Source organism: Paenibacillus sp. sg306046, from assembly GCF_059821225.1.
Map to the genome: position 1 here is coordinate 57,672 of NZ_JCAMRT010000003.1, position 230,686 is coordinate 288,357.

General features: G+C 57.7%; 176 protein-coding genes and 2 pseudogenes (2 of these 178 only partly in view). 40 read left to right on the plus strand and 138 right to left on the minus strand.

Features of this window, described 5'->3' with window-relative positions; translation table 11 throughout:
* The 9 genes from AC6ROY_RS03830 to AC6ROY_RS03870 all read right to left on the minus strand — a co-directional run.
* A protein-coding gene (locus AC6ROY_RS03830; RefSeq protein WP_500098904.1) for a carbohydrate ABC transporter permease crosses the window boundary here: on the minus strand, positions 1-605 show its 5' portion. It extends 349 nt beyond the left edge of the window; 605 of the gene's 954 nt are visible here — the first part of the coding sequence; it begins with the start codon at positions 603-605; the stop codon falls past the left edge of the window.
* A gap of 321 nt (positions 606-926) precedes the next feature.
* Positions 927-1,268, minus strand: coding sequence for a pectate lyase (locus AC6ROY_RS03835; protein WP_500098906.1), 342 nt, complete (start codon positions 1,266-1,268; stop codon positions 927-929).
* A 199-nt stretch (positions 1,269-1,467) separates the two neighbouring features.
* Entirely contained in the window at positions 1,468-2,073 is a 606-nt protein-coding gene (locus AC6ROY_RS03840) for a DUF1349 domain-containing protein (RefSeq protein ID WP_500098681.1), read from the minus strand.
* A 119-nt stretch (positions 2,074-2,192) separates the two neighbouring features.
* Complete coding sequence (locus AC6ROY_RS03845) at positions 2,193-3,023, minus strand: carbohydrate ABC transporter permease (RefSeq protein ID WP_500098682.1); 831 nt, start codon at positions 3,021-3,023, stop codon at positions 2,193-2,195.
* A 1-nt stretch (position 3,024) separates the two neighbouring features.
* Positions 3,025-3,957, minus strand: a complete 933-nt coding sequence (locus tag AC6ROY_RS03850) for a carbohydrate ABC transporter permease (RefSeq protein WP_500098683.1) — start codon at positions 3,955-3,957, stop codon at positions 3,025-3,027.
* A gap of 31 nt (positions 3,958-3,988) precedes the next feature.
* Positions 3,989-5,338, minus strand: coding sequence for an ABC transporter substrate-binding protein (locus AC6ROY_RS03855; protein WP_500098684.1), 1,350 nt, complete (start codon positions 5,336-5,338; stop codon positions 3,989-3,991).
* 296 nt (positions 5,339-5,634) lie between these two features.
* The gene (locus AC6ROY_RS03860) at positions 5,635-7,224 is read right to left on the minus strand and encodes a response regulator (protein WP_500098685.1); all 1,590 of its coding nucleotides are present in this window, start codon (positions 7,222-7,224) and stop codon (positions 5,635-5,637) included.
* A complete protein-coding gene (locus tag AC6ROY_RS03865) occupies positions 7,202-9,004 on the minus strand; it encodes a sensor histidine kinase (RefSeq protein ID WP_500098686.1) in 1,803 nt (600 codons plus the stop codon). The genes AC6ROY_RS03860 and AC6ROY_RS03865 overlap by 23 nt, the downstream gene beginning before the upstream one ends.
* A 252-nt stretch (positions 9,005-9,256) precedes the next feature.
* The gene (locus tag AC6ROY_RS03870) at positions 9,257-16,114 is read right to left on the minus strand and encodes an immunoglobulin-like domain-containing protein (protein ID WP_500098687.1); all 6,858 of its coding nucleotides are present in this window, start codon (positions 16,112-16,114) and stop codon (positions 9,257-9,259) included.
* 318 nt (positions 16,115-16,432) lie between these two features.
* Between AC6ROY_RS03870 and AC6ROY_RS03875 the strand changes: the two genes are divergently transcribed.
* Together AC6ROY_RS03875 and AC6ROY_RS03880 are read left to right on the plus strand one after the other, a co-directional pair.
* Positions 16,433-17,005, plus strand: a complete 573-nt coding sequence (locus tag AC6ROY_RS03875) for a TetR/AcrR family transcriptional regulator (protein ID WP_500098689.1) — start codon at positions 16,433-16,435, stop codon at positions 17,003-17,005.
* 18 nt (positions 17,006-17,023) lie between these two features.
* Complete coding sequence (locus AC6ROY_RS03880; protein ID WP_500098690.1) at positions 17,024-17,857, plus strand: CPBP family glutamic-type intramembrane protease; 834 nt, start codon at positions 17,024-17,026, stop codon at positions 17,855-17,857.
* 55 nt (positions 17,858-17,912) lie between these two features.
* Here the strand turns inward: AC6ROY_RS03880 and AC6ROY_RS03885 are convergent, their stop codons facing one another.
* The 3 genes and pseudogenes from AC6ROY_RS03885 to AC6ROY_RS03895 form a co-directional block, all read right to left on the minus strand.
* On the minus strand, positions 17,913-18,542 hold the full coding sequence (locus AC6ROY_RS03885; RefSeq protein WP_500098907.1) for a beta-xylosidase family glycoside hydrolase: 630 nt from the start codon (positions 18,540-18,542) through the stop codon (positions 17,913-17,915).
* A gap of 90 nt (positions 18,543-18,632) precedes the next feature.
* Positions 18,633-19,102: pseudogene (locus AC6ROY_RS03890) on the minus strand (family 43 glycosylhydrolase); the annotation flags it as partial.
* 79 nt (positions 19,103-19,181) lie between these two features.
* Positions 19,182-20,309, minus strand: a complete 1,128-nt coding sequence (locus AC6ROY_RS03895) for a prenyltransferase/squalene oxidase repeat-containing protein (protein ID WP_500098691.1) — start codon at positions 20,307-20,309, stop codon at positions 19,182-19,184.
* A 149-nt stretch (positions 20,310-20,458) separates the two neighbouring features.
* On the opposite strand from AC6ROY_RS03895, the gene AC6ROY_RS03900 reads away from it, so the two are divergent.
* Positions 20,459-20,752, plus strand: a complete 294-nt coding sequence (locus AC6ROY_RS03900; RefSeq protein WP_500098692.1) for a hypothetical protein — start codon at positions 20,459-20,461, stop codon at positions 20,750-20,752.
* Positions 20,753-20,784: 32 nt separating this feature from the next.
* On the opposite strand, the gene AC6ROY_RS03905 is transcribed toward AC6ROY_RS03900, so the two are convergent.
* From AC6ROY_RS03905 to AC6ROY_RS03940, 8 genes are all read right to left on the minus strand, one after another.
* Entirely contained in the window at positions 20,785-22,374 is a 1,590-nt protein-coding gene (locus AC6ROY_RS03905) for a glycoside hydrolase family 43 protein (protein WP_500098693.1), read from the minus strand.
* A gap of 11 nt (positions 22,375-22,385) precedes the next feature.
* Positions 22,386-23,984: a response regulator transcription factor gene (locus AC6ROY_RS03910; RefSeq protein WP_500098694.1), complete on the minus strand. Its 1,599-nt coding sequence runs from the start codon at positions 23,982-23,984 to the stop codon at positions 22,386-22,388.
* Positions 23,977-25,731, minus strand: a complete 1,755-nt coding sequence (locus AC6ROY_RS03915) for a sensor histidine kinase (RefSeq protein WP_500098695.1) — start codon at positions 25,729-25,731, stop codon at positions 23,977-23,979. The genes AC6ROY_RS03910 and AC6ROY_RS03915 overlap by 8 nt, the downstream gene beginning before the upstream one ends.
* Positions 25,732-25,833: 102 nt before the next feature.
* Entirely contained in the window at positions 25,834-27,171 is a 1,338-nt protein-coding gene (locus tag AC6ROY_RS03920; RefSeq protein ID WP_500098696.1) for an ABC transporter substrate-binding protein, read from the minus strand.
* A 124-nt stretch (positions 27,172-27,295) separates the two neighbouring features.
* Positions 27,296-28,132 carry a carbohydrate ABC transporter permease gene (locus AC6ROY_RS03925; protein WP_500098697.1) on the minus strand — a complete coding sequence of 279 codons (837 nt, stop codon included), beginning with the start codon at positions 28,130-28,132 and terminating at the stop codon, positions 27,296-27,298.
* Between the two features lie 13 nt (positions 28,133-28,145).
* Positions 28,146-29,078, minus strand: coding sequence for a carbohydrate ABC transporter permease (locus AC6ROY_RS03930; protein WP_500098698.1), 933 nt, complete (start codon positions 29,076-29,078; stop codon positions 28,146-28,148).
* A gap of 243 nt (positions 29,079-29,321) precedes the next feature.
* A complete protein-coding gene (locus tag AC6ROY_RS03935; protein ID WP_500098699.1) occupies positions 29,322-29,597 on the minus strand; it encodes a barstar family protein in 276 nt (91 codons plus the stop codon).
* A gap of 17 nt (positions 29,598-29,614) precedes the next feature.
* Entirely contained in the window at positions 29,615-30,052 is a 438-nt protein-coding gene (locus AC6ROY_RS03940; protein ID WP_500098700.1) for a ribonuclease domain-containing protein, read from the minus strand.
* Positions 30,053-30,573: 521 nt separating this feature from the next.
* On the opposite strand from AC6ROY_RS03940, the gene AC6ROY_RS03945 reads away from it, so the two are divergent.
* The 3 genes from AC6ROY_RS03945 to AC6ROY_RS03955 all read left to right on the plus strand — a co-directional run bounded on the left by AC6ROY_RS03945 (position 30,574) and on the right by AC6ROY_RS03955 (position 33,047).
* Positions 30,574-30,963: a MarR family transcriptional regulator gene (locus AC6ROY_RS03945; protein ID WP_500098701.1), complete on the plus strand. Its 390-nt coding sequence runs from the start codon at positions 30,574-30,576 to the stop codon at positions 30,961-30,963.
* Between the two features lie 66 nt (positions 30,964-31,029).
* Positions 31,030-31,983, plus strand: a complete 954-nt coding sequence (locus AC6ROY_RS03950; RefSeq protein ID WP_500098702.1) for a patatin-like phospholipase family protein — start codon at positions 31,030-31,032, stop codon at positions 31,981-31,983.
* A complete protein-coding gene (locus AC6ROY_RS03955) occupies positions 31,980-33,047 on the plus strand; it encodes a hypothetical protein (RefSeq protein ID WP_500098703.1) in 1,068 nt (355 codons plus the stop codon). The genes AC6ROY_RS03950 and AC6ROY_RS03955 overlap by 4 nt, the downstream gene beginning before the upstream one ends.
* Here the strand turns inward: AC6ROY_RS03955 and AC6ROY_RS03960 are convergent.
* Entirely contained in the window at positions 33,037-33,417 is a 381-nt protein-coding gene (locus AC6ROY_RS03960; protein ID WP_500098704.1) for an SHOCT domain-containing protein, read from the minus strand. The genes AC6ROY_RS03955 and AC6ROY_RS03960 overlap by 11 nt on opposite strands.
* 210 nt (positions 33,418-33,627) lie before the next feature.
* Here AC6ROY_RS03960 and AC6ROY_RS03965 point away from each other — a divergent pair, with 210 nt between their 5' ends.
* Positions 33,628-34,323: a hypothetical protein gene (locus AC6ROY_RS03965; RefSeq protein ID WP_500098705.1), complete on the plus strand. Its 696-nt coding sequence runs from the start codon at positions 33,628-33,630 to the stop codon at positions 34,321-34,323.
* 234 nt (positions 34,324-34,557) lie between these two features.
* Here the strand turns inward: AC6ROY_RS03965 and AC6ROY_RS03970 are convergent, their stop codons facing one another.
* The 11 genes from AC6ROY_RS03970 to AC6ROY_RS04020 form a co-directional block, all read right to left on the minus strand.
* The gene (locus AC6ROY_RS03970; RefSeq protein ID WP_500098706.1) at positions 34,558-35,883 is read right to left on the minus strand and encodes a sulfatase family protein; all 1,326 of its coding nucleotides are present in this window, start codon (positions 35,881-35,883) and stop codon (positions 34,558-34,560) included.
* Between the two features lie 20 nt (positions 35,884-35,903).
* Positions 35,904-36,875: a formylglycine-generating enzyme family protein gene (locus AC6ROY_RS03975; protein WP_500098707.1), complete on the minus strand. Its 972-nt coding sequence runs from the start codon at positions 36,873-36,875 to the stop codon at positions 35,904-35,906.
* Between the two features lie 17 nt (positions 36,876-36,892).
* A complete protein-coding gene (locus AC6ROY_RS03980; protein ID WP_500098708.1) occupies positions 36,893-38,338 on the minus strand; it encodes a sulfatase family protein in 1,446 nt (481 codons plus the stop codon).
* Between the two features lie 38 nt (positions 38,339-38,376).
* Positions 38,377-39,246 carry a carbohydrate ABC transporter permease gene (locus tag AC6ROY_RS03985; protein ID WP_500098709.1) on the minus strand — a complete coding sequence of 290 codons (870 nt, stop codon included), beginning with the start codon at positions 39,244-39,246 and terminating at the stop codon, positions 38,377-38,379.
* Position 39,247: 1 nt separating this feature from the next.
* Positions 39,248-40,201: an ABC transporter permease gene (locus tag AC6ROY_RS03990; protein WP_500098908.1), complete on the minus strand. Its 954-nt coding sequence runs from the start codon at positions 40,199-40,201 to the stop codon at positions 39,248-39,250.
* A 192-nt stretch (positions 40,202-40,393) separates the two neighbouring features.
* A complete protein-coding gene (locus AC6ROY_RS03995; RefSeq protein WP_500098710.1) occupies positions 40,394-42,214 on the minus strand; it encodes a cache domain-containing sensor histidine kinase in 1,821 nt (606 codons plus the stop codon).
* Positions 42,215-42,237: 23 nt separating this feature from the next.
* Entirely contained in the window at positions 42,238-43,257 is a 1,020-nt protein-coding gene (locus tag AC6ROY_RS04000; RefSeq protein ID WP_500098712.1) for a helix-turn-helix domain-containing protein, read from the minus strand.
* Between the two features lie 196 nt (positions 43,258-43,453).
* Positions 43,454-45,115, minus strand: a complete 1,662-nt coding sequence (locus AC6ROY_RS04005) for a sulfatase family protein (protein ID WP_500098713.1) — start codon at positions 45,113-45,115, stop codon at positions 43,454-43,456.
* A 40-nt stretch (positions 45,116-45,155) separates the two neighbouring features.
* Positions 45,156-46,712, minus strand: coding sequence for a sulfatase family protein (locus AC6ROY_RS04010; RefSeq protein WP_500098715.1), 1,557 nt, complete (start codon positions 46,710-46,712; stop codon positions 45,156-45,158).
* Positions 46,713-46,901: 189 nt separating this feature from the next.
* Complete coding sequence (locus AC6ROY_RS04015; RefSeq protein WP_500098716.1) at positions 46,902-48,422, minus strand: extracellular solute-binding protein; 1,521 nt, start codon at positions 48,420-48,422, stop codon at positions 46,902-46,904.
* A gap of 202 nt (positions 48,423-48,624) precedes the next feature.
* Positions 48,625-49,416, minus strand: coding sequence for an AraC family transcriptional regulator (locus AC6ROY_RS04020; protein WP_500098909.1), 792 nt, complete (start codon positions 49,414-49,416; stop codon positions 48,625-48,627).
* On the opposite strand from AC6ROY_RS04020, the gene AC6ROY_RS04025 reads away from it, so the two are divergent.
* A complete protein-coding gene (locus AC6ROY_RS04025) occupies positions 49,371-49,478 on the plus strand; it encodes a hypothetical protein (RefSeq protein WP_500098910.1) in 108 nt (35 codons plus the stop codon). The genes AC6ROY_RS04020 and AC6ROY_RS04025 overlap by 46 nt on opposite strands.
* A gap of 259 nt (positions 49,479-49,737) precedes the next feature.
* The gene (locus AC6ROY_RS04030; RefSeq protein ID WP_500098717.1) at positions 49,738-50,496 is read left to right on the plus strand and encodes a response regulator transcription factor; all 759 of its coding nucleotides are present in this window, start codon (positions 49,738-49,740) and stop codon (positions 50,494-50,496) included.
* 51 nt (positions 50,497-50,547) lie between these two features.
* Here the strand turns inward: AC6ROY_RS04030 and AC6ROY_RS04035 are convergent, their stop codons facing one another.
* From AC6ROY_RS04035 to rfbH, 12 genes are all read right to left on the minus strand, one after another.
* Positions 50,548-50,898, minus strand: coding sequence for a c-type cytochrome (locus AC6ROY_RS04035; RefSeq protein WP_500098718.1), 351 nt, complete (start codon positions 50,896-50,898; stop codon positions 50,548-50,550).
* A gap of 38 nt (positions 50,899-50,936) precedes the next feature.
* Entirely contained in the window at positions 50,937-51,581 is a 645-nt protein-coding gene (locus AC6ROY_RS04040; protein ID WP_500098719.1) for a response regulator, read from the minus strand.
* Positions 51,581-52,432 (minus strand): sensor histidine kinase, encoded by an 852-nt coding sequence (locus tag AC6ROY_RS04045; protein ID WP_500098911.1) that lies wholly within the window; start codon positions 52,430-52,432, stop codon positions 51,581-51,583. Before AC6ROY_RS04045 ends, AC6ROY_RS04040 begins: the two co-directional genes overlap by 1 nt.
* A gap of 160 nt (positions 52,433-52,592) precedes the next feature.
* Entirely contained in the window at positions 52,593-54,263 is a 1,671-nt protein-coding gene (locus AC6ROY_RS04050; RefSeq protein ID WP_500098720.1) for a hypothetical protein, read from the minus strand.
* A gap of 190 nt (positions 54,264-54,453) precedes the next feature.
* The gene (locus AC6ROY_RS04055; protein ID WP_500098721.1) at positions 54,454-55,884 is read right to left on the minus strand and encodes a hypothetical protein; all 1,431 of its coding nucleotides are present in this window, start codon (positions 55,882-55,884) and stop codon (positions 54,454-54,456) included.
* Positions 55,885-55,888: 4 nt separating this feature from the next.
* Positions 55,889-56,881: a hypothetical protein gene (locus AC6ROY_RS04060; RefSeq protein WP_500098722.1), complete on the minus strand. Its 993-nt coding sequence runs from the start codon at positions 56,879-56,881 to the stop codon at positions 55,889-55,891.
* 436 nt (positions 56,882-57,317) lie between these two features.
* The gene (locus tag AC6ROY_RS04065; RefSeq protein ID WP_500098723.1) at positions 57,318-58,415 is read right to left on the minus strand and encodes a glycosyltransferase family 2 protein; all 1,098 of its coding nucleotides are present in this window, start codon (positions 58,413-58,415) and stop codon (positions 57,318-57,320) included.
* The gene (locus AC6ROY_RS04070) at positions 58,416-59,672 is read right to left on the minus strand and encodes a glycosyltransferase family 2 protein (RefSeq protein WP_500098725.1); all 1,257 of its coding nucleotides are present in this window, start codon (positions 59,670-59,672) and stop codon (positions 58,416-58,418) included.
* Positions 59,669-61,537 carry a thiamine pyrophosphate-binding protein gene (locus AC6ROY_RS04075; protein WP_500098726.1) on the minus strand — a complete coding sequence of 623 codons (1,869 nt, stop codon included), beginning with the start codon at positions 61,535-61,537 and terminating at the stop codon, positions 59,669-59,671. Before AC6ROY_RS04075 ends, AC6ROY_RS04070 begins: the two co-directional genes overlap by 4 nt.
* Positions 61,534-62,796, minus strand: a complete 1,263-nt coding sequence (rfbG, locus tag AC6ROY_RS04080; protein WP_500098728.1) for a CDP-glucose 4,6-dehydratase — start codon at positions 62,794-62,796, stop codon at positions 61,534-61,536. The genes AC6ROY_RS04075 and rfbG overlap by 4 nt, the downstream gene beginning before the upstream one ends.
* Positions 62,797-62,799: 3 nt before the next feature.
* On the minus strand, positions 62,800-63,579 hold the full coding sequence (rfbF, locus tag AC6ROY_RS04085; protein ID WP_500098730.1) for a glucose-1-phosphate cytidylyltransferase: 780 nt from the start codon (positions 63,577-63,579) through the stop codon (positions 62,800-62,802).
* On the minus strand, positions 63,576-64,904 hold the full coding sequence (rfbH, locus tag AC6ROY_RS04090; RefSeq protein ID WP_500098731.1) for a lipopolysaccharide biosynthesis protein RfbH: 1,329 nt from the start codon (positions 64,902-64,904) through the stop codon (positions 63,576-63,578). Before rfbH ends, rfbF begins: the two co-directional genes overlap by 4 nt.
* Before the next feature lie 175 nt (positions 64,905-65,079).
* Between rfbH and AC6ROY_RS04095 the strand changes: the two genes are divergently transcribed.
* The 9 genes from AC6ROY_RS04095 to AC6ROY_RS04135 all read left to right on the plus strand — a co-directional run bounded on the left by AC6ROY_RS04095 (position 65,080) and on the right by AC6ROY_RS04135 (position 78,214).
* Positions 65,080-66,564 carry a glycosyltransferase gene (locus AC6ROY_RS04095; protein WP_500098732.1) on the plus strand — a complete coding sequence of 495 codons (1,485 nt, stop codon included), beginning with the start codon at positions 65,080-65,082 and terminating at the stop codon, positions 66,562-66,564.
* 28 nt (positions 66,565-66,592) lie between these two features.
* A complete protein-coding gene (locus AC6ROY_RS04100; protein ID WP_500098733.1) occupies positions 66,593-68,086 on the plus strand; it encodes a glycosyltransferase in 1,494 nt (497 codons plus the stop codon).
* Between the two features lie 647 nt (positions 68,087-68,733).
* A complete protein-coding gene (locus AC6ROY_RS04105) occupies positions 68,734-73,524 on the plus strand; it encodes an alpha-helical endospore appendage domain-containing protein (RefSeq protein WP_500098734.1) in 4,791 nt (1,596 codons plus the stop codon).
* A 427-nt stretch (positions 73,525-73,951) separates the two neighbouring features.
* Complete coding sequence (locus tag AC6ROY_RS04110; RefSeq protein WP_500098735.1) at positions 73,952-75,106, plus strand: glycosyltransferase; 1,155 nt, start codon at positions 73,952-73,954, stop codon at positions 75,104-75,106.
* A 158-nt stretch (positions 75,107-75,264) separates the two neighbouring features.
* Positions 75,265-75,564 (plus strand): alpha-helical endospore appendage domain-containing protein, encoded by a 300-nt coding sequence (locus tag AC6ROY_RS04115; protein ID WP_500098737.1) that lies wholly within the window; start codon positions 75,265-75,267, stop codon positions 75,562-75,564.
* A gap of 169 nt (positions 75,565-75,733) precedes the next feature.
* A complete protein-coding gene (locus AC6ROY_RS04120) occupies positions 75,734-76,054 on the plus strand; it encodes an alpha-helical endospore appendage domain-containing protein (RefSeq protein ID WP_500098738.1) in 321 nt (106 codons plus the stop codon).
* A gap of 43 nt (positions 76,055-76,097) precedes the next feature.
* Positions 76,098-76,493 (plus strand): alpha-helical endospore appendage domain-containing protein, encoded by a 396-nt coding sequence (locus tag AC6ROY_RS04125; protein ID WP_500098740.1) that lies wholly within the window; start codon positions 76,098-76,100, stop codon positions 76,491-76,493.
* Between the two features lie 72 nt (positions 76,494-76,565).
* On the plus strand, positions 76,566-77,255 hold the full coding sequence (locus AC6ROY_RS04130) for a hypothetical protein (protein ID WP_500098742.1): 690 nt from the start codon (positions 76,566-76,568) through the stop codon (positions 77,253-77,255).
* Positions 77,256-77,290: 35 nt separating this feature from the next.
* Entirely contained in the window at positions 77,291-78,214 is a 924-nt protein-coding gene (locus AC6ROY_RS04135) for an MBL fold metallo-hydrolase (protein WP_500098743.1), read from the plus strand.
* 5 nt (positions 78,215-78,219) lie between these two features.
* Here the strand turns inward: AC6ROY_RS04135 and AC6ROY_RS04140 are convergent, their stop codons facing one another.
* The 11 genes from AC6ROY_RS04140 to AC6ROY_RS04190 form a co-directional block, all read right to left on the minus strand.
* Positions 78,220-79,068: a carbohydrate ABC transporter permease gene (locus tag AC6ROY_RS04140; protein WP_500098912.1), complete on the minus strand. Its 849-nt coding sequence runs from the start codon at positions 79,066-79,068 to the stop codon at positions 78,220-78,222.
* Positions 79,069-79,118: 50 nt separating this feature from the next.
* Positions 79,119-80,000: a carbohydrate ABC transporter permease gene (locus tag AC6ROY_RS04145; protein WP_500098745.1), complete on the minus strand. Its 882-nt coding sequence runs from the start codon at positions 79,998-80,000 to the stop codon at positions 79,119-79,121.
* A 27-nt stretch (positions 80,001-80,027) separates the two neighbouring features.
* Positions 80,028-81,386, minus strand: coding sequence for an extracellular solute-binding protein (locus AC6ROY_RS04150; protein ID WP_500098747.1), 1,359 nt, complete (start codon positions 81,384-81,386; stop codon positions 80,028-80,030).
* A 211-nt stretch (positions 81,387-81,597) separates the two neighbouring features.
* The gene (locus tag AC6ROY_RS04155) at positions 81,598-82,398 is read right to left on the minus strand and encodes a response regulator transcription factor (RefSeq protein ID WP_500098749.1); all 801 of its coding nucleotides are present in this window, start codon (positions 82,396-82,398) and stop codon (positions 81,598-81,600) included.
* Positions 82,395-84,176, minus strand: coding sequence for a sensor histidine kinase (locus tag AC6ROY_RS04160; RefSeq protein WP_500098750.1), 1,782 nt, complete (start codon positions 84,174-84,176; stop codon positions 82,395-82,397). The genes AC6ROY_RS04155 and AC6ROY_RS04160 overlap by 4 nt, the downstream gene beginning before the upstream one ends.
* A 103-nt stretch (positions 84,177-84,279) precedes the next feature.
* On the minus strand, positions 84,280-85,416 hold the full coding sequence (locus AC6ROY_RS04165; RefSeq protein WP_500098752.1) for a GerAB/ArcD/ProY family transporter: 1,137 nt from the start codon (positions 85,414-85,416) through the stop codon (positions 84,280-84,282).
* 7 nt (positions 85,417-85,423) lie between these two features.
* Positions 85,424-86,566, minus strand: coding sequence for a GerAB/ArcD/ProY family transporter (locus AC6ROY_RS04170; protein WP_500098753.1), 1,143 nt, complete (start codon positions 86,564-86,566; stop codon positions 85,424-85,426).
* Between the two features lie 7 nt (positions 86,567-86,573).
* Positions 86,574-86,822 (minus strand): hypothetical protein, encoded by a 249-nt coding sequence (locus AC6ROY_RS04175; protein ID WP_500098755.1) that lies wholly within the window; start codon positions 86,820-86,822, stop codon positions 86,574-86,576.
* A gap of 5 nt (positions 86,823-86,827) precedes the next feature.
* A complete protein-coding gene (locus AC6ROY_RS04180; RefSeq protein ID WP_500098756.1) occupies positions 86,828-88,048 on the minus strand; it encodes a Ger(x)C family spore germination protein in 1,221 nt (406 codons plus the stop codon).
* 82 nt (positions 88,049-88,130) lie between these two features.
* Entirely contained in the window at positions 88,131-89,654 is a 1,524-nt protein-coding gene (locus AC6ROY_RS04185; RefSeq protein WP_500098758.1) for a spore germination protein, read from the minus strand.
* Between the two features lie 205 nt (positions 89,655-89,859).
* On the minus strand, positions 89,860-90,276 hold the full coding sequence (locus AC6ROY_RS04190) for a DUF3992 domain-containing protein (RefSeq protein ID WP_500098759.1): 417 nt from the start codon (positions 90,274-90,276) through the stop codon (positions 89,860-89,862).
* Positions 90,277-90,520: 244 nt separating this feature from the next.
* Here AC6ROY_RS04190 and AC6ROY_RS04195 point away from each other — a divergent pair, with 244 nt between their 5' ends.
* Positions 90,521-90,928, plus strand: coding sequence for an S-Ena type endospore appendage (locus tag AC6ROY_RS04195; protein WP_500098762.1), 408 nt, complete (start codon positions 90,521-90,523; stop codon positions 90,926-90,928).
* Between the two features lie 3 nt (positions 90,929-90,931).
* Here AC6ROY_RS04195 and AC6ROY_RS04200 read toward each other — a convergent pair whose 3' ends face one another.
* Positions 90,932-91,909 carry a BclA C-terminal domain-containing protein gene (locus tag AC6ROY_RS04200; RefSeq protein ID WP_500098763.1) on the minus strand — a complete coding sequence of 326 codons (978 nt, stop codon included), beginning with the start codon at positions 91,907-91,909 and terminating at the stop codon, positions 90,932-90,934.
* 279 nt (positions 91,910-92,188) lie between these two features.
* Here AC6ROY_RS04200 and AC6ROY_RS04205 point away from each other — a divergent pair, with 279 nt between their 5' ends.
* Positions 92,189-92,887: a class I SAM-dependent methyltransferase gene (locus AC6ROY_RS04205; RefSeq protein WP_500098764.1), complete on the plus strand. Its 699-nt coding sequence runs from the start codon at positions 92,189-92,191 to the stop codon at positions 92,885-92,887.
* Between the two features lie 39 nt (positions 92,888-92,926).
* Positions 92,927-93,757, plus strand: coding sequence for a glycosyltransferase family 2 protein (locus AC6ROY_RS04210; protein WP_500098765.1), 831 nt, complete (start codon positions 92,927-92,929; stop codon positions 93,755-93,757).
* 32 nt (positions 93,758-93,789) lie between these two features.
* On the opposite strand, the gene AC6ROY_RS04215 is transcribed toward AC6ROY_RS04210, so the two are convergent.
* The 6 genes from AC6ROY_RS04215 to AC6ROY_RS04240 all read right to left on the minus strand — a co-directional run bounded on the left by AC6ROY_RS04215 (position 93,790) and on the right by AC6ROY_RS04240 (position 102,812).
* A complete protein-coding gene (locus AC6ROY_RS04215; protein ID WP_500098767.1) occupies positions 93,790-94,572 on the minus strand; it encodes an SDR family NAD(P)-dependent oxidoreductase in 783 nt (260 codons plus the stop codon).
* A 117-nt stretch (positions 94,573-94,689) separates the two neighbouring features.
* On the minus strand, positions 94,690-97,452 hold the full coding sequence (locus tag AC6ROY_RS04220; protein WP_500098768.1) for a glycosylhydrolase-like jelly roll fold domain-containing protein: 2,763 nt from the start codon (positions 97,450-97,452) through the stop codon (positions 94,690-94,692).
* 98 nt (positions 97,453-97,550) lie between these two features.
* Positions 97,551-98,441, minus strand: coding sequence for a carbohydrate ABC transporter permease (locus AC6ROY_RS04225; protein ID WP_500098913.1), 891 nt, complete (start codon positions 98,439-98,441; stop codon positions 97,551-97,553).
* Positions 98,442-98,457: 16 nt separating this feature from the next.
* A complete protein-coding gene (locus AC6ROY_RS04230; protein ID WP_500098914.1) occupies positions 98,458-99,327 on the minus strand; it encodes an ABC transporter permease in 870 nt (289 codons plus the stop codon).
* Between the two features lie 258 nt (positions 99,328-99,585).
* A complete protein-coding gene (locus tag AC6ROY_RS04235; protein WP_500098769.1) occupies positions 99,586-101,094 on the minus strand; it encodes an ABC transporter substrate-binding protein in 1,509 nt (502 codons plus the stop codon).
* A 131-nt stretch (positions 101,095-101,225) separates the two neighbouring features.
* Positions 101,226-102,812, minus strand: a complete 1,587-nt coding sequence (locus AC6ROY_RS04240) for a response regulator (protein ID WP_500098770.1) — start codon at positions 102,810-102,812, stop codon at positions 101,226-101,228.
* Positions 102,813-102,841: 29 nt separating this feature from the next.
* On the opposite strand from AC6ROY_RS04240, the gene AC6ROY_RS04245 reads away from it, so the two are divergent.
* Positions 102,842-103,006 (plus strand): hypothetical protein, encoded by a 165-nt coding sequence (locus tag AC6ROY_RS04245; RefSeq protein ID WP_500098772.1) that lies wholly within the window; start codon positions 102,842-102,844, stop codon positions 103,004-103,006.
* Here the strand turns inward: AC6ROY_RS04245 and AC6ROY_RS04250 are convergent.
* The 4 genes from AC6ROY_RS04250 to AC6ROY_RS04265 form a co-directional block, all read right to left on the minus strand.
* Entirely contained in the window at positions 102,963-104,708 is a 1,746-nt protein-coding gene (locus tag AC6ROY_RS04250) for a sensor histidine kinase (RefSeq protein ID WP_500098774.1), read from the minus strand. The genes AC6ROY_RS04245 and AC6ROY_RS04250 overlap by 44 nt on opposite strands.
* A gap of 268 nt (positions 104,709-104,976) precedes the next feature.
* Positions 104,977-106,719, minus strand: coding sequence for a DUF5605 domain-containing protein (locus AC6ROY_RS04255; protein WP_500098775.1), 1,743 nt, complete (start codon positions 106,717-106,719; stop codon positions 104,977-104,979).
* Positions 106,720-107,152: 433 nt separating this feature from the next.
* Entirely contained in the window at positions 107,153-109,342 is a 2,190-nt protein-coding gene (locus AC6ROY_RS04260) for an alpha-galactosidase (RefSeq protein WP_500098776.1), read from the minus strand.
* Between the two features lie 121 nt (positions 109,343-109,463).
* Positions 109,464-111,008 (minus strand): copper amine oxidase N-terminal domain-containing protein, encoded by a 1,545-nt coding sequence (locus tag AC6ROY_RS04265; RefSeq protein ID WP_500098777.1) that lies wholly within the window; start codon positions 111,006-111,008, stop codon positions 109,464-109,466.
* 355 nt (positions 111,009-111,363) lie between these two features.
* On the opposite strand from AC6ROY_RS04265, the pseudogene AC6ROY_RS04270 reads away from it, so the two are divergent.
* A pseudogene (locus AC6ROY_RS04270) lies at positions 111,364-111,753 on the plus strand (NAD(P)H-dependent flavin oxidoreductase); the annotation flags it as partial.
* A gap of 226 nt (positions 111,754-111,979) precedes the next feature.
* Here the strand turns inward: AC6ROY_RS04270 and AC6ROY_RS04275 are convergent.
* The 38 genes from AC6ROY_RS04275 to AC6ROY_RS04460 form a co-directional block, all read right to left on the minus strand.
* Positions 111,980-112,654: an aspartate/glutamate racemase family protein gene (locus AC6ROY_RS04275; protein WP_500098778.1), complete on the minus strand. Its 675-nt coding sequence runs from the start codon at positions 112,652-112,654 to the stop codon at positions 111,980-111,982.
* Positions 112,654-114,651, minus strand: coding sequence for an alpha/beta hydrolase family protein (locus AC6ROY_RS04280; RefSeq protein ID WP_500098779.1), 1,998 nt, complete (start codon positions 114,649-114,651; stop codon positions 112,654-112,656). Before AC6ROY_RS04280 ends, AC6ROY_RS04275 begins: the two co-directional genes overlap by 1 nt.
* A 4-nt stretch (positions 114,652-114,655) precedes the next feature.
* A complete protein-coding gene (locus tag AC6ROY_RS04285) occupies positions 114,656-115,972 on the minus strand; it encodes a Gfo/Idh/MocA family protein (protein ID WP_500098780.1) in 1,317 nt (438 codons plus the stop codon).
* A 165-nt stretch (positions 115,973-116,137) separates the two neighbouring features.
* Positions 116,138-119,452, minus strand: a complete 3,315-nt coding sequence (locus tag AC6ROY_RS04290; RefSeq protein ID WP_500098781.1) for an S-layer homology domain-containing protein — start codon at positions 119,450-119,452, stop codon at positions 116,138-116,140.
* A gap of 103 nt (positions 119,453-119,555) precedes the next feature.
* On the minus strand, positions 119,556-120,437 hold the full coding sequence (locus tag AC6ROY_RS04295) for an ATP-binding cassette domain-containing protein (RefSeq protein ID WP_500098782.1): 882 nt from the start codon (positions 120,435-120,437) through the stop codon (positions 119,556-119,558).
* Between the two features lie 4 nt (positions 120,438-120,441).
* The gene (locus AC6ROY_RS04300) at positions 120,442-123,351 is read right to left on the minus strand and encodes an ABC transporter permease (RefSeq protein WP_500098783.1); all 2,910 of its coding nucleotides are present in this window, start codon (positions 123,349-123,351) and stop codon (positions 120,442-120,444) included.
* A gap of 12 nt (positions 123,352-123,363) precedes the next feature.
* Positions 123,364-124,401 carry an efflux RND transporter periplasmic adaptor subunit gene (locus AC6ROY_RS04305; RefSeq protein WP_500098784.1) on the minus strand — a complete coding sequence of 346 codons (1,038 nt, stop codon included), beginning with the start codon at positions 124,399-124,401 and terminating at the stop codon, positions 123,364-123,366.
* The gene (locus AC6ROY_RS04310; protein ID WP_500098785.1) at positions 124,385-125,092 is read right to left on the minus strand and encodes an ABC transporter ATP-binding protein; all 708 of its coding nucleotides are present in this window, start codon (positions 125,090-125,092) and stop codon (positions 124,385-124,387) included. The genes AC6ROY_RS04305 and AC6ROY_RS04310 overlap by 17 nt, the downstream gene beginning before the upstream one ends.
* A gap of 108 nt (positions 125,093-125,200) precedes the next feature.
* A complete protein-coding gene (locus AC6ROY_RS04315) occupies positions 125,201-126,589 on the minus strand; it encodes an S-layer homology domain-containing protein (protein ID WP_500098786.1) in 1,389 nt (462 codons plus the stop codon).
* Positions 126,590-126,637: 48 nt separating this feature from the next.
* The gene (locus AC6ROY_RS04320; RefSeq protein WP_500098787.1) at positions 126,638-126,943 is read right to left on the minus strand and encodes a hypothetical protein; all 306 of its coding nucleotides are present in this window, start codon (positions 126,941-126,943) and stop codon (positions 126,638-126,640) included.
* A gap of 95 nt (positions 126,944-127,038) precedes the next feature.
* Positions 127,039-127,185 carry a hypothetical protein gene (locus AC6ROY_RS04325; RefSeq protein WP_500098788.1) on the minus strand — a complete coding sequence of 49 codons (147 nt, stop codon included), beginning with the start codon at positions 127,183-127,185 and terminating at the stop codon, positions 127,039-127,041.
* Between the two features lie 91 nt (positions 127,186-127,276).
* The gene (locus tag AC6ROY_RS04330) at positions 127,277-128,341 is read right to left on the minus strand and encodes a hypothetical protein (RefSeq protein ID WP_500098789.1); all 1,065 of its coding nucleotides are present in this window, start codon (positions 128,339-128,341) and stop codon (positions 127,277-127,279) included.
* Between the two features lie 24 nt (positions 128,342-128,365).
* The gene (locus AC6ROY_RS04335) at positions 128,366-129,682 is read right to left on the minus strand and encodes an ABC transporter substrate-binding protein (protein ID WP_500098791.1); all 1,317 of its coding nucleotides are present in this window, start codon (positions 129,680-129,682) and stop codon (positions 128,366-128,368) included.
* Positions 129,683-129,840: 158 nt separating this feature from the next.
* The gene (locus AC6ROY_RS04340; protein ID WP_500098793.1) at positions 129,841-130,548 is read right to left on the minus strand and encodes a hypothetical protein; all 708 of its coding nucleotides are present in this window, start codon (positions 130,546-130,548) and stop codon (positions 129,841-129,843) included.
* A gap of 11 nt (positions 130,549-130,559) precedes the next feature.
* The gene (locus tag AC6ROY_RS04345) at positions 130,560-131,279 is read right to left on the minus strand and encodes a hypothetical protein (protein ID WP_500098794.1); all 720 of its coding nucleotides are present in this window, start codon (positions 131,277-131,279) and stop codon (positions 130,560-130,562) included.
* Between the two features lie 49 nt (positions 131,280-131,328).
* Positions 131,329-132,282 carry a carbohydrate ABC transporter permease gene (locus AC6ROY_RS04350; protein WP_500098795.1) on the minus strand — a complete coding sequence of 318 codons (954 nt, stop codon included), beginning with the start codon at positions 132,280-132,282 and terminating at the stop codon, positions 131,329-131,331.
* Between the two features lie 17 nt (positions 132,283-132,299).
* Positions 132,300-133,166, minus strand: a complete 867-nt coding sequence (locus AC6ROY_RS04355; RefSeq protein ID WP_500098796.1) for a carbohydrate ABC transporter permease — start codon at positions 133,164-133,166, stop codon at positions 132,300-132,302.
* Complete coding sequence (locus AC6ROY_RS04360; RefSeq protein ID WP_500098797.1) at positions 133,163-135,436, minus strand: DUF5696 domain-containing protein; 2,274 nt, start codon at positions 135,434-135,436, stop codon at positions 133,163-133,165. The genes AC6ROY_RS04355 and AC6ROY_RS04360 overlap by 4 nt, the downstream gene beginning before the upstream one ends.
* Positions 135,433-137,559, minus strand: coding sequence for a YIP1 family protein (locus AC6ROY_RS04365; protein WP_500098798.1), 2,127 nt, complete (start codon positions 137,557-137,559; stop codon positions 135,433-135,435). The genes AC6ROY_RS04360 and AC6ROY_RS04365 overlap by 4 nt, the downstream gene beginning before the upstream one ends.
* A gap of 101 nt (positions 137,560-137,660) precedes the next feature.
* Positions 137,661-140,780 (minus strand): glycosyl hydrolase, encoded by a 3,120-nt coding sequence (locus AC6ROY_RS04370; RefSeq protein ID WP_500098799.1) that lies wholly within the window; start codon positions 140,778-140,780, stop codon positions 137,661-137,663.
* Positions 140,777-142,849, minus strand: a complete 2,073-nt coding sequence (locus AC6ROY_RS04375) for a beta-galactosidase (protein ID WP_500098800.1) — start codon at positions 142,847-142,849, stop codon at positions 140,777-140,779. The genes AC6ROY_RS04370 and AC6ROY_RS04375 overlap by 4 nt, the downstream gene beginning before the upstream one ends.
* Positions 142,846-145,017: a hypothetical protein gene (locus AC6ROY_RS04380; protein WP_500098801.1), complete on the minus strand. Its 2,172-nt coding sequence runs from the start codon at positions 145,015-145,017 to the stop codon at positions 142,846-142,848. Before AC6ROY_RS04380 ends, AC6ROY_RS04375 begins: the two co-directional genes overlap by 4 nt.
* The gene (locus tag AC6ROY_RS04385) at positions 144,966-148,070 is read right to left on the minus strand and encodes a glycoside hydrolase family 2 protein (protein ID WP_500098802.1); all 3,105 of its coding nucleotides are present in this window, start codon (positions 148,068-148,070) and stop codon (positions 144,966-144,968) included. Before AC6ROY_RS04385 ends, AC6ROY_RS04380 begins: the two co-directional genes overlap by 52 nt.
* Positions 148,071-148,089: 19 nt before the next feature.
* On the minus strand, positions 148,090-149,778 hold the full coding sequence (locus tag AC6ROY_RS04390) for a hypothetical protein (protein WP_500098803.1): 1,689 nt from the start codon (positions 149,776-149,778) through the stop codon (positions 148,090-148,092).
* Entirely contained in the window at positions 149,768-150,673 is a 906-nt protein-coding gene (locus AC6ROY_RS04395) for a sugar phosphate isomerase/epimerase family protein (protein WP_500098804.1), read from the minus strand. Before AC6ROY_RS04395 ends, AC6ROY_RS04390 begins: the two co-directional genes overlap by 11 nt.
* A complete protein-coding gene (locus AC6ROY_RS04400) occupies positions 150,670-151,764 on the minus strand; it encodes a Gfo/Idh/MocA family protein (protein ID WP_500098805.1) in 1,095 nt (364 codons plus the stop codon). The genes AC6ROY_RS04395 and AC6ROY_RS04400 overlap by 4 nt, the downstream gene beginning before the upstream one ends.
* A 333-nt stretch (positions 151,765-152,097) precedes the next feature.
* Positions 152,098-154,455: a glycoside hydrolase family 95 protein gene (locus AC6ROY_RS04405; RefSeq protein ID WP_500098806.1), complete on the minus strand. Its 2,358-nt coding sequence runs from the start codon at positions 154,453-154,455 to the stop codon at positions 152,098-152,100.
* Positions 154,456-154,492: 37 nt separating this feature from the next.
* The gene (locus AC6ROY_RS04410) at positions 154,493-156,085 is read right to left on the minus strand and encodes a DUF5605 domain-containing protein (protein WP_500098807.1); all 1,593 of its coding nucleotides are present in this window, start codon (positions 156,083-156,085) and stop codon (positions 154,493-154,495) included.
* Positions 156,085-157,596 (minus strand): DUF5060 domain-containing protein, encoded by a 1,512-nt coding sequence (locus AC6ROY_RS04415; protein WP_500098808.1) that lies wholly within the window; start codon positions 157,594-157,596, stop codon positions 156,085-156,087. The genes AC6ROY_RS04410 and AC6ROY_RS04415 overlap by 1 nt, the downstream gene beginning before the upstream one ends.
* The gene (locus AC6ROY_RS04420) at positions 157,596-158,495 is read right to left on the minus strand and encodes a carbohydrate ABC transporter permease (protein WP_500098809.1); all 900 of its coding nucleotides are present in this window, start codon (positions 158,493-158,495) and stop codon (positions 157,596-157,598) included. Before AC6ROY_RS04420 ends, AC6ROY_RS04415 begins: the two co-directional genes overlap by 1 nt.
* Complete coding sequence (locus AC6ROY_RS04425) at positions 158,496-159,470, minus strand: carbohydrate ABC transporter permease (protein ID WP_500098810.1); 975 nt, start codon at positions 159,468-159,470, stop codon at positions 158,496-158,498.
* On the minus strand, positions 159,457-162,423 hold the full coding sequence (locus AC6ROY_RS04430; RefSeq protein ID WP_500098812.1) for an extracellular solute-binding protein: 2,967 nt from the start codon (positions 162,421-162,423) through the stop codon (positions 159,457-159,459). The genes AC6ROY_RS04425 and AC6ROY_RS04430 overlap by 14 nt, the downstream gene beginning before the upstream one ends.
* A 15-nt stretch (positions 162,424-162,438) precedes the next feature.
* A complete protein-coding gene (locus AC6ROY_RS04435) occupies positions 162,439-163,560 on the minus strand; it encodes an ABC transporter ATP-binding protein (protein WP_500098814.1) in 1,122 nt (373 codons plus the stop codon).
* 123 nt (positions 163,561-163,683) lie between these two features.
* The gene (locus AC6ROY_RS04440; RefSeq protein WP_500098815.1) at positions 163,684-164,706 is read right to left on the minus strand and encodes a dienelactone hydrolase family protein; all 1,023 of its coding nucleotides are present in this window, start codon (positions 164,704-164,706) and stop codon (positions 163,684-163,686) included.
* 115 nt (positions 164,707-164,821) lie between these two features.
* Positions 164,822-165,712 carry a helix-turn-helix domain-containing protein gene (locus tag AC6ROY_RS04445; RefSeq protein ID WP_500098816.1) on the minus strand — a complete coding sequence of 297 codons (891 nt, stop codon included), beginning with the start codon at positions 165,710-165,712 and terminating at the stop codon, positions 164,822-164,824.
* Positions 165,713-165,823: 111 nt separating this feature from the next.
* Positions 165,824-166,888, minus strand: coding sequence for a sialidase family protein (locus AC6ROY_RS04450; RefSeq protein WP_500098818.1), 1,065 nt, complete (start codon positions 166,886-166,888; stop codon positions 165,824-165,826).
* Positions 166,889-166,892: 4 nt separating this feature from the next.
* Positions 166,893-169,088: an MGH1-like glycoside hydrolase domain-containing protein gene (locus AC6ROY_RS04455; RefSeq protein ID WP_500098819.1), complete on the minus strand. Its 2,196-nt coding sequence runs from the start codon at positions 169,086-169,088 to the stop codon at positions 166,893-166,895.
* A 90-nt stretch (positions 169,089-169,178) separates the two neighbouring features.
* On the minus strand, positions 169,179-170,180 hold the full coding sequence (locus tag AC6ROY_RS04460) for a sialidase family protein (protein ID WP_500098821.1): 1,002 nt from the start codon (positions 170,178-170,180) through the stop codon (positions 169,179-169,181).
* A gap of 236 nt (positions 170,181-170,416) precedes the next feature.
* Between AC6ROY_RS04460 and AC6ROY_RS04465 the strand changes: the two genes are divergently transcribed.
* Complete coding sequence (locus AC6ROY_RS04465; protein ID WP_500098822.1) at positions 170,417-170,653, plus strand: hypothetical protein; 237 nt, start codon at positions 170,417-170,419, stop codon at positions 170,651-170,653.
* Here AC6ROY_RS04465 and AC6ROY_RS04470 read toward each other — a convergent pair.
* The 8 genes from AC6ROY_RS04470 to AC6ROY_RS04505 all read right to left on the minus strand — a co-directional run bounded on the left by AC6ROY_RS04470 (position 170,602) and on the right by AC6ROY_RS04505 (position 183,100).
* A complete protein-coding gene (locus AC6ROY_RS04470; protein WP_500098823.1) occupies positions 170,602-173,166 on the minus strand; it encodes a glycoside hydrolase family 95 protein in 2,565 nt (854 codons plus the stop codon). The two genes, AC6ROY_RS04465 and AC6ROY_RS04470, sit on opposite strands and share 52 nt — an antisense overlap.
* A 28-nt stretch (positions 173,167-173,194) precedes the next feature.
* Entirely contained in the window at positions 173,195-175,906 is a 2,712-nt protein-coding gene (locus AC6ROY_RS04475) for a hypothetical protein (RefSeq protein WP_500098824.1), read from the minus strand.
* Between the two features lie 43 nt (positions 175,907-175,949).
* Positions 175,950-177,257: an alpha-L-fucosidase gene (locus tag AC6ROY_RS04480; RefSeq protein ID WP_500098825.1), complete on the minus strand. Its 1,308-nt coding sequence runs from the start codon at positions 177,255-177,257 to the stop codon at positions 175,950-175,952.
* A gap of 270 nt (positions 177,258-177,527) precedes the next feature.
* Positions 177,528-178,166: an SGNH/GDSL hydrolase family protein gene (locus tag AC6ROY_RS04485; RefSeq protein ID WP_500098826.1), complete on the minus strand. Its 639-nt coding sequence runs from the start codon at positions 178,164-178,166 to the stop codon at positions 177,528-177,530.
* Positions 178,167-178,259: 93 nt separating this feature from the next.
* Positions 178,260-179,177, minus strand: a complete 918-nt coding sequence (gene dapA / locus AC6ROY_RS04490) for a 4-hydroxy-tetrahydrodipicolinate synthase (RefSeq protein ID WP_500098827.1) — start codon at positions 179,175-179,177, stop codon at positions 178,260-178,262.
* A 55-nt stretch (positions 179,178-179,232) separates the two neighbouring features.
* Positions 179,233-180,255: a 4-hydroxythreonine-4-phosphate dehydrogenase PdxA gene (pdxA, locus tag AC6ROY_RS04495; protein WP_500098829.1), complete on the minus strand. Its 1,023-nt coding sequence runs from the start codon at positions 180,253-180,255 to the stop codon at positions 179,233-179,235.
* On the minus strand, positions 180,252-181,823 hold the full coding sequence (locus AC6ROY_RS04500) for a four-carbon acid sugar kinase family protein (protein WP_500098915.1): 1,572 nt from the start codon (positions 181,821-181,823) through the stop codon (positions 180,252-180,254). The genes pdxA and AC6ROY_RS04500 overlap by 4 nt, the downstream gene beginning before the upstream one ends.
* Entirely contained in the window at positions 181,784-183,100 is a 1,317-nt protein-coding gene (locus tag AC6ROY_RS04505; protein ID WP_500098830.1) for an iron-containing alcohol dehydrogenase, read from the minus strand. The genes AC6ROY_RS04500 and AC6ROY_RS04505 overlap by 40 nt, the downstream gene beginning before the upstream one ends.
* A gap of 178 nt (positions 183,101-183,278) precedes the next feature.
* Here AC6ROY_RS04505 and AC6ROY_RS04510 point away from each other — a divergent pair, with 178 nt between their 5' ends.
* Both AC6ROY_RS04510 and AC6ROY_RS04515 read left to right on the plus strand, forming a co-directional pair.
* Positions 183,279-184,313 (plus strand): glycoside hydrolase family protein, encoded by a 1,035-nt coding sequence (locus AC6ROY_RS04510; protein ID WP_500098831.1) that lies wholly within the window; start codon positions 183,279-183,281, stop codon positions 184,311-184,313.
* Positions 184,310-186,988, plus strand: a complete 2,679-nt coding sequence (locus AC6ROY_RS04515) for an alpha-L-rhamnosidase (RefSeq protein WP_500098832.1) — start codon at positions 184,310-184,312, stop codon at positions 186,986-186,988. The genes AC6ROY_RS04510 and AC6ROY_RS04515 overlap by 4 nt, the downstream gene beginning before the upstream one ends.
* A gap of 88 nt (positions 186,989-187,076) precedes the next feature.
* On the opposite strand, the gene AC6ROY_RS04520 is transcribed toward AC6ROY_RS04515, so the two are convergent.
* Together AC6ROY_RS04520 and AC6ROY_RS04525 are read right to left on the minus strand one after the other, a co-directional pair.
* A complete protein-coding gene (locus AC6ROY_RS04520) occupies positions 187,077-187,469 on the minus strand; it encodes a CTP synthase (protein WP_500098833.1) in 393 nt (130 codons plus the stop codon).
* A gap of 163 nt (positions 187,470-187,632) precedes the next feature.
* Complete coding sequence (locus AC6ROY_RS04525) at positions 187,633-188,469, minus strand: LysR family transcriptional regulator (protein WP_500098834.1); 837 nt, start codon at positions 188,467-188,469, stop codon at positions 187,633-187,635.
* A 189-nt stretch (positions 188,470-188,658) separates the two neighbouring features.
* Between AC6ROY_RS04525 and AC6ROY_RS04530 the strand changes: the two genes are divergently transcribed.
* Entirely contained in the window at positions 188,659-189,399 is a 741-nt protein-coding gene (locus AC6ROY_RS04530; RefSeq protein WP_500098835.1) for an SDR family NAD(P)-dependent oxidoreductase, read from the plus strand.
* Positions 189,400-189,670: 271 nt separating this feature from the next.
* Here the strand turns inward: AC6ROY_RS04530 and AC6ROY_RS04535 are convergent, their stop codons facing one another.
* From AC6ROY_RS04535 to AC6ROY_RS04625, 19 genes are all read right to left on the minus strand, one after another.
* Positions 189,671-193,690 (minus strand): hypothetical protein, encoded by a 4,020-nt coding sequence (locus tag AC6ROY_RS04535; protein WP_500098836.1) that lies wholly within the window; start codon positions 193,688-193,690, stop codon positions 189,671-189,673.
* Positions 193,683-197,069 (minus strand): glycoside hydrolase family 2 TIM barrel-domain containing protein, encoded by a 3,387-nt coding sequence (locus AC6ROY_RS04540; protein ID WP_500098837.1) that lies wholly within the window; start codon positions 197,067-197,069, stop codon positions 193,683-193,685. The genes AC6ROY_RS04535 and AC6ROY_RS04540 overlap by 8 nt, the downstream gene beginning before the upstream one ends.
* A 15-nt stretch (positions 197,070-197,084) precedes the next feature.
* Positions 197,085-198,626 carry a four-carbon acid sugar kinase family protein gene (locus AC6ROY_RS04545; protein ID WP_500098838.1) on the minus strand — a complete coding sequence of 514 codons (1,542 nt, stop codon included), beginning with the start codon at positions 198,624-198,626 and terminating at the stop codon, positions 197,085-197,087.
* On the minus strand, positions 198,623-199,897 hold the full coding sequence (locus tag AC6ROY_RS04550) for a ribulose-bisphosphate carboxylase large subunit family protein (RefSeq protein WP_500098839.1): 1,275 nt from the start codon (positions 199,895-199,897) through the stop codon (positions 198,623-198,625). Before AC6ROY_RS04550 ends, AC6ROY_RS04545 begins: the two co-directional genes overlap by 4 nt.
* A 79-nt stretch (positions 199,898-199,976) precedes the next feature.
* Positions 199,977-201,701, minus strand: a complete 1,725-nt coding sequence (locus AC6ROY_RS04555) for a glycoside hydrolase family protein (RefSeq protein ID WP_500098840.1) — start codon at positions 201,699-201,701, stop codon at positions 199,977-199,979.
* A gap of 226 nt (positions 201,702-201,927) precedes the next feature.
* On the minus strand, positions 201,928-202,647 hold the full coding sequence (locus AC6ROY_RS04560) for a YwiC-like family protein (protein ID WP_500098841.1): 720 nt from the start codon (positions 202,645-202,647) through the stop codon (positions 201,928-201,930).
* Positions 202,644-202,943, minus strand: coding sequence for a hypothetical protein (locus tag AC6ROY_RS04565; protein ID WP_500098842.1), 300 nt, complete (start codon positions 202,941-202,943; stop codon positions 202,644-202,646). The genes AC6ROY_RS04560 and AC6ROY_RS04565 overlap by 4 nt, the downstream gene beginning before the upstream one ends.
* Complete coding sequence (locus AC6ROY_RS04570; RefSeq protein WP_500098843.1) at positions 202,940-203,353, minus strand: hypothetical protein; 414 nt, start codon at positions 203,351-203,353, stop codon at positions 202,940-202,942. The genes AC6ROY_RS04565 and AC6ROY_RS04570 overlap by 4 nt, the downstream gene beginning before the upstream one ends.
* 1 nt (position 203,354) lies before the next feature.
* The gene (locus AC6ROY_RS04575; RefSeq protein WP_500098844.1) at positions 203,355-204,869 is read right to left on the minus strand and encodes a nitrate/nitrite transporter; all 1,515 of its coding nucleotides are present in this window, start codon (positions 204,867-204,869) and stop codon (positions 203,355-203,357) included.
* The gene (locus AC6ROY_RS04580) at positions 204,856-205,053 is read right to left on the minus strand and encodes a hypothetical protein (protein ID WP_500098846.1); all 198 of its coding nucleotides are present in this window, start codon (positions 205,051-205,053) and stop codon (positions 204,856-204,858) included. The genes AC6ROY_RS04575 and AC6ROY_RS04580 overlap by 14 nt, the downstream gene beginning before the upstream one ends.
* Positions 205,043-205,576, minus strand: coding sequence for a Rieske 2Fe-2S domain-containing protein (locus AC6ROY_RS04585; RefSeq protein WP_500098847.1), 534 nt, complete (start codon positions 205,574-205,576; stop codon positions 205,043-205,045). Before AC6ROY_RS04585 ends, AC6ROY_RS04580 begins: the two co-directional genes overlap by 11 nt.
* Before the next feature lie 49 nt (positions 205,577-205,625).
* Positions 205,626-206,195: a 4Fe-4S dicluster domain-containing protein gene (locus AC6ROY_RS04590; protein WP_500098848.1), complete on the minus strand. Its 570-nt coding sequence runs from the start codon at positions 206,193-206,195 to the stop codon at positions 205,626-205,628.
* Entirely contained in the window at positions 206,192-208,372 is a 2,181-nt protein-coding gene (locus AC6ROY_RS04595; RefSeq protein WP_500098849.1) for a molybdopterin oxidoreductase family protein, read from the minus strand. The genes AC6ROY_RS04590 and AC6ROY_RS04595 overlap by 4 nt, the downstream gene beginning before the upstream one ends.
* Positions 208,359-209,399, minus strand: a complete 1,041-nt coding sequence (locus AC6ROY_RS04600; protein WP_500098850.1) for a hypothetical protein — start codon at positions 209,397-209,399, stop codon at positions 208,359-208,361. Before AC6ROY_RS04600 ends, AC6ROY_RS04595 begins: the two co-directional genes overlap by 14 nt.
* 160 nt (positions 209,400-209,559) lie before the next feature.
* Complete coding sequence (locus AC6ROY_RS04605) at positions 209,560-209,703, minus strand: hypothetical protein (RefSeq protein WP_500098851.1); 144 nt, start codon at positions 209,701-209,703, stop codon at positions 209,560-209,562.
* Positions 209,704-209,717: 14 nt separating this feature from the next.
* Positions 209,718-209,915: a hypothetical protein gene (locus AC6ROY_RS04610; protein WP_500098852.1), complete on the minus strand. Its 198-nt coding sequence runs from the start codon at positions 209,913-209,915 to the stop codon at positions 209,718-209,720.
* 32 nt (positions 209,916-209,947) lie between these two features.
* Positions 209,948-210,658 (minus strand): iron-sulfur cluster repair di-iron protein, encoded by a 711-nt coding sequence (gene ric / locus AC6ROY_RS04615; RefSeq protein WP_500098853.1) that lies wholly within the window; start codon positions 210,656-210,658, stop codon positions 209,948-209,950.
* Positions 210,659-210,688: 30 nt separating this feature from the next.
* Positions 210,689-212,122, minus strand: coding sequence for a protoporphyrinogen oxidase (gene hemG, locus AC6ROY_RS04620; RefSeq protein ID WP_500098854.1), 1,434 nt, complete (start codon positions 212,120-212,122; stop codon positions 210,689-210,691).
* A gap of 90 nt (positions 212,123-212,212) precedes the next feature.
* Positions 212,213-212,377: a hypothetical protein gene (locus AC6ROY_RS04625; protein ID WP_500098855.1), complete on the minus strand. Its 165-nt coding sequence runs from the start codon at positions 212,375-212,377 to the stop codon at positions 212,213-212,215.
* A gap of 255 nt (positions 212,378-212,632) precedes the next feature.
* Between AC6ROY_RS04625 and hcp the strand changes: the two genes are divergently transcribed.
* Both hcp and AC6ROY_RS04635 read left to right on the plus strand, forming a co-directional pair.
* Positions 212,633-213,925 carry a hydroxylamine reductase gene (gene hcp, locus AC6ROY_RS04630; RefSeq protein WP_500098856.1) on the plus strand — a complete coding sequence of 431 codons (1,293 nt, stop codon included), beginning with the start codon at positions 212,633-212,635 and terminating at the stop codon, positions 213,923-213,925.
* 195 nt (positions 213,926-214,120) lie between these two features.
* The gene (locus AC6ROY_RS04635) at positions 214,121-214,807 is read left to right on the plus strand and encodes a Crp/Fnr family transcriptional regulator (protein ID WP_500098857.1); all 687 of its coding nucleotides are present in this window, start codon (positions 214,121-214,123) and stop codon (positions 214,805-214,807) included.
* A gap of 56 nt (positions 214,808-214,863) precedes the next feature.
* Here AC6ROY_RS04635 and AC6ROY_RS04640 read toward each other — a convergent pair whose 3' ends face one another.
* Entirely contained in the window at positions 214,864-216,003 is a 1,140-nt protein-coding gene (locus AC6ROY_RS04640; RefSeq protein WP_500098858.1) for a TIGR04053 family radical SAM/SPASM domain-containing protein, read from the minus strand.
* Positions 215,975-216,499: a prenylated flavin chaperone LpdD gene (gene lpdD, locus AC6ROY_RS04645; RefSeq protein ID WP_500098859.1), complete on the minus strand. Its 525-nt coding sequence runs from the start codon at positions 216,497-216,499 to the stop codon at positions 215,975-215,977. Before lpdD ends, AC6ROY_RS04640 begins: the two co-directional genes overlap by 29 nt.
* Positions 216,500-216,779: 280 nt before the next feature.
* Between lpdD and AC6ROY_RS04650 the strand changes: the two genes are divergently transcribed.
* The 4 genes from AC6ROY_RS04650 to nrdD all read left to right on the plus strand — a co-directional run bounded on the left by AC6ROY_RS04650 (position 216,780) and on the right by nrdD (position 220,437).
* Positions 216,780-217,463, plus strand: coding sequence for a DUF2249 domain-containing protein (locus AC6ROY_RS04650; protein WP_500098860.1), 684 nt, complete (start codon positions 216,780-216,782; stop codon positions 217,461-217,463).
* The gene (locus AC6ROY_RS04655; RefSeq protein ID WP_500098861.1) at positions 217,463-218,695 is read left to right on the plus strand and encodes a hypothetical protein; all 1,233 of its coding nucleotides are present in this window, start codon (positions 217,463-217,465) and stop codon (positions 218,693-218,695) included. The genes AC6ROY_RS04650 and AC6ROY_RS04655 overlap by 1 nt, the downstream gene beginning before the upstream one ends.
* Positions 218,696-218,718: 23 nt before the next feature.
* Positions 218,719-219,027: a metal-sulfur cluster assembly factor gene (locus AC6ROY_RS04660; RefSeq protein ID WP_500098862.1), complete on the plus strand. Its 309-nt coding sequence runs from the start codon at positions 218,719-218,721 to the stop codon at positions 219,025-219,027.
* A gap of 162 nt (positions 219,028-219,189) precedes the next feature.
* On the plus strand, positions 219,190-220,437 hold the full coding sequence (nrdD, locus tag AC6ROY_RS04665) for an anaerobic ribonucleoside-triphosphate reductase (protein WP_500098916.1): 1,248 nt from the start codon (positions 219,190-219,192) through the stop codon (positions 220,435-220,437).
* Between the two features lie 184 nt (positions 220,438-220,621).
* On the opposite strand, the gene AC6ROY_RS04670 is transcribed toward nrdD, so the two are convergent.
* The 3 genes from AC6ROY_RS04670 to modA form a co-directional block, all read right to left on the minus strand.
* A complete protein-coding gene (locus AC6ROY_RS04670; protein ID WP_500098863.1) occupies positions 220,622-220,942 on the minus strand; it encodes a hypothetical protein in 321 nt (106 codons plus the stop codon).
* 476 nt (positions 220,943-221,418) lie between these two features.
* Positions 221,419-222,096, minus strand: a complete 678-nt coding sequence (gene modB / locus AC6ROY_RS04675) for a molybdate ABC transporter permease subunit (RefSeq protein ID WP_500098864.1) — start codon at positions 222,094-222,096, stop codon at positions 221,419-221,421.
* Entirely contained in the window at positions 222,093-222,938 is an 846-nt protein-coding gene (gene modA / locus AC6ROY_RS04680; RefSeq protein WP_500098865.1) for a molybdate ABC transporter substrate-binding protein, read from the minus strand. Before modA ends, modB begins: the two co-directional genes overlap by 4 nt.
* A 304-nt stretch (positions 222,939-223,242) precedes the next feature.
* Here modA and AC6ROY_RS04685 point away from each other — a divergent pair, with 304 nt between their 5' ends.
* The 7 genes from AC6ROY_RS04685 to AC6ROY_RS04715 all read left to right on the plus strand — a co-directional run.
* Positions 223,243-224,217: a substrate-binding domain-containing protein gene (locus tag AC6ROY_RS04685; RefSeq protein ID WP_500098866.1), complete on the plus strand. Its 975-nt coding sequence runs from the start codon at positions 223,243-223,245 to the stop codon at positions 224,215-224,217.
* Between the two features lie 813 nt (positions 224,218-225,030).
* Positions 225,031-226,599 carry a spore germination protein gene (locus AC6ROY_RS04690; protein WP_500098867.1) on the plus strand — a complete coding sequence of 523 codons (1,569 nt, stop codon included), beginning with the start codon at positions 225,031-225,033 and terminating at the stop codon, positions 226,597-226,599.
* Positions 226,600-226,611: 12 nt separating this feature from the next.
* Complete coding sequence (locus AC6ROY_RS04695) at positions 226,612-227,718, plus strand: GerAB/ArcD/ProY family transporter (RefSeq protein WP_500098869.1); 1,107 nt, start codon at positions 226,612-226,614, stop codon at positions 227,716-227,718.
* Positions 227,715-228,944: a Ger(x)C family spore germination protein gene (locus tag AC6ROY_RS04700; protein ID WP_500098870.1), complete on the plus strand. Its 1,230-nt coding sequence runs from the start codon at positions 227,715-227,717 to the stop codon at positions 228,942-228,944. Before AC6ROY_RS04695 ends, AC6ROY_RS04700 begins: the two co-directional genes overlap by 4 nt.
* 14 nt (positions 228,945-228,958) lie before the next feature.
* On the plus strand, positions 228,959-229,183 hold the full coding sequence (locus AC6ROY_RS04705; protein ID WP_500098871.1) for a hypothetical protein: 225 nt from the start codon (positions 228,959-228,961) through the stop codon (positions 229,181-229,183).
* Between the two features lie 157 nt (positions 229,184-229,340).
* A complete protein-coding gene (locus tag AC6ROY_RS04710; RefSeq protein ID WP_500098872.1) occupies positions 229,341-230,423 on the plus strand; it encodes a DNA alkylation repair protein in 1,083 nt (360 codons plus the stop codon).
* Positions 230,424-230,589: 166 nt separating this feature from the next.
* On the plus strand, positions 230,590-230,686 hold the 5' portion of the coding sequence (locus AC6ROY_RS04715) for a hypothetical protein (RefSeq protein WP_500098873.1). It continues 470 nt past the right edge of the window; only the first 97 of its 567 coding nucleotides appear in the window; the start codon lies at positions 230,590-230,592; its stop codon lies off the right edge, out of view.

Here is a 230,686-nt window from a genome sequence, read left to right on the forward strand (position 1 = left end):
TCCTTGGGCAGCGTCGAAATGCCTGACAGCCAGTAAATCACCTTGATGCCGAAATATTTCCAGATACCAACAAGCACAACGATCATCAAGGCCGTGTCTGCGCTGCCGAGCCAGTCAACCGGCGTATCCAGCAGCCCGATTGCCATCAGCACCTCGTTGACCAAGCCTTTATACGCCCCGAATATAAACCTCATCACAAGGCCCACGATCGCCGTCGTTGTAACGACAGGCAGGAAAAAAATCGTCCGGTAAGCTGCGGAGCCCTTCAGCCAGGAGGCGCTTAGCAGCAAAGCGAGCAGTAAAGCCAGCGGGACTTGAATAAGAACAAGGGAGCCCATGAAAATAAAGCTGTTTTTAAATGCGTTCCAAAACAACGGATCAAGCAGCGTTTCCTTAAAGTTGTCCAACCCGACAAATTCATCGACAGGACCAATGCCGCTCCACTCATAAAAAGCGTAAACATAACTCATCATCATCGGATATAACGTAAACGAAATATACAATAATGCTTGCGGCAGCAGGAAGATATAACACCACAGCCACCTTCTTGTTTTTAAAGCGCTGCTTCTTTTCGTTTTCGTAACAGCAGCTTGGCTTGTCTTCATTGTAATCACAGCAACCCCTCCTCCTCGTCACTCAAATTGTAACCGCTATCACAACAGCCTTAAACATGCCATTTTTGACTTTTGAAAGGGCTTTTTTTGATATGCGGCTGTGCGGGTCAAGCTTGCTGCGCTCCACCGCTGCCGGTATACCGAACACAACACAAAAAAAAAGCAGCTGCGGATTTTTCCGCAGCTGCTTTCCGGAGCAAGGCTTCCTCGTCCTCGCGAAGCCTCAAGCTCGTTGAGCTTACTTGGAGGGCCAGTTTCCATACCAGGCGTAGCCTGTTCTTCTTTCTTTCTCAATGTCACTGAGCTTGTACTTTACGACACCGTCACGGCCAACGAAAATCGGTTTGTTGGTGCCGATTTCGTAAAACCGCGCCCAAATTGGCGTTGTCGCTTTCGGATCGAAGACAACAACGACGTCACCGTTCTTTTTCTCGACCCGGATGCCTGTAAGCTGTACAGCCTTAAACCAATCCTCGGCCCCTTGATCGAAGCGGAGATTCGGCTGGTTGACGGTCTTGTTTTCAAAATCTTCACAATGTTAGCGCTTTCTTGAGCAGCTAAAGAAGCAACCTCATAACTTCTCCCACTCGTCGGCTTCAACGTGCCCGAATCATGCTGCTGGCCCCACGCCGTCAATTTGCCGCTAGCCGTCACCTGCGTATTCAAGATGCACTCTACGCCTTTACTTACCGCCTGCTTGCTTTTGGCAGCGATACCCCAAAATTATAACTAATATTATGATATTTGCAAATTTATTGCTTTTATGTTGAGGTACGCGGAAAAAACCCTTTGGGTGCAGCTCCGGGGTTGGCTTTCCGCGGTGCTGCGCCAAGAGGGCTTTTCGCAGGCTTGGTCACTTTCCAGCTCGTATATTTTTCACCGAGCGAAGCTCCAGCGAATAGTTTCGATAAATACGATCGCCGCCCTTTCCGGTAGGCGCTTGCGCCAGTAATCCGACTTTTACCCGTTCGCCTGCCGGAAGACTGAAGAAACGCATCATAGCGTAGTTCTCGCCATCCAGGGAGTAGTGAAAGGCGAATGAATTGCCAACGCGGGCCATCTGCAGCCATACTTCTTGACCCTCAATATTACAGCCATTGGCATCATCCGAGGTTTGGTTCGTGACTACGCTAACGACAGCATGGGTGTCAAAATCCGTTAATTCAAAGCAAGCCTTTGCCCAAACCGTCTCATCCTTAAATACCATAATCGAAGCCGAGTCGTACGTATCTGCAAAAGCATGGCTTACTTGAACCCGCATCACAAAATCGCCCGCAACCTCGGTGTGAAAAAACGGGGCATTCACAAGACTCTCCGGAGTTATTCCTTCTTCGCCAATTGCTCCGTTATCGCAAAAAAAGTCGGTTTTCTCGGGAGCGTGCAGAATGAGCCGATCCTCTTCAAACCGGATACGGTCTTCATTTAACCAGGTATACTGCTCAAACATCTCTTTATTCATCGGTCTTTCCTCCTTATTAATGTGTTCCCCCCTCTATTCTAGTCTTAATCCGACGATTAATAAATGACACAATTATGCGGCTTATAGTAAAATATTGTCATCCGGTCCTTCGGAATCGTTTACCCTTTCGTCGCTCCGGCCGCGATGCCTTTGACGAAATATTTTTGCAGGAATATAAAGGCAAGCAGCACTGGAATAATCGAGATGACCGTACCGGCAAATACCATATCCCACTGGGAAGCCAGCTCGCCGACAAATTTAAAAATTTCGACGATCATCGTCTTGGGCTTGCCTGAAGAGAGCACCAGGCTCGGCATCAGGAAGTCGTTCCAGATGCCCAGCCCCTGCAGCACGACCAGGCTGGCCGTGCAAGGTCCCAGCAGCGGGAAGACGATCTGCCAAAAGGTTCGCACGCGCGAGCAGCCGTCGATCGCAGCCGCTTCCTCGATCTCCGCGGGAATCCCCTTGATGAAGCTGGTGAACAGCAGCACGCCCATCCCGACGGAGCCGGAGATATAGATCAAAATCGGCGCCGTCATCGTGCCGTACAGTCCCAGCGTCTTCATCTGCTTGAACAACGGGATCATGTACACCTGGAACGGAATCATCATCCCGGCCAAGTAGTACACATATACCGCATTTGTCCACTTCTTGCCCGTTCGCTCAATCGCATAAGCGGCCATCGGAATAAGCAGGATCATAAAGAGGATCGAGGTCACCGTCAAAGTCGCGCTGTTGAGCATCGCTTGCGGAAAATCGGTTTTCGTCCACAAAAACTTGAAGCTGTCGATATAAAAGCTGCCTGGAAACGCAACCGCATCTCGTAAAATTTCGCCATTGCTCTTGAAGGCGGAAATCACGCTGAAGTAAATCGGAAAGCAGAACAAGACAGCCAACACAAGCGTAATCGTAAACAAGCTGAGCTCAATCCATCTGGCGGATTTGTACATGCTACATCTGCACCTCCCTTTTGCGCAGCAGCTTCACTTGAATAAGCGAGACGATCAGAATGAGCAGGAACAGCACAAGCGAGAGCGCCGTACCGTAGCCCTGCCGCAGCTCGCCGAAGCCGACCTTGTACACGATATAGGTCAACGTCTCCGTCGCAAAGCCCGGGCCGCCGTCTGTCATCACCGCGATCTGGTCGAATATTTTCAGCGCTCCGATCATCGACAGCATCACGCTGACGGTCATCGCACCCGCGAGCAGCGGAAACGTAATGTGGCGGAACTGCTGCCAGCGGTTTGCGCCGTCGATCGCGGCCGCCTCGTGCATTTCAGGCGGAATGCCCTGCAAGCCGGCAAGGTAGATGATCATATAATAGCCGGAGCTTTTCCAGACGGTCGTCACGATAATCGCAAGCATCGCATAGTCGGGGTTGCCGAGCCAGTCAATTTTCAAGCTGCCGAGACCCAGCTTCTCCAGCAGCTGCGAGATGACGCCGAAGTTGTAGTTGAAGATGATCGCCCAGACGAAGCCCATCACGATGCCGCTCAGCAGGACGGGGAAATAAAAAATGCTGCGAAACAGATTTTTGAACCAGCGTACCTGGTCAACCAGCATCGCCAGCGCAATCGCCAGTACATTTTCCAGCACAACAAGCGATATGGATAAAATAAGCGTGTTTTTCAGCGCGTTAAACACCCGCTCGCTATGCCACATTTCGATGAAATTATCAAAGCCGATGTACTTGATTTCCGTGCTGACGCCGTCCCACGAGGTAAAGCTGAGATTGACGCTGTTCAGTGTCGGGTAGATGACAAACAGCGTGTACAACAAAAAGGAAGGCAATATAAACCATACCGAAAACGACACCCAAGACTTTTTCTTTTTTCGGACGGTATTCGTGCCGGTATACCCGCTGATGGTCTCTGTATTGGCCATGCTCTCTCTCACTCCCTGCTGCCTAACCCGATTATTTTGCGGCGGCGTTCGCTTTCACGTTGGCATCCCACTCCGCGTCCATTTTCTTCAAATACGCATCGCTGAAATCGCCCTTGGCCAGCCATTCCTGGATCAGCTTGTAGTACCAGTTGCGCCATTGCGGAGGCATTTGGTTTTCGCCCCAGAAGCTGTTGATCATCAGCGATTTGATCGTCTTCGAATCGTTCATGACCTCCAGCACGCGCTTCATCTGTGGACCCGAGTCGTACGTAATCGCTTCCTTCGTTGAAGGAATGCCGTTGACCGATTTCAGGAATTTCGTGTATTGGTCTTTGGAGAAGAAAAACTTCACGAATTCGATAATCGCCGCTTTCTTATCGGCATCTTGTCCGGCCTTGGCCGACAGCGCCCAGCCCTGCTGGCTGTTCAAGCCGTTCACAATTACCCGTCCCTTGCGGTCCGGCACCGGATACCAGCCGAATTCGAACTTCGGATCGGCCTGCGAAATTTGTGAAAACATCCACGGACCGGAGAAGAGCTGCGCGGCTTTTCCCGTTACGAGCATCGAAGCGGTTTGGTTGTCCGCCGTGCTCAGATAGCCTTTATCTACATAGCCCTTCGTAAACAGCTCGTTGAGGCTTTCCATCGCTTTTTTCGGCCCCGCGTCCGTAAAGCTCACTTGCCCCTTCGTCCGCTTGGAGTTCCAGTTCGGATCGTCAGCGAGCACCTCGTCCATTAGAAACTTGTTTACCCAGAAGCCCCAGTGGAAAATGTCCTTGCCTCCGAACGTGATCGGCGTAATAGCGCTTGCTTTCAGCTTCTCCTGAATGGCGAGGAACTCGTCATACGTTTTCGGCTCTGTTGTAACACCTGCAGCCGCATACGCCTTTTTGCTGTAAATGATACCCTGAGGCGCCGTACCGCCGATTGGCGCGGTGTAATTTTTACCGTTTACCTTCGGCGCATCCTTAAACAGCTCCACAAGCTCACTCGGCAGCTCAACCAGCTTGCCGGCGTCGGCAAACAGCTGGGTATCGCGCATTTCCACGAGGTCCGGGAATTCGTTGACGGCGTCCTTCGTCTTCAGCCAGTCGAGGTACGCCTGCGAGCCGCCCTCGCTCAGATCGGTAATTTTAATATGCGGATTTGCCTTCGAAAAGGTAGAAATTGCATCGGCCAGCGCCTGCTTGTTAGCCGGATCCCCGGTCGCATAGCCGATCGTGAAGGCGACCGGCTTCTTTGCTTCGCCGGAACCCGAGCCCTTGGAGCCAGCGTCGGTGGAAGGAGCGGTGCCTGACGAGGAAGCTCCTCCGCCGCAGGCCGTCAGCATGAGGGACAAGATCATCGTGCCTGACATCATCTTGAACATTGTTTTTTTCATTTCGCAAAACCCTCCCTGATCTCAATCGAGCCTTATATGTTGGGAAGATCGGCCCCGAATTCATGCGCCGTTTCTTCTATGTTCTAAGACTAACATAGCCCCGAAGTCGTTTGTATGCGGTTTTTAAAGCTTGATGTGAAGTCTTTTAAGGAGTTAGTCGTGCGGCATCAGCCACTTTAAAGAATCGGGTCCGACAAATCTCGTACCGAGTCCTTCACTTGCCGGATTCCGCCCGACAAACGAAAGAACCTTGATCCGGACACAGGTCCGATCAAGGTTTCTCCCACGCGAAGCCGTCACTTGGCGCCTTTGTATTCCTGCGGCAGCTTGCCGAACTGCTTTTTGAACATGTCGCTGAACTGGCGGGCGTTATTGTAGCCGACCTTCTCCGCAATCTCGTAGATCATCAGATCGGTGGACAGCAGCAGCCTGACCGCCTGCTTCATCCGGACTTCCGTCAAATACTGCTTGAAGTTCAGCTGCGTATGCTTCTTGAAGAAGCTGCTGAAGTAATACGGGTTCATATAAATCAAGGACGCCATGCTCTCCAGCGTCAAATTCTCGTGGTAGTGGCTTTCGATATAAGCCATCACCAGATGCAGCTGCCGCGCTTCCTTCCCTTTCCCGGTCGCTTCGAGTCCCTGCAGCAGCTCCTCGGATTTCTGCTCCACATACCCGGCCAGCTCTTCATAGCTCGGCGCCTTGTGCATGGCCGAGAGCCAAGCCTGCGAGTCCATGCCGGCCCCGATCGGCTCTGCGCCCACATCCCGCAGCCCCTCCAGCCATTCGGCCAGCGCCGTATAACACGCCACATAAGCCGCCTCCTTGCTGCCGGAGGCGTACAGCTCGATCTGTCGAAGCAGCGTCCCTCTGTGCTCGGCCAGCTTCTCGCGGTCCTGGGCGAGCAGCGCCTGTAGCGCCAGCTGCCGCGTCTCTCCCAGCTCCCGGTCAGTCACCGCCTGCTCCTTGCTGATCCCGGACCATACAATCGGGCGGCCCGGCCCCGCGAAAAATGTTCGGCTAAGCGCTTCGGCTGCCGATGTATAAGCGGCTTTTAGCTCCCCAAGCTCGCCCACACACTTGCCTACGCCAATGGACAGCTCCACCTTCAGGTATAACCGCACATTGTCAGCGATTTTCCCGGCTAATTGCAGCAAATCGGCCTTCGGCGCATGATTGACAATGACGCACAGCCGGTCCGCCTTGCGGATGACAAGTCCTTCTCCGTACCGGTGCAGCAGCTCGCCGGCCAAATTCGAGATCGCAAACAGCAGCAGCCGTCGCTCATGCTCTCCCCAACGCTCGTCATGCTCAGGCTGGTACGGCTGCAGCAGGAGCGTCGAATACAAGGCATGTCCGTACCCGGCCTCCAGCTCCTGCATCCGGCGCGCCGCCTCCTCCTGACGAATCTCGCCCTCCGTCAGCCGATCAAATAGCTCCTCCAGCTGCGTTTTTTTATCCTGATGCTCATACCCGGCCAGCTTGCGCTTGAAGCTTTGCTCCTCCGACTCCGCCTTCAGCAGCGAAGCGGCTCGTTCGACCGCCGCCTGCAGCAGCTCCTTTTCAATCGGCTTGACCAAATAATCCAGCGCGCCGTACGCCAGAGCCGCCTTTGCATAAGAAAACTCCTGATACGCACTGATGAAAATGACCTTGGTCCCCAAGCCGCGCCGCTCGATCTCGTGAATGACATCAATGCCCGACCCGTCAGGCATACTGATGTCGGTGATGACCAGCTCCGGCTTCAGGCTGTCGATTTGCTCCAGCAGCCCCCGGCCTGTCCAGGCTTCGCCGACGATCTGCAGCCCGTGCTGCTCCCACGGAATCAGCTTCCTCAGCCCTCGAATAATGATCGGCTCATCGTCAGCCAAAATGACTTGAATCACGTTGCGTTACCTCCTTGCTGTAGGGCAGAACAATTCTGACCGATGTCCCGATATGCATACTGCTGCTCAGCTCAATACCGTAATCCGGGCCGTACAAAGCCTGGACCCGGTCATGCACATTTTTGACTCCGATGCCGCCGGACCCGGCTTCTCCGGTCAAGACGCCGCGCAAGCGGGCGCGAATGTTCTCCAGCTGATCCGGGGCGAGTCCGACTCCATCGTCATCCACCGTCACCGTCAGCCGCTTGCGCGCCTCGTCGGTCTCCGCCGCGATCCGGATCGTACCTTTGCTGCCTTTCGGCAGGATGCCGTGATAAAGGGCGTTTTCGACAAGCGGCTGGATGGACAGCTTCGGCACGATGCAGCCCGCGAGGTCTGCGTCAATGCGCATGTCCAGCGCGAGCCGGTGCTCGCCGTAGCGGATGAGCATCAGCTTGAAATACTGCTCGATGTTGGTTTTCTCCTCCTGCAGCGACACCGTCTCCTCCCCGTAGTCGAGCACATATTTGAGCTGCCGGGATAAGGAGAGGATCATGTCCCCGACCTCATCGTCGTCATTGGCGACCGCGCTCATCCGGATCACCTCCAGCGTGTTGTACAAATAGTGAGGGCGGATCTGGCTCTTGAGCGCGTACAGCTCAGCCTGCTTTTGCTTGATTTGCGCCACGTACACCTCATCAATGTAGTCTTGCAGCCGGTGGGTCATTTTATTAAAGCCGCGCGCCAGCATGCCGATCTCATCCATCGACTTTACCTCTACGCGGGCATCGAATTTCCCCGATTCCACCTTGGACATATGCTTCATGATCATCCGGATCGGCTTGGACAAATTTTGCGAAAACCAGATCGCCACCAGCACCAGCGCCAGCATACAGATCAAAATAACCGTCGTAATCGTATTGATAACCTGGTTGATTTTGCTGAACATGCCTTCCTTGTATACCTCGCCGACGACACTCCAGCCGGCCCGGGGGATGCCGCGGCTTATGACGATAAAATCGTCGGACTGCACAGGTTGGTAGCTTTGCCCGATCAGCTCCTGCTTGTTGCTGTACAAAATCGTGCCCCCGGCATCCGTCACATACAGCGCATCCTGCGGCGTCAGCTCCAGCTGCGAAAATATTTCGTCAAAAGCGCTGAGCCCGACATCCATCAGCAAAATGCCCACGATCTTGCCGTCCAGCCCGCTGGAGCCAAGCACATCAATCAGGTTGCGGCCGAAGGTGACCACCTTGGAGTTGCTGCCCGCATAATAGTCATCCGGATGCGTCGGGAATACGGACAAATCCTGACGATTCGCCGCCAGCTGCCGCAGCCAGTCGGGGTCGGGATACGGATAGCGGAAGTCGATTCGCCGGTTCTCCTTGTTCAAATCCTGGTAGCGGCCGTCCGGGTAAACAAAAATGGCGCTTGTCAGATGGCTGTCCGTATACAGCACTGTTTTCAGAAAGTCATCCACGGTCGACGCTAGCATCGGGTCCTTCGTTGAAAGCTGGTCTCCGATCGCGTCGCCGAGCTGACCGTATTTTCCCTGCACGCCGTACGAGTACATCAGCTTGGATATATGATTGTATTTGACAAACATATCGTCCACATTTTTGCCGGCGAAAAACAGCATCTGCTCAAAGTTGTTCAGCGTGTACCGCTCCATATAGCTGCCGAACGTGCTAAGCGATACGTAGCTCAGCACCAGCAGCGGAACAAGCCCCGCGCTGATAAAGGCAACTGAAAATTTGGCAAACATGCTCGTTCGCAGCCACGCGAAAAAGGTTCTCTTCAAGCTGCTCCGCTCCCCCTTCTCTGCGGCCGGGTCCGCTTTCTAACATCATAGCAGGTCAGCACGCCGAATCCTACTGGTTAGCTGGTCGGTTAACAAGCCCGTTCGGCGGTAAAGGACGCTGCGCTACAGCCGGAGGGGTCTTCCTTTCAAGGCCCTTCAAGATAAAAACCCCGGTCCTCCGCTTATACCGGCGGAGGCCGAGGTTTGGGTCATGTCTAAAGCGTGTGCAGCGTATGTCGACTTCTTCGCGAGTTACTTCTTCATGAAAGCAAGCAGCACCTGCGCGCTCTCGGCGCGGGTCATGTTGTCCTGCGGAGCGAAAGCGTTGCCCTCGCGTCCGGACAGCAGTCCCGCCTCGCGAGCCGTGCCGACGGCGTCGCGAGCCCACGGAGCAATTTGCTCCGTATCAGCGAAGGAGCTTTCGCCTGCCGCAGCTTCGCTGCCTTTTTCACCTGCGGAAGCGCCTGTCTGTCTTTGCGCGTACTGCATCGCGCGGACGATCATAACGGCCATTTCCTCACGGCTGATCGTCGCGTTCGGCTCGAAGGCATCGGCGCTGCGCCCGGTAACGAGGCCCGCCTGGACAGCGGCGGCTACGCTTGCCGCATACCAGTCGTCGCCGGCGATGTCGTTGAAGGCCGAGCCGGATGCCGCTTGAGCATCCAGACCGAGCGCGCGAACAAGCATGGTGGAAAATTCAGCGCGGGTCACGAAGCCTTGCGGAGCAAAGCCCGTGTCGCTGACGCCTTGAATCAGATGCTTGGCCGCCGCCTGCTTGATCACGTCATGCGCCCAGAAGTCGGCGCTGACATCGGCGAAAGCCTTGTTGTACTCCAGCACGACCAGCTGGCTCAGCTCCTGAACCTGAACGGTCAGCCTGCCGTCCGCCCATTCGCCGCCGACATACGTCAGCGTGCCGTCGGCTGCAATCCGGTACACCCCGAGCAGATCCCGGTTCGCGTTCGGATCGACGGAGAACGTGACGGTTACCGGCTGGCTCAGCGTCGGCGCTGCGGACTTGCTGCCATCGGCCGCAACCAGCGTCAAGCTGAGATCATAAGCTTCGCTGGCTGGGCTTAGCTGCAGCGATGCGCTCTGCATCTGCTTGGCGAGTCGCGCCTCCACGTCCGCCTTGGATACCGTGTCTGCGGTCACTTGCACCTGGCGCTGCGCTTCGCCCGCCGCTGTGCCTGCCTGCAGCTGCTTGAGCGCTTCGCCCGTAAATTCAAGCGACAGCTCCTTGCGGTCGAGGCGGAGACGATTATCCCCGACGAGCTGCCCGATATCCGCAGGAAGCACGATCGAACGAGCCTGATCGGCAATCGGCGCGGCGACAATACCCGGCGATACCGGCTTCAGATCGTCGCGGCTTAACGTTTCGCTTACCGGCCCGGTTGGAGCCGCGGGTGTCGTCGAAGGCACGGATGGCGTTGCCGGAGGCGTAGACGAATCCCCCGAACCGCTGCTGCCACCGTCATTGTCGCTCACCTGCGAGTTGACTGTCACTGTTCTTGTCACTTCTACAGCCGCATTGCCTGCGGAGTCGGCTACGTTGTAGCGGACCACGTACGTGCCCGGCACAGTCGTCTGAATCGCTGCGACCGGCTGTCCGCCGCGTGTAATCGTCGTCACGAGCCGCGCGGTCACATCGCCGTCGCGATTATCGCTGGCCGTCGCTCCCGCATCGGCGTACCCTGCACCGTAAGCAACCGAAACCGCTGCGCTGCCAAGCAGCGTAATAACCGGCTTCGTTACATCCGGCGCTTCTGCGACGAACACGGTGCGCGTCACTTCGGCAGCCCGGTTGCCTGCCTGATCGCTGACGTTGTAATGAACCACATACGTGCCAGGCACAGTCGTATCCACGGCGGCGACCGGCTGTCCGTCGCGTGTAATCGTCATCGCGAGCTGAGCTGTCACATCGCCATCGCGATTATCGCTGGCTGTCGCGCCCGCATCGGCGTACCCTGCACCGTAAGCAACCGAAACCGTTGCGCTGCCGAGCAGCGTAATGACCGGCTTCACCGCATCCGGATTTTCCAGCACATGTACGATTCGGGTCACCTCGTCTGCGGCATTGCCCGCAGAGTCGGTCACATTATAACGGTACGTGTACGTGGCCGCTGTCACCGTGCTGATCGCAGGTATGAGGCTGCCGTTGTACGTAATCGTCGTGACGGTCCTTGCGGTCACATCGCCGTCACGGTCATCGCTGGCTGTAACGCCCGCATCCGTGTAGCTTGCGCCGATGTGCAGATTCACTACCGGATCGCCGAGCAGCGTGATGAGCGGCTTCACCGTATCCGGCGCCTGCTTCTCCAGCCCCTCCACGGCATCCTTCAAAGCCTGCAAAGCGGCATCGACCCCGGCCTGGGTCGCTTTCGCGTCGTCCAGCACGGTCAGCGCTCCGGCAAGCGCAGCTTGGAAGGCGCTCCAGCTCGATTCGGTATAATTGTCGTTGGCTTTGTTTCTATGCTCGTCGTACAGCGCCTGCAGGCCGGATTTATCGACGGCGGGCGCTGTCTTGACCTTCGCCACACCGACAAAGGACAGCATCGGCGACTGATTGCTCTGCACGCCCTTCAGCCTGACGGTCAATGTGCCGGGTTCCGCCATCGAGAGCGTATAGTCCCGCACCGCCTCAAACGAATTGCTGTTCAGCGTAACGGTGTCCACCAGCTCGCTGCCGTTGTCATGCTCCAGGTAAACTTCAGCCGTACGGCTGTATGCGGACCACCAGCTGTAGGAGCCCAGCGCCAGCGCGTACTTGCCGGCAGGCAAGCTGCCGAATGTATACGAGAGGCTGGAGCCGTTTGGATTGGCCGTATAAATGCCGGTTGTGCTCAGCTTGCTGTAAGGTCCGCCTACAACTCCTTTGTAAGATACGGATGGCGATCCGTCCGCCGCCTGACCGCGATGACCCCAGCCCTTGGCTGCGTCGTAAACCTGGTCAGGCACGGTGTTGAGCAGCGGCTGGCCGCTTGCTGCAGCAAGCGCGGCGACTGCGCCGTAAGCAGGCGAATCATAGCCGAGCGAGCTTGAAGCGGTGGCGTTCAGATCGACAAAATACATCATGTTTTCCGGCACGACTTCAACATAGCTAACCGTCGTCAGACTGCCGTAGGTGCCGGTTACGGCTACCGTTTTGTAGGCTGTATCAAAGCTGACATCCTTCAGCTTCCAATTGACCGCCACAAGCACGGTGGAGCCGTCCTCACGTTTGGCTTCCACCTTCTCGGGGAGCTTGGGAAGCTTGCCCGTATAGGTCGCCACATAATGAGGAGAGGCAAGCTCCTTGAGGTCGCCTGTAAAAAGCTGCTGCTGGGCATAGGTCAGACGCGACGCGAGCTGCTCGGCCCCTTCTTGATCTAACCGGTAAGCTGCCGGGTTGCCCAGCGCTTGCTGCGCCAGCAGCCGCAATGCTGCGAACATGTTCCAGTTGCTTTCCTCGAATTCAGCCTGTTGGCTAAGCCCTTGCGCTGCGGCTGCCGCTTCCTGGAGAGCCGCGGTATCCGGCGCGCCCTGCACCTGGCCGGAAACAACGGCCACGGAGTCTACGGCCAGCGTGCCGCTTACGACCTTCACTTGAACCGTATGCTGTCCATAGGAAAGCCCGCGGAGCGCAAACGTTTGGTAAAGCTCCTTGGAGGCTGCCGTGTTGGCCGACTTCGCGATGATCTGACCGTCCACCGTGACCTCCAGCTTCGCCGAGCCATCGTTTGCTCCCAATAGATCAAATCCGGTGCCTGTAAACGTATAGGCCAGCGTGCTGCCCGCGCCTTGGCTGGTGGACAGCGAGCGTTGGTACACGTACATCCCTTGGCCGTTGGTATGGGTCCACGAGCCCGTATAGAGCAGCTTCGGACTTGGCACAGGCTTCAGATCGTACATCTCCAGATTATCCAGGTGCTCGGCATAATAAGGAGCGTAGCCGTCCACCGTCTCTACCTTCAAATTGTCGAAACGAACATGATAGTAACCGCTGGCCAGATCGACCCGGCCGGACAATTTGGGGGTCGGATCGGTATAGGAGGCCAGCTTCACGCCATCCAGATAAGCGGTTACTTTGTCCCCGGCAACTTGAACGGCAATGTTGTGCCAAGCATCATAGGCGGTGTTGAAGCCATCAATCTTCACGCCGCCGGTACCGCTCGCGGCATTGCCGGAAGCAACGGCGCTGTTGTTGACCAGCAATTGCCAGCCGCCGTCAAACCAAAACTTCAGCACATATGGCGTACCGGTGATGCTGTGGGAGCTGCCTCCGCCCTGATAGCGGGCGCCGACAGCGGCATAATTGGCTCCGCCCTGGGTGCTGCTGTTTTCAAAGGAAACGTCGACGCTCGCCTTGTAATTCGTCCACCGGTAATCCCCGATCGCCGTTACCGGATCGCCGCCGTTCCAGGTTCCGCCAAGCCCCATCTTGTCTTTGTCCAGCTGCTGCCGCAGGACATAGTTAGCGGAGCCATCCGGCAAATAGGCCTCGAACGCGCCGTTGCGATCATGCGTGTAGCGAGGAATCGCGCTTTTGGAGCCGCCGCGTGAGTTGATATAGCTTTGGCTGCCCGTAATTTGCCCGCCTGCCCCGATAACCGGGACGGTTTTGCCCGAATAGTCAAAATCGTCGGCGTACAGGATGTTGTCCGTCGTCTGTTGAACCGCTCCGGACGCATCTGTATCCAGCACCGTACGCTCGCCTTCTACAGGAAGCTTCGTGCTGTACGCATCCTTCCCGTGGTTCTCCAGCGTCGTCACGGTGACTACCGAATACGGCTTCACACGAACTGTATAGACGCCGCCGCCATCGGCGGATACGTTACCCAGGTACTTCATGTAATTGCTGTTGAAGGCTGCTCCCTGCTCGGCCGCACGCGTTTCCCATGCCTCCAGCGAAGGTTGTCCCGCAAAGCTCATATTCAGCGTCTGCAGCTTGTAAACTCGCTCATACTGGCTGTCATTGACGATGACCGTCGAAAAATTGCTTTTGTCCGGAGCGGCAAGCGTGATGTAGCTGGGACTGCCGTTGCGTCCGTTGACAGGGTTCGTGCCTGTCGCGCCGGTGCTGCTGGCCTTGGGAACCGCTCTCCAGATCCCGGCGTTGTTGCTGTCGTTTTCCCAGCCCAGATTCGCAAACCAGCTGAAATGCTGCAAAATGCCAAGGCCCGCGTCATAATGAATCCAGCCGGACCACGGATCGCGCGCGCTGAGCAATTCCTTAAAGGAATATTGGCCGCCTTCATAGAAGGAGCCGATCGCCGGCTGGTAAATAAAATGCGTCCGGCGGGAATTGACAAAGCCCTTGATAATGGTATTGCCCATCTCCAGCGCGCTTCCCACTCCGCCTAAGCCGGTACCCGCCACGGTAGGGTCCTTCACATTGTTGTTCGGACGGAAGGACGAGTTGCTGAAGGTCGCCTGCGCCTCGCTGTTCCAAACCTCAAGATCGAACTCCTCCGCGAGCCGCTTGAAATTGCCAGCGCTGTCGTCGTCGGTGTTGTAGTGGTATCCGGCGACCGATACCGCGTTCCGCAGGGAAGCGTCGCTTACCATGCTGCCTCCGAAGGTGCCGATTCCGACTTCATCCGAAATGACAACCTCCATGCGATTATAGAGCGCTTTCTCTTCGGCGCTATTGAAGCCGGTGTTATCCGTTTTGACCTGCTCCGCATATTGCTTGGACCACGCAAGGTCCGGCGCATGCTCGTTAATATGAGGATTGACATAATCAGCCATATAACCGTATTCACGGTACGCCGCCAAAATCGTATTTTTGTACCAGGTATAAATGTTGTCGTTGCTGTTCGCCCATGCAGGCGCGTTCCAGCGCAAAATGCTTACCTTGAGCTTCGGATTCACGGCCTTCGCATCGGCAGCCAGCTGAAAGCCGGGATGACGCTTGACGTTGACCTGCTCGTCAGCCGTACGCATCGTAGCCGGGTCCGGTCCTGTCGAGTTATTCCGGTCATTGCCCATTTCAATTTTGACATGCGTCATAATCGGACGATCTCCGCCAAACAAAATCCGCAGCAGCTCCGCATATTTCTCAGGATGCTCGGCCTTGTAATCCATCAGCAGCGCACTGGTGCTGTTGGCGCTCAGTACGCCAAAGCCTTTGAACGTGAGTCCATTGACATTGCCTGCTTTAATATCGTTGCCATCCAGCGTCACCCTGACCGTGGAAGCGGCGGCTTGCTTGGCGTCTTCAATCATTCCCTTGATCCCGCCCTCCGCGATGGCGAACCAGCTCAGAATCGGCTTTTCGCCCGAAACGTAAGCGTAGGTCAAGGTCATCGGAACGCTCGTGTCAATGTCAGCCGGAATCGTAAATTCACTGGAAATGAATTTGGTTGCATTGGTATTAAATGCGTCCAGCTGAAGCGTCTTCTTGGCTCCGCTTGTATCCTGATAGTCGATCCGGGGCCGGATTTCGCGCGAGCGGTTGCCATACCAGTCATGGAACCCGCTGCTGAGCGTATAGGCTCCGGCCTGCGGCGCTTTTAGCTTGTAAACGATATCGTTCGTGGCCGGATCGGCGCGAAGCCCGACCACCCAGATCGAAGGGTCGATGGCCGGGTTCGTAAGCCCGCCGTTGGCTGAGTTTTTCACCTTTTGCACGGCATCGTCGAAGCCCCACTGGGTAGTCCCGCTGACATAACGCTGGTCCGGAGCCAGGTTGATCAACTTGGCGCCGCTCAGAGACTTGACCGCTTCGTACACGGGCGAAGAGCTCGCCGCATATCCGTAAGAGTCGCCGCCGCGTCCGCTATCGACAAAGTAAACCAGAGGATTAGCTGCAGGCGGAATGACCTCCACCTCGGCGGTTACCGCCGCTCCGCCGGCTGTACCGCTGACCTTCACCGAATCGTACGGAACGGCGAAGGCATCCTCGCTCAAATGCCAGGAAACAGGCGTGCTCTGACCTCCAATGCTCATGCTGGCAGGCAACGTGGTGCCTGCAACCGTTGTGGCCCCCATGTGGGCCGCTGCGTAAATCGGGTCCGCCGTGGCCGCAGATGCGGCAGGCAAGCTGGAGGCCGGGAATAATCCGAGCACCAGCGCAGCGGACAACGCGATCGCGCCTATCCTTCTGCTGACGGGTGATATTCGACTCATGCGCACATTCTCCTTTTTTCATACATAGTTGCGGTCTGTGCCCGGCCAACCATCGTTGAACCGCTGAAGACCTCATGACAACGAAATTATAACGAGAAATGAAATCGGTTTCATGCAACAAATTTGACCTTTCGTACGGCTATTTTTACAAATTTGCACGGCTTCCGGAAAAACGCGGGCAATTGCCTGGATCCGCGGCCGCGTTCCGATTGACAACCGCTGCCAGTCAAAGTAGGATATAACCATCCGCAACATGTTAAGCACTTGCTTAATATCACAAACGACCGGATCAAAATTTCCGCGAACGGAGGACTTGGCTTGGTAACCAAACAAGAGCAGCACGAGCAGCGCCGCAGGCAAATTGTTCAGACCGCCCTTGAGCTGTTTATTGCTCGCGGCTTCTATGGCACCTCGACACGGGACATTTGCAAAGCGGCCGGCATTAGCTCAGGGCTCATTTTTCATTACTTTGAATCCAAGGAGCAGCTGTACGAGGAGCTGATTGCGATTGGCTGTCAGCGGATGGAAATTGATTTTACGGCAGCGCTGGCCCAGCCGTTTGAGCATCTGCAAGCGCTGGTCGCGGAGCTGTTGACGCTGCTGGAGCAAAGCCCGTTTGCGGCGAAGATGTTTGTGCTGATGGAATATGCGTTTTTTACTCGCGACATTTCCGAGAAGGTGAATGCGATGCTGGACGAACGAAACATTGTGGAGCAAAGCAAGGAGGTCATCCTGCGGGGACAGCAGCTCGGCCAGTTCAAGGAAGGCGATCCGATCGCACTTTCGCTTGCATTCTGGAGTGCGATTCAGGGCATCGCCCAGCATATGGCGCTGCGGCCGCATCACCCTAAACCCGAGGCCGCCTGGCTGATGGATATCTTGAAAAAATAACGAGGCAGGTGGTTCCGAATGAATGTCAAAGGATCGCGGAATGCAGCTGTATTCATGGTGGCCGCTGTGGCCAGCGGCTGGATCGGCGTGCTTGTGGACAGCTTGCTGGACGATCAGCCGCAGGGCAATACGCTCGGCATGGGCCTGTGGCTCGTCCTGCCTCTGTTGACGGTGATTCTGCTTCGAACCTTTGCCGGGGACGGCTGGAGGACGGCCGGGATCGCCCCTCGTTTCCGGGAAGCCTGGCCGTGGTATGCAGCGGCGATCCTGATTTATCCGCTCGTGACTGCGCTCGTCCTGCTGGCCAGCGCTGCCGCAGGCTGGATCGAGCTGTCCAACCTGCGTGTAAGCTCGCTGGCAGCCGTGTTTCTGAGCATGCTGCCCGCCCAGTTTGTCAAAAACATCTTTGAGGAATTTGCCTGGCGCGGCTATCTGACCACTGCCCTTGTGCAAAAAGGCGCCGGAGACTGGACCGTTTACGGAATCGCCGGCTTGGTCTGGGGCGCCTGGCATATTCCCTACTATTTGTTTTTTTTCCCGGATGAGCTGCTGGACCGCGTATTGCCGATCCCCAAGGCTGGATTTGTTCTGGTCGCCATCGTGTCGCTGATCGCCTGGTCGATCCTGTACGTCGAGCTGTACAGACTCGCCCGGTCCGTATGGCCGGTCGTTCTGTTGCATGCCGTGGAGGATTCGCTGATCAACCCGCTCATCCTGAACGGCTACATCGCCATAGCAAGCGGCAAGGAGCTTTGGGTGTCGCCCATTACAGGTGTGCTGACTACAGCGCTCTATGCCGCACTTGGCTTGCTCCTCCGCTTTATTCGGCTGCGCCGGGCATCGGCGTCTTGACATGTACGGGAGCCGGGGAGTCGATACCGGTTTTCCGGTGAGACGGACGGATTTGTCACGAGATAGCCTTCGGGACTGAGACGAGAAAGTCCATGAAAAATATATCGGACTCCTTCATCGCGTCGTACGCCTTTCTCAAGAAAGCTGCATCCGGATGCTCATCGCTCAAAAACCGCGCATCCTCGACAACGCCTGCCATCGTCCATTGCTGCTGATCCAGGCTGTAGAAAAAGGCTCTCCGCTTGCCGTTGACGACCGTCTTCAAATAAATCGGGCCCTCCAAAGCCAAAGCAACCTCGGCCACTGTCCTTGCTTCGTTGGTCACCAGCCTGAGCTTCACGCCTCCGTCATACATCAAGCACAGCTTGATCCAGCACCTCGAATCGTAATAACACACAAGACCGGCTTGCTCCCCGTCCAGCTCGGGCCGAAAGTCTAGCTTCATGCTTGCGATATAGCAGTGATGCCGTTCCCGGCGAACAAGGATGTTGCGGGCCTGAACGGACTCCAGCTCACCCGCCCCGGTCCATATGCGCGCATGCGAGGGCCTCTCCGTAAATGTCAGGTTGTCCGCATCCGGATTGCGCACGACCTGCCAGTGCAGCGGAAGACGCCCCTCCGCGAAATCATTAAGCTCCGGCTGCGCATACGCAACCGGCTCCAGCAGCCGAGGCACCTGCTGCACGAGACTCGGCCCTTTTCCTTCGTTAACCTCGAACAAGCCCTCAGCGGTCCAGCGAACCGGCTCCAGGAACGTTTCCCGGCCCAGCGTGCAATATCCGTCCTCCAGCGGCCTGCCGCCCAGATGCACCATCCACCAGTCTCCGTGCTGCGTCTGTACCAGCTTTCCGTGTCCTGCCCGTTGAATGACGGCCTGCGGATCGGTTTCGTATGCACCGGATTGAAGGGACACGGCTCATACGGTCCAAGCAGGGAGCTTGACCGGGCGACCGTTACGCAATGCCCGTATTCGGTGCCTCCCTCCGCTATGATGAGATAGTAGAATCCGTCCTTCTTGAGCAAATGAGGCCCCTCCGGCGAGGTTCTCCCTGTTCCTGCCCAGAGCCGGACCGGCTCCGCCACCGCTTTGGCGCTTTGCTCATCCAGCTGAACAAGCATGGCGCCTTGGCTGCCGTAAACCATGTACCGCTTGCCGTCGTCATCGACAAAATGAGAAGGGTCAAGTCCGGTATCGTTGATCACGATCGGCGCGGAATACGGCCCTTCCGGCTTGTCCGACTGCATCCTGATATTTACCCGTCCCGCACGATCGACGGATCGGGATGAAAGCCCGGCAATATCGGATTGCGATACGTCCTTGACATCAGCTGCGCCTCCTGATCTGGTCCCAAAATCCGTCCGTATACGCCGATAGCGGCGTATAGTCAAGCTTCGCCAGCCGGTAGCACAGCTCGCGAATCCATAACGCTTGCGTACCCGCGTTCATATCTCCTTCTGCCAAGCCTTGCCCGATGTTGACCGGCTCCGGCATATATGGATAGTGGTCGCCCGGCTTGACCTGCGCCACATTCGGCGCCGGCGGCGAATGATCCACTTCCCGGGAAAAGCCGCCGTCGGCTTTCAGAAATCGTCCAAGATTGGCAAAGGTGATGTCCAATATTTCCTCCAGGTCGCGGTCCGGAATGTCCAGCTGCCGGTGAAAGGAGCCTAGCAGATCGACCGGATTGCGTACCCAGCACATATCCGCCGCCTCCTCTGTGCGCAGCGCCCGCAGCACCGATTCATAGATTCGGTCCACGCGCGGAACCGGCAAACCAAACGTGTGGTAAAATGCTCGCAGCTTAAACGTCCCGGAAATGCGAATATACAGATTGCCCTCGCCCCATAAGCCCGTTTCCGGGTCCTGAATCGAATTGAAATAGTGCAGCGCCGGTTCCACGTACGGCCGCCGTTCCTGCTCGCTCATCCGCTTGACATGGTGATTTGGACTGCTGAGCAAATCGCAGCCGCGCCAGCTGTTTCGCAGATCGACGCTCTGCAGCCACGTCACATACGCCGCAGGCGAAGCCAGATAAGACGGGACCGAATCATGCGCTTCAGGCAGCGGATACAGCGGCGCTCCGCCCAGCTTGTGCAGCGAGCCGGTACAATACCCGAACGCCCGAGCCACCATGACCTCGTCCTTGGGCATATGCTCGTTCTGATCGTAGAAGAAGCCGGTCGCCGAGTCCTGCTTGTGCTGAAAAAAGCGGATCATGGCCGCCCGAACCTCTTCCGGCATGTCCTCCAGCAAGCCGGAGCGCCCCAGCATATTCAAAGCCATCGCGGTCGATTCAATGTCCGGCGTGAAGTTTGCCATCTCGAAGGAGCTGCGGGCATAATAAAAACCTCCGCTTGCCGGGTCATATTGACCGGCCAGCCATTGAAACAATCGTGCGAACCTCTCATCGTTTTTCCCCAGAAATGCTTCGTGCTGCCGTCCCTGTGTCATATCCATGCCTCCTCAGGTTAGTCGCAATTTGATGCGCCTGATCACAGCGTAACCTAACATTTCGTAAATTTCTTCCACCCTGGTTGTCCTTCTTGCCCCGAATTGACTATTTGTTTGTCTCTCTTGTTCGAACTTAGCCAAAAGAGAGCATGAAAAGCAAAGAAACTCGTCATTTTCACAACCAGGAAGCTGTTTTTTGCAATCTAACATTCGTTGCGAGCATGCTGACCTTCGCCGTGCGTTTGCATGCTCCTTCGAAGAGCCGCGCATTCGAACAAGCGGTTGGCCAGGCTGCGAGTCAGGCTGGTTCATCATCAGCAGCAGATGGTTCAACAAGCAGCCGAAACAGATCAAAAAAGAAAAAGAGCGTCACATTGAGCGCTCTCCAAGTCGATGCTGCCAGCCGGTCATGCGATCCTGCTCTTATTCCATTTGTTTGTTAGCTGGTTTGCCGTCTTGTTTGCAGTCTGGATGATCATCTGTGATGCTCCGCAACGGCTGTCACGTTGAACTCATCAAAGTCCGCGCAGCCGCCGGTGTGATGTCCCGCCTGGGCATACAGTCCGAGCTTCGCTCCGACCCACTTGCTGACGGTCGCATGAAACGCAGGCTCGTCGATTGGTTCAAAGTTCGCCCCGTCCAGACTATACCCGAATGTGCAGGCCGCTCCCGGCAAAACAACGACGCGCAGCCACAGCTCGCGGGCGTCCACCCTGCGCCGCCATGCCACCGCTTGCTCCCCGGTATTCCCCAACAGAAGCTGCAGCTCCGCTCCATCCTCCGCGTCCGCTGCATAGGTCAAGGCCGCGTAGCTGTACCCGAACACCACTAGCCCCGCCCGATCTCCGGGCCGCAATCCGGCTGCATCCAGGCGAACCGTCGTCTCGAACGAAAGCGCCGGGAACTTTTGCAGCAGCAGAAACGGAGCCTGATATAGGGAAGCGGCGTTCTCGGGCAGCGATTGCGTGAACAGGCGCAGCCACCCTGCCCGCTCCGTCAACGAATGCCAGGCTGTCTCGGGATTCGCCTGCCACTGCCATTGCAAGCCAAGCTGCCCGTCGTCGAAGCCGTCGGAGGAAGCCGGTACGGCGAGCGGATAGACGCCGCCCACGTCAGGCTTCCTGTAGCGCAGCACCGGCTCGCCGATGCCGTCCCCATCGAGGTCCACGCCCATTGCAGGCCAATGCTCATCCGTCCACGCCATCGGCTGCAGATGGACGATGCGGCCGTACGCGTCCTTATGCTGAAAGTGAATAAACCACGACTCGCCCGACGCCAGCTCAACCCAAGCGCCCTGATGCGGGCCGTTGACCGGCGTGTCGCCCTGCTGCAGCACGATCCGGTCTTCATACGGACCGAACGGGTTAGTCGCGCGCAGCACCGTTTGCCAGCCTTCCTCGACGCCGCCGGCTGGTGCAAACACGTAATAGTAGCCGTCTTTCTTATACATCTTCGGACCTTCGATCGTCGGGTGGCGTTCCGGATCGTCGATGATAATGACGCCTTCGTCCAGCAGACTTCTGCCGTCGGCCGCCATGCGCCGCACGCGCAGTCGGTGCTTGATCCCGCTGCGGCTTTGCGCATAGGCGTGCACCAAATACGCGTCGCCGTTGTCATCCCAGAACGGGCAGGCGTCGATCAGCCCTTTCCCCTCGTGAACGAGGTGCAGCTCCGACCAGTCGCCTGCCGGATCGTCGGCCGTCGTCATGAAGATGCCGACATCCGGGTCGCCGTAGAAAATCCAGAATTTATCCGCGTAATACCGAATGCTGGGCGCCCAGACGCCGTTGCCGTGCTGCGGCTGATCGTAGCCTTCCAGCGGCATGCGCGGGATGGCGTGATTAATGAGCCGCCAGTTCACAAGATCCTTGGAGTGCAGAATCGGCAGTCCGGGGATATGGCCGAAGCTGGAGGCCGTCATATAGAAATCGTCGCCGACGCTGATAACATCCGGATCGGAATAATCGGCGTGCAGAATCGGGTTGGCAAACGTGCCGTCGCCTTGATCCGCGGCCCATGGAAGCCGCTTAGCTTCGTCAGCCGTAAACGTATGTGAAGAGTTCATCGTTTCGCTCCTTATTCATTCAAGGTCGTGGCTTGCATTTTGCATTCGCTGGGGCTCATGCCCGTATATTTCTTGAATACCTTGGAGAAGTAGGCGCGGTCCGAATAGCCGAGCATATACGCCGTCTTTTCGGCCGTCTCGCCCTTGGCGAGCAGCCGCTTCGCTTCCTCCATCTTGACAAGATGCACATGGTCCGTGAAAATATGCCCGGTCAGCTTCTTGAAGTAGCGGGAGAAATAGCTCGGATTCAGATGTAAATGCCGTGCTATATCAATGGAGGTGATGTTGCGGTAAATATGCTCGCGAATAAAGGCGTTAATCGCCTTGAGATCCGGATTCGTCTCGTAAGGCTCCTGCGACGGCTCCGAGGCTCGCTGCAGGCGGCGGTCCGCATACCAGCCTACGAGCCGGAACGCCTCGCCGAGCCGGACCGTGCGCTCCATGTCCTCCTGCATGCCCGCAGGCACGGAATGCCCAAGCCGCACGCTCGCCTCCTGCACCCAGCGTACGAGGCATGCCTTCGCCTTTGCCGCGTCAAATGCAGCCGCGCGCATCGCTCTCTCCAGATGGCCGAGATACAGCTGCGCCAAGGACGGATTCGCTTCGGCGAGCGCTTCGATCCATTTGACGGCCAGCGCCTCCAGCTCGGTGGACGCCGCCGCTTCCGAGACTGGCTCGTGAGCCGTTGGCGTCCACGCAGCATCCTCAAACCGGCTATCATCGTAATAATGACGATCTCCGAGCGCCTTCACCTGTCCGATCAAGCGGCCCAGCCCGGAGAGCGGACAAGCCTGCTCCGTCATGGCCGGGTAACAATCGACGCGCAGAAACTCCCGCAGCTTCTCCCGCAGCAGCGGTGCAAAGCGGTCAAGCGACGCGATGGCCGACCCTTCGTCAGCCTCGCAGGCAATCGCCCACAGGCGCTGGTCCTTGGCGAGAAACATCGTCACCCGCGCGCCGACCGCCAGCTCTGCCGCGATATTATAAGCGGCGTAACGCACGAGGTCGAGCTGCTTCCGGTCGTATTTCTCGAACAGATCGCCGTGATCCAGATGAAAGGAAGCCGCCGCGAAGCACGCATGCGTCCAATCCATGCCGAGCCGCCTGCCCTGCTCAAGCAAGCCGACAGGATCGGACGTATGCGACAATTCATGGAAAAATTGCTGCAGCAAAATGTCCTTGTTCCGCTCCAGGTCGCTTTTATACGCCACCCGCTCCAGCTGCTCCTGTTCATGTGCGAGCCGGGCCACCGCCTTCTCCAAGCTCTCCATCATTTTCTCGGGGCTCAGCTCATCCTTGACGACATAGTCGTCCGCATCAATCCGAATGGCCTCCTTGACGTACTTAAAGTCCTCGTGGCAGGTGAGGAAAATGACCCGAAGCTGGGAGCGGTCGGCGCGAAATCGCCGGGCCAGCTCCACGCCATTGCCGTCAGGCAGCCCGATATCCGTAATCAAAATGTCCGGCAGCTCCGCTTCGTAACGCTCCTTCGCCTCCGCCGCCGAATACGCCTCGGCGCATACGCGCAGCCCCAAAGCTTCCCAGGGGACCAGCTTGCGCAAGTAGTCAACGACCGGCACATCGTCATCAATCAGCATCACCTTATACATCAGCTTGACCCTCCCCCTTGATGGCATGCCATGGAATCAAGAGCTCGGCGACGAACCCTCCCGGCTTCCCGCCGCTCACCTGGAAGCTCGCCTGCTCCCCGAATGTAAGCTTTAAGCGGCGCAGCACGTTAAACAAGCCGATGCCCCGCTCACCTGCCTGCTCCACCCCGCTTACCAGCTTCTCGTTCAGCTCGGCGGCCTTGTCATCCGTCAGCCCGCGTCCGTTGTCAGTCACACGAATCCGGATGCCATCCGCCGCTTCCCGGACTGACACTTCAATTTTTGGCGCGCGAGTCGCCTGGTTGAAGCCGTGAATGATACAATTTTCGACCAGCGGCTGCAGCAGCAGCCGCGGGACAAGTACGTGGCGCAGCTGCCCCGGCAGCTCAATGACCAGCTCGATATGGATGCGGTTGCGCATACGCATGATCGAGACGTATTGGCCGAGCAGCTTGCATTCGTCGGCCAAGGTCAGCGGCTCGTGTACGCGCAGATGGGCGCGAAGCAGCGCCATCAAGGAATCAATCGTCTCACTGTGCACCTTGTCGCCCTCGATCGCCAAATTACATTTGATCGAATTGAGCGTGTTCAGTAAAAAATGCGGCTGAATTTGCGAAAACAGCGCATACAGCTCGATCGTTCGCTTCTCCTCCTGCTCGGTCTCCACCCTGCGGATGAGCGCATTGATATTGTCCAGCATGTGGTTAATCGAGCTGCCGAGCTTCGAAACCTCGTCCTCCCCCTCCACGCGGTACCGGATGGAGCTATTGCCTTCCCCGTATTGCGCGGCGACGCGCATCAGCTTCCGGACCGGCCGGTTCAAGCCTTTGGCGATGACGCTGGACATAAACAGGAAAACAAACAGCACGATGCACACCGCCATAAGCAAATACCAGAAGCGCTGCGTCACATCACCGGTCGCGGAAGCGGCGTTCAGCTCGTAGACGAGTGTCCAGGATGTACCCGGAACGGCGATATTCTCCCGCATCCAGCCCTCACGCGTTTCACCCGACAGCGTCTGCGGGCTGCCCTCCATCCCGGCGATCAGCGAGCCGTCCGCTTCGTACAAGGTGAAGACGCCATCTCCGGCATTGCGGAACAGGCCTGTGAAATACAGATCGGGAATGCCGACGAACAGCGTGCCGACGACGGCGTTACGAAACGGATCGTATACCGTCTTTTTCAAAAATAAATAGTAAGCGGCGTTAGAGAAGCCCTCATAACCGCCGCTGCGCTCCGCACGAAACCAGCGGACGATCCCTGTCGAGGCGTCGGCTGCGGACAGATGCTCGAAGCGGCTGTCCTTGCGCAGCCGCTCCACATCCTGCTCGCTCGCCGTGCCGATGATCGGATAGCCCGCGCGATTGATAAAAAACACATTCACGTGCATAAGCGACAGCTTGCCTGCATGCAGCGTCGCATTTTCGTTCAAGCGGGTATAGGCACGGTAGCTTTCGAACGTATCGAAGGACTTCAGCTCGCTCAAGGCTCGCAAATTTTCGAACAAGCCGTTGGATTGCGAGGCCGAATACTGGTTGACCGTATACGTCACGTCATTGGCCGTTTTGGCTAAATCATTGGCCAAAATGCCGATAATTCCTCTCATATTCATTCGAACGTTGTCCTCGCTCGCCTGCTTGTTCGACACGTAAGACAGTACGGTAATCGACAGCAGCGGAATGATGAGAAACAACAGCAGCGCCACTTGAATTCTGCGGTAAAACGAGACGCGATACAGCCAGTTCAAAGCAGATCCCTCCAGTAAGCCGGGCTTTTCACCTATCATACCTCAAGACCGCTGCACGAAAACAGGGGAATGGCGAAATCGCCGTTTCCCCCTTGCTGCTCGTTACTTTTTGTTCTGGTCGATAATTTTCTGCCCCTCGGCCATCATGAAGGTGCGGGCATCCTCGAAGGACGATTTGTCCAGCAAATATTTGTTAAGCCCCGCTTCCGCGACTTTTTTCAACTGCTGCTGATAAGGCACACTGATGGTCGAGACACCTGCCGTACGTACCTTGCCGTTAAAGAGAGCCGCATTTAACGCTTCGCTGTCCACAAGATCCGTTTTGCCCTGAATCGTTTTGTCGAGAATCGCCTTGCCGTCCGCCTTCGTCCAGCCCGGAATCCAGCCGCCCTGCGACGCGCCTTCTGTCGATGCGAATTTGATGAAGTCAAACGCCGCTTCCTTATGCTTCGAGTTTTTGTGAATGGTGTAATAGGACCCGGCGATGTTTGTCAAGCCCGGCTCTACCTGTTTAGACGAGCGCGGCAGCGGCGCAAATGTGATTTTGAAATCACGCGGGTAGCTTTCCTTGTTCAGGAACGCCTCCTCCAACGAATACATCGCAATCGGCAGCATGCTGGTCGTTCCGTTCATGAAATCGGTTGCCCAATGCTGCTTGGCCGACAGCACATCCGCGTGCGGCCGCACCGATTTGTCCTCGACCTCCATCGCTCTCCGCAGGTTGAACCAGTATGCGAAGCTCGGATCGTCGAATTGCAGCTTGCCGTCCTCTTTGAGCTGCGGATTTTTAAAGTCCGTGTACGCAATAATGTTCGCATATTCGCCGAAGGTGTGGAAATACGCGCCGTATCGCCCATCCTTGCTTTGCTTCAGCTTTTTCGCGTATTCGCGGAAATCATCCCACGTCCAGTCGCTGGACGGCAGCTGAAGCCCTGCTTCCTTCAGATGCTTCTCATTAAGCGCGACATACCAGAAGCTGGCGTTAGCCATCAGGCCGTAATGCTTGCCGTCATAAACCGGACTGCGGTAGAAATCCTGTTCAGAATTGATTTGACTCGCGCTCAGGAAGGAATCAAGCGGCTCCAGCACCCCGTTGCCGGCACGCTCCAGCACAAAGCCTTCATTATTCAGAAACAGCACGTCCACCTGCTCGCCGGAAGCCGCCAGCACGTCGAATTTCTGGAGCATTTCGCGGCTGTCATTATTTTGCACAAGCGCTACATGCTCCACCTTGGTCCCTTTGCTCTGCGCGTTGTAGGCGTCAATAATTTTAGTGATCGGGTCCCCCGGCTCGCCCTTGTAAGCGGTATACACTTTAATCGTCGTCGCCTTGTCGCCTGCTCCTGCGCTGCCAGCCGCAGGCGTCTGGGCGCTTTCGCTGCCGCAAGCGGCCAGCAGCAGGACCGAGCTTGCTGTCATTATCGTTGCTATTTTTTTCATGTCGAGTTCCCCTCTTCTGCGCTTTAGTGTACACCCTCATCATACTGAATAGGAAAGCGGTTTACCGTGTACGCTTTGTTGGAGTTGGACGTGCATTATTTTGACATGCCGCCCGTTCCGCCCGTTACCCTTTCACCCCGCCGACCGTAATGCCGTTGATCACCTGCTTCTGCAAAATGACGAACACGATGATAAGCGGAACAATCGCGGATACGGCGGCCATCATCATCAAGGATACGTTGTTGGAGTATTCCTGACGGAAAAATTGAATGCCAAGCGGCAGCGGAAACAAGTTTTTATTAAACAGGAAAATCAGCGGGTTCTGGTAGTCGTTCCAGGTCCAGATAAACTTGATGATGCCGGCGGTCGCCAGAATCGGCCGGCACAGCGGCAGCATAATTTGCCAGTACACCCGCACATACCCCGCCCCGTCGATTTTGGCCGCCTCGATGAAGTCATTGTGAACGCCCATCATAAATTGCCGCATCAGGAATGTAAAGTACATCGAGAAGGCCAGCATCAAAATAAGACCTTCATGCGAATTGTACAAGCCGAGCCACTTAATCATCAGGAAGCGCGGCACAAGCGTCGCCTGCTCGGGGATGATCATAAAGGACATCATCAGGCCAAACATGACCCCTTTGCCGGGCGTGCGCAGCTTGGAGAAGGCGAAGGCCGCCATCGAAGAAAACAGCAGCGTCGCCAGCGTCGCAATGATCGCAAGCTTCAGCGAGTTCCAATAAAACATGGAGAACGGCACCTTCTCCAGCCACACCTTCTGGAAATTCGACACCCAGTTCCATTGCGTCGGAATCCACTGAATCGGATACGTCATCACGTCACGTTCCAGTTTGGCCGAAGCGGACAGCATCCATGCCAATGGAACGATAAACAACATGGAGAGCGCGCCGAGTAGAACCGTTAATACCAGCTTGTCAAGCTGCAGCTTGTTCGTTGTCATCCCATAGTCCCCCTTATGCGCGCTTTTCTCGGGCTTGTACGATCCAGGTCACCGACGTGACCGCAATGACCAGCAAAAACAACACCCAGGATAAAGCGGACGCATAGCCCATATTAAAGTTAATAAAGCCTTCTTCATAAATCCGGTACACAAGCACGGTTGAAGCGTCATTCGGTCCCCCGTCGGTCAAAAACTTAATCAGGTCGAACACCTTGAAGGACCCGATAATGGTCGTTATGGTCAGAAACAGCGTTGTGGGAGCCAGCAGCGGAATCGTAATGGTCCAAAATTGCTGCATGCCCGACGCACCGTCGATCCGGGCCGATTCATAGATGTCCTCCGAGATTTGGGTCAAGCCCGCAAGGAATATAATCATCTGATAACCGAGCGCCTGCCAAATTGCGATCACCATAATCGCAAGCAGCGCATAGTGGGAATCCGCAAGCCACTTGGGCGGCTGTTCCATGCCAAGCGACATCAGAAACTGATTGATCGGTCCGCTGGACGGATGATACAGCGCTGCCCAGACAGCCGCAATCGCTACCGTGGAGCAGATGTAAGGAATAAAGAACAAAATTTTAAACAAATCCTTCGCGTACACCTTCGTATGCACCAGGACAGCCATGACCATAGCCATAAACAGCCCCACCGGAACCGTGATCGCCGTAAACCACAAATTGTTTTCCAGTGCCTTCCAGAACTTCGAATCGTCCGCCATCCGCTCGAAATTAGCGAAGCCGACCCATTCCATCTTCTCGAAGCCGCCGGCCAAGTTCCAATTCGTAAAGCTGAGAAACAGCGAAAACAGCAAAGGAAATATGGCCAAGGTAATGATCCCGAGCGCTTCGGGAGCCAGAAATATCCAGCCGATTAACGCTTCTTTTCGTTGCTGGCTCCACCCTTTCCGTTTCACCTGCTGCTTCAAGCCTTCCATCGCCGTTGCCATGATTGTCTACCTCCTGAAATTCATCCGACTCGTTACCCTCATTATAGAACCGGGAGACGGGAAGCGCGGCTCAGGATTTAGACTCGTTTCCGTGTATTATTTTGACCTGCACAGCGTGCCGCGTGGATCATAAGCCGGAAAAAAGCGGAACGGGACGATCGCCGAAGGCAGGAGGATCAGACAAAAGAACCGCTCAAAAAGGCCTGCCTCACGGCAGACCTTGCACATGCGCCTGAATCGACGCTATAGGCTCGCTTCAAATGTAAAGCCATCCAGCTCCTGCTCCGCCTCCAGCATCACATCCCGCAGCTGCTCTGCATAGTCCCCCAGACAGCTCCTGCTGGCAGCAAAGTTCAACCACTGGATCGTAAGAGGCAGCTCAATCTGACCCGTCAAGCAATCCCACAAGGCATCCAGGTTTCGCCCATAGGCTTCCCCGAGCCCCAGCTCCGCTTGAAGAACGGCGTGCAGCTCCTCTCTTCCGCGAATGCTGCTGCCGTCAATCGTTACTTTTCTCATCTGGCTACCTCGCTTCGTTAGTTTACTTGGGTAAACGTTTTGTAATGATCCGTCGTTTTGTAGATCAAGCCATCACTGGAGTATAAGATGCGGTCGCTCCCCCTGGCGCCGCTTTTATAATTGATGTCGGCCTCGTACCATGTCCTGCCTTTTGCCTTCGGCAGCAAGCCCTCGCGATTTTGAAACACATCCCCGCCAATGCTTTTCCCCGGCGCCACCTTGTGTAAATTACCTTTTTCAGGCTCCCAGCCAAGCTCCCTGGCCGCTTTTTTCGTTATAAAATTGTCCGGCAGCTTGCCATGCTTTGTAATATAGTCCGCCACTTCCTCAAAGCGTGTAAGCGATGCATCGTTTCGAGTTTCCCCATGAGCAGGGTTTCCCTGAACCGAGCAGCCTGCGAACGTAAAAACCGCCAGTACAATCATGAGTGCGCCAAGCCATTTTCTCCAAATCATTTCCTTAGATGTGCTCCTTTTCTCTGAATTCATGCAGATCTAGATACGGTTAATCTTGATGATAACCTTATGCCTCCGGTCCGTAAAGGTTTTACCGGCTCTACCTATGCAGGTAGTTGACAACGAATATTGTTAACTTGTAAACTATTACCAAAAAATAAGTCCTCTATTTCTAGTTTGATCGACAAATGAACCTGTCTTGTATATCGCGCAAAACGAAGCGTCGGATTTTTTTCATTCCCAAGCTGCTGCCGGGAGCTCGGTGTATCGGACAAGGATCGAATCGTAGCTGTCCTTGAGCTGGGGCTGTATACGGAAGCTCCGGCAGCGCCGGCTGTGCCGCTCGCCGCTTTAAACTTTAGCTTGCTGTAAACGATCCAAGAAAAGAGGAACGATGATGGAGCCTGCTGAGGGACTCAAACGATTGATATATGGCCAGTATCTTCATTTCTCACATCTGATTGAGCAAACGGTTGAATCGGAGATGGACGAGTTTTCCGAGCTGGCGAAGCAGCTGGAGCTTGCCCCCCTTTCCAACTCCAAACAACCTGACAAGCATTCACGTCATCGACTGCATCGGCATACACGAGCCAATCAACAACACAACGATTGCCGACAAAATGAATTTGTCGAAAGCGAGCCTTACGAAAATCAGCGCCGCGCTGCTCAAAGAAGGCTTCGTGAAGCGAAGCCAGCTGAACAATAACAAAAAAGAAGTGTATTTCAGCCTCACGTCAAAGGGCAAGCAGGTTTTCGAGGTACACGAAACGATGCACGAAAAGCTGGAACGTCAAGTGATCGACGTGATGCATTCGTTTTCTGAAGCCGAGCTGCAGGCGACGCTGAAATTTTTTCAAACGATGATCGGCCACTTGAACGAAAGGCAGCGTAAGGGAGATCCAAAACCATAATGATGTCACGTTGTTCATACTCATGATGTTGAACGGCTAGAAAAGCAGGAGGAGGAGGACCAGACATTGAAAATTGGCTTGGTATTAGCTGGCGGCGGAGGCAAGGGCGCATATCAAATCGGTGTGATACGCGCTCTCCGTGATTTAGGCTGGGCGAAAAAGATTCAAGCAGTGGCTGGTACATCAGTCGGCGCACTAAATGCAGCACTCTTTATCCATGATGATTTACAAATGGCAGAGCGCATGTGGCGTACGATAAGTCCAAATAAAATATTATCCATTAAAGGTCCTCAACTGCTGACAGCCGTCCTATCCTGGGCAGCTCCTAAGTATGTCCAGCGATTAAAGCATTATACGAAACAAATAGAGGGCTTCGGAATGTTCTCTCGTGAGGGGTTGCTGCAGATGATTGACGAATCCCTGGATTTAGACAACGTATCCTCATCTCCTATCCCCTTCTATGCGACATGCACGGCTATTCCAAAATGGGAAAAAACTTATTTTCAACTAAACGGACTGCCTCCAGAAAAAATTAAACAAATCTTGCTTGCCTCATCAGCGATTCCGGGCATCTTCAAGCCTGAAGACGTGGATGGCGTTCAATACGTGGACGGCGGGTTCTTTGACAATGTTCCGATTTCTCCGGTGTATGAACTGGGTTGCAATGTGATTATTGCCGTGCTGCTGGACCGTTCTGCAACTATCAATAAATCATGCTTTCCAAACGCTGATATTTTTGAAATCGTTCCACAGCTTGCTCAGGGTCATCTGTTTTCCGGGACGTTAAATTTTGACGGTGCTAGAGCCGAAATCCGTATGCAGCAAGGATACGAGGATACGATGGCTATCTTAAAACCGGCTGCGGAGATGGCTCAACATGAACTGGCAACTGCACAAATTACGAAGCAAATGCTGGAGAACGACCGTTCCTTCCAACATGAGCATCGCAAGCTTCGACAGGAGCTGGACAATAAAGCACATGCCCTAATGAAACGCCTGGAAAGGAGTTCGTTAAAATGAGTGAACTACAGCAACTTGTAAAGGAACGCGCACAAACGATTCAGTCACACGGAGAATTAACGTTACTTACCGCACAATGCATGACTCTACTGACCGCAAGCAAAGCCCGGCAACGCGAATTAGAGGCTCAAGGTCATATTAAGCGGTTTTTCAGAACTATTTCCGGTAAAAACGGCAAGCTTTCCAGAGCTATATCTGGAGATTTAGTTACTGCTCAATTGGCTGCTCAAGAAATGATTCAACATCTTGCTCAACACCAAGTATTCACCTTAGATATCATCTGTGCTATGCAGCAAAAAATCCATTCCCTTCAGCTGGAAAATAACCGCGAATTTTTAAGATTGTACCATCTTCTTGAGCAAGTGTACGAGAATTCTGAGCAAAAAATCCAGCAGCTCCAGGAGCAAATCACAAAAATTGAGACAAATGTTCATGTGATGCATTGGTATTTAACTAAAGAGCATAAAAACTATCATCTGCTTAGCTTGCCTACGCTGGTCTTAACACTTGTAAATGACTTTTACACGCTGACAAACGGTTGTTGGACAGACCAGGATACGCTCTATATTGAAAAACTGCTAACCGATTTAAACATAAATCTTTCACTTTCCTATGCACATGTTGCGGAACAGCAGATTTTACTAAATCAGGTATTTCAGCTAGTCCCTGTACTGCCGGAACGTGAACAAATCTACTTGACAAACGGCATGTATGCCCTGTATCAAGGTCAGCAGCCCCTATCCGATCAAACATTGGCTGCACGAGATTTGATTCACGAAATGCTCAATACTCTCGTCCTGATTGATAGATTAACCCGCCCTGTCAGCATACAATATCAGGTTATTTTACATAAACTCGAACTTCCTGATAAACGCATCCATGTTATCCGCACGTTGCATTTAGAAGCCGGCTTACCGCAAGAGACGAGTCGAGATGTGACTTGGTCAAAACAGCCATCCATTGTACAAGTATATAAGTCTGAAGAGGAAGCCCGTGTATTAAAAAAAGCACTTGAACGTCACAAGTGCGTCGTTACAATCGAAGAAATTGAACTTACTGTCTAAGCTTAGCTATATAAATTTGACGTAATTCCTCATACTCTGCTTCTGTAATGACCCCATCCTTATAAAGGTCTGCCAGTTGTCGCAGTTTCTGCAAGTAATCCGTGTCCTGCGCCTCTGCGTGGGACACGGGTACAGAAGCTGTTGCGGATGCCGCTTCTTGTTTTTGCTTATACTTACCTGATATGCGTTTAAAATCCTCATAGATTTCATCTCGATCAAAGCCCCATGCTTCACGATATTTATCAGGGCTCACTACACGAAATTGACCAAAAACAGTGTTTTTTTGAAACTTATATCCGTTGCTATTTTCCAAAGTGTCCCAAAAAACCTCTTTATCCGCTACTTTCATACGTGCATTTAGATTAGACATCAGCTACCTCCGGCGTTGTCAGCTTTCTAATTGAATATCAAGCCTGTCGATCAGTGGTCGGCTCTCTGGAAAAGTATACCATGATTCCCTGCGCAAAGGCGATCCGTACTTGAAATTGTTATCATCAATTTTACTTATTGCATTGCGACTAAAGCCATAATCTGCTATTGTCGTATAGGTACTAGTAACTAGATATAGGAGTGAATTACTATGCATTTTTCAAAACTACCTATGCTCATGTCGATAGTTCTTGCTGTCACATTAACCTCAACTTCTTTTGCACACCGAGGAAAACTGGATAAATACGGCGGACATGACTGTTCATATAAGGCATACATGGATGGTCTATGCAATGGATATCACTCGCATACTGGCGGCTTTTTCATAGGCGCAGATATCCCAACGGATGAACCTGCACCCTCCACTTCTGATGTTGAAGAAGTTATTCCGGATGGGCATGTTAAAGTGACTCTTCCGACATTCAAGATTTATATTAACTATGAAACCGGAGCTTCCGACGCTCAAAACTCTACTTTAAAATACCCATTTTTTATGTATAATGATATCATCTACGCACCTTTGAATTTTGATATGTGTTCAACCCTTACGATTGAAAACATGTGGTCAAATGAAGTTGGCTTATCATTAAGAAAAACGGACACAGCGATTGGGGAGGGTGTGCGTTTCCAACGTATTGAGGCATCCTCTACTCAGCCTGCGATCATGTATGCACACCTTCCAACCTTCAATATTTTTGTCAATGATGTATGGGTAGACAATGGAAATGAAAAATATCCTTTTTTAGTTTATAATGATGTAACCTACTATCCAATGACTTGGCATTTTAATAGTCAATTTGGTCTAACTACTGGATTAAACGACAATAGGTTCGATATTTTTAAGTAGATTAAGCGGCTGCCATTGAGCAGCTTTTCTTCTGGTCAGACTTGCCACAGAGATTCAGGCCCTTGCAAATGAAGCAGCAGCAACGTTACCCCGCCTAGCACAAGCCAGGCGGGGTAACGTTTTTAACGGCCTTATTTCAAACAACGACAAAACCAGAATCCACAATGAAATATAATAGGTTACTTCCGCTAAAGCATTGTCATGGGGGCAAGGCCATTCGTTCATACAGCTAAGCTAAAATCCCCGCTTGATCCAGTCGCTATCGTGGTCTACGAGCGGTTGCCGGGTAAAGCCGCCCGTCGAGGTCCACCAGTGCTCGACCGCTTGCCGCAGCTCCGCTCGAACTTCCTGCAGCTCCGGGCGGTCGGAGACGTTCATGACCTCGTCCGGGTCATGGCGCAGATCGTACAGCTCGTCGAGCTGATCCTCCAAATAATAGACGTACTTCCATGCCTGCGTCTGTACGCCAATCATTGGATGACGGCCCCAATACGCCTTGTAATGCTCGAAAAATACCCGCTCCTCCGCAGGCGGCGCCGTACGCTCCAGCAGCGGCAGCAGTGAGCCGCCCTCGCATTCATCCGGCAGCGGAATGCCCGCAGCCGCCAGCAGCGTGCCCGTCACCGCCGCCGTCGAGACCAGATCCGGGATGACGCTGCGCTTAGGCTTCACGCCGGGTACATAGAGCAGCAGCGGCACGTTGTACAGCTCCTTATACGGCAGCACGCCCTTCAAGCGGAGACGGTGCGCCCCCTGCATATCGCCATGGTCGCTGGTGAACAAGATCGCCGTATGCTCCAGCAGCTTGTCGCCCTCCAGCTTGTCCAGCAGCCGTCCGAGGTAGCTGTCCATCAGCGCGAGCATGCTTCGGTACCGCTGGGCATCCCGCCGCACGAGCGACTCGGACAGCTCGGATTCCCCGGTCGCGGAGCGCTCGCGCTGGAAAGGCGGCTTGCCGCTCAAGTCGTCGGAGTAATAGCTCGCCGGGATCGGCATGTCCTCCAGCGGAAATTGCTCCGCATAGTCGCCGATCAGCTCGAACGGATGATCCTCCGGCGCATTCGGATGCGGCATATACCAGTTGAGCTTCAGGAAAAACGGTCTGGCGCCGTCATAGTCGTCCAAATAATTGAGCGCCTGCGCCGTCGTCACCGCATCCTTATGGCTGTGGAAGCGAGGGTCAGCGTTCGCCCCGGCCAGCTCCAGGCCGTCCGTGCGGTAATCCGTTACGGCAAATTGATGATCGGCGGGCGACAATCCAAGATGCCATTTACCTAGATATACGGTTTCGTAGCCCGCCTCGTTAAACGCCTTGGCGATGCTCCAGTCCTGCGGGTCCAGCGTATGCCCGATCTGGTACACGCCGACCTGATGAGGATACTTCCCGGTCATCCAGCTCGCCCGCGAAGGCGAGCATTGGGCCGAGGTGCTGATCGCACTGCCAAACCGGACAGACATGGCAGCCAGCCGGTCCAGATGGGGCGTATGGTAGCTCGGATCGAGACAGCCCATCGCGTTCGCCTGCTGCTGATCCGTCGAAATCATGATGACATTTCGCATAAGGTATCCCTCCTGTTTGATTAGCAAAGCTCTTCGACATCCGCCGCCACGCGAAAGCCGATATTGCCGGACGAGCTGTCCGGCGTATTTGACGTTCGGGCCGCAACCCGGTAACGGTTGCAGTACGACTTGTGGCATAGATACGAGCCGCCGCGCATCACCCTCGACGTACCCGACGGCGGGCCTTGCGGATTGACAGACGTTGCCCGCAGATGATGGTCCCGGCTGAACCAGTCGGCGCACCATTCCCAGACGTTGCCGGCCATTTGATACAGGCCGTATCCATTCGGGGGAAAAGCGACTGCCGGAGCCGTGCCCGCATACCCGTCCGCCGCATTATTTTTGTCCGGAAACTTGCCTTGAAAAATATTGCACCGGTGCTGTCCATCCGGCTTCAGCACGTTGCCCCACGGGTATTTGTTCTGCACAAGACCGCCGCGGGCTGCATACTCCCACTCCGCTTCCGTGGGCAGACGCTGGCCCGACCAGGAGCAATACGCCATCGCATCGTTCCAGGAGACATGCACCACCGGATGATCCATCCGTTCCCCGATCCCCGAGTCCGGCCCTTCGGGACTGCTCCAGCATGCCCCCTCGACCCGCCACCACCACGGCGTCTGCCGGGCGACCGCCGCAACCTGGCTCGCCGTGGGCGAAGGCACAAGCAGATGAAACACAAACGACCAGCCGAACCGTTCCGCCTCGGTGACATAGCCCGTAGCCGCGACAAACGCCTTGAACTGCGCATTGGTGACCGCAGCAGGGCTCAGGCAGAACGCATCGACGGTCACGGTTCTCACCGGTCCCTCCCCGTCGGATGGAAACCCTTCCTCATCGTCCGTTCCCATCAGAAACGGCCCGCCTGCGAGACGAACCAGTCCCTCGCTCGCCGTCTGCTTGCGAGGCGCTTGCGATGACGAGGCCAGCGGCAAGCTGCCGACCGGCGAATGGTCCGCCCTTGAGACGGAACAGCAGGAGCGCTTTTGCTCCATCGCGATCCCCTCCTATATTATTCAACAACCGGAAGCGCCGTCGCCTCCTGCGGTACTGCCCATCGCTCGGCTTCGGCGACATCGACCGTGCTGCCCCATTTGGCGAGCAGCCGGTGGTGCTCCGCCTTCTCCAGATGCTTGCCGAGGATAGCGGAGCAGTTCCAGTTCTCTTGCAGCAGCGTCCGTAACCTGCCGGCCGGCTCAGGAGCATCCTCAAGCCTGTTGTGCAGCTCGCCCGGATCGGCAACGACATCAAACAGCTGGTCAAATGCCTCGAAGCCAGCGTAAGACACATATTTCCACCTGCCCTGGCGCACCATCCGCCCCGGCACCGGCTGCCCATCCAGCTCGACGATGAATTCACTGATGACGACCCGCTCCGCCTCCTCTTCCCCTCCGGCCAGCTGCGCAGCCAAGCTGCGGCCGTCCGGTCTGGGCGGCGCTGCCGCTCCGGCCAGCTCGCATAAGGTCAGGCCAAGGTCCATGATGCTTACGGGCTGCGCGATGCGGCGGCCTGCGGGAATGCCTTGTCCGGCGAAGAGGAGCGGGATGCGGGCCGAGCCTTCCAGGAACGTGCTTTTTCCGATGAAGCCATGCTCGCCCGCCTGTTCGCCATGGTCAGACATGTAGACGAGCACCCCCGGGCGCCCGCTGCGCTGCAGGTAGCTGTCCCATGCCTCGCGAACCTCGCCGAGCTGGCTGTCGACCGTCTCGATCATACCCAGATAAGCGGCGCGCAGCCGGGCCAGCTTGATCTCATCCAGCGCGCCGAACGCTTCGCGCTGGCGGCTGAGCACCGGATGCTCCGTTCGGCGGACGTACGACTCCGGAGCAGCCGCATGCTCCAGGTAGTACCGATACAGCTCCGGCGGCGCGACAAACGTATGATGCGGACCATACGTGCCGACGACCAGGCATTGCGGCTTTCGATGCTCCTGGCCGAGATAATCGAGCGCCGCCCCGATGACCGCTTTATCGTATTCGAGCACAGGAGACGTGCCGCCGCCGATAATTTTCAGGCTCTGGTTGGCCATCGTGCCGACGTATGGCCCCAGATCCCGCCGGTGCGGACCGTAGCGGCCCCAATACAGCGGCGTCATGTCGCCCATGATCCGCTTGGTGAAGCCGTGGCGCTGATCATCGCCCAGAAAGTGCATTCGCCCGCACAGCACCGTGTCGTACCCCGCCGCCGCGATCCCGTGCAGGAAGGTCGCCTGATCGCTCGCGATCGCTCCGTCATTTGTGTATACCCCCGTTTTCTCGGGAAGCTGCCCTGTCAGCATGGAGACGCGCGAGGGCACGCAAAGCGGGCAGGACGTATACGCCGCGTCAAAAGCTGTGCCTTCCGCAGCCAAGCGGTCCATATGGGGCGTGCGCACCGTTTCATGACCGGCATGGCCGGCGTATCTCGCATGATGCTGATCGGTCAAAAACACCAACAGATCCGGTTGCTTCATTTTCATTCTCATCCTCCTCGCCTTGAATCGCACAGGTCGCGCGCTTACCCTTTGACCGAGCCCATAAGCATCCCTTTATTGAAGTATTTTTGCAGGAAAGGATAGATGACGAGCAGCGGTACCGCTGTGACCAGCACGGCTGCCATCTTAACGGCCGGGGTGTACGCATAACCTCCCGCGTCGTCAGCCATCCCCGTATCCGTCTCGATCAGCATTTGCCGAAGGAAAACCTGCAGCGGCATGTCATTGGAATCATTCAGGAACAAAATGGCGTAAAAGTACGTGTTCCAGTTTTGCACCGCATAAAACAAGGTGAACGTCGCGACCGCAGGCATGGACAGCGGCATGACGATTTGCCAGAACAGCCGCAGCTCCGAGCAGCCGTCCATCCGCGCAGACTCCTCCAGCTCGCTCGGGATGTTCTGGAAGAAGCTGCGCATCACGATCAGGTTAAAGGGGGCGATGGCCGCGGTCAAATAAAGCGCCCAGTAGCTGTTCAGCAAACCCAGCTCCTTCACGACCAGATAGGTCGGAATCATCCCGCCGGCAAAAATCATCGTAAACAGCACCATGAAATTAAGCGTGCTCCGTCCTCGCAGCCAGCTTTTGGACAAGCCGTAGGCCATCAGACTCGTCAGCAAAATGTTGATGCTTGTCCCTACGACCGTAATCGTGACCGCATTGCCGAAGGCGGTCTTAAAGTTGACATTGCTCAGCAGATAGCCGTAAGCCTCGATGGACCATTCATGCGGCAGGAGGAAAAATCCCCGCGACATCACTTCCTGCTCCGTGGCGAAGGAGCTGGAAATCACATATACAAACGGAATGACAACAACCAGCAGGGAGAGCAGCAGCACCCCGTAGATTAACGCGCTGAACAGCGGGTCCTTGCCGCGAGAGTCGAACGTGTTCATCTCAATATACCCCCTCTTCGCCTACTTTTTTGGACAGCCTGTTGGCCAGCATAATCATGCCAAGCCCGATTACCGACTTGAACAATCCCACCGCCGTTGTGAAGCTGAATTCGCCCTGCAGCACGCCCGTGCGGTACACATACGTATCGAACACATCGGACACGGACAAATTCAACGAATTTTGCATCAGGTAAATATGCTCGAAGCCGATATCCATCACTTGTCCGAGCCGCAAAATAAACAAAATAATGATGGTGGACCGCAACGCGGGCAGCGTGATGTGCCACAGCTGCTTCCAGCGGTTCGCACCGTCCACAACCGCAGCTTCGTAAAGCGTCGGATCAACCGCAGCCAGCGCCGCCAGGAAAATGACCGCATTCCAGCCCGCTTCCTTCCAGATGTTCTGCAGCACATAAGCGCCGCGGAAGTAATCCGGGTCCGTCATCAGCTCGATCCGCTCGTAGCCCGCGTTCGCCAGGCCCTTGTTCAGCGCGCCGTCCTGCGTCGCGAAGAGGATGACGGTGATGCCGACCACGACGACCCAGGACAAAAAGTGCGGCATGTAAATGGCCGTTTGCACGACCTTTTTAAACCATTGCAGCCGGACTTCGTTCAGCACGACCGCGATCAGGATCGGCGCCGGGAAAAACAAAAACAGATTCAATGCACTCAGAATCAGCGTATTGCTGAGCAGCGTCCAAAACTCCGGCTCGCCGAACAGCCGTTCGAAATGGGCGAAGCCCACCCATTCACTGCCGAAAAACCCGGTGAACGGACTAAAATCCTGAAAGGCGATCACAATGCCCCCCATCGGCAAATAGCGGAACAGGATAAAAAATAACAGCCCCGGCAAAATCATGAGATACAACGGAAGTCCTCTCTTCCATTCCTTCCGGACGGCGCTTCTTGCCCGGGATGCCGCTGCTTGGGCTGCGAGCTCACCAGTCGAATTCATTTGCATCCTGTTTCCCTCCTGTAGTGATAGCCTTGGTTATAGTCCTATCATAAAGGGTTCGGTCGGCAGCGTCGTTACACAATCCTCTGATTTGTAAACCTGTCCGCCATGCCGGTTCAACGGCCCGGATCATCTTGCCCCCCACGACAAAAAAGGCCGTTCGCCAGCAATTCTGGTCGAGCGGCCTGATCGTCAGGCTTGTTCCTGCAACTGGTTTTTATAGCGCAGCGGAATGCGGATCGAGATGACGGCTCCCCTGCCGGCAAACGAATTAATGGTCAGGCCGTAGCCCTCTCCATACTGGAGCACAAGCCTCGCATGCACATTCACGACGCCGAGCGATTCGCCCTGCCTAAGCACGTGATCATGCTCCTGCCGGGAAATGTCCTGCAGCCGCTGCGTCAGCCCGGCAAGCTTCTCCTCTTCGATGCCTGTGCCGTTATCCGCGATCTCGATCACCAGATCGTCCTGGTCGTTGTAGGCGCTGATCAGGATGGCGGCCGCTCCTCCTCTGGGCTCGACCGCAAACTTCACCGCATTTTCGACCAAGGGCTGGGCCGTCAGCTTAACCATCAGACAATCGTGGAACTTTTCATGGACGGTAATGCGGCTGATGAATTTTTTAGGAAAGCGAATATGGGTAATTTCCAGGTATTTCTCCAAAATCGACATTTCCTCGGCGAGCGTCACTTCATGATCCGATATTTTCGCCGTATAGCGGTACACGTCGGCCAAATTGCCCGCCATGCTTACGACGAGTTCGTCGTTATGGATGTATCCGATGCTTTTAATAATGTCCAGCGAATTGTACAGCAGATGCGGATTGATCTGATTTTGAAGCGCCTGGATATAGGCTTCCTTCTGACGCAGCTGCGTGTGCATCTCGCGCAGCTTCAGATCGGAGATCGTGGTTAGCTGATCATTCAGCTGATCCACCATCTTGTTAAAGCTATAATTGAGCCGCTGAAATTCATTCTCTCCCTGCTGAATGTCGGCTCTCGTCGTATAATCCCCCTGGGACACTCGGTTCATATTATACTTGAGGTGCAGTACCGGCTGCACGTACAAATTGGATACCATGGGCACGACAAGCATGACGACGATGGCAATCAGCAGCGAAGCGAAAACCGTCGCGTTCCGGGCGGAATAAAAACCGCTGGCCATCTCGTCGAAGGGCACGAGAGCCACGATGCGCCAATCGAGCACCTTGGAACTGCTGGCCGAGACCAGCAGCTTGGTCTGATCATACGTCTGGAGGCTCACCCCTCCATCGGCAGGCATGGACAATTTCCCCATCGGCGTTTCTGCCAGCTTGCGCCCGCGCCATTCCTTCTCACGGTGATAAACAATCGTGTCGTCCTCGGACAAAATCATAAATTGACCGGTCGTGCCAAGCCGGGAGCGTTCGAGCGTAGCCTCGATCTCCTTCAGGGACAGGTCAACGACGATATAGCCGAGCGGCGACACCGTCGAATTGCTGTACACCGGATTCAGCATGGAGATGACGGCCATCCCGTTTTGCTGCGGATACGTGATCGTATGGGTCGGAATCAAGGTGCGCCGCTCCTTGAACGGCACCCCGTACCACGGCTCCGTAGAAAAATCGGAGACCGCCGATTGAAAGGTGCGCATGGCCAGCACCCGCTTGTCCAGAGAGAGAAGGAAAATACCGGCCACCTCATTGTAATTCAGCGCGACATGCCGGCGCAGCAGCGCTTCGATCTCCTCCGTCTCGATGCCGGTGATCGGCCGGCTTCCCTCATACCAGGTCTGGATCAGCTCGTCCTTCAAAATCGACTTCGTCGTCTTCGACAGCTGCTCCAAATAAAACTCCAGGTGATGATGCAGCCGCTTTGTCGCCTCGTCCGTTACGGTATGGAAGTCGTTTTTCACTGCCAGACTATAGTTCCAATGCGAAATCAGCCCCATCAGCATCATCGAGAACAGGCTGATCGCCAGAAATAACACGACCATGCTCTCCTTGATCCGAAATCGGTTCCATAACCGTTTCATGTTCGCGCCAACCTCTCCTCCGGTCAAATTCCCATGCCTTTCCGATATTCATTGGGCGATAAACCGGTTACATTTTTAAATACGCGATTGAAATAAGGCATGGATGAAAAACCGACCATATCGGCGACCTGGTAAATTTTCAAGTCAGGCTCCAGCAACAGCAGCTTCGCTTTGTCGATCCTGATTTTATTCAAATAGTTGACGAACGAGTCTCCCGCATGCTGCTTGAACAAGGCGCTGAAGTGGGACAAGCTCAGCCCGACATGCTCGGCGATCTGGGACAAGCTGATCTCCTGCATATAACGCTGCTCGGCGTAATCGCAAGCCTTCTTCATAACCAGCCGGAAGGACTGCTTGTGATGCTGCTGGCGATTCCATTGGCACCATAGCTCGACCAGCTGCTGAATATGCCGCCTGACCGCTTCCTCGGAGCCGTCCTCCGGAGAAGTCGGCCTTTCCTGCTCCGGATACGTGTACTCCAGCAAATTCGTCAGCTTCCCCGCCAATAGGCGCAGCAGCCCGAGTCTGCCGCCCGGATGACTGTTCTTGTTCCGCACAATGGACTGTACGAGCTGCGCTTGCTCCGACATGATCTGCTGGGCGTCCATGGACGTGATGCGCTCGATGAAGGCCTGGATCGCGAGCAGCTGGTCGTGCGCAGGATGAAGCAGCTTCAGCCGCTGCAGGGATCGCTCCAGCGCTTCCTTCAGCGTATCCTCCCGCACGGGCTTGAGCAAATACTCCGAAACCCCGTAGCGAATCCCCTGCTGGGCGTAGGAAAAGTTATCATAACCGCTGATGATGATGCTGACGATCGGAAATTGCACCTCGTCGATCTGCTTGATCAAGGCCAGTCCATCCAGCCTAGGCATCATAATATCGGTGATCAGCACAGTCGGACACAGCTCCTGAATCAGGTTCCAGGCCTCCAGCCCGTCTTCGGCCTCGCCCGTCACCTTGAAGCCGCCTCCGATCCGATCCACCATCTCCACGATCGCACTGCGAATCCAAACCTCGTCCTCTGCTACCAAGACATGGTACATGCTGCGAATCCCCCTTCTATGCTGTCCGACACGCCATGATCCGCTCTTCTTCACTATAGCTATCATGTACCAATCAAGTCAATTCGTATTCCGTCGCGCAAACAACCCTCTTGCGAGGGTTGTCCGGGCCGAGCCAATTATGCGGTTAGTGCTCAAGGCTTGTCTGCATTTGCAAATAGCCGGGCGGCGGCCGAAATTAGATTTGCGGCTCCCGGCTGTCCAGCCGATAGGTCGCCGTCATCTCCGCACTGTCGGCGTACCCGATCCGAACGGCCTTTGCCTGGATGACGGTTGTTCCTTCCGGGAGCCGGATCGGGCCTGTGTACAGCTTCCAGCTCGGCCGCTGCTCCGTCTCCTGAAGCAGCCTGTAGGCGATCGAAGCTCCCTGCGTCGCGGAATGCAGCAGGACAGCCGTCGCGGTCTCATAGGCTCCGTCCTGCGACGGAACGAGACCGGGCAGCTCGCGATGGATCGGGATAAACAGCGGCGCGGCTGTCTGCGGCTGCTTCCCCTGCGGCCACATCTGCGCGACCATCTGCGATTCCGGCACGTCTCCCCAGCTATCGTAGCGGAGCCGCCAGTCATCCAGCTCGGCGCGCAGCCGGTCCAGCACTTCCCGGAAGCCGGGTTCGCCGGCCAGATTGCGCATTTCATACGGGTCCTCATTACAATCGTACAGCTCCTCGGGAGGCCGCTTGTCTTGCAGCAGCAGCAGCCCGTCCCCCTCCAGCTGCCCGGCAAGCTGCAATCTCCACAGCTCCTGAAACATCGGGTGCTGGTGGCTGAATCGAATCCAGGGCAGGTAAGGCTTCTCCGGATGATAGTTGCGAATATACTTGAAGCGGCTGTCGCGCACCGCCCGCACCATGTCATAAGACTCGTCGTACCGGTCGCGGGCAGCGAAAATGCAGCTTCGCGGCTGCACCCCCTCGCCCCAGATCGGCTGTCCGGCCATATGATACGGGATGGCGGCGCCTGCCATGGATAACACGGTCGGGCCCAGATCAAGCAAACTGACCAGCTGATCGCTTACCTGCCCGCCCTCCAGCACGCCGGGCCAGCGGATGATCAAAGGCACCCGAATGCCTGCGTCGTAGGGCCAACGCTTGGCCCTTGGCAGCCCTTCGCCATGATCGCTCCATACAAAGACGATCGTGTTGTCCGCGAGCCCGTCCTCCTCCAGCTGCCGGAGCAGCGTACCGACAAATTGATCCGCTTCCTCGATCAGATCGTAATATTTGGCCAGGGACGCGCGGGATTTCGGCGTATTCGGCAAATACGGCGGAACCTGGACGCGCTCCGGGTCTGTGACCAGCGGCCGGTCCGTTTCCTGCTCCGGATACATCCGCTCGCGGATCATGTCCCCCCACATGCCGCTTTCATGCGTAAGCATATGGTTGAAGACCGCGAAAAAGGGCTGCCCCGGCTGACGATGACGCCAGTGCGCCTGCCGGTCGTTTTCGTCCCAAGCCGTTAACGGGGCATCGAAATTATAGTCGGTCTTCCAATTGTTCGTGCAGAAATAGCCGTCCGCCCGCAAATATTCGGGGAACGCCTTGACGTAAGCCGGGGGCACGGCCTGGTAAGGCGTAGGCAGCTCCGGCGTGTGGGGGTTCACATGCTCGGTCCGCATATGATGGGCGCCGATTGTCGTCGGGTACATCCCGGTAATGACCGCCGAGCGGCTGGGCGAGCATACCCCAGCAACCGCGTAGGCATGGCGGAATCGCATGCCCTGCTCCGCCAGCCGGTCGATATGAGGCGTGCGCGCCAGGTCATCTCCGTAGCAGCCGAAGCGGGGACTTGTATCCTCAAGCGAAATCCACAAAATATTCGGTCGTGCCGCCGATTGGGTCATCCTTATCCCTTCCTTTTACGTCCGGTTGCTTGCCTATTCGCTACTTGGATTGCCTGGGGGTCATTTTGGCGCCAATTCTCGCCATCATATAGCCGAGCGCCGGGTCAGGCGCTTGCGGGAACTCCTGCGGATGGCGGCGCACCAGCTCCTCTGTGAGCTGACCGCGCCCGGTCTCCTTCAATCGCTCGATGTACGCGCCCAGATAGCCTCGCGCATGAAACGGTCCGCCCTCCCGGATGACGGTCCACAGCGGGTCAACCGCGTCGCTGTTGTTCCGCATCGCCTCGTCATGCCATTCATTCAAATAATACACCGCTTCGCGGCAAATGTCAGGATGCTCCGCCGCCACGTTAAACTGCTCTTTCGGATCGTCCGACAGATTGAACAGCATCTCGCGGTCGAACAAATGATAGCCGTCATGATACGTACGGATGTAAATCCAGTCGCCGAATCGGACGCTGCGCTGCACGACGTGCGCGCATTGCGACACGACCAGATAGTCCCGCCCGCACTCGGCGCCCTCCCGAATCGCCGGCGCATAGCTGGCGCCGCTCCACTGCGCCATCGCCGGGCCGTTCAGCAGCTCGGCCAGCGTCGGCAGCAGGTCCAGATGGTAGTGCAGCCCCTCGTCGACGATGCCCTGCTTCATGCCCGGCCAGCGGATGATCATCGGAATGCGGCAGGTCGCCTGGTCAGCTGTCGCATGCTCGCCGTAAATGCCGAGCTGCCCCATATTTTCGCCGTGATCGGCGGAGATCAGAATGATCAGCTCGTCCATCACGCCCTGCTGCTCCAGCGCGGCGAACAAGCGTCCCAGATGCTCATCCATGTACCGGATGCCGCAATCGTAGCCGTCGATCATGCTGCGCATGTCGTCCATGCTCTGAATCTCGCCCGGGTAACGCGGGAAGGCTTCGCTTGTCTGATTTGTATATTTCCGCTCGCGATGGTCGATATTCAATTCATGCACCGAGTGCGAGCCGGCCAGCTTCTTATGCCGCTCCAGCACATCCTCGGTCAGCCAGGCCGGTAGCGGTTCCTCGGCGAACGGATTGCCGAATTCGGCAGGCGCCCGGTACGGCGTATGCGGGTCCCAGTAGTTGATGTACAGAAACCAATCCTCCGAAGAAGCGTTGCGCTCAATCCAGTCCAGCGCCACAGGCGTCACCTGCTCGGCGGATTCGTTGCCGTATTGCCCTGTATTATGAATTTCATTGAAGCCTGCGTAGAAGTGAAACGTCGAATGCCGCTGCGGAAAAGGACTGATCAGCACTGTGTTCAGGTCAGCCGCCAGATTCAGGTAGGAGGGAAGCGCGCCCCCGCGGGTCAGCTTGCCCATCAGGTCGCGCTGTACGCCCTCCAGCTTCATATCCCCGGCCGTGCCTCCATGACCGACCAGCCCGTTAATGATGCCGAACTTGCCGGTCATCAGCGCCGTTCGGGAAGGCGCGCAAGGCGCGTCCGACGTGTAATAGTTCGTAAACCGCACGCCCTCGGACGCAATTCGGTCAATATTGGGCGACGTATTCCGATGGTAGCCGTAGCAGCCCAGGTGATCGGGGCTCGTCGAATCCAGGTCCAGAAACAATATGCGCATAGGATCTCATCTCCGTCTCAAAAATTAATAGTCGTTCTCCCCCCTCATCATAAGGCTTGCGCGCCGCCGCGTCGTTATCCGATTCTCTGATTCCCGAACCAGCAGCCTGTCAATTTCCCGTGGCTCCTGCCCGAAACGCAAAAACTCCCCTCAAGCCCTACCGAAGGCCCGAGAGGAGTACAACAGGGGTTATTCCTTATACGATTTATTGATTTCTTCGATAATTTTCGTGCCGCCGCCAGCCAGCCAATCGGCCGACGCCTTCTCAATCGCCGACACCGGCTCCCGGCCCATGATAATCTTGGATACCATTTCCATAAACTTCACATTCAAATTCGCTCCGCTGCGGTTCATCGTCTCCGAATCCAGACCGGCGGCCGGGTTCACCCATTTGTACTTCTCGTTCATGGCAAACATATCACGCATCGTTTTATGATAAGCCGGGTCCTCCCATTTGTACATCTGAATGCCCGGATCGAACGGACGGAAAATCCAGTTGTTGATCAAGTTTTGGCGATCCTTGTCCGCGGCCTCCAGCTTCTCGTACTTGTCGTCCGAAATTTTCTTGTAGTGTACCCCTTCGATGCCGTGCTTGATAAAGTCCGCGCCCTCAGGCGACAAGAAATAGTCAAGCATCATCAAAATGCGGCGCTGCTTCTTCTCGTCAATTTTCGCATTGATGACCTGCTTGTAGAGCATGTCGTAGGTCGGTGTTCCCGTCATGCCTGTCGGCCCCTTCGGAGGCTCAATGGTTTTGATCGCAGCCGTCGGCACCAGCTTCGTCACATTTTTGATCGTATTGTTGTAATCATTCGGATTGACAATCGAGATGCCGACTTTATTGCCCTCGAATTTTTCGATGGTAGAGCGGACTTTATTGACGCCGAAATCTTTGTCCAGTACGCCTTCGTTATACGCTTTGTTCATGAAGGTCAGGAAGTTTTTCCATTCTTGCACCTGCGTCTGGTAAGGCATCAGCTTGCCGTCAACCTCTTTCCACTGGTTCCACAGCCCGAAGCCGGCCTGGATAAACTCAATATCCCGGAGCACATTGGAAGTCGTGTCGATATAAAACGAGAAGCCGACCGTATCCTGCTTGCCATTGCCGTCGGGGTCCTTGGTAGTAAACGCCTTCGCCATTTCATAGAACTCGTCCAGTGTCTTCGGAGCGGTCATACCAAGCTTGTCCAACCAATCCTGGCGAACCGCATACGAATCCCTCGCCTCAGTCAAATAATAAGGCACACCGAGTACTTTGCCCTTCGGATTGAGCAGCTTCAGCGGCGCCTCCGGAATTTTCGCCAAATTCGGATAATCCTTCAGCACAGGCTGAATGTCGTAAAAGATGCCTTGCTTTTTCCACTTGTTGAACTCCGGATGCAATACGTAATAGATGTCCGGAAACTCGTTGGAGGCGGCGATCACGTTCAGCTTCTCTTTGTAATTCGCGAACGGCACCCACTGAATTTTCAGATCGACATTAAACTTCTTGTTCAGCTCCCGAATCATCGGATGATCCTCCGGCCAGCCCCCGCCTTGAAACGACTGCGCCATCCAGTTGATCGTCAGCTTCTCGCTGAGATCGTTGGCGGACGAAACGGCCTCACCGGCCTTCGGCGCAGCGGGCGCCCCGACATTTTGCTTGGAGCAGCCCAGCACCGTACCAAACGATAGCATCAGGGCGCAGCTTACGAGCAGCTTTTTTTTCATAGGTTGATCCCCTTTCCAGTCATCAGCGATTCAGCTACCTCCTCATCATAGAGGATTTGCGGACAAACCGCTTTACCCGATTCTCTGATTTCTTATCTGAAAAGGACCCGCTCCTACGTAAAAACTATTTCTTGCTGCTCAGGTAGGCGGCTTTATACTCCTCCATCATCTTATCTTGGCCTGCTCGCCGATCTGCTGCCCTTTAGCGCGCTTTTGTTTTTCGGCTCCGATACTGCAAGGGCGTCGTCCCGATCACCTTTTTAAACAATTGGATAAAATACGAGCTGTTGCCGAAGCCAACCTCTTGGCCGATGACCTCGACCTGCTTATTCGTCATTTCCAGCAACCGGCATGCCTGCTTCATCCGTCTCGCTGTCAAATAGTCCGTAATGCTGCTGCCCGTCTCCTGCCGGAATACGCGGGACATATAGTTGGGAGACAGATGCGTCTCCTCCGCCAGCCGGGCCAGGCTCACGTCCTCCCGGTAATGCTCCTCGATCCAGCGCATGACCGTTTCGGAATAGCGGAGCGGCCGCTTCTCCTCCAGCCTGGATTCGGGCAGCAGGTTCAGCATCTGCAGAAACAAAATCGTCAGCTCCTCCAGCGACTCCCCTTTGCCTCTTTGCCTTGCCTGCTCATATTGGCCAAACATCTCCTCCATGCTTTCAACCCGTTCATTCAGCTGAAAGGCATGCGCCTGATTCGGACTCCGCCACATCGCTTCGAAACGCGCATGACGGCCGGGAAAGGACCGAAGCTGCTTCTCCATCAGCAGCGGGTCGGCATAGAAAATTGAACGTACATAAGGGTGCTCCGCGGCTACATCGGCATACACCTGATGCAGCTGGTACGGCTGAAAGAAAAAAAACATGCCCCGCTTGATCTCAAACGTCTGCTGGTTCAGGATGACCGTCCCTTGTCCCTCATGCACAAGCACAAACTCGCAGCATTGATGAAAGTGATAGTACCCTTTATAGTTGTGCGCAATGCGAATTGCGTAATCCCACAGCAAAGACCCGTGTTCAAAATAAACCGGCTCAAACAGTCTGTTCATAGCTCCTCCGCGAAAGATAAGATTCAAACATTTTCCCGTAGTTTAACATAACTTTTGCGGTCGCTCGACCGGATTCCGGTATTCGCCAAAAAACCTTAGTCGCTTAAACACACCGGACTAAGGTTCTTTGGCAATTTGCGGGACGCGCTATTCACAAATCCGTCATCATTCCGTCATCAGTTGGACGCGCACATGGCTCTCCGGAGTCATGTACCTGCCCGACGGTAGCGCTACAATGGAGGTCAAGGAGGGATGACAACCATGTCTGAACCGTACAAGCTGCTGATTGCTGATGAGGACAGCCGCATTCGACGTGTGGTGAAGCTGTATGCGGAAGGAAATGGCGCACGGGTCGAGGAAGCCCTGACAGGCAAGCAAGCATTAATGATGGCGTTGGAACAGCCTTTCGATCTCGTGCTTTTGGACCTCCATTTACCGGAGGTTACCGGTGCAGAAGTGTGTCGGCTGCTTCGGATGACGAAGCCGACGCCTGTCATTTTACTCAGCCGCGAAGGGCCGGAAAGCGACAAGCTGCTCGGATTTGAAGCCGGCGCCGATGATGTCGTCGTCAAGCCGTTCAGTCCGCGCGAGCTTATGCACCGCGTCCATGCGATTCTCAAACGAACGGCTTTCCCGTTTTTTCCGCAGATTCAAACGGTATCCCCCGAAATTTCGCTGCCGCAGCTGCTGGTGGATCATCGTTCCCGCCGCATTTTGATTCAAGGCCATGAGCTTGCCCTGACCTTAAAGGAATACGAGCTGCTCCGGCATCTGGCTGCGCACGCAGGCGTAACCTTTACCCGCGAAGCGCTCATTCGGGAAATTTGGAAGGTTGAGCCGAGCGGCGACTACCGGACCGTCGATTCCCATATCCGGCGAATCCGCGAAAAAATCGAAGCGGCCGCTCCTCACCTTCACGACCTGATCCGTACGATCTGGGGCGTCGGCTACCGGCTGGATGCACCGCGTATAACAACCGCCTCCCTGCCGCCCATGCCCGCAGGCACACCGCCGGATTAATACGCCTGCATGCGCGGGCGGCTTTTCGCTTGCGCCGAAATGATCCGGCTCCTACTTCTTCTCCGCCAGCCAATCGGTCAACGCTTTGATTTCAGCTTCATTCAGCCTAGACTTGTAGCCGGGCATGCCGCCGCCCCCGCTGCTGATTTTGGCCGCGATTTGCTCGGCGGTCAGCTTGCCGCCCGTCTTCTGCAGATTCGGGCCCATCTTGCCTTGCAGCTGATCGCCGTGACAGGCCAGACAATTGGATTTGTACAGCGCCTGCGCATCCGCTGCGCCCGTCTGCTCCCTCTGCGCCTTCGCCGCTTGCGGCTTCTCCGTGTCCGCGCGGCCGCATGCTGTAACGGCCAGCAGCGAGGCCACCCCTATCGACAACAGAACGAGCTTGGTTACGTTTCCCATAGCTTTCTCCCCCAGTGCTTCGAATTTGCGGTCCTCGTTCAGGCTTGCAGCCAGCCCTTCTCATACGCGTAACGCATAAGCTGCACACGGTTATCCAGATGGAGCTTGTGCAAAATGTTTTTCAAATGATTTTTGACCGTATGCTCGGAAATGTCCAGCGCTTCGGAAATTTCCTTGTTGGAGCAGCCCTTGGCCACACATTCCAAAATTTCCTTCTCCCTGGCGGTCAGCGGCGACTTCTCCGGCACGGTTGTTTTCAGCGACGTGAACTCCTGCAGCAGCCGGACGGCAATTTCTCTGGACATCGGCGCTTCATCAAAGGCGACTGCCCGCAAATATTCATGCCAAGCGGCAGGACTCAAGTTTTTGAGCAAATAGCCCTGCGCTCCGCGCTTGATCGCTTCGAACAAATGCGTAATGTCGCCCGATACGGTCACCATGACAATTTTCACATAAGGAAACCGCTCCTTAATCACCTTCGCTGCCTCCAGTCCATCCATCTCAGGCATGCGGATATCCATCAGAATCAGGTCCGGCATACATGCCTCGGACAGCCGGACCGCCTCCGCCCCGTTAGCGGCCTCGCCCACGAGCTCAAAGCAATCGTCCAGCCCGATAATGTCCTTCATCGCCTCGCGGGCATGCTTGTGATCGTCCGCCAGCATAATACGAATCGGCTGCATTACGCTTCCTCCTTTTGGGTAACCATGACCCGCGTATGCTGATCGTCCCGGCTCAGGCTGAAGCTCCAGTTCATGCTTGCCGCCCGCTCCCGCATCATCGACAGGCCGAAGCCGGCCATGGACTGACCGGCATACTCAGAGGCAAAGCCGCTTCCGTCGTCGCGAATCTCACAGGTCCAGCCCCGCTCGGCCTGCGGCTGATTTTGACCGAGAATCCACACATTCGCCGCCCCCGCATGCTTGTACACGTTCATCATCGCCTCGCGGATCGTCGAATAAAGCTCGATCTTTTCCTTGATCGTCAGGCGGCTCTCGGACAGCGACCAGTCCAGATGGACCTGGATGCCCGTGTCGCGGATAAACTCATCCACCAGATGCTGCAGCGTTTCCATCCACGGCTTCGACGCCGGGGTCGCCGGATAACGCAGGCTGGCAATCGCTTGCCTGACATAGTCATTTACCTCATATACGGTCTTGCGCAAGCTCTGATAGGCGGTGTGTAACGTTTCGGTCAGCATGCCCGGTTGACTTTGCTCCAGGCGGTCCACGCGCACCGAGAGTAAAAACAGCGACTGCGCAATTCCGTCGTGCAGCTCCTGGGCAACCCTCTCGCGCTCCTCCAGCGCGGCCTTCACGGCCCGCTCCTTCTGTAATTCCTCCTGCAGCTCCTCCATCATCGCAAACAGCTTGCGGAGCAAGGTCATCGTCACGATAAACACAAGCAATGGAGCGAGCCAGTTGCCCAGCTCCATCGAGATGTAGGGAAGCAAAAACGTATGCCGCGCATATTCCCACAACCCGATGGTCAGCGTCGGAATGATCAAAATGAGGCTTTTCAAATGCCGGTACATCACGCCGGTTCCCTCCCTCCGTCGTCCTTACCTTCATCTAAACATACCGCCTGCGGACTGACTATGGCTCGGAAGAGCCATTTGCGGCGCTTGGTTTGAACAACCCATGACAAAAACGCCTCCGATCCGCCGTAACACGGAAATGGAGACGTCTTGATCTTTAAGGCCACGCGATCATGCCCGTAAATTCATGCTGCACACCGCCGGAATCGGCAAACCGGACAGTCAGCCGCCAGGAGCCGGCTTCGCTGAAATAGCGGCCTGCAGGCGCTTCATACGTAAATTTATCGAAGCCTTCAAACCCGTACGGGTCCGGTCCGCCGGCGGTCAGCACTAGCGGCCCGATGCTTGCGCCTGCTTCGCCTTGGGTGACGGCATCGGCAGCTCCGGGGAGCGGCCGTGTGACGTATTCCGCCTGATCCGGTGCAGCGGCAGTGCTCGGGCGAGCATAGCTGACGGTCGGCTCCAGCGGCGCACCAAGGCCTGACGGCAGCCAGACGTCCAGCTTGATGGCGGCCTCTCCCCCGCCTGTCGGCTTGGCGCGCAGCGACATATGGGCGGTATCACCCATCACATGCCAATAAACCGGCTCGGCGGCAAAGCTGCCCGACTGCGCGAGCGGCGCCGCCGTTGTGGACAGCAAGCCCGCGATAAGGAGCGCCGCCGAGGCAAGCAGCAGTTCAAGGCGCAGCTTGTCTGCAAAGCGGGCGGCCAGCAGCTCCGGATCGTTGCTCCGTACCTCCCCCTGCGAGCGCAAGAGGCTTCTGCCCTGTACAACCCGGCGGTAGCCGCCTATGCCGACCAGTGTCAGCGCCAGCAGCAGCTTGAACGCTGTTTCCGGCGCTGCCGTACGATCCGGTCCGCTAACACGCAGCCAGACAAACCAGCCGACGACGGCCGCCAGCAGCAGCATCGCGGCGTACGCGCTGCGGGACAGCCGGGCGTAGGCTTCCTGCCAGGCCTGAATGTCCGCATGCGACGGCCTGCGAATCCAGGTAGACATCAGCACGCCCGCCAAGCCGCCCAGCCAGATGCTCCCCGCACCGACATACGCGAGATGGGCGATGAGCTGTCCCCCCAGGCTCTCCGCGCCAGCCGCCGCCGCATCCAGCTCGCGATATGCAAGCGGGAACGAGCCGATCCACAGGAAAGCGAGCAAAAGCTTCACCCATTGGTTGAAGCGCTGGTCCCCCTGCGGGCCATAGGCTACAAGCAGCAGCAGTCCGCTGAGCGCCAGCCGCAGCAGCGCCACCGCGCTGGTGGAGGTCGAGCTGAGCCGTGCAAGCAGCCCGCTGAGCGACACATCCAACGCGAGGCCTGGCATACGCGCCGCGTCAGCCAGCAGCCAGAGCGCGCAGCCGCCTGTCAGCAGGCTGACTGCCAGCGCAGCAAGCGCCACGCGCCGTTCGGCTCGCAGCGTGAAGCCGATCGGCGCCTTGCCTCCGTCAAGCGGGCTGAGCCAGCAGCGGAAGCCAAGCAAGCCGCCGAGCACGAAGGCGGCCAGCACCTCCAGCATCGTAAACAGCTTGCGAATGCTGCTCCGCAAATCAGCTGGCTGCCCATGCTCCTCGGAATGGCCGGCATGTGCCGCCGCTTCGACTGCCGGCTGCCGGTCGACCAGGCTCCCGGCTGCAAGCAGCGTCTCCGTCGGCTGCGACTCGGACGGCCTGATGTCGCCAGGCGCGCCAGAGACAGCCTCACCAGACACAAGCACAAGGCCAGCTTCTGAGCTCGGCGGCCGAATGCCGGCAGCTTGTGCTTGCCCACCGGCAGCGGTGCTCCACCCCAGCAGAAGCACGACAATAGAAGCAGCCAAGCGTATTCGCAGCATCCTTCGTTCACCTTTCCTTCGGCAGCCCCAACCGCAAGCCCGGTCCTTCCTCAGACCCAAGAAACCCCGCAGCTGCCTGTTCATCCTTGTTCAACGTATTTATCTAAGCATATTTCCTTGGCGCTGACTATGGCCCGAACGAGTCATTTTCCGGTCTTCTCCTATCCCGTCATTCGAGGAGACGACGCGATTACAAGCCTTTACTAAACTCCTCCAGGCTTTTTCTTCGCGATTTATAGGTTTTTTTCCAGGTTTGAATGTTCTCCATGTACTCGCTTTTTTTGCCCACATAATAGGTGTATTCCATGCTTTGGCGAATGCTGTCCTTGTAATCTCCGCACGCAAGCTCTGCTTGTGATTTACTGCTGGAGGTCACATTTCCTTTGCAATCGACGACCGATGGAAAGCTGTGGTCCCGGCTCAGCAGGCCTTCCGTCTCGTCCCGAAAGCGCCATCCCTTTTTATAGGCGCACGAATTATAATAGCAGTGCGTATCGTCATACTCGAACGGGCCAACCACCTGCTCCAGCCGTTTATCAATGATCTTCTCGATGGCCTCCATCGTGGTCTCCGCATGCTGGATATACGCATCAAGCTTTTTCACGTAAATTGTGAAATAAGGCGATTCCACCCGCGTTGCGGCAAAGCTGTCCATCATAATTTGTGTAGCAAGCAGCGTCAAATTAAATCCCGCGCCAAACATAAAGACCGGGAAGCTCCAGATCGAATGAGCGTGGTCCTGAATCGTCGTCAAGCAAACCTGCAGTGGATAATTCGGAGATAATGCCTTTTCCAGCGTTTCTTTAAACAGATTAAAGTATTCCTCGGTTTCGGGCGTTGCCACTCCCATTCCCCATGCTGAATTGTACGCTCCCAGCCACCAGTCGTAATACGTCAGAAATTCATTCATCGCGATATTGATATCGTGTCGTGTGAACAGCTCCTGTACGCTTTCCTCCATCGTAGCGTGATCCTTCGGCGGCTTTCGAATTCTAGGCGCCAGATATCGGGTGAAAATCGTATGCAGGACAGCGACGCCTCCCGCCAGAGGCAAGCCCAGACCGGGAATACCGAAGCATGCGATTTCGGTAAAGGTCAGCGAGCACTCCACCAGGGTAATGGCACCATCCTCGGGTACGCCGGAAGCCTGCATGCGCAAGGGCGCTGCAGTCGCGGGCCGAGCTTCGGCAAGCCGTACCTCGCCATGCTCGGGATGAATCTGTACATAAGGAAAACTGATCAGCACGACCGCTTTGTCCGTTTCACGCAAATAGACGAGTGTCCCGCGGTCCATCCCATTCCATGGCTGCTCCAGTCCTGTTACCACTTCTCTTGTCATCGTTTCGCCGTGCAGCAGCGGAAACTTCTCGGCCATAGCCTCGCGAGTCAGCCGTATACGCCTTCTCAGAGCCTTTGCTACGTCAGCGGAAAACGAAGCTAAATAAACCTCAGGGTCGGCAAGCTCCGGCTTCGCATCCGCAGGACTGCCCCTCATCTCCTCGTCATCGGCCAGTCCGTCAAGCTGCTTCCCGGATAGGTGCAAATAGTTCTCATAGTAGGCATTCGCCGCTTCGCGATTCCGTGCTTCCATAAGGGTAACGATAAGGGCCGGAGTAGACATGCTCTTAGGCTCCCTCCTTCTTGTCGGCCAAGTCGAGCTTAATATTGGCCAGTGCAACTTGACAAACATCGGCAGCAACAAAACGCGACAGCCGCTGCTGGATGATTGTGCCGGAGAAATCCTTTCCTTCATATGTAAATTCTTTGACGTAGGTATAGAGTAAGGAGCAGTCCTTGGTCTGGTTAAACAGCTTCATCAGCCCGTCAATGACTGTTTGCTTGATGGTGAAGTCGATGGACTGCGGCGTGCTCAGCTCTTTCATGTAAATCATAAAGTAGATTTGTCCGTCAATAGAGGGATTGTACGTCTTCACATAATTGGACATGCGCTCCCACAAATCTGAGTCAGGCACACTGTCCCATGCCCTTAGGAGCTCCCTGATCATGACTCGCTGCTCCTCCGGCAGCTCCTTGACCGCCTTGTCGTCAGTCTTGTTTCGCGATAATTGAATCAGCGCGGCAATCAAGCTTGCTGCAGATGTTGCAACCCCGGCCGCACCGACGATGAGGCCAAAAACGGAGCTAAGAAACTTGTGCCGGCATATGAAGGGACCCTTTTCTTTTCTTCCGGACGACTTTAATCTTTTTTTTATGTCCTTCAGAACCTGATCTGTACGTTTCTCGTAGGCCTCCAGCTTCTGCTTAACCTGCGTCAGCTCATGCTCAAGCCTAGTATCCCCCTTCTCACGAACCGATTCGAGCTCCTTTTGAAACATCTCGACTTCCTTGGCATTCGGTTCATAACTGCCCTCAAGCTGATTCAGCTGCTTGTCCATTGTCTCAAGCTGCAGTTGGAGGTCAAGATTACCCTCAACCTCTTTAAAGGTTTCTTGCATACTAAGGTTGATCTCGTGATGAGTATGGATATCCGTTTCTCCAAAGTGAGCGCGAACAGGACTTTCTTTGGCCATTTCCTCGATTTCAATCCGTTCCTCCTCTGGACTTCTTCTCTCTTCTCTCTCGAGATGCAGCTCCGGTAATTTGATTTCTCTAGCCATGTCAACGCTCCTTAACATTAAGATACGGGCAGCTTGTAAAACAGCTGCTGAGCAAGCGAAGCGATGAGGAATCGCATTCATGCGCCACTCGCTGCTACGCTGATTATAAAGCGGCGTGTTTAAGATCTGTTTAAGTCGCGGTCAACAAAATTTGAGCAGGCTCCGCAGCCAGACCCAGCTCTTCATGCAACGCGTCAAGGTGACGGGGCATCCGTTCAAGGCGCTTGCTGACAGAGCAAAACCGGCTGAGCGTACGTCTCGCCGGCTTCGCCTTCTCGATTATTCCCTTTGAACAGCTCGTTCGCCTGTGCTTGCAGTCATTCTGAATGCGATAGCTTGAGCATCTCCGGCTCCATGCACAGACTGCGTATTCGGGGATAGCTGTCCTGTCGTCAAGCTTCAGCAGGGGCTGCGCGGCGTTCCACTTGCATGCCGCCTACTCCGCGTTCACGCTGATCCCCCGGTCCTTGAACAATTGCCGGAAATACGTCTGATTGTACAGCATGCTCGGATGCTCAGGATGGTAGGCGAGCGCAATCTCGTTATGCTCGTTCGCCAGCTCGAATTGGCCGAGCCGATCATAGCAGAGGCAAAGCTGCAGATGAGGCAGCCACGTCGTATGCACCCGGTTCACCAGCGCCATGCTCGACTCGTTATGACCGGCTGCAACGGCCGCCTTGAACCAGTAGATCGCCTGCTCATAGCGGCTGTCCTCCAGAAACCGTCCGCCCAGCGCACAGCAAAATTCCGGTCGCGGCGCATCGTAGCCGAGCGTCCGGCACCACGACTCAAGCTGCTTATCCTTGTTGCCCAGACTTCCATGACATTCCGCCAGCCGCATGCAAGCCTGAATGTTGTCCTCAATCCATCCTTGCTTGCCCTGCAAAAACTGCTCATAATACCGGATCGCCTTCTCATGCTGGGCGTGCTCCCGCAGCTCGTTGGCGAAGTAAAACTGGTCACGCGGGGAAAACTGCTCGCCCGCCTGCTCGCGCCGGGTATAAATTTGCAAATTCCGATCCGTGTACACCTTGTTTTTGCTATGCGTAATGCCTGCCTCACTGTGCTGGATATGCCCGCCTACGGCAAGATATTCGTGCACAGGGCCGATCCATTGAAAGTTGCGGTCCCGGCGGACAAGCCGGTTGCGGCGCAGGCTGGAGGTCACCTGGCCCGCGCCGTCGAAGGCGAGGTAATACGGCATCGTCACACTGTCAACGTCAAGCGTCAGCGTTTTTTTCAGCTTGAGAAACAGCTGCCGGTCCTTTTCCTGAATCAGATCGTCCGCATCCAGCCACAGCACATACCGCTTGGTCGCCTTGCTGAAGGCGAAGTTGCGCGCCGCCGAAAAATCGTCGATCCACTCAAAATCAAAAATCCTGTCCGTATATCGCGCGGCGATTTCCTTCGTCCGGTCCGTCGAGCCGGTATCGACGATGACGATTTCATCAGCGATACCCGCCACCGTATCCAGACATCGCGCCAGACCGTCCTCCTCGTTCCGGACAATCATACACAAGCTGATCGTAATCATTTACACATGTCCTCCCCCAGGCTCCTGATCCGGCGGCCGGAAGCCGTCTGTCCTTCTGTAGAACCCGCCCGATCCAATTGAACCGACAACGGGTGACTCGGACGACCCGTCCACGTCCATGTGCCGGTCTTCCTGCCGGAAGGTCAGCGCCGCTAACGCCTTGATCCGCTCGTCATCCCAGCGTTCATCCTGCCGCAGCCACCCCACATAATCGCAGACGGCCCGGTCAAAGGCAAACCGGTACGGCCCCTCATCCCCCGAGCCCGATCCCGAGCCCGTTTCCGTTGCTAATTCCGCTCCCGTTCCCGGCCCGGCCTCCCCGCCTTCGGCGCGCTCCGCATCCTCCGGATACCGGAACACATGCGGCGTATACCAGGCCGCGATCGTCCGAGTTGCATCCGTCGAGCCGCAATCCACAACGACCAGCTGATCAGCATACGTTGCTGCCGAATCCAGCGCGGCCCGCAGAGTCGGCTCCGCATTGCGCGTAATGACACACAGGCTGACCGTCGCCTTCGGCTTGTAGATGAGCCGGTGAATATCTTCGCCCCATTTGGCCGCAGCGCGGGCGCGATTTTGCTCCAGCAGCATGTTCAGGTTAAAATCCTGCAGGCTGTGCATCGTCGCATGACCGATGTGATGGACAAAGGAATCGTGTACCACACGCAGCGAATAGCCGGCCTGCAGCGCACGCAGACACAAATCATCGTCCTCGTAATTGCCGAGACCGAACCGCTCGTCGAAGCCGCCGATTTCGTCAAGCAGGCTTCGACGAGCCAGCAGGCAAAAGCCGACCAGACGGCGCACCTCGGTATAGCAGCCTTCATGGTCGCGCACATGCGCCCGGGCGAAGTCGTCCAGCTCGTGCAAATGCGTGTACGGAACCGGGATACACTGGTGCCCGCTGCAATAGTTCGTCACCGGCCCCACCAGACCGACGCGCTCCTCCTCATTCAGCACCCGAAGCAGCGCATCCAGCCAGTGCCGGGTCACAATCGTATCGTTATTCAGAAATAAAAGCTGCTCCCCCCGCGCCAGGGCGGCCCCTTGGTTGCAGCCTTTGGCGAAGCCGAGATTTTCCCCGTTCTCCAGCAGCAGCACATCCGGCTGCGTGCGCAGGTAAGGCACCGTACCGTCCGTCGAGCCATTGTCCACCACGATCAGCTCGTAGTCCTCCGTATGCTGGCGAATGCTCTGCAGGCATTTGGCCGTCAAGGGCAGCTGGTTATGCGTCAAAATGACGATACTCGTCGTCATGAGCGTCCCTCCTCGTCGTTCGCCTCCGGCAGCGGCTCCACCAGCAGTTCGGCGGCCAGCGCTTCCCTTGGCAGCAGCGGCGACATATCTTCGACGGGCCGCCGCACCATCAGCTTCGGACTAACCGTCGTGTGCAGTTCCAGCCGGACATCGACCAGGAAGCAGCCCGGCGACTTCAGGACCGGATCAAGCGCTTGCTCCGCTTCCTCCATCGTCGTCACCCGCAGCGCAGGAAGACCGAAGGCGGCCGCGACCTGCACCAGATCAGGGCAGCCGTAGCCTTCAACCGTGGACTGCTGCCGACCGTCAAAGTACATGTCCTGAAATTGCCGCACCATGCCAAGATTACGGTTATTCATCACCCAAATTTTAATGGGCAGCCCCAGCCGGGCGATTGTATGCAGCTCCTGCACATTCACCTGGATGCCGCCATCCCCGGCAATGACAAGCACCTGCCGTTCCGGCGCAGCCAGCGCGGCTCCAATCGCGGCGGGCAGCGCAAAGCCCATCGCCCCCATGCCGCCGGCATTCAGCAGCCGCTGACCCTCCCGCAGCCGGAACGATTGGCTGGCCCACATCTGATGCTGGCCGACGTCCAGCACGATCAGATCGCCGTCGCCGCTGCGCGCGGACAGCAGCTCCATGAAGCGATTCGGCTCGATAGCCCCCGTAGCCGGAAGCGGCTCGCCGCTCGGGTAGTTGCTGCGGCTGCGCGCGATCACAGCCCGCCATGCGGCGAAATCCGGCAGGCCAGCGGCGCTGACGGCCGCGTTGGCCCCGGCGGCGGGTTCAGTGGCGGACGCCTTTGCGGCAGCCGAAGCAGCGGCGACACGCCCGGCAAGCGCTCGATTCAGCTGCTGCAGGAAGGAGCGGACATCCGCCCGGATCGTCAGGTCGGTCTTGACCGGGCCGTACGTCTGCACGTCCTCCACGTCCACCTGCACCTTGATCGCCTTGCGCGCGAACGTATCCGGCCTTGTCCCCGTCTGCCGGGTATCAAGCCGCGAACCAAGCACAAGCAGGAAGTCGCTGTTGGCGACGGCCAAATTGCTGTAGCGATGCCCGTACGAGCCGATCAGCCCGACGCCCAGCGGATGTGTGCCGGGCAGCGCATCCAGACCAAGCAGCGAGCTGACCACGGGAATGCCCGTCAGCTCGGCCAGCTCACGCAGCTCGGCTGCCGCATCGGCCGCCCGGACGCCGCCGCCGGCCAAGATGAGCGGCCGTTCAGCAGCGTCCAGATAAGCCATCACCTGCCGGATTTCCTCAGCCGCACAAGGCCGCCGGAAATTCGCGTAGCCGCGAAATTCCTCGCTGTCGAAGAAGCTGTCGAGCGTATCCGGCTTAATATCGGCCCGCTGAATATTCATCGGGATATCCAGCAGCACCGGTCCCGGCCGTCCATGCCCGGCGACAAATACCGCCTTCTCCAGCGCATAGCGGATGCGCCGGGCATCGGTAATCAGCTCCGCCCACTTCACAATCGGCTGCACGATGCTGACGATATCCGTCTCCTGGAAGCCGACCTGCCGGACAGGACGGTTGAATTTGTATTCATACGTATTGACCTGGCCCGTAATAAACAGGCAAGGCACCGAATCGAAGTAGCAGCTGCCGACGCCGGTCAGCAAATTGAGCGCCCCCGGCCCGCTTGTGCCGAGCGCGACGCCCAGCTTGCCGTTGATGCGGCTGTACCCTTCGGCGGCAAAGGCGGCGGCCTGCTCGTGATGCATGGATACGCAATGAATATCGGAGCGATCATAGGTCGCGTCCAGCAGATGCACAATGGCGCCGCCGGTCATTTCGAACAAATGCCGGATGCCCAGTCCGCTTATATAGTCAATCACATAATCAGCCAGCTTCACCCGTCTAACCTCCCCGGCTCCTTCGTAGCGTCCGTACGTTGGCTGCTTCGCTCAGCTGACGCGTCCGAGCCGCGCGCTGCGGCGACGCCAGACGTTGCGGTGGTGATGCTGAACGCTGCCTCAGCGACGCCAGACGTTGTGCGCGATCCGGCGATAAGCGAGCAAGCTGCCGTGTAAGCCCCCAGCTGCTGCAAGCATACCGCGCGCATATCTTCCCCTCGCTCGTAAGCCCGGTACCAGTCCACCGTGCGGGCAAGCGCCTCCTCGACACGCCAGGCCGGCCGCCAGCCGAGCCGCTGCGCAGCTTTCGAGCTGTCCAGCTTGAGCTGTCCGGCCTCATGCAGGTGCGCGCCGTCGCTGGAGGTCAGCTCATAAAACGAGTTGTCGCCCCACAGCTCGCCGAGCTTCGCGACCAGCCAGCCGACGGTTGCAACCGCCTCGTCCGCCGGACCGAAATTCCACGCCTCCCCGCTGGATTCACCCTGCTCCACCAGCTGCTGTGCCAGCAGCAAGTAGCCGCGCAGCGGCTCCAGCACATGCTGCCAGGGCCGGGTTGCCCACGGAAAGCGAATGGACAGCTTGCCGCTGCCGCCGCTCAGCAGCGCACGCATGCATGCCGGAATAATCCGGTCCTCCGAGCCGTCGCCGCCGCCGATCACATTGCCCGCTCGCGCCGTCGCCACGGCCACGCCGCGGGCCGCATCATCCGGGCTGTTGAAATAGCTGCTGCGGTACGCCGCCGTGACCAGCTCCGCGCATGCCTTGCTGTTTGAATACGGATCGAAGCCGCCGAGCCGGTCGGTCTCGCGGTAGCCCCACTCCCACTCCTGATTTTCATAGCATTTATCGGTCGTCACGTTGACGACCGCCTGAATCGGCGCGCCTTCCCCCGCAGCGATTCGCACGGCATCCAGCACATGGACCGTGCCCAGCACGTTAGTCCCGAACGTTTCCACCGGATGCGCGTACCCGTAACGGACAAGCGGCTGCGCAGCCATATGAATAATGATCCGGGGCTGCGTCTCCCGCACAGCCTGCAGCACAGCCGACCGGTCCCGGATATCTGCGGTCAGCGAGCGTATGCCGCGGTCCAGCCCGCACAGCGTATACAAGTCAGGCTCACCGTCAGACGGCAGCGCTAGGCCCGTCACATCAGCCTCCAGCTGCTGCAGCCAGAGGGTGAGCCAGCTTCCCTTGAACCCGGTATGCCCGGTCACCAGCACCTTTTGGCCCGACCAGAACGAACGGCTTGGCTTCACGTGTCACCCGTCCCTTTTCCAGGAGGCATTGCCCGTTTTCCACAGTTCCTCCAGATAAATTTTGTCGCGCAGCGTGTCCATCGGATGCCAGAAGCCCGTATGCCGGTAGGCCATCAGCTGACCGGACCGTGCCAGCGATTCCAGCGGCTCCTTCTCCCACACCGCATGGTCCCCTTCGATCAAGTCAAGCACTTCCGGCTGCAGAACAAAAAATCCGCCGTTCACCCAGCCGCCGTCGCCCTGCGGTTTTTCCTGAAAGCCCAGCACCTCGCGTTCCTCCGAAAGCCGCAGCGCGCCGAAGCGGCCGATCGGCTGAGTGGCCGTGACCGTCGCCAAGCGCCCGTGTCCGGTATGAAACGCGACCAGCTTCCCGATATCGACATCGGAGAGCCCGTCCCCGTACGTCAGCATAAAGGGCTGCTCGCCCAAATAATTGCGGATACGCTTCAAGCGGCCGCCGGTCATCGTATCCTGTCCCGTATCGACCAGCGTCACCTTCCAAGGGTCCAAATACCGATTGTGAACCGTCACTTTATTGGTGTCGCCGCTGAAATCAAATGTCACATCAGAGCCGTACAGGTGGTAATGGGCGAAATATTCCTTAATGACATTGCCTTTGTAGCCAAGACATAACACAAACTCCCGGAAGCCATGCTTCGAATAAATATTCATGATATGCCATAGCAAAGGCTTGTCGCCGATCTCAATCATCGGCTTCGGCTTCAGATGCGTTTCCTCGCTGATTCGAGTGCCGTAGCCGCCAGCCAAAATGACTACCTTCACGTTGATCCGCCCCCTCCCAGCAGCTCGTGCAGCACATCGGCTACATACTGCAGCATCTCGGGCGTCAGCCCCGGATACAGCCCGATCCAGAACGTCCGGTTCATAATCCGGTCTGTATTCGGCAGCTCGCCCTCGGTGCGGCAGGTTATATGCCGGTAAGCCGGCTGACGCAGCAAATTGCCTGCAAACAGCAGCCGGGTACCGATCCGGCGTTTCTCCAGCGCCCGCACAAGCTCGTTGCGTGAAAGCGGAGCCCCCTCCCGCAGCGTCAGCGGGAATCCGAACCAGCTCGGCTCGCTCCCCTTCGTCGCCTCAGGCAGCAGCAGCCGATCCTTCAGCGGCTGCAGCGCCGCCTGCAAATAGGCAAAATTGCTTTTGCGGCTCGCAATAAATCCATCCAGCTTCTGTAGCTGCGCCACACCCAGCGCCGCCTGCATGTCCGTTACCTTCAGATTGTATCCGATATGGCTGTACGTGTACTTGTGATCATAACCGAGCGGCAGCTCGCCGTGCTGCCAGTCAAACCGTTTTCCGCAGGAATTGTCCTTGCCCGGCTCACACCAGCAGTCCCTCCCCCAATCGCGAAAGGACTCCACAATTTTCCGCAGCTTGGGCGAAGACGTCAGCACAGCTCCCCCCTCGCCCATCGTCAGATGATGCGCCGGATAAAAGCTGACGGTTGCCAGATCACCGAAGGAGCCGACCTTGCGCCCTTCATATAACGCGCCAACAGCATCACACGTATCTTCGATCAGCCACAGCCCGTGCTGGTCAGCGATCCGCTTGACCTCCTTCAGATCAAATGGATTGCCCAGCGTATGCGCGAGGATGATGGCTTTCGTTTTCGGACCGACAGCCGCTTCCAGCTGTGCCGTATCCACGTTGTACGTCGGCAGAGCTATGTCCACAAATACGGGAATGAGGCCGTATTGCAGCAGCGGGTTCACCGTTGTCGGAAATCCGGCGGCCACGGTGATGACCTCATCGCCGGGAAGCAGCCTGCGTTCGCCCAGCTGCGGGGACGTAAGCGCAGCAAGCGCGAGCAAATTGGCGCTGGAGCCGGAATTGGTCAGCAGCGCAAACCGGACCTCCATAAATCTGGCGAATTCACGCTCGAACTGGCGCGCATAACGATCAGCCGTCAGCGTAAAATCCAGCGAGGCGTCGACCAGCCGCACAACCTCCTCCTGATCAAACACTTTGCCGCTGACAGGAATATAGTCCATGCCCGGCTGAAACGTTTTGTCCGGCCATTGCTGGTCGTAATAGGCGGCCGTCAGCTCCAGAATTTGCTTTCTCAGTTGTTGTGCAAGACTAACGCTCATCCGCATGAATCCCCCTACCGTCACTTCATAATTACAGGTATATGCGGTTGTAAAAAATTGTTTAACCTATTTTTTCGAATAGGCAGCGCTGCTGAACATAATTGTGTCGGTACCTTATATACTAATCGTGTCGAAATGAACAGGAGGCTGGCATTTACGGGAGGAGGTACGTCTGTTGACAACCTACATCACATCGGAGCTCGCCGCACGGTTTTACCGGTTCGGAAGCCATACCTATGTGCAAGCAGGCGGAGAGCTTCATTCGCCCGAGCAGATGGCCATCGGCGACGGCGTATTTATCCGCGCCCCCTATGAGCTGCGGGCAGAGAAGCAAAGTGACGGCACTCCGACACTTCGGCTCGGAGACGGCTGCCAGATCAATCCGGGGCTGACGATTACAGCTCATCGACTGGTGACGATCGAACGGCATACCTTGATCGGTCCCTATGTGCGCATCAGCGACCAACAGCGCGTCGGGACGCATCCGGCTACAGGCCTGTCGCTGCCATCTCCTTCCGAGACAAACGAGGCTGCGCAGGTTCATATCGGAGAAGGCGCCTGGCTTGGCGCCCATGCCGTCATCCAGGGGCCGGTGCGGATCGGCACGGGAAGCGTGGTGCGGCCGCACAGCGTCGTTACCCGCGATATCCCCGATTATTGTACGGCCGCAGGCAGTCCGGCCGAAGTCATAGAGGTTTACGACGCTGCCTCCGGCGCCTGGGTGCAGACGGACAGTCCGGCCCGTACGGCCGAGCTGCTGGCGGAGCGCCGCCGCCATCCGCTGCTGTCCATTTGCATCCCTACGTACAACCGGGCCTCCTGTCTGGAGCACTGTCTGCACACAATTTTTTCGCAAATCGGGGATAACGGGCTGATCGAGGTCATTGTATCGGACAACGCCTCGACAGACGGGACGCCGGACATTATACAGCGGTACGCAGCCCGCTACCCAAACCTGAGAAGCGTCCGCAATGACGCGAATCTAGGGGCGGACCCGAACATCTTTCAGGTTATAAACCTGGCTCGGGGCAAATTTATCAAGCTGCAGGGCGACGACGATTTTTTCGTGGACGGCACGCTGTACCCGCTGCTGCACGTGCTGCATCGCTATGGCGACTGCGGCGTTATCCAAATTTACGTTCGCAATGGCGACGGCTCGATCCGAACAGGCTCCGGAATGAGCGCCTATCTCGAAGCAACGTCCATCTACGCAACCTTCATCTCCTCCATCATCCTGCGACGCGCAGAGCTGGAGCAGCTGGAGCGGCCTGACTTGTTTTTGGACTCCTCCTTTAACCAGCTATATCTCCAATATGCCATTCTGGAAAAAAATCCGCGGTTTTGCATCCTGAACAGCAGCATGTTTACGTATGCCGGCCTTTCCTCGGACGACTATAACTTCGGCGAAGTCATCTTCCGCAGCTATCCGTCCATTTTGCAGCACTTTGTCGGAAGAGGATTAACCCCGGAAGAAATAAACCATGAAAAAAAACGAACGTTTTACGGCTACGCCATCCCCTGGTTCAAGCACATCATGGAGACCGGAAGCAAGGCGGACACAAGCCGCCTGGAGGACATTTTTGCCGAGCAATACCATGAGGAGCCTTATTTTGAAGAAGGGCTGGCCCTGCTTTCCTCCATCCGGCAGCCGCAGCCGTAAGTCGTGCAGTTCAGAAAGGAGAATTTGAATGTCCGCATCCATTGATCAACAGCTGGCCGCTGCCTTCCACCACTTCGGGGAGCGGTCCTTTCTCGATGCCTCCGGGCATGCTCCACAGCCGAAGCATATTGCCATCGGGGCCGGTGTAGCGCTGCATGGCCGGTATTGGCTGAACATCATCGACCCGACGAAGGGACCGAGTCCCAAAATTATCGTCGGCGATGGCTCCCACAGTGAAGACGGCCTGATCATCTCCGCTTTGAATCGTGTCGAGCTGGGGCGAAACGTCCGGCTTGGCCCGCGCGTGCTCCTGTCGGACACCGACCATGAATACCGTCGGCTCGGCATACCGCCAGCGGCCCAAGGACTGGCGATGACCGACGGAGAGGTCGTCATCGGGGATGGCGTATTTATCGGCGCCGGCTCTGTCATTTCGGGCAGTGTGCGCATCGGTCGAGGCAGCATCGTACAGCCGGGCAGCGTCGTCGGAGAGCATGTCCCGGAGTGGAGCATCGTCGGCGGCGCGCCTGCCCGGCTTTTACAAGCTTACGATCACACGTTGAACAAATGGGTAGCGGTCGACGAAACAGCCGCCCCCACTGAAGATTCCGCTTCTCCCCGCCGCACTCCCCCGCTGCTGTCGATCTGCATTCCGACCTACAACCGGGCCGCTAATCTGGACCGCTGTCTGCAAGCCATCTTGTCCCAAATTCCCGAGCATGCGCCTGTTGAAGTCATCGTCGCAGATAATGCCTCTACCGACGATACGCCCGCCGTGCTCCAGCGGTATGCCGAGCGGTATGCTTGCCTGACCTGCTATCGCAACAGCTCCAACATCGGCGCCGACCGCAACATTTACCATGTCATGCGGCTGGCCAAAGGAACGTTCGTCAAGCTGCAGGGCGATGACGACTATTGGGTCGAGGGTACGCTGATGCATTTTGTAGATGTTGTGCAGCGGCATCAGGATTGCGGCATTATTCATCTGCATGTTCACAACAACGACAGACGCGTGTATACCGGGGAAGGCGCTCCGGCTTTTCTGGCGGCGACTACGATGATGTCCACCTTTATTTCGGGTATGACGCTGCGGCGCGAGGATCTGGAGCAGGTCGAGGAGCCGGATTTGTTTCTGGACTCCTCCTTTAACCAGATGTATCTGCAATACAAAATCTTAATGAGCAACCCGCGGTTCTGCATCCTGAACTGGAGCATGTTTTATTTCGCGGCCAACGAGCCGGGCGGCTATAATTACGGTGAAGTGGTGTTTCGGAGCTATCAGGCCATCTTGCGGCATTTTGTCGGCAAGGGGCTGACAGAGGAGCACGTGCGGGCCGAGAAGCACCGGTCACTCTTTACTTATATTTTGCCCTGGTATCGGGGGATCGTCGCGAATCGTTACAAGACCGATATTTCTCGCTTCGAAGATATTTTTCAGGAGCATTACTGCGATGAGCCATATTATGAGCAGGTGGCCGGCGAGCTTCGCGCCCTGCGGGCTGCTCGCGACGCTTCTACGTAAGACCGGCAGTCGTTGACGAGCCGACAGAGCCGAGCCAGGCCGGGTGCAGCTATTTCTGTAAATGCCGGCAATGCCGCAACCCGAAGGCCGCGCTCTGTATGGCGGCAGCGTTAGATTCGCGGGTCTTTCTAGTAGACTGCTCCAGAAGTACCGTTACTTTCAGTAAAGCTCAAGATCACTGGCTAACACGCCTTTCATAGTGACGGTACATGGGGATCTATCTACTAGTACGTATAAGAACGGCATCGGCGGCATCGGCAATTCGAATGCTGCGGCTTGCATCTTTTGGACGCACTGGTTTTGCGCGCGCCCCCGCATTTGGGCTTGTGGCTATGACGCGTTCTACAGGTGCAGCTGCGAAACTGCTCGGTAACCACGATGACCTTAATTTTCGGACACATCCCATTCCCCTCCTCGTTCCAGATTCATTCATCCTATGCAGCGTTAGCGTTTTCGTATAGGCCCCCTTTGCCTCACATCGGTCATGACGGCTCCCAAGCTTGCGTAAATCCAAGGCAGGCCTCTACCTATCACGTCTAGCAACAGTGCGTTCACTCTCATTTTCTTAAAAATTTGGGTGAACTTACGTTTCATTCGAAACATAAGATATTACGCAATTCAAGTCTGACCAAAAGGGGTGATTTCCTTTGTCGCAAGCCAATGTTCCTAACATTACACCTAGTATTACGATCACCAGAGACGATGCCTTAAATCTGCTGCTGGCTTCGATCGCCATCGAAGAGTTAGGACTAGGACATGTCATTAATGCGGAAGCCGAAAAAATTCAGTATGCGGTCGGTACATTGCCAGGCCTTACCGTACCGGCTACCATCAGCGACCTGCTCGCTGTTGACGCGAGCGTCAAAAGCACGATGCAGGAGCTGATTAAGAAAGAGATGCTGCTGACCAGCAAGCTGGAAAGCATTTTGGCGGCGCCTTCGTTAGTAGGACCAACCGGACCGACCGGCGCCACAGGCTCGGGTAGCGGAGTAGCGGGGCCAACTGGCCCTACTGGCGTAGGAGTCACGGGCGCTACCGGCGCTACGGGCTCTTCGGGCGCTACCGGCGCTACGGGCTCTTCGGGCGCTACCGGCGCCACGGGCTCTTCGGGCGCCACCGGCGCCACGGGCTCTTCGGGCGCTACCGGCGCCACGGGCTCTTCGGGCGCTACCGGCGCCACGGGCTCTTCGGGCGCTACCGGCGCCACGGGCTCTTCGGGCGCTACCGGCGCCACGGGCTCTTCGGGCGCTACCGGCGCCACGGGCTCTTCGGGCGCTACCGGCGCCACGGGCTCTTCGGGCGCTACCGGCGCCACGGGCTCTTCGGGCGCTACCGGCGCCACGGGCTCTTCGGGCGCTACCGGCGCCACGGGCTCTTCGGGCGCTACCGGCGCCACGGGCTCTTCGGGCGCTACCGGCGCCACGGGCTCTTCGGGCGCTACCGGCGCCACGGGCTCTTCGGGCGCTACCGGCGCCACGGGCTCTTCGGGCGCTACCGGCGCCACGGGCTCTTCGGGCGCTACCGGCGCCACGGGCTCTTCGGGCGCTACCGGCGCCACGGGCTCTTCGGGCGCTACCGGCGCCACGGGCTCTTCGGGCGCTACCGGCGCCACGGGCTCTTCGGGCGCTACCGGCGCCACGGGCTCTTCGGGCGCTACCGGCGCCACGGGCTCTTCGGGCGCTACCGGCGCCACGGGCTCTTCGGGCGCTACCGGCGCCACGGGCTCTTCGGGCGCTACCGGCGCCACGGGCTCTTCGGGTGCCACTGGAGCTACCGGACTAACCGGACCGACGGGTTCTTTTGATCCGGGAGAGGCTTTGTTCACGGTATTCGGAACAACTGGAAGCGCAACGGTTGCTTGGAACGAAAATTTAACGTTCCTTTCCAATACGTTATCAATTGAAGTCACCCAAGGCTCGGCCAACGTAAGAATTGAAACCTTGTCTACACCAACCGGACCAACGGGGAGTACAGGGGCTACCGGTTTTACGGGTGCTACGGGGGCCACTGGCGCTACCGGCTCTACGGGTGACACTGGCGCTATCGGCGCTACGGGTACCACTGGTGCTACGGGGGCCACTGGCGCTACCGGCTCTACGGGTGACACTGGCGCTACCGGCGCTACGGGTACCACTGGTGCTACGGGGGACACTGGCGCTACGGGCGAAACTGGCGCTACCGGCGCTACGGGGGACACTGGCGCTACGGGCGCTACTGGTGCTACTGGCTCTACTGGCGCTACAGGCTCTACGGGTGCTACTGGCGCTACAGGTGCTACTGGCTCTACTGGCTCTACCGGCGCTACGGGTGCTACTGGCTCTACGGGTGAAACCGGGGCTACCGGCTCTACGGGTGACACTGGCGCTACCGGCGCTACAGGTGCTACTGGCTCTACGGGTGAAACCGGGGCTACTGGGGACACGGGCGCTACAGGTGCTACGGGGGCTACGGGTGAAACCGGTGCCACTGGCTCTACCGGCTCTACCGGCTCTACTGGCTCTACTGGCTCTACAGGTGCTACGGGGGCTACGGGTGAAACCGGTGCCACTGGCTCTACTGGCTCTACTGGTGCTACGGGTACTACGGGTACTACTGGCTCTACTGGCGAAACAGGCGCTACAGGTGCTACGGGTGCCACGGGCGTAACTGGCGCTACAGGTGCTACTGGCTCTACTGGCTCTACTGGCTCTACTGGCTCTACCGGCTCTACCGGCTCTACGGGTGCTACTGGCTCTACTGGTGCTACTGGCTCTACGGGCGCTACTGGCTCTACGGGTGCTACTGGCTCTACAGGTGCTACTGGCTCTACTGGCGCTACAGGCTCTACGGGTGCTACTGGCGCTACAGGGGCTACGGGCTCTACTGGCGCTACAGGTGCTACAGGTGCTACGGGTGAAACCGGGGCTACGGGTGCCACCGGCTCTACAGGTGCTACTGGCGCTACGGGCTCTACTGGCGCTACCGGCGCTACGGGTGCTACTGGCTCTACGGGTGCTACAGGTGCTACGGGTGAAACCGGGGCTACTGGCGCTACCGGCGCTACTGGCGCTACCGGCGCTACTGGCGCTACGGGTGCTACGGGTGCTACGGGTGAAACCGGGGCTACGGGCTCTACTGGTGCTACAGGTGCTACAGGTGCTACGGGTGAAACCGGAGCCACTGGCTCTACTGGCGCTACAGGTGCTACTGGCTCTACGGGTGAAACCGGGGCTACGGGCGCTACTGGCGCTACAGGTGCTATGGGTGCTACGGGTGAAACCGGAGCCACGGGCTCTACTGGCGCTACAGGTGCTACGGGGGCTACGGGTGAAACCGGAGCCACTGGCTCTACGGGCGATACAGGTGCTACTGGCTCTACCGGTGAGACCGGCGCTACGGGCTCTACTGGCGCTACAGGTGCTACGGGTGCTACGGGTGAAACCGGGGCTACGGGCGCTACCGGCGCTACAGGTGCTACAGGTGCTACGGGTGAAACCGGAGCCACTGGCTCTACTGGCGCTACAGGTGCTACTGGTGCTACGGGTGAAACCGGGGCTACAGGTGCCACGGGCGTAACTGGCGCTACTGGCGCTACGGGTGCTACGGGTGAAACCGGGGCTACGGGCTCTACTGGCGCTACAGGTGCTACAGGTGCTACGGGTGAAACCGGAGCCACTGGCTCTACTGGCGCTACAGGTGCTACTGGTGCTACGGGTGAAACCGGGGCTACAGGTGCCACGGGCGTAACTGGCGCTACTGGCGCTACGGGTGCTACGGGTGAAACCGGGGCTACGGGCTCTACTGGCGCTACAGGTGCTACAGGTGCTACGGGTGAAACCGGAGCCACTGGCTCTACTGGCGCTACAGGTGCTACTGGTGCTACAGGTGCTACGGGTGAAACCGGGGCTACAGGTGCCACGGGCGTAACTGGCGCTACGGGTGAAACTGGTGCCACCGGCTCTACGGGTGCTACGGGCTCTACTGGCGCTACCGGCTCTACGGGTGCTACGGGCTCTACGGGTGAAACCGGGGCTACAGGTGCCACGGGCGTAACTGGCGCTACGGGTGAAACTGGTGCCACCGGCTCTACGGGTGCTACGGGCTCTACTGGCGCTACCGGCTCTACGGGTGCTACGGGCTCTACGGGTGAAACCGGGGCTACGGGTGCCACGGGCGCTACCGGTGAAACTGGTGCCACCGGCTCTACCGGCGCTACGGGTGCTACGGGTGAAACCGGGGCTACGGGCTCTACAGGTGCTACGGGTGAAACCGGAGCCACTGGCTCTACTGGCGCTACCGGCGCTACCGGCGCTACAGGTACTACTGGCTCTACGGGTGAAACCGGGGCTACAGGTGCCACGGGCGTAACTGGCGCTACGGGTGAAACTGGTGCCACCGGCTCTACCGGCGCTACCGGCGCTACGGGTGCTACGGGTGAAACCGGGGCTACAGGTCTGTCCTGCGTAACTGGCGCTACGGGTGAAACTGGTGCCACCGGCTCTACCGGCGCTACCGGCGCTACGGGTGCTACGGGCGCTACTGGGGCCACCGGCGCTACCGGGGCCACCGGCGCTACTGGGGCCACCGGCGCTACTGGCGCTACGGGTGACACTGGCGCTACCGGCGCTACGGGTGACACTGGCGCTACCGGCTCTACGGGCGCTACTGGCGCTACTGGCGAAACTGGCGCTACTGGGGCCACCGGCGCTACTGGCGCTACCGGCGCTACTGGGGCTACAGGTGCTACCGGTGAAACCGGAGCCACTGGCGCTACTGGGGCCACCGGCGCTACTGGCGCTACGGGGGCCACTGGCGAAACTGGCGCTACCGGAGCCACTGGTGCAACCGGAGCTACGGGGGCCACCGGTGCTACGGGCTCTACCGGGGCCACCGGGGCCACCGGGGCCACCGGCGCTACGGGCTCTACCGGTGTCGCAGGCTCCAGCGCCATCATTCCATTTGCATCCGGCTTACCGGTCACCGTAACAACCATTGCCGGTGGTCTGGTCGGTACGACAAGTCTGGTGGGCTTCGGCAGCTCGGCTATCGGCCTCAGCTTGGCGGGCGGCATCCTGAACTTGACGGGATCGTCTGGTACGCTGGTCAACTTCGCCTTCTCCGTTCCTCGTGCCGGCACCATTACAAGCATTGCGGGTTATTTCAGCACAACGCTGGGAATTTCACTTATCGGCAGCTCCGTTACGGTTACAGCCGAGTTGTTCCGATCCACGACGCCCAACAACTCCTTTACCGCGATTCCCGGCGCTTTGGTGACTCTGGCTCCGTCATTCAGCGGAGTCGTAGGGATCGGCGCAATCAGTAACGGAATCACAACAGGCCTCAACATTACTGTATCGCCGCAGGATCGGTTGATCCTGGTTTTCTGGGCTACCGCTACGGGATTAAGCTTGGTGAACTCCCTCGAAGGCTACGCCAGCGGGGGCATCTCGATCAGCTAATCCGACCCCGCCTTGCAGAATCACCCTCTCTGAGCTGCGTCTCAGAGAGGGTATTTCGTATTATTAGGTCAACCAGAATGTTCTGGTTGGCCTTTCTTTATGGCCGTTATACGATGGCGGTAGCCGGGTGAACGTAGGGGCTTTAGGGGCATGTGACCCCGTCACAAAAGCTGTTCTCCCACTACCCCCAATGACCATGTTTGAGCTGGTAGAGGCAAAGACCTCGCATCACAAGCGAAGCTATGGGTTTGGAACCATCGTGGGAGTGCCGGCAATTCGATTAGGGAGGTTGTTATGCAGCCAGTCGTAGGTGTGGATGTAGCGAAAGGATCTAGCGTAGTACAAGCTTTTTGTGGGTAGGCTCATAATGCCAGCCGCTTTCATATAATGATCATGAAGCCTCCAGCGCAACGCCTAACCAAAGGAGATGATTGCAGTGCCTCTGCTTTCCGTATGTATGATTGTAAAAAACGAGGAGGAGCATATCGAACGCTGCCTGGCCAGCGTGAGTGAACTCGCCGATGAAATGATCGTCGTGGACACAGGCTCCACAGACCGCACGATTCCGCTATGCGAAGCTGCTGGCGCCAAGGTGCTTCCCTTTGCATGGAATGAACATTTTGCCGAAGCGCGGAATTATGGGCTGGAGCAAGCTGCCGGGGACTGGATCATGTGGCTGGATGCGGATGAAGTGCTTGAGCTGTCAGCGTCCTCCGTTGCGGATTTGCGGGAACGGCTAGCTGCAGAAACCGAGCCTGTGCTGAACGTCCATCTGATCAATTTTATCGGCGATGCTCCGGACCCGAACGAAGCGTTCCATATTGCCCATACCCGGCTGTTCCGCAACGGGATCGGCTTGAAGTTCCTTTATTCGATTCACGAGACATTGAATGTAGAGGAGCTGTTCCGGGAGGAGCAGGCGCTTACCGGAATCAAACAAATGGAAGGTTTGACCATCTACCATTACGGCTACCTGCAAGCCCGCACGGAGCAGAAAAATAAAAGCGAACGCAACCTGACGATGCTTGTCAACGAATTGCAGCAGGAAGCTCCCAACCCATGGACAGAATACCATTTGGCTAGCGAATATTACCGGTTAGGCCGCTTCGCGGACGCTTATGAGTGGGTGAATCTGTCCATCCGGCGTTTTTTGCTGCGCAACCAGCTTCCTCCCTCCTTGGTTTACAAGCTGAAATATTCCAGTCTGCTTGCGGCAGGCAGTGTTGAGGGGATTCCGGAAGCGATCGACAAAGCGATTGCGATGTACCCCGATTACGTTGATTTGTATTTTTTCAAAGGGATCGCCTTGTACCTGCTGGAGCAGTCTGAAGCCGCGCTGGACGTATGGGAGCAATGCCTGGAGCTGGGAGAAGCCAATATCCAGCATCTTACCTTGAAAGGCTCAGGCAGCTTCCATGCCTGGTATTACAAAGGCTTATGTCTGGATAAGCTCGGACGACGGGAGCTGGCTGCCGAAGCTTACGCCGAAGCGCTGCGACTGCACCCGAATTACCAATTTGCGGCTGATGCGTTATCCAGGCAGCAGGCGGAGACACAAACGGAGACGACCGGAACGCCTTGACCGGGCAGCAAGCGGAAGGCGGGTCAGGCCCTGCAAAATCTTGATCATAATCGGGGGAAAGACTCATATTCTCTCATGAATGATCTGCATCTGCACGGGAGCCCGCACGCGAGGTCCTGTCGGGAGCGTATCATGGACCAATATAAGGAGGTGATCACATGTCTCAAGCATCCATTCCGAATATTACGCCCGTCATTTCCATTACAACCGGCCAGACGATAACGCTGCTGCTGGCTTCCATAGCTTTGGAGGAATTGGCACTCGCTCACATTCTCAATGCAGAAGCGGAGAAAATTCAATTTGTGCTGGGTACGCTGGGTGGGGTAACTCCACCGGTTGCGCCGACGATTTCGAACGTGCTGGCGATCAACGCCAGTGTCAAATCCACGATGCAGGATGTCATCAAGACGGAAATTTTACTGCAGTTCAAGCTGGAGAACATCCTGAATCTCCAGTAACGGGTACAAATGAGCCTTCGGGCGGCTGATCTGCCGGTTAGCCGCCCCTCCCTGCCCGATACATATTCCGGCTCTTGTCTACATATAAATGAAAGAAGAGCGGTCCCTGTCCGGAACGCATGAACACCCTCACATGGATCACAACCGTCAAGGAAAGAGGTGAACGCCAATGTCCATGCCGAATGTACCCGATATTAAACCTGAAATTACACTCAAACGTCACGAAGCCATCAATCTGCTGCTGACCTCAATCGCTTTGGAGGAAATCGGGCTATCGCATATTATTAATGCCGAAGGGGAAAAAATCCAGCGTTTCGTCAAGGATCACTGTATCGAGCTGAATGATGTACTGCGAATTAATCGAAGCGTCGAGATGATGCTGCGTAATGTCGTCAAAAACCAGATGATGCTGCAGTTTAAAATGGAGGATGTTATCCGGCTGGAAGAACTGTCGCACCACGGGGAGTATGAAGAATGCTATGAGGAGTAGCCGGACAGCATGATTCACGAGGCCATGCCACGGAGGTAACCAGATGCAGGATCACAGTCTACTGAACCATCCCAGGTCTCTGGATGAAGCGCTGATTCAGCTGGTCAAGTCCATTGCGGTCGAGGAAGAAGCGCTGGCCAGCCTGATGAAGGCAGAGGCGGATAAAACACTTGCATTCGTAGGCAAGGATCGGGAGCTTCCTACGAACCCCTCCAATCTTGAGTTCATTCAATTCAACCAGTCGGTTACCAAAATTCTCGACTCGATTCTCATGGCCGAATGGATGCTGATGAAAAAAATGGACGCCGTGATGCATTTCCAGCTGATGGCTCAATCCCCCAGCTCCTCTGCGCCCGGTAAAGCAGCGGCGTCTTCGAGCTCAAGCAGCGATGAAGCGACCCGAGAACCGTACGATGAACGGGACACGTTTGACTTTTAACCGCCAGACGCCGCTCCGGCGAAACGGATTGTGCAGGCCTGTAAACTGGACCTATGATCGAGGTGACCGGGTATGTCTTCTGGAGAAATGACGAATAGTCAGCACAGCCTGCGCACGCTCACCGGCGCTGTTCTTCATTTGATCCAGGCCTCCTCGGACTTTACGCTGGAACCGGGGCTTCGACAAGAATCCGCGCTGCTCGCTTACCATAGACTAAGACAAACCGAGCTGCTGAATGAGCTGCACGAGCTTATTTTTTTGCGTCTGCCCGCGCTGGCTGCTCTGGGCTCACTGGCCGATGATGAGGAATTGCCGGGCTCTGCGCCGGAAGCTCCCGGTGGACGTAGTTCCAGCGCTCCCTCCGCTGCCCGGAACGCCGCCCTGACGACTGCGGACAGCTCAAGCTTTCCGTCCCGTGAGACTCACATTCGGGCTTTAGAGCGATTACGGGACTACGAATCATGGCTGCCGCTATACAAGACGCTTAGGGAAGCCGAGACGAATGCCCTAGCCTCCGTAAGGGCCGAAGCACGCTCAACGGAGACTGCGGAAGCCATACCTGCACCTGCCGTCGCCAGGATTGCATCGGAGCCTGCCGCGCCCGTTGCTCCCATGCCGAGCTCCCATGCCCCTCCCGCCGCAAGCCCGTTGACGATCAGGGCGAAAAACGATCCCAAAACCGCCGCTACCTTCAAGCCGCAAAAGCGGGGAGACACGTTTCAAATCCAGCTCGGCTCCAAGAAGTACCAAGGGTTTTTCTAACCTGCGGCGAGAACAAGCGAGAAGGAGAACATCACATGTCGATTGATACGCTTCTGCATGTTGCGGGCCGCAGCTACGCCTGGTCGGGAAAATATGGAGTCGGCGCTTACTTGCACGAGGAGACGAAACGGGCTTATTTGCTGGATAGCGGACCGGGCGAACGAACCGCAGGACGGCTGAACCGCGAGATCATGAAGCACGGCTACGAGGTTGCCGCGATTATTTACACGCATGCTCACGAGGTCAACACGGGCGGAAGCGCCTACTTCCGCAAGCATTACCCCGGCTTGAAGGGCTATGCCTCCGCAGCAGCCGCGCTCTTCATTCAGCATCCTTCCCTTCTGATGCCTCCCCATCCGGTTTATGCCATGTCCGGCCCCGTCAGTGAACCGGCCAAGACGGCCGACAACCTCGCCATTACCCAGACGATTCCTTACCAGGACGGCAGCTTCGACATTGATGGCATTCCTTTCACCATCCATACGATGCCCGGTCACGCTCCCGGTATGATCGGCATCCGGACGCCGGATCAGATTTTGTATTGCGCGGACGCCGTTTTCGGAGATCCCACGTTGTCCCGCCAGAAGCTGCTGCTGTTCACCGATCCGGGCGAAGCGCGGCTTACGCTGGAGAAGCTGAATACGATCGACGCGCGGCAATTCGTGCTGTATCACGGGGGGATCTACCGCAGCATCTCCCGGCTTATCGAGGAAAATATGAAGCGGCTTGATGAAGGGTACGCGTATGTGCTGGCCTCCATCGGACCGCATGGTCAAACGATGGAAGGGCTGATCCAGCGGCTGATGACCGCCTACGAGTTTGACAATACCGACAAGCAATACGACCTCGCGCAGGTCATCGTCCAGTCTTACGTCAGGCTGCTGCTGCGGGAGGGGAAGATTTCCCGGAGCATCCGCAACGGGATGCTCGTGTATTCACGCTCCGCTGATCGGCTGTAGCCCGCTCAGCCCTTGACCGCCCCGGCCGCAATCCCGTCAACGATCCGGTTGCTGAGGATGACGTACACAAGCAGCACCGGCACAATGCTGATCATCAGAGTCGCGCCGATTGCGCCCCAGTCTGACGTATATTGGCCGACGAAATTTTGCACGCCGACCGTTAACGTCTTGAGCTTGTCGGAATTCAGAAACGTATTGACGAAAATAAAGTCATTCCAATTATAAATCATGTTGATAATCGCCGCCGTCATCATTACCGGCAAGGTCATCGGCAAAATCATGGAGCCAAACATCCGGCCGACGGAGCAGCCGTCCATCACGGCCGCCTCTTCGATCTCACGCGGCAGCGCGTAATAAAATCCGAGCAGGATCATCATCGTCACCGGCAAATTAAACGAGGTGTACAGCAAAATAATACCGAGCGGATTATCCAGCAGACGGATGCTCTGAAACAAACTGAACAGTGGAATAAGCGTCGCATGCACGGGAATCATCAGCGCGACCATAAACAGACCAAGCGTCAGCGAGCTCCACTTCCACTTCATTCGGGTCACGGCAAAGGTCACGCAGCTGGCCAGCAAAATTGTCGAAACGATCGAAACGGCCGTCAGCCAAACGCTGTTGAAAAAATAAAGTCCCAGATTACTCTGCGTCCATACCTTGACATAATTGTCCCACTTGGGCTGCGTCGGCAGCGCTAGCGGCGACAAGTTAAACACATCCTGATTGGACTTGAGCGAAAACAGCAGCAGCCAGATCAACGGCAGCACCTGGATAATCGCCACGGCGATCAGGATCACATACAGCAACCCATAGCCGGTCCGCCCTGCGGGGGAGCGGGATCCCCCGCTCAGCTGCGCCGGTACGGCCTTCGATGATGAATTCAAGCGACTCTCCCCCCAGCTTACGAATATTCGATACGCTCCTTCGACGCCGTCAGCCTGCGAATGCCCCATGTTGTCAGCAGGCAGATCAGCAGCAGCAGAAAACCGATGGCGCTGCCATAGCCGAAGTCGAAGCTCTTGAACGCCTTCTGGTACATATAGGACGCCATCACCTCACTTGCTCCGTTTGGCCCCCCGCCCGTCATCACATAGATCAGATCGAAATATTTGAGCGAACCGACGACCGACAGCACGACGGTTACCTTGATGATTTCCGCCATCAGCGGCAGCTTGATCAGCAGCGCAATTTGCCAGCCGCGCGCCCCGTCGATCCGGGCGGCTTCCACCAGGGATGGAGGAATATTTTTCACCGCCGCGTAGTAGATCAAAATGTTGAACCCCGCATATTGCCACAGAATCGGCAGAAAAATCGCCCCCAGCACAAGCTGCGGATCAGCCAGCCAATCCGGCGTCTGCTGAACGCCCAAGGCGCTCAGCAAGCTGTTCAACATACCGTTCGACGGATGGTACACCTTCAGCCACAGCTGCGCAATCGCCACCGAGGACAGCAGCATCGGAATGAGATACAGCTTGCGGAACAAGTCCGCCCCCTTGATCCGGCTGGACAGCAGCAGCGCGATCACCAGGTAAAGCGCCAGGCTAACGGTGGACAGCAGCGCGAATAAAAATGAGTGGACCACGCTGTCCCAGAACATCGGGTCCTGGAGCAGCGCCCGGTAGTGCGCAAGCCCGGCGAAGGTCATTTCGCCCACGCCATCCCAGTTCATCAGGCCATAATATCCGGTGAAGACAATCGGCATATAAATCATGCCAAGCATCAGCAGTAAGGACGGCCCTACAAATAATACAATCATCCGTTTGTTGGACATGACCGCATCCATAACCTGGGTCTCCTCCCTGTCCGCGTCTTATTTGCCGAGCTTCAACGCGTCCTCAAGCTGCTTGGCGAATTCTTCCGGCTTGGCGACATTGCCGTACAGCGCCTGGATCAGCTTGTCGTGCACCTGGGAAGCGCCCGGCTTCATCTGGACGTTGATATACAGCGTAATTTTGCTCGCTTTGTTCAGCTCGGTTAACAGGTCGGCATACAGCGCCGGCAGCTTCACATTCGCCGTATCCACCTTCGTCGCCGGGATGACTCCGGCTTCCGATACCGACTGCTCGCTCCATTTGCTGACGAAATATTTGACGAATTTCTTCGCCTCCTCCTTCACCTTGGAGTTTTCGGCGACAAACAAGCCCATGCCCGGCCCGCCTATCCAGCTGTCCATCGTGCCTTTGCCGCCTTCGACCGTCGGAAACTTGAAGAAGCCAACCTTGTCCTTGAACGCCTGCGGCGTATCCGGGCTCGTTGAGAAGGTCGGCACCTCCCACGTTCCCATCAAATACATGGCCGCTTTTTCGCCCAAAAACTGCGCCTTCGCTTCATCATTGGACAAGCCGTTGAACCCCTTGATGAAGCCGCTTTGCTTCACCAGCTCCTGCAGCTTGCGCCCGGCCTCGACCAGACTCGGGTCCTGGAACGCATTGCCTGCAATCGACTTATCCAGCAAGTCGGCTCCGCCGATCCGGTCCGCCAAATACATGTACCACAGGGACCCGGTCCAGGCGTCCTTGTTGCCAAGCGCAATCGGAGCAACGCCGTTGTCATTAAGCGTTTTCAAAACGGCTTTGAATTCCTCGAACGTTTTCGGTACCTGCAGCTGATACTTGTCGAAAATCGCTTTGTTGTAGTAAATCGGCGCAATGTTGAGCTCAACTGGCAGCGCGTAGGTTTTGCCGTCGAACGCATACGCTTCGGTGGTACCCGGCACAAACTTGCTTTTTAACCCGTCGTCCAGCAAATCGTCCAGCGTGGCAAACAGGCGGCCCTTCACAAACGGCTCCATATAACCGGCGGCCGACGTCATGCCAATATCCGGGAGACTGTTCGAGGCGGACTGTACCTTCAGCTTCGTACCGTATTGCGCCGTGTCCAAAATTTCCGTTTCAATCGTCACATTCGGATGTTCCTTCTGGTACGACTGAATGATGCCGTTGACGATTTTGTTTTGACCCATCCCCTGCGGCCACAGATGACTGAACTTGATCGTCACCTTCTTGGCCGGCGCACCCGCGTCAGCCGGGGAGGCGGCCGGCGCAGGAGCAGCTTGCTCCGACTTTGCTCCGGTTTCCGTGCTCTCTGCTCCGGCTCCCCCGCAGCCTGCGAGCGTCATCGTGAATGCCGAAGCGAGCAATATGCTTGTAAGCGCTTTATGCTTGATCATTAACAAACCCCTCCATTCTGGTCCGAAGGCTGCTCAACTGCCCTTCCGCTCCCATTGTAGCATCCGTGCTTGCCGGACATAAGGGAACGGCTTCGAGGAAAACTTCCACGATTTTTAGGTCATAAGCTGCTGGCTGCGACGGCAGGCTCCCTGCCAGCGAAGCGGAATGCCGGGCTGCGGCGCACATTCCGCCTGCATGGGCTGTCGCAGGCTACACCTCCGCGTCGTCCTCCCGCCAGCCGGACCGGTAATGGCCGGGGCTATGGCCTTCATAGGCTTTGAACTGCTTATTGAAATATTTGGCCGTCTGGTAGCCGACGCGTTCGGCGACTTCCGACACGGGCAGCCGCGTATGCAGCAGCAGCTCCTTCGCCTTCTGCATCCGGCGCCGGGCGACATATTCGCTGAACGTCATCTTCAGCTGCTCCTTGAACAGCGCGCTGAAGTAGCTGGCGTTCAGGTGAATATGCCCGGCGACCTCGCGCAGCCCAAACGGCGTCGCCAGATGCACGTCGATATATCGCAGCGCCTCCTGCAGCGGCTCGCTAAGCGCAGGCTCGTCCCCGGTGACCTCGACGAGGCGCGCATCGACAAACTTCTGCAGTCTGGCGACCCGCGTCTGCTCCTCCTGCAGCGCAAGCGCCTTTTCGACCGTGGCAACGAGCTTTTCCTTGGTCAGCGGCTTGAGCAGGAAGTTGACCACCCCCAGCTCAATTGCGCGCTGGGCATAATCAAATTGCGGGTAACCGGAGATGATAATGACCGGCGGCCGGGTCAGCTGCGTTTCCCCGCTGAGCGCATCGACCAAGCCGAGGCCGCTCAGCTCCGGCATCCGAATGTCCGAGATCAGCAGATGAACCGTCTGCTCCCTAACCGTACGCAGCGCCTCCTGCCCGTTCTGCGCGAGGAGCAGCTGCACGCCGTCGCCGCCCCAGCGCTCCAGCGTACGTACGATGCCTTCGCGGGTTCTCGGCTCATCATCGACAACCAAAATCGTTTTGGACCGAATCATTCGGATCGCTCCCCTTTCACTGGAATGGCAATGCTTACCTTCGTCCCCGCGCCCGGCTCGCTCCGAACCGCGACAGGCTCGATGCCTGGCGGAATATGCTCGCCGAAGGTCAGGCGAATGCGCTGCAGCACGTTGGCCATGCCCATGCCTTTGCCCCGCGCTCCGGCAGGCACATGTCCGGCGTGCCACGAATCCAGCACCGCCCGCAGCCGCGCCGGCTCCATCCCCGGCCCATCGTCCTCGATGTCCAGCACCAAGCAATCCGGACATTCCTTGCCCTCGGCCTGCCGCAGATCAATGCGAACCGTACCCGGCTCGCTGCGGCTTTCGATCCCGTGTAAAATGGCGTTTTCCACAAACGGCTGAATAAGCAGACGCGGCAGCTGCAGCTCAGGCAGCGGCACGTGCAGCGTAATATTCCAGGTCAGCCGGTCCCCCAGCCGCATTTTCATAATAAGCAGGTAACGTTCGATATGGTTCAGCTCCTCGCCAAGCGTAACGGCTTCGTCTTGCCCCGGAATTGTAATCGTATAGCGGAACAGCTCCGACATGGCGATCACGAAGGCGGCCAGCTCCTCTTCCTCCTTTTCCTGCAACGACCAGTACAGCGCATCGAGCGTGTTGAACAGAAAATGAGGATGAATTTGCGCCTGCAGCGCGCGCAGCTCCATCCGGCTTTGCAGCAGCTCCTTCTCATACACAAGCTGGATCAGGTCATTCATATGCTCCACCAGCCGGTTGTAGCTGTAGTTCAACTCCTGGATTTCCCGCGTCGATGACCCGGCTTCATTCGGCTTCATGATCCCGAGCCGCGAGCTGCGCATCGTCTTGATCAGCTTGAAGACCGGTCGGGTGATCGCCGTGGACAGGAAAAAGGAGAACATTACAAATAGCCCGGTCCCCAGCGCCGCCGACACGACAATCGCCGTGCGAAGCACCTGAATGCCTTCCGTAATCGCATGGACCGGCGTCAACAGGATCAGGCGCCACCCGGTAATCGCCGAGCGCTGCCGGACCATGACATACTCCTGGCCGCGCATTGTAATCGCTTGCAATTCACTTTGCAGCAGCGCTTCAACCTCCTGTCCTGTCCACGTCTCCTGACTGGATGCAATCAGCCGGCGGTCATCGCCGACGAGCAGCGTGATTTCGCGGGGATCTCTGTCCGGCGTCGAGCCTGCCAGCGCAAACATGCTGCTGCTGAAGCGGATCAGCATATACCCGCCCGTCGCATACCATTGATCGACAAGGCTGATCTGGCGAATCGCCAGCACCGTCTTGTCATCGGCCGGGTCAAGCCCCGACCAGACGATCGCTCCCTTGCCGGAGGTAGCTGCTGCGATCAGCTGCGGGCTGACCTGTCCGGACAGCTCGCTGCCATCGAGCGGATACAATCTTCGTCCGTCCGCGCTGTACAACTCGACGGAGCTGACGCCGCTCGCGTAGATTTGCACGAGATCAACGCTGACCTTCAGTGCCTGCCGTTCGCTGAACGACGCCGGAGAGCCGTTAGCCTCCCTCAGCAGCAGCCGCTGCAGCTCCTCGCCCGTCGCCACCTGCGAGGTCAGCAGATCAATTTGCTGCAGAAGCGCTTCCAGCCGTCCGTTCGTCTGCACCGCTGTCTGCTGGATGGTCGTTTCTGCGTTATTTTTCAGCAGCGTTGCCACCGCATCGAAGGTCATGATTCCGACAAGCATCAGCACAATGAGCATGATGAGCAGAAATCCGGCCAGCATCTGCGTACGCAATGTATTAAACCGGTGTAAGCCCGTACGCATGCATCCTTCTCCTTCCCTGCTCCGAGCATGGTGATACGTTCAAAAAACGGGCGAAGGCTTCCAAAAAATAGCATCCGCTCGTTAATGCTAAACGAACGGGCCGCTATTCGTCAATATCCACTGCTGGCGTGGATTCCGCAGCAGGCGGGCCCGGCTTCTTCCGCTGCCTGAACCGGTAAACGAGATACGCCAGCAGGGAAATGCCAGGCACATATGTAAAATCCCATAAAACCCAATATTTGTTAATTGAATTGAAGTACACAATGTTCGGATAAAGCATCGAAGCATACCCGAACAGCGTGACGGCAAACGGAATCGTCAGCTTGCGATAATCACGCAGTTGAAACAACCCCTCTACGCCCCGGAGAAAAGCATAGCTGTACAGCATGCTGCGGAGCAAGGTCGAGAAAATCCAGACAATCGCCATAATGGCCTCCAGCCGCTGCACAAAATCGCCGATATTGATTTTTTTCGCCAAGGTGTAGGTGGCATACATCTGATGGCCGGTCAGATACGGGCCGAGGACGAGCAGACACACCAGAATAATGCCGAAAATAACCAAGCCGGCAAACGCTACACTCCACATATAATCGCGAAAAAAATGCGGACCGCGAGCGATGCTGGGGAAAATCATCCAGAACATAAACAATTCTACAAATGGAAAGGCCACAAATATTGCGCTTCCCGCTGCAATGCTGCGGATACTGTTTTCCATCACAGGCAGCAGCCTGGAAAGCTGGGCATCCGGCAGCAGGAAGATCACCATAAAGCCCAGCAGCATCAGATACGGGAGAAACAGCAGCTCGGCCGAACGCGCGATATTTTCCAGTCCGCTGCGGGTGGCAAATAAGCCCAGTGTAACCATAATCAGACAAATGACCCGCATTGGCGTATCCACCATCATCTGGGTAACAATAAAATCGCCAATCTCCCGAACATGGAGCGCAGTTATTGTAAAGAAGTAGAACAAATAAAGGCAGGACACCGCTCCGCCGATCCAGCGGCCGAGCGCTAGCCGATTGATTTCAATTAGATTGAGTCCGGGAAATCGCTGACTGTACCAGTAAATGTACCAAGCGACCCCAAGAGCGACCAGCAGTCCGAGCAGTGCCGAAATCCAGGCGTCCTGCCGGGCGATGAACGACAAGCTGGATGGCAAAATCAGCAGCATATCGCCAATCACGAAATAAATAAGCAAAATAGATGCCTGCTTGGTGGCAATCTGCTCCCTCGCTCGCACGGTGAATTCACTCCTTTGCCATTACTTTGTCCATATCCGCTGCCTGTTGGGCTTCAGGATTGTGCGTTTTTCGCTGCCTGAAGCGATAGATGAGATACACCAGAAAGGAAATACCCGGCACATACGTAAAATCCCAGACAATCCACGCCGTATTGATGGAATTCAAATAAACAACATTCGGATACAGCAGCGACGCGTAACCAAACATCAGCACGCCCAGCGGAATCGTCAGCTTGCGGTAATCGTGCAGGTGAAACAAAGCCGCTATTCCTTTGATAAACGCATAGCTGTAGACCAGGCAGCGCATTAAGGTGGAGATGATCCATACAATCGCCAGGATCGCTTCCAGCCGCTGGATGAAATCGCCGATATTGATTTTCTTTGCCAGCGTGTAGGTGGAATACATCTGGTGGCTGGTCAAGTATGGACCGAGGACCACCAGACACAAAAAGATAATGCTGAAAATGATGAAGCCGCCCATGACTGCACTCCACATATAATCGCGGAAAAAGTGCGGCCCGCGGACAATATGCGGAAAGATCATCCAGAAGGCGAACAGCTCGGCAAACGGGAAGGCCACATAAAAGACAACGCCTTGCGCAATGCTGCGGCCGCTGTTTTCCATCACAGGCAGCAGCTTCGATACCTGCATATCCGGCAGCAGCAACAGGACCATACAGCCCAGCAGCAGGATATACGGAACAAACAGCAGTTCGGCCGAGCGCGCAATATTTTCCAGTCCGCTGCGGATGACAAGCACGCCCAAAATAATCATAATCAGACAAATGATCCTCATCGGCGTATCAGTCATCATCTGGGTCACGGCAAAATCGCCGATCTCCCTAACCTGGGTAGCGCCATTATTGAAGAAAGCGAACAGATACAGGCACGACACCGCATCGCCTGCCCATCTGCCAAGCGCAAGCCGGTTGATCTCAATCAGATTCCGGCTCGCAAACTGCTCGCTGTACCAATAAATATACCAAGCGATGCTCACTCCGATCGGCAAGCCGATCAGCGCCGAAATCCAGGCGTCCTGATGCGTAACCGCCGACATACTGGAGGGCAGAAACAGCAGCATGTCGCCAATAATAAAATAAATCAGTAAAATCGACGCCTGTCTGGTGCCGATTTGTTCTTTGACTCGCATAGCGCCTTCACTCCTTGGCAGGAAATAACGCATCCAGCAGATCAAGCACCGGATCATAAATAAACGGCAAAAACTGCAGCGGCCCTGTAATGTTCGCCTTGGCGCCGATGTACAAACTAAACGCCACGCCCGGCAGCAGCAGCCCGATGTACACGAGCAGCTCCTTGATCCAGCCTCTGCGGGCCAGCAGCCGAATTTCCCACACAGCAGCCAGTGCCGCGATGATCAGCACCACCCAGGATACGCCTTCGAGCATGCGACCTACTCCTTTATACCATTTTTGACCGGATCAACGGTCGTCCCGATTCGCCGAATGACGACATCGATATCGTATTCCACCATTACCTGCTGGAGCAGCTCCGGCCATTGCTGCTTCAACGACGTGTTCCACGCCTTGGGAGCGGCCCGGTGGATCGCTTGGCCGAAGCCAAAAATGTCTACCTTATATTTTTTGCGCACATTGTCGACGCTCGTCTGGAGCAGCGCCTTAAGCTCCTTCCGGGAACGTCTCTCCAGTTCGCTAATTGTCTGCGGGTCGGTTAAATCCAGCTTACATTCCGCATCGGCGATATTCATATGGCTATACATGGACAGCTTGATGACAGGCTTCCCTTCCACAAGCTTCCCGCGAAGCTTTGTCCCTGTCCGGATTGTCTCCATCGTAATGATTCCGCTACCGTCAGGACAAGCTACATGGCCAGCGGAGCTGGTGACATTGTTGTCGATATAATTGTAGCCGCGGCTTTCATCCTGGCTTAGCCAGCCAACCATCTTATCCTTGCGAAAGGCCGCCAGACCGATATTGCGCAGATGCGCTTCCGGCTCTATCTGCTCCACGCTTTCCTTCCGCTCTCCCTCCTTGGCGTCGCCGATCAGCCGGACGCCGGTCAGCACTGGACTCGTGCCCTCCGAAGCCAGCTTCTCCAGCAGCTGGTCCATCGTCACCGTCGTCGTAGGGGACCATGCCTTGGCCGACGTATCAAGGGAATAAAACAAATTGTGCGCCGGTATTTTTTCCAGACTCGTCATGATACTGAGCACTTTATAGGCAGGCGTATCCCGCGCAACCATAATATAGAAGTCGGTGCGGGCCTCCGGGTTGCGCGAGAACATATCCAGCACTTTGGCAATTCCCTCGCGGGCCAGTGATTCGCCGAGCACCAGCACCCGAATATGGGCCGAATAAATTTTGCGCGGACTCGTCTCCGTCAGCTTGCGGAACGCCTCGAAGACGGTCGGAGCCGTCGCCTTGTACATCGTGACTGCCGCAGCGCCGTCGGCTCTGCGGGTGGATACGTTCCCCGGCACGACGACCTGAACGGCCACCTGATATTCATTGCCGACCTTGTCGATGGCCGTTCCCATCTGAATGCCCAGCTCATCCAGCTCTGTACGGCTCCAGCAGCCGCCGAGCAGGACGGCGAGCAGCAGCCAGCCAACAAATAAACGCCAGCAAGAACGTAAGCTATGGCGGTTAATCATGGAAATCACTCCTTATCCGAGGCATTCGCCTAAAGCGGAACCGGTTGGCAAACGGGTACGCTCCGAAAGCTCCGGCTCTTGGTTATCTTCTCCGCTTGACCGGCGCTTGCCGAACCGGATTCCGATTATCCGTTGCCATCGGCCTTGTCCGCATCAGCGGCCACGGCACCCGGAACAACGTATCCTTCTGGTTACTCATCACATAAGGAGCAAACGAGTACATATAGGGCACCCCGAACGACCGCAAGCTGTTCAAATGAAAAATAAGCGCCAGCAGACCGGCCATAATACCGACCAGGCCAAAGGAAGCGGCCAGCCCCATCAGCAAAAACCGGATCATCCTTACCGCAATCCCCATGCCATTGGACGGGATGACGAAGCTGGAGATCGCGGTAATCGCCACGATGATGACCATAACTGCCGACACGACCCCGGCCTCGACCGCAGATTGGCCGATAACAAGCGTGCCGACGATCGACACGGCTTGTCCGACCGTCTTCGGCATACGCACGCCCGCCTCACGTAAAATTTCAAAGGTCAGCTCCATCAGCAGCGCTTCGATGAACGCCGGGAAGGGCACCCCCTCGCGCTGCGCCGCCAGATTGATCAGCAGATTCGTCGGCAGCATTTCCTGGTGGAAGGTGGTTACTGCGACATACAAGGAAGGCGCCAGCAACGCGATCAGAAACGCAATGTAGCGCAGCATCCGCAGCAGGGTGCTGATGTCGGCGCGCTGGTAGTAGTCCTCGGGCGACTGCAGAAACTGGACAAATAACGCAGGCACGGTCAGCACAAACGGCGTGCCGTCAATCAGAATCGCTATTTTCCCCTCCAGCAGCCCGGCGGCAACGGCGTCTGGCCGTTCCGTGTTTTGTACAGTCGGAAACGGCGTCCACGCCGTATCCTGGATGAACTCCTCAATGTAGCCACCCTCCAGAATACCGTCAATCTGAATGCTGTCCAGCCGACGAAACACCTCCTGGACCAGACTTTCCTCGGCCAGATGCTGCATGTACATGACGCCGACTATCGTCTTCGTGATCGTTCCGATCTGTCGCGTCTCCAGCCACAGCCGCGGGTCCTTGATCTTGCGGCGAATCAAGGCCGTATTGGTCCGCATGTTTTCCGTGAACGACTCCATCGGTCCGCGGACGACGGATTGCGTTGTCGGCTCGGTGACGCTGCGGTCCTCCCAGCCCTCGGCTGCAATATGCAGCGCTTCGGCACACCCGTCCAGCAGTAAAATGACCTGCCCGGACAGCAGATGCGTAAACAAACTGCCCATGTCCTGCAGCAGCCCGATTCCGCCGGCCGTCAATACCTCATCGCGCAAAAAAACGAGCGGATTCGGCAGCCTGCGGGTTCGCTCGGCCAGCTCCTCGCGGTCGCGGGAGAGCAACGAATGCAGCACCGCCTGGTTGACCACCTGCGTGTCCACAAGCCCTTCGATAAAGATGATGGAAATCCGGGCGTCAGCGCCGTAGGACATCGACTTGATGACCAGGTCCTTGCTGTGGCCCAGCTGCTCCTGAATGTGCCGGATCGTAGCGTCGGCGCATGCGGTTATCGGAATTTGTTGGTTGTTCGTGTCGGTGTTGGCGATCATGCCGGGACCTCCCCATTCCATGCCTACCCGTTATCCTTCCATCCGATTGGGATCTTCATACATAAGCTGCACAGACTGGTCTGCATGGCAGCAAACGCAAACCGCGACCCTTATGCAGCCCTGTATCCCAGGCTTGCCGTTCGGATCGCGGTTTGCGGAAACGGTTCGCTGCGATCAAGCCGCCGACCGTCCCGGTCCAGACCGACTATGCGCTGACCGGATAACGAGGGGTCACACAAAGCTCGCCTGTAATATTCGGACTGACCGCAGCGCCGGCAGCAACGACCAGTTGAATCGTGTCGAAGCCGGTTTTCGTGAAGGCAAGCGCCGTCCCCGGCGTAATCGTATCGGTCTCGACAAGCGTACCGGCAGGTCCGCCCAGCAGGAAGTTGACCGTCAAGGTACGCCCGGCGGGGGCAGCGCCGATCAGCAGGCTGCCGGATACGTAGACGCTTCCGGGATTCACATTCAGACGATAAAGGTCCTGGGTAATTTCCGTAGCAACCGGTGTAATGTTAATAGCGAAGCAAACCTGGTCCTGCACAAAGGTAACCTGGTTGCAGCAGGAAAAATTGCTGTCGGCAACCATTGGCGCGCGGCCGGATGCACCACGACAACTCATAGCTGATCCCTTCTTTCTTGGCATTGGATGTACCACGTGATCAGCATATTAGCGGACGGGCTGTCTTGTCTGTGCGCTTTCATCAGCCCCATCCACACATTTTCCATAAAATGTGTCGGCCTGCTGATGCTTACTGCTTGCATAATCGAAAGTTGTGCGTTTGTCCGGTTACATTTACGCGTGTGGAAAGTACAATGGGATATAACCTAATTTCAGGCAGATGGATCGGAGGTGGATCAACAAGATGACATGCAGACGGACTTCCCGACAAACAACCATCGTGACTGTCACGGCCTCCTGCGGCTCCCCCTCGCCCAAAAAGAAAAAATGCCCCGCTCGCAGACCTGCATCTGCCTGCGAGCGCATATGCGGCTCTATTTTCCAGAAATGTGACTCGACGACTCATCTGTATTTCACGGCAGTTGATGTGCAGCTGAGCGCAACCTTGATGGTACAGAATGATACGAACTGTGAGATGCACATTCATGTCCGCACCCGAACAAAGGAGATTGTGCAAACCGTCCGGCAATCCCAGCAGGTGTCGCTTGTGCTTCCCTCGCTTGAAAGCCTGTCTGTCCAATGCAGCGGCGATCAGGCGACGGTAGCCCGGGGCAGCTACGCGATCACCTACCGGCGGCTCGGCGCCCGCTAAACCTCAGCTTAGCCGGATAATCGTCAAGGCCGCTCCGGCGCCGCTGCCCGCCAGCGTTGCAGCGCCCAGCAAGCCGAACAGCTGAATGGATACGGTCGAGTTGGCCGCCAGCGTCACGATCACATCATTATTAAGCGTAGACACCGACAGCCCCGGGGATAGCGTACCTGCCAGCACGGCCGCGCCATTCACCACAAGCCGGGAGCTGATCAGCAGACCCGCCGTCAGGTTGATCTGGTAAGTAATATAATATCTTCCGGCAATCGCGACAGTAATCGTGTCGTTGGCCCCGTTGATCGAGAAGCCTGCGCCAAAGTTTTGCGCATTGGGCAGCGGGATATTGGTGCCGCCCAAAATAACGGCGATCACCGATCCCGACGTATTGGCCGCAAACGCCGAGTTGGCGGTTGTGTTTGTTCCTGTTGCGCCTGTAGCTCCTGTCTCTCCCGTAGCTCCTGTGGCTCCCGTGGCTCCCGTTGCGCCTGTCGCGCCTGTGACACCTGTTACACCCGTTGCACCTGTTGCTCCTGTTGCTCCTGTTGCTCCTGTTGCTCCTGTCGCTCCTGTTGCTCCCGTTGCTCCCGTTGCGCCTGTAGCTCCTGTTGCTCCCGTTGCGCCTGTAGCTCCTGTTGCTCCTGTTGCTCCTGTTGCTCCTGTTGCTCCTGTTGCTCCCGTCGCCCCTGTGGCTCCCGTGGCACCTGTCGCTCCCGTGGCACCTGTCGCTCCCGTGGCACCTGTCGCCCCCGTTGCGCCTGTAGCTCCTGTTGCTCCCGTTGCACCTGTTGCTCCCGTCGCTCCTGTGGCACCCGTTGCTCCCGTTGCGCCTGTTGCACCCGTTTCACCTGTCGCCCCTGTAGCTCCCGTCGCTCCCGTTTCACCCGTCGCCCCTGTCTCTCCCGTTGGCCCGGTCGGCCCTGTAATTCCGTCCTGACAGTGACAGCATGAAAAGTGCGAGTCGATCACTTGTATCGGTCGTGCCATCTTCATCTCCCCCGTCATCGTCCAGCCTCTCTACTATTGAATGCAGCGCAGGAGAATTCGGGACACGCGTTCGTCCGTAGTTATTCGCACATTTTGGCCGGAATGTCCTTGGACAAGCCCGCGGCCAGCCCGTAACCAGCTCCGATCCCCGGCCAGACCGTCCTCCGTTCACCCATCGAATCTGCGCCAAATGAACTTTTATTGCGCCGGTGCATAGATTAGGTACAGCGGATTTCATCAACCTGATTTTCAAAATCCTGGAGAGTGAGGAGACAGCCCATGCACCGTTTCTGGGAAAAGGTAATCAAACCGGTGATCATCGCGACCCAGCCGCGCGTGATCATAGAGATCGGTTCACTGACCGGGCTCAACACCTTCAAGCTGTTGGATTACTGCAAGCACTGCGATGCGCAATGCATCATCATCGACCCGCAGCCGCAGTATAATATCGAGCTGCTTCAAGCGTATTACGGGGAGCATGCCTCGTTCCGGCTGTCGTTTAGTCTGGAGGCGCTGCCAACCATTCCGCAATGCGACCTGCTCCTGATCGACGGTGACCATAACTGGTATACCGTCTACCATGAGCTCAAGCAAGCGGAGCGGATGGCGCAGCAATCCGGCCAGTTCCCGGTTATTTTATTTCATGACACAGGCTGGCCGTACGGGCGGCGGGATATGTATTATTTCCCGGACTCGATCCCCGAGCAATTCCGCAAGCCGTATGCGCGCAAAGGGATGACGCCGGGTACGTCCGGGCTGCTGGACACGGGAGGATTTAATGATACGGTGTGTAACGCAATGGATGAATACGGGGAACGCAACGGCGTGTTGACGGCCATTGAAGATTTTATGCGGGAATCGGCGTTCGAGCTGTACTATGCGGAGCTGGCCTCCCACAACGGGCTTGGCCTCATCGTACCGGCGAAGTCGCAGCTCCGTCCAGTGCTTCCGTATATTTTGGCTTCCTCGGGGCTGTAAACAAACGGAATGAGCCTGCATCAGAAAGGGGATTGAAGCATGGGGCTGACGTCAATCGTGATTTTGACGCGAAACGGACTGGAGTTGACCCGGCGCTGCGTGGACAGCATCCTGCGGCATACGCCGGAGCCGATTGAATTCATCTTTGTGGACAATGGCTCCACCGACGACACCTTGGCTTACCTGGAGTCGCTGGCGGATGCCACCGTTATTTCGAATACGGACAATAAAGGGTTCGCTGCGGGCAGTAACCAAGGGTTGGCCGCAGCCAGAGGAGACCACATCCTGCTGCTAAACAATGATGTGGTCGTCACGCCGTCCTGGCTGAGCGGTCTGCACAGCTGGCTGCAAAAGGACGCGTCGCTCGGCATGGTAGGCCCTGTGTCCAACCATGTGGCTCCGATTCAACGCGTGAATGCTTATCCTTTTGAAAACCTGGACCAGTTGGATGCGGCCGCTCATTTATGGAGGCTGCATCACCTGAATGCAGGCTTCTATGCCCACAAGCTGATCGGATTTTGCCTGCTCTTCCCGCGCAGCCTGTTGGAGCGTGTCGGCGGGCTGGACGAACGATTTTATCCGGGCAACTATGAAGATGACGATTTCAGCCTGCGCGTACGCATCAGCGGCCTGAACCTGTGGGTTGCGCAGGATGTGTTCGTGCACCATGAAGGCCACGGCACCTTCCGGAGCAACCAGCTCGACTACCAGCTTTCCTCGCTGCAAAATGCCGAACGGTTCCGCGACAAGTGGAATATCGGACTTTCTCCGTTCGAAATCGACCAGCTCGGCTACAACCCGTCCGATATCGTGGCGCGTGAAAGCCTGTTTATTCCGGAGCGCCATGTCGTTCCGCTGCAGCATGGATAGGCGAATGCGCCGGACCCCAGGCGGCTCAAAAGCTACAGCACAGCGGCAAAGCCGCCGTCAATATTAACCGATGTGCCGGTTACGAAGGAAGCTGCGCCGGATACGAGAAATGTAATCACATTCGCCGCCTCCTGCGCTTCGCCGATCCGGCCGAGCGGAACCTGGTGACGCGGATCGCGGGAAAATTGCTCCCAGGTTTGGTCTGGAGCTGACCGCTGCCACATCCGCTCGATCTGATCGCTGCGGATTAAGCCGATGCACACCGCATTGACGCGAATCCCGTCTTTGGCGAGGTCCTTGCTCATCGCTTTCGTCAGCGCCAGACCGGCGGCCCGGCTGACCGACGTCGGCAGCGAGGAAGCGCCCGGCGTTTTGCCGCCGACAGCCGTCACGTTGACAACCGCGCCGCCGCCCGCTTGACGCATATAGGGCAGCGCGGCACGGGCAAAGTGAACGGCGCCGAACAGCTTGAGATTCAGATCGGCCGTCCAGACGTCCGTCTCGACCTCTGCAAACGGCCGCGCCGCCGCTGTTCCGGCGTTGTTCACAAGAATATCCAGGCCGCCCAGCCGTTCGGCCGCTTCAGCTACCGCCCGCTGCGCTTCGGCTTCTACCGCGACATCCGCCGAAATCCATACCGGCTCCGTCCCGGTTTGCTCGCGAATACGCGCAGCGGCCCGCTGCAATGCCTCGCTTCCCCTCGCCACAATCGCCACCTGTGCCCCTTCGGCTGACAGCGCCAACGCCGTAGCCAAACCGATGCCCTTGCTGCCGCCGGTAATCAATGCTTTTTTATTGCGTAAGCCCAACTCCATCCCAAATTCCTCCCCGTCGCTTGCGTTTCTCCCTGATTATACCATGCAGGCACAGGCGTTCAAGCGTCGGGGCATGCTTCCCTTCTTCGTTTCCTCCTATAGCCCGGCCACTTACGCTTAGCGCCGATGCAGCGTTACCGGCCCAAGCAAACCGCTCGGCTCCTGCTGCATAAACCGGGAGAAAAAGTCCCGCTCCTGCTTGACGAGCGTATTCGTCACCTCAACAGTCAGGACGTTACGCCCCGGCCGGACCGCTGCCGTCAAGTCCACCCGGTACGGCGGACATATGCGCGCACCCGCCCGTTTACCGTTCACCCATACCTCCGCCGTCTCGTACACTTCGCCGAGATCAAGCAGCACCGGCTCGCCGACCGCTGCAAGCTCAAACTCCGTCTCATAGCGGAACGTTCCGCTGAAGCGCGGCAACCGGTCCGCCTCTGCCAAATTAACCAGCGACGCCAGCGGAGCAGGCGCTCCGAAGTCCGGATACTGCGCAGCGCTTGCTGCGGCAAACGTCCACGGCCCCGTCAGCTCCTCCGACTGGAATTCGCCGTCGGCCAGCTGCTGCCAGGAGCCGTGCGCCGCAGACAAAGACGCGAACGCAGCCCGGGTCCCGACGCTGCCTTCCGCATGTACGCCCGACACAAAGACGATGGACTCAAACGGACTGAGCGCCAGCCGAACATCCCCACCCGGCTGCGGCTCCGCACCAAGCGCAGGCTCTCCGCCAGGCACATGCGCCGCACCAGCCGCAGGCTTTCCGCCAGCCGCATGCGCAGCATCAGCAGCGAGCCCGCCTGCGGCTGCGGCAAACAGCTCATTGTGCAGCGCGTCATAAGCAAATACCGGTCCGTCAACCGGGAGCCGCACCTGTGTATGAATCGCCAGCGTCGGATGCTCATTAACAAAGACAAACAGCTCCAGTTCCCCGTGCGCGTACCGGTAGTACCGCAAGTACGGCTCCGGTGAAGCAACCGTCACATCTGCTAGTCCTTGCATTCGAATCAGCTCCGCCAGGACGCTGAGCGCGACAACCCGCACCTCGTTGTCCGCGCCGGGCGACAAGGCGCGCAGCACAGCGGAAGCGTTGCTGCCCTCGCTGGAACGGCGCGGCAAGCCGTCCACAAAGAAAATCGGCAAGCCGGCGGCTGCCAGCTCCGCCAGGCGCTGCAGCAGCGGCTGCGGAAGCGCCTCGGCAAACGGCACGACGAGACAGCGATACGTTTCCGTCCCGGCGACCAGTTGGCCGTCCATAACGGTCGCTTGCTTTAACAGCGTATCGGCCGGCAGCACATCGCAATCGACTTGACTGCGGAGCAGCTGCTTGACCGGCAGGTGAAACGGCATATAAGCGCCCGACCATTCCGCTTCCGCATGATACAGCACGACGGCCGTCGCCCGGTGCTCGCCTTCAGAGAGCAGATGACTCATCCGGTTCGTATAATCGTTTAAGATCCGGTAATACCGGTATTGCGGGTTTTGCCCGCGGGCGTACAGATGCGGCGGGCAGTCCGTATCCGGAAACTTTTGCGAAAACGCATGCGGTACAAAAACATTCACTCCGCGCACCAGCATATGATCGGTCAGCCATTTCATCAGCTTGAGCCCTTCCGCCCAGCCGTAAGCGCCGAATACCTCGGCCATCGTCCTGCCGCGTTTCTTCGGATCGAGATGACCGAGCGAGGAGCCCAGCTTGGCAAGTCCGTAATGAAAAAACTCGCTGTCCGTCTCCCCGGCAATCCATGTGACAGGCAGCTCATCGAAGCCGGGCAGCAGCTGATGCAGCACCACGTCGATCCCGGCCATATGCTGTCCCTGCATCGACCGGAAAAAATGACCCGGTCCGCAGCCCAGCCGCGCATGAACGTTGTTATCTTCAATCACATGGCCGATATGCTCAACCCCGCGCTCCTGACACCAAGCGCCGAGCTGATCGGAGAAGCAAGCTCCGTACAGGCGGCTGACAACATTCATATACGTATAGCGGATCGCCCCGGCCAGCTCGCCTCCCGCCTCATGCCAGAGCAGCGGCAGATGCAGCCGGTAGGAAGGGCCGGCGAATTCCGCCTCCAGCAGCTCCAGCAGCTCCGGCGACCACGGCAGCGACACGTTTTTTTTACCTGGCTTGGACTGAAAATCATAGATCGCCGCATCGTTGTAGAAGCCCGGCTCGTCCGTAAAAAATCCGGCGAATACGCCGCCGAAATCCGCCCCGTACCGTTCATAATACGGAGCGTAGCACGCGTCGATCAGCCTGCGCACCGACCCCGCCACCAGCGGGTTGATATAATCCGCGAACTTGCTGTCCGGCCCCGCCGTCGTCTGGATGAGCATGAAGATCCGCCACATGCCGTCCGGCATATCCCAGCTGAGCACATCCCCCCGCACATAGGCGGTCACATCGACCAGCTCGCCGGTTAAGGCCCCGCTTGCTGCATCGCGCTTCGCCGCTACGACGGCTTCCAGCCTTTCCCCCGGCTGCAGCCACGGCGCGAGCAAAAACGAAGCGCCGCGCGCCGGTCCAAGCGCATCGACATGCCGCTCGGCAATAAAGCTTCGCCGCAGCTCAGGCGGAGCGTCCTTCAGCTTGCCGTTCGCATGCCCCGTCGGAAAGTGATCGTCATCGAACACCCACACCCGCATGCCCCGCTGCCGCGCCTCGTCCATGATGATATCCAGATCGGCCCACCACCCCGGGCCGAAGAAATCCGGATGCGGCCGGGACTCGACGATCAGCGCCTTGATGCCTGCCTCGTCGATCCGCGCCATCTCATCGCGAATGACCGCTTCGCCTTCGCCGCGCTGCCAGACCAGCGGAATAATGTAGTTGCCTTGCTTGCCTTCCAGCACCTCGGTCAGCCTCGTATGCATCGTGTTCATCTATAGTCCCACCTTTGTCCATGTCATAGTGCTCCACCTGCAATCGAACGAACTAGCTTTACCCTGTATAGCTTCATCGCGCCCCGCGTCAACGCCGATCAGCCCTTCACGGCGCCGATCGTAATTCCTTTGACAAAATATTTCTGGAAAAACGGATACGCGATCAAAATCGGGATCACCCCGATGACGGCAATCGCCATCCGGAACGTTTCCGACGGCAGCGCGGCCAGCGCCTCACTGGATTGCGTCGCCATCGAGCTGTTGCTGGACAAAAACTGAATGTCCGACATGATCCGGTTCAGCATGCTTTGCAAACTGAACAGCTTCGGCTCCGTAATGTAAATGAGTCCGTTAAACCAGTCATTCCAGTAGGCGATGCCCTGGAACAAGCCAATCGTCGCCATAATCGGCAAGGACAGCGGCAATACGATGCTGTAGAAGGTGCGGAATACCCCGGCTCCGTCCATATTGGCCGACTCCAGCACCGGCGTCGGAATCGTCGTCATGAAAAACGTCCGCATCAGCAGCACATTAAAGCCGTTCATCAGCAAGCCGGGAATAATAAGCGCCTGAATCGTATTTTTGATCTCAAACACTTGGGTATAGATCAGATAAGTCGGAACGAGTCCCCCGTTAAACAGCAGCGTGAAAAATACAAAGAAAGCAAGCGGGTTGCGCAGCGGCAAATCGCTCCGCGAGATCGGATACGCCAGCAGCGACGTGAGGATCAGACTGCTGGCCGTGCCGATCACGGTTACGAGAATCGTAATGCCGTAGGCACGGAAAATACTGTCCGACTGCTCCCACAAATACACATAGGCCTTGAAGCCGAACTGCTCGGGGAAAAACGAATAGCCGTTTTGGACAATCGTCGTTTCATCCGTGATCGAGGAAACAAACAGCAAAATAAAGGGCAATATGCATGTCGCCGCATAAACGAGCAGGATCAGATGCCCGCCCCACTGCCAGGCGCGATTTTCTTGATTCATCATGACGAATTCCCTCCTAGAACAGCGCGTTTTCTTTGTTTATTTTGCGGACGACATAATTCGAAAGCAGCACCAGAACGAAGCCGACAAGCGACTGGTACAGGCCTGCCGCCGAGGACATGCCGATATCGCCCAGCTGCATTAACCCGCGGTACACATAAGTATCAATCACGTTGGTCGTATCAAACAGTGCGCCCGAATCCATCGGCACCTGGTAAAACAGCCCGAAGTCGGAGTAAAAAATACGCCCGATTGCGAGCAGCGTCATCATAGTAATGACCGGCGCAATAAGCGGAAGCGTGATTTGACGGATTTGCTGCCACTTGCTTGCGCCGTCCAGCGTCGCAGCCTCGTAATACTCCTGGTCGATTCCGATAATCGCAGCCAGGTAGACGATACACAAATAACCGGCGCCCTTCCAGGTATGGATAAAGGTCAAAATGTACGGCCACACGCCCGGCTCGTTGTACCACGACAGCGGGTCCATGCCCAGCATCGGCAGCACGGTCTTGTTCATGAAACCGTTATCCATGCTCAGCATGGCGAACACCAGATAGCTGACAATAACCGTCGAAATCAGGTACGGCAGCAAAATGACACTTTGATAAAACCGCGACATCAGCTTGTTTTTAATCTCATTGAGCAGAATCGCCACCCCGACGGCCACGATCAGATTCAGCACAATAAATACGGCGTTGTACAAAATCGTGTTGCGCGTAATGATATACGCATCCGCCGTGCGGAACAAATACTCGAAATTTTTCAATCCAACCCAATCGCTGCCCCAAATCCCCTTGGCAAAGTTCACTTCCTTAAACGCAATGACAAGTCCAAACATCGGCATATAATTGTTAATGAGCAAGTAAACAATTCCCGGAATCATCATCACATAATACGGCCAATATTGCTTGAGCAAGCGTTTCTTTCTCCCAGATGCCAGTGCGCTCACCTTGACTACCCTCTTTCCATTCGTGTAAGTGATATCTTTATTGTAGGGAATCCCGGTAAAGCTCACTACGAGTCATTCGACTTTTCACTTATCCTTTTTCGACTTCCCGCGGCTGAGCCGCGTAAAAAAAAGACCGTTTCCCCGAAGGAGAAACGGCCCCGTGCGAACGAATCGGTATACTTGCTGCCTAGCATCTTATTTTGCCGTTTTCGCCCATTCGTCAAGCTGCTTTTGCTTCTCCGCGATAATTTTGTCCAGACCGGCCGATTTCAGCTTCGTAACAAACTCCGGCAGCACTTTGTCAGGGTCTACACTGCCCGTCTCCAGCGCCATCTTGTATTGGGTGATGACGTTGGTTACAGCAGCGTATTCGGTTTTCACCGCATCCGGGTTGAAGGAGAAGCCAAGTGCTTTGGATTTCACTGCAGTTTGATTGAACTCGGCCATTTTATCCCAAATTTTAGGGTCATCGCCCTTGAACACATACGACAGGAACTGATTGCCGAACATCCAGCCCTGATTCAGCGTATACGCCACGCTTTTTGCGTCCACGCCTGCCGGATATTCAATCACATTGCCATCCTTCTTCACATAATCCTTGCCTTCGATTCCCCAGTCCAGCAGGTTGACAATCTGGGCGTCGCTGTACATCAGGTTCAGAAACTCCATCGACTTTTGCTGATTTTTCGCATTGATCGGAATGCCCCACATAATGCTGGCCACCGTAGATGTCGTAGCGTAAGCCGGCGTCAGCGGCACCGTCACAATCGGCATGCCGGCGGAACGGCTGTCCTGCAGCTCCATGCCCGGCTTCTGGTTAACCATGTACGCCATCCCTTTATTCGCCTTGAGCAGCGCTGTGTTCGTATCCTTGGTCGTGGCTGCATCCTTCAAAATATATCCTGCTGTATACCAGGCTCTGAGCCTTTTAAGAAAAGCGGCGTATTCCGGCGTCTCATACAAATTGACAACCTTGAGTCCATTGTCGTAGCCCGGCAGCACGCCAAGGGTGTCCCCAAGCTGGTCGTACCAGCGATAGCTGTCGGCGAAGGACGTGCCCGCAGCCTGCGTCACCAGCGGCGTCATGTCCGGCTCGCCCGCCTTGACTGTCTTCCACACCTCGTCCAGATCGTCCAGCGTCTTGATTTTCGTCACATCAATGTTATATTTGTCCAGCAGATCCTTGCGAAAGTTGACGCCAAAATTCACGGCGAGGTCGCGGTTCGAAGGAATGCCGTAGATCGCCCCGTTGACCTTCGTCGCGTTCAGATAGCTGGCATCGAACGCCTTCTTGATGCCCTGACCGTGCTGGTCGAGCAGCGTGTCCAGCTTGACCAGCTGGCCCTTGGCGATATAGCTGGCGTAGTTGCGGCCGGATACAAACATCAGGTCCAGCTTCTCGTTGCTTGACAGCATCAGGTTCGACTGCTGCGTCCAGGAGCCGGCGTTGATCGGCGTCAGCTTCACCTTGACGTTGATTTTCTCGATGGCGATTTTGTTGATTGCATCCTGCACTTCCTGCATATTGCTCGAAATCTGGTTGTAGGCGGCAAACGCCACATTCAGCTCATACGGCGCTTCCTTGCCATCACTGCCGGCAGGCTGTGACGTCTTGCCTGCATCCCCGCTTTGACCCCCACATGCTGTAAGCGTTATCAAACTACCTGCAAGCGCTGCCCCGAGCAGCTTTTTCGTTGTTTTCATCTCGATTCCCCCACTTACGCTGGTTTTTGAAGCTATCTTGATTGTACGAAATCCGGCGGGGAACCCACTAGGCGCAATTCGACTTTTCATTTGCACGTTTTCGACTTCGGGCTTCGGACACAGCTCCCCGCTCACACCCTGCGGCCGTGCCGATAGTCGCTTGGACTGGCGCCGGTATGCTTGCGGAACACCTTCGTAAAATGCGACAGGTTGTTAAAGCCGACATGCGTCGCGACCTGCGTCACCGGCGTATCCGTCTTGTCCAGCAGCTCTTGGGCTGTCCGCAGCCGCTCATGCAGCAGAAATTCCTTCATCGACATGCCCGTTTCCTTCTTCATCATCCGGTCCAAATAATCCGGGTGCAAAAAAAACGGGCTGGCGATTTGCTCGCGGCTTAAATCCTGATCGAAGTGGCGGGCAATGTACAGCTTAACCTTTTCGACCACAGAATGCGATTCCGTGAGCTGTCTGACCTGATTCGACGAGCGCTCCAGCATATGGCTGACCCAGGCCAGCAAATCGGTCACGGAGCGGACGGCCTGCGCGGACAGCTCGATGGAACGGGGATCGTTAAACAGCTCCTGCGCCTGCACCCCCTTCTCCTGCAGCACGGCATACACAATCTGCATGAAGTTATGATGGAACCGGTGCAAAAACGACGCGTCCAGACTGGAATTATGAACCAGCTTCATCAAGTAGTCTTTCACCTCCGCCTCCACCTGATCCTTGGCATCTTCAGCCAGCAGCACCGACCAAAGCTTCATATCCGGAATAGCTGCCGATACAGCAAGCTCCGGCGTGCCGTCATGCAGCAGGACACGGTTGCTGAACGCCACATTGTTTTTTTTCCGGGCATACAGGTTCGCTACGGCCGCAGGCAGCCGGTGAATGGCAAGCGGCTCTCCGACGTAACAGCTCAGGTCGCAATAGAAATACCGGTAGCAGGAGGAGATAAACGTCTCCAGCTTATGGCGCGCCTGTGCGAAATCGACGTGAACGCCGGACGGAATCAGCAGTGCCGCCAGCAATTCATTGCGGTCCAGCGTCATCAGCTGCGCATCCAGACCCAGCTCGCGCACCGTCTCCAGCGCTGCATTTTTCAGCCCGTACTCCAAAATCTTCTCATCCCGCTGGGTCAGCAGCTTATGCCAGCGCTGGATATCAATGAGCACCGGCAGCACGCGGATGCCGTCTGGATACGCAATTCGCCGCTCCTCCATCGCCTTCGCAGCCGCCTCGGCATGCGGAGGGATGACCTGATGCACTATATCCAGCCAGAACCGCTCGATAAACAACGGATGATGCTGCTTCCAGGAGCGGCTGTGCTGGGTCAGCTCGCGTGTCTTGCTCAGCTTGTCGATAACCTTAGCCATCACAGCCTCCAGCTCCTCGGGCGGGATCGGCTTGAGCAAGTAATCGAAGCTGCCGAGCTGAATCGCCTGCTTCGCGAACCCGAAGTCCGCGTGGCACGTTAAAAATACCGTTTCGGTATCCGGCGAGCTTTCCTTCACCCAGTTCAGCAAATCAAGGCCGCTCTCCTGCGGCATCTCAATGTCGCATAACAGAATGTCGATCCTGTGCTGCCGAAGCAGCTCCTTGGCTTGCACGGCGTGATTGGCCGTAAATAGTCCGGTTACGCCCAGCTTTTCCCACGGTATGGCGCTTTGCACCCCGCGGATGGCAAGCGGCTCGTCGTCTACGATCAGCAAATTATACATGTGATTGTCCCCCTGTTGCGGTATTGGCGATGGTGATGACGCCTCCGGCTACGGATGCGGTCGCGGTCGCGGTCGCGGTCGCGGCTCCGGCTACGGCTACGGCTACGGATGCGGTTGCGGTTGCGGATGCGGTCGCGGTTGCGGTTGCGGTTACGAGGGCGGCTCCGGCTCCAGCGGCAGCTTCAGCTCGATGACCGCGCCCGACGGCTCCCCGTTGGCAAATGCAATCTCCGCCCGCTGTCCATACAGCAGCCGCAGCCTGTGCCAGACGTTCCAGATGCCGATATGCTCGCCCTGCTCGTCGATAATTCGACGCCCGGCCCGCAGCTCGTCCAGCACAGCTTCCGGGAAGCCTTGGCCGTTGTCTCCAATCCGGATGCGGATATGCGGATCAGCCTCCGAATCGTCCAGCTCGATGACAATGTACAGCGACAACGGCGTATCCAGCCGCTTCGCGTGCTTGATCGCATTTTCAATAAACGTCTGGATGACCAGCGGCGGCACATAAACGACCGACAGCGTGTCAGGCGCCGAAATGCGGCAATCGAGCGTTTGCTGAAAGCGCAGCTCGTGAATGCGAATATAATTGCTGACGTGCTCCAGCTCCTCCTGCAGCGGCAGAAACGTCAGGTTGCTCTTGAGCATATACCGGAAGTACCGGACTAGCCGCAGCGTCATCTCCTTGATCAGCTCGTAGTCCTGCACCAGCGCCAGATTGTATAAAATGTTCAGCGTATTCAGGAAAAAATGCGGATTAATTTGCAGCTGCAAATATTGCAGCTCCGCCCTCTGCTTGCTCAGCTGCTCCTCATACACATGCTTGTTCAGCTCCTCAATCTGCATCATCATGTCGTTGAAGGTCCGGTTGAGCAGCTGAAACTCGTCCGAGGTCGGGTACGGCACAATCCGCGCCTTTACCCCGCCGTCCCCGATCCGCTTCATCACCGCCACCATCCGCTGAAGCGGAATGAGCAGCGTTCTGCGCAGAAACAACAGAAATCCAGGAATCAGCAAAAGGCCGAGGAACGAGATCACATACACGATTTTGTTCAAGTAAGGCAAGTTGCGCAATATGGTTTCATTCGGAATCAGTGCGACCAAGCTAAAGCTGCCCTTGCGCGAGCTGTCTCCGGCGACCAGAAACTCATTCCCTTCCCCGGTCAAGTAATACTGATCCAGCGACTTGCTGAGATCAACGCCGCGGCCTCGCGCCTGCGGCAGCTGTGTCAAAGGCTCCCCCGCCTCGTTTACAAAAAAAGCGGCCCCCTTTTCGCCCAACTGAATCAGTCCCAGCGGCACCATCAGCGTCTTCACATTTACCCACGCCCCGGCATACGTCGTGCCAAGCTTCTGAATACGGAATAAATAATAGTTCTGGTTCAACTGCTTCACGGACCACCGACTGTCGGGCGCCCGGCCGGTCGCCTGTGTCTGCTCCAGCTCGGAGCGGATGTACGTGCGGACCTGCTCCCGCTCTCTGTCCGCTTCGCTTTGCAGCTTGCTTAGCTCCAGCAAATCCCGCTTGTCTGCGGCATAAACGAAAAACCCATCGACCTTGTACATCCACAGGTCGGCGGTCAGCTTGTCGGATACGTGCAGCTTGGCCAGCATATAGCCGTCCTCCGACGGAGGATTGCTCATGATTTGCAGATCGAAATTGGTGGAAAACAGCGCATTCAAATATTTATCCGCCTCGTCCAGTCCGTTGTCAATCTGCCCCATATACAGCGACATCATATTCGCATTGGATAAGGCGACCTGCTCCCGCACCACTTGCATGGCGTACACATTGTTATAAAACAGCAGCCCGATCAACGGTACCGTCACCGCCAAAAAGCTGACAACCAGCTTCACCCGGATGGAATTCCAGGCAATTTGCCGCACATTTACATTCATCGCTCGCACTCCTGTCTCGATCCGGGGTACACGACATACCTCCTGCCTTCACAATACGAAGCGTTCCCCCGATCCCGCTATGACAAATTCGACTTTGTACCGCGCCGCATTCGACTTTGTTTCCAGCATACCCGCAGCCGTCCGCGCTGTCGATCCTGCCATGCAAAGCCAGTCTCCAGGCATGAAAAAACATTCCTCTTGAAGCAGCAGGCCTCAAAGGAATGTTTGAAAGGTTGGATCAAGCTAGCGTTCCCCGCGCGTCTGCGCGTTATTCGGCTCTCAACAACCGTACCGCCATGTACGATTGGCCCGGCAGCTCGATGCGGAATGCTCTCTCATACGTGCCTGGCAGCCGTTCGATCGTCATATTCCACGTGTCAATCACATCTACCGTATAGCGGATGCCCGGCTTCATGCTGTAGGAACGGAAGCTCGGCTGGTTGAAGCCGTAATAAAACAAATAATACGTATCGGCGACGCCTGCGCACGGCACATCCCATTCGGACTTCAGCGGATTCAATCCGTCTGCCGGACCTTCCTCCATAATCCGCCGCAGAAACGCAATTCGGTCCGGGCTCGTCCCGTGCAGCTTGCCGCCCTTCGACCACCAGAGAATGTCGTCCGGGTGCAAATACGTCTCGCCATGGCCGACATAGCCGCCGCGCACCGCCCCTTCCCAGAAGCGCCGGGTCATTTCCTGACCGCTGATGTTGCCCCAGCCCAGATCAATGTTGCCCTCGTACGCGCACTCGTCAATGACGATCGGCTTATTCCACTGCTGCCGCCATTCCGTTGTATTTTCCGCTGTTCTGTACACATCAACGCGCTGAACGCTGCAATGCGTAATCCAGTCACGGGTGTAATCATAGAAGCCGAAGCAGTTATGGATCGAAATGAGCCGGCCGTACGCGTCCGCACCGGTGACAATTCGCGCGAAGCGCTCCCAGTCCTCAGGCTGCTTGGCCCACATCAGATCGTATTCATTCGCCAGCGACCACCATACATTGCGGTAAGCGGACAGCCGGGCCACCACGTACAGCAAGTACCGGTCATCCGCCGCCGCGCTCATCTCGGAAAATCCCCAGCGGTCATAAGCGTGGAACAAGATGAGGTCGGCTTCGATGCCTAACGCCAGCAGCTCGCCAATCCGGCGCTCCAGATGGCGGAAAAAGGCCGGATTAAACCGCGTCGTATCCCATCCGTCCTGTACCGAGCCTTCATAAGGATAAAGCTCCGGCTCATTGGCGTTAAACGCATACGATTTCGGGAACAGGCACATCCGCAGCTTGTTGAACGGCGATGTTCGCAGCGTTTCCAGCGTCTGCTGCTCCAGCTCCTCCCCCTGGTGCGTCCATACGTAACAGGTTGTCCCAACCGGAAGATACGGCGTGCCGTCCGCGTAGCGAAAATGAAACCGGTTCGCCACTTGAACCGGCCCATGATTGTCCGCAGCCGGAGCGCTGCACGTAAAGCTGCCCTCGATACCGTCCAGCGAGCGGGCCGTGCTGCGTGTCCGGTATGTCCATTGTCCCTCGCAATCCGGCATGAACCGAATGCGGTACACGCCGTCTCCGTCATAAAACCCCGGCGTCTCGACGACCCGGTCGCCCGCGCGAAATTCAGCGCTCAACACCACGTCCACAAACGGGTTACCGTGATCCGGCCCGTGCAGCTCCAGCTCAAAGACGCCCCACCGCTCCGCCTGCTGCGGCGCCTTGACGGACGCCGATCCGACCGCTACGGTATCATCCTCGTAAGCTGCCGACGGGAGCAGCTCCTTCTCCAGTACAGGCTCATGCTCGATCGGGGCCAGCTCCGCCAAAATCGTCTCCAGCAGCTCCGGCGTCCATGTGTACGCCTGATTGGCGGCAGCAAGCCGTGGTAGCGTGTACATTTTCGTAAACGATAAAAAAGGCGAGTACTCCAAATCCGGCACATATTTGAGCAGCACCGCACGCGCCTCGGGATTCGCCCAGATCACGCCAATTTTGGTGTCGGAGTTAAAAAACATCGTCATCGCTCCCTGTTTAGTTTTGTTCAGTTTAGTTGATTTCATAAATAAAATCGGAATTTTTAATAAATTTTAAGATTTAATTTAGATCAAGTTTACTTTTTATTCTTACAACATTATCGTAGCAGTCACCGTGCGATGTGTCAATACGGTTCGTGGAGCAGCCGAAATGCACATCCCAGGCTCAATAGTTAAGCGAAATACTGAAATCAGGCTGCGAAAAATAAAAAATAAAACTAAACAAAACTAAACAATAAACCTCACCCAGCTTAAACTCACGGCTACAGCAACCAGCCATTTGTTCCCCGATCAGGAATGGCGAAAAAACCTGCAGCCGCCCTTACGGGCATCTGCAGGCTTGTCGATGGCAGCTACCGGCTGACTGCGGATGTTGCTGACCAGGGGGGCGCCGCCTTACGGTTGCTTCATTTTGCTACGAAATCGCTTCGAAACGAAGCAGCTGGCTGTGGAAATCTCCCTTCGGCCGCTCCAGTACAATGCCCGCATACATCAGCTCGTCGCCGCCGTACAGCTCGCCCGAGCCAAGCTCCCGGTAATCCCGCTGCGGGTCCAGCCCCCGCAGCTTCAGCCGCTGCACAGGCGGGCTGGACTCCGCCAGCACCTGGAAGTAACAAACCATCGCTTGGCCGTTGTCCGGCGATACGAACATCCAGGCGGCGTCATTTCCGGCAAACGGACTGCGCAGCCGATAGAAACGCCCTTGCTGGACAAGCTCCCGTACCTCTTTATACTGAGCTACCTGCCGCCGCGCCAGCTCGTCCTCCTCAGCGGTGAACGCCGTCAAATCCAGCTCATAGCCAAAGTTTCCGCTCATCGCCACATCGCCGCGCAGCTGCAGCGAGGTCATGCGGTGGACCTGGTGATTCGGCACCGCCGACACATGGGCTCCAATCGAGCTGATCGGATAGACGAGACTTGTCCCGTATTGAATGCCAAGCCGGGCGATGGCATCCGTATTGTCGCTCGTCCACGTCTGCGGCATATAATACAACATGCCGGGATCGAAGCGCCCGCCGCCGCCGGAGCAGCTTTCGAACAATACGTGCGGGAACGATTGCGTAATCCGCTCCATCACCTCATACAGACCAAGCATATAGCGGTGCGCGGTTTCCCGCTGCCGTTCCGGCGGCAGTCCGGCCGAGCCGATTTCCGTCATATGTCGGTTCATATCCCACTTGACGTAAGTAATCGGAGCGCTGGCGAGCACAGCCGAGACCGATTGCACCATATAGTCCCTGACCTCGTGTCGCGACAGGTCAAGCACCAGCTGGTTGCGTCCTTCCGAACGGGAGCGGCCTGGCACATGCAGGCACCAGTCCGGATGAGCGCGATACAAATCGCTGTCCGCCGAAACCATCTCCGGCTCAAACCATAATCCAAACTGCATCCCCTGACGCGTCACGCGCTGCACGAGGTCGTCCAGCCCGGCCGGCAGCTTGCGCAGGTCCACAACCCAGTCGCCCAGCGAGCTTTTGTCGTCATCCCGTCTGCCGAACCAGCCGTCATCCAGTACAAACAGCTCAATCCCCAGCTCTGCGCCAGCGGCCGCAATCGCTTCGATCTTCTCCGCTGTAAAATCGAAATACGTCGCCTCCCAGTTGTTAATCAGCACCGGACGGGGCTGATCGCGGAACCGTCCCCGGCTCAGCCTTGTCCGGTACAGCTCATGATACGTCTGCGACATGCCTGTTAAGCCCTCTGCCGAAAATACCATGACCGCCTCCGGTGTCTGGAAGCTTTCGCCCGGCTCCAGCAGCCAGTTGAAATCAAAGGGATTAATGCCGATGGACAGCCTGGTCGTGCGGTACTGATCCACCTCGGCCGTTGCGAGAAAATTGCCGCTGTACACAAGACTGAAGCCGTACACCTCGCCATGCTCTTCATCCGCCCCCGGAGACAGCAGCGCTACAAAAGGGTTATGCTGGTGGCTGCTGGCCCCGCGTCTGCTTTCCACGGATTGGGTACCCGCATGCAGCGCCCGCCGTTCAATGGACCGCTCGCGCGACCATGCTCCCGACAAATGAAGCAGTTCAAAGCGGTTATGCGGAAGGTCGACGCTCATGCTGAGCGCGCGCAGCAGCCGTACCGGCTCCGAGCCGCCATTCAGAAACTTGACGCTGCGGGTCAACGCGTTGCGCCCGGCATATGCCGTGTAGCCAAGCACAACCTGCAGCCCGATCTGCGCATCCTCCAGCACGATATCCAGCGTATCCGCTTCGTCGTCGCCCTCGACATAAGTCGCAGGCAGTCCTTCCAGCTTCGGCTTGCCTCGGCTGATCTGATGCGAAACGTACCGCAGATCGGTAATCGTCGAGCCGTTAGCCAGCTGAATCTGGTAGGCAGGCTGACGGTAGTCCGAGTTGCCGTAAGCCGGGTATTCAAGCGGCGTCGTATCGAGTGAAAACTGCGGATCAGCGGGTTCGGGATTTGCCGAAAACGCCCGACCCAATGTCTGCACAAGATGCGACGCCTGGAGGGCGCGAATCGCCGGCCCCCAATACATATGGATCAGATGTCCGGTAGGCCGCACGCCCAGCACGTAACTCATCGTACCGGCCTGCAGGTGAAAAATGTGCTGCTCGTTATCGTAAGAAATGGCCATATAAAGCTCCTCCTCTGTTCATCGCCGCCTACTTCTCATCTTACCGAACTCCGCGGCAATGATAATGGAAGGATGCAAGCTTTACATGGAGAAATGTAGTTTGTACGACCATTTGCTTCATCTAAGGGAACAGATTGATCCGGCGCAGGATTTGCTTGCTGTTCACGAGCAAATTTCCTTTCCGGTCGGCCGTATACATCGTATATGGCGAAATCGCGAGTTGGCCCGGCTCGGATTCCATCGTGATTTGTGTCTCGACAGGGTTTAGTCCGCCTCGGAACACTTGCTCGTACGTCCCGCTTTTCGGATTCCAGAGCCCTTGCTTGTAATCCAGGGCGTCATTTAGGTCCACCAGCTTTTCGGTCTGCCCGTCCGTTGAAATCCGGTAAAACCTCTGGCGTTCCGCGTCGGTTGCATAAAAATAGCCGTGAGCGCCTCGAACGTTTTCCAGCTGCTCCAGCTTCACCGGAACGAAACCGCGTAACCCCAGATTGGTCAGTTCAGCGATCGCCTTTGAATGCTGATCCAGCATATAAATCTTGCCGTCCTGCTCGACTGTAGCCGTCCGGCTGTTCAAGCTTTTCTCCATCACGGTTACAAGTCGAGCCCATTCACCACGCTGTGCCGTGTATAAGGACGTATGGTCCCCCATAAAAAACGTCTGTCCGTCCGCCGTGGCCATGAACATGGATTCCATCGACTCCAGCTTTTCTCCTTCCCCCATCGGCAAATAAGCGGCCATGCTAACCTCAGGCGTCAACGCATAAATGACGAGATGCAAGTCCCAGCTTCTAGTGACCCCCACGACATATACCGTGTCTGCACCCGAGCTGTACATCAGCTTGAGCGGAACGAACATACTCCAATCGAAATCCGTTTTTGACTTCCCGCGCGGAAGCTCATAGCTGAAATTAAACCTTCGGTCTATGTAGTGAGTAGCGCTCAACCGGAAACCGTCCTTCGGGTCATATTTGCGAATCATGTACCCTTGTTGATAATCGAATTCCAACACATACACCCGATCATGCTTGTCCGATACCATGCTGATCGTATCGGTCGTGCCGCCCTGAATATTTCTATCCGACAAAATAGCCAGGTTGTCCACCGTGACCTGGGCCAAGCGCTGCAGCTGCGGCTTCAGTTCGGATCGGGGCGTTTCCTGCACAGGCGAGGCCAAGGGAGTAAGCGTAATGACCTTCGTTTCCGGATTATAGTCCACCTTCTGGTTCAACCGCTCTGCGATAAATCGCAGGGGAACGAGTGTCGTTTCATCCCGGATAACGGCAGGGTGCTCCAAGGGGGCGGCCGTTCCGTTCACCTGGGCCTCTTCCGCGTCAATAACGAGCTGGATAACTGTCGAACCGGCAGAGATGGTGATGCGCCTTGCTTCAGCAGCCCATTCCACCTTGGCTCCCAAAGACTCAGCCACGAAACGTAAAGGAACCATCGTCGTTTGCTGCAGCAATATCGGAGGGGATTGCAGGGTAACCGCTTGTCCCCCTTTGCTCGCTGTAACATCATTTAGCTTCAACGTAATGGTTTGCATACTCGTAATGGTTTGCATACTATTGTGCGGATTGCCCGCTGATGTTTCCTCCGCATGAATGGAAAACGGTGGAAGCGTGAATAACACAGCTGCCAAGACTAACACAACTTGCTTGTTCAACGTCTAATTCCTCCTTAGATGTACGTCGAGCCTATGACTACTTCATTCTTATCCTTGTTGCCTTGCAGAAAAAGCTGCCGTTTTCCCGCTTACCTAGTATAAAGGTCGGATTGTTATCCCGTCCAACAAAATGTGAGCGGTTTTGCAAAATAAGGCAGGCTGAACGCCCCCCCTATAACGAACCGGATTGTTGACAAAATCGTAGTGCAGCAGTTTAATGTTTCTAGCACTCCCGAGCCATAACATTTATCCCTTCCTAGTTCATATCTCATGCAAGCTGCGACGCTAATTCGTAAACCATGCCAGACAGGAGGCTCCCCCTATGCTTGCTCTGAAGCAGCGCGGAACCTTCATCATAGGTACGGCGTTTCTCGCGTGTCCCGAAAGCGGCGCCCATGCTGTGTACAAGCAGATGATTCTTTCGGCCGACGAGTCTTCTACAGAGATTACGACCATCTACTCGGGCAAAGCGGCAAGAGGCATTCGAACAGCATTTATGACGGACATGGAGCAATATCCCGGACAAATTCCCGCTTTTCCGATCCAGAACGCACTGACTCGCGATATTCGCCAGACAGCGGCAAAGGCAAATAATCCCGACTATATGTCGCTCTGGGCAGGTCAAGGTCTCCGGTTAGCCGCCGACCGCTCAGCCGCCGCCATTGTCAAGCAAACGATCGAACAAGCGCAGGCGCTCACAGGCAACCATGGCTTTGCAGAAAACCGCAGCCTCGTGCACAGGTAAGCTTCCAACCGCTCAAGGTTTGTTCGGAAATATCCCTGTCGTGATCATCATGTTTGCAACTACGGCAACCGACCGGGGACGGAACTTTAGACAAAATTTCAAGAATAAAGAAGCCTTCAAACCCACTGTTTCGTTGGGGTTGAAGGCTTTTTCGTTTTAAATTAGGGACTGGCTCATCCGTTGGTCCCCATCCGGGACAACCTCGTTGTGACGGACATGAGGCTGCTTACTTTGTGCGGGCCTGCCGCTCCAGCTCGGCCTTCACCGCCTGGACGCCAAGCCGCGGACTGGACAGCACCGGCAAGCCGGTTGCCTCGCGCAGCGTCTGCTCCATCCGCACCATGGAGCCTTGCGCCAGCACCAGCGCATCTACCTGACCGGCAACCCGCTTCGCCGCCTCCAAAATAAGCCGATCATGCTCGTCCGGACGACCTGACACGAGCGCTTCGTACGCCCCTTGGGCGAGCGTATCCACGATCTGCACATTGGCCCGGCCTAGCCGATCCGCTTCCCGGCGCAGCAGCTGCCGGGTGGGCGCGAGCGTCGTCGGCAGCGTCGCCAGTACGCCAATCCGGTCGTATTGGGCCGCGGCATGAGCAGCCATCGCGTCATCAATTTTGACGAGCGGCGTGCGCAGCAGCGGGCGCGCCCAGTCCGCCGCCTCCCCGACCGACGAGCAGGTGTTCAGAATGACATCCGCCCCGACTTCCTCCCCATGCTGGTAATATTGCACAAGTCGGCGCGTCACCTCCGGCGTCACCTGACCCGCTTGGATCACATCCGCAATCAGACTGTCGTCGATGATCGTAATAATCCGGCAGCCCGGCAGCTCCTCCTGCATAATCGGCTGCAGCCGTTCGGCCAGCCCTTGTCCTGTATAAATGGCGACTACGGTAGCCATCATTTTCCCTCCCTTGTCACATGTACCGGCCGATTCGGCTCGCGCAGCCGCCCTTCCTCCGCCAGCCAGCGGTCCGCATCCGGCAAGTCGAAGTGGCGAAGCATGCCCGGGATAATAAAGCTGAGCGAATCCGTCTCATCGTAAAACGGCGTCCGAATCCAGTCCCCGATGCTGCTCATCCGGTTGTCCGTCTGCACGGCGCGAACCCGTGAATCAAGCAGCGCCGCCAGCTGCGCATAAATGCCGTACCGCCCGCTGCCATACAGCTGAATATCGGCGGCATCGACATTTTTCAATCCGGCCGCCAGCTCCACCGCTCGCAGCACATCGTAGGTACGCACCGCCGCCATACTGTCGTCCAGCCACATCAGCTCATCGGTAAATTTATCCATCAGTCCAAATCGCTTGAACGGCTTCTCTTCCGGGTGGTTCAAATGCGGCAGCAGCGCCCCGATACCGGTCGGGTTCAGTACCATCGCGATGCGACCGGCAGCGCTCGTTTCCTCGATCCACTGCACATGCTCCTGCAAGCGGCTTGTTCCGCCGTCCCAGACGGCAATCGTAACCGGCAGCCGCTGCTGGGCCGCCGCTGCCTCGAAAAATTGCAGCGCATGTCCGAGCAGCCCCGGCTGGCTCCACCAGGCCGCGCGGATGACCCACATGCTGCCGATTTCGCCGCCGCCCGACAGGCGAGGGTTCAGCTCGCAACGCTCGCGCCCGGCATAGACGCGGTCGCGCAGCCAGCGGGCAGCCTGCGCCTTACGCTCCCCTTCTTCGACGGCAGCACGCAGCCCCTCCAGCCGCTCCAGGCGAGCAACCGTTTCCGCATGCCCGTTCCGTGCCTGCGGCCAGTCGCCATTCACTTGGCCGCTTTGCGTGCATAGCAGCTGCTCGGCCGGGATCAGCTGAATTTGCTCATCCGCAGGCTCGACGGCCGCCCCGAGCAGCCGCTCGGAGAAAAACCGGGCCGCCGCCTTTGCCAGCGGCAAGGAAAAGCGGTGCACATTTTCATCCTCATAAATGCCCAGCTTGTCCGCCTCGCCGTACAGCTCCCAAAACCGGCGGTTAACGGCAACATTGTGACGAGGCGCCTCAATCGGCACGGAATCATAGGTCGTCGCCAGCACAAGCACCGGACGCGGAGCCATCGCCAGCAAAATATCCTCATGATCAAATCCAAGCGCCGAGAAGCCCGGCCACTTCTGCTCCGCGTCCTGCGCTTTGCCTGTCAGCAGGAAGTACGGACGGTTCATAATAAATCCGCCCGGAGCCGCCGCCGCAATTCGCCGATCAGCCATCATCAGCAGCGCCGTCTGCGTTCCGCCGCCGGAATGTCCGGTTGCGCCGATCCGCGCCGGGTCCACCTCGGGCCGGGTGATCAAGTAATCAATCGCCCGCATCGCATCGTGCAGCATGTAGCGGGCATAGCTGTCGCCGAGCGGCAAGCATTGCCGTCCGACATTCTCATGCTCGGTTACACTTGTCATCGGCGCTTCACCGGTTGCCGGATCAAAGAAGCCGAACCGTTCTCCTTGGCCGACAGGATCAAGCGACAGCACCACAAGTCCGGCATGCACCAGGTAATGACATACGGTCTGGTATTCGTCGCAATGCTTCGCTTGCTCGCGGTGTCCGCACATCAGCAGCACGGCGCCGCCCGCTTCCGTCCTGCCGTCCGGGATGTACAGATTAGCTGTCGCATACACATTGGGACGCGGCTCGAAGACTATCTTTTCCACACGAAAGCCGTTCCCCGCCACGATGCCGGTGACGACAGCATTCAGCGGGGTATCCATGGCGGGCAATCCGCCCAGACATTGCTCCAGCCCGTCGCGAATCGCTTGCTGGCGGCGCTCCACCCCGGCGCGATCAGTGATCGCCTCCCGCTCCTGCTCGCCTCGGCGTGCGGCCCGGATCGCTTGCTCATACACCCAGCGGGGCAGCTGGCTTTTTACATCAAAATGAGCAATTTGCACTTTCTCCAGCTTCTCGTACAACGCGCTAACCTCCTCCAATTTCCGTAAGCTGCGTCTGTGGCGGGGCATCCAGCAGCTCGTTTACACGTACCGGCTGTCCGCTCTGCACGGAACGCCAGATCGCCTCGCCGGTCAAGACAGAGCGTGCTCCTGCCTCAGCCCCGGCCAAAATATCATACGGACGCAGCGGGTCCGGTCCCAGAAACAAATCTTCCAGCAGCAGCGGGTCCCCCCCGCCATGACCGCCCGCGCGCGGCACGACATGAATCGTTTCCTTGCCGCCGAACAGCGGGTAATAGTCAATCGTCTGCGGCGGAATATCAAATGAAGCGCGCCCGGACAGCATCTCCATCGTCTCCAGCCGTCCCTTCGTACCGTTAATCGCAAGCCGGTAGCCCTCATAGGGCAAGGAGAAGTTCACCGAATAGCTGAGCAGCGCGCCGCGATCGTATTTGACGACTGCTGTGTAGGTATCTTCAATGTCGATGTCTGAATCAAACATACAGGCGTCAGCGCGATAGCCGGTATAGCTGCTCGGCTTCACGTCGATCTGGCCGAGATGATCGTCAGGCGGCGGCGCTTGCTTGCTTCGGGTCGACCAACGCATCGTATAGGCGCAGTTCGGCTTGACCTGGCACGTGCCGCAAAACCGTCCGTCCTCCTTGGCCGGATTCAGCTCGCCTTCCGCTCCGAAATAATTCAACGCCCCATATGAGAACGCTTCCAAAGGTGTCTGGTCAATCCACCAATTGACCAGATCGAGATGATGGGTGCTTTTATGTATCGACAACCCGCCGGAATGACTCCGCTTGCGGTTCCAGCGCTTAAAATAGCTCGCGCCATGGTACGTGTCCAGATACCAGTTCAAATCGACCGAGGTGACGCGCCCTACCCGGCCTTCCAAAATCAGCTCCTTGATCCGTGTATGAATCGGAGCGTAGCGGTAGTTAAAGGCGACGCGCAGCCGTCCCTGGCTGCCTGCTTGCGCATCCAGCACCCGCCTGCAATCGGCCCCGGTCGTCACCATCGGCTTTTCCGATATGACATCCAGGTCCCGTTCCAGTCCTTTGACAATATAATCCGCATGCGTATGATCCGCTCCCGCAACAATCAGCACATCCGGCTTCGTCTCCTCGATCATCCGGTCGAACTCCTCCGGCGTGTAAACCGGTATCCCGTTTAAGGACGGAAACTTCTTGAAGCAATTGCGAAACCTCGCCTCGTCCTGATCGAGCAGTCCGACGATTTCGCAGGTTGACTGAAACGTATCCAGCATGGAGCGGATGAACATCCCGTTCGCCCTGGCGCTCACGCCGCAAATGACGTATCGTTTTTTGGCCAAACTGACTCCCTCCTGTCTACAGACAGTATACCCGTTGTCAGACAATGGGCCAGTAGTGGATACGACTGTCATTATAGGGGGATTGTGCAGACGGAGCGGCGGCCCGTTATAGCAAAACCCCCTACCGGATGTTTCGGCAGGGGGTTTTGGACTCTACAGAGCCGATTATGGTGTAGGCTCAAGAATAAATCTCTTCTTCCTGATGCCATGGTTGGAGGCCAGATACAGGGTAAATTCAGAGATATTGTTTGTCAATTTGTTCTCCGTGTTGCGTACGTAGGTCACCTTGAAATCTGTACCAACTGAAATCGTGTCACGTCCTTTATTAGCCGGGTCTGTAAATGGCTCCCTGTATCTAACATTCCCAACGAATACCTTAACGTCCAGGAGACTGCTATACTTCGCAATGTTAAAGTCAATGGTATGCCCGAATTGGTCTCGGATTTGGAAATTACTCCGGCTGTTACCGATTAGTTCTTTATCCCAAATCGTTAATCCATTCAAATTCAGCGTGTCTCCCTTTTTTTTGACTACATCTGAGTCATTCAGCTTCCCTTCCTTGACATAAAGTTCTTCAGCTATAACTGCAACATCCTTGGAAACCGATTGGATTTCGCCGTTGTACGCCTCGAAAAACACCGTTACTTTTGCACGACCGCCATCCAGCCCTACAACCTTGCCTTTGTTATCATGACCGACTACTTTTGTTGAATTCGTCGTTATTCCAAGAATTGGTACATTCCTTGCTACTCTGTACTCTATATCCAGTAAATTTCTGGGTCTAATCTCGACATTTTTCCCGAAGTCTGAATAATTCTTTAGAATATAGGTCGCATCAGTAACGCTGTCGAGCATATTACGGTCATACAATGCCCGACCAGTTGCGAACAAATTGTCCGGCATGTTTAACACATATTTAATCTCAGCAGTGGCCGGATTAATCGACTCCGCAGTGGAGACAAGCGTACTTATCACTCGACTCACTTTAGAATCGGCGGGATTAATTTCAACTAACGATGCCGCCAGCTTATAACTGCCTTCCAAAGTAGCTGAAGCCTTTAATTTAAGAGAGGTAGAACTGATGTCTTTAAGTTCAAAAAATGCCGCGCCATAAACATCGTTTAGTACCGTGCCAACTGGTTTTGCTGGATTTGTTGTATTTTTGATTTCTACCGGAACAATCGAGTTCGGCTCACCACTCGTCCGTTCCCACTCTAGAAGTACCTTAAAGTTAGTCCCTTCTTTTTTGAACTCGTCACCATATTGATCTACAACTCTGAAAGTGGGACCGCCCTCGCTACCAAAGAGCAAAGTATTGTGCAGAGGTCGAACAACTTCCAAGCCGTTTTCATCCGTTTCAGTACTGGATGACATTGCATTTGCTGTTCTTTTTTCCTTCAGTTCTAGCGGGAGCGTCTCCATTTTATTCAATTCGACCATCCTAACCATGACACTGGCCGTTCCAGATCCGGTGACTTGGTTTATTCGAATCTTTCCTTGAGAAGAACCCCAGAATTGTATATTTCGAACCTCAGATGGATTTACACCATATACTACAGCGGGCACCGTCGAACCAAGCTGCAAAGCACCTGTGCTCATAATTTCAAGCTTTCCGCTCAGTTCCGCTGCAACAATTTCAGAAGGCGTCAGCTTATAGCCTGTAGAATCCTTGACGATCAGCTCGACGTATTTGTCAACATCACCTTCAGCAAGCGTCTTGTCCCAGGCGTAGAACTCTACAGAAGCAGGCGTTTTGGGTGCACTAATCTTGATAGCTTTCGTCACTTGTTCGCCACTTCCAGGTGCCATCAAATGAACAATAACCTCTTTATCCGTTTTGAGAGCAGAATGTGACACAAGCTGCAATTCAGGGTAACCGTCATTATCCATATCCTGAAAATTATTAATGGTTGTATCGTACTTTATTACATCTCCAGGAACCATATAGACATTTACACCTAAACCACTGTTCAAAAGAATCGGATCAACAACCCGATTGCCATATTGATCAAATGCTTTAAAATCAAGGAAAGCCTTAAGGCCTGATTTTAAAACTGACTGGCCGTCCAAAAATTTTAGTGCGCCAACCTCGAGTTTAGAAACCATTGCCTTGTCGCCAACTGTAAAAGACTTACTGACTGACTGCGCATTTTTTCGATCCACCAATGAAATGTACACTTGGCTATCGCGGATTTCTTCGGTCAGATCCAGCATGATGAACTTGCTGCTCGGAAACATAATAGGAATCCGGTTTTTAGCGCCCACGGTAATATTGACATTGCTTGCCTTCAGCGTTGTCTCCTCGTCGTACTGGTTGATTGCCTTGTAAGGAATGGCGACGTAGCCTTGCGGAAGCTTGTCGGAGAGTGCCGCGAATTCGATCTTCTTGATCTTTTCTTCCTCGGCGTCAAATTCAAACTTGCCCTTCTCAACCTGGGATTCGGGCAAGCCCTTCAGCTCGATAATGTATTTTCCTTGCTCCATTTTCGTGTCAAGCTCCATGATCGCCTCGGTCAGCGTTTCATCGGTCCACTGCACGAAAGCCGGGATCGGCTTGACAACCGTTTCCGTTGTGGACTGGCTGTTTGTCGTGTTTGTCTCCACAACTCCTTTTTTCGTAATGATCAGCTCGGCCGTCGTATCCACATCGCGGTCCAGCTTGATGGACAGCTTGTTGGACTTGATCGCCTTGACCTCGACGATCGACACCTTGTCAGGCTTGCTCTGCTCCTTCTCGACTGCCTTGGTCGTCTGCATGACCTGGTAAGCGGCCAGCGCAAGCGCTTTCCGAGTAGTCGGCGCGCTTCCTTCGAACGTGCCGTCAGCCCCGGCAGACAGCAGCTTTTTGTCCAGCGCCAGCGCGACGTGGCTTTCAGCCCAGCCGCTCACTGTCGTATCGCGGGCCAGAGTGAGCTTTTCCGCCTCTTTCTCCAGACCCAGACCACGGACCAGGAATACAGCCAGCTCTTGACGCGATACTTCCCCGGCCAGATTGTACAGCTTGCCTTCTGCGTCTGACCCGGTTGTAAGACCCGCTTTCTTCAATGCTTCTACGTAAGGCAGCGCATACCCGAAACTTGGATCATCCGCAGATACGTCGGTGAAGCTGGACTGCTTCAACATCGTATCGACCTGCAGCGAGAAGATGAGCGCAGCAATCTTCGCAAACTGGGCGCGGTTGACCTTTTGGTCCGAGCCGAACGTGTCGGCGGACAGACCATCGAAGATTCCTGCTTTGAGCAGCTCGTCGAGTTGCTTCTTCTCCTCATCGGACCAATCCTGCACATCCTTGAACAAACTCGACGTTTTGCCGGCTGTCGCTGTGGCCGAAGCTTGACTCGCTCCGGTTGCAGCGGACGTTGCCGCAGCGGGAACCTCCTGCGCCTTCGTGCTGGCATCCGCTTCCTCGGCAGAAGCGAATGGAGTCAAACACGAAAAAAGCAGCGCAAAGGATAAAATAGATGCTACGCGTTTAACCAATGGGACACCTCCGTAAATATTGTATGTATGCGCTTTCTTAAATCTATTACAACCGTAACTTGCAAACAGGGGGGTGTTACTGCCACTTTATAGGTTAATCAAGTCATCGTGATTTCGGCGGGAGCAGGACGAGCTTTCCGTCCTCCAGCGTCACCTGCACCTTGCCTGACGGCTCGGCGCCGATGGATTCCAGCAGACTTGCCGGAATTTGCACGCGCCCCGCCTGGTCCAAAATCGCGTACTCCACATGGTACTCCTCCTCATGGTCTGTATCGTCTCCCTCTGTCCCGGTTTCGTCCCCGTCCGACTTGCGGCGCAGCAGCTCGGAGGACGTTTTGCCGTCGCGGATCGCGACAACGCGGTCCACCTTTCGCGCCAGCTGCGGATCATGGGTTACGATGACCACGGTCAAGCCAAACGTGCGGGACAAGTGACGAAACAGATCGAGAATCTGATTCGCCATCCTCGTATCCACGGAGCCGGTCGGCTCATCGGCGAGCAGCAGCTTCGGACGGTTCGCCAGCGCGATGGCGATCGCCACCCGCTGCTGCTCCCCTCCGGAAAGCTGCTGCAGCCGATTGTGCAGCCGATGGCCGAGGCCCACGTCCTCCAGCAGCTCCTTCGCCCGCTCGCGGCGGCGGCGGCCCTGCAGCAGCATCGGCAGCTCCACATTTTGCAGCGCTGATAAATAAGGGATCAGGTTGCGCGCGTTATTTTGCCAGACGAAACCAACCGTCTCCCGCTTGTAGCGAATCAGGTCCCTCTCCGACATGTTCAGCAGGTCCTGTCCGTCCACCAGCAGCTTCCCCGCCGAAGGACGATCCAGACCGCCGAGCATGTTCAACAGCGTCGATTTGCCGCTGCCGCTGTTGCCGATAATCGCCATCACCTCGCCCGCCTCCACCTGCAGATCAAGCCCTTGCAGCGCTACGACCTCCAGATCGGCGATTTTGTAAATTTTAACCAGATTATCGCAAATAATCATCGGTCTAGTCCTCCCCGAGCTTGACAGCTTGATGAATCCGGATGCGCGACACAATGACCGCCAAAATCGACAGCCCGAGCAGCAGCATGACCGCTACAATGACATATAACCTCGTCTGATCCTGCGGATCAAACACGACCTGGAACGGAGGCACCTGCGTACGCGGGTCAAATGACATCTCGAATAGCGGTACAAACAGCCGGCTGGTCAAGCCGCCGGTCAGCATGCCGATGACGATCGCCGCCCCGGAGATCATCAGCTGCTCTCCGACCAGCATCGTCACGAGCTGCCGCAGGGAGATGCCCATCGCCCGGAAAATGCCGTATTGCAGCGTGCGGGCGCGCAGCGACAAAATCCAGTACAGCAAAAATCCGAAGAAGCAGATGCATACGGAGATCAAAAAACCAAGCGTCATCACGCCGTTAATTGCCAGCTGGAACGGCTCCTTCACCGCGCGAATTTGCTCCTGCCGGGCATCGCGCAGCTCGTCGACCTGAAAGCCGTTATCGGCTACCGCCTTATAGACGGCCTGACTGGAGGCGTCCGGCTTCAGCTTCAGCCACACGTCATACGGCTCCAGAGCCAGGTTATTCTGGATGTAGGACAAGTGTCCGACGACAAGCATCGGCTTGCGCACCTTCGTTGTTGTGCCTTGCTTGGTCGTCACATTCACCGTGCTGCCCGGTCCGGGATTCGGATTCCAAGACGGCCAATAGTCGATAATGCCGTACACGGTGAACGACGCCTTCTCGACGCCTTTCCAGCCGATCGCAATCGTCTCGCCGGGAGCAATCCCGTACTCGTCAGCCATGGAGCGAGAGATCAGCACAGCGGACGGACGAGGGGCGATCAGGTTCAAATAGTCGCGGAAATGATGCGCCATCAGCTTGTCGCGCAGCCAGGCCGTTTCACCGAACGCCTTCGTGTCAATGCCCATGAGCTCCACGGTATCGGACACCTTGCCCTTCGTAAATTCCGCCTGCGGCTGCACAAATACTTTCGCGGCGCTTTGCACGCCCGGCAGCTGCGTGAAGGGCAGAAAGGACGGCTCCGCGTACTGGGTGCGGCGAGGCGGCTCCGGGTCGGCTTCGGCTCCGCTCTCGGCGGCGGCCGCCTCGGCCTCCTCCTCCAGCAGGCTATACAAAATAACCGGCGGGGCGTCATTTTCCCACCGCACATCCAGCGTCATATCCGCCCCGGCGGCATACCTAATTTTATCCATGGTGTTGGCATTGATGGTCCGGGTCGCGCTGGCGCCGAACAGTCCGGTCGCAATGGTGACGATCAGAAACACCATGATGACCTGGTATTGGAGCGTCGAGCGGCTGACCTGAATAATCGTCGCATACAGCGACGGCGGCCACCATCGACGCCCGATCCGGTATACCAGGCTCATCAGGAGCGGGTACAGCCGCAGTACAAGCAAGCCCATGCCGAGAATAAAGAGCGCGGGAATCAGAAACAGCAGCGGATCAATGCGCAGATCGCCGGAGCTCAGGCCAAGCGCCAGCAAATCCTTGACCCGCTGGCGGTAATTGTACAGCCCGTACAAGGCGATGCCGATCAGCGCAAAGTCCAGCAAATACGTATGCCAAAACGAACGCTTCGCTCCCCGCGCCGCTTGCTGCTTGTGGCCGACGATGCTGACCCGCATCGCCAGCGCGACCGGAATAAGCGTCATGATCAGCGACACAATGACGGCGACGAGCGCGTACATAAACGCGTCGCCGTTCAAATGAACCTCGACCTTCGCCCGCTGCACAAACTCCAGAAACCCGCTGGACGCGCCAAGCATGCGGGTCAAGGCAAGGCCGCCGTACGGTCCGATCCCAAACGCCAACGCCCCAAGCACCAGCCCTTCCACCACATAGCTGGCCAATATTTGCAGGCGGCTCGCTCCCCGGCTGCGCAGCACGGCAATCTCCGTTTTCTGCCGCTCGGTGATGAGATTGGCGACCATGTACAGATAAAATGCAAGCATCAGCATAACCGGCACGTTCAGCGACCAGAGCAGCTGCCGCAAATTCGCTTCCTTCGTGTAATACGTGCCCAGCGTCTCCATCGCCGGGGCATTCTGGTTATGCGACTCGTAACGCTCGTCCATATGCGTCTCAATCATCCGGTCGGCGCGCCGGAAATCATCCGCCGAAGCAAGCGTCATCCGCGTGTAGTCCAGCGCCGCATACCAGTAGCCGGCTTGGACGTTCAGCTTGCCGTCTGCAAGAAAGTCCCGCTCGAACAGCCCGAAGTCGATCAGAAAGCTGTTTTTGTAGCTGCTCGGGATGTTGTACCAGTACAAATCCTGGTAATCGCTCCGGTCGAACACCCCGACCGGCTTCACGTAGACGGGCGGCTGCCCGGCCGGCACGCCGAGCTTGAACACCTGATCCAGCACCATGCCGAGCTCGGTCAAAGCATCGGACACGACCAGCGCTTCATAGACGCCGTCCACGGCCTCCCTCGCGGGCATCCGGCCGTCCAGCAGCCGGATATGGCCCTCCATGCCGTCCAGCGCCGTCAAGTCCGCCGAGCGCTGCTTGTTCGGATCGGCCTGCCCCGGACGAGCGGACGTCAGTCCATAGCGCTGGGTAGCCCGTTCGCGCACAGACGCCTGCACGGGCAGCTGAAATAACTCTGCCGCTTTGTCCAGCAGAACGTCCGTTTCGGCAATTTTGGCCCCCTTGGCGGCATCGTCCGCCGTCAGCTGTGCCGATAGCCAATAAATGCCCGGATACTGGCCGTTCGCCAGCTGCAGCTGCTTCAGCTCCTGCACGAGCAGCCGCTGCAAAATCGCATTCGTATAAATCGGCATGCTGCTCGCGAGCGCAACGGACAGCACCAATCCGAACAGCAGGCTAAGCTCAAGCCACTTGTTGTTGATCATCTTGCGCAGGATCATAAGAAACAATGCCAACGTCCCGGCCTCCTAATTGTTCAGAATGATCCGCTGGCCTTCGCTGATCCCCTTGCGGATTTCAACCTCTGTGGCGGCGACAATGCCCTTCTCCACGTCAACCTCCTTGCGGCTTTCCCCGTCGATCACCTGCACATAATCGCGCCCCATGTAGCTGCGCAAGCCTGCGCGCGGAATGACCAGCACCTTTTCCCGCTGCTCGGTCACGATGGTAATGTCGGCGTGCGAGCCGATTTTCATCTCCGGCGGCAAGCCGTCCACCTGAATGACGACCGACTTGGCATTTTTCTCATCCACCGCCTTATTGCCTGTCGGCGGCGCGCTCATCGGCGTCTGCACGATGCGCCCCTGCAAGGTCCGGTCCTTGAGCTTGACGCCGACTTCCATCTGCAGCTCGACGCCCGCCAGATCATTCGACGTCGCCGCCGTGTAGATCAGCTTCATCCGCGACGGGTCGGAAATGGTGACGATATCTTTGTAAGCGGTTACCTGATCACCCGGCTTAATCGGGTCCAGATACGTGACGATGCCGTCCATCGTCGCCTTCAGCCGAGCGCGCTGCAGCTGCTCCTGCAGCGACTTCATCTGGATTTTTGCGCTTTCCAGGTCCAGCGCCTTCAGGCGGACCGCCGGGTCATCCATCGTTTTGCCCCCGGCCAGCTCCTGCTTGAGCGTAATTTCAATTTTTTCGATCGCAATCTCCTGTAGCCGGATTTTATTGTCCATATCGCTTGTCTCGGTCGTCGCGACCACGTCGCCGGCCTTGACCTTGTCGTTCAGCCGGATGTTCAGCTCGATCAGCCGTGAGCCCGATTCCGTATAATGCAAGTAATCCATCTTGTCGGAGGCAAAGGTGCCTACGCCGGTGAGCTGCTTCGTAATATTTGCGCGCTTCACCTCGTAGATCGTCAGCGTTTCCTTCACTGGCTCCACAAGCGGCGGCTCCAGCTCCGCTTCCTCAACAGGCAGCAGCGAGCAGCCCGCCAGCAGCGCTGCAAGCACGCCGGACCAGACAACCGGCAGCAGCAGCTTCTCAAGTTTCGTCCGCAATTCGACCATCCTCCAGTGTGTACACATGATCGGCAATTCGCATGATGGCAGGGTCATGGGTCGTCAGGATGACCGTAATCCCTTCTTCGCGCACAAGCATCTGGAAGGCCCGCATCACTTGCAGCCCCATTTTGCTGTCCAGCTCCGCTGTCGGCTCATCCGCCAAAATCAAGGAGGGCTTGTGCGCAATCGCCCGCGCAATCGCGACGCGCTGCTGTTCCCCGCCCGACATCTCGAAGGGGCGATGCTTCATCCGCGCCTTCAAGCCGACGAGCTCCAGCGAGCGCTCCGCATACGCTTGGTGCAGCTCCGGCTTGACGCCCGCAATACGCAGACCGAACTCGACATTTTCATAAGCCGTCATTAGCGGCACCAGTCCGAACGACTGAAAAATAAGTCCCATGCGCGTCCGCCGCAGCTCATTGCGCTGGCGCTCTGACAATCCGCCAAGATCCTGGCCGTCGAAAACGACGCGGCCTTCCGTCGGCCTGTCCAGCGTTCCGAGAATATTGATCAGCGTCGTCTTGCCCGAGCCGGACCGTCCGCGCAGCGCTATGAGCCGCCGTGGGGCAATATGCAAGTCCGCACCCCGGAGCGCATACACCGCCGCTGCTCCTTTGCCGAACATCCGGGTTACCCCGGTCGCCTGCACAAGCGGCTCCAGCGCCGGGCTGCCCGTAGACTGGTTCATATTCCCATCCTCCCGTCTGTCGTCTGTACTTAGGCTGTTTGCCCGGGTTGACTGCCCCGTTCGGCCAAATAGCCCCAATCCGGTTGGATTGGGGCGGGGCCGCAACGCTTATTTGGATTGCAGTGCCCAGACTGCAGCGGATTCAAGCAGCTTCCATTGGGCGTCGGTCGATTTGGTCGACATTCCGGAAGCCATATAGAAGAACACGGTGCGCGCCGGAACGGCTTCGCCCTTCAAGTTTTTCGCGCCTTTGTCGTAGGCGTAGATAGTCGCTTTCTTTTCGTCGCCCGCAACGGTGGCTACGACTTGCGCCTCCTTGGCAGGGACGCCGTAGTACACAATGCCGTCTTCCGTGTACACCTCCGGCGTACCGGTCAAGCCGCCTGCAAGAGCATGGGTGGAATCCTTGATGGAGATGGTGCGTACTTTGACGACACGACTGTTTTCCGAAGTTTCGGACAGCTGCAGATCACCCATCGAGATCGCCTTGTTGTAAATAACCGGAATTTCCAGCTTCTTCATGTCTTCCAGATTGGCTTGCACGTACTTCGCATTAGTCGTTTCACTGATCAAAATGAGATCGAAGCCTTTAACCCGCTCTGCGTTAAGACGACGGTCAATCAAATAGCTGACAACGAAGCCCAGCTGCTTCAGACGATCGCCTGTGAGCACATCCTCGGCCGCTTTTTCACGGCCGACGATCAGCAATTTTTTGCCTTTAGGCGATACAACTGCCGCAGGCTGGTCCTTATCTTTATCCTTCTCCGGCTCAGCTGCCGGAGCTGTCGGCTCGGCTGGGGCCGCCGCCGTCGTCGGGCTTTTGCCGATCATCTGCTTGGCTTCATAGCTGGCCAGCGCCAGCATCCGGCGTGTCGCGGACGACTTGCCGTCGAAGCTGCTGCCGGACGCATTGCTCAGCAGCTTGTTGCTCAGTGCCAGGCCGACGTAACGTTTCGCCCACTCGTCAACCGACGAATCCGAAACCGGCGAAGCCTTCGCTGCCGCATCTTCCCAGCCCAAGCCGCGAATCAGGAACGCCGAAAGCTCTTGGCGCGATACAGGACCTGCCGGGTTGTACAGCTTGCCGGTGCTGTCGGAGCCGTTCGTCAAACCGGCTTCCTTCAACGCTTCGATGTAAGGAAGCGCGTAGGAGTTGGCCGGGTCGTCGGAGCGCACATCCGTAAAGGACGAGCTGCTCAGCGTCTGATCGACCGTCAGGCCGAATACAATCGCAGCGACCTTCGCGAACTGGGCGCGGTTCATTTGTACATCAAGACCGAAGGTGTCATCCGTCAGTCCGTTGAACACGCCGTCGCTCAGCAAAGCGTTAAACTTATCCTTCTGATCCTTGGGCAAATCCTTCAAGTCCTTGAAATCGTCCGCTGTCTTCGCCGCCGCAATGCGAACCTCGCCAGCCGCTCCCGCAACCGCTGTAAAGGATAGCAGGGTCATCCAGACGAGCATCAGGGACAGCAGCACATTTATACTTTTTTTCAAATGATTCACCTTCTCTTATCCAGTTATTTTGATGATGCCTTCTGCGTCTCAATGGCTTGGGTTGACTGCTCTTCCATCATCCGCAGCGCCGTCACGAACCGCCTTCGATTCAAGCGGACCAATCACGCCTTCCTTTGCCAGCTCGAGCTGGCGCTCCTCGGACAAAATAGCCGCAATCGCCTGGAAAGCCAAATCCTTTTTGGTCGATTGCTTCGTAATATACATCGAATACACATTCGGCTGATACCGCGTGTCCGGCGCTTCCGCGAAGGAAGGAACCGAGACGATATCGAAGTTCACGTTTTTATTTTGCTCGTAAAAGGACACCAGATGATCGACGGTCGCTACAACCATCGCGATGTTTCCTTTGGTCGCAAACACCTCGACCGTATCAAACGGGTTGGCCGGGATCTCATAAAACCTGCGCAGGTTGTCAACGAGCGCTGGTTTTAGTTCATATAATGACCCGGATTTTGCGAAAAGCCCTTATATTTGTCGAAGATGTCTTTGTTGTAAAACAGTACAAAGTCGTTATTGACGAAGGGCAGCCCGAAAATTTGTCCGTCCGTCGTCAAGTTTTTCATCTGGGCAAACATCGCCGGACTCATAGCTTGACAGCAGGACGAACGAAGCGGCGACGGACAGGAGTCCTTTGCTTAATTTTTCCATGCGACGATTGCAGCCTCCCTATCCGTTTTGCAGCGTCCACAGAACAAGATTGTCCAGCAGCTTCCACCCTGCATCGGTTGAGTTTTCGTGCATCCCGTTGCTCCAGAAGTAAAACGAGGTACGCGCCTTCACCACATTTCCATTGTCGGCCTTCGTGCCCTTGTCATAGTAATAAAGCGTCGCTTTCTTCTTGTCACCCGGGATCGTGGCGATGACCTTGGCTTCCTTGCCCGGCAAGCCGTAGCTGACGCCAAACTTGTCGCTGGCTTCAACAAACACATCGAACGTACCGGATAATCCGCCCGCTACCTTGTGCTTGCTGTCCACAATTTCGATCGCTTTTTTATTTTTCTCCGTTGCGTTTTCTTCAATCGCGGACAAGCCAAGATAGTACATCCCGTGATTTTTCACATAAACGGTCGGGATCGCAATATCCTTCATAAAGCCGTCCTTCAAATATTTCGAGTTGGTCGTCTGGCTGTAGTAGATCAGGTCGAAGCCCTTCACTTCATCCGCATTCACATCGCGGTCGTCGAGATGGGTGACCTGAAAGCCTAGCCCCTGCAGCCGCTTGGACACGGCTACATCCTCGGCAGGCGAACGCTCGCGCCCGACGAACAGCAGCTTCTTGCCCTTCGCGGAAATTTCCTCCGCCTTAGGCGCTTCCGCAGGCGCTGTGGCCGGCGGCGTAGCCGGCGCGGTTTGCTGCGGCGCTTCCGCCTTAGGCTCCGCTTTCGGTTCCGGCTTCGGCTCCGTCTTGGGAGCTGCGCTGGCTTCCGGCTTCGCTGCCGGCGTCTCCGGCTGGGCAGCAGGCGCAGGCGTATCCTTCTTATCGCCTGCTGCAGCGGCTGCATCCGGTTTAACCTCCGGCTGCCTGGCCGGCTCCGTTGGCGTCGTCGCAGGTGTTTCCGTCTTGGCTGGCTCGGTTGGCGCAGGCGCATCCGGAGCTTTTGTTTCAGCTCCGCTGCTTGGGGCTGGCGCCGATGTCGCAGGCGCAGCCTCCTGGCCTGCTTCCGAGGAGGAGCAGGCCGTCAGCATGACAGCCAGCATCGCAACGAATAGCCAGGTGAGCAATCGTTTCAAGTTGGCAGGCTCCTTTCGTGGCGGCTACTTCGCCGCTTTCTGGGTCAAAATGGTCTTGGTTGTCTGTTCCTCAATCATCCGCAGCGCTGTCGCCGAATCCTTCGACTCGCCGAAGATCAGCGGAGCAAAGACGTTATGCACGCCCACATCGACATACGTCAAGCCGTTGGCGCGAGCGGCCGGCGGCATGGCATTTTTACTGTAGAAAATGCCTTGCGTATTTTTCCCTTGCATTTGCGGGAGGTTTTTGCCGAACGCCTCCTGAACGGCCTTGCTTTCCAGCGGGCCGATGATGCCTTCCTTGGACAGCTCAATCTGCATTTCCTCGGACAGCATGTACTGGATCACCTCGAAGGCCAGATCCTTCTTCTGCGACTGCTTCGTAATGTAGGCGGCATACATATTCGGCTGCGCCTTGGTCCTCGGCAAGTCCGCGTACGACGGCATGGCAACGACATCGAAATTAAGGTTTTTATTGATCTCATGCCATTGGATAATTTTCTCGGATACATGAACGGACATCGCGATTTTTCCTTTAGGGAAATCATCCACGGACGTAAACTGGTTCGCCGGAATTTCATAGAAGCGGCGCAGGTTGTCAACCGCTTTCTTCCAGCCGTCCGTGTTCAGCTCGGCCTTGTCCTCCGTCAAGCTAAGCGGCGACAGCGACAGCTGGTTGTAGTTCATATACAAGCCCGGATGCTGCATGTAGCCCTTGTACGTATTTTCGCCTTCGACACGCGTCAGCTTCTTGGCGATTTCGTAAATTTCATCGTACGTCATGCCATCCTTCGGGTAGTCAACGCCGAACTTGTCGAAAATATCCTTGTTGTAGAACAGGACGAAATCGCTGAGCTGGAACGGCAAGCCGTAAATTTTGCCCTCCGGCGTCACGTTTTTCATTTGCGCGAATGCGGCAGGGTTCAGCTTGCTGGTGTCAAAGTTGTATTTCTTGATCAGCTCGGACATATCGTATTGCAGGTCATTGTCCAAAATATAACGCTGCAGATTCATCCGCGCATTATCGATAATGATATCGGGAATCGTTCCGGCAGCGATCAGGTCTTTATACTGGCGGCCCGGGTTGTCCCAATGCACATGCTTGAACTTGACATTAGGGAATTTCTTCTTCAGATGCTGGCCAATCTGCTTTTCATAATTTTCTTCCTTCGCATAAAATGCGGGATATACGGTATAAATGAACAATTCGTTGTCTGCTGCCTTCTCGCCCTTGTTAGCCTCCGGCGCCGGTTGTTTATCCGTGCTGGCGGGCGCATCCGTACATCCTGCTGCGGACAACGCCAAGGCTAATGTGATCCCGGCTGCAATAAATTTTTTCATGCTTGTATAGAGCCTCCCTTTTCCTGTTCGCGTATTCATGGTTCAGTTCAATTCTCGCGCCATCTAAAATAGTAACCGCTTACTTGTATAACTTTATTACGAAATCAATCCGCTTACATTAGGGGGGCATTTCCACTTTATAGGTTATTTGGCGCATGTTATTTCGCGCCGCTTACCCAGTTTACCGCTGCATCGAACAGCTTCCAGCCCTGCTCCGTCTGGTTGATTTCTTCCCCGTAGAACATGTAAAACAGCATTTGGCGGGCGAGCACCGACTCGCCCTTGACGTTTTTCGCGCCCTTTTCATAGGCAAAAATCGTGGCGTTTTGCGATTCACCCGGTACCGTCGCGATGACAATCGCCTCGTCGCCCGGCGTCGCGTAGCCGATCTTGCCGTTGTCCTTGTAGACGTCCACCTTGCCCTGCAGGCCTGCGGCAAGCAGATGGCTGTTATTTGTAATTTCAATCGTTTTGGCCGCGCTTGGCCCCCCGAGATGACCGTAAGCCTCTCTCGGCGAAAGACCGATATCCGGCGTGGCCTGCACCTCGGCGTAAATGACCGGAACCGGCAGCTTGGAGAAGTTATCGCGGATTTTATTCGAATTGACCGATTCGCTGACGTAGACCAGCGCATAATCCTTGCCGGACTCCGGGGTCACTTCCTTGTCGGAAATGACAGTCACTTCCCTGCCGTGAACCTCACGCAGACGCTTGGCTACAATCGCATCGCCGCCGCTATCCTTGCCGACAAGGAGCGTCTTCTTCGGATTGACAGCTACAGCAGCAGGCTCCGTCGAGGCGGTCTGGCAGGCGGCCAGCAGCAGGAATGAGGCTAATACCGCAGTTAAACCGAGCAAACGTTTCATCGTGATTCCCCCTATTTTTTCGGTGATTGGGCGGCCCATTCCAGAGCCGTATCCAGCAGCTTCCAGCCATCGTCGGTCAAATTGGTTTCCTCGCCGGTCGGCAAGTAGACGAACACCTGGCGGGCCGGAGCCGGTTGATTTTGCGCATTGCGCGCGCCTTTCTCATAAGCGAAAAGCACCGCCTTCGCCTCGTCGTCGCCCGCAGTCGCGATAACGACGGCTTCCTTCCCCGGCTCGGCGTAATTTAGACGCCCCGCCGTCTGGTACACAGCCGGCTCATCCTTCAGCCCGGCGGCCAGCGCATGCTTCGGCTGACGGATGCGAACCTTGGTCGCGCCCTCGGTCTGGCCGAAGCCGCTCATGCCGGTCAGGCCGGCCAAGCTTGCGACCTGCGGCTTCGCATAGACAACGGGCAGCGCCAGCGATTTCAGGCCGCTGTCAAGCCTCGCCGCATTGACAGACTCGCTGACGTAGACGGCGCTGTAGCCGGCCGCTTGCACCTGCTCGGCCTTGAATTCATTTTCCGACATCTCCATGACCAGATACCCAAGCTTCTCCCAATGCTTCACCAGCTGCGGATCGCCGCTGCCCTCCTTCTTCTTGAGCAGCAGCAGCTTCTGCGGCGCTCCGCCTCCCTCCGGCGCCCCGGCTCCCGTCGTGGCGCTGCACGCGGACAACAGCAGGCTCAGCGCTGCAAGCAGCGCCAAGCCTCCCTTCCATAAGCGGTTCATATCGTGCCCCCTTAGGCTTCGTACCCGCATCGCTGCGAGCCGCTCTCTCCTACTCAACCAGACCCGTACGCTCTACGCCTTCAATAAACCAGCGCTGCGTAAACAAATACAGCACCATCGGAGGAATAATCATCAGGAACGTCGTGGCCATCCGGATCGCTTCATCCGTCACCGACGGCCCGTATTGCTCCGCCTGCTGCTTCAGCGCCGAACCGATCCGGGAGATGCCCATCGACAACGGCGCCGTCTCGATATCGGACAAGTACATGCTGGGCAGGTAGAAGTCATTCCACGTCCAGACGAACGAAAACAGGAATACGACAAGAATGGCCGGCTTGGCCAGCGGCATCATCACCCGGTAAAAAATTTTGAACACGCCCGCCCCGTCGATCCGCGCCGCTTCCTCCAGCTCCTTCGGCTGTGTCGAGAAAAACTGGCGGTAAATAATGACGAACAGCGCTCCCTTCAAACCAAGCCCGAAAAACGCAGGCACGATAATCGGATACACCGTGTTCAGCATGCCCAGCTCGCGCGCATAAATAATATTCGGCAAAATCGTCACCTGCATCGGCACGATAAAGGTCAGCAGCAGGAAAAAAAACAGCAGCTTCTTAAACGGTACCTTCAATCTCGCAAACGCGTAGCCCGTCACCGCGCAGGACAAGGTTTGCAAAATCGCGACCGACAGCGACAGCGTCAGTGAGATCGTGAACGCCTTCGGATATTTCAGCCACACCCATGCCTCCTGCAGGTTGCCGAAATACAGCGTATTCGGAATCCATTTGACTGACGGGTCCAGCAAATCGTCCGCATTTTTGAACATCGTCGCCAGCATATGGAACACCGGCTTCAAGTAAATAAACGCGGCATCGGCCAAAATCAAGTAGATGAAAAATTTGAACAGCAGCCCTTTGTCGGCCTCCCGGCCCAAAATCGTATACTTCGCCCGGTTCAGCCAGAGCGGAACCGAGGAGCTGCGTGCTTTGTTCAGCTTGAGTTGCATACGTTGCCCCCCTCCCTTTACGTTGTGTCCCGTTGCGACTTGGTCGCCTGGTGGAATATGAAGAAAATAATCGCCAGAAAGAAGCTGATGATCAGGAAGTAAATCCAGATCAGTGCGCTATACTGCCCGTATTCGCTTTCCCGCACCCGCTGTAAAATCGGGTTCGTCGGGAAGGTGAACAAATCAACGACCGTGTAGATCATGTTCAGGAAAATAAACGGCGTCATCGCGGGCAATGTAATTTTCCAGAACGTCTCCCACGGGCCTGCACCGTCGATCCGCGCCGCCTCATAAGCGGAGTTCGAAATCGTCTGACGTCCGCCGAGGAAAATCAAAATCTGCACGCCGGAATACCAGAGCACCAAGACAAAGGAATTCAGAATCGCCAGCAGCGGCGTTGACCAGGTGGAGGACAAATACGAGCCGATAATACCAGCTACGTTGTACTTGGCCATAAACCCGAGATCACCCTCGCCCTGCATCAGAAACTCCTTCACGACCTCGCCGGTCGCCAAAATGACCGGGAGGAAGAAGATTGCGCGGAACAGCGTGCGCCCAGGAAAGTTTTGATTGAGCATAATCGCGATCAGCAGCGCGAAGATGACAATGATCGGAATCATAAACAGCGCCTGGCGTAAAAACGGCAGCAGGTCATTGTACAAAATGCTTCCGTTTTCAAACAAAATTTGACGATAATGCGCCAGCCCGATAAATTCCGTCGTCGTGCTCGACGCCGTAATCGTCACGTTCTGGAAGCTCATAAACAGCGAGTATCCGATCGGGAAAGCCATAAATATAAGAAACCCGATCAGCCAAGGGGCGATGAAAATCGAACCTTCCACATACTGCGCCAGGGAGGCATTCAGCCGCCATCTCCTTCTCATTGCCCCGCACCTCCCCGAATGACGCTAAAGTCCTGCGCCGGAACGACAACATCGCCGGCCCGGTAAGGCTCGCGGGTGTAGTTGACGATTATCCGCTTGCCGCTGGCATAAGTCGTCTCCTTCACATTCGGAGCAAGCGTCCGGTGATTCGTAATAAACTGATTTTGCACATCGCCAAGCGCTTCGTTATATCGCTTGTATTGCTCAACCGTGTAGCTTTCCCATTCCGGAAAATGCGTGTTGTAGTAACGCAAGCCGTACACATTGACAAACGCCTTCGTTGGCGCCTGGGTGAAAATAAAGGACGGCACTGCGCCATACTCAATATCGCGCAGGAAATCATTCACTTCCTCCTGCCGGTTGTTGACATACTCCGAGGAGTAGGAAACCAGGCCGTGAGCCGCGATCTGCGCAAACGGAACCGCCTCATCCGAGAACAAGTCGTAGGAATGATCGTACACCATGTTCTGGATGTGATTGATATACGGCAGCGCATAGAAGTTCGACTTCACGCCCCGCACGCCGCCCAGCGTTTCCTTCACCTGCTTCAGCATGTCCTCCTGCACATCGCGCGCCTCGTCGCGGGTTGCGCCGAAGCTCGTATTGTAGTCGCTGTACAGGCGCGACGAGATCCGGTTCATCGTCAGACCGCTGACCCCCATTTTTTGGTAATCAGACAAGCTGGCGGCCAGACTTTTCGCAGCGAACTTGTCGCTGACAACGGGCACCGGCCCCGCATTGTACAGCAGCCCCATCGACAGCTTGCGTCCGGCCATATTGACCATCGCGTGGAATTTGTCCTCGTAGCCGCCTGCGCCGGTATTGTTGACGCCGTACTCCGTATCCAGATAAAACGGATAGCTGTACTGGCGCGCCTTATCGACCAGCGATTTCAGCCCCGCGTCGCCGCCAAGCTTCGACTCGGCCGGCAGCGACTGTCCGAAGGAGCTGTAGCCGCCCTTCTGCCAGCCCATGAAGGTCATCTCCATTCGCGGAATGCCCTTCTCCCTCAGCGTATCCATCATCCGCGCCGCATCCGACGTATCGGTCAGCTTCACGTAGCGGTCGCTGAGCACGCCCTTCTCCCGGTCGCCGCCGATCACATCGACGTGCAGCGGCAAGTTTTTATCCGCATCCTGCAGCGGCTTGACGCCCTTGTCCTTGATCAAATAGCTGCGGTACGCCTGCGCCATGCCCGTGTAGTTCGCTTGCTTGCTGTCCAGGATGTAATAGCGGACGATCCGGTCGCTGCCGAACAGCTCGTTGCGGTTATAGTCCACATACCCCCACTCATCCGGCGAGTTGCGGCTTGTAAACTGCAGGAAGCTGGCCCGGAAATTCATTTGCGCCGTCACCCAGTTGTAGCTGCTCAGCACGCCCGACGGGGAAGCGACGATATTCGCATATTCCTCGCCGTCATGCAGAACGGCCACAAAGCCTTTGTCCCCGGTTTTCATCCCGAACACCGGCATGATGATGCGGTTGCGATTATTGCTTAATCCCGTGAACGTCAGATCCTGTCCGTAAACACTCTCATCGTACACTTTGTTGACATTCAGCTGATTATCCTTGTACCGGATCAAAGCGCCCGCGCCGTCGGGAATAAACAGGTAGCCGTCCTGTCCGGCCGAGTGCTCCGCTCCGAAAAACGGGAACAGGCGGACCCAGGTAAGTCCCATATTCCCTTCCTGAATCCCTTCACGTACAATCTTCGTCTGAATGTAATCCTCTTCGATCGTCACCTCGACCGGAATCGTGAAGCCGGTCGCGGGCAGCACATAGGTCAGGGCGAACCCGCCAGGGATAAGACGCACATCCTTGACCTGCCCGTTTTCCGCGCCGAGATTCGTCTCCTTCGCCTGCAAAATACTTTTGGAGAAATCCACATACTGAACCATCAGCGGCGAAGCAAGATGCTTTTTCCAGTTCTCGGATATCGTTTCCTGCGCCCAAAACTTCGGCTCCGGATACGAACGGTACAGCTGTCCGTTGCGCTTATCCTCGACCTTGAAGTGGCCGGTTTTGTCGTCGAGCTGCAGGCGCAGCGTCGGCGTATCGGCCACCGTTCGAAAACCTGCTTCATCAGGCAGCGCCGCCTTGGCTCCGCCGGGCGGAGCCGCCGCCGCGCTCGCCTGCGCCGCCGCCGCGCTGCGGGCGCCCTCGGGAGCCTTGAACTCCACCGGCATGCGCAAGAAGATGAACAGAACGGCAGCCAGGAGCAGGACGGTAACAAGGATCACTTTTTTATTCAGCTTGGCGTACCAGCTCATCTCAAGACCACCTCCTGGAACATTTCTCGCACTAGGGACAGCAAATCGCTCGTCAAGCCGCCGGTGACAAACAGCAGCACCCCGATCACGATCATCGTACAAAACGTCAGGAAAATATTGATCGCCGTTTCGCCGACGCTGTAATTATGAATGAACTGTACTTTCCAGAACAGCAGCAGCCCGACCCAGATCGCCATGCCGTTCAGCATCAGGCCGTACATCGACGCCTCGGACAAGGTCAGGCCGTTGGACAGCAGCGTCAGCGGGATGCCGACAACAAGCAGCGGCACGAGCACGTAGGCGCTCCCGATCATAATATCCCGCAGCCGCCCTTCACCCCGATAAATCGAGCTGACCAAGTAGTTGCACAAAACCCACGCGATCCATAAAATGAGCAGCTGCAAAAACAGCGTATACACATCGACATTCACAACGGTGTTAAAGGAGAAGCCGGTCGCTGAATCCTTGAGCACCATAGCCAGGTAAACGCCGATCAGCAAAATAAAGGCCGCTCCAAAGCTCCCCTTGCCCTCATACCGGATCGCCGCGAAGCCGTCCACCGGATGCCGGAGCACATAAAACGCATGCTTCAAATGCAGCGCCAGCGGATGCCGGAGCCGCGGCCGATTTTGCCAGCGGGCGCGCAGCCCGGTTTTGTCCAGAATGCGTCCTGCCACAAACAGCAGCACAATGAGAATGACCACCGCCGTCGCAATCCACGAGAAGTTGGTCTGAAACCAGAGCATCCGAATTTGCCAGAACGACTCGGAGTAGCCTTCGCGGTCGCCCGCTTCCTTAAACAACGCCTGCGCTTCGCTGTAGTTTTCTTTATGCAAGGCAGCTTTTGCGAGACCTAGAATCGCCGGTGAAAACTGGGCGTTCATCCGCAGCACATCCTGCCACGGCTTGACGCTTGCGTCGTAGTGACCTGCCAGTGTGAACTGGTTGGCCTCGTCAACCTTTTGCCCGAATTCAGACAGCCGGAACACCTGCACGATATTTTCCTGATCATCCAGCACGTACAGCTCGTTGCGTGAGTTGACATCCAGCGCCACCGGACTTTTCAGCAGGCCGACCTGCGAGGACCCGACTGCCGACGGCCCGCCCCAGAAGTAAAGCAGGTTGCCGGAGAAATCGTAATGGCTGATGTACTTGAATTGCTGGTCCACCACGATCATATTGCCGCTTTCATCGACGGCGACATCAATCAGCTGCGGGGTTTGCGGCGTCAGCGCCGCCGTTGGCGCCGCTTCGCCCGGACGGTATTCCCCGAACGTGTTGCGCGAGCTGCGCAGCAGGTTCGCTCCCTTCGTATTCAGCTTCTTGAGCTGATTCGTCTGGGCGGTGCCGCCGGTGACCGTATAAATGTAGCCGTTTTTATCCGTCGTCACACTGTTGATCGTCTCCGGCTTTTTGGCAACCTCGTTGGCATACATCTGCTTCGTATACAACATCCGTTTGAGTGCGTCCAGCGGCGACAGCGCCGTCTGGTTCGCTCCGAAAAAGCCCTGGAACGTTCCGCGCGGGTCGAGCACGACCAGTCCTTCATACCCGCCGTGGACCGCAATATACAGGAAGCCGCGTTCGTCAACCATGACCTTGCCGGGATCGTAGCTGAACGAGTCCGCGATGTACCGTGAATCCGGCCGCTTGAACTCCTGCAGCAGCTTGCCGTCCGGCGCAAGCCGGATGACCCGCTTGTTGCCGGTATCTGCAACGTAAATGTCGCCCTCCTTCGTTACAAATACGCCTTCCGGCTTGGACAGCGGGCTTTCCGGCAGCGTAATGTACCGGACAAGCTCCCCTTGCTCCTTCATATGAACGATCCGGTTGTTGCCGGTGTCGGCGATGTAAATTTCATTTTTCGCATCCACGAAAATATCTTTCGGATTGCGCAGCGCCGACTTCGTTTTCACGTTCGGATCTTTCGGATCGGTTACAAACAAGTCTTCGCCCAGCACCCCGATCGGGTAATAAGCGGGCTGCAGCCAGATCAGATTGTTATAGCTATCCTTCGTATAGGTGGAATATTTGACTGCAGCCTGCGCCTGCACGGGCAGCAATGCCGCAATCAAGATGATCAACGCCAAAATAAGCTTCCACCGCTTGCCTCCCTGGGTCATGCCATACCTCCATTTCCGCTTCTGCTTCGTGTGAAAGGAGCTTCCGCTTGCTGCTCGCTTGCCTTGCTTTTGTTCAACTTAGTTCGCCTGGGGCTGGCCGCTTAGCTCGACTGAGGCGAGCCGATGGTTACCTTCACTTGCCCGAACAAGCCGTAAGGCAGCACCCGGTAAGCCAACTGCTCGTCAGGACCTTCTCTGCGGAAGGAGCTCCAGCTTGTTGTGGACGGTTCACCCGACAGATGATGAAACGGACCGAGCATATTGCGCGGGCTGCCGACCACCTCGATCTCGATCGCGTTGTCGCCTGCGACCAGACAGTGCCCGATTGCCAGCCGGTTTTCCGACCGCCACGGCACATGCCCGGCGAGCTGCCCGTTGATGCGCACCGTCAAGGTGATGGCGCTATAGCCGCCCAGCTCCAGCACAGCCGGGCCTCCGGTCCATGACGCCAGCGTCAGCTTATGGCGGTAAATGAGGCTGCCCGCGTAGTGCATATAGCCTTGCCCGCACCAGTCGCCATAAGCTAATACCGCAGGCTCGGCGGCAATCGCCCGATCCGGATCGACGCCAAAGTCGCCGATCAGGTACACATCCTCGACCTCCATCCGCTGCTCGTACCTGCACGTCAGCACCAGCTCATTTTCACCTTCGCGAAGCGGCGGCAGCGCCACCTTATCGAACGAGCGGTCGAGAAACCAGCCGTCCGCTCCGGCCTCGACACGCTGGCCGTTCAGCGAAAGCTCGTAAAACTCCGCCGATTCAATGACGAGAAACGTCGGTGTCGCCGGCACATGCCTGACTTCAAAGGTTAACCGGAACTGGACCGGCGTACCGTTAGCCGGATGCGGCGCAAACACCCATTTGTAGCGCTGCTCCAGCCCGTTTTCTACGATCTGCCGCATGCCGAGCGCTGCCCGGATCGCCCGCTGCGCTTGCCAGATGCCCATTTCAGCTGACCAGTCGTCCTCCTTGATCCGGTATGCGCAGCGGTCCAGCGTCAGCACGTTTGGCGCTGTGCGGGTAAAGCCGCACACCGGATCGAGCGTCATTTCGCGAACCGGCAGAACCGGCAGCGGCGGGCTCGTCGGATGAGCCGAGTGAAGCAAGGCGCTGTCGTGAAGCACATACAGCTTGGAATCGGCCGGGCCAAGCTCTACCTGAAACTGAACATACCCGGCCAGGCTGCCGGATTGTACGCGGACCTCGCTCACATCGCCTGTAAGCGCCTTCCATTCTTCCAGGAGGCCGTGTCCTTCCATCGACACCGTCACCTGCTTCCCGTGTTCCCGATCGTTATTGACGACAAACAATACCCGGCAATCGCCGACCTCCCGCAGCATATACAGCAGCCTGGGCGCCTCGGCTCCCTGATCGTCCAGCAGGCTCACCCGGCGCGGCAGCTGCGCTTCCAGCGCGGCAATCGCCTCCTCTGTCGTCCCCGCCGACGTCATCTGCGGATGCCCGTACAGCTCGCCCGGCTTCTCCGAGGGACGGCCGTCCAGCAGCAGCGGCGGCGGTCCGACTGCAATCGCGCGACCGCCTGCGTCCAGAAACTGCTGCAGCAGCCGGTACGTGCTGGACAGCATCGTCTGCAGGTTCGGCGGCAGCACGACCAGCCGGTATTCGGCCAGCTGTACCGCAAGCCGGTCCTCCCGCACAGCGCCGGCCTCGGCCATGATCGTCTCATCCCCGAGATCGAAGTCATAATGCGCCGCCAGCAGCCGCTGAAGGAAGCCGTTAAACGCGTGACCAAGCGTATTGACAGCTGAAACATCGCGATCCTTGCCCCGCGCCGGGAAGCCATAAGGGCCGGTACCGACCAGGCTCCAGGCGGTTGAGGACGGATGCAGCACCAGCACATCGCGGATCGGCCGGCCTTCGGCCAGTACCGCCGACAGCCGGGCGAAATAGTCCTCGACGATCCGGTTATGCGACCACCAGCTTGTGTTGTAGCTAAACACCGGCGGGTAATCCCGTTTCCGGCAGCCCTTGATCGAATAAAGCGCCATATGCTGCGAACGCACATTAACGCCGAGCACATACTGGAAATCGCCGATCCAGCGCTGCCCCTCGAACGTAAATCCCCAGCCCGTACACCCGTACGTTTCGCTTACGACATGCTTGCGGCCGTATTGGTTCGCCACGCTGGTGCATTGCTTCACTGTGATCGCTTCGTTTGTTTGCTCTGTGAGCATATCAATACCGGGCACCTGCTGGTAACGGTAGTTCGGCATCACCGCTCCGCATACGCGGGTCGCCGTGCCCATATTGTTTTCCCATAGAAAATGGCCGGTAAAGGCCAGTCGGTTACGCTCGCACCACTGGCCGAGCTGGCCGGAATACGCTTCGCTGAACCGTTCGGTCACGGTCTGCCAGTAGTCATGGCGCGCTTGGCGCGACAGCTCCCCGTCGAAAAACAGGTAAGGGGCCGTATCCAGCACATCATATCCGCGCCGTTCGGCGAAAAAAGCGGGGAATGACCAGCTCCAGGGCATCCAGCCGCGTCCGGGCGTAAATCGGCAATGCCGGTCATGAATGCTCGGCTCGTCGGTAAACACGCCGCGGATCGTCGTCCCGAACCGGTCGCCGACCTCGCGTTTATACGCCTCGTAAGTGATGTCGATAAACGCCGCCACCGTATCCGGGTTCAAGTTATCCGGCGGAGCCTCGTGGTTAAACCACTCGCTTCGTTCGGAAATTTCCACCCGGAACACGAGGTAGACCTCGCCCTCGCGCAGCGGACAGCGCACCTCCAGCGGCAGACGCTTGCAGCGCAGCAGCTGCCGTTCGTCGATGACCGCCTTGAACAACGCGATGACTTGGCCGTCCGCCAAGCGCTCCGCCGCGCCGTCCGGGCCCGACAGCACCTCCAGCGTCAAGCCCTTCGCCCGAAACGCATCGCCGCCGCGCGCCTGCACCAATCCGCCCGCAAATCCGGACGGCCACCGGTCCTCGTCGTACAGCCACACCTGCATGCCGTTGTCTTCGGCGGCTTGCACGGTGGAGCGAACGAGCTCCATCCACTCCGACCCCATATAGTCCGTCTCCAGCCCGTCGCGGGAGTGGATGAAGAAGCCGCCCATGCCCTGCTTCTTCATCTCCTCGACCTGGCGGATTAACTCCGCCTTCTCCAGCTTGTCGTTCCAGCCCCAGAACGGGGCGGAGCGATGCTCGGCAGACGGCCGATCGAATAATTGCCGCAAGCTGTCCGCTGCGCTCATCCTGCTGTCTCCTCCTTTGCCCGCTGCAGAATCAGCACGGCCTTCGGTTCAAGCTCCAGTTCACCCTCGCCCGCATATACTGTGCCGGTCAGCAGATCGTGCAGCGGCTCGCCGCCCAGCCGGACCCTACGCGGTTCATCGCTGTAGTTCAGCACAAACAGGTAACGGTCCGCGCCCTTGCGCCGGCAGGTGATCTCCACATCCGGCGCAGGCTCGCAGACGGGCCGGATGCCCTTCGCTTCGCATAACGCCTGCAGCCACTTGCGCGTAAACGCGCCATCCGGCTCGGTTGCGGCATACCACGCCTCGCCTTGCCCGAAACGATGCCGGGTCAGCGCCGGGAAGCCCCTGTAGTAATCCTCTTCGAACACGGCGACCGCTTCTGCGCCTTCCAGATGAACGACCTCGCAAGCGACCGCGCAGCTAGTTGTATCCTGCTCCTGCAGCGAACCAAGCTCCTGCCGGAGCGTGATCCGGTTCGTCTGTCCGGGGAACATCGCGTCGATTTCTTCCACCCAGACGCCGAGCAGCGGCCGCAGCTTGCCGGGATAGCCGCCGGGTACAACCCGGTCGCACTCATCGACGATACCGCTGAAAAAGGTGGTCACAAACGTGCCGCCAGCCTCCACAAACCGCTCCAATCGCGCGGCCAGCTCCGGCTTAACCATATACAGCATGGGCCCAAGCACCAGCTCATACCCGCTGAGGTCGGCGTCTGGGGAAACGAGATCGACCGGGATGCCGCTGTCAAACAAGGCATCGTACAGATGCTGCACCCGGTCGGCGTATTTCATCGAAGCGGACGGACCGCCGCCCATCTCCACCGCCCACCAGTTATCCCAGTCGAACAGAATCGCGACCCGGCTGTCCGTTTCAGCATCCAGCAGCCGATCGCCAAGCCGCTGCAGCTCCTGACCGAGCTGGGTACATTCGCGGAAAATTCGCGTATGCTCATGTCCGCAATGGTCGATGACTGCGCCGTGGAACATTTCATAAGCGCCCAGCGAACGGCGCAGCTGGAAAAACATGACCGATTCCGCCCCGCGCGCAAGCGCCTGGTAGCTGCGCAGCCGCATATCGCCCGGCCGCTTGGTCGGGTTGACCGGCTTCCAGTTCAGAATGCCCGGCGTCGATTCCATCAGCAGAAACGGAGCGCCGTTTTTCAAGCCGCGCATCAGATCGTAGCGCAGCGCCAGCACGCTTGGCGGCGTCGTATTTTCCGGGTACATATCGACCGAGATCACATCCAGATGCGGCGCCCATTTGAAATAATCAAGCGGCTTATACATGCCGTTGCTGTGAAAATTCGTCGTGATGACCGCATCCGGAATGACGGAGCGGATCGCCTCCGCCTCCAGCCGGTAGCAATCGAGCCAGCTGTCCGAGTTAAACCGGTAAAAATCCAGCGTCATCCCCTGGAACGCGGTAACATCTGAATTGCCGCCCTGCATCCCCTCGCTCAGTCCGCTTGGCAGCACGATATCTTCCCAGTCGTAGTACGTATGACCCCAGAAGCGGGTGTACCAGGCCCGGTTAACCGCTTCCACAGTTTCGTATCGCTGCTGCAGCCAAACGCGGAACGCCGCCTCACAGCGCTCGCAATAGCAGCGGATGCCGATTTCATTGTTCACATGCCACAGCCTCACCGCCGGATGGCTCCGGTAGCGGCCAGCCAGCTCCAGCACCATCCGCTCGGCAAACCGCCGGAAGCTCGGACTGTTCGGACATGAATTATGCCGCCGCCCGAACTTGCGCTGCTTACCGTCATACGTCACGGTCAGCACATCGGGGTATTTGCGGGCCATCCAGGCCGGATGCGCAGCCGTGCCGGTTCCCATGCATACCTGCACGCCGTTTGCATGCAGCAGCTCAACCGCTTCGTCCAGCCATTCCAACCGGTAGGTGTCTTCGTCCGGCTGATTGAGGGCCCACGAAAACACATTCACGGTCGCAATGTCGATTCCGGCCAGCTGGAACAGGCGCATATCTTCATCCCAAACGTCCCGCGGAAACTGCTCCGGGTTATAGTCGCCGCCAAACATCAGCTTTGGGAATCGCGTTGCCGTCATTTTTCCGCCTCCTCGCGGAACCGCAGCGCATTTTGCAGCACCAGAGCAATGACCCAGGAAGGGTTCCACCTGTTGCTATGCCCTCTGTGGTTCCAGTTTGTTTGGAACAAGCCCTCGGCCTGCTCGCCAATTACGGTAAAGCCCCATTCGCCCGGCTCCGTGCAGATGCCTTGGCCCATCGCGTCAAAGCTCATCCGCCCCATCCGTTCATAGACAGGCTGATTCGTCAGCCGGCCGAACCGCCAGAAGGCATGTGTCGGAAAAAAAACGTCCAGATGATGATTTTGCACGCTGACGCCCGGCCAGCCGACTGCCTGGAAGCCCGCCTGGCGAAACGCCGAATCCCGGTCATACGCCGGGTTCCACATGTATACATACGTCAGCAGCCAATCCGCCGCCAGCTCCGCCCAGCTCCGGTATTCAGCCCGCTCCGTCGATTCATACAGCTCGAAGGCGGCGAGAAAAAAATACATGCCGGCTTCCTTATCCTCGCACCGCGCATCCAGCGTCGAACGCGCGAACGGCCGCTCGAACGTCCGGGCATGCAGCTCGTAGTAGCGCTGCATCGCCTGCTCGGCAACGGCCAGCCAGCGCGCCTCGCCAGTCACCCGCCCGATCTTGGCCAGCGCGATCACGCAAGGCAGTCCGGCCGCCGTGATCATATCATCGGCCGGCTGGCCGGCCGGCTGCCAGGCCGCCGGATAAATACCGGACGGCAGCAGCGCTCCGGCCAGAAATGCCGCCGCTTCCTCCAGCGCCGAGCTCCAGCTTGCCGGAGCCTCCTGTCCGTGCTCGCGGTACAGCAGCACGATGTCCGCCCAGTCCGCAAGCGTTTCGCCAAGCGCCCGGCTGGCGAATACTTGCTGCCTGTTTAGCCGAAAGTTCTGCCATTGCCCGCTTTCCAGTACGTACACGCCATGCCGCATGCCCGGCACATCGCTGCCGCTTGCCTGCAAGTAAAACTCAACGGCCTGAGTGCAGCGACCTATCCGGCTTGCATCGCCTTCGCGAAAACCGATCCGGGCATCACACCAGGCGAGCTTCAAGCATTGACCGGTCCAGCCATACATAAAGTGAAGCGGGTGCTTCGACACATTCCCGAACGCGTTGGAGTCGGAAAACTTCACATACCCGGCTGCGCCGTTCGCTCCCGTTCTCCACCGGTCATCCAGCGCGTTTGTTTTCAGCCGGATCATGTCCTCCAGGCTCAGCGGCCTGGCGCCGGCCGGCTCGTATAAAGCCAGTCCTTGACGGAAGATCTCGCGATATGCCCGCCCCGAGCCTTCCGCCTGCCCGAAATCAAGCGCATAGCGCTTGCGCAGCGCACCGCCGGGCGGAAGGTCGACGTATCCGGCCTCGTACGGAGCAGCGCTGTTTTTGGCGACACAAATGCTGTCCGGCTCGCCGTTCAGCATCACGACCCCGCTGAAAGCGGCCGCCAGCGTAGCTGCCGGTTCGTCGATCGCGCCGAGCGAGCCGTAATGGACGACGCCATCAGGCGACTCCGTGTACGATGGAAGCGAATACAACGAGAAGTAGCGCGTCACAACCTGATCGCAGTCAGCAGCGCCGCCATATTCAGCGCTTTCAAAGCTTTCAGCCGTCGCTTCCTTTTCCGCCCGCTCAGGCCGATGCCGCCACTCCATATTCACGCAAGGGATCGGCAGCCGATGCTCCTCGACGATCGTCCCGCGCTGGGGACCGACGCCGAGTCTCGGCACGATCCGCTGCGGATCAGAGGACGGGTTATTGTTATAGATCATATGAGGAATCGTCACGATATCGCTGCCCAGCTTGGGCAGCCGGAACAGCAGTCCGGCCGCTGCCTCGCTGATCCGCTCCTGCGACTCATTCGTCCAGATCAGCTCCAACCGCAGCAAACCGTTGCCGTCGAAGGCAAGCCGCAGCTCTACCTTCGGCCCTCCTGCGACCGCCGCCTCCAGCCGCATGCCGTCAGCCCCGTCCGCGCTTACCCGAATGTTCGCCAGCTGCACCGGGCGGACCGCCCATGGCTTTCCGGTTGACCAACTCAGCAGCTCATGAACATAACCGGAGAAGTGCGGTGCCGCCTCAGCCTGCTCGCGCAGACTGAGCTTGACGCCATACGCATCAACCGCTAATTCGGCTGCTTTTCGCTGATCTCGGCTAACGATGGCCTCGGGGTGCATGATGCGTGTCCTCCTTCCGTTCCGAGCAGCGAGATAAGCAGCCGGTCCAGCGTCGGGTTGTAGCCGATCCGCCCGGTCAGCGGCAGGGAAACAAACACAAATTTGCCGCTGCCGTGCCGCTTCAGTCCGACTACCGGCAGCTTCTGCTTGCCGTCCGTCTCCCCTTGCGTCCGGTAGCTGAACACAATCGGCTCCACCCCTTCCCCTTCCAGCCAGCAGCCTGCGATGCCGTCGATCCGGTCGCTGGTCAGATTGTAGAAGTAACTGAAGTCACCCGGCTGCATCCAGCCAAGCCGCTGCTCATCGGCGGCTGCGCTGCTCGCCAGCGTATACACCTCGCGCAGCTTTGCCGTTTTGACCGACGTATCGCCTGCTTCCCACACGCCGGCGTCCAGTCCGCGCAGCACGCACAGCACCGTGGCCCCTTGAAGAACGGAGTCCAGCAGTGAAGCCCGCTGCCGGGCAAACTCCTCACTGGAGGTGATAACAACCGGCAGCTCCGGCGAAGCCGTCTTGCTCTCGTAAGGCTCGACCGGGATGCCGAGCAGCGAGCACAGCATCCGTGCGCCGGGGTCTGCATAAGCCGCCTTGACCGGCCGCTCCTGGCCTGGCGCTGTCCGCGCGAACGCTTCAAACGCGAAGCGTTCGACCTGCAGCTGCGCGCCCTGCTCGTCGATCAGGCAAGCGTCCACATACAGCTGCTGACGGTCTGCCACCTGCGGCACCGTCAGCCGGATCGTTCCAGCATAGCTCGCCTGGGAGGCAGGCAGCGAGCTGTTCAGCTCGTAATGGCCATACTCCCGGTGATCGTCGCGCAATGTCGCGATGATTCGGCAGCTGCTCAGCTCCTCCGGCGTGTCATTGAGCAGCCACGTTTCGATCTCCAGCGTCTCGCCCTCATACGCCTTCCAGCGGTCGCAGCGCAAGCTGACGCGCCGGGGAGTCAGGCTGTCTTTATACGTAAAGTAAGCGGGCTTCGGAATCCGGTCGACGCCGACAAGCGCTTTCATCCAGCCTGACGGCCAAGCGTCGATCAGCAGATGAACCGCCGTTGAAACGATCATATCCGCCCGCCTGCGCCAGGCGTCCGTCATCAGCTTCGTTGCCAAGGCCTGGTGACGCTGACTCGCCGCAATCCATTCGCGGACCGTCGTTTGCTCCGGGTACCAGTCCCCGTGCAGCCCGTACGTCTGCGCGCCGTGAATCCGGTTCGGCAGCCAGCTCTCGTCAACGCTCGCAGGCAGCCACTCCGCCGGATAACGCTCCAGCATCAGCTCATAGTTGTCCAGCCCTTCGGTGCCATACTCGCCGCAGCCTGCCTTCCAGCCCTCGCGAACGCAAGGGAGCGCTCCCTTGTACATGCTGCCAAGCGTGATGACGTTGTTTGTATACCAAAGGTTGTAGCAGTGGAAGTCGGGCAGCCCTTCGTTGGTCGGCGGGTTGTAGTCGCCATCGGCGTTTTTCACGACGCGATCCGGGTTTTCCATATAAATCGCCTGCCGCGAAGCGACGAAAAACGCCTCCAGCTCGTTGCGGTGCAAATGGCGGTGGCCCTTGCGCCGTTTCTCCGTCCGCGACGGCTCGTTAATCAGCGATACCATGATCGAAGACGGATGGCTGCGGATCAATCGTTCCATTTCACCGGCCTGCCGGACGCCTTCGATAAACTGGCTGCGCCGGATAAAGCCGAAGGTCGGCAAATCGCATTGATGCATCATGCCGAGCATGTCGAAGTAATCGTAAATTTCTTCCTGAACCGGCCGCTGGGTAATCCGGTAAAAGTTCATATTCGCCAGCTTGGCGATCAAAATATCGTCGATAAGCTGGCCGTAATCCTTGCGCATGACACATTGCTGCAGATGGCCCATTTCATTTGCGCCCCGCAAAATAATGGGCCGGTTGTTCAAGTACAAGGAGCCTTTGAGCGGCGCTTCCTCATCCATATGAAACTTGCGCATCCCAAACGTGCGGTCTACCGCATCAGGCATCCCGCTGTCATCCCGCAGATTGACGCGGGCGACGTACAGAAACGGACGGTCCGGCTCCCAGAGACGAAAGTCCGGAAATTCGACCTTGTAGCGGTAGTAGTTCAAGCCGGGACCGGCGTAAGCGACCGGGAATACAAGCGGCCCAAGCGACGCGCCTTCAAAGTTTTTCGGCAAAATTTCCAGCTGCAGCTCGAAATTTTCCTTCAGCTCGCCCGCCGTCTGGAAGACGTCCACCCAGACCTCGACATAACGCTCGTCAATATTCGGGCGAATAAACACATCCTGCACGAACAGCGGAGCGCGTTCCTCCACATAAACGGCATTGTAAATGCCTGCGCCCGGCGGGCAGTGATTCCAGCCGCTGTACGGATCGTCCCAGCCGGGACCGGTTGCCGCGTACAGCTTATCTCCATCCAGCCGGCTGCCGCCTACGCCCATCATCGGATAATCGTTATGCACCTCGACGACCAGCGTGTTATGCGCCTGCAGGTAATCGGTCACATCGAATTCGAACGGAGAGAAAAACCCTTCGTGACTGCCGATGCATTTGTGATTCACATACACGGTAGCTTTATAGTCAACACCCTTAAACACCAGATAGATGCGCTTGCCTGCCGCAACGGGATGATAGTCGAACTCGCAGCGGTAAAATCCGGTCCACCGCCCTTGCTCGCCCGTCGGCCCGCGAAAGTCGGGAATCGTGACCTCCTCCCACTCGCCTGCTCCTTCCAGCACCCGGGTAAACTCGGCATCCTCCGGCGTCTGGTAGCGGAACTGGAACTGCTCGAACGGCTGACGGCTGCGGCGCACGGCCGAAGCAGCCGTCCTGTCCTCCATATAAGGGAGATACACCTCCCGCAGCGCCTTCAGCTCCTCATGGAAGCCAGCGAGCCTTGTCTCATAGGGCAACTCCGCACCATCAGGCGCCTGTTCCGTACCCGGAGCAAAATATTGCTTCTCATAGATGACAGGAGCTACTTCCCTCCTCCCATCCCGGTTGCCCGGATGCTCGCGAAACGCTATCTCCGCGAACGGGTCCTGATGTTTCGTCGGTTCCACCTTCATCCTCCACCTTCATCCCACGTCATAGGGCCGCAATTTCAAAGTCAAGCGTGAAGCCGCCTGCGTCCTTCGCGGCCATTCGTACTTCCGTCTGTCCGAACCGCTGGGTCCAGCCTGTGCCAAGCATCGGCTCGGCGGCCTCCCGCACTCGTTCGTCCAGGAACTGGTCTGTGACCAGCCACTGGCCCTGACCTTGCTTTCCGCTGCGCTGCAGGGCGGCCGGACAGTCCGTCGGCAGCGCCCGCTTTGCAATGATAACGGTTCCACCCGCTTCCGCGCGGGCAACGGCCGCCCGGAACGTCTGGTCCGAGAGCCGCCCGCCGCCGACCAGTGTCAGCTGCGGCTTTCCGAGCCGCTCCGCGCTCACCTGATGGTCAAACACGAGCACATTCCGCGCCGGGTACCACAGCGGGTGCATCGGCGGCTTGACAGCCGCCCGGCCAAGCTCCAGCGGGAATTCGCTCAGCGGCACACTGGCCTTCAGCTCATGCCGCGGAAACTCGAAGCCCGGAATATGCATGCAGCTCCCATGTGCGGGAATCGTCCCCCGGCTAATCAGGTGCCAGATTTGGAATAAGCTTTGTCCGGCGTCTGCCGCCTCGGTCTCGACCGGCTGACGATTGCCGAACAGCCGCTCGTTTTGCCCGTAATTCGAATCATCCGTATGGATGACCGCAATATCCGCTTCCGCCTGTCGGTGACTCCATGTAAGCGGATGCGCGGGAATGAACGACCGAACGAAGCGCTCCCACACATCGCCGAATTCCGTCTGACGGAAGCCGCTCGGCGTATGTCTGAGCAGCACATCTATATTTTCCACGAACAGGTGGGTCGGACCCATGAAATAAGCCAGCTTCAGCGCCGATTCAAACTCTTCCGGCGAGTGACCGGGAAAGCCCGACATCCGTGTAAACCATTCCCCTGCATCCGGCCCCCACAAATCCGCACAAATCCAGAGCGACCGGCCGTATTGGCTGGCTGCCCCCAGCGCCGCCCCCAGCTGCAGCGACTGGAACGACTCCTTCATCACCTTCGGGCATACATCCATCCCGGCTCGCGCAAACGTATGGAACATGGTCGGAAATACATGCTCGGCAATCAGCGGCATGGACGTCTCCGCTTGGCCGGCCTGCTCCAGCAAACGGCGGACCTGCCGATCCCGCGTGCGGACCGCCTGCTCGACCCGTTCACGGGCCGCCTTCAGCGAAAGTCCGTCGGTCGCTCCCCAGTGCGGAAACCAGCCGTCCTTGCGGTATTGGCCAGCGTTGATCTGCAGATGCTCCGGCTCATCGTACAGCAGCCCGATACAGCCGCCGGCGGCGGCCGCCTGGCGAACCGTTTCGTCCGGGACGTCGTACCGGTTGGTGCCTTCCACCCACGGACCGTTGATGTTGCCGTATTCATTGCCGAGACACAGCTCCAGACCCGCCTCGCGCACATCGGCCAGCAGCCGGGCATCCGTTGCTGCGTCCTGACCGGGAATGACATGGTGGACATAAAAGTCAGCCTGCAGCTCGCTTAATGCCTGCAGAAACGGCCCCGGCTCCGGCTTCGGGTCCTGCGACGGACAAAGCATGCCGGTGCCGGTCCGCATGACCCGGTCAGACGCTTCGCCTGCCCAGGGGTCCTGCCAGGCGATGACCGGACCCTGGATACCGAGCTTCGGTCGAAACGCGCCCAACCTGTCGGCTGCTCCCGGATTATGCGCCATAAGAGCCTTCTCCTTCCAGTCCGGCGGCTGCCTGCCCGCTGCCGCTCAGCTCATCCGCCTGACGGAACGCCTGCCGGATCAGCGTCAAGCATTCGCTCACTTCCTCCGGCTTCGAATGCTCCAGAATAAGCGGCACATCCGGCATCCGTTCCTTCAGCAGCTTGGCATAGACCACCCAGTCGGATTGGCCTGTGCCTACCCGCGGCGTCGTAAATACGCCTTCGTGGTCATACAACGCATCCTTGGCATGCGCAAGCGGACAATGCGGGCCAATCGTATCAAACAGGCGGCTGACCGACGTTTCCTGCGCCGTTAAATCCTCCGGCGTCATATAGTTAAATGGGTCCATGACAAACGCCAAGCCTTCTGTGCCGAGCTGCTCCAGCACCCGGACCGCTTGCTCCGACGTACCGAGCACATTGCTGACAAATCCTTCGAGCATCAGAACAGCTCCTTGCTTAACCGCCCGGCTCCGCAGCCGGTCAATGATGCCGACCAACTGGTCCCATGCCTCCTGCGTCCGGTTACCCGGCCAGTCGCGCCAGGAGTTGGTCGGATGCAGACTGCCCGTTTCCGTCAATATATACCGGGTGCCGTAGGCCGAACATAGGTCGATCATCTTCTCCAGCTGCAGCAGCTTCTGCTCGCGCTTCGCCAGATCCGGATTCATCAGATTTGTGTAGCCGGACAACCCCGCCAGTTCCAAGCCTTGGCTGTTGAACAAGTCGCACAGCTTCTCGGCCCGTACCGGGGACAGCAGCTCATCATCCATGAATTGCAGCTTTTGCCGCGGGTCAAGCTGGATAACATCGAAGCCCTGCTGCTTCGCCTGAGCGGCCATTTCCTCCGCCGACAGCCCCATGTAGACGTAACTCATGAACCCAAGCCGGTTCATACGCGGACACTCCCTTCCAGCACTTCCGACCGCTCCACCACACGTCCCTGCTCGCTTGATTGCACCATCGCCGTCGTCAGCGCGATCGTCTGCAAATTATCATGCGCCGTAACCGGCGGATTCTCGCCTTCGGCCACCGCATTGATAAACGCAATCATGGAGCCGGCGAACGCATCCGGAAACCAGGAGCCCTTCAGCTTGATCTCATGAATAACGTTTTTATGCTTGTTTAAAGCCATATACAGCGTATCCTGCGTGCACCAGACACTGCCCTCGCTGCCGTCCACCCACCAGGTGTGGCTATGCGAGCGGCTTGCCTTGACGATATTGTTGAAGTGCAGCGAAGCCATCAGCGAGCTGCGGCCGCCGATCGGGCCGAACTCCACGTTCGCCGAATAGATGAGCGGATCGACCGCATTTTGACCCGGCAGCTGCGCCGTTGTGCAGTGAACCCGCGACCATTCTTCCCCGGATGGATTGAAGTGGCGGCATAAATCGACGTAGTGGACGCCGTGGTCGACGATGTTGAAGTTTTTCATCGTCGTCCACCACCAGCCCTTCTGATCCTGGAATGAACGCAGCTGATGATGAATGCTGTACACGTGGCCGATCAAATCCTGCTCCAGCACCACCTTGAGCGCCTTGTGCGCAGGCGCCCAGCGCGCTTGCTGGTTGACGCCCAGCACGATGCCGAGCCGCTCGGCCTCGTCAGCCAGCTTGCGGGCATGCGCCAGATCAAGCGCCAGCGGCTTCTGGCACAGCACCGGACGCGGAGCCTCGGCGATCATGCCGAGCACCTTCAACCGGGGCTCCGGGTGAATCGCCAGGTCTATGACGCCAACGCTGTCCTGCGCCAGCAGCTCGCGAACATCCGTGGTCCAGAACGGAATGCCGAATTTTTCTGCGGTCGTGCGGGCCGCTTCCTCGCTCACATCGCAGCACGCTGCGATCGGCAGGCCGTGCTTGCGATACGCGGGCAAATGCGCCGTATTTGCGATGCTGCCGCAGCCTATGATGCCAATTCCATATGATTTCCCATCTGCTGCTCTCAGCTTGCCGGGCGAATAATGTTCAGGTCTGATAAATTCCATAAGCTCACCTCTCTGATTCTTACAATACACCGAACCCGAATAACGGTTATAGGGGGTTTCTGCTCTTTTTGGGGACGATTCAAGCATAAGAATCCGTTTACTCCAAAAAGCCGCAAAGCGGCGGATGCTCGCTTTGCGGCTTGGTGTGTACGACATGAAAAAGTCCCATGTAAAAGCTTGCGTTTCTCGCGACCCGAATAAGGACCTCGCTTTTCAGGCTTCCCTTAAAGGACCTCGCTTTCCGGGCTTCCCTGCTCCTCTCGGCGGGGTCGTGCGCTCATGCCGAGCTAAAGGGCACAGGTGGCCGAATTACGCCTCGCAACGCGGAACTAGCTAGCTCGTGCGGGCCACCGTCGCATCGCCGACAGACGACTGCTTCCCGGCGCGCAGCACATAGGTTTGCCCGGCAACGGCCTGGAAGCGGAACAGCTCGCCGTCCTGCTCGGTCAATACGGCCGCGCCGTTTGCTTCGACCAACAGCGGAGCTACGGGACGACGGCATGAAACGGTGCAAAGCCCATCGCGATCCGCACGAATGACACAATGCCTCAGCTCGCCCTCTTCCCACTCCAGGTCAAGCTGGAACCCGCCTCTGGCGCGCAGCCCGGACACCTTGCCCTGCTTCCAAACGGCAGGCAGCGCAGGCAGCAGCGCGATTTCCCCGCGATGCGACTGCACCAGCATCTCGGCGATGCCGGCGATGCCGCCGAAATTGCCGTCAATTTGGAACGGCGGATGGTTATCGAACAAATTCGGCAGCGTGGACAGCGACAGCAGCGCGCGCAAATGCTCGTAGGTCTGCTCGCTTTCCTCCAGCCGGGCATAAAAATTGATAATCCAGGCCCGGCTCCAGCCCGTATGGCCGCCTCCGTTTTCCAATCGGCGCTCCAGTGTTTTCTTGGCCGCCTGCGCCCATTCCGGCGTATGGCGGACATGAATGATTTCCCCCGGATGCAGGGCGAACAGATGAGAAATATGGCGGTGACCCGGATGCACCTCGTCCCAGTCCTCCGTCCATTCCTGCAATTGGCCGTGCTTGCCGATTTGCGGCTGCGGCATTTTGCGCAATGACTGCTCCCACTGCTCGCGCAGCGAAGCATCGGCATCCAGCACACGGGAGGCATCGACGCATGCCCGGAACAGCGTGTACACGATCTGGATATCCATGGACGGTCCGATCGTCAATGTGCCTACGCTGCCGTCGTGGCCGATAAATTTATTTTCCGGCGAGGTGGACGGACCGGTGACAAGCCGCCCCTTGCTGTCCTCGAACATATAATCAAGGAAAAACTCGGCCGCTTCCTTCAATACCGGATACGCCCGCTCGCGCAGGAAGCGCTCATCCAGCCCGTATTTGTAATGCTCCCACAAATGCAGCGACAGCCAGGCAGCCCCCATCGGCCAGATGGAGCCTGGCATATAGTTGCCCTCAACCTGCGTCGAGCCCCACATATCGGTATTATGATGCGCGACGAACCCTTTGCAGCCGTACAGCTGCTCCGCCGTTTTCCGGCCATGCGGCCGCATCCGGTCGATCAGGTCAAACAACGGCTCATGGCATTCGGCGAGGTTGCAGCTTTCCGCCGGCCAATAGTTCATTTCCGTATTGATATTAATGGTATATTTCGACTCCCAAGGCGGGGTGAAGCTCTCATTCCAGATGCCCTGCAGGTTCGACGGGTTGGAGCCGGGACGCGAGCTTGCCATCATCAGATAACGGCCGAATTGGAAATACAGCTCGTACAGGCTATGATCCTCTGCACCTTCCCGGAACCGCTGCAGCCGCGCGTCCGTCGGCACCGTATCCGCCGCACGGCGCTGCTCCGGCGTCGTGAGCTCCAGCGCAACCCGCCCGATCAAGCCCAGATGATCGGCGAGATGGTCCTGCTTGACCCGCTTATAGCCCTTGCTTTCCGCTTTCTCCAGCTGGCGGACGCATTCCGCGAGCGGATCGGCGTAGCGGAAAGTCGTGCCGCCCGCCACATAGATCGTCACCGCGTCCGCATCGCGAACCGTCAGGAAGTCGCCGAGCGCGTTCACCCAGCCGCCTTCGGCTACAGCCTTGACCGCGAGGCAGTAGGAGACGCCGCCCTTGCCGCTCTCTCCCTGCATCGCAATGATATCATGCGCAACCTGCTGCGTCCCTTCGTCAAATGGCCGTCGGCTCACGTTCATCCGCAAATTCAGCTTGGCCGGACGATCACATTCGATCCGGATGACCAGCACCTGATCAACCGCGCTGCTGAACATTTCGCGCACATGCTGCACGTCATTCAGGCAATAGCTCACATGGGCGATGCCTTCCTCGATATCCAGATCACGATAATACCCCGAAATCATCTTTTTCTCGCCGTCATGGTAAATTTGCAAATCACCGAGGGGCTGATACGGACGCATCGACTTTGGAATCGACATCATGCCCATCTGCGCGGTTTCCTCCGCCTCCAGCTGCTTGCCCTTCATCAGCAAACGCCGCACCTCGGGGAAATAGCGGCGTCCTTCCGGATTGTCACCGTTCAACGGACCGCCATACCAGACCGAATCCTCGTTAAGCTGCAGGCGCTCCTGGTTCACCTTCCCGAAAATCATCGCGCCCAGCCGTCCGTTTCCGATCGGAAGCGCTTCCGTCCAGGCGCGGGCCGGTTTCTCGTACCATAGTTTGGCATGGGTGGACTGACGAAGTTTTTGCATATAATTCCTCCTCTTTTCGATTCGCTTGGTTTCGGGTTTAACAAGGTTGTGTCCTTGCTCTCAGGCGCAGCGCATAATAGAGCTGTCCGGGCAAGTCGATGCGGAAGCTGTCCTCCCACACGCCGGGCAACGAGCTTGCCGTCATGTTCCACGTATCCAGCAGTTCTGCCTCATATTGTCCTTCCGGGAGCCGGAAGCTGCGGAACGCAAACCGGTGCGGGCCGAAATATTGCAAGTAATCCGCTCCTCGCATCTCCAGCGTCGCCGCATCATAACGGTCGCTGTTGTACCGCATCGCCGCCGGCATCGTCGCCAGCACCTCGCGCAGAAACGCGATGCGCCGGACACTGTCGCCGATCAGCGCGCCGCCCTGCTCGCTCCACTGCGAGCCGTCCGCCTGCCGTACAGCTTCCCGATACGTCGCGAAGCCTCCCCGGGCAATCGCCTCCCACAGGCTGCACACCAGCTCCTCGGCGCTCAACCCGGTCCACGCCGTATCTTCATGCCCTTCGCTGCCGCAGTCGTCGAGAATGACGGGCTTGCCGTAAGCTTTCGTCAGATCCGAGGCGATCTTGACGTCAAGGCTCATCAAGCTCGCATGCGTCACCCACGGTACGCCGTGGTCATACCCGTCCGGCCTGGACAGCAGCGAACGGACGTGACCGCCGCAGTCCGCTTCCTCCAGCAAGCGAAGCAGCGCATTCCATTGCTCGGCGTAAACGCCCGCCGTACGCTCCGGCTCCTCGGCCAAGCACCACCAGACATTTCGGAACGCCCCGTAACGGGCTGCACAATAGCGGACCAGCCGCTCGCGCTCTGCCTGGTCCAGTTCGGCCACCCACGGCGCATCGCGCCGGAACAGCACCAGCTCCGCTTCGATCCCGGCTTGATCGAGCTGCTCCAGCAGCAGGTCGAGCCGGGCAAATTGCTCCGGCCCGGGCCAGTGGCCCCCCGGTTGCCGGCGCTGCACAGCCGCTGACGCGCCGCCTCCCGCTTCGCTGGCCGCATGGCCGGCCGCAGGCTGTGCATCCGGCGCAGCCTGCGCCGGAGCCATCGGTGCGGAAGCGGGGAAAACCGCCATCCGCAGCTTGTTAAACGGCGACTGGCGCAGCGTCTGCAGCGTCTGCTCCAGCCGCTGCGGCTCCTGCCTGTGCCAGTCGGCGCTGGCTGTGCCAAGCGGGATAAAGCGGGTGCCGTCCGCATAGGCAAAGTGCCCCTCGTCCTCCACCCGCACCGGCCCGCGGTTGCCCGCTGACGGCGCGACGCAGACGAAGCTGCCGGTCAGCCCGTCCAGCTCGGGACAGCTGCTGAAGGTCACATAGGTCCATTCACCAAGGGCCTGAGGCATAAAACGAAGCCGCAGCGAGCCGTCTCCGGCGTCAAAGCCTTCCGCTTCTCCATAGTACAGCCCGTTTGCATAACGACAGCCCAGCGTCAGGCCGGAACGCTCAGGCCAAGCGGCTTCCGGAAATGCAGCCGCTTCCGACTCGCCCCCAGCCGGCCCGCTCCCCGCGAACCGGCCGCGAGCGGATTCGCTCCCGGCAGCCGTATTTTCGGCCGGCGGCCGAGCAAGCTTCAGCTCGAACATGGCCCATTGTTCAACCTTCATTTGTTCCTCGGTAACGCTCATCAAGCTTCGCCTCCTTCCGACGAATGAACGGCCCGCACCCGCAGCGCCATATACGGCTTGCCCGGCAGCTCAATCCGGCTTCGTCCGCGGAAAACGCCTTCGAGCCGCGTTACCTGCATGTGCCAGGTGTCGATCAGCTCGACCTGGAACTCCGTCTGCTCCGAGCCATCGAGCCAGTGATACGCCGGTTGACGGCGGCCGAAGTACAAAAGGCTGTAAGTGCCTGCAGCCCGGGCTTCCAGCCAGTCGGCCGGACCTTCCTCCATCAAGCGGCGCAGGAAGGCGATTCGCTCCACGCTTTCCCCATACAGCTGCCCGCCGGTGGAGATCCAGGCGCGGGTTTGCTTGTCGATAAACGATTCCCCGTGTCCGACGAAGCCTCCCCGGCTCATGCCCTCCCAGAACCGATGCAGCAGCTCCTGCCCGGAAATGTTGCCCCAGCGGCGCGAGCTGTTGCCCTCGTAGGAAATTTCGTCGATGACGACCGGCTTCGCTACCGTGTCCCGCCACAGCGTTGTCAGCTCGGCATCCCAGTGCTGAACGCTTTGATGCGTAATCCACGGCTTCGCAAAATCATACACATTCGACGATTTATACATCTTCGTCCCGTTATGAATCGAACGCAGATGCTGGTACGGATCGTAGCGCTGAGTCAACTGCAGCAGCCGGTCCCAGTCGGCGACCGTTTTGAATTTATTGAAATCATACTCATTGCACAGCGACCACCATACATGGCGAAAGGCGGACAATCTGGCGAGACAATACCGCACATACGTCGCGTCCGTCTCGGCGTCCATATTGTCCACGCCCCAGAAGCCTTTATCGTACGGATGAAACAGCACCAGATCGGCTTCAATGCCCAACTGCTGCAAATCGTCCAACCGCCGCTCCAGATGCCGGAAAAAATCCGGATTAAACCGTGTCCGGTCCAGCTCCTCCGGCTGCGAGCCGACAAAGGCCAGCCGCAGCGGCGGCTTCATATCCTGCGTCGGCAGCAGACACATCCGCACCTTGTTGAACGGCGACGCCGCAAGCGTTTGCAGCGTCTGCTCCTCCGATGCCTCATCGGTCCCGTGCGTCCAGTGGTAGCACGTTGTGCCGAACGGCATATACGGCGTTCCGTCCTCATAAGCGAACAGCCGTTGTTTCACGACCCGCACTGGGCCGTGATTGCCTTCGCCGGCAGCCACGCACAGGAACGTGCCGGTCACCCCGTCCAGCTCGGGACAATTGCTGCGCGTCACATAACGCCACATGCCCGGACGATCCGGCATAAACCGGATGCGGTACACGCCGTCTCCGTCATAGAAGCCCTCCGGCTCCACGATCCGGTTCCGGTATTGAAACCGCGCAGACAGCTGTACCTCCTGAAACGGATTGCCGTCAGACGGTCCGCGCAGCGCCAGCTCGAACCGCCCCCATTGCTCAACCGGCGGCAGCGTCTGCCCCGCTGCCGCCTCAAAGCCGCGAGCCGTCCCGACCTCTGCGCAACCAAGCTTGGCCGGGGTCATCATTTAATCCCCGAATGCGCCATCGTCGCGATGACCTTGCTCTGGAAGGCAAGAAAAATAATGAGGTTGGGCAGAAACAGCAGCAGCGTAGCCGCCGCCATCGCACCTTGCCGGGCGACGCTGTTCGCCATCCCGCTCGTCAGCGTCTCTACATAAAACGGGAAGGTGCGCATCTCCTCGTCCTGCATGTAGTTGATCGACGTTTCGGTATTTTGCCAGGCGCTTTGGAACGCAATGATCCCGATGGTTGCAATCGCTGGCATGACGACGGGAATAATAATTCGGGTGAACAGCGTCCATTCCTTGGCGCCGTCCATTTTGGCCGAATCAATCAGCTCGTTCGGTACCTGGTCAATAAATTGCTTCATTAGAAAGACGCCGGTGGGAACGGCAACAAGCGGCAGCACATGTCCCCAATACGTATTGAAAATGCCCAGATTGCTGACGACCAAATATTTCGGAATGGCCACGGTTTCGGGTACAAAAACAAGCGTCAGCAAAATCGTGCCGAACACCGCCTTGTGGCCCGGAAATTGATGCTTGGAAATCGCATAGGCGCACATCGCGCTGACGAGCGTAATGAGAAACACCGTCAGCACCGTCACCACCGCGCTGTTAAACATGTACCGTGTAACCGGAACAGCCGTCGATTTCGTCGAAATAAGCAGCTCGATAAAGCTTTGAATCGACGGATTGCGCACCAAAATATTTGGCGGATACACAAACAGCTCCTGGTACGGCTTGAACGCATGGTTGAAAATATAAACGATCGGCAGCAGCATAAAAATACTGATCAAGGTCAGCAGGACGAAGGACACCTTTTCGGTCGGCGTCCACCGCCACAGCTTCGACTTGCGCCGCAAGCCGGTCAAATTTCCCAGCTTCGCGAAAACGTTCATTTATTCTTCCTCCTTCGTGCCGAACAGCTTCCAGCACAGCTTCTGGGCCATGTACACCAGTGCCAGCAAGCAAACCGTCAATGAAGTCGCGTAACCGAGCTCAAACCGGGTAAACGCATAGTCGTCCGTATGGGTCGTGATCATATGCGCCGCATACTCCGGCGTCGGATTCATCCCGGACAGCGTTGTTCCGATCTCACTGATCTGAATCGCGCCGACAATCGCCATCACCGCGCCGAACAGCATTTGCGGCTTGGTCGCCGGAATTGTAATGTACCAGATTTCCTCCAGCCGGCTGCGGATGCCGTCCAGCTTGCCTGCCTCGTACATCTCCGGATTAACGTTCAGCAGCCCGGCCAGCATGCCGAGGAAGCCGATACCCATACTTTTCCACAGCGTGACGACGACCATCGAGTTCATCAGATGCTCCTTGCTCGTTACCCACTGGACCGGCTCCGTGACCAGCCCGAGGCTCAGCAGGAAGTGGTTCAGATACCCGATCCGGTCGCTGGAAAACAACGGCGTCCAAATAATCCCCATGGCGACAAGGCTTGCCAAGGAAGGCGTATACATCGCCAGCGTAAACCATTTGCGCGACATCGCGGGCAGGATCGAAATCAGCCACGCCAGCAGGAACGCGCACACGTAGCCGCCCGGTCCGACGATCAGCGCAAACGTCAGCGTATTCGGCAGCGCATACTTCATCATGATCAAGTCCTGCGTCAGCATGTAGCGGAAGTTATCCCAGCCTACGAAACGCGGCGGCTCGATGGAGTTGTAGTGCGTGAAGCTAAGCGCTACCGCAGCGATGACCGGCAGCAAAATGAAGACGAAAAAACAAATCATAAACGGCGCGATAAACAAATACGATACCCGGTAGGACCAGATGCGCTCCAGTCCGGCCATCAGCCTGCCCTTCGGCTTGCTTTCCAGCCGCAGCCGGGCCGGCAGCGCCGGCGCCTCACTTTTTGACATACGGTTGTACCCCTTCCCACGGCTTGTTGATCACCGGCAAATTCATCGTGCGGACGACTTCGCCGTTGCCGTCGACAAACCCGAATTCCTGTACCTTGCGGCGCACCTCCCGGTTGACTTCCTTGACCGCCGTCTCCAGCGAGGCGCGGGAATTCATCCCGTTGATGACAGTCCGGGTCCAGGCATTGCGCATTTCCCGTTCCATGAAATAGCTGCCCGGCACGTTCGGAATTTCACGGAACCATTTCCATTGCTCCATAATGGCCTTCAAATCATCGTCCTTCCACGGCAGCTTGGTGAAAGCTTCGATATTGGACGTGTTCCAGCGAAACGTAACGCCGTTTAACGTTTCAAGGTCCGTACCGAAACGTTCCTGAACATTGGCCGACGTCCACCATTTAATAAACTCCCAGCCTTCATTCGGCCGCTTGGCATTTTTCATAATGACGGAAGATTGCATGCTGCCGCCCAGCCATCTGGCGACCTGGCCGTCGGCTTGGCGCACGCCAGGCACAGGCGCAAGCTCCCATAAGCCGTTCAGCTCCGGAGCAGCGACGGTCAGCTGAATATACGTGTTGATATCGGCGACGCCGATCGGGTAAGAGCCCGTGCGGAAATGCTGGTAGAAGCTGTCCATCCGTTGATCAATCGCGTATTTATTTTGCAAATCGGTCCATTGCTTAAACGCTTCGAAGCTTTTCTCCGAGTCGAGACCCGTTTTCAAGCCATCCGGCGCATAATATTCAGCCCCATGCATCTGCATGAACCCGCCGTGCTCGATCGGGGTAAAGTTCATCCCGTTCTGCTGCAGCACCGGCAAAATCTTGTACAAATCCTCCCACGTATCAGGAACACTAAGACCGAGGCTGTTCAAAATATCTTTGCGGTAGTACATCATCTGGAACGATTGCGTCTCCGGCACGCCGTAGTAGCCGCCGTCATAATAATACGGCGTCCACGAGCCGGGAGAGAACCGGTCAAAATACGCATCGAAGTCCGAAAACTGCTTCAGATTATAAATACCGCCCCGGATCGCATAATCAAACGGGATATCCTGCGGCAATCCAAGCGCCACATCCGGCGCAATGCCTGCTGCATTCATCAGTACCAGCTGCTTCTCATCCTTGAGCAAATTGACCTTGACCTTGATGCCCGTCTGCGGCGTAAACTGCTCATCGGCCAAGCCTTGCAGCAGATTTACATAATCGCGTCCGCGGAACATCCAGACATCAAGCACATTTTCCTGATCAACGCCCCATTTTCCCTTGGCCTTGAAGGAATCGAAAAAGTTGGCGAGACCGCCCCACAGCTTCTCGCTGAAGGTCGCTTCCATCTTGGGCAGCTTCTGGCCTGCCGGCACAACGTACAGCCGGTCCAGCTGCAGCGGCTGCGACTTGATCGCTTCGAGCTGGGTAGCCAGCTTGCCTTGAATTTCAATCAGCCGGCCCGGATCATACGGAATTTCATCCGGGTCCTTGAGCATCGTGTCGATGTCCTTGCGTGCAGCCACGAGCCCTTGCGAAACCGCATCCGGCCGGCTGTTAACGACTTCCAGCTTGCTGCGGATTTCATCAATCCGGTTCCCGTTCGCCAGAAGCTGCGCGGTGAAGCCCGGCAGATCGCGCTCCAGGTCCCAAGTGCGGTTTTTGTCATCGACGCCGCCTGTCAGCGCTCTCACATCGCTAAACTGCTTGCTCAGCTGCTCCATCACCTTCTCCAGCTCGACCGCAAGCGGTTTCAAAGGCGCCTGTGTGACGCGCATGGACATGGTATTGGTGCCTTTTTTCAAATAAAACTCGTACGGCGTACCCGCCTGATCCGACAAGGTAAGTCCCTTCCAGCCAGTCGCATACAAAAACCGGTACGCGTTCAGCTCCGAGAAAGGCACCTTGCCGTTGATCATAATCGTACGAAACGAGGAACGGTTTGAAACAAAGCCCTGCTGCGCGCGCAGCGCGATCTGGTACAGGCCGGTTTCCGGCGCTTCGAAGGTCCAGGCAATCTCCTGGTTATCCTTGTTCCAGCGTTCGCCGTTCAACGTATTGTACGTAATTTTCCCCTGCTCATACGGGGTATTGCCAATGTCGTTGTCATAAGCCAGCGACAGCGCTGAATCGTTTTTCCAGAGCACCTGCTCCGCTTCCATCACGACCGGGGCTGCTTGCACCGGAGCGATGTCAGCCGGTAAGCTCGCCTTCACCGTCTTGTAATCAGCGACCTGGGATGGCGCTTGCAGCGTGAACGATTCGATGGCCACCGGATCACTGCCGCTCAGGCGCAGCCGATGCTTGCCCGGCTTCAAGTACCATTGCAGCGGTGTTTCGTAGGCGCCTGCCTTGTCGCGCAGCTCCCACGTCATCCAGCTGGAAATATCTTCGGCGACGGGACGGATCTCATCGCCCCGGTCATCCTTTACAATCGGCAGCTTATCCTTCCAGTGCCGGTACAGCTCAATAGAGCGCGCTTCCAAAAACGGCGTTGCGCCGTCAATCGTCACATTCAACGCAACTGGCTTGCGGTTTTTGTTGCCGACAAACGGGTGATACGACATCTGGATCGTGTACAGACCGCCCTGCGCCACTTCCACCTCGTATTCAATCCATTCATCATCTATGGCGCCCCAGACAAGCACATTGTCCTTGCCCTTATAGCTATCCTTCTTCACCTGAGCCTTCTCCGAGCTTCCGGCCAGATTGGCGCCCGCAATCGTCAGCTTGCCCGAATGCTCCGCCGAAGCGCCCTCCTGCTTCCATCTGGCCAGCACATCCGCGTAGGACGGGTCCGTCCCGCGAAACCCGTCCAGCTTCGCCTCAGCGCCGCCAGCCGCGCTCTTTGACTCCGCTGGAGCCGTCGTAGAGTTGGCCAGACCGGGAAGCGACGGACTCAGCACAAGGACGAGCGCGAGCGTGGACATCAACCACACCCGGGTTCGACATAACGTCTTCAACTTCATCCCTCCGCACGTCGTTTAGTTCGTTAAGTTTTCCGTCGTATCTGCGTCGAAGAAAATCGCCTTTTGCATATTAAACATAAGAGGCAGCTTCTCCTCATCGGCAAACATTCGATCCGCCTGCGACCGGACGACCAGCAAATTCGGCGTGCCGATATCGGCGTACACGTACCGATCCGCTCCCATCAGCTCGCCGAGCCGATGCACGCCGACCATATGCGGCTTTTCCGCCGCCTCGCTGCCGTGTGCAGCAATTTCGATATTTTCGCTGCGGATGCCCAGCACAATCAGCCGGTTCACTTTATTTTTCTGACGCAGCATCTGGGATTGCAGAGGCGTCAGGCGCACATAATGCCGTTTCGTATGAAATTCAAGCAGTCCCTCCGGCGCGTCAAGCAGCTTGCCTTCAATAAAGTTGATCGGCGGCGAGCCGATGAAGCCGGCGACAAACATATTGGCCGGATGATTGTAAATACGCTGCGGCGTATCCACCTGCTGGATCAGACCGTCCTTCATCACGACAATCCGGTGGCCCATCGTCATCGCTTCGACCTGATCATGGGTCACATATACCATCGTCACGCCGAGCTGCTTGTGCAGCGAAATTATTTCCGTCCGCATCTGCACCCGGAGCTTGGCGTCCAGGTTGGACAGCGGCTCATCCATCAGAAACACTTCCGGGTTGCGCACAATCGCGCGTCCGAGCGCTACCCGCTGGCGCTGACCGCCGGAAAGCTGCTTGGGCTTGCGCTCCAGATAAGGCTCAATTTCCAGCGTACGCGACGTGCGTTTAACCGATTGCTCGATTTCATGCTTGGGCGTCTTGCGCAGCCGCAAGCCGAAGGCAATGTTTTCGAAAACGCTCATATTCGGATACAGCGCGTAGTTCTGGAACACCATCGCGATATCCCGATCCTTAGGCGGCAGATGATTGACGAGCCGGTCGCCGATATACAGCTCCCCGGAGCTGATATCCTCCAGCCCGGCGATCATCCGCAGCGTCGTTGACTTGCCACAGCCGGAAGGGCCGACCATAACCAAAAATTCGCCATCCTGGATTTCCAGGTTAAAATCCTTCACCGCGTATCCGCGTTCCTTGCCGAAACGCTTTTCAATATGCTTCAATGTAATACCTGCCATACCCGCACCTCCCACAGTCGTTCCATCTTGCCTGAGAACGGTTACAATTGTCCCGAATGTCCTTCATTATACAGGCTGCCTATTGCCGGATTATAGGTGATGATAACTTACTCTATAGGGGCATTATGCTTTCAGCTGACGGGCCAGCCAATCGAAGGATTCCCGCCCCGAAACCTGATGCTTGCCTGGGAAAAAGTCCGCGCCAAATCGCGCTTCCGCGCCCTCCGCGCGGTAAATCGCGTCCAGCTCCGCTACCGCTTCCCGGACGGAGGCGGCCGGAAACAGCTTGTCTTCCAGACCGGATTCGACGAATAACGGCCTAGGCGCCAGCAGGCCGATCAGCTCCGGCAGCTCCGCCCGGGTCAAAATGCCCGGCATATAGTTGTCGATGCAGTGGTTCATCGCCCACAAGCTGCCCTTGAAGGTGCTGGTGAAGCCGCTCAGCACCGTCGCCTGCAGCCGCTGATCCAGCGCGGCCGTGAAGGCGGCGATTAGCCCGCCGCCGGAAAAGCCCATACCGCCGATCCGCGCGGGGTCGATCTCATCTCGCTGGCTGATGTAATCCAGCGCCCGGCTGGCCTCGTACACGCGCAGCCCGGCCAGCGTGGAGCCGCAAAGCAGCAGCCGGGAGGCAAGCCCGGCGCAGGAGCTGCTGGTCGCGGGCGGCTTGGCCGCGTCCTTGTCAAGCCGCCGCTCGGCGAAGCCCAGGATGTCCGGCGCGATGACCACCAGCCCGCGCTCCGCCAGCTGCAGCGCAAAATGCCGGTGGATGCCTGGCGGCCCGTCGTCGACGGTTCCGTCCGGCTGCAGTCCGACCAGCTCCCGGCTGCCGTAGCCATGCCCATGCCAGGCCAGCACAGCAGGCGCCTTCCGCGCCCGCTGCTTGGGCACGACCACATAGGCCGACATCCGCAGCGGTCCGGTCGTCCCCCAGACGACCCGCTCCAGCAGGCAGCCGCCGAGCTCGCTGCGCTCCACGACCTCCGGCTGCAGCGGAGCCGGCTCAGCCGGCATCGTGCCGAGCGCCTGCAGCAGCGCCGCCTGCACCTCGCCCTTCCGTTCCGGCCAGCTGCCGCCTCGGCCTTGCTCCGCCTCCTTGCGCACCGCCGCATACAATTGCTCCAAATAAACATCCGCTTCACTCATCCCTCGCGCCTCCTTTGCTTTTGATCGCACTGGCCTCCACCCTGCCGTTCTCGTCCTGCCGTCAGACCTGAGCAGCAAAAAGAGCTGATCCTCTAGCCAGGTCAGCCCTATCTGCTTAAAACGATATTGCGCTGTCTTCCAGCTCTTGAAAGTTTTGCCGGTATTGCCGGGGCGTGACGCCCGTTTTTTTGCGAAACAGGGCATGGAAAAATTTCATATCCTGATAGCCGACCTGATTGGCGATTTGATAGATCGGAATATCCGTCGCCTTCAGCAGCTCGCAGCATTTTTGAATACGTACATTTTGCAAATATTGTGTGAACGACAAGCCTGTCGATTTTTTGAACAGCCGCTGAAAGTGGCTGGCGCTCAGGAAGAAATAATCAGCCACATGCTGCACCGTGATGTTCTGGGTGTAATTCGACTTGATGAAATGCACCACATCATCCAGCATCCGGGCGGGTACCGGCTCGGCGTCGTTCTGCAGCTCGAAGCGCTGGAGCATCGCCAGCATCTGAATCAGCAGCACCGTCAGCACAGTTTGGAAGCCCGTATTACGCTTCAAATATTCGCTGTACATCGACTGCACAATCGTCTGGAAGGTATCGTATTTATCCTGGATATGCAGCCATGGCTGTGCCAGCCCCTTGGGCTTGTAAATGGCGTTATACGTATAGGAATCTTTCTGCAGGTAGCCTTTCCAGCTTTCCAGCACGCTGACCTTGAAGATGCAGTTGTAAATGACCAGCATCTTATCTTGCCTTGGCGAAGACGGACGGAACACATGCGACGTTCCTAGCGGAATGACGAACAGATCCCCCTGCTTGACCGGAATGACCCGATCCTCGACGTAATGGTAGCCGGAGCCTTCGCCAACAAAACAAATTTCCACGAAATCATGGGTATGTTGCGATAATGTAAACGATTCCAATTCCCGGTTGATAAAAATGTCTAAGTTATCGTCGAAAAATCTGTCTCCGCTTAGATGCCCGATTCGTCCGGACATAGCCATCACCTCAAGTACAGGTTTGCAATTCGGCCTCACACTGAACGTTCTACTCGTGGTGTCTGTCCGTTCCATCATGTTCTACTAATATGACATGAAAAATGCCGTACTTCAATCCTCAGTTAACAAATGTTCCTCGAGCACGACATATTTGATGCCTTTGCGCAAGTAGGAAAAGCTGATATGAAGCCTGCCATCACGGGTTGCAATAATGGAAGGGTATGAATACCCAATTTCGGTTTCCCGATATTCCAGGTCTGCCATCTGGATGTTGCGGGTATGCGGCCAAGTCCGGCCCTCGTCATCGGACAAGGACAAGGTCAGCGGCGTGCGCAGCGGCTTCTTGCGAATTTCGCCCTTCCGCGACACCCAGCGGAACTGGTCACGCTCCATCGTCGAATCATTATAAATCAAAGCCATCCGGCCATTCGGCAGCTTGACCGCCTGCATCGAGGAATTGTTGTTCGCCAGCGTGCTTTTGGCCGGGACCGTCCAGCTCCGGCCGTTGTCATGCGACTCACTCGTATAGATGCGATCGGCCTGACGGCTGCGGAACATCGCAAACAGCGAGCCGTCGCTGCGCTTCATCACACTCATCTGCACCCGGTGAACGCTGCCCGCCACCTCGTATTCCGTCCACGTTGCTCCTTCGTCGGCGCTGATCTGCACGACGCTGTAATGACCGTCAAGCTTGCAGTAATAGGCCGGCAGCAGCCAGTCGCCATTATCCAGCACAACCGGCGGGTGCCGCAGGAAAATGCCGAGCCGGTCACACAGCACCTCTGCAGGTCCCCAGGTTTGCCCGCGATCCTCCGAAATGCGGTAGACGGCCCGCGCGGTCCGCTGGTTATGCGGCTCATTGGAGGTGTGGAACAGCCACACTTTGCCATCCGGCGCCTGAAACAGCACCGGATTTTGCTCCGAACGCTCCGGGTCGGAGGACAGCTGTACCGGCTCGCTCCACGTGTCGCTGCCAGCCGCAAGACGGGACAGCACCACATTGGTGTCGGGATTCCCTTCTCCGCTCCCGGTAAACCAGGTGCATAGCAAGTCCCCGTTATCCAGCTCCAGCAAGTTCGACGCATGGCTGTCGTTCGGGTGAAGCAGTGGAAGATACGCTTCCTTGATCCTCGGTTCCTGTTCATTCGGGGACAACTTTCCATTAAAACGGGTCATCAGCCTATTCCTCCTCGCTCTTCCTGTCCGATGTTGCCCCTGCACGGTTTCGCAGCTCATCCCAGCTCAGCTCCGTGCGGCACAGCTTGTCACTGGAAAATACTTGCTTGCCGTTCACATACAGCCGGTAGCCCGGCTCCAACCCGGATTGCCCGTCCGGCACGACCTCCGGATTGCGGTACGTAATTCGCAGCTCCAGCCCGGCCGCCTTGACCCGCTCAAGCGAGAAGTAGTCCAGACCCAGCTCAAGCGGCTCCAGCGTGAGGCCGTCGGGTCCAATCGACAGCCCCGCTACATGGGCAACGATCAAGTCGATGTAAAAGGAATGATTGTATTCCTGCTCATCGCTAAGCGCCTCGCCCGTCGCACTATTGTAATGCTCGACAAGTCCCGGCCTGCTCAAATCGCGGTTCTGGAAGTGCAGGAAGGAATATTCCCGCAAATAATACGCGAAATCGCGGTCATAGCGGTGTCCGCTGCGTTTGCTTTCCTTGGCCAGCGCATCAAGCGCGATGGAGTTCGTATACGGCCAGGTCGGGCCGTCCCAGACGCAGCCGTTGCGCCCTTTGACGAAGTGGCCCATCCAGCCGCCTTCCTTCGCATACGCCGGACAATCGGCCGACACGGACGGAAACGGGCAGCCGGTCTTGAACTCCTGCTCATTCAGCAGATGTGCGATCATGCCATCGTAGCGGTCGTCGATCATTTGCGCCCAGCCGGGGTAAATGCCGACGATATTTTTGACCATCGCCTTCTCATCCGTCTCATGGTGAAGATCGTAGAAATAATGCGTCTCCTCATCCCACATCTTGGACAGCACATCATCGCGCACGCCCTGAGCCTGACGGCGGTATTCACCGGCTTCGGGATCGCTGGCAGCCTCACACAGCCCTGCGACGCCGAGTAAATTCAAGTAATGATACACCGTGCGGTCTACCCGCTTGACCGGTGTATAGGTCGTTTTATCCTTCGGATTGCGCGGATAGTCGTGGAAGTACCAATAGCTCGGCTGGTATTCCTTGCCCGTCCGCGTATGCTTGTATTCAATCATCAGCCGATCGCGCTCCGTGCCATACAGCTCTTGGCAAGCCTGCACATGCCGCTTGAGCGCCGGCAGCCATTCCGCGACCGCGCCGACATTGCGGTGCACGAGATAAAGCTGGTACGCCGCCCAGCAGCCGAAGCTTGCGAATGCATGCATCACCGTATCCACGGTCATGCAGCTCAGCAGGCCGTCTTCCCCAGGCGACTCCGTCATGTTGCGAAACGAGCCCTCCGCATACAGCGGATCATGGTACCACCGGGCATCCGTCACATGGAGCGGCACTGACAAATTGATCAGCTTGCTGAATTCCCAGCCGCCCTTGCCGAACGGCGTTTTGCTTTTTTTATGCGATCTGCCCTCGTAAAACAGCGGATGAGACAGATGACCGTAGCGGGGATCCGCCAAATTATGCCGCAGCAAAAACCAGCGGTAGCTCCACGTCTGGTCCAGCACCTCGTCGCTGCTGGCGAACAGCGGCGTCTTGTCAAACCAGGCTTCGTATTCCGCCTGCTGAGCGGCGACAATGGCTTCCCCGCTGCGGCCGCTCTCTGCATACCCGGCTGCACGCCCGGCAAGCAGCTCCTCACTGTCCTGACCGGCGATGCCAAATGCCGCTGCGATGACAAAGGAGCGGGTTTCGCCCGGCTGCAGCCGCACCTCCTCCAGCAGCGCCGGATCGCTGACCGCGATCACCCCGGCAATCGCAAAGCTGTAATGGAAAGGCCCAAACGACCCGACCAGCCGCTCATCCGCACCGCGCGAGAACGTATTTTCCCACGTTTCAAGTCGCAGCGTCAGCTCCTTCGTACTGCGGTTCGTCCAGGTTTGGCAGGATACCGCGCAGTCGTCCCAGGAAATAAACTTACGCTCGGCCAGCTCCAGCTTGCCGCTCTCATAGTTCATCTCCAGATGACTCGGCCGCCAGGGCGTCCGGCACGGTTCGAAGCTGTCCGTCACATTGGTGACGACGCGGTACAGCAGCGGAATGTTCGCTTTATGGATAAAATCGAAGCGGCCGGAAAATCCGGGCACAGGCTCCAGGTAATCCGCCCATAGCCGCGCTCCCGTCGAACCGAGCAGCAGCGCGCCGGGCAGTATTCGAAGCGCTTTCTTTTCAGCACGAAGCACATCGTCTACACGTCTTGCAGCTGGCATTTATTTCACTCCATTCCGTTCTTAGCGCATACATTTAGTATAAATAATTCCAATGATCGTTTAAGGGTGGATAATACTCCAAAGTATAGGTCATTCCTGCTCAATCGTTACGTTCATATGCCAATAGGCGATACGCTCCCGCTTCCATGTATAGGTCACATGCAGCTCGCGGCCAACAGCAATAACAGCCGGATACGAATACTGCTTCTCGCCTTCGTCGATGAGCGTTTCGCCCCCCCAGGTGAACCCGTTGTCGCGTGAGAACAGGACGACCAGCGGCGTTCTCGGCCCCTTGAGCTTGCCTGGCGCGGGACGCGTCGGGTTGCAGACAAGCGCCAGCGTGCCGTCCGTCAGCTGCGCCAGATCGAGGCCGCTGTTATTGTTCGGCAGCGCAGTTGCATAAGCAAGACACCAGGTACGGCCGCCGTCCGCCGAGTCGCTGCGGTAGACGGCCCCGGCCGTGCTGCGCAGCAGCATGTGTACGACGCCGGGCGCTGACTCCCACAAGGTTGGCTGGATAACGCCTTTTCCCTGGAAAACACTGCGATCCTCCGGCATCGGTACAGCTGCGCTGCGCTCCCATGTCTGTCCGCCGTCGGTGGACAAATCGACAAAGGCTTCCCAGGCAGGCTCCAGCGAGGCAGGCGCCGCGATCGTGCCGTCCGTGAGTGTGATCGGCTTGTTTTTGACCGGTCCCCGTCCGCCCCGATCACCGGGCACGAGCGCTGCGGGCGCAGTCCACGTATGCCCGTTGTCATCCGAGCGCAAATACAGCGTCTCCCAATGCTCGATCTTCGGCCCCACCTTGTAGTACAGGAACAACACGCCGTCGCTGCGCCGGAACAATACCGGGTTCCAATGAGTCACATCCTGCTGATCCGCGATGTTGACCGGAGGCGTCCAGCTGCCGTCCGTCAGACGGCGTGACAGCCAGATGGCTACATCCGATGCGCCCTCCCGGCTGCCGCCAAACCAGGCCGCAAGCAGCTCGCCGTTCGGCAGCCACTCCACCGTCGACGCGTGGCAGCTGGCGAATGGGCGGTCCTCCTCCACAATAAAGGTGCGCAAGTTCGTCTCCGCTTTTATGTGCAATCCAATGCCCTCCTCTAGCTTTGGTTAAAATCTACAAATAAGTGAAAGCAGGCCAAGACAATTTGTGCCAGGAAGTGGGAAAGGCGACTGATTCGCTTTTGCTGCCCGAGCCGTCCGGCTGCTGCTCCCGGTTCGTAAGGCCAACAAATGTCCGTTCACGAAGAAAACGGGTTTTGGCAGCTTGCGGAATTGCCCGTCTGAAGCGGCTGCCAAACGTTCGCAGGAGGACTGTCGCTTTGGCCATTCCCCGTAGTCACGTGTATTCTGTTAGGTGGACATTCCTCCGTCTGAAGCGGCTGCCAAGCATTCGCCGGGTGACAGTCGAGCAGCCGTCCTGCATCGGACAAGCGTTTGCTCCGGCCGAGGATCAGCGCAGACACGTTCAGGCAGCAGACGCAAACCAATCCATGTGGCAGCCCGATTATTCCGTCAGCAGCACCTCCACGGGCTCGCCGGCAGCGGTCAGTACATAAGACTGTCCGGCTGTTGTGGCAAAGCTGAGCAGGTACCCGCCCGGTTCGCCGCTGCGTTCAACCCGTGCCGGTTCGCCGTCCTCGCCGATCAATTTGAAGCCTTCGTCCGCACGCAGCCGGAAGGAGCGGCCAGCCAGCGAGCGGACGATCGCTCGGATGAGCCGTCCATTGGCCCACTCCAGGTCCAGCTCGAACCCGCCGCGAGCACGCAATCCGGTAACCCGCCCCTCGCTCCAGCTGCCGGGCAGCGCAGGCAGCAGCCGAATCATGCCGCCGTGGCTTTGCAGCAGCAGCTCAGTGATGCCTGCCGTCCCCGCAAGATTTCCATCGATCTGGAAAATATCAAGCTTCACCTTCGGATGCCGGTGGGCATTGGTCAAGTTGGGATGCGCACCGCCAAGCAGAGCAGACAGAAAATGATGCGCCTCCTCCGGCTCACGCAGACGCGCCCAGAAGCAAACCGTCCAGGCGCAGCTCCAGCCGGTATGCGCACCGCCGTGAGCAAGCCTTCGCTCCAGCGTGCGGCGGCATGCTTCAGCCAGCTCCGGCTCGCCCTCCAGTGTAATCTGGTCGAGCGGATGCAGCGCCACCAGATGGGCAATATGGCGGTGACCCGGCTCCACCTCCTCGAAATCGTCGGCCCATTCCTGCAGCTGCCCGTGACGGCCGATCCGGTAAGGGAGCATTTGGCCCAGCGCCTGCTCAAGCCGTTCACGGAACAGCTCATCACTTCCTAGCATCCGACTTGCCTCGATTACGTGGCTAAATAGGTTTCGCAGCAGCGCAGTATCCATTGTCGCGCCGCAGGTAACGCTGCTGGTACGGCCGTCCGGACCGATAAAGCTGTTCTCCGGCGATGTGGATGGACAAGTAACCAGCTTCCCGTCCGGACCGGCGACCAGCCAGTCCAGTCCAAACTGCGCCGCTTCACGCAGCGTCGGATACACCCGCGCCAGGTAGCTCTCATCCTGGCTGAACGCATAGTGCTCCCACAGATGCTCGCACAGCCAAGCCCCGGCCATCGGCCAAAACGCCCAGCTCGGCGAGCCGCCGACCGGCGTAGCCGTACGCCACAGATCAACATTGTGATGCGCCGTCCAGCCGCGCGCCCGGTAATGCACAGCCGCCATCCGGCGGCCCTGCTCGCGCAGTCCTTCGATCAGCTCGAACAGCGGCTCGTGGCATTCGGCCAGATGGGTCGGCTCGGCGAGCCAATAATTCATCTGTACATTAATATTAGTTGTCCAGCTGCTGCACCACGGCGGCTGCGGCTTGTCGTTCCAGATGCCCTGCAGGTTGGCAGCCTGCGTGCCTGGACGTGAGCTGGCAAGCAGCAAGTAACGGCCGTATTGAAAAAACAAGGCGGCCAATCCCGGATCATCCGCCCCGTCGCGTACGGCCAGTATACGCTCATCCGTCGGCAGCTCATCTGTGGCAGCTGTACGCTGCCCGTCTACATGCTGTCCAGCTGCCTGCTGTCCAGCTATCGACGGATGCTCTTCTTCCGCCGACGCAGCAGCCTGCTGTCCGGCTCGCGGCAGCAGGCCGCCCAATGGCCCTGCGCCGCTCCCCGCTCCCGTGGAGCTTGCCGCCGCTCCCGGCCCGAGCCGCAGAGACACCCGGCTGAACTTCGCCGCGTGCTCCTGCACATGTCGCTGCCGCAGCTGCTCATAGCCAAGCGCAGCCGCTTCGCGCAGCCGCTCGGCGCACAGCAGCTCCGGATCGCGCCCGGATCGCGCCGGGTCCGTCCGGAATCCGGCGTAGCTTGTGGCGGCGGCGATTAGCAGCGTCACCGCGCCGTTTGCCCGAACGCGAAGCCGGCCGCCGCTCGCCTCGATGCGACCCTTGTCGATCAGCGCCTGCACCGCCACAGCAAAGCCAGTGCCCCTGTCGGCCGCATACCGCACCGGATCGGCGGATTTGACCGTATTTGGCAGCACCTCAATCGGCGCTTGGCCGGTCAGCGACAGGCCGTTCCAATCGGCCTTCCGCACTTTGTATTGCAGCGGGCTGTGCAGCAGCACGGTGAAATTCATCGTCGACTCGCTCTCCAGCCGGACGACCAGCACCTGATCGACCGCGGAAACAAAAGCTTCACGAGTCCGCAGCTTGCCCCCGCTGCGGAACCGGGTGCGAGCGACCGCTTCGGCCAGACTCAGCTCGCGAAGGTAGTCCGCTACCTCGCCAGCGTCGTCAAACAACAGCTCAATATCGCCCAGCGGCTGGTAGGCGTCAATTTCCGAACCCTGCATATGCCGCTCGATCAGCTGCTCCGCTTCGGCATGCTGCCCCGCGAATATTAGCCGACGCGCCTCCTCCAAGTAAAGCTGCACATCAGGACGAACCGTATCGCGCGGCTCTCCCGACCATAACGTATCTTCATTCAGCGCCAATCGCTCCCGCTGCGCGCCGCCAAACACCATCGCGCCGAGCCGGCCGTTGCCGAGCGGGAGCGCCTCGAACCAGCTCCCGGCCGCCTGCCGGTACCACAGCGTTGATTCACTGTCTGCCATCGCCATGCTCCTCTCTGAATCCGCGAAGCTACTCGTACAGCCAATCCAGCGTCGCGACGCCGTCGTTTTTATGCTCGACATCCCGCACGCGCAGCGGCTGATCGTCAGCGATTACCCCGGCGATCACGTAGGCGCCCCGCCCAAGGTCGATCCGCTGACGCCCCGCCTCAAACCGGAATGCATGAATATTAACAGACGGATACGCATACAATCGGAAGCCCTTGCGCAGCACCGGCGCGTAACCGCCCTGATCGTCCGCATGCGTATTTTCCTCCAGGCTCGGCACCTGCAAATATTGCTCCTCCTTGGAGTTGAAATACCCGATCAGCACCTTCGACGGCTCGCTCAGCTCCAGCTCAATGGCTACGCCCTGCTTGCCTGCCTCCATTTGGCTGAAACGGACGCCCGTCAAGCCGTCCAGCTCCTCGGCGAGGCCAACAATATGAATGTCGCCGTCGGTGAAAATGCACGCTTCCTTCGTCACCGGATACGTTTCGGCCGCCGCGGTCAGCAGCTCGAACGGCGCCTGCCGATACGCAGTAATCGGCTCCTCCAAATTGCGCAGCGCCTCCGGCAGCTCGCCCGCTTGCAGCTCGCCCAGATGCGCGCGGAAGCTTTCCAGCTCCTTCTCGTACACCGGCAGGCAAGCCTGCCAGTGGCCGTATTCAAGCCCGTTGCGAATCGGCACCTTGCGCTGCGGCGTCTGCATGCTGTTGGCGAACGTATACGTGCGCGCCGTCAGCGCCGTCAGCTCGCGGTAATACACGAGGCTGCTCTCCAGATAGCCGGCCGCCTCCTCCAGCAAGTCCAGCCGCTGGAAGTAATCGTCCCGGGCCGTATGCTTGTAGGTCAAAACGAGCAGCGCAGCCCGCACCTTATCCGCGTAGGAACGCACCATCAGCCGGATCGCACGCATATCGTCTGCGAGCCGATCGAACTCCTCGCGGTCAGCCCGCACATACGCCGCAGCTCGCTTGATGGCCGCTACCGCCTGATCCGCCTGCCGCTCGCATTCGGCGATCAGCTCAGGCGGCGTTTCCCCGACATGCGGCTCGCCTCGCAGCTCCCGCAGCACGTAGTCCTCCAGCCGCTCGCCCTGCGGCGCCTGGGATTCCCACAGATCAGGCCACGGCATATGCCGCTCCGGGTTCGTCAGCTGGCTCATCGTCATCCCGAGACTCATCGTCTGCCGATTGCCCTCGGTAATGCCGAAGCGGCGCAGCAGCTTGGGCGCACACGCGCCGGACGCCTCGTACGCTTCGCGAATCGCTTCGCCCGCCTCCAGACTGCCGAACCGGCGGCCGATGACACCTGCCCAGTACACTTGCTCGGCATCCGGGTCGCGATCCGGATTCCACGCATAGCGGAACCAGGTTGAAAACCAGATCCAGTCGCGGTCCAGCTGCCGCAGACGCGGCGATGCCACATCCGGCGAATACGGCCAATCCCAGAAAAACAGCGGATACAAATGCAGGCCGTTTGACTTGAGCCGATATTTCGCCGCCTGCATGCATTTCTGGATAAAGGACGGAGCGCCGAAGCGGAACGGCTCCAGATTCGCCAAAATATGAACGTTCACAATATGCACCGAATCCAGCTCGCTGAGCCGGTGGTGAATACGCTGCCATTTGCCGCGAGGCGTGTACGTCGTCAGTGACTCCCCGTTGTACTTCGCTTCCGTGTACAGCCGCGGATACAGCGGCAGCGCAGCTTCGATCACCTTCTGCGGCTCAATCGCATGCGAGCGCAAAATGATCGGCGGCTTCTCCTTCACATCAGCGTCGCGCAGCCCCTCCAGCAGACCGGCCAAAATCGTATCGTTAAACCATTCCACCCCGTAAATTTGCCCTTGCAGCGCTTCGCCGAGGCACACCATCAGCCCGACATTCGGAAATGTGCGGACGAACGCAGCCAGCGACTTCTTATAGTAATCGCTCGTCAGCGGCAGCGGCTTCGGCTGATGCTGCTTCAAGCCGTGATGCTGGGCGAAGGGCAGCGGAATATGAATGTTGTAAAATTTCAGCACCACCCAGATGCCGCGTTTGTCCGCTTCCTGTGTAATCCAGCGGAACGTGTCGACATTAAGCGCAAACTCCTCCTCCGTTACCTCCAGCGCCTCCGGGTACTCCTCCAGCCTCACCAGCGAGGAAAACGGATGCCCGCTCCACAGGTACACAATATTGCAGCGCTCCGTCAGCATCATATCGAGGAAATCGGTCCACAGCGCCCGGTCGTAAAACCACGGAAACCGCGCGGGGGTAATCGGATATTCATAGGTCAGCCGAGGCGGCTCCACCTGCGTTTTCTGCAAGCCGATCGCCGGACCGCGCAGCGCAAACCGCGGCGCATCGCCAAATGCCAGATCGTCCGGCAGCCGTCCGGCAGCCGTCACGCGGCGCGCCAGCTCCTGGCAGCCATACAGGACGCCTGAGTCGCTGCCGCCGGAAACCGCAGTCAGACTTCCCGGACACGCGGCCAAATAAAAGCCTTCCTCCTCCGGCGCTTGCGTATGGTACAGCAGCACATCGCGTGCTTCAAGCTGCTGCAGCAGCTCCGATTCCAGTCGGTTCGCGACAAACAGCTTTGCTCCCGAAACCGTCCGGTATGTATCCCAGCGCCAGGAAGCCTCCTCCGCGCTGACCGTGTATCCGCAAGCCTCCAGCGCCTGCTTCAGCAGCTCGATCCCATAGGCAATCCGGGGCGTAGGCTGCGGCTCATAACCAATCGTGATAGCTGTCATTTCAGCCAGTCACCTCCATCGTCATTTTAAAAACAGCTCGATATCATCCCTTCAAAAACAGCTCGATTACTGGCACCGTCACATTCGGCTGCTTGACCGGAATGGACAACGTCAGCGTCGTTTCGTCGCGCCCTTCACGGAACGCGCCCTCCTCAATGCCGCTCGGCACAAAGCCTTCCTTCATGCGGATTTCGGAAGCATCGTTCAGCAGCTGGGCATACTCCACCTTGCCGGCCAGGCCGCGCAGGTGAATATTTTTGAACGGCCAGCTGTACACATGCACATACAGGCGGTTGGTGTCCGGGTTATACGTCAGGCGGCAGTCTGTCGGGCATTCGAATGCTTCCGGCGCCTGCGTGCAGCCGTAGATCGCGCGGCTGTGCCGCCTCATCCACTCGCCGATGCCCTTGAGCCGGTCCACAGCCCGCTCGTCGAATTCGCCGCGGCCGGTCGGCCCCACATTCAACAGCAGGTTGCCGCCCTTGCTGACGACATCAATCAGCATTTTGATCAGCACCTCGACGCTTTTCCACGAATCCTCCTCGCGATGGTAGCCCCATGAGCCGCTGAACGTATGGCAGGTTTCCCACACGACCCGCTTGCCGCCAACCTGCACCCAGCGAGTCGGGATGTACTGCTCCGGCGTCGTAATATCGCCGCCGATTTGCAGCCGATCGTTAAGCAGCATATGCGGCTGCAGCTCGCGAATACGCCGCACGAGCGCCTCGCTGCCCCAATCGTCCTTGCCCTTGCCGGGCAGGCCGTTTTCCTCCGGGAATGAAAAATCATAAAACATCAGATCAATTTTGCCGAACCGCGTCAGCAGCTCTTCCGTTTGCCCCAGCATATACTGGCGGTAAATCGACATATCCCGCTTGCTGCTGTCCGCAATAAACGCCTCATCCTGGCGCAGCGGATGCTTCGGATCGACCGTATAATGCGGGTGGTTCCAGTCGAGCAGCGAATAATAAAACCCGACCTTCATCCCGCGGCTGCGGAACGCGTCCACCATCGGCCGCAGCACATCGCGCCGCGCAGGCGTACGGGTCGCCTTGAACTCCGTCAGCTCGCTGTCCCACAGGCAAAAACCTTCGTGATGCTTCGTCGTCGTCACGACATATTGCATGCCTGCGTCATGGGCCAGCTGCGCCCACAGCTCCGGGTCGTACAAGTCGGGGTCGAACCGGTTGAAATATTTGCCCCCGTACCGCTCCGTGCTGGATCGCTCGCGTGATTGCAGCCATTCATGCCGCGCCCCGAGCGAATACAGCCCCCAGTGTATAAACAGACCGAAGCGATCCTGCGTAAACCACGCGCTGTCGCCGATTGTCGGCTCTACCTCGTAGGTCATGTTGTTCCTCCTTCAAAGCTCCCCGGACAGGAGCGGTGCAGAAATTTGTACGGCTGCGCCAGCGCCGGGCGTTCCAAATAGTCCGCCCTTTGCAGCAAGGCCGGATCAGTTAGGTTCTGTGCTGCCGGGATGTGAGGAACGCCGCCCCATAATCCCCGTATAGGCGACAAACGGGCCCGGCCATTCCCGCCTTGGCCGCCTGACGTGTCAAGCGGTTGGGTTCAGTTTACCGGAATGTGCCAGGCCCGATATAGGGCAATTTCACCATGTTTATAGGCGGGCGCTCCCACCTGTAACCGTATTCAACCATGTCTTGGCCATCAGCATATCGCCGAGCGGATTCATATGGATGCCATCCGTCGTCAGCTCCTTGCCCGTTTCACAGCGCAGAAATTGCAAAAATGCCTCATGGGTCGGCACCAAAATCGCCCCGAAGCGCTCGGCAAGCCGATTCACCGCCTCGACATACGGCGCCAACAGCCGGTTCCCCGTTGAATCCGGGTACTCCTTCAAAATGGTCGGCTGCATCAAAATCAGCCTGCAATCCGGCAGCGCGCAGGCTTGCTCCAGCAGCCGGCCATACACCGACTCAAAGCGCTCGACGTCGACCTGCTCCTGCTCCGGCGAATCGAGCTGCCGCCACACATCATTAATCCCGATGGAAACGGACAGCCATTGCGGCTTATGATCCAGCACATCAAGCGTCCACCGCTTCTCCAGATCCGTCACCCGGTTGCCCGATACCCCTTCGTTGATCACCCGCAGCGCAAGCTCCGGATACGTCACGGTCAGCGCGTCATGCACAAGCCGGACGTAGCTGGAGCCAAGCTTGAGCGGGTCTTTTTTTCTCCCCTTGTCCGTAATGCTGTCTCCGATAAATACGATCTTGTCATTTGCCTTAAACGGCATGGCGCAAACGCCTCCTTGCAATGCATGATTTGGTGAAAAAGGATGCGACCGCCAGCCCGTACAGCCTGCTAGCGGCCATGTTGGCGCATAGGCTTACGCCTGCTCTACGCCCGTCTGATCGGGCAGTAGTCCATCCGCGATATAACGGCTGATCATCGCCTGCAGCTCGGATCGCGCCGCAGCGCTGACCGGCTGCACAGGCAGCCGCGGTTCACCCGCAGGCAGCCCGATCAAATTCATCGTTTCCTTCAGCACCGACGGCAGCGTCCCCAGGGCAAATGCGCTGCGAAGCGCGCGCAGCTTGCGCTGCTCCAGCTCGGCTTCTTCAATCCGTCCCTGCCTCCACAGCTCGTAAATCGCCAGCACAACCTCCGGAAACACGTTGGCCGTCGCCGCAACCGCGCCCTGCCCGCCCGCCAGCAGCGTCGGTAAAATAAGTGAATCCGTACCGGCCAGCACGGCAAATTCCGGACCAGCCAGCTCCAGCAGCTGCAAGATCGTATCGAAGCTGCCGCTGCTGTCCTTAATGCCGACAATATGCGGCACACGGCTTAGCTCAGCTACCGTCTTGGGCTGCAGCGCATTGCCTGTTCGCGCAGGAATGTTATACAGCACGATCGGCAGCCTGGTAGCAGCGGCAACCGCCTGGAAATGCCCCAGCAGCTCCTGCTGGGTAAAGCTGAGAAAATAAGGCGTGATCAGGGTCAGCGCATCGACGCCAAGCTGCTCCAGCCGCTCCGCGAGACGGATCGTCTCCAGCGTGCTGACGCAGCCTGCCCCAATATACACGGGCAGCCGTCCATCTGCCTCCTCCAGCAAAATTTCGGCGATCCGCAGCTTCTCATCCGTTGTCATCGAAAAAAATTCGCCGTTCGTTCCCAGTCCGAACAAGCCGTGGACGCCCGCATTCACAAACCTGCGCGCCAGCTGCCGCAGCGCGGCCTCGTCAACCTGCTGCTCCCGGTCAAACGGCGTAATCATCGCCGGAATAATACCCTTAGGCTGTAGCATGACATATCTTCTCCCTTTTGTTTGTTTCTTGGCTGCGCTTGCTGCCACAAGCTCGCTATTGCCGCTGCTCCAGTCCGATCCCGTCCACCCGCGGCGCGAGCTCAACCGCAGCGCGGATCGCCTCGACCAGACTGCGCTCCGATGCGCGGCCAGTGCCCGCGATATCAAATGCCGTCCCGTGATCAACTGACGTACGGATCATACCTCCCCGCAGCCCGACCGTAATGTTCACGCCCTCCTCCAAGCCAAGCGCCTTGACCGGAATATGGCCCTGGTCGTGATAGCAGGCGACGACGATATCGAAGTCACCGCGCAGCGCGCGGTAAAACAACGTATCCGCAGGATAAGGCCCGGTAACGTCCACCCCTTCCGCGCTCGCGCGCGCGATGCCCGGCGCAAGCTGACGTTCCTCCTCGCCTTGCCCGAACAGCCCGTTTTCACCGGCATGCGGGTTAATTCCGCAAACAGCAATTCGAGGGCGCTCAACGCCTGCGCGCCGCAGCGTGTCATGCGCAAGCCGGATCACCCGGTACGTCCGCTCCGGCGTAATCCGGCGGACCGCTTCAATCAGACCGACATGCGTCGTCAAATGAATGACCTTCAGTCCCGGAGCGGCCAGCATCATGGAGTAATCCTCCGTTTCGGTCAAGCCGGCTAAAATCTCCGTATGTCCCGGATACAGGTAACCGCCGAGATGCAGCGCTTCCTTGTTCAGCGGCGCGGTGCAAATCGCGGCAATTTGCCCGGCGGCAGCCAGCTCAACCGCCCGTTCGACAAACCGGTAGGCGGCATCGCCCGCTGCGGCCGATACGCGGCCATACGGCAGGTCCGGCTCCAGCAGCCGCATGGACAAGCAGTCCATCACGCCCGACTTGTAGCTGCCGGCGGACGGCTCCGCGATCTCGCGCACAACCGATGTCGTCCCGATCAGACGCGCAGCCCGCTCCAGCTGGCCCGGATCGCCGACGACCAGCGGACGGCACAGCTCGTACACGTCAGGCCGCTGCAGCGCTTTCCCTATAATTTCCGGACCGACGCCTGCGGCATCGCCCATCGTAATCCCGATTATCGGCTTCATGGTCTGTTCCTCCCTGCAACTAATACATCCAGCGCCTTGAGCAGCGCTTGCTCCGAGCCAAACCCTCCCGCTTTGGTGACGACCGGCAGCTCGCGGGCTGCCGCCAGCAGCCCGGCGGGGACGCCGCTTTCCACCTCGTCCAGCACACGGAACCCAGAGGCTTTCAAGGCGGCGCATACTTGACGAGCCGTATCGCCGCCTGTCAGCACCAGCCCCCCGATGCAGTCCTGCAGCCGGGCGGCCGCTGAGCCGAGAGCGCGGGCGATCGCGTCGCCCACCTGCGCAGGGAGCAAGCCCTGCCGCCTGCCTGTCTCCTGTGCAGCCCGGATCGCTTGCTCATCTCCAGTTGAGAACAATACTGTATGGCGTCCTGCGCGCAGCGCCCGCTCCGCCTGACGGACCGCCGCCTCCAGCTCCTGCTCTCCTACCGTCTCCGCTCCCGCCAGCTTCGCGGCATCCAGCACAATGCCGCATACATCCGGCCGCTCCAGCAGCAGCTCCAGCTGGCGTCGGGTTCGGCCGCTGACGCTGCCTACGACGACCAGCACCGGCGAAACAGCCTGTGGAAGCGCATCCAATTCGTCGCTGGCCGTCTTATGCTGGACTTCATCCGTCGTGTCTCTGTCAGCCGCCGTTTGCCGGAATGCGTCGCTCCCACCGGCAGCGGTCGTTTTACGCAACGCGTCTGCTCCGCCGACAATCGCCCCTTGCCCACCTGCATCCGTACCGTCTCCGCCAGTCGCGGCTTGCCCACCTGCATCCACGCCGCTTCCGGCAGCAGTCGCTTGGCGGACTTCATCCGTCGTGTCGTCAGCCGCAGCTTGCTCCGCTGCTGTGCGCAGCGGCAAATATCCGGCCAGGCCGGCCGAGCCGACCCAGACGACCGAAGCCGCCAGCACGGCCAGGCAAGCGGCCATACGCTCCAAATGCACAGGCTCCTCCGCATCCGCCACAAGATACCGGGTTCCGGCAGCGGCCAGCCCGGCCAGCGCCTCTACCAGCTCCTGCTGCGGCTGCAGCCAGAAAGCGACCGGCAGCACCGCAATCTGCTGCTTCGTCTGACGGCGCAGCAGGTCGGGAATGTACGAATCGCGGACCGGCGTTTTCGGATCGCGGGCAAATTCCGTTTCATGCAGCGGAACGCCGTTTACGTACAGACGGCCTTCGCGCACGCACCGTCCCGCCTGCGGAAACGCCGGAGCGATCAGCACAAAATCGGGACGGAGCGCGTCGAACATCGCGTCAATTTCCGCGCCGACGTTGCCTCGCAGCGTGGAGTCAATTTTTTTAAACAAAAATGCTGCCCCGGCTCGCCGCGCCTGGCGCACGGCGTCCACCGTTTTCCGATACGCGACCGGAGGCTCCAGCGATCGGCTGTCCGTATCCCACACCCGCACCTCGGGCTTGACGCCAAATGGAGCCGGCTCGCCCGCAGTCTGCAGCAGCACCGAAACGCGCTGCCCTTGTCGCGCCAGTTGCACGCCCGTATCGCAAGCGCCGGTCAAATCATCGGCAATAATTGCAATGTTCAGGACACATCCTCCTCCCGGCCGGTCTGCGGCAGCAATTGGCGGTAGACGTCAGCAATCGCCTCTACATCCATTGGCTTTGGATTGTTGTCCATGAGCCGCCGCACCTGAAAGGCCGCTTCCGACAAGCTCTGAATATGCTGCTCCGTCACGCCAAACGCCCGCAAATTTTGCGGAATGCGCAGCTCGCGCGTCCAATCGAGCATCGTCCCGATCACGCGCTCGGCCGCTTCCGTCTCGGATAGCTCCGCGCCGCCCAAGCCCATCGCCTGCGCAGCGCGCACCAGCTTTCCGGCAATTGCATCGCGGTTAAAGGCGGTAACGTGCGGGAGCAGCATCGAATTGGCTACGCCATGCGTAATGCCGAATTTTCCGCCGAGCGGGTATGCCAGCGCATGCACGGCAGCCGTCCCGGCAGCTGACAGCGCCATCCCGCCATACATCGAGCCCAGCAGCATGGCTTCCCGTGCTTCGAGATCATCGCCTTGCTTGTAAGCGCGTACGAGACTTCCTGCTATGAGCCGCATGGACTCCAGAGCATATACATCGCTGAGCGGATTAGCCTTGTTGGAAATAAACGATTCAAACGCATGGGTAAACGCATCCATTCCTGTCGCAGCCGTAATGTCCGGCGGAAGCGACAACGTGAGCAGCGGGTCCAGCAGCACAAGCTGCGGCAGCAAATGACGGCTAACGATGCCGACCTTCAGCTCCTCCTCCGGCAGCGTCACAATGGCGTTCGGCGTCACCTCGGAGCCGGTGCCTGACGTCGTCGGAATTAGCACGGTCGGAATACCCGGCTTCGCCACACGGTCGACGCCGATCAGGCTTTGCACATCCGTCGGGTCCGTCAGCATAACGGCCAGCAGCTTCGTCGCATCAAGCACACTGCCGCCGCCCAGCCCGATGAGCAGCTCAACCGGACCGGAAGCGATTTCGGCGAATACTTCGCGGATGTTGGCAACCGTCGGCTCCGGCTTTACGCCAGTCGTATACCGGCAATGGATGCCGGACTCGCGCAGCTCGGCCATCATCCGATCCACTTCTCCGCTCTTGACCAGCGAACGCTGGGCGACGATCACGACATGGCGAAAGCTGCCGAGCAGCTGCAGTTGGGCTGGGAGCTGCCGAATTGCATGTCGCCCGAAAAGGATACGTCCCGCTGTCTGAAATTGATACAGTTTTGCGGGCTGCTCCCGTTCAGCCGCAAACCGGGCACCAGCTCCCGCTACTGCGCCTTGTTTCGCGTCCAATCCTGTTCCCTTTAATCCGCTTCCCTCGTCCCTGTCCTGCTTCTCCAAACTTTCCTTCATCATGGGCAGCGCCTCCTTGCCTCACAGGTTTGCCCCCATCCTACCGTTCCGTTCAGGGCGAAGTCAATCAAGGGCCGGCTTGAAGATGCAAATGCCCTATATATGAGAGCCAATCCCCCCCACAGAGCGCTTGAGGCCGATAGTAATCTGTTAAAAACTGCTTAGTTCCAAGGAGGTCCTTATGCAAATTGATCGTTATTTGACGCCATATAAGCTTGGCGAGCCCGTACTGGTCGGCTCCGGCATCTCCGGGCGATTCGATGAACGGGCGGTCGATTGTCCGTTTGTTTTTCAGCACCTCGACCGGTTTTACATGATGTACGTCGGGTTTGACGGCGTAGGCTACCAAACGGCACTGGCAACCAGCGATAACTTGACGGAGTGGGAGCATCTGGCGGTCATTTTACGCCGGGATGAAGGCCATGGCTGGGATAACAAAAACGTAGCCGGCACCTGGATTTTGAAGGAAAACCGGCTGGAGGCTCCGCCTGTACTGAAGAAGCATGACGGCAAATATTGGCTCGTCTATCACGCTTACCCCGAGTTCGGGTATGAGGAAGGCTCCGCCAGCATCGGCATCGCCTGGACCGAGGATGAACAGCTATTGGAGTGGCACCGCTGTCAGGAGCCGATTTTGACCGCTTCGCCTGACCATGACTGGGAGAAGGGCGGCTTGTACAAGGAATGCCTGATCGAGCATAACAACCGGTTTTATTTATATTACAACGCGAAAAATGCCACGAAGGGCCGCTGGAAGGAGCAAACCGGCGTGGCGTTCTCCGACGATCTGCTGAACTGGACCCGGTATGACGAAAATCCGGTGCTGCGAGTCACGGAGGAAAGCTGGGATTGCGGCTTCGTCAGCGACCCTTGCGTCGTCCGCGACGGGGACCAGTGGGTCATGTATTATTTCGGCTACGATTATAAGAAGGCTCAGGAAGGGATTGCGTTATCGGACAACCTGCTCCATTGGGAAAAGTATCCGGAACCGATCATTCGGGTCGGCGAGCCGGGTGAAGTTGATTCAATCTTTGCACATAAGCCGTCTGTCGTGACCTATGAAGGGGTACTGTACCATTTTTACTGCGCCTGCCGCTTAACCCACGAGGGTGATCCGACCATCAATTACGGAAAAGAGTTCAGAACGATCAGCGTGGCCACTTCTCGTCCACTGGCGCAGAAAGCGCTTACCGGACAAGGGGGCCACACCCTTTGAAGCTTGCGCAGCTTTATGTCGAAACGATGCGGCAGCCGCTTGGCCTGGACGTCGCCCGTCCGGCGTTCCGCTGGTCGTTTGCCGCTGCGGACCGGCGCGACGAGCAGCAGGTCGCCTATCGTCTGGTCGTGTCGGCCAGCGAAGCAGAGGCAGCCTGCGGGCGGGGCGAGCTATGGGACAGCGGGTATACGACCAGCCGCAACAATGCCCATATTAGGTATGCCGGAAGCCCGCTTTGCTCGCGCACCCGTTACTATTGGCGGGTTGAAATATGGAGCGAGGCCGGTGAACAAATCGTCAGCGAAACAGGATGGTTCGAAATGGCCTTGCTGGAGGAAAGCGACTGGCAGGCACGCTGGTTAACAGCGGATGCTGCCCACAGCAAGCCGGGCGTTCTGCCTCTGTTCCGCGAGGAGTTTACGCTGGCGCTGCCTGTACGCTCGGCCCGCGCTTATGTGTCCGGACTCGGCCACTATGAGCTGCGGCTGAATGGAGCCAAGGTCGGCGATCGGGTGCTGGAGCCGGGCTGGACCCAATACCGGAAAACATGCCTGTATTCCGTTTACGATGTGACCGAAGCGCTGCAAGCCGGCGCCAATGCGGTCGGGATCATGCTGGGCAACGGGTTTTATCACGTCACAGGCGGACGCTACCGCAAATTCAAAGGATCATTTGGCCCGCCGGTCTGCCGGGTTCAGCTGGAAATTACGCTGACCGACGGCACCCTGATCACCGTCGCAAGCGATGCAGGCTGGCGCACGGCAGACGGGCCGCTAACCTTTGCGTGCATCTACGGCGGAGAAGACTATGACGCCAGGCTGGAGCAGCCGGGCTGGGATCGCGCAGGCTTTACCGAGCCGGGCAACTGGTCGCGCGCAATCGAAGCCGAGCCGCCTGGCGGCCGGATGAAAGCGCAGGCTCTCGCGCCGCTCAAGGAAATGCAAGCCTTTCGCCCGCTCCGGTATACGCAGCCCGCTCCGGGCATCTATGTGGCTGACCTGGGGCAAAACTTTTCCGGCTGGGTAGAGCTATCCGTGAAGGGCGCAGCCGGAGCAAGCGTCACCTTGTCTCCCGCCGAGCTGCTGAAGGACGACGGCACAGCCAACCAGAAATGGACCGGCTCCCCTTACCGGTTCACCTATACGTTAAAGGGCGACGGCATCGAAACGTGGTCCCCGCGCTTCAGCTACTACGGCTTTCGTTACGTGCAGATCGAAGGAGCTGTACCAGCCGGAGCTGCACAAGCAGAGCCGGCCGAATCGCTGCCGCTGCTGCTCGCTCTGGAAGGCCGGATGATCTATCCGGACACCGAAACGGTCGGCAGCTTCGCCTGCTCCAATGAGCTGCTGAACCAGACGCATACGATCATTCAATACGCGATGCTCAGCAACATGAAAAGCATCTTCACAGACTGTCCGCACCGGGAAAAGCTCGGTTGGCTGGAGCAGCTGCATCTGATGGGGCCGGCGGTCGCGTTTAACTATAACATCGAGCCGCTGCTCGTTAAAGCGATGGAGGACATGCGGGATGCGCAGCTGCCGAGCGGCCTGGTGCCGACGACAGCGCCGGAATACGTCGTGTTTGCCGAGCAATGGCGCTGCTTCCGCGACTCGGTCGCCTGGGGAGCGGCCTACGTGCTGACCGGCTGGAATCTGCTGCAATTTTACGGCAATCGCCGCATTTTGGAGGAGCATTACACCGGCATGAAGGCTTATGTCGATTACGTGACAGATCAGTCCACCGGTTATCTCGTCGATTGGGGGCTGGGCGATTGGTACGATGTGCATGAGGACGGACCCGGCTTCGCTCGGAATACCCCGGTTGCCCATACGGAAACAGCGATGTACTACCAGATGGTCGATGTTTTTCGGACCATCGCCGAGCTGCTGGAGGAGCGCGAGGACGCCCTGCGGTACAGCGAGCTGCTTGCGGCGATCCGTACGGCGTTTAACGCCGCGTTTTTCGACCCGGAGACGCTGCAATATGCCAGCGGCAGCCAAACTTCCTACGCCATGCCGCTGGCGCTGGGTCTGGTGGAGGAGCCTTACCGCGAAGCCGTGCTGGCGCGTCTGGTCGCTGATATCGAGCAGCGCCGGATGCATACGACGGCTGGCGATGTCGGCCATCGCTATGTGCTGCTGGCGCTGGCCCAGCACGGCCGCTCCGACCTGATCTACGAGCTGGCGCGGCAAACCGAGCATCCCAGCTACGGCTATCAGCTGCAGCATGGAGCGACGACGCTGACCGAAGCGTGGGACGGACCGACTGTCGGCAAGTCGCAAAACCATTTTATGCTCGGCCATATCGAGGAATGGTTTTATGCCGGGCTGGGCGGCATTCATTACCGCTTCGAGCCGTCGAGCGGCGGCTATGAGCTGCAGCTGCGGCCGGCGATACCGGAAGGGCTGTCGCAAGCTGCGGCCGAGCATCGGCTGCCGTGCGGCGTCGTACGGGTCGCCTGGACCCGCAGCGCGACGGGGCGGCTGACGCTGAACGCCCACATTCCGGTCAACAGCAGCGCGGTGCTGCTGCTGCCCGCACGCTCCAGCGAGCTGCTGCTGGAAGGTGGCCGGTCCGTGAACGAAGCTCCCGGCATCCGCTTCCTGGGTATGGAAGCGGGCAACGCTGTGCTGCGGCTTGGCTCCGGCTCTTACCGGTTCGAAAGCCCTTTGTAATGTGAAACAACAAACGCGGGTATAGGGGGAGGGGCGGCAGTCAGACGCTCCTCCCCTTTCCGGCTTGGCCCCTTGGAATCCGTACCGACTATTCTTGATCCAGCTTCATGAATATATCAAAGATTCTCGAAGGTTTCTTTACTATAACTTCGCCTTGCTGACCGACTAATGAGCAAGCGAGTTTACTAATAACGATTTGATTGCCGTTTGGATCGCGCTCTTCGTGCCCGGCATTCTTGAGCATCACTTTGTTTCTTGCAATGCTAAGTACCCCGTCAACGGAATCCGGGAACCCGGGGCCTACCCAAAAACCGTGATAGGTTTCCTTGATGGTATTCAGTTGTTTCATTATTGTAGATGTAGGAATCCACTCATACTCGATAAAAATCCCTAACTTCCTAGATGAATGCCTAAGAGCATCGTTAGTAGCAATCTGTGATGGATATTCTGGACTAAAATCACCAACAATCGCAATTTTCATTTTGTATGCCCCCTGGCTCCTATTCGGAAAAGCTTATGGGACAGTTGTCCTTGTCAAGAATGAAAATAGGTCACGGCCTTCCCTCCGCCAAAACACCTTTCAACCCGCGTGCCTGCCTCTCATTTCCATAAATAAACGCAAGGGGGTGCGAAGAAATCCGGAATTATTCAGCCGCAGCTTTTATCGTTTCGATGAATTGGTTCAAGCTAAGATTTTCAGCATTTTGGGGGATCACAAGTTGAACGCTTACCGTTCCAATATCATTTGCTGGATAAGCTTGAACATGAGCCGCCTCCGGCAATGCGTCTCTTGGCAGTAAAGATATTCCCATGCCTAATGCAACTGCCTTCATAATCCCTTCAACACTGTCGTACTGAATGACATTCGGCCGCCGGGAGGTTCGTTGTATAACCCATGTTTCAAGCAAATTTCGATAAGGACAACCAGCGATCCGGGCGACAACAATCGGTTGATATGGAATTTCATCCAATTTCAAGTGCTTGGGAGCAATGAACACAAGTTCTTCTTGAAATGAAAAAACAGACATAAGCTTCGGATGGTTAAATTCCGTATTGACAAAGGCACATGCTAAATGACCGTCTGCAACGGCCTGTAGAAGATCAGCTTGCGCGCCCGTCGTTACGGATAAGTTGACTTGCGGATACTGTTGGATAAAGGAGGAAAGCCACACCGGCAACCGGTGGGCCGCAAGCGTTTGTGTTGCGCCGATTTGAATACTTGGCGTGCTCTTGGCAAGTTGGCGTTTCGCATTATCCAGTAGGCTGACAACTTGATCCGCATAGGATAATAATTGTTCGCCAGCTTCCGTAAGCGATACCCCTTTAGGATGGCGAATAAACAATATCGTTCCCAGCTCTTCTTCAAGATTACGAATATGGGCTGTTACATTGGACTGAACATACCCCATTTTCTTCGCAGCCTTTGAAATTGATTGGGTATAGGCCACTTCTCGAAATATGCGCAACTCTAAACTTTCCATATGCCGTTCCTCTCATCATTTAGGCTGATGGTTCCTATCATTACTAACGATTATACAATATTTTGGGAGGAAGCTATAATAAGGCACGTGCAGGAAGTGGAATACGGGAAACCCGGTGCATGCGGAGTCAATCCGTTATTTATTTGAATGTGCCTAAAGGCATAAAATTGCTGACAAGGAAGTGACATGATGGACATTGCCAACAAAGTCGTGATCGTAACTGGCGGGGCCACAGGAATTGGAAAAGCCACCTGCAAAAAGCTTGCTGATAAACGCGCCAAGATCGTGCTGAATTATAATCGTTCGGAGCAGGAAGCGAGGTATGCAGCCCAAGAGCTTGAAGAAATCGGCGCGGAAGTTCTGCTTGCTCAAGCCGATGTATCTCAAGACAATGAAGTTCGTGACATGGTTAAAAAAGCATTATCCCATTATGGGAATATTCATTTTCTGGTTAACAATGCGAGTGTAACAAGACAAATTGAATTATCCGACTTAGAGGCGGTAACAGATGATATATGGGGCTATGTACTGGACGTAAATCTGAAAGGCATGTTTCATTGTGCGCGAGCCGTTGCTCCGATCTTAAAGAGAAATAAAATGGGAGCTATTCTGAATATAGGAAGTATTGCCGGAATTACCGGCTCTGGCTCGTCCCTGCCATACGCGGTTTCCAAGGCAGCTGTTCACGGACTGACCAAATCACTGGCTCACGCCCTTGCCCCGGAAATCCGGGTGAATTGCATAGCCCCTGCTGCAGTAGCGACACGCTGGTGGGAGGGAGAAGAGGAAAAAATGAAAAGATTAAGCGGCGCTCTTCCGCTGCAACGGATTTCCTCACCCGAGGATATTGCAGATTTGATTTGCGCCATTCTTACACAGGATTCGATGACGGGGCAGATTGTCAGTCCCAATAATGGCATGGTGATCTAGAGAGCATAAACAAGGCACAGTCTCTTCGACCTTCTTAAAGAGACTGTGCCTTTCTATGAGATGGACTTTTTCAGTCCCCCGCTTGAAGCTGAAGCCAACCGTTTTTATTGCAGCTTCCTGCCGTACTTATTTCTACGCGAGAAAATGCCCCTGTCATAAGCCGCGACGACAAGGCTTTCTGGCGCGGCGGCGCGCGCTCGCCTCCCGGCAGGCGGCGTTAACACCGCTGTACGCTCTGCCTGTGTTCGGCATATGTGCCCCCGGCCTAATCCTAATCGTGCGACTCCTGCTCGGCTGTTTGCTCCTGCAGCGTCACCGGCCCGTACAGACCGCCCGATGCAAACCACGGCTGCCATGCTGCCTCATGCGGTCTGCCACTGCTCCAGTACGTCATGTCCGGGCTGCTTCCGACCAGATTGGTCGGACGCCCGACTTCATAATGCGCGCCCAGCGTGTTCGCCACGCGCACGGTCAATGTATGCCGACCGGCCGGCAAAGGTCCGTTCAGCTCAAAGCGGTACGGCTTCCACAGCCTGACGCCTAGCGGCTGCCCGTCGAGCCATGCCTCGGCTGTGCCCCGCACATGGCCGAGGTCCAGCACAGCCTCACACCATGCGTCCGTCTGCAGCTCGGCCTCGTACTCCACGATGCCGCTGTGATGCGGCAAGCCCAGCGCCGTCCGCCAGTCGCCCAGCCTGCCTGGCGCTGCGACGGTGTCGAAGCGGATCGGGCCGAGCAGCACGGCCGCTTCCGTCCGATCGCCGGAAGGCTTGATGCGGATAGCCGCCAGCGCGCCCCCCGGCTGCGCCGGAAACTCCGCGACGCCGTCGCGGACCTCCGCCTCCTCGCCCCCGATCCAGACACGCGCTGCGCCTTCGCAGGCGAGCCGCATCCGGTATGCGCCGACAGGCACCGGAAAGCGGAACCATACCGGCCTGCCCAGCTGAGCTGGATCAGCCAGCAGCGGCAGTGGCCTTGGATCAGCGACATGCTCCGGCATCAGCCAGCCGACATCCGGCAGCGGATGCGGGCGCGGCGACAGCCACAACGACTCCGTCTCCGCATACTGCAGCACCGCAGCGTGGAAAATGCCCGGCTCGCGGCCCGCCTCATCCGTCCAATCCGCGCCTGTGGAGAACGGCAGCTTTTCTCCGCTGGCCAGCTCGATCAGCCCGTCGACAAACACTTCGCCTTTGCCTTCCGGCAGCTCAATCACAAGTTCATTGTCTCCCGTGCGCCAGCAGGCGGTAAGGTCGACTTCCTCCTGACCTTGACGAATGTACGGATTATAGTCGCCATGCTCGGTCAGCTTCACCCCGTTGACAACAAGGATCGCCCGCCCGCGAGCGGCAAATATAACCCGGACCCGCTCGACCGAATGCCCGGCAGCGGCATGCAGCTTTACCGACAGTTGGGATTTTCCGTGGGGATGCCGGGTGTACAGCCACTTGGGCAGCGCCGGACGCGCCTGTGCGCTAATTTCAACGGCGGCGCGCATCGGTCCTTTACCGGCAGGACGGGCTTGCAGCAGCAGCTCATTAGCTCCCGCCTGCAGCTGAATCCAGCCCGTTTGTTCCTCCGGACCGCCGCTCCAGTTCACCGCTTCGCCGTTTACCGTGCCTAATATCGTGGCATTGCTTTCCAGCCGAATCCAGTAGGTACCTGCTGCAGGCGCTACGACATACGTTTTGGCCCACGCCCATTCCTCCGGCCCGACCCGGCCCAGCGTCAGGAAGCGGCGCGGCACCCGCCCCATCCGTCCGGCCCACGGGCGAATGGATAAATCGCCGAACACGCGGCTGAACACCGCAGACTGCGCTTTACTGTCCTCGTAGCGCTCTCCGCGGCATACGCGGAAATAAGTCGCCTCGCTCCATAAACGCGTCGTCCAGTCCGCATCGTCATATTCCGGCTTATGCCAGTCATCCGCTGCCGTTCCGGCTTCCTCCAGACGCATCAACAGGCTGCGCCGCTCCGTCGGCATCAACGCGTCGGCAGCATCCGTCGATCCGAGACCGTCCCCGCGATCGTCCTGCTCACCCGATACCGGATTTGCGCCCTCAAGGCTGTGTAAATCGAAATCGCCGTACCGGTTATCCAGTGTGCGAATCGCCTGCACCTGCCAGTCTGTCACCGCCAGAGACTCACGTCCGGCGGCGAGCCGCCGGCCGGTACGGGCCGGTTGAATGTGGCGGCCGCCGTATCCGGCGGAATCAAATGCCTGCCCTCGCTCCGGCGCCACCTGCTCTGCCCCTGCGCTTACCTCCAGACGTCCGCTGCCGTCAGCAGCCTGGTTCACCTCATCCCGTGCCGGGCTATCCACGCAAACGACCAGCGCTGCCGGCCAAGCGTCGAACGTCGCCTCAATTTCAATCCAGTCGCCATCACGCCGGTACGCGATTCGCTCCGACTCGCCGGTGACCGGATTCCACAGCTCCGGCTCACGCGCGGTCCGCAGCCGATAACGCGTCCGCTCCGGAGCCGATCGTTCCGGCCGCGAAGGCTCATGCAGCGTCAGCAAGCCTTCTTCCCCCTCGACTGGAAGCAGCAGGAAAATATCGGCCTCCGGCGTCCGCCGTTGCAGCGTCGCTCCGCCGCCCTGCACGGACGGCTCCAGCCGCGGCGCAAGCAGCGCAACCGCCGCTTCCGCGCTCTCTGCGTAGATGACGCCAGGCCAGTTTTGCTCCTCGGCAGGAACCTCCACCCCGACGACCAGTCCGCCCTGTGCCATCCATGCGTCAATCCGTTCGCGCGCCTCGGCATCCATCAGCGTCGTACCGCACAGCAGCAGGGCCGCAAACGTTTCCTCCGCAATCCGCAGGCTGCGTCCGGACGGGATTGACTTGGCCAGCGCCGCGTCGTCGGCAATATCGAAGTCAATGTTGGCCTGCTTGAGCGCGCCTGGACGATCCTGATCCCGCCGGTTCCAGCTGCCTGCGACGCTCCGGTATACCCGCTGCAGGTGGGTTACCGTCTCATTCGGCTCGCGGTTGGACAGCACCATCGGATGCTCCAGAGCGCCCCCGTCGCTTAACGACAGATGACCGCACACCGCATAGGACGGATAATGCACCGCTACCTCGCACACATGCACCCCTTCGCTCAGCAGCGCGCACACCCGGCTGACCGTATCGGCGAAAATCGGGTAATGGTCAAAATAGGGCTGTCTCCAGCCCGTATCCGGCGGCGCCCACTCCCACCAGCCGCCCCGTGTGCTGTAGTACACCGAATGCGGGCTGTATAAGGTCGCTCCGGCCTGCAGCCATGGAATGAGCCAATGCATCGTTTCCTCCAGCGTGCCGCCCCAGCCGCTCGAATGAAAGCCTTCCAGCCATACCCGCGAGCTTCCGTCTCCATGCAAATGCGCCATCGAGGAATGCGGCTTGATTTCCCCGTCCATGTCGGTTCCCGGCGCATTGTACCAGCGATGGGTGCGGAAATAGTCCAAATACAGCCGCTGCGCTCCGTTCGGATCGGCCCGGCGGGCCGGGCCGGCCTGGTCGCAGCCAAGCAGCAGGCCATGGCGCCGGTGCCAGTCGCCAAGCGGGATAAACCAGGACTGCTCGGCCAGCTCCGCCGCCAGTCGGTATACCCGGCGGCGAATCGTCGCCGCGCCGGGCAGCGGATCGAACAGCGCAGGCAGCAGCGGAGCCAGCTCCTCGCCGAATCGCTCGCGGTACACCGCGTCAAGCGCTGGGGTCCAGAGCGGCAGCGGCGGCAGCTCGTCCTGGAAGCTGCCTGCAATGGCGCGGCCCAGCTCCGGGCCAAAGCGGCGTTCCATTTCGCCATGAACCCGGTTCATCAGCTCGCCTGCGGCAGCCGGGTCCAGCCAGTTGAAGCCTTGGCGCACCGCCGCATAGACGGCTCCTTCGTCCGCATACAGCCGCACCGCCAGCTCCGGCAGCTGCTCCTCCGGCGCAAATCGCCGGAGCTGGTAGCCCGCGCAATCGGGTCGCTCGGCGACGATGCGCGCCAGCAGATTGGACCCGCAGAAGCCGATCTGGTCATAAAACCATACCCGCATGCCGAGCCTCGCCGCCTCGCGGACCGTAAAGCCAAACAGCGACCACCATGGCTCGCTGCCATAGACCGGATCATCGCCATCCGAGCCGTATTGCGGCCCGGTCGGAGCCATATTAATGATGCCGATGTTCCGCAGGCCGCCCCGGCGAAATTTTTCCAGCTGCCAGCGAATCCGCTCCTCTGTCACCGGCTCTGCGCTCCACCACCAGAACGGAACCGGGCCAAACCGGGGATCGGCCTGCGCAAATCGCTGCCTTAACTCAAGCATGCACTTGTCCCTCCTCCTGAACCGCTTCGGTACGGCCTGCGCTGCCCGATGACGCGATCCTGCTTGCTGCCTCTTGCTCCGGCCAGGACGCCGTCGGCCACGGAACCGGCCCCGCCGTCCGCAGCTCCCTCGCAGCGGCTGGCAGTGAGCATGCCTCCGGCACGGCGGGCTTCAGCCGGAAGCTCAGCTCGTAAAGCGCCTCCGGCTGCAGCAGGTACGCAGGCAAAGTAGGCGCGTAGCCGCAGCTATGATTGCCGATCCCCGTTTGACGGCTGTCGATGTATAGGTACATCCGATCCGCGCGGGTCAGATCAGCCCGCTTCTTGGCCGCCGTCAGCTGCTGCAGCGTAAACGGATGGACACTTAAATCAACCAGCGGCTCGCCTGCGACCAACAGCCCGCCGCCGTTGTGATTCGTTGCAGCGCCCCAGCGTACATCGGCTTTGTTTCCTGTTTCCTGAGGCTTGATGTAAGGAACAAGCTGATCCTCGACCGTTCCGCTAAACAAGCCGAGCTTGCCGCTGGCTTTGCGGTCAGGATAACATTCATGCGGCCCTCGGCCAAACCAGGTCAGCCGGTCGCACACAGCAGGCAGCGCCAGCTGCATCCCGAAGCGCGGCAGCGGCGGCAGCTCATCCCGGGCGGCAGCCATTCGTGTCTGTACCGCCAGTTCACCGTTGCCGAACAGCGTGTACACCGTTTCAGCCAGAAAGGCAATCGCTTCGCCTTTTGCGCCAATCGACTCGCGCACGACCCATTGGACGGCCCGATGGTCGATCACCCGGTACGAGACGGCTCGCGGGCTGGCTGCCAGCTTGTCATACTTGAACTTGCGCCACTCCTTGGCCAAATGCACATCATTGTCGACAGGCGCCCGCCACAGCTGCAGCCGGGGCCCTTCCTCCAGCAGCTTTGTGCCGCAGCTCTGCCAGTCGGCGAGCTGCCCGGTATCCAGCCGGAACGTCAGCGTAAAGTCGTCTCCAGTCACCCGAACCAGCCGGCCGTCCTCTTCTACCTGCAGCAGCGGCTGACCCGAAATGTCCGGCTTGCTGTCGGTGGGCAGCTCCTCCGCCTGCGGGATGGATGCTGAGGCTGCTGCGACTCTGCTGGCGAGCGGCACATCCGCCCAAGCGATTTCATGTCCCTTCGGCGCCCAGGCAGTAGCCTGCCTAAGCGTAAAGCGCACATGCAGCCAATACTCGCAGCCCGCTTCTTCCAATACGGACGCATATGGAATCCGTACTTCCTGAGCGCCGCCCGGCGGAATGGCCAATGCGGGCAGCTCACCATGCTCCAGGGCGATATGATCGCGGTATAACGTCCACTCCGCCAGCACATGCTCCAGCGTCACAATGTCGTAGCGGTTCTTGATCCGAAGCAGGCCATCGTGCGGTTGTACGCTTTCGACCTTCACCGGCTCAATCGCCTTCTTGTATTCAAGCATCGCAGGCTTCAAGCTCCGGTCCGGAAACAGCAGCCCGTCAATGCAAAAATGCCCGCTGTGCGGCTCGTCGCCATACTGGCCCCCGTACGCGTATTCCTCGCTGCCGTCCGCGCCGGTCCGGCGCAGCCCCATGTCAGCCCACTCCCAGATCAGCCCGCCAAGCAGCCGGGGATACGTATAGACGGCGTCCCAATATTCCTGCTGATTACCGAGTGAATTGCCCATCGCATGCCCGAATTCAACCATCAGATACGGACGGCTGTCCGTCTTTTTCCCTTCCGCGATCAGCATATCCACTGACGGATACATCGAGCTGACAATATCGACAGCTGGCGCTTCATAGGCCCGCTCATAGTGGACAGGCCGCGTCGGATCGACCGACCGCACCCAGTCGGCCATCGCTTCGTGATTGCAGCCGAATCCGGATTCATTGCCGAGCGACCAGACGATGACGGACGGATGGTTTTTATCCCGCTCCACCAGCCGAATCATCCGGTCCATATAAGGCTCGCGCCATGCCGGATCGTCGGACAAGCGGCTTTCGTCGCCGCCCGCAAGTACGAAGCCGTGCGTTTCGAGATCCGCCTCATCAATCACATACAAGCCGTAGCGGTCGCACAAATCGAGCCAGCGCTTGTCGTTCGGATAATGCGAGGTGCGCACCGTGTTGATGTTATGCCGCTTCATGAGCAAAATGTCCTCCAGCATCGACGCCTGGGTGACGACGAAGCCAAGCAGCGGGTCAAATTCATTGCGATTCACGCCGCGAATGATCACCGGGGAGCCATTGACCAGCAGGCGGCCGTCTTCAATTCGCAGCTCGCGAAACCCGACCGGTACCCGCCGCACCTCCTGCACCTCACCCGCCGCATCCGTCAGCTCCAGCAGCAGCGTGTATAGAAACGGCTCCTCGGCTGACCAGGCGCGCACGCTCGACAGGCCGATCGTCAGCTTGCCTTGCGGGATGCCGTTTTCATCCGGGGCAAAGGCTTCACCGATCAGCCTCGCTTCATGCCTTATGATCGCGGCCGGATCGCAGCCCTCCAGCAGCACGAGCCGTACAGCCTGGCCCCCTGCTGTCGCGCCGCCCCGGCAAGCGAGCGTAAGACTGACCTCCAGCTCACCGCCGCCTTCCCCGTCGAGCCGGGTGCGCACACCGGCGTCAGCGAGGCGTACAGCCGGGACGGACAACAGATACACATCGCGGAAAATGCCGCTTAGCCGCCATTTATCCTGATCCTCCAGGTAGCTGCCCGCACACCATTGGTATACACGTACAGCAACCCAGTTGTCCCCAGGCTGCACGAAATCCGTCACGTCAAACTCATGCGGATAATGGCTGCCCTGCCCGTAACCGGCCAGCTTGCCGTTCACCCACACGTGAAAAGCCGCATCGACGCCCTCGAAGGCAAGCAGCGTTCGCCGCGCCTGCCAGCCGCCCGGCAGCCGGAAGGCGCGGCGGTAGCAGCCGGTCGGGTTCGCCAAGGGCAGATGCGGCGGATCGACCGGGAACGGATACGGGCAGCTGGAATACAGCGGGGTGCCGTAGCCGTGCAGCTGCCAGTTCGCAGGCACCGGCAGGCTGTCCCAGCCCTGCTCCACATAATCCGGCTGCTCGAAGCCGTCCGGCGCTTCCTCCGGACTATCCGCATAACGAAACGACCATTGGCCGTTCAGCAGCAGAAAATACGGTGACAAGCCCCGCTCATCCGCCAGAGCCGACCGGACATCCGCATACGGAATGGACAACGCATGCGGCGCTTCCACGCGGCGTCCAAGCGTCAGCGGATCGGTCCAGTCTCGCGCCGGATGACCGTCCTGCCGCCAGGCTCCATCTGGACATTCGGTGTTGTCAGAAGCTTTCGCATTGTCGGCATGGCGGCCCGCCTGCAAGAAACCGCTTTCTATCCAATCTGAGGTGATCTGTTTTTCCATCCCGTTTCCCCCTTGTTATCGTCCGTTGCGCACTTGTTCGAATAAATGCTCCCCGCCCATCTGACCGCCCTTCAGCACAAGCTGAAGCCCGTCCAGGCGCGGGTTCGAGCTGTACGCCCGGCATAAAGGCGCCCCCGGCGTCATGCTGCCGAGCCAGCCGAGCGCGTAAATGCCCAGCTCGCGGGTCACGTAGCCGGAAGTATCCCCGCCCGCCACCAGCAGACGCGGCAGCCCGGTCGCGGCGATCAGCTCGCGAGCGAGCCGTCCGAGCCGAATGCCCAGCTCGCGCCTGGCATCGGACGGCTGCTCCGCGGAACTGGCGCTTGCATGCGGCGCCTGTCCGCTCCTTGTATCCGCTTGCATTCCCGCACTTCCCTCCGCGGTTAAAACAGCCGGGAGCTGCGGCTCCACATCCTCCGGACCGACGGCTGTATACAGCACCACGCTGCGCCCTTCCGCCAGCAGCAGCAGCGCATCTGCCAGCAGCTCGCTATGCACCCGGTCGCTTTGCTCCGGGTCCAGCAGCTCGCGTACGGGAACGCGAATGCCTGCGTAGCCGTTGGCAAATGACCACGCCAGCTGGGCAGCCGTCATCGGCGAGCAGCTGCCGGAGATGACCAGCAGTTGGCTGACCTCACCGGCAGCTTCACTGCCAGCGTTCGCAGGCAGCTGCCGGTCGGCCATGTAGCCTGCCGCCTGCCAATGCGCCGCCAACGCGTATTCAATTCCCGACGAGCCTGCGGCAAACAGGCTTTCTCCGTCCGCAGCCGCTTGCTCGGCTTCCTCCCAGATCAGCCTGCCCGCCGCTTCCAGTCTCGGCTCATCCAGCACATCCATCAGCACAATGTCCGGCGAGCTGTCCAGCAGCGACTCCAGCCGGCGCCGGACAGCCGCAGGCTCGCCCTCCAGCGCCAGCACATCGAGCAAGCCGATCGGCAGCTCGGTCTGACCGGCCAGATGCAGCCGCAGATCGGCCTCCTCCATCGGCGTAACCGGGTGCCGGGACATTGTCGGATGACGATCCAGGCGAGCCATTCCGCCCCGCCCGTCTGCCGCAAAATGGTTGCCGAACACCGTATACCGTCCGAGACGCGGCACGCCAACCAGCAGCGGCACGTAACGGCCGCCCCGGAACCGCGCGCGGCCAAGCTCAATGGCCCGGCCGATGCTGCCGATACGCGGCGATGAATCAAAGGTTGAGCAGCCCTTGTAATGCACGATCCGGGCTTTCAATAAACGCAAGCGATCCAGCACCGGGCCAAGCTCCCGGTCCATCTCGTCCGGCGTCAGCGACCGGCCTACCCCGGCAACACCGATGCATTCCACATCCGGAAATTCGCGCTGCAGCAGCTCCGGCGAAGGCGGCTCCAGAAACAGCAGCGTCCGCAGCCCGGCCTCCGACAGCGCTTCCAGCACATCGGTTGACCCGGTAAAGTCGTCGCCGTAATAAGCCAGCCGCAGCGTCGGGGAGTCAGCGCACACCCCGCGCTGCTCCGCGACTTCCTCTCCGGACCTCGCTTCAACGCGCACTCCGCGCCCAACCCCACGCGCGCTCATCGCTGCGGCTCCGCACTGCGGCCGAACTTGCCCATCGCCCGCGCCAGCGCAGGATGCGCGGCCGCGTAGACGTCCGCCGGGATGCCCTGCACCGCTGCCTCCCAGCCCTGCTTCATGCTTTCCACTCCTGCCGCCGGGCCGTCGGGGTGCGCGAGAATGCCGCCGCCCGCCAGATGCATCACATCGACGGTCGCTGCGCTCGCGTACGTGACCTCGGCTGTTCCGGCCCATTGGCCTGATGACACGACCGGCATCGTGCCGTAGCCGCCAAACAGCGGCTCTGCGCAAGCCCGGATCGAGCGGACGACCGATTCATTGCTTTCATAAAATTTGCTGTTCAAGCCGTTCACATGCAGCTGGTCTGCGCCCGCAAGCCGGTACAGCTTCTGATACACGTTAAATTCCATCCCGAGCAGCGGGCAACGCGTCATCAGCCCCCACTGGTTGCGGTGCGCATGAATCGGCACCTCGCTATAGCGGTTCAGCCAGGCCATACCGGCCAGACCAATGCTGTTGATGCTGACCATCACGCAATTGCCCCCTGCTTCGACGACCAGATCATGATGCCGCCGCATCTCATCGAGATCACCGGTAATATGAAAGGCATACATCAGCTTGCGCCCGGTTGCATCCGCCGCCCGGTTGACGGCGTCCATCACCGCCTTCACTTTATCCGGAAACGGCAAATACGGCGGATTTGCGTTCAACTCGTCATCCTTCACAAAGTCAAGCCCGGCCAGCGCCATTTCGCCGACCAGCTCGCCAAGCTGCTGCGCGGACAAGCCGACGCTTGGCTTCACGATGGTTCCAATAATAGGCCGTCCGTAGACGCCCGTCAAGCGCCGCGTTCCGTCAATGCCGAACTTCGGTCCCGGATACGCAGCGGCAAAGGAGGGCGGCAAATCCACGTCCAGCAGACGGAGCCCGGACAGCTCCTGCAGCTCATACAAATTACCCGCAATCGCGGACATCAAATTCGGCAGCGAGGGCCCGAAGTTACACACCGGGAACGCCACCTTTACTATGCCGCGCCGATACAAGCCGTCGTGACCCGGAGGCGTCAGCGCCCCCGGCAGCGATGGAGCAGTCGCCGCTTCCAGCGGCTCGACGCTCACGATTTTGGCCCCATGTCGCTCCTTCAAAGCCTCTGTCTCACCCGGCACCGCAGTAAACGTTCCTGTAGACTGTTCGCCTGCAATCACCTCCGCCGCCCGCTCCAGCGTAAACGGTGTTTCCACCAAGTAGGTTGCCGTTACATGCTCCTCAATCATCCCTGCGACTCCTCTCTTCAGCTCCCCGCCCGGCATGCTGCCAGACCAGCGCTTGCCGAGCAGCTCTCTGCCAGCCCGATTACCAGATCAGCTCGTGGTCGGGACGACGGTATTGTCCATCGCGCATCGGCGCCTGGTCGAACACCTTTCTTCCGCTATAAAATGGATGCTTCGTCCCGCGTGGCGTAATATCGACAACATCGTCGCCCCGCCAGGACGTCTCAAATGTCTGATTCATCGCCGTTTCCGTCGTTTTGCGCAAGCTGAGCGGGAACTTTACCGTGATGCGTTCGCCTGCGCGGGCAGCGCCCAGCAGCAGGAAGTGGCGGTTCAGCCAGCGGCTTGGCTCACTGCCCGTTCCTTCCGTCACAGTCCCTTCATATTCGCGTGTAAACGCTACCTTCGTAAAGCCGGCCCATTCCGGGATGCGGACGCTGAGCTGTCGAATGTCCTGGTTGACCTCCAGCACGACCTTGCCCTCATGCGGCAAATAGCTGCTTACATCGACCCAGGCCGAGCCGCGATTTAACAGGAAATTGACGCTGACCGCGCCGTTTTTCTCCGTAATGGCACTGCTCCAGCCCATAAACAGCCCCCGGGTGCCCGAGCCCAGGCAGCAAAGCTGCAGGTCGCTCGTATGGCCGCGGCCTTCATTGACATCGCAGCAGAAATCATTTGGCGCGGAGTAGCCGGCAAACGAGCCGCGAGTCCGTTTCGCCACCTCGCGATACGTGATCAGCCCTTGAATGTCGGCCGGCACCTCCCGGCTATCCTTCACCCAGCTCAAATCAAGCAGCTGCGATTCGGTCAGATGGTTGCGGAGGAACCGCTCCACGACGCCCCAATATTCCACATAGCCGCTTTTGGCCAGCGAAATGCCGGTGGAGATGAGGTCTACAAGCGAGCAGGTTTCATGCTCATACGCTTGCTCATGCAGATCGCCCGGCGTCCAGCCGAAGGCCGTACATTTCGTCAGCGCCCAGTCGTAGCATTTTTTCACCCACGCAATCATGGAAGCGTCTCCGGTAAACGCCCCAAAACGGGCAATCGCATCCAGCGTCCCGATCCGCGTATGGAAATGGCCGCTGCGATAGGCGAGCGAATCGTTAAAGCTGCCGTCGGCGTTAAAGACGCCGCTGCGGTGTATAATCATCGCGGTGAAAAACTGGCACAGCTCCAGCGCATCCTCGTTGCCGGTCAGCTCATGATACTTGAGCAGCGGCATCACAAGCCGTCCGCAGAACGCGGCCGGATCGGGCGCAAGGCGCAGCTGCACGCCGTTGGCCGACGGCCAGCCCTGCTCCGTATATTCCGAAGCCGGGTAATACCAGACATCCCGCTCCTTCACTGCGATCCGTTTGAGCGCGGCCACATGTCGGTCGGCTACCTCGCGCACCCGCGTGTCACCGGTCGTCATCAGCCACGTCGTCAGCGACAGGATGACCGCGCGCTGGTCGATCAGATTCGCATTGGCTTCCCAATGCCCGTTTGGATTGACCTGCCGGTAGCTCATGCCGTCTTCCTTGAAGAAAGAGAGCAGATTTGCCCTATAACGCTCTTCGACCTCCGTCCCTATCGTTTCGCCGGACATGTGACGGGCCAAAATCATCCCGTCGATCATCCGGCCGTGCGATGAGCCATAATCCCAATCGCCGTGTGTCATATAGGGGGTATCTGACATCAAATTTGCGCTAAAAAAAGGGACGAAACCGTATTCACGATCGGCCATTCCAACCATCGCATGCAGCGCGTGCGCCGCTCGCTCCTCCAACATCAACGTATCGGGAATTTGCTTGCTGCTCATAGTCCTCACTCCTAGCTGAAAATTTGGCTTGTCTGCCGATGGTTCTCATCCTAATTGTTCATCGACGCAATAACAATGGGGGGAAACGGCTATTCAGAAGGGTTGATGACGCTTACGCCAAAAAGAGCCATCCGGCCGCAGCAGAATGACCCTTATACCCTAAAAAACGTACCGTTCATCCGATTCGAATGGCTGCTCTGATTCAGCGACCCTGTAACGTCCCCGATTACGCATACACAATCAGCACGGTGCAGGCGACTAAAACCGAATAAGCGATTTCCAGCATCCCGCTTTGCTTCACGGACAGCTTGACGCGGGGCGTCCAGATCGCACGAATCAGCAGCACCGCAAGCACGACAGCTATGCCCGGCGGGAAGATGACCAGCGCAATCGCAAGCAGCGCCGCATGGTAGCCGATGGAGAAGTACGTGTATTTGACATTATGCTTCTCGCGAATAATGGACTTTACAAAGAAAACAGTCCCGATGAAATACAGCATGCTGAGCGCAAACAGCTCCACTGCCACCCGCCAGTCCGTACCTCCGCCCAGATTATAGGAGATAAATACCATCAAGCTGAACATCGTCACGGCGGCGAGGTCATTCACCAGCGACCGCTCCCGGTTGATCCGGGCATAGCAGCAGTTGATCAGGAACAGTGGAAGCAGCACGACACCATACATGAGCAGCTCAGGCCGCACCATAAGCAGCGCCGCCCCGGCGGGCAGCAGCAAAATGCCATACAGCCGCAGCGGAGCCGCATAAATCGCCGTTTTCTTCGTACGTATACTTTGCAGGAGCGGGTATGCAAACAGGTAGGCGAGCAGCCAGCACAGGAACAGCAGCCCGTGCAGCCAGACCGCGCCTGAGGCGAACAGGCCGAACAAAAACGGAATGAGCAGCATCGACCAGGCGCCATGCTGATTCGGCACGTATCCTTTTCTCATGCGAGGTGCCTCTGGAAATAAATCCAGTAATGCAGCTCGGCCGCCTGATCGTGGGAGACAAAGCAGTCTCCGGTAGCCGAAGGCTCCAGCCGGGTCAAGCTTTCATCGAAGATCGGCACCGACAGAAACTGCGCCTTGTTGATATAAAAAAGCAGCTGCTGACGGTCTGCCGTCTGCTTCACCTTATGCAGCACGAAGGGCTGCGGCTTCGTTTGCTCCTCTCCGGAGCGGTCCTCGATCCAGATACGCACCTGACTTCCCTCATAAGCGGACAGCAGACTCTCCCAGCCCGTCATGACGCTTCCACTCCTGCGGCTGCGACGTTGCGCAATGCCCCGTCCGCTTGTGCCGCTTCGGCCTGCGGCTTGTCGTCCTTGGAGCCGCAATGCCGGCACTCCTCATGCCGCTTCACCTCGACCTGCATCCGAAAGCCCTGCAGCCACTCCCAGAACCGGGGCGGCGCTTCCTCCTCCAGATACGTCTGAAATTGCTCCTCCGTTGCCCAGCTTCCCCGCCCCTTGATTTCGACGAGCATAATTTCGACGCCTTCCTCGTGCTTCTCCTCCATGTACCAGCTGGCCGCCTCGGGGAACAGCCCCTTGAGCAGCTGTTCCACCGAGGCGGCGAAGCGGTCAGGCTGACCGCTTTCCCGGATCAGGCACAGATCGAGAAAAAACTCCGCAATCCGATTACTTTTGGCACTCATGTTACATGACCTCCTTGAGCGTATTGGAGCGTGTCATATCACTGAACATGGCGGTAAAATATTTGATCTCGCCTCCGTCGCTGCGAATGCAGTTGACGGTCAGCCATTCGAGGTAAATCTCGCCGTTTTTGCGCTTGTTCCAGATTTCCCCTTGCCAGCTTCCATCCTCGCGCAGCGCCTGCCACATCTTGCGGTAGAAGACGTCGTCCTGGCGTCCCGACTTGAGCAGGCGCGGCGTTTGGCCTACCGCTTCTTCGGCGGAATAGCCGGTCACCTCGGTGAAGGAGCCGTTGACAGACTGGATGATGCCTTGCGGGTCCGTCACCATGATGCATTGCGACGTTTGATTCACCATGCTGACCGACAAGCTGAGCTTCTCCTGGAAAAACATCCAGACGACCAAAATGAGACTCGCCAGCGCAATTTCCGATAAAGCCATAAAGCCGATCGCGTATTGTCCGGTCAGGTTGAAAATAAGCGTCAGCAGCAGCGGCGGGAAAAATCCGCCCAATCCGCCCATCGCTGAAATTAACCCGTTGGCAATCCCGGCCTGCTTCGTGAAATAGAGCGGAACCAGCTTGAAGATGGTCCCGTTCCCGGTGCCTGCGCACAATGCGATCGTCAGGCAGCCGACGGTGTACAGCTGAATCGAAGGAGCAAAGGACAGCAGCAGCGCCGAGACGGTCAGCCCGCCGAATACAAACATCAGAATGGCAAACGGGTTCCATTTATCCCCCATCCAGCCGCCGACCGGCCGCATAATCGTCGCCAGGACGATAAATCCGGCGGTACGCATCCCTGCATCGACCTTGGACAACGCGAAATGCGATACAAGAAAGTTCGGCAAGTAGACGGTGAACGCTACAAACGAACCGAAGGTGATGAAATAAAACAAGCAGAGCAACCACAGCTTTTCGTTACGGTATACACCTTTGATTTGCTCGGACAGCGAGGTAATGACCTTGGGCTCCTTGCGGTCCCCGAGCGTAAAGTTCAGAATGGCGAAAATACTGAGCAAAACCGCATACGCAAGCACCGTCTGCTGCCAGCCGAGAAAACCGGCCAAGACCGGAGCCGAAAACGCCGTAATCGCCGTTCCCAGGTTGCCGATCCCGTAGATGCCGTTGACGAAGCCGTGTTTTTCCTTCGGGTAATATTTCGGCAGCGACGTAACGCCTACGGAAAATACCGCGCCCCCGATGCCCAGAAACAGCCCGCCGATAATCAGGTCAAAAAACGAGCTGGCCATGCTGACCCACACAACCGGGGCCAGCAGAAGCAGGAAGCTGTACGCAAACAAATTGCGCGCGCCGTAGCGGTTCGTCCAGTAGCCGACCGGAATCCGCAAAATCGAGCCAAACAACACCGGAATGGCTGTCACCCAGGCGAGCTGTCCCGCCGTAAGCTGAATATCCTCTTTAATGTAGGAAATTAACGAGGACAAAATAACCCACACCATAAACCCCAAAACGAGACTGAGGGTTTGCAGCGGCAACTGGACTTTAGTGACCTTCACGTTTGCGCTCCACCTTTCGGTATATGATCACAGCAATCGGAAACAACACAAGATTAAAGGCGGCAAATAAAATCGACAGCTCGTATTTCTGATGGTAATAATGATTGACCGTATACTGCGTACACACGATATTCAGCATCAGCACCAGGCTGAGCAGCGCAATCGCTTTGTAGTTACGTTTCATAACGCTTCACTCCCGTAGCGAAAATTGCGCCGTTCTCCTCGGCAAGCGTAATTTCCGGCAGCGGCCGGCGCGGAGGTCCGGCCGTCGGACTGCCCGACTTGACGTCGAAGAAGCCGTGATGACATGGGCAGACGAGACGTTCCTGCTCCTTGCTCCAGAAAACCGGGCATTTCAGATGTGTGCATGCGTTCTGATACGCCTTGTACTCATGCTCGCCGAGGCGAACCAGCAGCGCAGAGTCATGCTCGCTCGGATAAGCAAATTCGAGCGCTTCCCCGACCTTCAGCTGTTGAACGTCGGCAATTTTTTGCTGCGCGTGGCTTTGCTGTCCCCAGCCCATCAGCTCCTTGGCCGCCAGCGTGCCCCATGGCAGCGTCGATACCGCAAAAATACCGGCCGAACCGACCATCGTCTTCAGAAAGCCGCGCCGGTCAAGCAGACGCTCCCTGTTTTTATGAATATTATGGGTGTAATTATTTTCATCGAATGGAATATTGCTCGTATTGGCATGCTTGTTATCCATATCGAAACCTCCCCGGAATGTGCTGCCTGCTCTGTGGAAACAGCCCTTGTTATACCGAAAACAGCTTTTGTTTCCCTTGCAGAATGCCGGGAAGACTGATTTTCACATTCGTTTCCCCTTCCAGCGGATCAAGCGGCTGGTGACTGGCTACCCACTTGCCCAGCCGGTGCTGCTCCTGCTTCGCCGCCAGCTCATCCTCGGTAATCCACTGCAGCGTGTTGGTCGGGCACACCGATGCGCACATCGGCGGAATGCCGTCTTTGATCCGGTCGTAGCACAGATCGCATTTGTACATCAAATTTTGCTCTTCATCAAACTTCGGAATGCCGTACGGGCAAGCGATGGTGCAGTTTTGGCAGCCGATGCATTTCTCGACGAGCGCCGACAGCACCGCGCCCTCCGGCGTAATCTGGATCGCCTGGGCCGGGCAGCTGCGGGCGCAGGCCGGATTGACGCAATGGAGACACATCAGCGGGATCGTCTGCCGATTCACCAGCGGGTTCACATCGTATACGTAGTTGCGGTTGCGCTGGTCATGGCCGCCGCATTGCGTGCAGGCTGCGAGACAGCTGCGGCAGCCGATGCAATTGTCCATTTCGATATACAGAAGTTGTTTCACGTAGCTGCCACCTCTTTCCTGATGCTTGCCAGCTTCTCGATCTGGGCTGCGCACGCCTTGAACTCCGGCATTCTGGACATCGGGTCAAGCGCCGCGATCGTCAGCAGGTTGATCGACTGCTCATGGCCGAAGTGATACGGCACAAATACGGTGTCCTTGCGGATCGCCTCGGTAATTTTCACCTTGTAAAGCGCTTCGCCCCGACGCGTATACAGGCGAACGACCTCATCATGCTCGATGCCGTATTCCTGCGCCTTCTCAGGGTGCACCTCCAGGAACGGCTCCGGGCACATGTCGCGCAGAAACGGGATGCGCCGGGTTTGGTTGCCGGACAAGTAATGGTACACAACCCGGCCGGTCGTCATCCGCAGCGGATACTGCTCGCACGGCTCCTCAGCCGGCGGGCGGTAAGGCAGCGCGCAAATTTTCGCCTTGCTGTCCGGATGGTAAAACTTTTTGTCCAGAAACATGTACGGCGTGCCAGGATCGGCCTCGTCCCGGCATGGCCAGAAAACACCCTGCTGCTTGTCGATCTTATCCCACGTTGCGCCGTAATAGTCGGCATAACCGCCCTTGGATGCAAGCCGGAACTCGTCCGCTACTTGCCGCGCGGTCTGCAAATGCCGGAAATATTGCCCCCGGCCCAGATGCTCGGCCAGCTCCACCTGGATCAGCCAATCCGGCTTGGACTCGCCAATCGGCTCCTGCGCCTTGTTGATCTTGATGATCCGGCCCTCCAGATTGGTGACCGTGCCTTCATCCTCGGACCAGGTGACCGAAGGCAGCACCACGTCCGCAAATTCAGCGGATTCGGACAAGTAGAAGTCGGCGCATACCATGAAGTCCAGCCCCTTGAGCGCAGCGCGGACATAGTTCAGATTCGGCGCGGATACGGCCGGATTGGAGCAAAGCAGGTACATCGCGCGGATCGTCTTGTCCGTCATCAGCTCGAACATTTCATACGCCGATACGCCTGGACCCGGCATCTCCTCGGGCGTAATGCCCCAGACGCTGCACACTTCCTTGACGTGCTTCGGATTTGTAATTTTGCGGTAGCCCGGCAGCAGGTCGGACTTCTGTCCGTGTTCGCGTCCGCCCTGTCCGTTGCCTTGTCCAGTAAAGGTGGCGACGCCGGACTTCGGCCGGCCGATTTTACCGGTGACCAGCGCCATGTTGGTGTAGCCCGACACATTGTCCGCGCCCTTATGCTGCTGCTCGATGCCGCGGGCGAACAGAACGATCGCATTTGACGCTTTGCCGTAAATTTCGGCAGCCTTGATGAGCTTCTCCGGCGCAACGCCGGTAATTTCACTTGTATATTCAGGCGTGAATGCCTTGACAACCTCCAGCGTTTCCTCCAGCCCGGTCGTCGACTCGCGCATAAACGCTTCATCGGCATGGCCGTTCTGAATGAGCAAATTCACCATGCAGTTGGCAAGCGCCAGGTCCGTCCCCGGCCGAAGATCCAGATGCACATCCGCTCTTCTTGCAATCGGCGTCTCGCGCGGGTCGGCTACGATCAGATAGCCGCCGCGGTTCTGCACCTCCCACACCCGGAACATCGAGGTCGGATGGCATTCCGCCGTATTGCTGCCTGCGATAAACAAGCAATCCGTCTGGTGGATGTCCGTCCAGGGCAAGGTTGAGCCGCGGTCTACACCAAAGGAACGTAGGAAGCCTGCTGCCGCGCTGGACATACAGAACCGGCCATTGTAGTCGATATACCGCGTTTGCAAGGCCACACGGGCGAACTTGCCGGTCAGGTAGCATTTTTCGTTCGTCATGGACACGCCGCTGAATACCGACACCGCATCCTTGCCGTATTCGGTCTGCAGCTCCTTGAACCGGCGGGCGATCAGCGCGTACGCTTCCTCCCAGCTTGCCTCGCGGAAGCCTTCCTTCGTGCCCTTCTTCGACGCGTCATCCCGGATCAGCGGTCGAAGCAGCCGGTCGCCGTGATTCGTCTGCTGGTACGCCGTAACCCCCTTCGGACACATTTTGCCGAGCGTTACCGGCCAGTCATAACGCGGCTCGACGCCGATGATTGAATTTTTATCCGTATCTACCCGGAGATTCATCCCGCATTGCATGCCGCAATACGCACAGTGGGTCGGAACCAATCGTTCCTTTGGATGCAGCTTGTTGGCAATAACTCGAACTCCGTTATCCTTTAGCAATTTGATTGGCCTCCCTCACTTTAATTTCATGAGTGGCGATACCTGTAAACCGCGACATCCGGTATTTGCGCCGGCAGGGCAGACAAAGCTCGGCCAGATGGAAGCCCTCTTCCATCTTGAAGTTGATGCCGTTGAGCTTCAGCACGTCAATCACATCCTGCGATTGCTCGGCGGAGACGAACCCGGTGCTGCATACCTGACACGACTTCATCGCCTGCTGGCCGTAATGCTGCCGGTAGTTTTTGGCGAGCACGCTCATCGGACGGAACGGGATATGCGCCAGCTTGCCGAACGGAACATAAATCATCGTGATTATAACCGACCATTGGTGGACGAGCGACATCACGGGTTGTCCCCAGCCGTGCAGAACCATGTTGCTGAAGGTAAGCAGCAGCCCGGTGACGCTGATAAACAGCAGCATGTAAATCGGCAGAAAGTCGTAGACGAAGCTTTGCTCGGCACGCGCCTGCATATTTTTGAGCCGGCGGTACAGCGCCATGCAGCCCCCTGCGATGACCATAAACGCCGTAATGTTCAGCGCGTTGTAGAACAGGAAGGCGATCCAGCCGTCCGCTTTCACCCGCATGATGTCGATGCTGAAGGCGACGACGTTGTACATGCCGTTATCGTCCATCGTGAAGTACATCCAGCCAAACACCAGCGGGAACGTCACCATACATGACATCAGGCAGCCCCAGCCGAGCAAAATATGCTGCGTCCAGCGGTAGAAGCCGCGGTTCCAGACGAACCGGTACGTGGCCAGATGCTCGGCTGCCGTCTGAGGCGTACTGCGCCGGAACAGCAGCTGCAAGCCCTTTTTCATAATAATTTTAGTCGGCGGCCGCTCGGCCCAGGCGATGAAGCGGTAATAAAATCCGCAAATAAATACCGTCGTCCCCACCATATATCCATAGAGCGCCAAGTCGATATGTGTGAACATCCGCGTTCCGACATACACCAGAGCCAGCAGGCAAACCAGTGTCAGAAAAACCATCTTCGCGAATTTTGATGCGAATATCCGATCCATAGTGAGTTCTCCTTCGCCGTTGATTGACATGTTCATTAAACCATCCCGGCCTGACGCCGGATGTGACGTATCTCACGATTTTCAGGAAACCTCCGGCCGTGTTCAAAAGAATACACTTCTCCTCGCTGCGCAAGGAAAAGTGTAGGGTAACTCCTTTGAGTCAACCCGCAGTCCCGGGCGCACTCGAAGCCGGCTTCTCCAGCTCCGCAAATATCCGTGTCAGTAAAGCCTTCTCATCGTCCGTCAGCAGCTGCTCGGCCATCGGAAACAAAATGACCTCTTCCTTCATAAAATGGCTGGTCAAGATGGATACCGCTTCTACAAGATACGCAGCGGCGGCGTCCACGCCGCAACGGCCGGGTCTGCTCCAATCGCTTCCGCAGCTTCGCGAATCGAGGTCATCATTTGCGTCAGCGGGATATGATCTTCCTTCAGCCGTGCAAGCGGCGGGCATAAGACGACCTCCGCGCCGCCCTCGTGGCCATGACCTCCGCATGGAAAAAAGGATGGATTCATCGTAAAAGCCTCCTCTGGACCGGCGGGTCCGCTTATTGGGCAGCGCTGTAGCGCAGGAACAAAATATTGTTTTCCAGATGAATATGGCGGAACAGGTCAGACTCCAGCTCATCCAGCTTGTGGAACGTAATCGTATACGTCCGGCAAGCGCCCACCGGCAGCAAGTAGTCTTGGGTGACCGCCCGCATTTCCCGCAGCAGCTCGCCCACCCCGCTATGCTCGCCTTCCAGCTGGCCAATGGCGTCTGCCAGCCGTTGCCGCAGCTCGTCGGACGGAGCCGCCTCGTATGCGCGAATTAACGGAAAGACGACCTCTTCCTCCGCGATCAGATGCTGCTCCAGCTCCATTTTCATCTGATGAAACAGCGTATGAAGCCGAGTCAGCACTTCACCTTGCGACGGCCCGTGTACGCGCAGGATTTTGGTCGTGAACTCGCTCAGCAGCGGCAGCTCCTTCTGCAAATAGGCGTGATGCGTGCTCACGACATGGTCGATCAGCTCGGCGGACGACTTCTCGCGCCAATCGATGCTCTGATCCTTGTTCCGCTCCGCCGCTTCCACCATCTCGTTCAGGCGCTGGATAAAAGGCTCTGCCTCCAGCTCCTTCTGCTGCAGCACCGAGACAAGCGAGCGGTTGCCGCCGCAGCAAAAATCAATCTGAAACTCCTTGAACAAGTTGCTGGAACCCGGAAACACCGTAACAATTTGGCCTACATGCTCTTCTCCGTTAAATACATGACTCATCGTTCGCACCTCCGAAGGTTGGTTGGTTGCTTACTTTGTCGAACTGCTGACATAGGCGAGCAGAAGCTCGGCGGCCGACTTGCCCTGCCGGATGCAATCGGGGATGCCGACCCCCTGGTAGCCCGCGCCGCATAACGCGACGCCCGGCCAATCGGTTCGCAGCTCCTCCCGCACCTGCTCCAGCTGCTGCAGATGTCCGACCGGATACTGGGGCATCGAGTCCGGCCAGCGGGTCAGCTCGGTAAATAAAGGCTCTGCCGTAATGCCCATCAGGTCCTGCAGCTCCTCTCGTACATGGGACAGCAATTGCCGATCCGTTAGCCGGACCCACTCCTGCGCCCCCGCACGGCCGATATACGCCCGGAGCAACACCTTGTCGCCCGACGCCGTATGCAGCCATTTGGAGGAAGTCCATGTACAGGCGGTGATCATCCGCCCCTCCCGGCGGGGCACGACAAACCCCGACCCGTCGAGCGGACAGGTGATGTCGCTGCGCCGAAACGCAAGGGCGATGTTGGCGACCGACACGTACGGAATACGCTCCAGCTTGCGGGCCGCAGCCGTTCCCGGCAGCAGCTCGGCCGCCGCAAACGCGGGCACGGCCAAAATCAGCCCTTCGGCCTCCAGCTCGCCGCCCCGCTCCAGCCGCAGCCGGTAGCCCGACGGCAAACGCGTAATCGCCGACACCCCTTGCCCGGTCATGACCGGCAGCGGCTGCAGCGCCTGGACCAGACGGTCAACGAGTGAGCCAAGCCCGCCCTGCACCGTGAGAAACAAGTTGTTCCGCGCGATCTCCGGCAGCTCACGGCTCGCCTGCACATGCGCCTTGCCGGCCAGCATGCCGCGAATGAGGCTCCGATGCCGCCGCTCCAGCTCATGAAACTGCGGGAAGGTCGCCTGTACGCTCAGCGCTCGCATATCTCCGGCGTAAATGCCTGCCAGCAGCGGCTCGGTGATTTGTTCCAGCACCTCCCGGCCAAGCCTTCGCTCGATAAAGGAACCGAGCGATTCGTCGCCGCTGGCCTGTCTGCGCGGCAGCAGCAAATCCAGCGCCGCGCGGGCTTTGCCCAGCGGCGAGATCAGACCGGTGCCGATAAACGGCGTCAGCCGCGTCGGCACCCCGAGCGCCAGCCCGGGCGGCATCGGGCGCAGCCGGCCCTTATGCACAATATAGCTGGCGCGCGCCTGCGGGTTGGTCGTCCGCCATTCCGCGTCCAGCCCCAGCTCCCGGGTCAGTTCAATAATGGGCAGCTTGCGCGCCATAAAGGAATCCGGGCCCTGCTCGATGACACAGCCGTCGCGATGGAGGGTGCGAATTTTTCCGCCGAGCTGCCCGCTCCTCTCGATAATCGTCAGCTCAACGGGCTGCGATTGCTGCGCAGCCTGTTTCTTCATATAATAAGCGGCGCTTAAACCGGTGATCCCGCCGCCGATGACCACGATCCGCTTAGGCGGCTTGTTCATCGTGACCGTCCCCTTTCTCTGCACACGTCTACTTGAGACTGCCCGGCAATGACTTGGTCAATATCCCCGATTGGGTCGCTTGCGCGGGGGTTACCGCTGGTCGTACGATATGCATCGTTCCATCTCCTCCTCATCCGAAAGTCTGCCGCACATCTGCCGCGCCTGCTCCGTGTAGCTGTTGTAGACCAACAGCTCGTTCAGGTCAGTAGTCGTTTCCACATTGAAGCGCGAGGGAATCCAGTCCGCGCTGGACATCGCAGGTCGTATCATCCGAATTGTTCGCGCAAGCAATCCTGTCAGACGCGATTGCCCGGCGCTCCTTTCAGTTCTGTCACGCTTGACACGCCTTAACGTACCATAATCGGACGCCCCGGAATGTGATGCCCGTCATAGGAACAGTACGCGTAAAAATTTTTCACTTACTATGACACACATCACATTTCACCTCTCGCCCACCTGCTACTGTAGGGACTGTAGACGAAATCGAACGAAGCAATGGAGGCGAACCGAATGTTTTGTTATCAATGTGAACAGACGCCAAGCGGCGGCTGTAAAGTGATCGGTGTATGCGGTAAAGATGAAACAATCGCAAGCTTGCAGGATACGATGATCTTTGCGCTCAAGGGAATTGCAGCGTATGCGACTCATGCCCGCCAGCTTGGCTACACCGATCCGGATGTGGACCGCATCACTCACGAAGCGCTGTATATGACACTTACCAATTCCAACTTCAACTTAAATGAGCATATTGAAATGGCGATGAAGGTCGGCTCGGCCGCCGTCAAAATTATGGACGTTCTGGACCGCGCGCATACGACGCATTTCGGCGTGCCGCAGCCGGTCAAGGTGTCGCAAAACAAAGTCGAAGGCAAAGCGATCGTTGTTACCGGCCACAACTTGTACGCGCTGGAGGAGCTGTTGAAGCAAACGGAGGGCACTGGCATCAACATTTATACCCACTCCGAGATGCTGCCTGCCCACGGCTATCCGCAGCTCAAGAAATACGCGCATCTGAAGGGCAATATCGGGAAGGCCTGGTATGACCAGCGCCGGTTGTTCGAGAAATTCCAGGGAGCGATTTTGGCGACCACCAACTGTGTCATGCCGATCAAGGGCTCGTACGCCGACCGGTTTTTCTCGTACGAGGTTGCCGGGCTGGAGGGCGTAATGAAAATTAACGGGGAAGACTTTGCTCCGCTGATCGCAAGAGCCTTGGAGCTGCCGGATGCCGATATGGAATCCGAGCAAACGCTGATTACCGGCTACCATCACGAAACGGTTATCGGGCTGGCTCCCGAAATTATCGCGGCGGTCAAGGCTGGGAAAATCAAACGGTTTTTCGTCATCGCAGGCTGTGACGCGCCGGGTAAGGAAGGCGAATATTACCGCGAGCTGGCGACATCGCTGCCGAACGACACCGTTATTTTGACGACCTCGTGCGGGAAGTTCCGCTTCAATGATGTAGACTACGGCACGGTCGGCGATACCGGCATCCCGCGGTACATTGATCTCGGTCAATGCAACAACTCCGGCTCCACGGTCAAAATCGCGCTGGCGCTGGCCGACGCCTTCGAATGCAGCGTCAACGACCTGCCGGTGAGCATCGTCTTGTCCTGGTTCGAGCAAAAGGCGGTCGCCATCCTGCTCGGACTGTTCAGCCTCGGCATCCAGGATATCCGGATCGGACCGAAGGCTCCTGAATTTATTTCGCAGGGCGTGCTGGATGTATTGGTGCAAAACTTCGGATTAAAGCTGATCGGCAATGCGCAGGAGGATATGGCGACGATGCTGGCGCTGCACTAAGCGCGGAAGGATTGCGTAGTACCTGCGTCGTACCGGGAACGTCACGGATAAAGCGCGGTTCAAACGACGCAGTAATATTTATCACAGACGGCTGCACGGCTGCTCTCCTACAATAAAATAAACGGGCTTTAGTCCCTCCAAGGCGCTTCCAAAGCTTTGGGGGGATTTTTTGTCAGCCGAAAGGGAGTGGCCTCAATGAAACAAAAAATCGAGCTGCTGCAGCAGGTTCCGCTGTTTCACGATCTGACGCCGGAGGAGCTGACGCGCATCTGGGACTTGGCGATCCATCGCTCGTACCGGAAGCGGACCGCTATCTTTACGGAAGGCAGCGAAAAGGAAGCGGTATTTTTCATTCAGGACGGGCTGGTCAAAACCTATAAAACCGACGAAAACGGACACGAGCATATCGTGTCATTTCTACGGACCGGGGACATGTTCCCCCATACCGGCTTTTTTAATCCGAATCCTTACCCGGCTACCGCCGAAGCGATTTTGGACACCCAGCTGCTGGCGATCCCCGTCCATGCCTTCGAGCAGCTGATCACCAGCACGCCGGCTATTTCGACCAAGCTGATGCGGATGATGAGCTACAAAATTCGCGAGCTGCAGCAAAAGCTGCAGGACCTTACCGGCCAGGACGTGCAGGACCGGGGGATCGCCTTTCTGCTCAAGCTGGCTGAAAATTACGGCACCGTCAAGGACGGCTGCATTCATGTGGAGACGCATATGACCAATCAGGAGCTGGCCGGCGCGATCGGCACGACCCGCGAAACCGTCAACCGGCTGTTCAGCCAGCTGCGCAAGGAAGGTGTTGTGCTGCCCAAGCGCAGCAGCTTTACGATTCTCAACTATGACGCGTTGAAGGCTTGGGGCAGCAAATAAAGCGATGGTGATGAGCGGGGAGCGCTGGACAGATGAAACAGCCACGTTGAATTCCTCTAGTATCCCGAAGACCGCTCGGCTTTCCAAGCCTGCGGCGTATAGGCGCAGTACGGGTCGCTTTCCAGGTAATCGCCCGTTGTCGCGTACGCCCGGGCCCGGGAGCCGCCACACAGCGACTTGAACTCGCAGACGCCGCACTTGCCCTTGAGCAGCGACCTGTCGCGAAGCTGGCGCATGACCGGCGCATGGCGGTAAATGTCCGGCAGCCGCTGCTCCCGCACGTTGCCGCAGGCGACCGGCAGGAAGCCGCTAGGATACACATCGCCCGTGTGGGTGATGAACACAAAGCCGTCTCCGTCGTTTACCCCTTTGGGCGCGCGCCCCAGCAGATCGGCCCGTTTTCCCGCCGCGAAGCCGCCGGATGCGCCGGATAACGCGGGCCCAGCCCCCGCCGCTGCCGCCCGCAAACGCTGCTGCTGCACAAAAACACGCCGGTAATGCGGCGCTTCCGTCGCCTTCACACTATACGGCATAATGGACTGGAGCTGGCACAGCCAGCGCATGACCTCCTCATGCTGCTCCGCCGTAATCATATCCTGCTCCATCCCCCGCCCCGTCGGCACAAGGAAAAAGACACTCCACAGCACGACGCCCAGCTCCTTCACCTTCTCTGCAATCGCCTCCAGATCGCCCAGGTTGTAACGGGATACGGTAGTGTTCACCTGAAGCGGTATCCCCAGCTCCTGCAAATACGAAATGCCTCGCATCGTCACCTCATACGAGCCCCGCGTTCCGCGAAAATGATCATGAATGTCCGCGCAGGAGCCATCCAGACTGAACGCCCAGCGCGACAAGCCGACCTCCTTGGCCCGACGCACCGCTTCACGTGTCACACGGGGCGTAGCACTGGGTGTCATCGACACCGGCAGCTGCTTCTCCTCAATGGCATATCGCGCCAGCTCGAACAGATCGGGACGCATCAGCGGATCACCCCCGGTAAATACAAACAGCGGCCGCTCCAGCTCCGCGATATCGTCGATCAGCCTTTTCCCTTCTTCAAATGTCAACTGCCGCGGATCGGCGCGAACCTGTGCCTCCGCCCGGCAATGCAAGCATTTCAGCGCGCAGGCGCGGGTCACCTCCCAGATGACGATAAACGGATTTTCGTTATAATCCCGTTCCTTGCGATGCAGCATGGTCAGAGCCTCCTTGTCGTTTCATCGTTTGCAATACCCGAGCCATTTCCCATCTGGCTTCTGCGACAATGGCTTCGATCTCGGCGCGAGTCGGCTGATCGAGATGAATGCCAATCAACACGGCGGCTGTTATCCCGAGCGTCTGCGCCGCCAGCGCCGCCAGCTCATCAGCCAGCTCGCCTTCGCGATGTCCGGGTACAATCACGCCTGCGCAGCTCGCAGCGGGGACGACAGCCTGTGCAGTCCTTGCATCTGCATCGGTCCGACCAGCCTCATATGTGCCGACCGTTTCCGCTTCCGACTGACCCGTGCCATGCGTGCCGACCGCGTCTGCTCCCGGCCAGGCCAGCGATGCCGCTCCAAGATGCGCCACGCCGCCCGTGACGAGAAATACCCGATCCTCACCCATCGGCAGCACCCGGATCTGAATGGCTGCATTTCTCCGCTCGCCCGCGAGATGCCGCTCATCTAAGGCCGCCTCTCTCTGTTTGTCCATGTCTGGCCTGCTGCTTGACTCCGTCATGAGCTTATCTTCCCTCCTCACCCAGCATGCCCCCTGCCTGCTCGCATCGGGCTCATCACTCTCATTGAATTCTAACTCGTTTCATTCTAACGCAGTCCTCCTGTACGGACTATGACCGGCGTCACCTCACGCAAGCCGCTTGCCGCAAAGAAGACACAGCTTCCTGCCGCCGCTTGTGATGTCCGTCACAAAGTCAGGCGTGACCGTACCGTATAATGAGCATGCAAGCTATTTCTGCAGGAGGTGAACGTCCATGGCTTCCCAAGCTGCCCGGACTGTTGAACTTGATGTTCGTCCTTATTTACGCCAGAAGGCAGAGCCGTTCCAGCTCATTATGGATCATGTCAAATCGCTGGAAATGGATGATATCTTTGTGCTCCACGCCACCTTCAAGCCTTCCCCGCTGCTGGGCATTATGAAAATGAAAGGTTATGCGTCCAAAGTCGAGCAGTTGGCCGCCGAGCATTGGACGGTGACCTTCGTCCATAAAAAACACAAAGCATGGCTGGAATCGGCAGACGCTGCCCAGCCGCCATACACGCCGACCGAAGCAGACGCGGCGGCCCAGCCGAAAGGCCAGTGCCAGCCGGACTTTCTGACGGCTGCTGATACAACTGACACGTCTGCCACTGCTGCCGACACGCCTTCTGCTGTTGCCAGCCCAACCGACACGCCTGCCGCTGCCGCCCCTGCCGCAAGCGATGCCAAGGTAATCCGGCTGGATAATCGCGGGCTGGAGCCGCCGCAGCCGATGATTCGTACACTGAGCGCGCTGGAGAAATGCCGTCCCGGCGATACCGTCATCATTCATAATGACCGCGTGCCGGTGTTCCTGATTGAGGAGTTAAACAATCTCGGCTGCCTGTACGAAATCGCCAACCAGCCGGATGGCTCGGCGCAAGTGACCATCCGCAAGCCTGCCTTGGGTATAAGCTGATGTTCCGCCTGCCATTTTTGTTTATCGTCACCGGCATTGTCGGATTTATGCTGTTTCATGGCTCCTCGCTTGTGTCGCTGGCAGGTTGGATCACCGACTATCCACGCGGTCCAGCGGGCTGGCTGCATGCGCATCTGCTTATTTTAGGCTGGGCGACGATCGTTGCGATGGGGGCAGTATACCAGCTGATCCATGTCATCCTGCAATCGCAGCTATACAGCGAACGGCTGGCTTATGTGCATTACGGCTGCTTTACGGCCGGGGTGGCCGGGCTGCTTTACGGCTTTGGAAGCGGGAAGGTCGTCTGGATTGCGGCATTCGGCACGCTGGCTCTGATCGGCATTTTGCTATTTGCCTGGAACCTCGGCGTTACGCTGCTCCGGGCAGCGCAGTGGAATGCCATTACGATCAGCGCGGCTTGCGCGATCCTTTGCCTCGTGCTGACGGGACTGTCCGGGATGGCGATGGGATTGAATTTTGCGCTGGGAGCGTGGAATACGCTGCATGAACGGCTGTTCGGCGCGCACATCTGGCTCGGCATGCTAGGCTGGTTCGGACTGCTCATTACAGGGTTCAGCTATAAAATGCTGCCCATGTTTTACTTGGCGCACGGCTTTCCAACACGGCTGCAGACAGTCACTCTCCTGTTGTGGAATGCCAGTGTCCTGCTGGGCGCCGTCGCCTTTCTGCTGGATTGGGGCTTCTGGGGAATATGGACCGCTTTGCTGCTGCTGGCGCTGGCCTTGACTGCATACAACCTGCATATCCTGAACATCCGCAAGCATCGGCACAAACGCACACCGGGCAGCGGCATCGCCTGGTCCGTCTACAGCAGCCAGCTGCTGCTTGTGTTTGTGATCGGCCTGCTGCTCTACACCGCTGCAAAACCGCAGGCGCTGCTTGCAACCGACACCGTAACGCTGGTCGGCTGGGTGTATATGGCCGGTTGGGTGGCGTTCACGATTTTGGGGTACATGTCCAAAATCGTGCCGTTTCTGTGGTGGACACACAAATACGGTCCGCAGGCGGGCAAGCCCGGCGTTCCGACGATGGCCGGACTGCTTAACGAACGTGCGGTTCACTGGGCGCTTGGCGTTATCGCCTGCTCCCTGCTGCTGCTGTTTGCGGGACTGGGGCTTCGTGCACAGCCCGTCGTCTGGACTGGCGGCGTTGCCTTCTCGCTCAGCTCGCTCGTTTATATTGCGATGATTGCGTTTGTATTCAAACGATAACCGATCCCAAGGAGGAATGTGACATGACGCACGCCGAAACCGAAGCTCAGATTCGTCAGCTGTTGCGGCAAGTTTTTGATCCGGAGCTGGGCATTAACATTGTGGACCTTGGCTTGATCTACGGCATTGAGCATACGGGAGAAAAGCTTGTTGTCCGCATGACCTTGACGACACCCGGCTGCCCGCTGCATGACACGATTGTCGGAGGCGTCCGCTACGTGCTGGAGCAGCAGACGAACGCCCGGTCTGTCGAGGTCCAGCTCGTGTGGGAACCGGCCTGGACTCCCGCCTATATGTCGTCCGAGGCGCGGGCGCAGCTCGGCTACCGCTAGTACAGCGGCTTCGACCGCAGTCGTCTCACGAAGCCGTCAAGGAACATGGGCAGCCAGGCGGCTTGCAGCATCCTGTGAGATCCGTCACTTCACAAATACTAGATGTTGGTTTATGATCATCAACGACAACTATTTCGCTGCTGATCCACAGCTGGAACGGGGCTGCCGTTTACATTTCCGCTGATGACGGTGCCGATTGATGACGCCTTCGACTACAGCAACCCGCTGTTCCTCGACCTGCTGGACGGCATGTACCTCTGGGGCGGCGTCTACTTCGAAAATTTCCGGACCGCTCCGTTCGAGCGCGAGCATTACCGGCTGCTTAATCCGTACATCAAGCCGCGCGACCCGGAGGTAAGCCGCAGCTTGTGCTGCCGCCTGCAAATTGATCTGTCTGTCCTGTCAGGAGTTGGCAGCGGCATTTTCGGCAGCTCCACCGACTCCACCGGCGCTGTCCAGGTGCTGAACATAAATTTGAACAGGGTGCTGATGGAATACGGTCCGGTCGAAGCGCGGCGATTCCCTCGGCTGGAGGAGCTGCTGGAGCTGATGCAGCAGGGACATATGGCCAAACGGCAGTGGATCGAGCGAAACAAAGAGCTGTACCCGACCTTCTTCGCGTTAAATCGTAATTTGTCCAACTATTTTAATGTGTTTGCGGTAACGGGCATGCATGAGGGACTGATCAATGCGGGCATCGCAGACGGGTTAAATAACCCGGAGGGCCAGCAGTTGGCCCATCGGATGATGCAATTTATGACCGAGGTGATTCACCGGTTTATTGTACGGGATCAGGTCGCATGCGGGATCGAATACGCGCCGGGCGAAAATGCGGCGATTCAGCTCGCGCGCCATGATGTGCGCTGGGGGAAGCGCCACGGCCGGGACATCTTCGTCCAAGGTGCTGGCGACGATGTGTATTTGACCTCAGGCTGCATGCTGCCCTTCAGCGAGGACGATTTCCTGCGGCAAATCGAAAACAGCGCGGAGTTTCAGGCGTATGCCACGTCGGGCAGCATTCTGCACCATTTTCTGGAAAGCAAGCTGCCGCCGGAGCGTCTGGCCGGTTACTTGAAGAGCATCTTCGACAAGCCGATTCAATATTTGACGCTGACGCCCACCTTGACCAGCTGCCTGAGCTGCGGTCAGCAAATTGTAGCCGAGGACGGCAAAAATCTGGACGCCTGCCCCGTCTGCGCCAGCGACGATCTGGCCACCTTCAGCCGGGTCATCGGTTATGTGCGGATGATTGCGCGCCGACGGCTGAAGGTCGACGAAGCCGGGTATTACACCGGCGAGCATAACTTCTGGAGCAACGCCCGGCGCTTCGACTGGAACCTTCGCAAGCGGCTGAAGGAAGCGGAGCTGTCTCTCCCGGCAGAACCGCTGGAGGCAGCTGCCCGGCCGTGAGGCTGGGCGGCGGCGGCGGGACGGGGGCATTGCCCAAAATCATAGGCTCCGCCTGCGGGTAACCTAAGAAGCAGCGGCAGCGGCTTCACCGGTTCATCGAGCTTTCTCCCCGCAGGACAGCCGGGTTCAGCCCCGGATTTTCCGACCAACTGTCTCCATTTTCTTTTCTGCGACTTCGAAGGTTCTAATAGCCGTAGTGCGCCTCCGTGCAAGCGCCGGATGTCGTTGACAGCGTGGCCGGAACCGCCGTGATCGTCGGGCTGACCGCATCCAGATCCGAATAAGCATTGCGGTTCGTGAACAGCTGCGCCTGCGGGCTGCAGAACGTGCGAGTAAAGTTCGGTCCGACCGGCGACGTAAACGAAACCTTCGTCAAGTCAGCCGCCGCATAGCCGGTAGCGACCAACGCATCATTTAACAGCCCTTCGAGCGGAGCGCCGTACGTTCCATAGTAGCCTGCGAACCCGTTGTTGCGTCTGCCCGAATATTCGCGATAGCCATACACGCCAGTACCTGCGCCGGTAATAGCCGAGCTGGTAATCGTGCCGACAGGCGTCGAGGCGCCATCCAGGTAGACGTCGATGGAGCTGGTTGTGTTTGGCCCCGCATAAGCGGCCTGCTCCGGCCGAATGCCCTGTAACCGTCAGCACAACGGCAAGCAGCATCGTGACCAGCATAGCAAGCAGCTTGTTGCCTGAACGATTAGCGAATAACCTATTCAAATGAATTCCTCCTCCAAGGTTCAACCTGCTTTTTATCCTTGAAATGCGGGTGTCCCCTCTGCCGCAACATTGTAAGCAGGCACGAAAGCCGCGCCTGATTTTGTTAAACATTTCACAAAAATATAAATAATTCCATTATAAGACGACAGCAAACCCCGCCTCTGGCCGAATCGCAAGGAAACTGCCAGAAACAAGGGATCTCACTATTCAACTGGAACGGCTATCGCTGGACTTGGACTTCTAGTTGGCTTCCTCCCCGTCAGGACCGCTTCACGCGACCGCTGACGAGCAGCAGCAAGAAAGACAACACAATCATACAAATCGTCCACGCCCACGCCATCGGCAAGTTGCCTGCATCGACCGCGACATAAATGGCCGTAGGAATCGTCTGGGTTTTACCCGGAATATTGCCCGCAATCATCAGCGTTGCCCCGAATTCGCCCAGACCGCGCGCAAAGCCGAGAATATAAGCCGTCACGAGCGAGCGGGAGACAAGCGGCAGCGTGACAAACCGCACCACCTGCCACTCATTCGCCCCGATGGAGCGGGCCGCCTGCTCCAGATCGCGGTCCACGCTGTCGAAGCCGACCTTCATCGTCTGGTACACAAGCGGGAAAGCGACGACTACAGCCGCAATGACGGCCGCCCACCACGAAAAGACAAGCTGCTGCTTGAACAGCCACTCAATCAGCTGCCCGATCTGGCTTTTTCGTCCCAGCAGCACAAGCAGCAGAAACCCGATAACGGTTGGCGGCAGCACAAGCGGCAGCATAAATACCGTTTCAATCACTACCTTGCCGCGAATCTTGCTTTTGGACATCCACCAGGCCGCCGCCATCCCGAGCGCCGCCGTCAGCACGCTGGCGAGCAGTGTGACCTGCAAGGACAGCCGCAGCGGCGGCCACAGCTCCGCCCACTGGATTGCTTCCGTCATCATTTCGCTACAGAGAAGCCGTATTTGACGAATATATCAAGCGCGTCCTTTGTCTGCAGGAAGGCGTATAGATCGCCAGCTTCCTTCGCATGCTTGGTCGCCTTCACGATCCCGATCGGATAGTTGACAGCTGTGTAGCTGGACGAGTCGGAGGCAAACGCAATTTTCACCTTGGGCGTCGAAATCGCATCCGTTTTGTACACAAAGCCAGCGTCTACGTTGCCCGTCTCCACGTATTGCAGCACTTGCCGCACATCCTTCGCCTGCACCATCTTGTCCTGCAGCCCGTCCCACAGATTCAGCTTCGTCAACGATTCCTTCGTGTAGCTGCCCGCAGGCACGCTTTCCGGAATACCGACCGCAATTTTCTTCACATCGGCCTTCTTCAAATCCTGCTCGTTAGCGATCGTAAGCTTCGAATCGGCCGGTACGACCGCCATCAGCTCATTGGCCAGCAAGTTTTTCGATTGCGCCGGGTCAATCAGCTGCTTGTCCGTCAGCGCCTTCATATTTTTGACGGCTGCGGACAGAAACAGGTCGGCAGGAGCGCCCTGCTCGATCTGCTGCTGCAGCGTACCGGAAGCGCCGTAGTTGAAGGTCAGCTTTACGCCGCCATGAGCCGCCTCGTATTTCGTTTTCAGCTCATTCAGCGCATCGGTCAAGCTCGCAGCCGCAGAGATCGTCAGCTCGACCTTCTCCGCTACCGCTTGGCTCGCCGCAGGCGGAGCGGGTGTACCGGCCGCAGGCGTCGTCTGCGGCTCCGCTTTCGTGCCGCACGCCGCCAGCAGCAAGGACATCGACAACAGCGTATACAAAACAGCTTTCTTTTTAACCAACTTGAACATATCCCTCTCCTCCATTGTATGGTTTCTATCTATTTAGTTAAATCCAGTAATCATTATACTTAACATTTGTTTGAATTGAAAGAAAAGCTTCCGGTCAAAGCCATCTCAATGATGTGCCTTCGGGCTGCCGCTGTAGCTCTTCTTGCATGAATCCGAAGCTCCTCTGCGCTGCACAGACTGCCTCTAAACCGATCACCCGAATTATGCTACAATACAAGCAGCCCCGAGACGGGCATAGAAGTAGATAACGTCATTTGTTCAGCTTCTCTAACATGACACTGACGAAACAGGTGGAGGTTTTCCGATGTCGCAAGAAGTATCCTATACAGCCGACGAAATCGCCAAGCTGCTGAAAATATCAAAGCTCACCGTCTATGATTTGATCAAAAAAGGCCACCTGCCCTCCTACCGGGTCGGCAAGCAAATGCGGGTGGACGCCTCCGATCTGGAGGCTTACAAGCTGCGAAGCCGCAGCGTCCCGGCGCCGCTGCCGGACACGGCCGCCCGGGCGGCAGAGCTCCTCATCCCAGCCGCCTCGACTGCCGGAGCCGGCCCGTCGGCAAGCCGGGCCGCCAGCCCTGTCGTCATCACCGGTCAGGACATCAGCCTGGATATTCTCGCCAAGCATCTGGAGAAGCAAGCTCCCGGTCTCCGGCCGCTGCGCTCCTATGTCGGCAGTCTCGACAGCCTGATCAGCATGTATGCGGGCGAGTCGGATATCGTCAGTACCCATCTGCTTGACGGCGAATCCGGAGAATATAACTTGCCTTACATTCGCAAGCTGCTCGTCGGCTTCCCGTTGATCGTGGTGCACCTGCTGTCTCGACAAGCCGGCCTGTACGTCCGCCAGGGCAACCCTCATCAGCTGCAGGGCTGGGCCGATCTGAGCCGTCCCGGCCTGCGCTTCGTGAACCGTGAGCGCGGCTCCGGCGCGCGCGTGCTGCTGGACGAGCAGCTTCGGCTGCACGGCATCCGGCCCACGCAATTGCACGGCTACGACGAAGTGCAGACGAACCATCTGTCCGTCGCCGCCAAGGTCGCTTCCGGTGAAGCCGATGTCGGCGTAGGCATCGAGAAGGCGGCCGCGATCGTCGGCCAGGTCGACTTTATCCCGCTTATTCAGGAGCAATACGATCTGGTCATGGTACGCAAGCCGGGCAACCAGCCGTGGATCGACGCCTTGCTTGGCATCGTGCAATCCGACGAGTTCAAGCAGGAGCTGCAGGCGATTCAAGGCTACGATCTGTCGCGCACCGGCCAAATTCTCTACGAAGCCTGAAGCCAATCCAGCCGCAGCCTGCCTGCGGGCGGCCGTCAGGACATTCCCTGAACCAAGGATGCGTACCCATTGCGCCGCCCCGGGAACAAGCGATCCTTCCCTTACCTTTCAAATGAGACTACCTCACACACGGCCTTCACTTCAAGGCGGGAGCCTCGTTTGAAAGGCGGACGCTTTGCTTGTACAGCCAGACTCGCCGTCCCTCTCCCTGCTGTGCGTCTGTCGTCGGATGGCTCTGGCTTACAGGTTGATGCAGCTTGTCCAGGTCGGCTGCCCTCCGGTTGGCACGGCCCCCTTCCTCCTCCCACACTCCACACCGAATCAATTATTTCTATTTATATTTAATTCATACTAACTATCATTTAATATATATCGTACTACGATTAAAATCAATAGATTCATGTGATATTAAATCACATTCATGACATAACTGTGACAAAAAAAACACATCATAGCTTATTTAGACTGCGCTGTAGCAAACATCACAGTCACAAAAATGATGGAATTTTGTATATTCATGTCGAACGTTTGGGATAAGCCAGTAATTTACGTCAATCTTAATAGCATAAACATAACATTATATTCTCTATTATTTCTTTACAAATGCTGCCCGTCCACCGATCCTTTCTTCATCTCTTCCTTTCTTCCGTTGTTCCTTTCTTCATCTTTCCACCTCTCCCACCTTCCCTGGTCTCATCAATCCCGTTATGCACCCTGCCCGACCTTTCCTGCACACACATAATTGAGGAACATCATGGAAAAGCTAGTCCAAACAGAGCTCGCAGGTTCTGACAGAGTGAGGTGCTGACTGCCATGTTTAACTCCATACGCGAAATGTTCAAGTCCAGGTCGGCCAGGCAGCAGACAGCGCCTCCCGCCGATCCGCCTCCTCCGCTGGCCTCCAGCTTGCAGCAAAATGTGGCCCAGCTGCGCGCGATCTACGCCGACTGCGCCGATTTGACCTTTCACTTCTTTCAAATTCATCAGCAGACCGATGCTGTCGTCATCTTTCATGCAGCGCTCTGCGACACGAAGCTGCTGGACCAGCAGCTGCTGGGTCCGCTGCTCAGCAGCCAGCCGGCCATGCAGCCTCCGCTGCAGGCAGCCGCGTTGCTTGGCCGCATCCCGATCTCAACGTCCGCCTACGTCCGGACGATTCCGGATGCGATCAGCTGCGTCAGCAGCGGCTGCACGCTTTTGCTGCTGGAAGGCAGCTCCAGCGCGCTGTCCTTCAGCCTGCAGCAGGTCCCGCATCGCAGCATCGAGGAACCAACCGCGGAGTCGACGATTCGCGGTCCGCGCGAAGGGTTTACCGAGGACCTGAAGGTAAACATTTCGCTTCTGCGCAAGCGGATGCAGCACCCGAAGCTGAAAATGCTCTCCATGACGATCGGCATGTATACCCGCACCTCCGTTCAGCTTGCTTACCTGGACGGAGTCGCGGACCCGGCGATGATTCAGGAGGCCATGTCACGTTTATCTGCCATCCATACCGATTCCATGATGGAAAGCGAGTCGCTCGCCGAATGGATTTCGGACGAGCCGTACTCCCCCTTTCCCCAGCTATTGTCGACGGAGCGGCCCGATGTCGTCTGCGCCAACTTGCTGGAGGGGCGATTTGCGCTGCTCGTTGACGGCACGCCGTTTGTGCTGCTGGCCCCGATTACGTTTTTTTCGATGCTGCAGTCCGTTGAGGATTATTATCAGCACTTTCTGATGAGCACGTTTGTCCGCTGGCTGCGATACGTGTTTTTCCTGCTGTCGCTGCTGCTGCCGTCCGCTTACGTGGCCATTACAACGTTCCATCAGGAAATGATCCCGACTGTTTTGCTGCTCAGCATCTCCAGGGCGCGGGAAGAAATTCCATTCCCCGCCCTGATCGAAGCGCTGCTGATGGAAATTGCCTTCGAAGCGCTGCGGGAAGCGGGCGTCCGGCTGCCCAAGCAGGTCGGCTCGGCCGTCAGCATCGTCGGCGCCCTCATTATCGGGCAAGCGGCGACGACGGCCGGCATCGTTTCCGCGCCGATGGTCATCGTCGTGGCAACGACCGGGATCGCCTCCTTTATGATTCCGCGGTATGCGGCCGGGCTGGCCTCGCGCCTGCTGCGGTTTCCGATCATGCTGCTGGCAGGGACGCTTGGTCTGATCGGCATGATGCTCGGCGTTATTTTGATCATCATCCATCTGTGCGCCTTGCGTTCCTTCGGCATCCCGTATTTGGCTCCGGTTACGCCAACGTCAGCTGCGGCTGTACGGGATGTGCTGTGGCGAGCTCCGGTCTGGATGCAGCCTGGAGGCGGGGGGCAACCCGGAGGCGCAAGAAACCGCCTGTCACCTGGCAAACGGGGCGCCGCCGACCGAAAGCCCGGACACAAACCATAAGGAGGGAGCCTGATGATCGAGCAAGGCAAAATATCGGTGGGACAGATGAATATGCTCATTTACCCTACGATTGTCGCTACGTCCATCCTGGCGGTGCCAAGCATCTCCACCCATTATGCCGGGCATGACATGTGGATATCGCCGATCTGGGGCAGCCTTGTCGGCTTCCTCACGATTTTGGTCGGGCTGGGGCTGCACCGGCTGCATCCGGGCCATACGATGAACGAGTCGGCCGTTGCGATTTTGGGGACGCTCGCAGGCAAGCTGTTTATCCTTTTCTACCTGTTTTATTGGCCTCATCTCGTGGGGCAAATTATTCGCACCTACGGGGAATTTATCGTCAGCAGCGCGCTTCCGCAAACGCCGATGTTTGTCATTATGGGGACCATCACGCTTGTATGCGCTGTGAATGTCCGCTCCGGTCTTGAGGTCGTGAGCCGCAGCGCGCAAATTTTCGTCACCTTGTTTGTCGTGCTGACCACCTTCCTGTTTCTGTTGTTGATCGGCGAGCTGGAGCCGGCCAATATGCTGCCCATCGGGGAAAAGGGCATGATGCCCTCCCTGATCGGCGGCTTGGTTCATAGCTCCTGGTTCAGTGAATTTATCGTGATGGCTTTCCTGCTGCCCTTTGTTCACAAGCCTGCGGGCGTGCTGCGCAAAACGACGTGGTGCCTTGTTTTTGTCACCATCACGATGGTTGTGACCAACCTCGTCTGTTTGCTGCTGATGGGCGATTTGACCGCCAGCTTCATTTACCCGGTGATGATTGCCGCGCGATACATTACAATTGCCGACTTTTTGCAGCATCTGGAGGCGCTCATTATTGCGATCTGGATCGCGGGCATTTATGTGAAAATATCCGTTCTGCTGTACGTGTATGCCTTGACAATCGCACAATTTATGGGTCTGAAGGATTACCGGACGCTTGTCATGCCCGCTGCTTTTCTGTGTACGGTGTTTGCGTTTTGGGTCGCCAAAGGACAAGCGGACATTGCCAGACTGACAAGCATGGTCGGCAATGTGTACACCCTGTTTGCGCTGCTTGTCCTGCCGGGACTGCTGCTGCTCGCAGGCATGGCGAAAAAGCGGAGACAGCCGCAGAGGAGCAACACCTCATGAACGCCCGCCCCTCACTGCCGTTGCGCAACCGCATTGTGGCGCTGCTGCTGACCCTTTGCCTGAGCGCCACGCTGTTGACAGGCTGCTGGGATCGAGTCGAAATCAACGATATCGCTATTGTACTGGCGACAGGCATCGACCGTCCGGGGGATAAGCTGATCAATTTATCGGTGCAAGTGTTTATCCCCCGCCAAGGCGGGGGCGCTGAAAGCGCCAGCGGGGTCGGCGGCGCCGGACCTGGAAGCTCGGGAGGCGTCACGATGGTCCAGACGGCTGAGGGCCGCAATATCGCGGAGGCGATGGCCCGCCTGCAGCGCAAGCTGTCCCGCCACGTATTCTGGGGTCACTGCGAAGCCATCGTTATCGGGCAAAGCGCCGCGAAGCAAGGCTTGCGCCAATATCTGGACTTTATGCTGCGCTACTCCCAATTTCGCGAGCATGCTTATGTGTATGTGAGCGAGCAGACAGCAACCGACATTCTCGCACTCCTGCCGCCGCTGGAGCGCAGCTCGGCCGAGGCGCTGCGAGAGATGAGCTTTATGAAGCTGGGCATGAGGCTTACCGTGCTTGATCTGGCTCAATTGATCGACGGTCTCAATGCGTCGGCGGTCATCTCGAATTTGAAAACGATCCCGCCAGAGCCAGGCCGTGACCAGCTGACAACCTTTCCCTTTATTTCGGGGCTTGCCGTGTTTCGGAAGGATACTTACGTGCGAACCATTACGGAGCCGTTCACGGTTGGGACGCTCCTTTTGCTGAACCAGCTGGACAGTTATATATTTTCGGTGCAACCGGACAAGGGAGATGGCTCGGTAGCGATCCAGCCGACACTGCTGCGGACCAAGCTGACCCCCCGGATCAGTGAGGGAACGTGGACGATCCGAATTGACGTGGAAGCTCAGGGAGACATCGTGCTGAACACAACGGACCTTGGACTAATGGCTCCCGAACAAATCGCGGCCGTCGAAGCCCGATGGAAGGAGCAATTGACGAAAATTATTGAGCCCACCCTTCAGCTTACGCAAAAAACGATAAAAGCCGATCTGTTCGGATACGGCCAGGCGTTTCGCCGCCATTACCCTCATGCGTGGAACAAAGCGCGCGCCGATTGGGATACGCGGTTTCCGACGATTGCGAACGAGCTGGAGATCAGCACCTTGATTAAACGCAGAGGAAAGTCGAGCGGGCCGCAGGGCATTCCTCAGGAACAGGTCATCCGTAAATAAGGAGCGATCCACCTATGAAAATGCTGGAAATCATCGGCATCGCGGCCGTCGCCGGGTTGCTGCTTCGCCTGGAGCTTCCGTCAGCTCAAGGATTCAAGGCCAAGCTGACACTTTGGGGCCTCACGTTAACCTCAGCCGCGCTGGGCATTACTTTGCTGTTTAACCCGGATTTGTGGGGGCCGGATGATTTTATGCGCCTGCTGTTTGGCGGCTTGACCAAGCGTCTCGGGGTGGAATGACGGCGGCGGGTTGCTGCCTGCCATTATCTGGCCGCTTCCATATCGGGTTTAGCTAATGATGACAGAAACTGACACCATTACGTGCTACACTGGTTTCAGAAAGTCAGGAGGATGGAACAGGCGGGCTTCCCTAGATGAGGACAGGAGATGGACAGTGATGGCAGAAGCAATTGCAGACAAATACAATGAGGCGTTTTTCAACCGGTTTACCGGACTGCTGCAGCAGTCCGAGCCGTCCTTCCCGACGGACCGTTTTCTGACGGCCATCTACGATGACCAGTGGCAGGAACGGCCGTTCAAGCAGCGGATGCGGCATATCACGGCTACACTGCGCCAGACGCTGCCCCCGTCCTATCGGGATGCATTAGACGTACTGGACAAGATCGCCCCGGACTGTCGGGGTGTTGAATATTTATTTTTCCCGGACTTTGTGGAGGCGTACGGTCAGGAGGATTGGGACGCTTCGATGGAAGCGTTGGCGCGCTTTACCCCATTTTCCAGCTCAGAGTTCGCCGTGCGCCCGTTCATTATCCGCGACAGCGAGCGGATGATGGCGCAGATGCGCAGATGGGCGGAGCATGCCGACCCGCATATTCGGCGGCTGGCAAGCGAGGGCTGCCGCCCCCGCTTGCCGTGGGCGATGGCATTGGAGGCGTTTAAAGCCGAGCCTGCGCCGATTTTCCCGATTTTGGAGCAGCTCAAGCAGGATACCTCCGTGTACGTGCAGAAAAGCGTCGCCAACAACTTAAACGATATCGCCAAGGATCATCCCGAACGCATCAAGCAGCTCGTTCGCGATTGGTACGGCGTCAGTCAGCAGACAAACTGGATCGTCAAGCACGGCTGCCGGACGCTGCTGCGCAGAGCCGATCCCGATATGCTGGAGCTGTTCGGCTTCACCAGTTCGCCGGACGCGGAGGTCAGCGGTTTGGCGCTGGAGCAGACGTCGCTGGCGATCGGCGACAGCCTGGATTTTGCCTTTACGGTTCGTTCTCTGGCCGCGGGCACGCAGCGGCTGCGGATTGAATATGCGATCGACTTCGTCAAGGCAAACGGCAAGACATCGCGCAAGCTGTTTAAGGTGACCGAATATCCGTTTGAGCAAACGGAGCGTCGTTACGAGCGGATTCATCATTTTCGGGACTTAACGACCCGCAAGCATTATCCCGGCATCCATCGGCTGGCTATCGTCGTGAACGGTCAGGAGCTGGCGGCACAGTCCTTGGAAGTGACTCCGTGAGTCAACGACGCAACGATTCAGCGACTCATCGAAGAAGTTGCCCCAAATGACCCAGACGAAATCCGAATTCATGAAATCTCGCCCTCATGACTTACCCGGAATAAGCGACTGAACGCAACTTAACCCCCTTCCTGCTCGTCAAGTAGGAATAGGGGGTGTTTTTGATTTGTATCGCTATGCGAAGCAAGCTCTCGGCTGGCTGCTCGTCCTGTTGCTCTGTTCCGGTATCGTCGTCAAGCCGTCGGAGGCATACGCCTGCTCCT

Excerpts from the sequence above, each read along its gene's own strand:
- AC6ROY_RS03840 (WP_500098681.1), bottom strand. The coding sequence starts at position 2,073 with ATGAATAAAGAGATGTTTGAGCAGTATACCTGGTTAAATGAAGACCGT.
- AC6ROY_RS03845 (WP_500098682.1), bottom strand. The coding sequence starts at position 3,023 with ATGTACAAATCCGCCAGATGGATTGAGCTCAGCTTGTTTACGATTACG.
- AC6ROY_RS03850 (WP_500098683.1), bottom strand. The coding sequence starts at position 3,957 with ATGGCCAATACAGAGACCATCAGCGGGTATACCGGCACGAATACCGTC.
- AC6ROY_RS03855 (WP_500098684.1), bottom strand. The coding sequence starts at position 5,338 with ATGAAAAAAACAATGTTCAAGATGATGTCAGGCACGATGATCTTGTCC.
- AC6ROY_RS03870 (WP_500098687.1), bottom strand. The coding sequence starts at position 16,114 with ATGAGTCGAATATCACCCGTCAGCAGAAGGATAGGCGCGATCGCGTTG.
- AC6ROY_RS03880 (WP_500098690.1), top strand. The coding sequence starts at position 17,024 with ATGAATGTCAAAGGATCGCGGAATGCAGCTGTATTCATGGTGGCCGCT.
- AC6ROY_RS03895 (WP_500098691.1), bottom strand. The coding sequence starts at position 20,309 with ATGACACAGGGACGGCAGCACGAAGCATTTCTGGGGAAAAACGATGAG.
- AC6ROY_RS03900 (WP_500098692.1), top strand. The coding sequence starts at position 20,459 with ATGAAAAGCAAAGAAACTCGTCATTTTCACAACCAGGAAGCTGTTTTT.
- AC6ROY_RS03905 (WP_500098693.1), bottom strand. The coding sequence starts at position 22,374 with ATGAACTCTTCACATACGTTTACGGCTGACGAAGCTAAGCGGCTTCCA.
- AC6ROY_RS03910 (WP_500098694.1), bottom strand. The coding sequence starts at position 23,984 with ATGTATAAGGTGATGCTGATTGATGACGATGTGCCGGTCGTTGACTAC.
- AC6ROY_RS03920 (WP_500098696.1), bottom strand. The coding sequence starts at position 27,171 with ATGAAAAAAATAGCAACGATAATGACAGCAAGCTCGGTCCTGCTGCTG.
- AC6ROY_RS03925 (WP_500098697.1), bottom strand. The coding sequence starts at position 28,132 with ATGACAACGAACAAGCTGCAGCTTGACAAGCTGGTATTAACGGTTCTA.
- AC6ROY_RS03930 (WP_500098698.1), bottom strand. The coding sequence starts at position 29,078 with ATGGCAACGGCGATGGAAGGCTTGAAGCAGCAGGTGAAACGGAAAGGG.
- AC6ROY_RS03935 (WP_500098699.1), bottom strand. The coding sequence starts at position 29,597 with ATGAGAAAAGTAACGATTGACGGCAGCAGCATTCGCGGAAGAGAGGAG.
- AC6ROY_RS03940 (WP_500098700.1), bottom strand. The coding sequence starts at position 30,052 with ATGATTTGGAGAAAATGGCTTGGCGCACTCATGATTGTACTGGCGGTT.
- AC6ROY_RS03955 (WP_500098703.1), top strand. The coding sequence starts at position 31,980 with ATGAGTGAACTACAGCAACTTGTAAAGGAACGCGCACAAACGATTCAG.
- AC6ROY_RS03960 (WP_500098704.1), bottom strand. The coding sequence starts at position 33,417 with ATGTCTAATCTAAATGCACGTATGAAAGTAGCGGATAAAGAGGTTTTT.
- AC6ROY_RS03965 (WP_500098705.1), top strand. The coding sequence starts at position 33,628 with ATGCATTTTTCAAAACTACCTATGCTCATGTCGATAGTTCTTGCTGTC.
- AC6ROY_RS03970 (WP_500098706.1), bottom strand. The coding sequence starts at position 35,883 with ATGCGAAATGTCATCATGATTTCGACGGATCAGCAGCAGGCGAACGCG.
- AC6ROY_RS03975 (WP_500098707.1), bottom strand. The coding sequence starts at position 36,875 with ATGGAGCAAAAGCGCTCCTGCTGTTCCGTCTCAAGGGCGGACCATTCG.
- AC6ROY_RS03980 (WP_500098708.1), bottom strand. The coding sequence starts at position 38,338 with ATGAAAATGAAGCAACCGGATCTGTTGGTGTTTTTGACCGATCAGCAT.
- AC6ROY_RS03985 (WP_500098709.1), bottom strand. The coding sequence starts at position 39,246 with ATGAACACGTTCGACTCTCGCGGCAAGGACCCGCTGTTCAGCGCGTTA.
- AC6ROY_RS03990 (WP_500098908.1), bottom strand. The coding sequence starts at position 40,201 with ATGAATTCGACTGGTGAGCTCGCAGCCCAAGCAGCGGCATCCCGGGCA.
- AC6ROY_RS03995 (WP_500098710.1), bottom strand. The coding sequence starts at position 42,214 with ATGAAACGGTTATGGAACCGATTTCGGATCAAGGAGAGCATGGTCGTG.
- AC6ROY_RS04000 (WP_500098712.1), bottom strand. The coding sequence starts at position 43,257 with ATGTACCATGTCTTGGTAGCAGAGGACGAGGTTTGGATTCGCAGTGCG.
- AC6ROY_RS04005 (WP_500098713.1), bottom strand. The coding sequence starts at position 45,115 with ATGACCCAATCGGCGGCACGACCGAATATTTTGTGGATTTCGCTTGAG.
- AC6ROY_RS04010 (WP_500098715.1), bottom strand. The coding sequence starts at position 46,712 with ATGCGCATATTGTTTCTGGACCTGGATTCGACGAGCCCCGATCACCTG.
- AC6ROY_RS04015 (WP_500098716.1), bottom strand. The coding sequence starts at position 48,422 with ATGAAAAAAAAGCTGCTCGTAAGCTGCGCCCTGATGCTATCGTTTGGT.
- AC6ROY_RS04030 (WP_500098717.1), top strand. The coding sequence starts at position 49,738 with ATGTCTGAACCGTACAAGCTGCTGATTGCTGATGAGGACAGCCGCATT.
- AC6ROY_RS04035 (WP_500098718.1), bottom strand. The coding sequence starts at position 50,898 with ATGGGAAACGTAACCAAGCTCGTTCTGTTGTCGATAGGGGTGGCCTCG.
- AC6ROY_RS04040 (WP_500098719.1), bottom strand. The coding sequence starts at position 51,581 with ATGCAGCCGATTCGTATTATGCTGGCGGACGATCACAAGCATGCCCGC.
- AC6ROY_RS04045 (WP_500098911.1), bottom strand. The coding sequence starts at position 52,432 with ATGTACCGGCATTTGAAAAGCCTCATTTTGATCATTCCGACGCTGACC.
- AC6ROY_RS04050 (WP_500098720.1), bottom strand. The coding sequence starts at position 54,263 with ATGCTGCGAATACGCTTGGCTGCTTCTATTGTCGTGCTTCTGCTGGGG.
- AC6ROY_RS04055 (WP_500098721.1), bottom strand. The coding sequence starts at position 55,884 with ATGTCTACTCCGGCCCTTATCGTTACCCTTATGGAAGCACGGAATCGC.
- AC6ROY_RS04060 (WP_500098722.1), bottom strand. The coding sequence starts at position 56,881 with ATGGCTAGAGAAATCAAATTACCGGAGCTGCATCTCGAGAGAGAAGAG.
- AC6ROY_RS04065 (WP_500098723.1), bottom strand. The coding sequence starts at position 58,415 with ATGATTACGATCAGCTTGTGTATGATTGTCCGGAACGAGGAGGACGGT.
- AC6ROY_RS04070 (WP_500098725.1), bottom strand. The coding sequence starts at position 59,672 with ATGACGACGAGTATCGTCATTTTGACGCATAACCAGCTGCCCTTGACG.
- rfbH (WP_500098731.1), bottom strand. The coding sequence starts at position 64,904 with ATGAGCGTTAGTCTTGCACAACAACTGAGAAAGCAAATTCTGGAGCTG.
- AC6ROY_RS04100 (WP_500098733.1), top strand. The coding sequence starts at position 66,593 with ATGTCCGCATCCATTGATCAACAGCTGGCCGCTGCCTTCCACCACTTC.
- AC6ROY_RS04110 (WP_500098735.1), top strand. The coding sequence starts at position 73,952 with ATGATTGCAGTGCCTCTGCTTTCCGTATGTATGATTGTAAAAAACGAG.
- AC6ROY_RS04115 (WP_500098737.1), top strand. The coding sequence starts at position 75,265 with ATGTCTCAAGCATCCATTCCGAATATTACGCCCGTCATTTCCATTACA.
- AC6ROY_RS04120 (WP_500098738.1), top strand. The coding sequence starts at position 75,734 with ATGTCCATGCCGAATGTACCCGATATTAAACCTGAAATTACACTCAAA.
- AC6ROY_RS04125 (WP_500098740.1), top strand. The coding sequence starts at position 76,098 with ATGCAGGATCACAGTCTACTGAACCATCCCAGGTCTCTGGATGAAGCG.
- AC6ROY_RS04130 (WP_500098742.1), top strand. The coding sequence starts at position 76,566 with ATGTCTTCTGGAGAAATGACGAATAGTCAGCACAGCCTGCGCACGCTC.
- AC6ROY_RS04135 (WP_500098743.1), top strand. The coding sequence starts at position 77,291 with ATGTCGATTGATACGCTTCTGCATGTTGCGGGCCGCAGCTACGCCTGG.
- AC6ROY_RS04145 (WP_500098745.1), bottom strand. The coding sequence starts at position 80,000 with ATGGATGCGGTCATGTCCAACAAACGGATGATTGTATTATTTGTAGGG.
- AC6ROY_RS04150 (WP_500098747.1), bottom strand. The coding sequence starts at position 81,386 with ATGATCAAGCATAAAGCGCTTACAAGCATATTGCTCGCTTCGGCATTC.
- AC6ROY_RS04155 (WP_500098749.1), bottom strand. The coding sequence starts at position 82,398 with ATGATTCGGTCCAAAACGATTTTGGTTGTCGATGATGAGCCGAGAACC.
- AC6ROY_RS04160 (WP_500098750.1), bottom strand. The coding sequence starts at position 84,176 with ATGCGTACGGGCTTACACCGGTTTAATACATTGCGTACGCAGATGCTG.
- AC6ROY_RS04170 (WP_500098753.1), bottom strand. The coding sequence starts at position 86,566 with ATGCGAGTCAAAGAACAAATCGGCACCAGACAGGCGTCGATTTTACTG.
- AC6ROY_RS04175 (WP_500098755.1), bottom strand. The coding sequence starts at position 86,822 with ATGCTCGAAGGCGTATCCTGGGTGGTGCTGATCATCGCGGCACTGGCT.
- AC6ROY_RS04180 (WP_500098756.1), bottom strand. The coding sequence starts at position 88,048 with ATGATTAACCGCCATAGCTTACGTTCTTGCTGGCGTTTATTTGTTGGC.
- AC6ROY_RS04185 (WP_500098758.1), bottom strand. The coding sequence starts at position 89,654 with ATGATCGCCAACACCGACACGAACAACCAACAAATTCCGATAACCGCA.
- AC6ROY_RS04190 (WP_500098759.1), bottom strand. The coding sequence starts at position 90,276 with ATGAGTTGTCGTGGTGCATCCGGCCGCGCGCCAATGGTTGCCGACAGC.
- AC6ROY_RS04195 (WP_500098762.1), top strand. The coding sequence starts at position 90,521 with ATGACATGCAGACGGACTTCCCGACAAACAACCATCGTGACTGTCACG.
- AC6ROY_RS04200 (WP_500098763.1), bottom strand. The coding sequence starts at position 91,909 with ATGGCACGACCGATACAAGTGATCGACTCGCACTTTTCATGCTGTCAC.
- AC6ROY_RS04205 (WP_500098764.1), top strand. The coding sequence starts at position 92,189 with ATGCACCGTTTCTGGGAAAAGGTAATCAAACCGGTGATCATCGCGACC.
- AC6ROY_RS04210 (WP_500098765.1), top strand. The coding sequence starts at position 92,927 with ATGGGGCTGACGTCAATCGTGATTTTGACGCGAAACGGACTGGAGTTG.
- AC6ROY_RS04215 (WP_500098767.1), bottom strand. The coding sequence starts at position 94,572 with ATGGAGTTGGGCTTACGCAATAAAAAAGCATTGATTACCGGCGGCAGC.
- AC6ROY_RS04220 (WP_500098768.1), bottom strand. The coding sequence starts at position 97,452 with ATGAACACGATGCATACGAGGCTGACCGAGGTGCTGGAAGGCAAGCAA.
- AC6ROY_RS04225 (WP_500098913.1), bottom strand. The coding sequence starts at position 98,441 with ATGAATCAAGAAAATCGCGCCTGGCAGTGGGGCGGGCATCTGATCCTG.
- AC6ROY_RS04230 (WP_500098914.1), bottom strand. The coding sequence starts at position 99,327 with ATGATGATTCCGGGAATTGTTTACTTGCTCATTAACAATTATATGCCG.
- AC6ROY_RS04235 (WP_500098769.1), bottom strand. The coding sequence starts at position 101,094 with ATGAAAACAACGAAAAAGCTGCTCGGGGCAGCGCTTGCAGGTAGTTTG.
- AC6ROY_RS04240 (WP_500098770.1), bottom strand. The coding sequence starts at position 102,812 with ATGTATAATTTGCTGATCGTAGACGACGAGCCGCTTGCCATCCGCGGG.
- AC6ROY_RS04245 (WP_500098772.1), top strand. The coding sequence starts at position 102,842 with ATGGTGATGACGCCTCCGGCTACGGATGCGGTCGCGGTCGCGGTCGCG.
- AC6ROY_RS04250 (WP_500098774.1), bottom strand. The coding sequence starts at position 104,708 with ATGAATGTAAATGTGCGGCAAATTGCCTGGAATTCCATCCGGGTGAAG.
- AC6ROY_RS04255 (WP_500098775.1), bottom strand. The coding sequence starts at position 106,719 with ATGTTTTTTAACTCCGACACCAAAATTGGCGTGATCTGGGCGAATCCC.
- AC6ROY_RS04260 (WP_500098776.1), bottom strand. The coding sequence starts at position 109,342 with ATGGCCATTTCTTACGATAACGAGCAGCACATTTTTCACCTGCAGGCC.
- AC6ROY_RS04275 (WP_500098778.1), bottom strand. The coding sequence starts at position 112,654 with ATGGCTACCGTAGTCGCCATTTATACAGGACAAGGGCTGGCCGAACGG.
- AC6ROY_RS04295 (WP_500098782.1), bottom strand. The coding sequence starts at position 120,437 with ATGATTATTTGCGATAATCTGGTTAAAATTTACAAAATCGCCGATCTG.
- AC6ROY_RS04310 (WP_500098785.1), bottom strand. The coding sequence starts at position 125,092 with ATGAACCAGTCTACGGGCAGCCCGGCGCTGGAGCCGCTTGTGCAGGCG.
- AC6ROY_RS04320 (WP_500098787.1), bottom strand. The coding sequence starts at position 126,943 with ATGGTTGTAGCGACCGTCGATCATCTGGTGTCCTTTTACGAGCAAAAT.
- AC6ROY_RS04325 (WP_500098788.1), bottom strand. The coding sequence starts at position 127,185 with ATGTTTGCCCAGATGAAAAACTTGACGACGGACGGACAAATTTTCGGG.
- AC6ROY_RS04335 (WP_500098791.1), bottom strand. The coding sequence starts at position 129,682 with ATGAAAAAATTTATTGCAGCCGGGATCACATTAGCCTTGGCGTTGTCC.
- AC6ROY_RS04340 (WP_500098793.1), bottom strand. The coding sequence starts at position 130,548 with ATGAAACGTTTGCTCGGTTTAACTGCGGTATTAGCCTCATTCCTGCTG.
- AC6ROY_RS04345 (WP_500098794.1), bottom strand. The coding sequence starts at position 131,279 with ATGAACCGCTTATGGAAGGGAGGCTTGGCGCTGCTTGCAGCGCTGAGC.
- AC6ROY_RS04350 (WP_500098795.1), bottom strand. The coding sequence starts at position 132,282 with ATGCAACTCAAGCTGAACAAAGCACGCAGCTCCTCGGTTCCGCTCTGG.
- AC6ROY_RS04355 (WP_500098796.1), bottom strand. The coding sequence starts at position 133,166 with ATGAGAAGGAGATGGCGGCTGAATGCCTCCCTGGCGCAGTATGTGGAA.
- AC6ROY_RS04360 (WP_500098797.1), bottom strand. The coding sequence starts at position 135,436 with ATGAGCTGGTACGCCAAGCTGAATAAAAAAGTGATCCTTGTTACCGTC.
- AC6ROY_RS04365 (WP_500098798.1), bottom strand. The coding sequence starts at position 137,559 with ATGACCCAGGGAGGCAAGCGGTGGAAGCTTATTTTGGCGTTGATCATC.
- AC6ROY_RS04370 (WP_500098799.1), bottom strand. The coding sequence starts at position 140,780 with ATGAGCGCAGCGGACAGCTTGCGGCAATTATTCGATCGGCCGTCTGCC.
- AC6ROY_RS04375 (WP_500098800.1), bottom strand. The coding sequence starts at position 142,849 with ATGACGGCAACGCGATTCCCAAAGCTGATGTTTGGCGGCGACTATAAC.
- AC6ROY_RS04380 (WP_500098801.1), bottom strand. The coding sequence starts at position 145,017 with ATGCACCCCGAGGCCATCGTTAGCCGAGATCAGCGAAAAGCAGCCGAA.
- AC6ROY_RS04385 (WP_500098802.1), bottom strand. The coding sequence starts at position 148,070 with ATGAAGGTGGAACCGACGAAACATCAGGACCCGTTCGCGGAGATAGCG.
- AC6ROY_RS04390 (WP_500098803.1), bottom strand. The coding sequence starts at position 149,778 with ATGGCGCATAATCCGGGAGCAGCCGACAGGTTGGGCGCGTTTCGACCG.
- AC6ROY_RS04395 (WP_500098804.1), bottom strand. The coding sequence starts at position 150,673 with ATGAACCGGCTTGGGTTCATGAGTTACGTCTACATGGGGCTGTCGGCG.
- AC6ROY_RS04400 (WP_500098805.1), bottom strand. The coding sequence starts at position 151,764 with ATGGAATTTATCAGACCTGAACATTATTCGCCCGGCAAGCTGAGAGCA.
- AC6ROY_RS04405 (WP_500098806.1), bottom strand. The coding sequence starts at position 154,455 with ATGCAAAAACTTCGTCAGTCCACCCATGCCAAACTATGGTACGAGAAA.
- AC6ROY_RS04410 (WP_500098807.1), bottom strand. The coding sequence starts at position 156,085 with ATGAGCGTTACCGAGGAACAAATGAAGGTTGAACAATGGGCCATGTTC.
- AC6ROY_RS04415 (WP_500098808.1), bottom strand. The coding sequence starts at position 157,596 with ATGACCCCGGCCAAGCTTGGTTGCGCAGAGGTCGGGACGGCTCGCGGC.
- AC6ROY_RS04420 (WP_500098809.1), bottom strand. The coding sequence starts at position 158,495 with ATGAACGTTTTCGCGAAGCTGGGAAATTTGACCGGCTTGCGGCGCAAG.
- AC6ROY_RS04425 (WP_500098810.1), bottom strand. The coding sequence starts at position 159,470 with ATGTCAAAAAGTGAGGCGCCGGCGCTGCCGGCCCGGCTGCGGCTGGAA.
- AC6ROY_RS04430 (WP_500098812.1), bottom strand. The coding sequence starts at position 162,423 with ATGAAGTTGAAGACGTTATGTCGAACCCGGGTGTGGTTGATGTCCACG.
- AC6ROY_RS04435 (WP_500098814.1), bottom strand. The coding sequence starts at position 163,560 with ATGGCAGGTATTACATTGAAGCATATTGAAAAGCGTTTCGGCAAGGAA.
- AC6ROY_RS04440 (WP_500098815.1), bottom strand. The coding sequence starts at position 164,706 with ATGAGTGAAGCGGATGTTTATTTGGAGCAATTGTATGCGGCGGTGCGC.
- AC6ROY_RS04445 (WP_500098816.1), bottom strand. The coding sequence starts at position 165,712 with ATGTCCGGACGAATCGGGCATCTAAGCGGAGACAGATTTTTCGACGAT.
- AC6ROY_RS04450 (WP_500098818.1), bottom strand. The coding sequence starts at position 166,888 with ATGACCCGTTTTAATGGAAAGTTGTCCCCGAATGAACAGGAACCGAGG.
- AC6ROY_RS04455 (WP_500098819.1), bottom strand. The coding sequence starts at position 169,088 with ATGCCAGCTGCAAGACGTGTAGACGATGTGCTTCGTGCTGAAAAGAAA.
- AC6ROY_RS04470 (WP_500098823.1), bottom strand. The coding sequence starts at position 173,166 with ATGGCAGACAGTGAATCAACGCTGTGGTACCGGCAGGCGGCCGGGAGC.
- AC6ROY_RS04475 (WP_500098824.1), bottom strand. The coding sequence starts at position 175,906 with ATGACAGCTATCACGATTGGTTATGAGCCGCAGCCTACGCCCCGGATT.
- AC6ROY_RS04480 (WP_500098825.1), bottom strand. The coding sequence starts at position 177,257 with ATGACCTACGAGGTAGAGCCGACAATCGGCGACAGCGCGTGGTTTACG.
- AC6ROY_RS04485 (WP_500098826.1), bottom strand. The coding sequence starts at position 178,166 with ATGCCGTTTAAGGCAAATGACAAGATCGTATTTATCGGAGACAGCATT.
- dapA (WP_500098827.1), bottom strand. The coding sequence starts at position 179,177 with ATGCTACAGCCTAAGGGTATTATTCCGGCGATGATTACGCCGTTTGAC.
- pdxA (WP_500098829.1), bottom strand. The coding sequence starts at position 180,255 with ATGAAGCCGATAATCGGGATTACGATGGGCGATGCCGCAGGCGTCGGT.
- AC6ROY_RS04505 (WP_500098830.1), bottom strand. The coding sequence starts at position 183,100 with ATGATGAAGGAAAGTTTGGAGAAGCAGGACAGGGACGAGGGAAGCGGA.
- AC6ROY_RS04510 (WP_500098831.1), top strand. The coding sequence starts at position 183,279 with ATGCAAATTGATCGTTATTTGACGCCATATAAGCTTGGCGAGCCCGTA.
- AC6ROY_RS04520 (WP_500098833.1), bottom strand. The coding sequence starts at position 187,469 with ATGAAAATTGCGATTGTTGGTGATTTTAGTCCAGAATATCCATCACAG.
- AC6ROY_RS04525 (WP_500098834.1), bottom strand. The coding sequence starts at position 188,469 with ATGGAAAGTTTAGAGTTGCGCATATTTCGAGAAGTGGCCTATACCCAA.
- AC6ROY_RS04530 (WP_500098835.1), top strand. The coding sequence starts at position 188,659 with ATGGACATTGCCAACAAAGTCGTGATCGTAACTGGCGGGGCCACAGGA.
- AC6ROY_RS04535 (WP_500098836.1), bottom strand. The coding sequence starts at position 193,690 with ATGCTTGAGTTAAGGCAGCGATTTGCGCAGGCCGATCCCCGGTTTGGC.
- AC6ROY_RS04540 (WP_500098837.1), bottom strand. The coding sequence starts at position 197,069 with ATGGAAAAACAGATCACCTCAGATTGGATAGAAAGCGGTTTCTTGCAG.
- AC6ROY_RS04545 (WP_500098838.1), bottom strand. The coding sequence starts at position 198,626 with ATGAGCGCGCGTGGGGTTGGGCGCGGAGTGCGCGTTGAAGCGAGGTCC.
- AC6ROY_RS04550 (WP_500098839.1), bottom strand. The coding sequence starts at position 199,897 with ATGATTGAGGAGCATGTAACGGCAACCTACTTGGTGGAAACACCGTTT.
- AC6ROY_RS04555 (WP_500098840.1), bottom strand. The coding sequence starts at position 201,701 with ATGAGCAGCAAGCAAATTCCCGATACGTTGATGTTGGAGGAGCGAGCG.
- AC6ROY_RS04560 (WP_500098841.1), bottom strand. The coding sequence starts at position 202,647 with ATGAGAAAAGGATACGTGCCGAATCAGCATGGCGCCTGGTCGATGCTG.
- AC6ROY_RS04565 (WP_500098842.1), bottom strand. The coding sequence starts at position 202,943 with ATGACGGGCTGGGAGAGTCTGCTGTCCGCTTATGAGGGAAGTCAGGTG.
- AC6ROY_RS04570 (WP_500098843.1), bottom strand. The coding sequence starts at position 203,353 with ATGAGTGCCAAAAGTAATCGGATTGCGGAGTTTTTTCTCGATCTGTGC.
- AC6ROY_RS04580 (WP_500098846.1), bottom strand. The coding sequence starts at position 205,053 with ATGAAACGTAACTACAAAGCGATTGCGCTGCTCAGCCTGGTGCTGATG.
- AC6ROY_RS04585 (WP_500098847.1), bottom strand. The coding sequence starts at position 205,576 with ATGGATAACAAGCATGCCAATACGAGCAATATTCCATTCGATGAAAAT.
- AC6ROY_RS04600 (WP_500098850.1), bottom strand. The coding sequence starts at position 209,399 with ATGGATCGGATATTCGCATCAAAATTCGCGAAGATGGTTTTTCTGACA.
- AC6ROY_RS04610 (WP_500098852.1), bottom strand. The coding sequence starts at position 209,915 with ATGAATCCATCCTTTTTTCCATGCGGAGGTCATGGCCACGAGGGCGGC.
- ric (WP_500098853.1), bottom strand. The coding sequence starts at position 210,658 with ATGAGTCATGTATTTAACGGAGAAGAGCATGTAGGCCAAATTGTTACG.
- hemG (WP_500098854.1), bottom strand. The coding sequence starts at position 212,122 with ATGAACAAGCCGCCTAAGCGGATCGTGGTCATCGGCGGCGGGATCACC.
- AC6ROY_RS04625 (WP_500098855.1), bottom strand. The coding sequence starts at position 212,377 with ATGTCCAGCGCGGACTGGATTCCCTCGCGCTTCAATGTGGAAACGACT.
- hcp (WP_500098856.1), top strand. The coding sequence starts at position 212,633 with ATGTTTTGTTATCAATGTGAACAGACGCCAAGCGGCGGCTGTAAAGTG.
- AC6ROY_RS04635 (WP_500098857.1), top strand. The coding sequence starts at position 214,121 with ATGAAACAAAAAATCGAGCTGCTGCAGCAGGTTCCGCTGTTTCACGAT.
- AC6ROY_RS04640 (WP_500098858.1), bottom strand. The coding sequence starts at position 216,003 with ATGCTGCATCGCAAGGAACGGGATTATAACGAAAATCCGTTTATCGTC.
- lpdD (WP_500098859.1), bottom strand. The coding sequence starts at position 216,499 with ATGGACAAACAGAGAGAGGCGGCCTTAGATGAGCGGCATCTCGCGGGC.
- AC6ROY_RS04650 (WP_500098860.1), top strand. The coding sequence starts at position 216,780 with ATGGCTTCCCAAGCTGCCCGGACTGTTGAACTTGATGTTCGTCCTTAT.
- AC6ROY_RS04655 (WP_500098861.1), top strand. The coding sequence starts at position 217,463 with ATGTTCCGCCTGCCATTTTTGTTTATCGTCACCGGCATTGTCGGATTT.
- AC6ROY_RS04660 (WP_500098862.1), top strand. The coding sequence starts at position 218,719 with ATGACGCACGCCGAAACCGAAGCTCAGATTCGTCAGCTGTTGCGGCAA.
- modB (WP_500098864.1), bottom strand. The coding sequence starts at position 222,096 with ATGATGACGGAAGCAATCCAGTGGGCGGAGCTGTGGCCGCCGCTGCGG.
- modA (WP_500098865.1), bottom strand. The coding sequence starts at position 222,938 with ATGTTCAAGTTGGTTAAAAAGAAAGCTGTTTTGTATACGCTGTTGTCG.
- AC6ROY_RS04685 (WP_500098866.1), top strand. The coding sequence starts at position 223,243 with ATGTCGCAAGAAGTATCCTATACAGCCGACGAAATCGCCAAGCTGCTG.
- AC6ROY_RS04690 (WP_500098867.1), top strand. The coding sequence starts at position 225,031 with ATGTTTAACTCCATACGCGAAATGTTCAAGTCCAGGTCGGCCAGGCAG.
- AC6ROY_RS04695 (WP_500098869.1), top strand. The coding sequence starts at position 226,612 with ATGATCGAGCAAGGCAAAATATCGGTGGGACAGATGAATATGCTCATT.
- AC6ROY_RS04700 (WP_500098870.1), top strand. The coding sequence starts at position 227,715 with ATGAACGCCCGCCCCTCACTGCCGTTGCGCAACCGCATTGTGGCGCTG.
- AC6ROY_RS04705 (WP_500098871.1), top strand. The coding sequence starts at position 228,959 with ATGAAAATGCTGGAAATCATCGGCATCGCGGCCGTCGCCGGGTTGCTG.
- AC6ROY_RS04710 (WP_500098872.1), top strand. The coding sequence starts at position 229,341 with ATGGCAGAAGCAATTGCAGACAAATACAATGAGGCGTTTTTCAACCGG.